This window comes from Rhodococcus sp. KBS0724, from assembly GCF_005938745.2.
In the GTDB taxonomy this organism is placed as follows: domain Bacteria; phylum Actinomycetota; class Actinomycetes; order Mycobacteriales; family Mycobacteriaceae; genus Rhodococcus_F.
Genome location: NZ_VCBX02000001.1, coordinates 691,931 through 922,616 on the forward strand (window position 1 = coordinate 691,931; position 230,686 = coordinate 922,616).

General features: G+C 61.5%; 208 protein-coding genes, 2 pseudogenes and 1 riboswitch (1 of these 211 only partly in view). Of the genes and pseudogenes, 110 read left to right on the plus strand and 100 right to left on the minus strand.

Going from position 1 to position 230,686, the window contains the following annotated elements; translation table 11 throughout:
* Positions 1–15: 15 nt before the first annotated feature.
* Positions 16–152: riboswitch (cobalamin riboswitch) on the minus strand.
* A 53-nt stretch (positions 153–205) separates the two neighbouring features.
* Positions 206–514 (minus strand): mycobilin-forming heme oxygenase MhuD, encoded by a 309-nt coding sequence (mhuD, locus tag FFI94_RS03190; RefSeq protein ID WP_138871712.1) that lies wholly within the window; start codon positions 512–514, stop codon positions 206–208.
* A 44-nt stretch (positions 515–558) separates the two neighbouring features.
* Here mhuD and FFI94_RS03195 point away from each other — a divergent pair, with 44 nt between their 5' ends.
* Positions 559–1,296, plus strand: coding sequence for an alpha/beta fold hydrolase (locus FFI94_RS03195; protein WP_138871713.1), 738 nt, complete (start codon positions 559–561; stop codon positions 1,294–1,296).
* Here FFI94_RS03195 and FFI94_RS03200 read toward each other — a convergent pair.
* From FFI94_RS03200 to FFI94_RS03230, 7 genes are all read right to left on the minus strand, one after another.
* Positions 1,287–1,703, minus strand: coding sequence for an HIT family protein (locus tag FFI94_RS03200; protein WP_138871714.1), 417 nt, complete (start codon positions 1,701–1,703; stop codon positions 1,287–1,289). The genes FFI94_RS03195 and FFI94_RS03200 overlap by 10 nt on opposite strands.
* 55 nt (positions 1,704–1,758) lie before the next feature.
* Positions 1,759–4,365, minus strand: coding sequence for a LuxR C-terminal-related transcriptional regulator (locus FFI94_RS03205; protein ID WP_138871715.1), 2,607 nt, complete (start codon positions 4,363–4,365; stop codon positions 1,759–1,761).
* 285 nt (positions 4,366–4,650) lie between these two features.
* Positions 4,651–5,532, minus strand: a complete 882-nt coding sequence (locus FFI94_RS03210; RefSeq protein WP_138873578.1) for an A/G-specific adenine glycosylase — start codon at positions 5,530–5,532, stop codon at positions 4,651–4,653.
* A 189-nt stretch (positions 5,533–5,721) separates the two neighbouring features.
* Positions 5,722–7,080, minus strand: a complete 1,359-nt coding sequence (locus tag FFI94_RS03215; RefSeq protein WP_138871716.1) for an MFS transporter — start codon at positions 7,078–7,080, stop codon at positions 5,722–5,724.
* A 25-nt stretch (positions 7,081–7,105) separates the two neighbouring features.
* Positions 7,106–8,332 (minus strand): acyl-CoA dehydrogenase family protein, encoded by a 1,227-nt coding sequence (locus tag FFI94_RS03220; RefSeq protein WP_138871717.1) that lies wholly within the window; start codon positions 8,330–8,332, stop codon positions 7,106–7,108.
* 39 nt (positions 8,333–8,371) lie between these two features.
* Entirely contained in the window at positions 8,372–9,448 is a 1,077-nt protein-coding gene (locus FFI94_RS03225) for a phosphotransferase family protein (RefSeq protein WP_138871718.1), read from the minus strand.
* Between the two features lie 259 nt (positions 9,449–9,707).
* Positions 9,708–10,295 carry a TetR/AcrR family transcriptional regulator gene (locus tag FFI94_RS03230; protein ID WP_138871719.1) on the minus strand — a complete coding sequence of 196 codons (588 nt, stop codon included), beginning with the start codon at positions 10,293–10,295 and terminating at the stop codon, positions 9,708–9,710.
* A 156-nt stretch (positions 10,296–10,451) separates the two neighbouring features.
* On the opposite strand from FFI94_RS03230, the gene FFI94_RS03235 reads away from it, so the two are divergent.
* A complete protein-coding gene (locus tag FFI94_RS03235) occupies positions 10,452–11,318 on the plus strand; it encodes a crotonase/enoyl-CoA hydratase family protein (protein ID WP_138871720.1) in 867 nt (288 codons plus the stop codon).
* A gap of 56 nt (positions 11,319–11,374) precedes the next feature.
* Here FFI94_RS03235 and FFI94_RS03240 read toward each other — a convergent pair whose 3' ends face one another.
* On the minus strand, positions 11,375–12,181 hold the full coding sequence (locus tag FFI94_RS03240; protein ID WP_138871721.1) for a crotonase/enoyl-CoA hydratase family protein: 807 nt from the start codon (positions 12,179–12,181) through the stop codon (positions 11,375–11,377).
* Between the two features lie 104 nt (positions 12,182–12,285).
* On the opposite strand from FFI94_RS03240, the gene FFI94_RS03245 reads away from it, so the two are divergent.
* From FFI94_RS03245 to FFI94_RS03255, 3 genes are read left to right on the plus strand one after another with little or no spacing between them, the layout of a single operon-like run.
* Entirely contained in the window at positions 12,286–13,254 is a 969-nt protein-coding gene (locus tag FFI94_RS03245; protein WP_138871722.1) for an NADPH:quinone oxidoreductase family protein, read from the plus strand.
* 45 nt (positions 13,255–13,299) lie between these two features.
* On the plus strand, positions 13,300–14,862 hold the full coding sequence (locus tag FFI94_RS03250) for an acyl-CoA synthetase (RefSeq protein ID WP_138871723.1): 1,563 nt from the start codon (positions 13,300–13,302) through the stop codon (positions 14,860–14,862).
* Positions 14,859–15,953, plus strand: coding sequence for a CaiB/BaiF CoA-transferase family protein (locus FFI94_RS03255; protein ID WP_138871724.1), 1,095 nt, complete (start codon positions 14,859–14,861; stop codon positions 15,951–15,953). Before FFI94_RS03250 ends, FFI94_RS03255 begins: the two co-directional genes overlap by 4 nt.
* 19 nt (positions 15,954–15,972) lie before the next feature.
* On the opposite strand, the gene FFI94_RS03260 is transcribed toward FFI94_RS03255, so the two are convergent.
* Entirely contained in the window at positions 15,973–16,779 is an 807-nt protein-coding gene (locus FFI94_RS03260) for an enoyl-CoA hydratase/isomerase family protein (RefSeq protein WP_138871725.1), read from the minus strand.
* Between the two features lie 106 nt (positions 16,780–16,885).
* On the opposite strand from FFI94_RS03260, the gene FFI94_RS03265 reads away from it, so the two are divergent.
* The gene (locus FFI94_RS03265) at positions 16,886–17,665 is read left to right on the plus strand and encodes an enoyl-CoA hydratase (protein ID WP_138871726.1); all 780 of its coding nucleotides are present in this window, start codon (positions 16,886–16,888) and stop codon (positions 17,663–17,665) included.
* Between the two features lie 140 nt (positions 17,666–17,805).
* Here the strand turns inward: FFI94_RS03265 and FFI94_RS03270 are convergent, their stop codons facing one another.
* Positions 17,806–18,033, minus strand: a complete 228-nt coding sequence (locus tag FFI94_RS03270) for a hypothetical protein (RefSeq protein ID WP_138871727.1) — start codon at positions 18,031–18,033, stop codon at positions 17,806–17,808.
* On the opposite strand from FFI94_RS03270, the gene FFI94_RS03275 reads away from it, so the two are divergent.
* Together FFI94_RS03275 and FFI94_RS03280 are read left to right on the plus strand one after the other, a co-directional pair.
* Positions 18,032–18,571, plus strand: a complete 540-nt coding sequence (locus tag FFI94_RS03275; protein WP_138871728.1) for an HNH endonuclease — start codon at positions 18,032–18,034, stop codon at positions 18,569–18,571. The two genes, FFI94_RS03270 and FFI94_RS03275, sit on opposite strands and share 2 nt — an antisense overlap.
* Positions 18,572–18,605: 34 nt before the next feature.
* Positions 18,606–18,863 carry a WhiB family transcriptional regulator gene (locus tag FFI94_RS03280; RefSeq protein WP_185993374.1) on the plus strand — a complete coding sequence of 86 codons (258 nt, stop codon included), beginning with the start codon at positions 18,606–18,608 and terminating at the stop codon, positions 18,861–18,863.
* A 63-nt stretch (positions 18,864–18,926) separates the two neighbouring features.
* On the opposite strand, the gene FFI94_RS03285 is transcribed toward FFI94_RS03280, so the two are convergent.
* The 4 genes from FFI94_RS03285 to FFI94_RS03300 all read right to left on the minus strand — a co-directional run bounded on the left by FFI94_RS03285 (position 18,927) and on the right by FFI94_RS03300 (position 23,521).
* Positions 18,927–20,078 (minus strand): acyl-CoA dehydrogenase family protein, encoded by a 1,152-nt coding sequence (locus tag FFI94_RS03285; protein ID WP_138871729.1) that lies wholly within the window; start codon positions 20,076–20,078, stop codon positions 18,927–18,929.
* Positions 20,079–20,095: 17 nt separating this feature from the next.
* A complete protein-coding gene (locus tag FFI94_RS03290; RefSeq protein WP_138871730.1) occupies positions 20,096–21,079 on the minus strand; it encodes a nitronate monooxygenase family protein in 984 nt (327 codons plus the stop codon).
* Between the two features lie 33 nt (positions 21,080–21,112).
* Complete coding sequence (locus tag FFI94_RS03295) at positions 21,113–22,519, minus strand: 4-hydroxyphenylacetate 3-hydroxylase N-terminal domain-containing protein (protein WP_138871731.1); 1,407 nt, start codon at positions 22,517–22,519, stop codon at positions 21,113–21,115.
* Positions 22,520–22,585: 66 nt separating this feature from the next.
* A complete protein-coding gene (locus FFI94_RS03300; RefSeq protein WP_138871732.1) occupies positions 22,586–23,521 on the minus strand; it encodes an IclR family transcriptional regulator in 936 nt (311 codons plus the stop codon).
* A gap of 102 nt (positions 23,522–23,623) precedes the next feature.
* Between FFI94_RS03300 and FFI94_RS03305 the strand changes: the two genes are divergently transcribed.
* From FFI94_RS03305 to FFI94_RS03320, 4 genes are all read left to right on the plus strand, one after another.
* Positions 23,624–25,336 (plus strand): thiamine pyrophosphate-binding protein, encoded by a 1,713-nt coding sequence (locus FFI94_RS03305; RefSeq protein WP_138871733.1) that lies wholly within the window; start codon positions 23,624–23,626, stop codon positions 25,334–25,336.
* Positions 25,336–26,115 (plus strand): SDR family oxidoreductase, encoded by a 780-nt coding sequence (locus tag FFI94_RS03310; protein ID WP_138871734.1) that lies wholly within the window; start codon positions 25,336–25,338, stop codon positions 26,113–26,115. Before FFI94_RS03305 ends, FFI94_RS03310 begins: the two co-directional genes overlap by 1 nt.
* Positions 26,116–26,225: 110 nt before the next feature.
* Positions 26,226–27,128 carry an oxygenase MpaB family protein gene (locus tag FFI94_RS03315; RefSeq protein WP_138871735.1) on the plus strand — a complete coding sequence of 301 codons (903 nt, stop codon included), beginning with the start codon at positions 26,226–26,228 and terminating at the stop codon, positions 27,126–27,128.
* Between the two features lie 19 nt (positions 27,129–27,147).
* Positions 27,148–28,686, plus strand: coding sequence for a long-chain-fatty-acid--CoA ligase (locus FFI94_RS03320; protein ID WP_138871736.1), 1,539 nt, complete (start codon positions 27,148–27,150; stop codon positions 28,684–28,686).
* A 22-nt stretch (positions 28,687–28,708) separates the two neighbouring features.
* Here FFI94_RS03320 and FFI94_RS03325 read toward each other — a convergent pair whose 3' ends face one another.
* Positions 28,709–29,356, minus strand: coding sequence for a TetR/AcrR family transcriptional regulator (locus FFI94_RS03325; RefSeq protein ID WP_138871737.1), 648 nt, complete (start codon positions 29,354–29,356; stop codon positions 28,709–28,711).
* 170 nt (positions 29,357–29,526) lie between these two features.
* On the opposite strand from FFI94_RS03325, the gene FFI94_RS03330 reads away from it, so the two are divergent.
* Both FFI94_RS03330 and FFI94_RS03335 read left to right on the plus strand, forming a co-directional pair.
* On the plus strand, positions 29,527–30,144 hold the full coding sequence (locus FFI94_RS03330) for a carbonic anhydrase (RefSeq protein ID WP_138871738.1): 618 nt from the start codon (positions 29,527–29,529) through the stop codon (positions 30,142–30,144).
* Positions 30,145–30,237: 93 nt separating this feature from the next.
* Positions 30,238–30,969 (plus strand): DUF4232 domain-containing protein, encoded by a 732-nt coding sequence (locus FFI94_RS03335; RefSeq protein ID WP_138871739.1) that lies wholly within the window; start codon positions 30,238–30,240, stop codon positions 30,967–30,969.
* Between the two features lie 24 nt (positions 30,970–30,993).
* Here FFI94_RS03335 and disA read toward each other — a convergent pair whose 3' ends face one another.
* Entirely contained in the window at positions 30,994–32,079 is a 1,086-nt protein-coding gene (gene disA / locus FFI94_RS03340) for a DNA integrity scanning diadenylate cyclase DisA (RefSeq protein WP_138873580.1), read from the minus strand.
* Between the two features lie 97 nt (positions 32,080–32,176).
* Here disA and FFI94_RS03345 point away from each other — a divergent pair, with 97 nt between their 5' ends.
* On the plus strand, positions 32,177–32,737 hold the full coding sequence (locus FFI94_RS03345) for a PaaI family thioesterase (RefSeq protein WP_138871740.1): 561 nt from the start codon (positions 32,177–32,179) through the stop codon (positions 32,735–32,737).
* A gap of 23 nt (positions 32,738–32,760) precedes the next feature.
* Here the strand turns inward: FFI94_RS03345 and radA are convergent, their stop codons facing one another.
* Both radA and FFI94_RS03355 read right to left on the minus strand, forming a co-directional pair.
* The gene (radA, locus tag FFI94_RS03350) at positions 32,761–34,194 is read right to left on the minus strand and encodes a DNA repair protein RadA (RefSeq protein WP_138871741.1); all 1,434 of its coding nucleotides are present in this window, start codon (positions 34,192–34,194) and stop codon (positions 32,761–32,763) included.
* Positions 34,195–34,291: 97 nt separating this feature from the next.
* Positions 34,292–34,924, minus strand: coding sequence for a copper chaperone PCu(A)C (locus tag FFI94_RS03355; protein WP_138871742.1), 633 nt, complete (start codon positions 34,922–34,924; stop codon positions 34,292–34,294).
* 264 nt (positions 34,925–35,188) lie between these two features.
* Here FFI94_RS03355 and FFI94_RS03360 point away from each other — a divergent pair, with 264 nt between their 5' ends.
* Genes FFI94_RS03360 through rlmB form a run of 5 tightly spaced genes read left to right on the plus strand, consistent with a single transcriptional unit; the run spans position 35,189 to position 39,246 of the window.
* A complete protein-coding gene (locus FFI94_RS03360; protein ID WP_033232561.1) occupies positions 35,189–35,677 on the plus strand; it encodes a CarD family transcriptional regulator in 489 nt (162 codons plus the stop codon).
* Between the two features lie 24 nt (positions 35,678–35,701).
* Entirely contained in the window at positions 35,702–36,370 is a 669-nt protein-coding gene (ispD, locus tag FFI94_RS03365) for a 2-C-methyl-D-erythritol 4-phosphate cytidylyltransferase (RefSeq protein ID WP_138871743.1), read from the plus strand.
* A 13-nt stretch (positions 36,371–36,383) separates the two neighbouring features.
* Positions 36,384–36,860 (plus strand): 2-C-methyl-D-erythritol 2,4-cyclodiphosphate synthase, encoded by a 477-nt coding sequence (gene ispF, locus FFI94_RS03370; RefSeq protein WP_138873581.1) that lies wholly within the window; start codon positions 36,384–36,386, stop codon positions 36,858–36,860.
* Positions 36,861–36,871: 11 nt separating this feature from the next.
* The gene (gene cysS, locus FFI94_RS03375) at positions 36,872–38,266 is read left to right on the plus strand and encodes a cysteine--tRNA ligase (protein ID WP_138871744.1); all 1,395 of its coding nucleotides are present in this window, start codon (positions 36,872–36,874) and stop codon (positions 38,264–38,266) included.
* 2 nt (positions 38,267–38,268) lie between these two features.
* On the plus strand, positions 38,269–39,246 hold the full coding sequence (rlmB, locus tag FFI94_RS03380) for a 23S rRNA (guanosine(2251)-2'-O)-methyltransferase RlmB (protein WP_138871745.1): 978 nt from the start codon (positions 38,269–38,271) through the stop codon (positions 39,244–39,246).
* 62 nt (positions 39,247–39,308) lie between these two features.
* On the opposite strand, the gene FFI94_RS03385 is transcribed toward rlmB, so the two are convergent.
* The 6 genes from FFI94_RS03385 to FFI94_RS03410 form a co-directional block, all read right to left on the minus strand.
* The gene (locus FFI94_RS03385) at positions 39,309–39,980 is read right to left on the minus strand and encodes an LpqN/LpqT family lipoprotein (protein ID WP_138871746.1); all 672 of its coding nucleotides are present in this window, start codon (positions 39,978–39,980) and stop codon (positions 39,309–39,311) included.
* A 74-nt stretch (positions 39,981–40,054) separates the two neighbouring features.
* A complete protein-coding gene (locus FFI94_RS03390) occupies positions 40,055–40,915 on the minus strand; it encodes a biotin-dependent carboxyltransferase family protein (protein ID WP_138871747.1) in 861 nt (286 codons plus the stop codon).
* 38 nt (positions 40,916–40,953) lie between these two features.
* Positions 40,954–41,715 carry a LamB/YcsF family protein gene (locus tag FFI94_RS03395; RefSeq protein WP_138871748.1) on the minus strand — a complete coding sequence of 254 codons (762 nt, stop codon included), beginning with the start codon at positions 41,713–41,715 and terminating at the stop codon, positions 40,954–40,956.
* On the minus strand, positions 41,712–42,593 hold the full coding sequence (locus FFI94_RS03400; RefSeq protein ID WP_033232545.1) for a metal ABC transporter permease: 882 nt from the start codon (positions 42,591–42,593) through the stop codon (positions 41,712–41,714). The genes FFI94_RS03395 and FFI94_RS03400 overlap by 4 nt, the downstream gene beginning before the upstream one ends.
* A complete protein-coding gene (locus tag FFI94_RS03405; protein WP_260683830.1) occupies positions 42,590–43,474 on the minus strand; it encodes a metal ABC transporter ATP-binding protein in 885 nt (294 codons plus the stop codon). The genes FFI94_RS03400 and FFI94_RS03405 overlap by 4 nt, the downstream gene beginning before the upstream one ends.
* Before the next feature lie 42 nt (positions 43,475–43,516).
* Entirely contained in the window at positions 43,517–44,464 is a 948-nt protein-coding gene (locus tag FFI94_RS03410) for a metal ABC transporter solute-binding protein, Zn/Mn family (RefSeq protein ID WP_138871749.1), read from the minus strand.
* A 138-nt stretch (positions 44,465–44,602) separates the two neighbouring features.
* On the opposite strand from FFI94_RS03410, the gene FFI94_RS03415 reads away from it, so the two are divergent.
* Complete coding sequence (locus tag FFI94_RS03415; protein WP_138871750.1) at positions 44,603–45,691, plus strand: LacI family DNA-binding transcriptional regulator; 1,089 nt, start codon at positions 44,603–44,605, stop codon at positions 45,689–45,691.
* Here FFI94_RS03415 and otsB read toward each other — a convergent pair.
* Positions 45,676–48,237: a trehalose-phosphatase gene (gene otsB / locus FFI94_RS03420; RefSeq protein WP_138871751.1), complete on the minus strand. Its 2,562-nt coding sequence runs from the start codon at positions 48,235–48,237 to the stop codon at positions 45,676–45,678. The genes FFI94_RS03415 and otsB overlap by 16 nt on opposite strands.
* 87 nt (positions 48,238–48,324) lie before the next feature.
* Complete coding sequence (kstR, locus tag FFI94_RS03425) at positions 48,325–48,963, minus strand: cholesterol catabolism transcriptional regulator KstR (protein ID WP_138871752.1); 639 nt, start codon at positions 48,961–48,963, stop codon at positions 48,325–48,327.
* Positions 48,964–49,057: 94 nt separating this feature from the next.
* Between kstR and FFI94_RS03430 the strand changes: the two genes are divergently transcribed.
* The 6 genes and pseudogenes from FFI94_RS03430 (at position 49,058) to FFI94_RS03455 (ending at position 55,875) form a co-directional block, all read left to right on the plus strand.
* A complete protein-coding gene (locus FFI94_RS03430; protein ID WP_138871753.1) occupies positions 49,058–51,205 on the plus strand; it encodes an acyl-CoA dehydrogenase in 2,148 nt (715 codons plus the stop codon).
* Positions 51,206–51,278: 73 nt separating this feature from the next.
* A pseudogene (locus tag FFI94_RS03435) lies at positions 51,279–52,155 on the plus strand (acyl-CoA dehydrogenase family protein).
* Positions 52,140–53,291: an acyl-CoA dehydrogenase family protein gene (locus FFI94_RS03440; RefSeq protein ID WP_138871754.1), complete on the plus strand. Its 1,152-nt coding sequence runs from the start codon at positions 52,140–52,142 to the stop codon at positions 53,289–53,291. Before FFI94_RS03435 ends, FFI94_RS03440 begins: the two are co-directional and overlap by 16 nt.
* A gap of 9 nt (positions 53,292–53,300) precedes the next feature.
* Positions 53,301–54,281 (plus strand): bifunctional MaoC family dehydratase N-terminal/OB-fold nucleic acid binding domain-containing protein, encoded by a 981-nt coding sequence (locus tag FFI94_RS03445; RefSeq protein WP_138871755.1) that lies wholly within the window; start codon positions 53,301–53,303, stop codon positions 54,279–54,281.
* The gene (locus FFI94_RS03450) at positions 54,278–54,709 is read left to right on the plus strand and encodes a MaoC family dehydratase (protein ID WP_138871756.1); all 432 of its coding nucleotides are present in this window, start codon (positions 54,278–54,280) and stop codon (positions 54,707–54,709) included. Before FFI94_RS03445 ends, FFI94_RS03450 begins: the two co-directional genes overlap by 4 nt.
* Positions 54,706–55,875: a lipid-transfer protein gene (locus tag FFI94_RS03455; protein WP_138871757.1), complete on the plus strand. Its 1,170-nt coding sequence runs from the start codon at positions 54,706–54,708 to the stop codon at positions 55,873–55,875. Before FFI94_RS03450 ends, FFI94_RS03455 begins: the two co-directional genes overlap by 4 nt.
* A gap of 95 nt (positions 55,876–55,970) precedes the next feature.
* On the opposite strand, the gene FFI94_RS03460 is transcribed toward FFI94_RS03455, so the two are convergent.
* Positions 55,971–57,287 carry an HNH endonuclease signature motif containing protein gene (locus FFI94_RS03460; RefSeq protein ID WP_138871758.1) on the minus strand — a complete coding sequence of 439 codons (1,317 nt, stop codon included), beginning with the start codon at positions 57,285–57,287 and terminating at the stop codon, positions 55,971–55,973.
* A 158-nt stretch (positions 57,288–57,445) separates the two neighbouring features.
* Here FFI94_RS03460 and FFI94_RS03465 point away from each other — a divergent pair, with 158 nt between their 5' ends.
* From FFI94_RS03465 to FFI94_RS03495, 7 genes are all read left to right on the plus strand, one after another.
* Positions 57,446–58,447 carry a helix-turn-helix transcriptional regulator gene (locus FFI94_RS03465; RefSeq protein WP_138871759.1) on the plus strand — a complete coding sequence of 334 codons (1,002 nt, stop codon included), beginning with the start codon at positions 57,446–57,448 and terminating at the stop codon, positions 58,445–58,447.
* A 154-nt stretch (positions 58,448–58,601) separates the two neighbouring features.
* Positions 58,602–59,012, plus strand: a complete 411-nt coding sequence (locus FFI94_RS03470; RefSeq protein WP_138871760.1) for a VOC family protein — start codon at positions 58,602–58,604, stop codon at positions 59,010–59,012.
* A 121-nt stretch (positions 59,013–59,133) separates the two neighbouring features.
* Complete coding sequence (locus tag FFI94_RS03475) at positions 59,134–60,327, plus strand: serine hydrolase (RefSeq protein WP_138871761.1); 1,194 nt, start codon at positions 59,134–59,136, stop codon at positions 60,325–60,327.
* Between the two features lie 90 nt (positions 60,328–60,417).
* On the plus strand, positions 60,418–61,266 hold the full coding sequence (locus tag FFI94_RS03480; RefSeq protein ID WP_138871762.1) for a mycofactocin-coupled SDR family oxidoreductase: 849 nt from the start codon (positions 60,418–60,420) through the stop codon (positions 61,264–61,266).
* On the plus strand, positions 61,263–62,720 hold the full coding sequence (locus FFI94_RS03485; RefSeq protein WP_138871763.1) for an MFS transporter: 1,458 nt from the start codon (positions 61,263–61,265) through the stop codon (positions 62,718–62,720). The genes FFI94_RS03480 and FFI94_RS03485 overlap by 4 nt, the downstream gene beginning before the upstream one ends.
* Before the next feature lie 74 nt (positions 62,721–62,794).
* Positions 62,795–63,751 (plus strand): ATP-binding cassette domain-containing protein, encoded by a 957-nt coding sequence (locus FFI94_RS03490; RefSeq protein WP_138871764.1) that lies wholly within the window; start codon positions 62,795–62,797, stop codon positions 63,749–63,751.
* Positions 63,748–64,548 carry an ABC transporter permease gene (locus FFI94_RS03495; RefSeq protein ID WP_138871765.1) on the plus strand — a complete coding sequence of 267 codons (801 nt, stop codon included), beginning with the start codon at positions 63,748–63,750 and terminating at the stop codon, positions 64,546–64,548. Before FFI94_RS03490 ends, FFI94_RS03495 begins: the two co-directional genes overlap by 4 nt.
* Positions 64,549–64,553: 5 nt before the next feature.
* Here the strand turns inward: FFI94_RS03495 and FFI94_RS03500 are convergent, their stop codons facing one another.
* The 5 genes from FFI94_RS03500 to FFI94_RS03520 form a co-directional block, all read right to left on the minus strand.
* Positions 64,554–65,342, minus strand: coding sequence for a putative protein N(5)-glutamine methyltransferase (locus FFI94_RS03500; RefSeq protein ID WP_138871766.1), 789 nt, complete (start codon positions 65,340–65,342; stop codon positions 64,554–64,556).
* 223 nt (positions 65,343–65,565) lie between these two features.
* Positions 65,566–66,993, minus strand: a complete 1,428-nt coding sequence (iri, locus tag FFI94_RS03505; RefSeq protein ID WP_138871767.1) for a rifampin monooxygenase Iri — start codon at positions 66,991–66,993, stop codon at positions 65,566–65,568.
* Between the two features lie 139 nt (positions 66,994–67,132).
* A complete protein-coding gene (locus tag FFI94_RS03510) occupies positions 67,133–67,945 on the minus strand; it encodes an SDR family oxidoreductase (RefSeq protein ID WP_138871768.1) in 813 nt (270 codons plus the stop codon).
* A gap of 75 nt (positions 67,946–68,020) precedes the next feature.
* Positions 68,021–68,515: a nuclear transport factor 2 family protein gene (locus tag FFI94_RS03515; protein ID WP_138871769.1), complete on the minus strand. Its 495-nt coding sequence runs from the start codon at positions 68,513–68,515 to the stop codon at positions 68,021–68,023.
* 2 nt (positions 68,516–68,517) lie between these two features.
* The gene (locus FFI94_RS03520; RefSeq protein WP_138871770.1) at positions 68,518–69,582 is read right to left on the minus strand and encodes a zinc-binding dehydrogenase; all 1,065 of its coding nucleotides are present in this window, start codon (positions 69,580–69,582) and stop codon (positions 68,518–68,520) included.
* Between the two features lie 142 nt (positions 69,583–69,724).
* On the opposite strand from FFI94_RS03520, the gene FFI94_RS03525 reads away from it, so the two are divergent.
* Complete coding sequence (locus tag FFI94_RS03525) at positions 69,725–70,309, plus strand: TetR/AcrR family transcriptional regulator (RefSeq protein ID WP_138871771.1); 585 nt, start codon at positions 69,725–69,727, stop codon at positions 70,307–70,309.
* 9 nt (positions 70,310–70,318) lie between these two features.
* On the opposite strand, the gene FFI94_RS03530 is transcribed toward FFI94_RS03525, so the two are convergent.
* Positions 70,319–70,933, minus strand: a complete 615-nt coding sequence (locus tag FFI94_RS03530; RefSeq protein ID WP_260683831.1) for a TetR/AcrR family transcriptional regulator — start codon at positions 70,931–70,933, stop codon at positions 70,319–70,321.
* Between the two features lie 57 nt (positions 70,934–70,990).
* On the opposite strand from FFI94_RS03530, the gene zapE reads away from it, so the two are divergent.
* Entirely contained in the window at positions 70,991–71,944 is a 954-nt protein-coding gene (gene zapE / locus FFI94_RS03535; protein WP_138871772.1) for a cell division protein ZapE, read from the plus strand.
* Here the strand turns inward: zapE and FFI94_RS03540 are convergent.
* From FFI94_RS03540 to kstD, 5 genes are all read right to left on the minus strand, one after another.
* The gene (locus FFI94_RS03540) at positions 71,922–72,746 is read right to left on the minus strand and encodes a PE-PPE domain-containing protein (RefSeq protein ID WP_260683832.1); all 825 of its coding nucleotides are present in this window, start codon (positions 72,744–72,746) and stop codon (positions 71,922–71,924) included. The two genes, zapE and FFI94_RS03540, sit on opposite strands and share 23 nt — an antisense overlap.
* A 170-nt stretch (positions 72,747–72,916) precedes the next feature.
* Positions 72,917–74,092, minus strand: a complete 1,176-nt coding sequence (locus FFI94_RS03545) for a serine hydrolase (RefSeq protein WP_138871773.1) — start codon at positions 74,090–74,092, stop codon at positions 72,917–72,919.
* A gap of 161 nt (positions 74,093–74,253) precedes the next feature.
* Positions 74,254–76,017: a cholesterol oxidase substrate-binding domain-containing protein gene (locus tag FFI94_RS03550; RefSeq protein WP_138871774.1), complete on the minus strand. Its 1,764-nt coding sequence runs from the start codon at positions 76,015–76,017 to the stop codon at positions 74,254–74,256.
* A 53-nt stretch (positions 76,018–76,070) separates the two neighbouring features.
* On the minus strand, positions 76,071–76,928 hold the full coding sequence (locus FFI94_RS03555; protein ID WP_138871775.1) for a MaoC/PaaZ C-terminal domain-containing protein: 858 nt from the start codon (positions 76,926–76,928) through the stop codon (positions 76,071–76,073).
* Positions 76,918–78,645, minus strand: a complete 1,728-nt coding sequence (gene kstD, locus FFI94_RS03560) for a 3-oxosteroid 1-dehydrogenase (protein ID WP_185993113.1) — start codon at positions 78,643–78,645, stop codon at positions 76,918–76,920. The genes FFI94_RS03555 and kstD overlap by 11 nt, the downstream gene beginning before the upstream one ends.
* A gap of 115 nt (positions 78,646–78,760) precedes the next feature.
* On the opposite strand from kstD, the gene FFI94_RS03565 reads away from it, so the two are divergent.
* From FFI94_RS03565 to FFI94_RS03585, 5 genes are read left to right on the plus strand one after another with little or no spacing between them, the layout of a single operon-like run.
* On the plus strand, positions 78,761–80,392 hold the full coding sequence (locus FFI94_RS03565; RefSeq protein WP_138871777.1) for an FAD-binding protein: 1,632 nt from the start codon (positions 78,761–78,763) through the stop codon (positions 80,390–80,392).
* Complete coding sequence (locus FFI94_RS03570) at positions 80,392–81,297, plus strand: acetaldehyde dehydrogenase (acetylating) (protein WP_138871778.1); 906 nt, start codon at positions 80,392–80,394, stop codon at positions 81,295–81,297. The genes FFI94_RS03565 and FFI94_RS03570 overlap by 1 nt, the downstream gene beginning before the upstream one ends.
* Positions 81,294–82,337, plus strand: coding sequence for a 4-hydroxy-2-oxovalerate aldolase (dmpG, locus tag FFI94_RS03575; RefSeq protein ID WP_138871779.1), 1,044 nt, complete (start codon positions 81,294–81,296; stop codon positions 82,335–82,337). Before FFI94_RS03570 ends, dmpG begins: the two co-directional genes overlap by 4 nt.
* A gap of 39 nt (positions 82,338–82,376) precedes the next feature.
* Entirely contained in the window at positions 82,377–83,099 is a 723-nt protein-coding gene (locus FFI94_RS03580; protein WP_185993375.1) for an SDR family oxidoreductase, read from the plus strand.
* The gene (locus tag FFI94_RS03585; RefSeq protein ID WP_138871781.1) at positions 83,096–83,584 is read left to right on the plus strand and encodes a VOC family protein; all 489 of its coding nucleotides are present in this window, start codon (positions 83,096–83,098) and stop codon (positions 83,582–83,584) included. The genes FFI94_RS03580 and FFI94_RS03585 overlap by 4 nt, the downstream gene beginning before the upstream one ends.
* Here FFI94_RS03585 and FFI94_RS03590 read toward each other — a convergent pair.
* The 4 genes from FFI94_RS03590 to FFI94_RS03605 all read right to left on the minus strand — a co-directional run bounded on the left by FFI94_RS03590 (position 83,574) and on the right by FFI94_RS03605 (position 87,391).
* Positions 83,574–85,175 (minus strand): FAD-dependent monooxygenase, encoded by a 1,602-nt coding sequence (locus FFI94_RS03590; protein ID WP_138871782.1) that lies wholly within the window; start codon positions 85,173–85,175, stop codon positions 83,574–83,576. The genes FFI94_RS03585 and FFI94_RS03590 overlap by 11 nt on opposite strands.
* A gap of 119 nt (positions 85,176–85,294) precedes the next feature.
* On the minus strand, positions 85,295–86,089 hold the full coding sequence (locus FFI94_RS03595) for an SDR family oxidoreductase (RefSeq protein WP_138871783.1): 795 nt from the start codon (positions 86,087–86,089) through the stop codon (positions 85,295–85,297).
* A 28-nt stretch (positions 86,090–86,117) separates the two neighbouring features.
* Positions 86,118–86,948 carry a mycofactocin-coupled SDR family oxidoreductase gene (locus FFI94_RS03600; protein WP_138871784.1) on the minus strand — a complete coding sequence of 277 codons (831 nt, stop codon included), beginning with the start codon at positions 86,946–86,948 and terminating at the stop codon, positions 86,118–86,120.
* Between the two features lie 11 nt (positions 86,949–86,959).
* Positions 86,960–87,391, minus strand: a complete 432-nt coding sequence (locus tag FFI94_RS03605; RefSeq protein WP_033232488.1) for a nuclear transport factor 2 family protein — start codon at positions 87,389–87,391, stop codon at positions 86,960–86,962.
* A 352-nt stretch (positions 87,392–87,743) separates the two neighbouring features.
* Between FFI94_RS03605 and FFI94_RS03610 the strand changes: the two genes are divergently transcribed.
* The 3 genes from FFI94_RS03610 to FFI94_RS03620 are packed head-to-tail and all read left to right on the plus strand — an operon-like array spanning position 87,744 to position 89,566.
* Positions 87,744–88,511, plus strand: a complete 768-nt coding sequence (locus FFI94_RS03610; RefSeq protein ID WP_033232487.1) for an SDR family NAD(P)-dependent oxidoreductase — start codon at positions 87,744–87,746, stop codon at positions 88,509–88,511.
* 12 nt (positions 88,512–88,523) lie between these two features.
* Positions 88,524–89,285, plus strand: coding sequence for an SDR family oxidoreductase (locus tag FFI94_RS03615; protein WP_033232486.1), 762 nt, complete (start codon positions 88,524–88,526; stop codon positions 89,283–89,285).
* 41 nt (positions 89,286–89,326) lie between these two features.
* The gene (locus tag FFI94_RS03620; protein ID WP_260683833.1) at positions 89,327–89,566 is read left to right on the plus strand and encodes a hypothetical protein; all 240 of its coding nucleotides are present in this window, start codon (positions 89,327–89,329) and stop codon (positions 89,564–89,566) included.
* 154 nt (positions 89,567–89,720) lie between these two features.
* On the opposite strand, the gene FFI94_RS03625 is transcribed toward FFI94_RS03620, so the two are convergent.
* The 11 genes and pseudogenes from FFI94_RS03625 to FFI94_RS03675 all read right to left on the minus strand — a co-directional run.
* On the minus strand, positions 89,721–90,503 hold the full coding sequence (locus tag FFI94_RS03625) for an enoyl-CoA hydratase/isomerase family protein (protein WP_138871785.1): 783 nt from the start codon (positions 90,501–90,503) through the stop codon (positions 89,721–89,723).
* Between the two features lie 103 nt (positions 90,504–90,606).
* Positions 90,607–91,581 carry an NADPH:quinone oxidoreductase family protein gene (locus FFI94_RS03630; RefSeq protein WP_138871786.1) on the minus strand — a complete coding sequence of 325 codons (975 nt, stop codon included), beginning with the start codon at positions 91,579–91,581 and terminating at the stop codon, positions 90,607–90,609.
* A 6-nt stretch (positions 91,582–91,587) separates the two neighbouring features.
* Positions 91,588–92,358 (minus strand): enoyl-CoA hydratase-related protein, encoded by a 771-nt coding sequence (locus FFI94_RS03635; protein ID WP_138871787.1) that lies wholly within the window; start codon positions 92,356–92,358, stop codon positions 91,588–91,590.
* Positions 92,355–93,371, minus strand: coding sequence for a phosphotransferase family protein (locus tag FFI94_RS03640; RefSeq protein ID WP_233364006.1), 1,017 nt, complete (start codon positions 93,369–93,371; stop codon positions 92,355–92,357). The genes FFI94_RS03635 and FFI94_RS03640 overlap by 4 nt, the downstream gene beginning before the upstream one ends.
* Complete coding sequence (locus FFI94_RS03645) at positions 93,368–94,669, minus strand: acyl-CoA dehydrogenase family protein (protein WP_045068471.1); 1,302 nt, start codon at positions 94,667–94,669, stop codon at positions 93,368–93,370. Before FFI94_RS03645 ends, FFI94_RS03640 begins: the two co-directional genes overlap by 4 nt.
* A gap of 215 nt (positions 94,670–94,884) precedes the next feature.
* A complete protein-coding gene (locus tag FFI94_RS03650) occupies positions 94,885–96,156 on the minus strand; it encodes an amidohydrolase family protein (RefSeq protein ID WP_033232474.1) in 1,272 nt (423 codons plus the stop codon).
* Positions 96,157–96,281: 125 nt separating this feature from the next.
* Positions 96,282–97,043 (minus strand): SDR family NAD(P)-dependent oxidoreductase, encoded by a 762-nt coding sequence (locus FFI94_RS03655; RefSeq protein ID WP_141486552.1) that lies wholly within the window; start codon positions 97,041–97,043, stop codon positions 96,282–96,284.
* Between the two features lie 20 nt (positions 97,044–97,063).
* The gene (locus FFI94_RS03660) at positions 97,064–98,620 is read right to left on the minus strand and encodes an acyl-CoA synthetase (protein WP_080711652.1); all 1,557 of its coding nucleotides are present in this window, start codon (positions 98,618–98,620) and stop codon (positions 97,064–97,066) included.
* A gap of 13 nt (positions 98,621–98,633) precedes the next feature.
* Positions 98,634–100,337, minus strand: a complete 1,704-nt coding sequence (locus tag FFI94_RS03665) for a thiolase C-terminal domain-containing protein (protein WP_138871789.1) — start codon at positions 100,335–100,337, stop codon at positions 98,634–98,636.
* 14 nt (positions 100,338–100,351) lie between these two features.
* A complete protein-coding gene (locus FFI94_RS03670; RefSeq protein WP_033232470.1) occupies positions 100,352–101,698 on the minus strand; it encodes a cytochrome P450 in 1,347 nt (448 codons plus the stop codon).
* 59 nt (positions 101,699–101,757) lie between these two features.
* A pseudogene (locus tag FFI94_RS03675) lies at positions 101,758–101,943 on the minus strand (ferredoxin); the annotation flags it as partial.
* 450 nt (positions 101,944–102,393) lie between these two features.
* Here FFI94_RS03675 and FFI94_RS03680 point away from each other — a divergent pair.
* Both FFI94_RS03680 and FFI94_RS03685 read left to right on the plus strand, forming a co-directional pair.
* Complete coding sequence (locus FFI94_RS03680) at positions 102,394–103,884, plus strand: aldehyde dehydrogenase family protein (RefSeq protein WP_138871790.1); 1,491 nt, start codon at positions 102,394–102,396, stop codon at positions 103,882–103,884.
* A complete protein-coding gene (locus FFI94_RS03685) occupies positions 103,881–105,086 on the plus strand; it encodes a CaiB/BaiF CoA-transferase family protein (protein WP_033232467.1) in 1,206 nt (401 codons plus the stop codon). The genes FFI94_RS03680 and FFI94_RS03685 overlap by 4 nt, the downstream gene beginning before the upstream one ends.
* An 83-nt stretch (positions 105,087–105,169) precedes the next feature.
* On the opposite strand, the gene FFI94_RS03690 is transcribed toward FFI94_RS03685, so the two are convergent.
* A complete protein-coding gene (locus tag FFI94_RS03690) occupies positions 105,170–105,529 on the minus strand; it encodes a hypothetical protein (protein WP_033232465.1) in 360 nt (119 codons plus the stop codon).
* Between the two features lie 2 nt (positions 105,530–105,531).
* Positions 105,532–106,683 carry a Rieske 2Fe-2S domain-containing protein gene (locus FFI94_RS03695; protein ID WP_138871791.1) on the minus strand — a complete coding sequence of 384 codons (1,152 nt, stop codon included), beginning with the start codon at positions 106,681–106,683 and terminating at the stop codon, positions 105,532–105,534.
* 194 nt (positions 106,684–106,877) lie between these two features.
* Between FFI94_RS03695 and hsaA the strand changes: the two genes are divergently transcribed.
* The 4 genes from hsaA to hsaB are packed head-to-tail and all read left to right on the plus strand — an operon-like array spanning position 106,878 to position 110,402.
* Positions 106,878–108,053 (plus strand): 3-hydroxy-9,10-secoandrosta-1,3,5(10)-triene-9,17-dione monooxygenase oxygenase subunit, encoded by a 1,176-nt coding sequence (gene hsaA, locus FFI94_RS03700; protein WP_138873585.1) that lies wholly within the window; start codon positions 106,878–106,880, stop codon positions 108,051–108,053.
* Positions 108,054–108,064: 11 nt separating this feature from the next.
* A complete protein-coding gene (gene hsaD, locus FFI94_RS03705) occupies positions 108,065–108,943 on the plus strand; it encodes a 4,5:9,10-diseco-3-hydroxy-5,9,17-trioxoandrosta-1(10),2-diene-4-oate hydrolase (RefSeq protein WP_033232461.1) in 879 nt (292 codons plus the stop codon).
* Complete coding sequence (hsaC, locus tag FFI94_RS03710; RefSeq protein WP_138871792.1) at positions 108,943–109,845, plus strand: iron-dependent extradiol dioxygenase HsaC; 903 nt, start codon at positions 108,943–108,945, stop codon at positions 109,843–109,845. The genes hsaD and hsaC overlap by 1 nt, the downstream gene beginning before the upstream one ends.
* The gene (gene hsaB, locus FFI94_RS03715; protein WP_033232457.1) at positions 109,842–110,402 is read left to right on the plus strand and encodes a 3-hydroxy-9,10-secoandrosta-1,3,5(10)-triene-9,17-dione monooxygenase reductase subunit; all 561 of its coding nucleotides are present in this window, start codon (positions 109,842–109,844) and stop codon (positions 110,400–110,402) included. Before hsaC ends, hsaB begins: the two co-directional genes overlap by 4 nt.
* Before the next feature lie 4 nt (positions 110,403–110,406).
* On the opposite strand, the gene FFI94_RS34590 is transcribed toward hsaB, so the two are convergent.
* Together FFI94_RS34590 and FFI94_RS03725 are read right to left on the minus strand one after the other, a co-directional pair.
* Complete coding sequence (locus FFI94_RS34590; protein WP_313905502.1) at positions 110,407–111,210, minus strand: Abi-alpha family protein; 804 nt, start codon at positions 111,208–111,210, stop codon at positions 110,407–110,409.
* A gap of 2 nt (positions 111,211–111,212) precedes the next feature.
* Entirely contained in the window at positions 111,213–112,487 is a 1,275-nt protein-coding gene (locus FFI94_RS03725; RefSeq protein WP_138871794.1) for a hypothetical protein, read from the minus strand.
* 328 nt (positions 112,488–112,815) lie between these two features.
* On the opposite strand from FFI94_RS03725, the gene thrS reads away from it, so the two are divergent.
* Positions 112,816–114,033 carry a threonine--tRNA ligase gene (gene thrS / locus FFI94_RS03730; protein WP_138871795.1) on the plus strand — a complete coding sequence of 406 codons (1,218 nt, stop codon included), beginning with the start codon at positions 112,816–112,818 and terminating at the stop codon, positions 114,031–114,033.
* On the opposite strand, the gene FFI94_RS03735 is transcribed toward thrS, so the two are convergent.
* Complete coding sequence (locus FFI94_RS03735; protein WP_003945852.1) at positions 114,030–114,476, minus strand: MarR family winged helix-turn-helix transcriptional regulator; 447 nt, start codon at positions 114,474–114,476, stop codon at positions 114,030–114,032. The genes thrS and FFI94_RS03735 overlap by 4 nt on opposite strands.
* 143 nt (positions 114,477–114,619) lie before the next feature.
* On the opposite strand from FFI94_RS03735, the gene FFI94_RS03740 reads away from it, so the two are divergent.
* Complete coding sequence (locus FFI94_RS03740; protein ID WP_138871796.1) at positions 114,620–115,816, plus strand: MFS transporter; 1,197 nt, start codon at positions 114,620–114,622, stop codon at positions 115,814–115,816.
* Between the two features lie 81 nt (positions 115,817–115,897).
* On the opposite strand, the gene FFI94_RS03745 is transcribed toward FFI94_RS03740, so the two are convergent.
* The 4 genes from FFI94_RS03745 to FFI94_RS03760 form a co-directional block, all read right to left on the minus strand.
* Complete coding sequence (locus tag FFI94_RS03745) at positions 115,898–117,955, minus strand: neutral/alkaline ceramidase (protein ID WP_138871797.1); 2,058 nt, start codon at positions 117,953–117,955, stop codon at positions 115,898–115,900.
* A gap of 244 nt (positions 117,956–118,199) precedes the next feature.
* The gene (locus FFI94_RS34005) at positions 118,200–119,141 is read right to left on the minus strand and encodes a transglycosylase family protein (protein WP_397495182.1); all 942 of its coding nucleotides are present in this window, start codon (positions 119,139–119,141) and stop codon (positions 118,200–118,202) included.
* A 1,200-nt stretch (positions 119,142–120,341) separates the two neighbouring features.
* Positions 120,342–121,070 carry an acetoacetate decarboxylase family protein gene (locus FFI94_RS03755; protein ID WP_138871799.1) on the minus strand — a complete coding sequence of 243 codons (729 nt, stop codon included), beginning with the start codon at positions 121,068–121,070 and terminating at the stop codon, positions 120,342–120,344.
* Complete coding sequence (locus tag FFI94_RS03760; RefSeq protein WP_397495550.1) at positions 121,067–121,912, minus strand: SDR family oxidoreductase; 846 nt, start codon at positions 121,910–121,912, stop codon at positions 121,067–121,069. Before FFI94_RS03760 ends, FFI94_RS03755 begins: the two co-directional genes overlap by 4 nt.
* A 130-nt stretch (positions 121,913–122,042) precedes the next feature.
* On the opposite strand from FFI94_RS03760, the gene FFI94_RS03765 reads away from it, so the two are divergent.
* Entirely contained in the window at positions 122,043–123,248 is a 1,206-nt protein-coding gene (locus tag FFI94_RS03765; RefSeq protein WP_138871800.1) for a cytochrome P450, read from the plus strand.
* Here FFI94_RS03765 and FFI94_RS03770 read toward each other — a convergent pair.
* Entirely contained in the window at positions 123,237–123,671 is a 435-nt protein-coding gene (locus FFI94_RS03770) for a cupin domain-containing protein (RefSeq protein WP_138871801.1), read from the minus strand. The genes FFI94_RS03765 and FFI94_RS03770 overlap by 12 nt on opposite strands.
* Before the next feature lie 144 nt (positions 123,672–123,815).
* Here FFI94_RS03770 and FFI94_RS03775 point away from each other — a divergent pair, with 144 nt between their 5' ends.
* Positions 123,816–126,215: an arylsulfatase gene (locus FFI94_RS03775; protein ID WP_138871802.1), complete on the plus strand. Its 2,400-nt coding sequence runs from the start codon at positions 123,816–123,818 to the stop codon at positions 126,213–126,215.
* A 45-nt stretch (positions 126,216–126,260) separates the two neighbouring features.
* Positions 126,261–126,617 carry a hypothetical protein gene (locus FFI94_RS03780; RefSeq protein WP_138871803.1) on the plus strand — a complete coding sequence of 119 codons (357 nt, stop codon included), beginning with the start codon at positions 126,261–126,263 and terminating at the stop codon, positions 126,615–126,617.
* 2 nt (positions 126,618–126,619) lie between these two features.
* On the opposite strand, the gene FFI94_RS03785 is transcribed toward FFI94_RS03780, so the two are convergent.
* From FFI94_RS03785 to FFI94_RS03800, 4 genes are all read right to left on the minus strand, one after another.
* Positions 126,620–127,702 carry an ABC transporter substrate-binding protein gene (locus FFI94_RS03785; RefSeq protein ID WP_033232660.1) on the minus strand — a complete coding sequence of 361 codons (1,083 nt, stop codon included), beginning with the start codon at positions 127,700–127,702 and terminating at the stop codon, positions 126,620–126,622.
* Between the two features lie 78 nt (positions 127,703–127,780).
* A complete protein-coding gene (locus tag FFI94_RS03790) occupies positions 127,781–128,578 on the minus strand; it encodes an ABC transporter permease (protein ID WP_138871804.1) in 798 nt (265 codons plus the stop codon).
* Positions 128,575–129,405 (minus strand): ABC transporter permease, encoded by an 831-nt coding sequence (locus FFI94_RS03795; protein WP_138871805.1) that lies wholly within the window; start codon positions 129,403–129,405, stop codon positions 128,575–128,577. Before FFI94_RS03795 ends, FFI94_RS03790 begins: the two co-directional genes overlap by 4 nt.
* Complete coding sequence (locus tag FFI94_RS03800) at positions 129,402–130,235, minus strand: ABC transporter ATP-binding protein (RefSeq protein ID WP_397495187.1); 834 nt, start codon at positions 130,233–130,235, stop codon at positions 129,402–129,404. The genes FFI94_RS03795 and FFI94_RS03800 overlap by 4 nt, the downstream gene beginning before the upstream one ends.
* A 122-nt stretch (positions 130,236–130,357) precedes the next feature.
* Here FFI94_RS03800 and recC point away from each other — a divergent pair, with 122 nt between their 5' ends.
* The 3 genes from recC to recD are packed head-to-tail and all read left to right on the plus strand — an operon-like array spanning position 130,358 to position 138,827.
* A complete protein-coding gene (recC, locus tag FFI94_RS03805) occupies positions 130,358–133,636 on the plus strand; it encodes an exodeoxyribonuclease V subunit gamma (RefSeq protein WP_138873587.1) in 3,279 nt (1,092 codons plus the stop codon).
* A 2-nt stretch (positions 133,637–133,638) separates the two neighbouring features.
* On the plus strand, positions 133,639–136,965 hold the full coding sequence (locus tag FFI94_RS03810) for a UvrD-helicase domain-containing protein (protein WP_138871807.1): 3,327 nt from the start codon (positions 133,639–133,641) through the stop codon (positions 136,963–136,965).
* The gene (gene recD, locus FFI94_RS03815; protein ID WP_138871808.1) at positions 136,962–138,827 is read left to right on the plus strand and encodes an exodeoxyribonuclease V subunit alpha; all 1,866 of its coding nucleotides are present in this window, start codon (positions 136,962–136,964) and stop codon (positions 138,825–138,827) included. The genes FFI94_RS03810 and recD overlap by 4 nt, the downstream gene beginning before the upstream one ends.
* An 8-nt stretch (positions 138,828–138,835) precedes the next feature.
* On the opposite strand, the gene FFI94_RS03820 is transcribed toward recD, so the two are convergent.
* The 5 genes from FFI94_RS03820 to FFI94_RS03840 all read right to left on the minus strand — a co-directional run bounded on the left by FFI94_RS03820 (position 138,836) and on the right by FFI94_RS03840 (position 144,348).
* Complete coding sequence (locus FFI94_RS03820; RefSeq protein ID WP_260683835.1) at positions 138,836–139,471, minus strand: TetR/AcrR family transcriptional regulator; 636 nt, start codon at positions 139,469–139,471, stop codon at positions 138,836–138,838.
* Between the two features lie 89 nt (positions 139,472–139,560).
* Positions 139,561–141,111 carry a class I adenylate-forming enzyme family protein gene (locus tag FFI94_RS03825; protein ID WP_138871809.1) on the minus strand — a complete coding sequence of 517 codons (1,551 nt, stop codon included), beginning with the start codon at positions 141,109–141,111 and terminating at the stop codon, positions 139,561–139,563.
* A 124-nt stretch (positions 141,112–141,235) separates the two neighbouring features.
* A complete protein-coding gene (locus tag FFI94_RS03830; protein WP_138871810.1) occupies positions 141,236–142,165 on the minus strand; it encodes a hypothetical protein in 930 nt (309 codons plus the stop codon).
* Between the two features lie 2 nt (positions 142,166–142,167).
* Complete coding sequence (locus tag FFI94_RS03835; RefSeq protein ID WP_138871811.1) at positions 142,168–143,358, minus strand: aromatic ring-hydroxylating dioxygenase subunit alpha; 1,191 nt, start codon at positions 143,356–143,358, stop codon at positions 142,168–142,170.
* Between the two features lie 141 nt (positions 143,359–143,499).
* Positions 143,500–144,348, minus strand: coding sequence for an enoyl-CoA hydratase (locus FFI94_RS03840; protein WP_138871812.1), 849 nt, complete (start codon positions 144,346–144,348; stop codon positions 143,500–143,502).
* Between the two features lie 103 nt (positions 144,349–144,451).
* Between FFI94_RS03840 and FFI94_RS03845 the strand changes: the two genes are divergently transcribed.
* The 4 genes from FFI94_RS03845 to FFI94_RS03860 are packed head-to-tail and all read left to right on the plus strand — an operon-like array spanning position 144,452 to position 148,729.
* Entirely contained in the window at positions 144,452–145,252 is an 801-nt protein-coding gene (locus FFI94_RS03845; protein ID WP_138871813.1) for a crotonase/enoyl-CoA hydratase family protein, read from the plus strand.
* Between the two features lie 48 nt (positions 145,253–145,300).
* Positions 145,301–146,494: a thiolase family protein gene (locus FFI94_RS03850; RefSeq protein ID WP_138871814.1), complete on the plus strand. Its 1,194-nt coding sequence runs from the start codon at positions 145,301–145,303 to the stop codon at positions 146,492–146,494.
* A 58-nt stretch (positions 146,495–146,552) separates the two neighbouring features.
* Entirely contained in the window at positions 146,553–147,536 is a 984-nt protein-coding gene (locus FFI94_RS03855) for a nitronate monooxygenase family protein (protein ID WP_138871815.1), read from the plus strand.
* Positions 147,537–147,568: 32 nt separating this feature from the next.
* On the plus strand, positions 147,569–148,729 hold the full coding sequence (locus FFI94_RS03860) for an acyl-CoA dehydrogenase family protein (protein ID WP_138871816.1): 1,161 nt from the start codon (positions 147,569–147,571) through the stop codon (positions 148,727–148,729).
* Positions 148,730–148,809: 80 nt separating this feature from the next.
* Here FFI94_RS03860 and FFI94_RS03865 read toward each other — a convergent pair whose 3' ends face one another.
* Positions 148,810–149,406, minus strand: a complete 597-nt coding sequence (locus tag FFI94_RS03865; RefSeq protein WP_138871817.1) for a TetR/AcrR family transcriptional regulator — start codon at positions 149,404–149,406, stop codon at positions 148,810–148,812.
* A 71-nt stretch (positions 149,407–149,477) separates the two neighbouring features.
* Here FFI94_RS03865 and FFI94_RS03870 point away from each other — a divergent pair, with 71 nt between their 5' ends.
* From FFI94_RS03870 to FFI94_RS03940, 15 genes are all read left to right on the plus strand, one after another.
* Positions 149,478–150,638, plus strand: coding sequence for a Rieske 2Fe-2S domain-containing protein (locus FFI94_RS03870; protein WP_138871818.1), 1,161 nt, complete (start codon positions 149,478–149,480; stop codon positions 150,636–150,638).
* An 8-nt stretch (positions 150,639–150,646) separates the two neighbouring features.
* Entirely contained in the window at positions 150,647–151,282 is a 636-nt protein-coding gene (locus FFI94_RS03875) for a PaaI family thioesterase (RefSeq protein ID WP_138871819.1), read from the plus strand.
* A gap of 42 nt (positions 151,283–151,324) precedes the next feature.
* A complete protein-coding gene (locus tag FFI94_RS03880; RefSeq protein WP_138871820.1) occupies positions 151,325–152,581 on the plus strand; it encodes a CaiB/BaiF CoA-transferase family protein in 1,257 nt (418 codons plus the stop codon).
* A 240-nt stretch (positions 152,582–152,821) separates the two neighbouring features.
* On the plus strand, positions 152,822–154,366 hold the full coding sequence (locus FFI94_RS03885; protein ID WP_138871821.1) for a class I adenylate-forming enzyme family protein: 1,545 nt from the start codon (positions 152,822–152,824) through the stop codon (positions 154,364–154,366).
* A gap of 297 nt (positions 154,367–154,663) precedes the next feature.
* Complete coding sequence (locus FFI94_RS03890; protein ID WP_138871822.1) at positions 154,664–156,220, plus strand: class I adenylate-forming enzyme family protein; 1,557 nt, start codon at positions 154,664–154,666, stop codon at positions 156,218–156,220.
* 1 nt (position 156,221) lies between these two features.
* Positions 156,222–157,595: an MFS transporter gene (locus FFI94_RS03895; protein WP_138871823.1), complete on the plus strand. Its 1,374-nt coding sequence runs from the start codon at positions 156,222–156,224 to the stop codon at positions 157,593–157,595.
* A 16-nt stretch (positions 157,596–157,611) separates the two neighbouring features.
* Positions 157,612–159,759: a molybdopterin-dependent oxidoreductase gene (locus tag FFI94_RS03900; protein WP_138871824.1), complete on the plus strand. Its 2,148-nt coding sequence runs from the start codon at positions 157,612–157,614 to the stop codon at positions 159,757–159,759.
* A gap of 60 nt (positions 159,760–159,819) precedes the next feature.
* Positions 159,820–162,063, plus strand: coding sequence for a molybdopterin-dependent oxidoreductase (locus FFI94_RS03905; protein ID WP_138871825.1), 2,244 nt, complete (start codon positions 159,820–159,822; stop codon positions 162,061–162,063).
* A gap of 11 nt (positions 162,064–162,074) precedes the next feature.
* A complete protein-coding gene (locus FFI94_RS03910; protein ID WP_138871826.1) occupies positions 162,075–163,727 on the plus strand; it encodes an FAD-dependent oxidoreductase in 1,653 nt (550 codons plus the stop codon).
* A gap of 126 nt (positions 163,728–163,853) precedes the next feature.
* Entirely contained in the window at positions 163,854–165,377 is a 1,524-nt protein-coding gene (locus tag FFI94_RS03915) for a class I adenylate-forming enzyme family protein (protein WP_138871827.1), read from the plus strand.
* Between the two features lie 5 nt (positions 165,378–165,382).
* Complete coding sequence (locus tag FFI94_RS03920; protein ID WP_138871828.1) at positions 165,383–166,126, plus strand: SDR family NAD(P)-dependent oxidoreductase; 744 nt, start codon at positions 165,383–165,385, stop codon at positions 166,124–166,126.
* A gap of 282 nt (positions 166,127–166,408) precedes the next feature.
* Positions 166,409–167,620 carry an ABC transporter substrate-binding protein gene (locus FFI94_RS03925; RefSeq protein ID WP_185993114.1) on the plus strand — a complete coding sequence of 404 codons (1,212 nt, stop codon included), beginning with the start codon at positions 166,409–166,411 and terminating at the stop codon, positions 167,618–167,620.
* Between the two features lie 93 nt (positions 167,621–167,713).
* A complete protein-coding gene (locus FFI94_RS03930) occupies positions 167,714–169,711 on the plus strand; it encodes an ABC transporter permease (RefSeq protein ID WP_138871830.1) in 1,998 nt (665 codons plus the stop codon).
* Positions 169,711–170,403, plus strand: a complete 693-nt coding sequence (locus tag FFI94_RS03935) for an ABC transporter ATP-binding protein (protein ID WP_138871831.1) — start codon at positions 169,711–169,713, stop codon at positions 170,401–170,403. The genes FFI94_RS03930 and FFI94_RS03935 overlap by 1 nt, the downstream gene beginning before the upstream one ends.
* Entirely contained in the window at positions 170,400–171,122 is a 723-nt protein-coding gene (locus FFI94_RS03940) for an ABC transporter ATP-binding protein (protein WP_138871832.1), read from the plus strand. Before FFI94_RS03935 ends, FFI94_RS03940 begins: the two co-directional genes overlap by 4 nt.
* An 80-nt stretch (positions 171,123–171,202) precedes the next feature.
* Here FFI94_RS03940 and FFI94_RS03945 read toward each other — a convergent pair whose 3' ends face one another.
* Positions 171,203–172,039, minus strand: a complete 837-nt coding sequence (locus tag FFI94_RS03945) for a glucose 1-dehydrogenase (protein ID WP_138871833.1) — start codon at positions 172,037–172,039, stop codon at positions 171,203–171,205.
* 150 nt (positions 172,040–172,189) lie between these two features.
* Here FFI94_RS03945 and FFI94_RS03950 point away from each other — a divergent pair, with 150 nt between their 5' ends.
* From FFI94_RS03950 to FFI94_RS03985, 8 genes are all read left to right on the plus strand, one after another.
* A complete protein-coding gene (locus FFI94_RS03950; protein ID WP_138871834.1) occupies positions 172,190–172,999 on the plus strand; it encodes an enoyl-CoA hydratase-related protein in 810 nt (269 codons plus the stop codon).
* 33 nt (positions 173,000–173,032) lie between these two features.
* Positions 173,033–174,070 (plus strand): LLM class F420-dependent oxidoreductase, encoded by a 1,038-nt coding sequence (locus FFI94_RS03955; protein ID WP_138871835.1) that lies wholly within the window; start codon positions 173,033–173,035, stop codon positions 174,068–174,070.
* Positions 174,067–175,548, plus strand: a complete 1,482-nt coding sequence (locus tag FFI94_RS03960) for an acetyl-CoA acetyltransferase (RefSeq protein WP_138871836.1) — start codon at positions 174,067–174,069, stop codon at positions 175,546–175,548. The genes FFI94_RS03955 and FFI94_RS03960 overlap by 4 nt, the downstream gene beginning before the upstream one ends.
* A gap of 92 nt (positions 175,549–175,640) precedes the next feature.
* The gene (locus tag FFI94_RS03965; protein WP_138871837.1) at positions 175,641–175,955 is read left to right on the plus strand and encodes a hypothetical protein; all 315 of its coding nucleotides are present in this window, start codon (positions 175,641–175,643) and stop codon (positions 175,953–175,955) included.
* Positions 175,952–176,380 carry a Zn-ribbon domain-containing OB-fold protein gene (locus tag FFI94_RS03970; RefSeq protein ID WP_138871838.1) on the plus strand — a complete coding sequence of 143 codons (429 nt, stop codon included), beginning with the start codon at positions 175,952–175,954 and terminating at the stop codon, positions 176,378–176,380. Before FFI94_RS03965 ends, FFI94_RS03970 begins: the two co-directional genes overlap by 4 nt.
* Positions 176,377–177,561 (plus strand): thiolase C-terminal domain-containing protein, encoded by a 1,185-nt coding sequence (locus FFI94_RS03975; RefSeq protein WP_138871839.1) that lies wholly within the window; start codon positions 176,377–176,379, stop codon positions 177,559–177,561. Before FFI94_RS03970 ends, FFI94_RS03975 begins: the two co-directional genes overlap by 4 nt.
* A gap of 28 nt (positions 177,562–177,589) precedes the next feature.
* Entirely contained in the window at positions 177,590–179,050 is a 1,461-nt protein-coding gene (locus FFI94_RS03980; protein ID WP_138871840.1) for an aldehyde dehydrogenase, read from the plus strand.
* 52 nt (positions 179,051–179,102) lie between these two features.
* Positions 179,103–181,538 carry a CaiB/BaiF CoA-transferase family protein gene (locus tag FFI94_RS03985; RefSeq protein WP_138871841.1) on the plus strand — a complete coding sequence of 812 codons (2,436 nt, stop codon included), beginning with the start codon at positions 179,103–179,105 and terminating at the stop codon, positions 181,536–181,538.
* A 56-nt stretch (positions 181,539–181,594) separates the two neighbouring features.
* On the opposite strand, the gene FFI94_RS03990 is transcribed toward FFI94_RS03985, so the two are convergent.
* From FFI94_RS03990 to FFI94_RS04000, 3 genes are all read right to left on the minus strand, one after another.
* Entirely contained in the window at positions 181,595–181,894 is a 300-nt protein-coding gene (locus tag FFI94_RS03990) for an antibiotic biosynthesis monooxygenase (RefSeq protein ID WP_138871842.1), read from the minus strand.
* Positions 181,895–181,962: 68 nt separating this feature from the next.
* Complete coding sequence (locus tag FFI94_RS03995) at positions 181,963–183,114, minus strand: acyl-CoA dehydrogenase family protein (RefSeq protein WP_138871843.1); 1,152 nt, start codon at positions 183,112–183,114, stop codon at positions 181,963–181,965.
* A 16-nt stretch (positions 183,115–183,130) separates the two neighbouring features.
* Positions 183,131–184,300: an aromatic ring-hydroxylating dioxygenase subunit alpha gene (locus FFI94_RS04000; RefSeq protein WP_138871844.1), complete on the minus strand. Its 1,170-nt coding sequence runs from the start codon at positions 184,298–184,300 to the stop codon at positions 183,131–183,133.
* Between the two features lie 153 nt (positions 184,301–184,453).
* Here FFI94_RS04000 and FFI94_RS04005 point away from each other — a divergent pair, with 153 nt between their 5' ends.
* The 3 genes from FFI94_RS04005 to FFI94_RS04015 all read left to right on the plus strand — a co-directional run bounded on the left by FFI94_RS04005 (position 184,454) and on the right by FFI94_RS04015 (position 187,997).
* On the plus strand, positions 184,454–185,422 hold the full coding sequence (locus tag FFI94_RS04005; RefSeq protein WP_138871845.1) for a GNAT family N-acetyltransferase: 969 nt from the start codon (positions 184,454–184,456) through the stop codon (positions 185,420–185,422).
* A 234-nt stretch (positions 185,423–185,656) separates the two neighbouring features.
* Positions 185,657–186,481 carry a mycofactocin-coupled SDR family oxidoreductase gene (locus FFI94_RS04010; protein ID WP_138871846.1) on the plus strand — a complete coding sequence of 275 codons (825 nt, stop codon included), beginning with the start codon at positions 185,657–185,659 and terminating at the stop codon, positions 186,479–186,481.
* A 19-nt stretch (positions 186,482–186,500) separates the two neighbouring features.
* Positions 186,501–187,997 carry an aldehyde dehydrogenase gene (locus tag FFI94_RS04015; protein WP_138871847.1) on the plus strand — a complete coding sequence of 499 codons (1,497 nt, stop codon included), beginning with the start codon at positions 186,501–186,503 and terminating at the stop codon, positions 187,995–187,997.
* 79 nt (positions 187,998–188,076) lie between these two features.
* On the opposite strand, the gene FFI94_RS04020 is transcribed toward FFI94_RS04015, so the two are convergent.
* The 3 genes from FFI94_RS04020 to FFI94_RS04030 are packed head-to-tail and all read right to left on the minus strand — an operon-like array spanning position 188,077 to position 190,428.
* Complete coding sequence (locus FFI94_RS04020) at positions 188,077–188,697, minus strand: TetR family transcriptional regulator (protein ID WP_138871848.1); 621 nt, start codon at positions 188,695–188,697, stop codon at positions 188,077–188,079.
* A gap of 56 nt (positions 188,698–188,753) precedes the next feature.
* Positions 188,754–189,626 carry an alpha/beta fold hydrolase gene (locus FFI94_RS04025; RefSeq protein WP_144298280.1) on the minus strand — a complete coding sequence of 291 codons (873 nt, stop codon included), beginning with the start codon at positions 189,624–189,626 and terminating at the stop codon, positions 188,754–188,756.
* A 22-nt stretch (positions 189,627–189,648) separates the two neighbouring features.
* Complete coding sequence (locus tag FFI94_RS04030; protein WP_138871850.1) at positions 189,649–190,428, minus strand: SDR family NAD(P)-dependent oxidoreductase; 780 nt, start codon at positions 190,426–190,428, stop codon at positions 189,649–189,651.
* 97 nt (positions 190,429–190,525) lie between these two features.
* Between FFI94_RS04030 and FFI94_RS04035 the strand changes: the two genes are divergently transcribed.
* The 7 genes from FFI94_RS04035 (at position 190,526) to FFI94_RS04065 (ending at position 199,319) form a co-directional block, all read left to right on the plus strand.
* A complete protein-coding gene (locus FFI94_RS04035) occupies positions 190,526–191,488 on the plus strand; it encodes a PDR/VanB family oxidoreductase (protein WP_138871851.1) in 963 nt (320 codons plus the stop codon).
* Between the two features lie 129 nt (positions 191,489–191,617).
* Positions 191,618–192,961 carry an MFS transporter gene (locus FFI94_RS04040; protein ID WP_260683838.1) on the plus strand — a complete coding sequence of 448 codons (1,344 nt, stop codon included), beginning with the start codon at positions 191,618–191,620 and terminating at the stop codon, positions 192,959–192,961.
* Between the two features lie 206 nt (positions 192,962–193,167).
* Positions 193,168–194,043 (plus strand): SDR family NAD(P)-dependent oxidoreductase, encoded by an 876-nt coding sequence (locus tag FFI94_RS04045; protein ID WP_138871853.1) that lies wholly within the window; start codon positions 193,168–193,170, stop codon positions 194,041–194,043.
* 112 nt (positions 194,044–194,155) lie between these two features.
* Positions 194,156–195,388 carry a cytochrome P450 gene (locus tag FFI94_RS04050; protein WP_138871854.1) on the plus strand — a complete coding sequence of 411 codons (1,233 nt, stop codon included), beginning with the start codon at positions 194,156–194,158 and terminating at the stop codon, positions 195,386–195,388.
* Positions 195,389–195,514: 126 nt separating this feature from the next.
* Complete coding sequence (locus FFI94_RS04055) at positions 195,515–197,032, plus strand: class I adenylate-forming enzyme family protein (protein WP_138871855.1); 1,518 nt, start codon at positions 195,515–195,517, stop codon at positions 197,030–197,032.
* A gap of 34 nt (positions 197,033–197,066) precedes the next feature.
* Complete coding sequence (locus FFI94_RS04060; RefSeq protein ID WP_138871856.1) at positions 197,067–197,909, plus strand: enoyl-CoA hydratase-related protein; 843 nt, start codon at positions 197,067–197,069, stop codon at positions 197,907–197,909.
* Between the two features lie 105 nt (positions 197,910–198,014).
* On the plus strand, positions 198,015–199,319 hold the full coding sequence (locus FFI94_RS04065; RefSeq protein ID WP_138871857.1) for a hypothetical protein: 1,305 nt from the start codon (positions 198,015–198,017) through the stop codon (positions 199,317–199,319).
* Between the two features lie 62 nt (positions 199,320–199,381).
* Here the strand turns inward: FFI94_RS04065 and FFI94_RS04070 are convergent, their stop codons facing one another.
* On the minus strand, positions 199,382–200,683 hold the full coding sequence (locus FFI94_RS04070) for a TrpB-like pyridoxal phosphate-dependent enzyme (protein WP_033232418.1): 1,302 nt from the start codon (positions 200,681–200,683) through the stop codon (positions 199,382–199,384).
* A 357-nt stretch (positions 200,684–201,040) separates the two neighbouring features.
* Between FFI94_RS04070 and FFI94_RS04075 the strand changes: the two genes are divergently transcribed.
* Positions 201,041–201,619: a TetR/AcrR family transcriptional regulator gene (locus FFI94_RS04075; RefSeq protein ID WP_138871858.1), complete on the plus strand. Its 579-nt coding sequence runs from the start codon at positions 201,041–201,043 to the stop codon at positions 201,617–201,619.
* Here FFI94_RS04075 and FFI94_RS04080 read toward each other — a convergent pair.
* The 4 genes from FFI94_RS04080 to FFI94_RS04095 form a co-directional block, all read right to left on the minus strand.
* The gene (locus FFI94_RS04080) at positions 201,597–202,472 is read right to left on the minus strand and encodes an aldo/keto reductase (protein WP_138871859.1); all 876 of its coding nucleotides are present in this window, start codon (positions 202,470–202,472) and stop codon (positions 201,597–201,599) included. The genes FFI94_RS04075 and FFI94_RS04080 overlap by 23 nt on opposite strands.
* A 62-nt stretch (positions 202,473–202,534) precedes the next feature.
* The gene (locus FFI94_RS04085) at positions 202,535–203,599 is read right to left on the minus strand and encodes a maleylacetate reductase (protein ID WP_138873589.1); all 1,065 of its coding nucleotides are present in this window, start codon (positions 203,597–203,599) and stop codon (positions 202,535–202,537) included.
* Positions 203,600–203,601: 2 nt separating this feature from the next.
* Positions 203,602–204,390: a pirin family protein gene (locus tag FFI94_RS04090; protein ID WP_138871860.1), complete on the minus strand. Its 789-nt coding sequence runs from the start codon at positions 204,388–204,390 to the stop codon at positions 203,602–203,604.
* Positions 204,391–204,427: 37 nt separating this feature from the next.
* Positions 204,428–204,925 carry a VOC family protein gene (locus FFI94_RS04095; RefSeq protein WP_138871861.1) on the minus strand — a complete coding sequence of 166 codons (498 nt, stop codon included), beginning with the start codon at positions 204,923–204,925 and terminating at the stop codon, positions 204,428–204,430.
* A 111-nt stretch (positions 204,926–205,036) separates the two neighbouring features.
* Here FFI94_RS04095 and FFI94_RS04100 point away from each other — a divergent pair, with 111 nt between their 5' ends.
* Both FFI94_RS04100 and FFI94_RS04105 read left to right on the plus strand, forming a co-directional pair.
* Positions 205,037–205,495 carry a MarR family winged helix-turn-helix transcriptional regulator gene (locus FFI94_RS04100; RefSeq protein ID WP_138871862.1) on the plus strand — a complete coding sequence of 153 codons (459 nt, stop codon included), beginning with the start codon at positions 205,037–205,039 and terminating at the stop codon, positions 205,493–205,495.
* A 74-nt stretch (positions 205,496–205,569) separates the two neighbouring features.
* A complete protein-coding gene (locus FFI94_RS04105; protein WP_138871863.1) occupies positions 205,570–206,388 on the plus strand; it encodes an HAD family hydrolase in 819 nt (272 codons plus the stop codon).
* Between the two features lies 1 nt (position 206,389).
* Here the strand turns inward: FFI94_RS04105 and FFI94_RS04110 are convergent, their stop codons facing one another.
* The 8 genes from FFI94_RS04110 to FFI94_RS04145 form a co-directional block, all read right to left on the minus strand.
* Positions 206,390–207,277: an alpha/beta fold hydrolase gene (locus tag FFI94_RS04110; protein ID WP_138871864.1), complete on the minus strand. Its 888-nt coding sequence runs from the start codon at positions 207,275–207,277 to the stop codon at positions 206,390–206,392.
* A gap of 215 nt (positions 207,278–207,492) precedes the next feature.
* A complete protein-coding gene (locus FFI94_RS04115) occupies positions 207,493–208,158 on the minus strand; it encodes a hypothetical protein (protein ID WP_138871865.1) in 666 nt (221 codons plus the stop codon).
* 122 nt (positions 208,159–208,280) lie between these two features.
* Positions 208,281–209,045 (minus strand): SDR family NAD(P)-dependent oxidoreductase, encoded by a 765-nt coding sequence (locus FFI94_RS04120; protein WP_138871866.1) that lies wholly within the window; start codon positions 209,043–209,045, stop codon positions 208,281–208,283.
* A gap of 409 nt (positions 209,046–209,454) precedes the next feature.
* On the minus strand, positions 209,455–210,507 hold the full coding sequence (locus FFI94_RS04125) for an acyl-CoA dehydrogenase family protein (RefSeq protein WP_138871867.1): 1,053 nt from the start codon (positions 210,505–210,507) through the stop codon (positions 209,455–209,457).
* Positions 210,504–211,472, minus strand: coding sequence for an acyl-CoA dehydrogenase family protein (locus tag FFI94_RS04130; RefSeq protein ID WP_138871868.1), 969 nt, complete (start codon positions 211,470–211,472; stop codon positions 210,504–210,506). Before FFI94_RS04130 ends, FFI94_RS04125 begins: the two co-directional genes overlap by 4 nt.
* Positions 211,469–212,629 carry an acyl-CoA dehydrogenase family protein gene (locus tag FFI94_RS04135; protein WP_138871869.1) on the minus strand — a complete coding sequence of 387 codons (1,161 nt, stop codon included), beginning with the start codon at positions 212,627–212,629 and terminating at the stop codon, positions 211,469–211,471. The genes FFI94_RS04130 and FFI94_RS04135 overlap by 4 nt, the downstream gene beginning before the upstream one ends.
* Complete coding sequence (locus tag FFI94_RS04140) at positions 212,629–213,501, minus strand: enoyl-CoA hydratase (RefSeq protein ID WP_033232406.1); 873 nt, start codon at positions 213,499–213,501, stop codon at positions 212,629–212,631. The genes FFI94_RS04135 and FFI94_RS04140 overlap by 1 nt, the downstream gene beginning before the upstream one ends.
* Complete coding sequence (locus FFI94_RS04145; RefSeq protein WP_138871870.1) at positions 213,498–215,039, minus strand: FadD3 family acyl-CoA ligase; 1,542 nt, start codon at positions 215,037–215,039, stop codon at positions 213,498–213,500. Before FFI94_RS04145 ends, FFI94_RS04140 begins: the two co-directional genes overlap by 4 nt.
* A gap of 55 nt (positions 215,040–215,094) precedes the next feature.
* Between FFI94_RS04145 and FFI94_RS04150 the strand changes: the two genes are divergently transcribed.
* The 4 genes from FFI94_RS04150 to FFI94_RS04165 all read left to right on the plus strand — a co-directional run bounded on the left by FFI94_RS04150 (position 215,095) and on the right by FFI94_RS04165 (position 219,027).
* A complete protein-coding gene (locus FFI94_RS04150; RefSeq protein WP_138871871.1) occupies positions 215,095–216,324 on the plus strand; it encodes an acyl-CoA dehydrogenase family protein in 1,230 nt (409 codons plus the stop codon).
* A complete protein-coding gene (locus tag FFI94_RS04155; protein ID WP_138871872.1) occupies positions 216,324–217,136 on the plus strand; it encodes an SDR family oxidoreductase in 813 nt (270 codons plus the stop codon). Before FFI94_RS04150 ends, FFI94_RS04155 begins: the two co-directional genes overlap by 1 nt.
* 74 nt (positions 217,137–217,210) lie before the next feature.
* Complete coding sequence (locus tag FFI94_RS04160; RefSeq protein ID WP_138871873.1) at positions 217,211–217,867, plus strand: TetR/AcrR family transcriptional regulator; 657 nt, start codon at positions 217,211–217,213, stop codon at positions 217,865–217,867.
* An 11-nt stretch (positions 217,868–217,878) separates the two neighbouring features.
* Positions 217,879–219,027: an acetyl-CoA C-acetyltransferase gene (locus tag FFI94_RS04165; protein ID WP_138871874.1), complete on the plus strand. Its 1,149-nt coding sequence runs from the start codon at positions 217,879–217,881 to the stop codon at positions 219,025–219,027.
* Between the two features lie 55 nt (positions 219,028–219,082).
* Here FFI94_RS04165 and FFI94_RS04170 read toward each other — a convergent pair whose 3' ends face one another.
* Together FFI94_RS04170 and FFI94_RS04175 are read right to left on the minus strand one after the other, a co-directional pair.
* The gene (locus FFI94_RS04170) at positions 219,083–219,403 is read right to left on the minus strand and encodes a DUF4333 domain-containing protein (protein ID WP_138871875.1); all 321 of its coding nucleotides are present in this window, start codon (positions 219,401–219,403) and stop codon (positions 219,083–219,085) included.
* Positions 219,404–219,501: 98 nt separating this feature from the next.
* Complete coding sequence (locus tag FFI94_RS04175) at positions 219,502–220,899, minus strand: cytochrome P450 (protein WP_138871876.1); 1,398 nt, start codon at positions 220,897–220,899, stop codon at positions 219,502–219,504.
* A gap of 95 nt (positions 220,900–220,994) precedes the next feature.
* Between FFI94_RS04175 and FFI94_RS04180 the strand changes: the two genes are divergently transcribed.
* The gene (locus FFI94_RS04180; protein WP_138871877.1) at positions 220,995–221,594 is read left to right on the plus strand and encodes a TetR/AcrR family transcriptional regulator; all 600 of its coding nucleotides are present in this window, start codon (positions 220,995–220,997) and stop codon (positions 221,592–221,594) included.
* 16 nt (positions 221,595–221,610) lie between these two features.
* On the opposite strand, the gene FFI94_RS04185 is transcribed toward FFI94_RS04180, so the two are convergent.
* A complete protein-coding gene (locus FFI94_RS04185) occupies positions 221,611–222,489 on the minus strand; it encodes a bile acid:sodium symporter family protein (protein WP_138871878.1) in 879 nt (292 codons plus the stop codon).
* A 128-nt stretch (positions 222,490–222,617) separates the two neighbouring features.
* On the opposite strand from FFI94_RS04185, the gene FFI94_RS04190 reads away from it, so the two are divergent.
* The 6 genes from FFI94_RS04190 (at position 222,618) to FFI94_RS04215 (ending at position 227,538) form a co-directional block, all read left to right on the plus strand.
* Positions 222,618–222,890: a DUF2277 domain-containing protein gene (locus tag FFI94_RS04190; protein ID WP_033232393.1), complete on the plus strand. Its 273-nt coding sequence runs from the start codon at positions 222,618–222,620 to the stop codon at positions 222,888–222,890.
* A 5-nt stretch (positions 222,891–222,895) separates the two neighbouring features.
* Positions 222,896–224,317, plus strand: coding sequence for an alpha/beta hydrolase (locus FFI94_RS04195; RefSeq protein WP_138871879.1), 1,422 nt, complete (start codon positions 222,896–222,898; stop codon positions 224,315–224,317).
* A 67-nt stretch (positions 224,318–224,384) separates the two neighbouring features.
* Positions 224,385–225,380, plus strand: coding sequence for an aldo/keto reductase (locus tag FFI94_RS04200; protein ID WP_138871880.1), 996 nt, complete (start codon positions 224,385–224,387; stop codon positions 225,378–225,380).
* 46 nt (positions 225,381–225,426) lie between these two features.
* The gene (locus tag FFI94_RS04205; protein WP_138871881.1) at positions 225,427–226,701 is read left to right on the plus strand and encodes a nitrate/nitrite transporter; all 1,275 of its coding nucleotides are present in this window, start codon (positions 225,427–225,429) and stop codon (positions 226,699–226,701) included.
* Positions 226,702–226,754: 53 nt separating this feature from the next.
* Complete coding sequence (locus FFI94_RS04210) at positions 226,755–227,180, plus strand: DUF6325 family protein (RefSeq protein ID WP_138871882.1); 426 nt, start codon at positions 226,755–226,757, stop codon at positions 227,178–227,180.
* A gap of 40 nt (positions 227,181–227,220) precedes the next feature.
* Positions 227,221–227,538, plus strand: a complete 318-nt coding sequence (locus FFI94_RS04215) for an SHOCT domain-containing protein (RefSeq protein WP_138871883.1) — start codon at positions 227,221–227,223, stop codon at positions 227,536–227,538.
* Between the two features lie 3 nt (positions 227,539–227,541).
* Here FFI94_RS04215 and FFI94_RS04220 read toward each other — a convergent pair whose 3' ends face one another.
* Genes FFI94_RS04220 through FFI94_RS04225 form a run of 3 tightly spaced genes read right to left on the minus strand, consistent with a single transcriptional unit; the run spans position 227,542 to position 230,195 of the window.
* Complete coding sequence (locus FFI94_RS04220) at positions 227,542–228,510, minus strand: endonuclease/exonuclease/phosphatase family protein (RefSeq protein ID WP_185993116.1); 969 nt, start codon at positions 228,508–228,510, stop codon at positions 227,542–227,544.
* A gap of 51 nt (positions 228,511–228,561) precedes the next feature.
* Complete coding sequence (locus FFI94_RS33545) at positions 228,562–228,717, minus strand: hypothetical protein (RefSeq protein WP_185993117.1); 156 nt, start codon at positions 228,715–228,717, stop codon at positions 228,562–228,564.
* A 53-nt stretch (positions 228,718–228,770) separates the two neighbouring features.
* Positions 228,771–230,195, minus strand: a complete 1,425-nt coding sequence (locus tag FFI94_RS04225) for a wax ester/triacylglycerol synthase family O-acyltransferase (protein ID WP_138871885.1) — start codon at positions 230,193–230,195, stop codon at positions 228,771–228,773.
* 429 nt (positions 230,196–230,624) lie between these two features.
* Here FFI94_RS04225 and FFI94_RS04230 point away from each other — a divergent pair, with 429 nt between their 5' ends.
* On the plus strand, positions 230,625–230,686 hold the 5' portion of the coding sequence (locus FFI94_RS04230; RefSeq protein ID WP_138871886.1) for a protein kinase domain-containing protein. It continues 3,217 nt past the right edge of the window; 62 of the gene's 3,279 nt are visible here — the first part of the coding sequence; it begins with the start codon at positions 230,625–230,627; the stop codon falls past the right edge of the window.

Here is a 230,686-nt window from a genome sequence, read left to right on the forward strand (position 1 = left end):
TTTCGCGTCCCCTAGGTCAAATGCGATGGCCGAAGTGTCTGGCTGTCGAGGTGGGTTCACCTCGAATTACAGTGGCGCGACCGCTCCGGGCTTTCACCGGATTCCTGTCGACCATCGCGTGTACAGAGCGCACTTTAGCAGTGAACACACGAAAATCGTGAAGGATTTTGTTCGCGCACCGAACAGAATCCTTCACGATCGCGGGTCAACTCTTGGCGGGAACGTCCAGAACTACCTCGAACTCGAGCAGCGACGCACCCGAGGCGACGGGCTTGGCGCGCTCACCCGAGTGCGCTGCGCGGGCCGGGCCGTCACGCCAGTCGGCGAACGCCTCCTCGGTTTCCCACTGCGTGACCACGAAGTAGCGGTTCTCGCCGGCTGTGGGGCGCAGGAGCTGGAATCCGAGGAATCCGGGAGAGTTCTCCACGGCATGAGCGCGTGCTGCGAAGCGCTTTTCCAGTTCGGGGCCGGCGCCCTCGGGGATTTCGATTGCATTGATCTTCACGACTGCCATGTAACCGACATTACCGCGCCGCTCCACCGCGTACGGTGACATTCGTGTTGCATGACGAAGGTGGTAGCGGCCAGCCGATTCTGCTGTTGCACGGCCTCATGGGTAGTGCCAGGACGTGGCGTCGGCATGTGCCCTGGCTTCGGGAGTTCGGCCATGTCTACACGTTCGACGCGGCCGGTCACGGACGTCCGGCGCCCGCAGAATTGACGACCGAGGCATTTGTCGAGGACCTTGCGTCGGCTGTGGCAGGGATCGACGCGCCGATGATTGTGATCGGTCACTCGATGGGTGCCCTGCACGCGTGGTGTTTTGCCGCCGCACATCCGGACCGAGTGCGCGCGTTGGTTCTCGAGGACATGGCACCGGATTTTCGCGGGCGCACTGCGGAGAACTGGGCTCAGATGGTGTCGTCGTGGCCGCAACCGTTCGCCACCGAGGACGCCGTGAAGGAGTTTTTCGGTCCGGTTGCGGGACAATACTTTCTGGATTCCTTCGACCGCCGCGACGACGGGTGGTACCTGCACGGCGACGTGTCGACCTTCCGCGATATCTCGGAAGAATGGGGCACACGGCATTTCTGGGATCAGTGGGGAGCAATCAAGGTGCCCGCCCTGCTCATCGAGGGTGAGTTCACAATTACCCCGCAAGGCCAGATGTGCGACATGGCAGAGCGTCCGGGGACCCGGTATGTGCGTATTGCCGACGCCGGACACCTTGTTCACGACGATCAGCCAGAGCGGTACCGCGACGAAGTGACTGCGTTCCTCGTTGATCAGAGTTGACTTCGGATCGACGCCCCCACTTCCTCGAGTTCGACGGCCCGCCTCGCCAGGAGTCCGGCCGCGAACTTGGCTTTGTCCCCGCTGTGCCGCGGCACGACGTGCAGATGTGAGTGAAAGACGGTCTGCCCGGCGGCGCGGCCGTCGTTGACCAGAATGTTGACGCCGTCTGCGGCGATGTCGCACCGCCGCAGCGCGCCGGCGATGAGTGTGCCAACCCGGAACATCTCTGCGCCCTCGTGGTTTTCGAGTCCCCCTAAGTCGGTGGCGTGGCGTTTCGGCACGACCAGGGTGTGTCCGCGGCTGACCGGGCGCGCGTCGAGAAAGGCGAGCACGGTTTCGGTTTCGAAGACACGAATTGCGGGCTCGTCAGCCGAGATGATGTTGCAGAAGACGCAGGTATGGCTCATGACTACAGAATGTATCGCCTCGCTGGATCGAAGCGGACGGATCCAAGCAGGCGGATCAGAGTAGACGTAGCTCCCGTGCACGCGCGAGTGCTTCGCGTCGATTGTGGACCTCGAGTTTTCTGTACAGCGTGCGTACCTGCGTTTTGACCGTGTTGACGGAGATGAAGAGTGCGTGTGCCATCTCGGTCACACTGGCGTTGGATGCGATCAGATCAAGAACCTGTCTTTCTCGCTCGGTCAGGGTGACCAGGTTCAATTCGTTCGGAAACGTCTCGCCTGGAGCAAGTTTCAGGAATCGCGCGAGCGCGCTCGATCCGGTGCCCGCGAGGGATTCGAGATGTTCGACATCGCGCAGCGAGATGGTCGAGAACGATCGCAGATTTCCGGTCTGGTCGGCGATGCTGCACGCATTGGACCAGGCTTCGGCGGCGCGGCGCGGCTCGTCCCCCCGAGAATGCGCGACGGCTTGAATCAGGAGGGCTTCCATCTGTGGACGTGGGTACGACTGTGCCGCCCAATCGAATTGGTGGCACAGTGCGATAGCGGATTCGTTCTGACCAGCCCGCTGATACAGGCGAGCGACGGAAACCAGTGTCCAGGGGTTGGCGGCTGGTTCGGTGATATCCGAGGACAGCGCCATTGCCAAGTTTCCGTCCCCGAGTGCGAGGGCGAGATCGATTTTTGTGGAGCGCAACAACGGTAGCGCAAACGAACCAGGTTTCAACTTTGTGGGGTTGTCGGAAATTGCCGTGCGCAGCAATGCGATAGCCGTTGCTTCTTCCCGGCAGGCGAGTGCGTACTGGCAGTGCGTGTAGAGAACAAACGCCCACAGTTCCTCGGTGGCGTTGGGTTCTCCGAGGGCTGCGACGGCCTCATGTGCGTCGTCGAGGTCGAGGGTGCAGAGTGCAGTCAACGCGCGGGCGATCAGGCCTGGCGTTCGCACCATCGAGTGGAGCCACCCAAATGTATTCGGGTGCTTGCGCTCGAGCCGGGACCATCCCTCGGACAGAGTAGGTTCCCCGACGATCGCCCAGTTCATTGCCACACCTCCCGCTGCGTTGCGGGCGATGAAGTCGATGCCCTGTGATTCACCGCCCCAGTACGCCATGCGCATCTCGGTGGTGGATTCTGCGAACTGTCCGCTCAGTTGAAACGTGATTCCCCATTGCACACGCATCACCGGAAGTTGCGGGCTGACGTCGTCGGGGTTGATCTCGAGAGCGCGTCGGCTGATCTGGGCCAGGCGACGGGTCGTCTCGGCTGCCGGGCCGTAGTTTCCGGCGACGCGCAACATGATCGAGTGAACGCAGCCGACATTGAGCACGTCTCGTGCGTCCCGGCTTGCTCCGATCACTCGAAGTTCTTCGGCAGAGCGGGGCAGTGAGGTGATGGGCTTGGGGTTCTCGCCCGGATGCATTGTGAACAGATCACGCCCGGCCAATGCGACCGAACTCTTCTTCGCCGCTGCGGCCGGGATCTGTTGCAATGAGCGTCGTACGGTGTCGAAACTTTCGGAAAGCATTGCAATCCAATGATTTTCGATAATGCTGATGGCAAGGTCCCAATCGCAACCCTCGGTAGCGTACTTCAACGCCGACGCGTGGTGGCCGGAATCGAGCCGAAAGTGCGCCAGTGATGACAATTGCCGTGTCGAATCAAGTCCGAGCTGTGGCTGAGTTGCCATCAGTGACAAGCGAACTGCCGATGGGAGTTCCCAGGTTCCGTCGGTTCCGGTCTCGGTGCGCGAGAGTATCCCGGCCGACTCCAATGCCAGTAGGCGTTCACGAATTCGATCGTGGGGTTCGCGCGGTGTGAAAAGGTGCGCTGCCGTGCTCACATCAATGGTTCGTGCAGTCGAGCAGGAGACGAGGAAGTCGCGGTGGTCGGCGATGTCCGTGTTGTCGAGGATCGCGCGCCGGGTGTAGTCGTCGATCGCGATTTGCAGGTTCCGTTCGAGGAGTTGCTCTCGATCATTCTGTGCGGGAAGCGCTTTGACGACCTTGATTGCGGAGCGTACGAGAGCGGGTAGGCCCCCGGTCATAGTGGTGATCTTGTGGGCGTCGCCGGGAAAAGGGTTCGCCGCGGAGAGCGTCAGAAGGTTGGCGGTGTCGACCGAACTGAAGAGTAGGTCCTCGGCGCGGATCAATTCGTGATCTATTTCGAGGAAGTAGGGTTCGGCGAACAGGGAGAGTCCCGACAACGTCACGACAATGTCCAACTGGTGGCAGCGGGTCACCAGTTCGACAAGTTGTTCTTCGAGGTTGGGGTTCGAAATGAGATCCGGCCGAATCAATACCAGGAGAACTGGATTGGTGGCGGCGGAGAATGCCTCGACAAGGTCGGCGAACGGATCGCCGGACACGCCTGGGGCAACAATGCCGGACTTCGTGCACTGATGGAGGATGGTGTTGAGGTATTCCGCGGCGCTCGAACTGCGCTGGGGCGGGGGTACCCACACGAGGTCGTGGTCCGAGGTGTCGGAAGCGTCGCGCCAGGATGTCAGGAGATCGGATTTACCGTATCCGCGCGGGGCGCGCACGATTGTCAGTGGGGTTCGGCGATCCAACTTCGCAAAGAGTGCTTGGCGGGGGAGCGATGTGGTGATGGCAGAGTGATCGCCGCCGTCGACAATGACAATTGAGTCCCCCTCCCGCCCCAACATCCGTGTGTCTCAATCCCCGCTGTGTTCGTACTTGCAATCTTCGGACCGACAGGCACGGGAAGATTGGGCAGAATGTCCAATTCTCCGCGCGCTTCCGAAATAGTAACTGGTGCGGAGCATTGATGCCCGAATTAGGGCAATTCGGACAGAACTACCGTTGGAGGATGCGAACAGCACACCGATAATTCGGCCTCGACATGGGATTTTGTGCGAGAGTGGGAGGACGTAGGACCATAGCTCGAGATTCGCCGGCACTGTCGCTGCGAGTGAGCGTCCAGCCTGCCGTCAGCGGTTGCCCTCGCCGGCCAGCGCAAAGAGGCCGTCGTCGGTTTGTTCCACCAACCCGTCGACCAGCAGTGAATGCAGTGCGCGGTCGCGTTGACCTGGGTCGGTGAGCCAGACGATATCGAGCCGCGCACGTTCGACGGGGTGGTGACTGTCTCGGAGTACGGCCATCAACTTGCCGCGGACCTGGCGATCAGTGCCGGCGAATTTCTGCACCTTCTTCGGCGGACCGGTATGCGCAGGCTTTCCGGAGGTGACCCAAGCACAGTTGGGCAACGGGCAGCTGTCGCAGTTGGGCGTACGCGCTGTGCAGATCACAGCGCCGAGTTCCATGAGCGCAGCACTGTAGGTTGCCGCACGGGCGCGCGTTCGGGGCAACAGTGCGGCGACGTCCGCAAGATCGCGCGTGTTGGACGGATTGCCCGGCTCTGCGTTTCCGTGCACGGCGCGAGCAACAACGCGGCGAACGTTGGTGTCGACGACGGGAACTCGCTGACCGTAGGCAAAGCAGGCCACAGCGCGCGCAGTGTAGGAGCCGATACCCGGCAGCGACAGCAAAGTATCGACGTCGTTCGGGACTACATCGCCGTGTTCGGTAGCAAGGACGCCGGCGCACTCGTGCAGGCGCAGCGCGCGTCGTGGGTAACCGAGCTTGCCCCACGCCCGCAGCACCTCGGCTTGGCTCGACGCCGCCATTGCCGACGGAACCGGCCAGCGCCTGACCCACTCCTCCCAGATCGGGGCAACGCGAACCACTGGCGTCTGCTGGAGCATGATTTCGCTCATCAGGATCTGCCAGGCACTGACCCCGTCGCGTCGCCACGGAAGATCACGGGCCGTATCGGCGTACCACTTCAGCAGCACCGAAGATTCCACTGCCACTTTGACCGACACACTCCTCGAACCTGGATTATCTGGTCGGGACTGTGCGCCGACACTCGACACGACCTTATCGTTACGCTCCGACATCCACGACGCGCACCGGTCACAGAGACAAAGTGGGTGAGCGGTATCAAGAACCGCTCACCCACCTTCAAGCGCGCGAGCGCGAGGCACGCAAGCTGCTGTCGATCAGGACGCGTACTGCGCATCCGTTCGCGTTGCGGTCGACGCGGGCGTTGATGTTCCCGAGTATCGACGAACGATGACGTAGAGGCAGATCAGTCCGATCGCTCCGGCAGCGGCAAGGAATGAACCGACCTTCCAGGCATTGTCCGGATTGCCGTTGATGAGCATCACCATGATCATCGGAGCAAAACCGCCGAGGATGGCGGAGATCTGATAGCCGAGCGACGCTCCCGAGAATCGGATCTCCGGCGGGAACAGTTCTGCGAAGAGTGTTCCCTGAGTGCCGGTTTGGAGCGACATCGCGACGACGCCGATAATCACGGCTACCGCGAACGGCCAGATCGTGTCCGGACTGGAACCGGCGATCATCAGCCACATCGGGATGCCCCACAGCATCATCGCAGCGGTACCGAGACCGAAGACGAGCTTGCGGCCGTACAGATCGGAGAGGTAACCGGCCAGCGGAACCAGAGGAATCTGTATGGCGCAGGCAATCAGGATGTACGTCAGTACCGTTGATCGGGGAATATCCAGATACGTCGTCGCGAACTGTACCGAGCCGGTGATCATCGTGTAGAAGAAGATCACACCGATGGCATTGGCGCCTGCCGCGGCGAGAACCGTGCCCGGGTTCTTCTTGAGGACCTCGAGAATGGGGGACTTGCGGACAACCGGTGATTCTGCGAGCTTCTCGGCAATGGCCTTGAATTCAGGTGTCTCCTCGAGATAGCGGTGAATGAGGAAGGCGACCGGGAGCATCACCAAACTGATCCAGAACGGGATGCGCCAGCCCCAGGCGAGGAACGAATCCGCGGCGAGAGTAGCTGTGAGAATGAGGAATACGATATTTCCGAGTACAACGCCGATCGGAACACCCAGTTGCGCAAAGCTTCCGAACAGTCCGCGGCGGTCGGCCGGGGCGTTCTCGGTTGCCAGCAGCACCGCACCGCCCCACTGCGCGCCAACGGCCAAGCCCTGGCAGATTCGCAGAGTGACCAGAATGGCCGGGGCCAGCCAGATCACATTGGTGTTGGGGACGAAGCCGACCAGTGACGTGGCGATAGCCATCAGGACAACCGCGGCCACCAATACCGGCTTGCGGCCGTAGCGGTCACCGAAATGTCCGGCGAGGACGCCGCCGATGGGACGGGCGATGAAGCCGACTGCGACGGTGGCAAACGAACTCATTGCCGCAACCACCTCGCTGTCGGTGGCGAAGAACGTCGAGTTGAACACGAGTGCCGCAGCAGTCGCGTAGATGAAGAAGTCGTACCACTCCAGCGACGTGGAGATAGCGGCTGCGAAGGACGCGCGCCGAGACCTACCCTTGCGCTGCACCACGGATTCGGTGTTGTTGGTCATCACGATTCACTCTCTGTGGGATCGTTCATTTGGGTTCGTTGAGGACTGGAGTTGCGGCGAATTCGGCGCGAGCGAGTGAGCGACGGTGAACCTCGTCGGGGCCGTCCGCGATCTGCAGGAAGCGTGCCTGCGCGTACAGGACGGGAAGGATGGTGTCCTGCGACAGGCCGGCGCCGCCGAACACCTGAATGGCGTTGTCGATGATGTCCTTGACTGTCAGCGGAACCAGAACCTTGGCTGCTGCAATGTCATGGCGCGCAGCCTTGTTCCCTTCGACGTCCATCCGCCACGCGGCACGCAGAACGAGCAGTCGGGCGGCGTCCAGCTTGATCCTGGAATCCGCAAGGTTGGCCTGCACAACTCCGAGATCGGCGAGTGGGGACCCGAAAGCGACTCTGGTCCTTGCTCGTTCGGTCAGCAATGCGATTGCGCGCTCTGCCATGCCGATCAAACGCATGCAGTGATGAATGCGTCCTGGACCCAAGCGCGCCTGAGCGACTGCAAAACCCCGGCCGCGGGGGCCGAGGAGGTTTTCCTTGGGCATTCGAACACCGTCGAACACAATTTCGCCGTGTCCGCCCTCGTGTCGATCGTCGAAGCCGAGAACCGTTGTGGAACGGACGATGTCAAGGCCTGGGGTGTCCATGGGAACCAATACGATGCTGTGGCGGCTACCGATCGGAGCATCGGGGTCGGTGACGCCCATGACCATGGCAACCTTGCAATCTCCGCGCAGAGCGGCGGTGGACCACCATTTGCGTCCCGTCAGGACCCACTCGTCGCCGTCCTCTGCGATGTCGAGACACACGTTGTTCGCGTCGGAACTTGCGACCTCGGGTTCGGTCATCGAGAAGCACGATCGGAAATCGCCGTTGAGAAGTGGAGTCAGCCACTCGGCTTTCTGTTGCTCGGTGCCGTAGAGATGGAGCAGTTCCATGTTCCCGGTGTCCGGGGGATTGCAGTTGACGGCTTCGGGACCGATCAACGGACTCCACCCCGTCAATTCCGCCAATGGCGCGTATTCGAGGTTACTCAAACCGGCGCCCTCGCGGGCCGGAAGGAAGAGATTCCACAGGCCTGACTCCTTGGCCGTGGCCTTGAGTTCGGCCATGACCGGTGGCGCGCCCCAGTGGCTGGGGTCGGCCGCCAGTTGCCGTGCTGCAACAGCTTCGGCGGGCAGGACGTGCTCTTGCATGAAAGCTGTCAACTTTTGCTGCAGCTCTTTGACTTTCGGGCTGTATTCGAAATCCACGTCGGTGGTTCCAATCTGGGGACGCGTCGCGCAAGAAGGTCAGCGACGCAGTTCGTGAACAGAGGAGGTGCAGGTCAGGTCGAGTGCACGCTGTAGAAGCGGGCCGACCATGTCGGCGACGTCGTCGAATCCTTCGCCGACAGTGTCACCCTGCGCGTGCCTGGCGTTGATGCCTTCGAGGATGACGGCAATCTTGAAGTCGGCGAACACCGTGTACCAGTCGATATCCGGGAGATCGGTGCCTCGACGTTCGGCATATCGTTCGAGTAGCGCAGCGCGGCTGGGGAATCCGTCCAACCGAGCGAGTCCGCGAGTGATCGGGTTGTCGACGGTTCCGGGCTGGTCCCAGAAGCTGAGCATGATGCCGACGTCGGCGAGTGTGTCTCCGAGCGTTGCCATCTCCCAGTCGAGGACGGCAACGATCTTGCCGGGGTCGGAACGGGAGTAGAGAACGTTGTCGAGTTTGACGTCGCCGTGAACGATCCCCGGCAGGCACGTGGTGGGAACGGCCCGGCGAAGCTTGTCGAGGAGTACCGCGACTTCGGGGCGGTCGGTGGTCCGAGAAGCGTCCCATTGCCTCGACCATCTACCCAGTTGTCGCTCGAGGTATCCGTCGGTTCTTCCGAAATCGTTGAGGCCCACTGAATTCGGATCCACCGAGTGGAGGTCTGCGAGGGTATCGGCAAAGGCGAGGCCGGCGCGTTCTCGATCGGCGGGAAGCAATGCGGCGGCAGATTCCGGGGTGCCGATGGAATTGCCGTCGATCAGTTCCATGAGGTAGAACGGCGCGCCGAGTACGTTTTCGTCCTGGCAGAGGAGAACTGCCTCCGGTACCGGAACTGACGTGGACGCGAGAGCATCGATGACGGTGAATTCCCGGACCATGTCGTGAGCGCTCGGTAGAACGTGCCCGAATGGGGGACGGCGTAGTACCCAGGTGTTCGAGCCGTCGTCGACGCGGTAGGTGGGGTTGGATCGCCCACCGCTGATGAGCGAAGCCGCGAGCTGGCCGTCGATCCCATCTTCGAGATGCGTCGACAGGTACGTGGAGAGTGCGTCGAGGTCGAGTCCGGAGACGAGGCGGCCTGCGTCGGAGGTCGATGAGGCAGCGGACATTCGATGCACGCTCCTTCCAGTTGAAACGCAGCCGAACGATCGTTCGGCTGCGGATTATCATCAACTGAACGATTGCCAATTGTCAACCATGGATAAACGCTGCACTTACTGCGAACATGCACACGGGGTGAGGGTGAGGAAACCACTTGCCAAACGATTGTTCGCCTGACAAGATGAGCCTTTCGTGACGCAGGTCTCACAGGTGGCGGAGGTGTGGATTCCGGTGAAACGCGCGCAGAGGCAGGATTGTTCGCGCTGGTCAGGCCGGTTCGACCATCGCGGTGGCCAAAGTGCAGTAGCGATCCGCAAGGTCCTGCGCGCTCAGCGGGCCGTCGGCACGCCACCACACACAGACCTGTTGCCCCATGTTGATAATGGCGCGAACGGCGTCTCGTGGATATTCGGTGCGGAAGGCGCCTTCTTCCACCCCGCGCTCGATGACGTCCCGGAAGATGTTTTCCTGCTCGTCGCGCAGTGCGACAACCAAGCGGTGCCCAGACTCGTCGAGGCTACGCAGTTCGGTTGCTCCGACAAGTGCGTCTTCGCGCCGCGTCGTGTGAAACATGACCCACGCGCGAACCAGTGCTTGCAGTTGGTCTTTCGGCTCTCCACCCGAACGCAGCAGTGCGCCACGCGTCATGCCGTGCGCATCGCGCAGTGCCTGGAGCATTATTTCCTGCAGGATTTCCTGCTTGGATTTGAAGTGGTGGTAGATGGATGCGACTGTCAGATCGGCGCCGGCGGCGATGTCGCGCATGGATGTGCCGTGATAGCCGCGTTCGTTCATGTTTCGGACGGCAGAATCGAGAATGAGCTGCCGGACTGCGGCAGTTTTTGCCACGCTCATTTTTCGATGCCCTCTCGTTCTGCGCGTCTTTCGGTATCCGGACACAGCGTAGTAGCCGAACGATCACGAGGTTCGACGGGCAGCAAATCTGAGCCGTGAACAGTGAAAATTCAAATTTCGTGAGCTTATCGTTCGTTAATAAGAGGAGAATTGCTTGTGCAGCACATATCGCTGACCGTGGACGACGGCATCGCTGTCATCACTCTTGATCGACCGGACAAGCTCAACGCTTTCACCACGATCATGGAAAACGAGCTGATCGAGGCGTTCGACATCACCGACGCGGACGACTCTGTGCGTGCCGTGATTCTGACCGGAGCAGGACGAGCGTTCTGTGCGGGCGCGGATCTGTCCTCCGGGCCGGACACCTTTACCGACTGGAGCGCGGAGCAGAACGGCGTCGAGCAGAACGGCGGCGGCGAACGGCGAGACGGCGGTGGTCGTGTTGTTCTGCGGATGTTCGATTCGCTCAAGCCGATTATCGCGGCGATCAACGGGCCTGCGGTCGGAGTCGGCATCACCATGACTCTCGCTGCGGATTTCCGACTGGCGGCTGACGACGCCCGGATGGGGTTTGTCTTCAATCGACGTGGTCTTGTTCCGGAATCGTGTTCCTCGTGGTTGCTGCCGAAATTGGTCCCGCTGCAGCGGGCTCTCGACTGGATTTACTCCGGACGGATCTTCCCGGCCACCGAGGCGCACGCCGCAGGATTGGTCTATCAGCTCTATCCCGCCGAGGATCTACATGCTGAGGCAATTAGTCTCGCGCGCAGCCTTACTCGACACAGTGCTCCGGTTTCCGTTGCGCTCTCGCGTCAGATCGTCTGGCGGCTGCTTGGCGCCCCACATCCCATGGTCGCCCATCGGATCGAGAGTCTCGGAATCAATTCCAGAGGGGCGCAGGAGGACGTTCGGGAGGGCATCAGCGCCTTTCTCGAAAAGCGCGACGCGAATTTTCCGGATCGGTGCAGCGACGCGATGCCGGACTTGTTCTCGGAGCATCTCCCGCGACCGCAGTGGTGACGGAAATCCTTACCCGCCACCGGAACCGAGGGTTCCGGTGGCGCAAAGGATCCGGCTCAGCGGCCGGTCCACACCGCCGGTCGCTTCTGGGCAAAGGCCAAGGGCCCTTCCTGGGCGTCGGCGCTGGTGAAGACCACCTTCATAGCGTCGGCGTTGGCTGCCCACACATCAGGCTCCCAATCCGATGCCGTTGCGGTGCGATGAATCATCGACTTCGACTCCCGCACCGACAGCGGCGCGTTTGCCGAAATCTGCTCCGCCAGTTCGAGCGCGATGTCCAGGGCCGTTCCGGCCGGTGCCACGCGGTTGACCAGGCCGAGTTCTTTGCCTTGAGCTGCGGTGATCGGTTCACCGGTCAGCGCGATTTCGAGCGCCACCTTCCGCGGGACTTGTTGCTGCAGACGAATCACTCCGCCGGCAGCGGCGAACAGTCCGCGCTTGACTTCGGGGAGTCCGAGTTGCGCGTTCTCGTCGACAACCGCAAGGTCGCTGGCGAGCACCAGTTCGGTGCCGCCGCCCAGAGCAAATCCGTTGACCGCAGCAATGGTCGGCTTGCTGATCCAATGCTGCACGTAGCCGGCGAAACCCCATTCCGGGTGTCCGTCTGCGTCGGTGCTTTCGCCCGCCGACAGAGCTTTGAGGTCTGCGCCGGCGCAGAACGCTCGGCCGGAACCGGTGAGAACGACGACGCGCACGTCGGCGTCGGCCTCGGCCTGTTCGAGCAAGGTGCCGACCGCAGTCGACAGGGCTGCGTTCACCGCGTTCAGTGCTCGTGGTCGATTCAGGGTGATGATCGCAACCTGCCCACGAATCTCGTACAGTGCTGCCGCTTCGGATGTCTCGTGCTCCGGCGTGATTGCCATGGACTGCCTCTCGTCGTAAAGTCTTACCTAGCGCTCGTTAAACTGTTACCACGGGCGCACCTGAGCAGTCAACGAATGCAACCGGTTCACCAGGAGGAGCGCGAATGCACGCAGTCCAGCTAGCCGAGCTGATCGGACCCGAAGGTCTGCGTTTGGTGGATATCGCCGAACCGGCCGACCCGACGCGGGTAACGGTCGATCTGCATGCCGCCGGAGTGTGTTTTCCGGACCTACTTCAAACCACCGGCAGTTATCAGATGGCGCGTGAGTTGCCGTGTGTTCTCGGGCTGGAAGGCGCGGGAGTGGTTCGTAGTGCGCCGGCCGGGTCGGATCTGGCTCCGGGTGATCGTGTCGCCGTGTTGTCCACGGCGGACGGATCCTGGCAGCGTACTGTAGTCGTGCCGCCGTCCTCGGTCTTCCCGCTCCCTGATTCTGTCTCTCTCACAGCGGGATCCGGATTTCTCGTCAACTACCTGACGGTGCATTTTGCACTGGACGAACGAGCTCGGTATCGCACTGGTGAGACGGTGCTGATTCACGGCGCGGCAGGTGGTGTCGGTATTGCCGCACTGCATGTTGCCGCCGCGCTCGGGCTCGAAACCATTGCGGTGGTGAGCACGTCGGAGAAGGCCGCACTGGCTGCCGAGTCGGGAGCATCGCATGTCGTTCTCGTCGACGGCTGGAAGGATCGCGTTCGGGAGATTACGAACGGTCGCGGCGTCGACATCATTCTCGACCCCGTCGGTGGTGAGCGTTTCACGGACAGCTTGCGCAGTCTGGCCCCCAACGGCCGTCTGATCGTCCTGGGTTTCACCGGTGGTGAGATACCGACTGTCAAGGTCAATCGACTTCTGCTGAACAATATTTCGGTGATGGGTGCCGGCTGGGGTGAGTATCTGCGAACCGATTCCGGATACCTTGCACGCCAATGGAATGTGCTTTACCCTTTGCTCGAGTCCGGTGTGCTGAGAGTGCCCGAACCGACTCTGTATCCGTCAGAACGTGCAGTGGATGCTGTGACATCCCTGAAAGACCGCTCTGCTATCGGAAAAGTGGCTCTGTCCTTCGAATGAGCTGGATCCATCTATCTTTCGTGAACGAAACCTTGGAGTGAACCCATGTACCCCGGAGCCTATGCCACAACAACCCCGGACAAAGCTGCTGTCATTGTCGCGGAGACCGGTGCGGTGGTGACGTTTGCGGAGTTGGAAGCGAATTCGATTCGTATCGCGCGTGTTCTGTACGAGTTGGGTTTGCGGCGCGGCGATAATCTGGCGGTGCTCGCGACCAACAATGTTCAGGTTTTCGACATCTACTGGGCTGCGATGCGATCAGGCGTCTATCTCACGATGGTGAACTGGCATTTGACTGCTCCCGAGGGGGCGTACATTGTCGAGGATTGTGACGCGAAGGTGGTCATCGTCGATTCGGCACTGCCGGAATTGGCGGCGGCACTGGCCGATCTCATTCCGGCGGAGGTGATTCGGTTGTCCTTCGGTGGTGAGCTCGACGGGTATGCCTCGCTCGACACGGCGGCGGCGTTGGAGTCCGACGTGCCGTTGCCGGATCAGCCGCGTGGCGCGGACATGCTGTACTCGTCGGGAACCACGGGTAGGCCCAAGGGGATCAAGCCAGTGTTGCCGGACCGGCAGATTCAGGATGCCGGTGATCAGATGACTGTGATGAACCAGAGTGCGTGGGGCGTTACCGACTCCGACGTGTATCTCTCACCTGCTCCGCTGTATCACGCTGCGCCGCTTCGTACTTGTGCGTCGGTGCAGGCGTTGGGTGGAACCGTAGTGGTGATGGATCGGTTCAACGAGGAGAAGGCGCTCGAGTACATCGAGAAATATCGGGTCACCTACAGCCAGTGGGTTCCGACGATGTTCGTTCGCATGCTCAAACTTCCGCAGGAGACGCGGGATCGTTACGATATTTCGTCGTTGCGACTGGCGGTGCATGCTGCGGCGCCGTGTCCGGTTGACGTGAAGCGTCGGATGATCGAGTGGTGGGGCCCGATTCTGGACGAGTACTACTCGTCGACGGAGTTGAACGGTATGACCATCGTTCATTCGGACGAGTGGTTGCGTAAGCCGGGAACGGTGGGCCGGGCAGCCTTGGGTGTTCTGCATATTTGCGGTGAGAACGGTGAGGATCTGCCTGCGGGAGAAGTGGGTACGTTGTACTTCGAACGTGATGTGTTGCCGTTCAATTATCACAATGCCCCCGAAAAGACTCGTGAGGCGCAGCATCGCGCGCATCCGACGTGGACGACGACGGGTGATGTCGGGTACGTCGACGAGGACGGGTATCTGTTTCTGACGGATCGTAAGTCGTTCATGATCATTTCCGGTGGGGTGAACATTTATCCGCAGGAAATCGAGAATGCGTTGATCGAGCATCCGTCGGTGTTGGATGCGGCGGTGATCGGTGTTCCGGACGACGAGATGGGTGAGATCGTGATGGCGGTGGTGGAGCCTGTTCCCGGTGTGGAAGCCGGTGATGCGCTTCGCGACGAACTTCTTGATCATCTGCGTGGGCAGATTGCGAAGTACAAGCTGCCGAAGCGACTTGTATTCAGTACCGATCTTCCGCGGACTCCTACCGGAAAACTTGTCAAAGGCAAACTACGCGACCGTTATTCGGACACGCGCCCTTCGGACGAGGCTGTCACTCGATGAGCGGCCCATTGCATGGGGTGCGTGTACTGGAGTTTGCCGGCCTCGGACCGGGACCGCACGCTGCGATGATGCTGGCGGATCTCGGAGCCGACGTCGTGCGCATCGAACGGCCGTCTGGCGGACTGGAAATCTCGCCGAAGGATCAGGACCAATTGTTGCGCGGTCGCCGCTCGATCGAGGCTGATCTCAAGACCGAGGCCGGGCGCGAACTCGTCAGAGCGCTTGTTGCGAAAACCGATGTGTTGGTAGAAGGTTTCCGTCCCGGCGTCACGGAACGGCTGGGGTTCGGGCCGGCCGACTGCCTGGAGATCAACGACCGCCTGGTGTACGCCCGCATGACAGGGTGGGGTCAGGACGGCCCACTTGCTCAGCGCGCGGGACACGACATCACCTATCTTGCGTTGACCGGTGTCCTCCATACAATCGGGCCGGCCGAGAAGCCCGTGGTCCCGTTGAATCTCGTGGGCGACTTCGGTGGTGGCTCGATGTTCCTGATCCTGGGAATCGTTTCCGCGCTGTACGAGCGCGAGAAGTCGGGTAAAGGCCAGGTGATCGACGCAGCCATCGTCGACGGAACATCGGTACTGGCACAGATGGTCTGGTCGCTGCGCGGCAGCGGGCAGTGGAGTGATTCTCGCGCAACCAATCTGCTGGACGGATCGACTCCGTTCTACGACACGTATCGTTGCTCGGACGACAAGTTCGTTGCTGTCGGTGCACTCGAGCCGCAGTTTTACCGGGAGCTACTGGGCGGTCTGGGATTCGATCCCGAGTCACTGCCAGAACAGATGGATCAGGGCGGCTGGCCGGAACTGCGCGAGCGATTCACGGAAGCATTTCTCACTCGTACCCGTGACGAGTGGGCGACGCTCTTCGAATCGACCGATGCATGCGTTGCACCGGTTTTGAGTCCGGCGGAAGCTGCAACTCATCCGCACCTGGCGCACCGTGGAACTCTGGTCGAAGCCGACGGAATCGTCCAGTCGGCACCGGCGCCGCGATTTTCTCGGACAGTAACGACTCAGCCCGCAGGTGCACCTAAACCCGGTGTGGACACTGCCGCTGTGACGCGGGACTGGCTGGGGTCCTGAAGTCGGATACTCCAGATCGTCAGCGCCGCCGGTAGGTCGGAGTCCGCTTCTCGAGAAATGCTGTGGTTGCCTCTGCCGCATCCTCGGTGAGGGCGGTAATGACCTGCTGGCGGTTCTCGAACTCGATTGTCGCGTGCAGAGTCGGGGTCTCCAGCGCCAGCCACATGCCCTTCTTTGTCATCTCGACCGAGACCGGTGGATTGTTCAGGATCTCACCGGCGATCCGAAGTGCCTCGGCCAGAAGGTTTCCCGAGTCCACGATTTGGGAGATCAGCCCGATGGACCGTGCGTGTGAGGCGTCGAATCGACGACCGGTCAGCATCAGTTCGTGTGCATTGCCTGCGCCGACAATGCGTGGCAGCAGCCAGGAGACTCCGATGTCGCACGCCGAGTACCCGGCGGTGATGAACGAGACCGCAAACACTGCCTCGGGCGCGGCGATTCGGATATCACTCGCGCAGACGAGTGCAAGTCCGCCACCTGCGGCCGGCCCGTTCACCGCGGCGATCACGGGTTGGGGGAGGGAGTTGATTCGTTCGGTCAGGTGAGCGATGTCCTGTTGTCTTCCGAAGGTCGCGAGGGGGCGGCCTTCTTCCGCCTCGCGTTCGGGGTCTCCGTACCCGTTGAGATCCAGCCCGGCACAGAACGCTCGCCCGGCGCCGGTGATGATGACGACGCGGCACGATTTGTCCGACGCGATGTCATCCAGCGCTGCGGTCAAAGCGGCGACAAGGTGGACGTTGAGCGTGTTGAGTCGATCGGGCCGAGTGAGCGTGAGCATGACCACGCCCGGTGTCGGGGTAGTGATGTCGAGTAGGTCGGACATGGTCCACGTCTCCTTGTTACTTATCGTTCGCTAAGATATGAATATCAGTGAATCACCTACTTCGGCAAGGCTCTTCCCACAATGACCGCAATGACAAGGATCTGACATGACCACACCTCGCCCCGATGTCTACTCGACGCTCGAGAACGGCGTGCTCCGCGTTGTGATCAACAGACCTCACCGGATGAATGCGCTGACCACGGAGTCGCTGCGGGATATCGTCGCTGCCTTCGACGATCATGCGCACGGCGGCCCGGTACGTGTGGCAGTGCTCGAAGGGGCTGGCAGGGCGTTCTGCACCGGAGCTGATCTGGCGGATGCGGTGTTGTCCGGCCCGCCATCCGCGGACACCATCGATGCGGCAAACGATGTGGCCCGCGCCATCCGGTCGTTTCCCGCCCCCGTGATCGCGGCGGTGCGAGGTCCCGCTGCAGGAGTGGGTGTTTCACTGGCTTTGGCGTGTGATCTGACTGTTGCTGCGGAGTCGAGCTACTTCTTGCTCGCCTTCACCAAGGTGGGCTTGATGCCTGACGGCGGTGCAACCGCTCTGGTCGCGGCGTCGATCGGTCGTGCCCGGGCCATGCGTATGGCACTTCTTGCAGAAAAGTTGCCCGCACGAGACGCTCTCGACAGCGGCTTGATCTCGCAGGTCTTCCCGGACGACACATTCGACGACGATCTTGCGGTGCTGCTTCAGCGTCTGGGTAGTGGTCCGGGTAAGGCCTTCCAGCAGACGAAGGACGCCATCAACGACGCCACTCTGACGGAACTTGACTCAGCCTTCGAGCGTGAGCGAGCGGGACAGATCTCGCTACTCGCCAGCGCCGATTTCGCCGAAGGTGTTGCGGCGTTCCAAGGTAAGCGTGCAGCCGTGTTCGGCCGGTAGGGCAGTTGAGCTGAGCGTCGACGCGTGGGCTGCCGTCCGCGAATATTCGCAATACATCTGCGCCCTGACGTGGCACACTGGGCAACCTGTAGCCGTCACCCACAATATGGAAGGACCCTCGGATGCACCCCAGCTTGTATTCACAGCGCAAGTCGCAGTCGATGATCCATCATGTGGACCGGCTCGCGGAAAAGTCCGGCACGATCGCCGGATTTCGCGTCTACTGAAGCCCCATCGCTCGGGGCGTGCGCGTCCCGACACTCGCTCATTCGACGGGTGACCTCACGGCCGACCTCGGCCACCACCGGACGATCACACCTCGAGAACCGCCACTCCGGCTGCGAGAGAACAAGGTTGTCGATTGCCATGCGTCACCCACCCACCGCTATCACCGCCCGTACCTGGATGAACACCCGAGTGAGGGTCCTCAACGTCACCTACGAAGACTTCGACCTCGTACCCGCCGCTCGCGCGGTCGTGTTGCTTGCCGAACAGCTCGCGATGACTCTGGTCGAGCACACTCCGCGGTTCGTGGTGCGCTCCCAGTACGTGGCGATCCCGCTGCCGCGGACCATTCAACTGCTCGAGTACGTGCACACGCCACCGCGTCCGACAATCGACGACGACACCCGAGCGAGCTTCGCCGGCGTTCTGGCGCGCGATCACTACCGGTGCGCGTATTGCGACGGCGCGGGGGCGACTACCGTCGATCACGTCTACCCGCGGAGTCGAGGCGGAAGCAACAACTGGTCGAATCTCGTCGCGTGCTGCCTGACCTGCAACAACGCCAAGTCCGATCAGACTCCGGAAGAGTCAGGCATGCCGCTTCTGTGGGTCCCCCGAGCACCTCGTATCGATCACAAACGCCAGCACACGATCTGGCGCGATCTGGCCCATAGTCTCTGAATCGTATTGGAAGGAGGCATATCCCATGACGTCGATGACTTCCACGATGATGATGACCTTGGCTGACCTGCTACCCAACTCGGAGGACACCGCAGACTGGGCCGTCGCCGCCTGCCGCGGCGATCGGTACCCGGACCGGTGGTTCCCTGACCCGAGTGAGGCGGTCGACTACGCGGCCGAGGTCTGCGCCCGGTGCCCCATCACTGCCGCGTGTGGTGCGTATGCGGTCGATACTGCGCAGACCGGTGTGTGGGGCGGCCATGAGTATCGACGGGGCAGGATTGTCCGCTGAGTGAACGTCGGACCCGCACCAGTTGTGTTGTGGGTCCGACGTTCTCGATTTTGTTATTGCCTGTCAGCTCTTGGCGATGTCCCGACCGATGATCTCTTTCATGATTTCGGTGGTTCCGCCGTAGATCGTCTGAATTCGGCTGTCGACGTAGGCTCGCCCGATCGGGTATTCCATCATGTAGCCGTACCCGCCGTGCAGTTGCACACAACGGTCCACGACACGCTTCTGCAGTTCGCTTGCCCACCATTTTGCCTGTGCCGCTTCGACGGCGGACAGCTCGCCGTCGTTGATCGCCAGGACTGCATTGTCGACGTATGCCTGTGTCACGTCGATTTCGGTGAGCATTTCGGCGAGCACAAAACGTGTGTTCTGGAAGTCGCCTATGGGCTTTCCGAATGCACTGCGCTCGAAGGCGTATGCCTTGGTCCATTCGTAGGCTGCCCGTGCGACGCAGATTGCGCTGACGGCAATCGAGAGTCGCTCGCGGGGAAGTCGTTCCATCAAGTGGATGAGGCCGCCGCCCTCGGTGCCGAGAAGGTTGCCGGCCGGAACCCGGACGTTGTCGAAGGACAACTCGGCTGTGTCCTGGGCTGCAAGACCCACTTTGTGGAGCTTGCGACCGCGGGTGAATCCTTCCATTCCGCGTTCTACGACCAGGAGACTGAAGCCGCGCGATCCGGCGCTGGGGTCTGTTCGGGCAGCGACGATCACGATGTCGGCATGGATGCCACTGGTGATGAATGTCTTCTGGCCGTTCAAGATCCAGTCGTCTCCGTCGCGAACGGCGGTGGTCTTGATGCCCTGTAGATCGCTACCGGTTCCCGGCTCGGTCATCGCAATGGCGCAGATGATCTCTCCGGCAGCCATTCCCGGAAGCCAGCGCTGCTTCTGCTCGTCGGTGCCGAGATCGGCGATGTACGGGATGACGATGTCGTCATGGAGTCCGAGTCCGGCGCCGAACGACGTGGTGGCGCTGCGGGCGATTTCCTCGGCAACGATGTAGCGGTATCGGAAGTCGAGTTCTCCTGACCCGCCGTACTGTTCGGGTACGGCGAGACCGATGATGCCCGTCTTGCCGGCGGCAAGCCAGGCCGATCGGTCTACGAGACGATTTTCTTCCCAGTCGTCGTAGTGCGGGGTCACCTCACGGGCGATGAACTCGCGTACGGATTCTCGATAGGCTTCGTGATCTTCGGTGAAGAGCGTGCGACGCATGAATTTACTCTCCTGTCCTAGACGGAAACGCGTTCGGTCATCGAGCGCAGTCGCGCACCGATGATGTCTTCGGCTTCGGAGACCATGCGCTGCACCAGTTCGTCGACGGTGGGGATGTCGTGGATGAGTCCCTGCGAGGTTCCGACGGTCCAGATACCGGCGTCGGGGTCACCCTTCTCGTAGACGGTGCGTCCGCGAGCGCCGGCAACGAGTTCGCGGACGTCCTCGAATTGTCCGCCGCGTGAGAGGATGTCGACAACCTCACGGCTGACCGTGTTGCTTGCGACGCGAGCGGTGTTGCGCAGTGGCCGGAAGATGAGTTCGGTCTGGGTTTCGTCGGCGGCGACGATGGCTTCCTTGATGTTCTGGTGAATCGGCGATTCCGCGGTGCACATGAAGCGTGTACCCATGTTGATGCCGTCGGCGCCGAGAGCCAGGGCGGCGACGAGTCCGCGGGCGTCGGCGAATCCGCCGGACGCGATCATGGGAATCGAAATCTTCTCTGCCGCTGCGGGAATCAGGACCAGTCCGGCGACATCATCCTCGCCGGGGTGGCCGGCGCATTCGAAGCCGTCGATGCTGATGCCGTCAACGCCGAGATCCTGAGCCTTGACCGCGTGACGGACAGTGGTGCACTTGTGCAGCACCTTGATTCCGGCGTCGTGGAACATCGGCAGGTGCGGTCCGGGGTTGGATCCGGCAGTCTCGACGATCTTGATTCCCGAGTCGACGATCACCTGGCGGTACTCGTCGTACGGAGGCGGTGTGATGGACGGCAGGATCGTGAGGTTGACACCGAACGGCTGATCGGTGAGGTCGCGGCAGCGGGCGATTTCGTTGGCCAGGTCCGCGGGTGTCGGTTGCGTCAATGCGGTGATGAAGCCGAGTGCACCGGCATTGGCGACGGCAGCAACGAGTTCCGCTCGTCCTACCCACTGCATGCCACCCTGGACGATGGGATGACGAACACCGAACGTTTCCGTGAATGCTGTTGAGATCATGAAAGTTTCCTTGCTGTTCTCTCGGGGAGGGGGTCAGAGGTGGGAGATGCCGGCGAGGTCGCTGACGTAGTCTCGTGCCTTCGTCGGATCGAAGGAGCGTGAGATCTGAAGTTTCTCGGCTTCGAGTGAGCCTTCTGCGTGGGTTGCGAGTACAGATTGGTATCCGCCGTAGTCGCGGGCGGTGAGGTCGGCGATGAAGTTGAGCAACCTCAGGCGTTTTTCGGCAGGAACTGCTGCAGCGTAATACTTTTCGAGTACGGCACGAATGTCGGGGGTGTCCCAGTCTTCGCCGCCGGGGCCGGTGGCGAGCAGGCCGCCGGAGAGGTCGGTCAGTATCGCGACGGCGTTGTGGAATCCGTGGGCGAAGTGGTATTTCGCCATGTTGACGGCGAGCGGATCGGGTTGCTGAACACCGTGTGCACCGGGCTTGGACCGAACGGCGGCCAGTTGCGCCAGGCCCCGGACCGTTTCGCTCCAGGTGATCAGTTCGGTGATCTTGCCCTTGACGTGCCCGGCTTTGCTGATGCCGTTCGCTTCGGCGATCAGCGATGCCGCGCCGACCATGATGTCGAGCAGGGGCAGTTTGTAGTTGATGGCGGTGAAGCGGTGGTAGTCGACGAAGGCCAATGCGAGGGGGCCGGCCAGTTCGGGTTGGCGGTTGAGGAAGACCCGGTTCTTCGGTACGCGTACGTCGTTGAAGACGGTGAGCGATTCGAGGAGCTTGTGTTTCGTGGAGATCGGGAACTCGAACGAGTTGCGTTCCCCGGCTGCGTAGGGGGAGACGTAGAGCTCGAGGCCCGGTGTGTCGATGGGGATGGCGAAGGAGACGGCGTAGTCGGCGTCGTCGGGTCCCATGGCGCGGGTGGGCAGCACGATGAGCTCGTCGGCGTTCGCGGAGAACGAGGTGTGGCATTTGGCACCGCGCACGGTGATGGAGTCGGCGTCTTCGTCGACGATGTGCAGGTAGAGGTCCGGGTCGGCTTGCTGACGCGGGCTCAGGGAGCGGTCGCCTTTGACGTCGGTCTGGGCGACGGCCAAGGAAAGGTCGCCTGCGCACACTCGCTGGTAGAAGGCGCGGGCGTTGTCGAGTCCTTCGCCGGTGGTGGCGCGGAGCAGCGCGAACAATGCGTCGCTGCCGACCTCTTTGAGGACGATGGTTCCGCCGCCGCGTCGTGATACTTCTTCGATGAGTGCGCCGCGGCGCACGAGATCCTCGGCGGAGTTCGGTGCGACGTAGAACGCGCTGACCGGTTCGCCGTCGACCTCGGTGATCGCGAGGTCGGGTCGGTCGTCGGCGATGTCGTAACACAGTGCCGAGTGGTCCACTGCGAGAGTCAGTTCAGGCTCCGCGTAGACGTCGGATATTTTCTTGCCTCGGTAGAAGACCCGACGGTCGTCGTTGAGGCCCTTTCGGTACTGGTCACTGGTTCGTATGCCCACGAGATACTTCCTTGCTCTTCGGTCGCGGTTGTTGCACTGAACATAGCTTAGCGATCGCTATATAAGCTATGTTGAGCGGTCTTCGGATGTCAATGGGCAGGGCGAACGGCCATGCATCAGTGTCGTGACCTGTTGTGCGGCTGTACGCACGAGTGTGCCGAGTTCGGCAATGCGTTCTCCGGTCAACGGCGACGGTGGATCCACCAGGCAGAGAATGAGTGCGGGTGACGTGTCTTGATCGAACGCGGTCGCGTTCACCGACAGCAGTTGGTAGTGAGCGTTCGGGTCGATTGTTCCTACGGCAACGTCCGCGGACAGTAGTCGCCGTGCTTCTCGCAGTGCGATTGCGGCCTTCTGTCCACCGACCCCAGGTCCACGTAGCTCTGCGACCGCATCGGAGATCGAGCGGTCTTGTTGCCAAAGGCATTCCACGGCGAATCCGCGCTCCCGGATGGTGTCGAGGATCGGTTCGTACTCCGTCTTCAGCAGTTCGGTCTCCGCGCTCAGGACTTCTGTGCCAAGTATGAACCACTCGTCGAGTTGATCCTGCCCGTACCAAGCTGCCAGTCCGGCGCCCAGTGGTGGTGCCATCAATACCTTGTCGCCGATGCGTAGTCCGAGTGTTCCGCTGCGTTTGGAGATCGGTTGAACAACTTCTGCGACAACCAGATCGGCACCTGACCGGATGAATCCCAGGCATGCCAGTTGTGACGTGTCGGCCAGTTCGTGCATGACAGTTCGGGCGAGGTCGACGACATCGGTTGCGCGAGAGGCGGCCTGGCCGATGGGGACGAGAGCCGGCCCGAGTTGGTATGTCTTCCGAACGGGATGACGTACGAGCCAACCGGACTCCGTCAATGCGACGACCATGGGGTAGCAGGTTGCTTTCGCGACTCCCAGGTGCCGTGCAATGTCGGCAAGGCTGCGCCCCGTTTCAGGATCGGATGCCAACAGTTCGGCGAGCATGACAATGCGATCGGTCTGTGGTGAGTTTCGTGCCATGTGTTTGCATAATGCCACTCTGGCGTCGCACTGTGACCCACGCTACTCTGAAATCACTTAGCGATCGTTAATCAAGCATCGTGAGTTCTGGAAGGACAACACATGACTGTCAATGGTGGCGAACTGCTGGCAAGAGCCCTCGCCGAAGCCGGTACTACCGAGGTATTCACCCTGCATGGAGGGCATCTGGATGCATTCCTCGTTGCCTGTCGCCGAAACGGAATTCGGCTTACCGACACCCGTCACGAAGCCACTGCCGGCCATGCCGCCGACGCCTATGCGCGGGTGACCGGGACGTACGGCGTTTGCGTCGTCACGTCCGGCCCGGGTTTCACCAATGTCTACACCGCGCTGACCAATGCGCTCCTCGATCGCACCCCGACCATCTTTGTCGTCGGGGCTCCGCCGATGCGCGAGACCGAGACGAATCCACTACAGGGCGGGTTCGATCAGATAGCCGCGGCCACACCGGTGACCAAGTGGGCCTACCGCATAACCGACCCGGCCCGCGTACCCGAAATCGTTGCTCTGGCTATTCGTAAGGCTACGACGGGAATCCCGGGTCCGGTACTGCTCGAAGTACCGATCGACGTGATGTTCGGAGAAGCGGACGAGAACGCCGTGAGATTTCCGGTGAACTACACCGTGGACGCGCGGCCAGGTCCTACTGCCTCGGCCGTGGAAGCCGCGCTCGATCTGCTCGGCGCCGCGAACAGTCCTGCGATTGTGATCGGCGGTGGTGTCACATTCTCTCGCGCGAGTGAAGCCTTGGTGGCGTTCGCGGAGACAGTGGATGTGCCTGTGTTCTACCCGGGGAAGTCCGATGGAGCGATGCCGGCAAGTCATCGTCTCGCCGGCGGTGGATTGTTGGCGATCGGGTCATTGCCCGCGATCGGACAACCGACTCCCGACGTGGTGCTCGTAGTCGGGGCCCGCGCCGGAATGTTCACCGGCGGGCGCACCAGCCTGTACCCCGGTGCGCGGTTGATACAGATCGACATCGACGCGTCCGAAATCGGACGTATGCAGGACGTGGACGTTCCGATACTCGCCGACTGTCGAGAAGCGCTCATTGCCTTGAAAAATGCTGCTGATCAACGTCAATGGCCCGACTGGAGTTCCTGGGTCGAGGCAGCGACAAGCGCCAAGCACGCGCACCGTCATGGATTTACGGACGAGGAGACGCGGACCGGAAAGGCGCATCCGTACTTCGCGGCGCGTGCGATCGTCGAAGCGTGCCCTCCTGACACGACGTTTGTCATGGACGGTGCCGAGGCGCCGTCATGGGGTGAATTCTTCACGACAACGGAACAGATTGGTGGTGTCTTGCGGCTCGGTTACCTCGGATGCCTGGGTGTCGGGCCGGGTTTCGCGATCGGTGCACATCGTGCACGGCCGCAATCACCGGTCGTGCTCATCACCGGTGACGGTGCCGCTGGATTCCACATCCAGGAATTCGACACGATGGCCCGTCACGGAATACCGGTTGTGACAGTGGTATTCAACAATGCGGTGTGGGGGATGTCGATCCACGGCCAGGAAGCGGTGTACGGGGACGAAGGAATTGTCGTCTCGGAGCTCGCGGACAGCGCATACGAGAAGGTTGCCGAGGCCTTCGGTGGATACGGCGAGCGAGTGAAGGACGTTGCATCCATCGCCGATGCGATGAAGCGTGCATTCGCTGCCGGGGTTCCCGCATGTATCAACGTCGAGGTAGACCCACACGTCGTTCACCCCATTACGACGATGATGCTCGGCGACGTCACGAGCACGGACGAAATCGTGGTCCCCTACTACGAGAACATTCCTCGCTGATGTCGACACGTGTTGCGGGAAAAGTGGCTGTCGTTGTCGGCGGAGCATCCGGTATCGGTTGGGCAACAGCACAATTACTGACAGCTGAAGGTGCAACCGTCGTGATCGGTGACATCGACGTCGACAGCGGACGGTCTCGGGCTGCGGACCTCGGCAGGGGAGCCGAAGCGGTCCGGGTCGACGTCGTCGACGAGGAATCGGTTCGGGCGATGTTCGAGGAAACTCGGGCGCGATGGGGTCGGGTAGATATCGCAGTGAACTGTGCCGGTGTCAATCTTCCTGGATTCATTACCGAATTGGACGCCGAGACGTGGAGGCGCACAGTGGATATCTGCCTGACCGGAGGGTTCTTCGTGATCAAGCACGCCGCCCGTGTCATGGAAGCCGGCGCCGCGATCGTCTCGATCACGTCGCTGAACGCCCGCCAGGCCGCTGCGGGATTTGCGGGATACTGCTCCGCGAAGGCGGGTCTTGCCATGCTCACCGAAGTCGCTGCGCTCGAACTCGGTGAGCGCGGGATCAGGGTGAATGCGGTCTCTCCCGGGCTCGTGGAGACTCCGCTGGTGGAAGGTCTAACCAGTGTTCCGGCCATCCAGGCGGACTTCACGGAAAACACCCCGCTGCGGCGTAACGGATTGCCGCGCGATGTTGCAGAAGCTGTGCTCTACCTTGGCTCGGATGCGTCGTCGTGGACCACGGGGGAGGTTCTCGACGTCAATGGAGGCGCGCACCTGCGCCGGTATCCCGATGTCATGAAACATATCGGGGCCTTGTCGTAGCGGGCGTCTGGAGGCGCTCGTTCGGCATGCCCTGGACAAGGTAGTTATCGTTCGTTAAGTTGGTGGCGTCAGTCACAGTGGATTGCCGAGCGTGGAACACGGAGAAGTCAATGAAGCGGTTCGATCTGAGAGATCGCACGGACGGTCTGGATCCCGAAACTCAGTACGAGGAAATCTATCGGGTGCTCGCGACCCAGGAGTTTCCGTGGGACATCAATCAGGCGTTGAGCTTTGCGTTGTTTCGCACCTATGCGGTGCCCACAATCGGTCGATTGCTCTACGACACCGGTGAATTCACTGAACGGGTACAGAAGCGCTACGACGACACCGGGCTCATTCTGGATGCGGTACTGGAGCATGGAATGTCCAGTCAGGCAGGCCGTGACGGCATCCGCCGTATGAATCAGATGCACGGCTCGTACACAATCTCCAACGCGGACATGCTGTACGTGCTTGCGACGTTTGTCGTTACTCCGATTCGATGGATCGACAGTTACGGCTGGCGGAAGCTCACGCGCAACGAAATATCGGGCGCCACCAACTATTACCGACATATGGGAAAGCTCATGGGGATCAAGGGTATCCCCGAGACGTACGAGAGATTTGCCGAGTTGATGGACGACTACGAACGTGAGCAGTTCGCGTTCGACGACGGTGGACGGGCAGTTGCGGACTCCACCCTGGATCTACTGTGCACGTTTCCGCCGAACAACCTTGCCCCTGCTGTGGTTATTCGGCGTTTCTCCTGGGGGTTGATGGATGCCCCGCTGCTCGAGGCATTCGGCTACCCGCAGCCGTCCCGGATCGAGCGCATGCTGTCGCAGACTGCACTTATGTTGCGGGGCAGGTTCATTCGCATACTACCCCCTCGCGCGGTGCCGAAATTTGCGCGTGATCTGCCCAATATTCGCAGTTACCCCAACGGGTATCAGGTTGATGCTCTGGGAACTTTTCCCAGAGGTTGCCCGGTTGCGCATCAGCCTGCCGCACCCGACGTTGCTCCCTCGAATTGAGAAAGAACATCACGACAAGATGAGTACAAAATACCGCCTCGCCGACGAGAGTCGTCGTCACGCTGCTGCTCGGCCCGACGCACTTGCGCTGACCGGTCGGGACGGGTCGATGACATTTGGCGAGTTGGACCGCCGGACCAACCGACTCGCGAATGTTCTCCTCGACCTTGGTTGTGTAGCCGGCACCAGAGTGGCGGTGGTGGACAGAAGTTCAACACAGGTAATCGAGATAGTGCTGGCAGCGGCGAAGATCGGGGCAGTGGCCATCCCGCTCAATTGGCGCTTGTCCGGTGTCGAGATTGCCGGCGTGCTCTCCGATTCGGAAGCCCGGGTGTTGTTCCTTCACAGTGAATTCGACGGTGTCTTGTCGGCGGCGCAGGACGCTGGTGAGCCAGGTCTGCTCGTCATGCGGATCGACGGTTCCAGGGAGACGGACTACGAAGCTCGATTGGCCGACGCAAGTTCGGTTGACCCCGGGTGGCGCGGAGGCCTGGATGACGTTGTGCTGCAACTCTATACATCCGGCACCACGGCGAAACCCAAAGGCGTTCTGACGTCCAACAGGAATCTCGGCGGGTGCACGCAAACGGGCGGCCCTTGGGGGTTCGACGAATCCTCGGTCAGTTTGTGCGCGATGCCGTTGTTCCATATCGGTGGATTGGGCTGGGTCCTCGTCGGTCTAGCGAACGGTGCGCACAATGTGATCCTCGCGGAATTCACCCCTTCCGGTTTGCTGGATGTATTGGAAAGAATGAGCATCACGAATACATTTCTGGTGCCCTCTGTCATCGGGATGATGATCGAAGTTCCGGGTGCACAAGATCGAGATTTCGCAGCGCTGCGCTCCATTGCGTACGGTTCCTCACCGATAACCCCGGCGGTACTGAAGCGAGCTCTCGACACGTTCGACACCCCGCTCTTCCAGGTGTACGGCCTTACCGAAACACATGGAGCTGTAACACAACTCGATGCAAACGATCATTCGGTTGACGGAGAGAAGGTTTCGTTGTTGCGGTCCGTCGGCAAGCCTTACCCCTGGGTGGAGTTGAAGGTTGTGGGCCCGGGCGCATCCGAATCGGCACCCGGAGAGTCCGGCGAGATCTGCGTCAGGTCCGAGCAGGTCACGCAGGGCTACTACAAACGGCCGACGGAAACGGCGGCCGCGATCGATGCCGACGGCTGGTTCCACACTGGCGACGTCGGACGGATCGACGACGAGGGATACGTCTACATCACCGATCGGATCAAGGACATGATCATCACCGGTGGCGAGAACGTGTACCCCGTCGAGGTCGAATCGGTGATCGCCGAGTACCCGGGTGTTTCACAGGTTGCTGTTGTCGGAGTAGAGGATCCGGTCTGGGGTGAGGCAGTCAAAGCAGTTGTAGTCGCCGCTGCGGATCATGAACTCGATGCCACCGCGATCCTCGCATTCACACGATCGCGTCTCGCCGGATACAAGTGCCCGAAATCGATCGACGTCGTTGCGGAACTTCCACTCGGCGCAACCGGGAAGATACTCAAGCGCGAACTTCGAGCACAGTATGCCGGGCAGTGATGCAGTATGCCGGCTGTGAGACCTAGCGAGTTCGTTTGCGGGGAGGCTTGTATCCCACCGTGTTCAGGGCGATCTCCGCATATTTCCCGGCGACTTCCTCCGGGCTGAGTTTGCCTTCCGCGTGGTACCACCGCGGAATGGACTGACACATCGCGAGCAATGCGCGGGTGGTCTCGGCTGTGTCGGCGACCGAGAACAAGCCTCGTTCGACGCCCTCTGTGACGATGCCGAGGGCGAGCTCCTCGATGCCCTTGCGGACAACGCGGTATCGCTGTCGGTTCTCGGGGCTGAGGTACCGCACCTCACCTTCGAGGGCTGCCAGGCGAGATCGGGTTGTCATGCGCAACACGATCGCTTCGACGACGTTCGTGAGTTGTTGGCACGGGTCGTCGCCGCCGTCGGCGGATGCGGTGTGTGCACGCGCGAGTACGTCGCTGGTCGAGATCTCCAGGAGTGCAAGGAGAATCCCTTCCTTACTCTGATGGTGGTAGTACAGCGCAGGGATCGTGACCCCGACGCGACGCGCGATGTCCCGCACCGAGGTGCCGTGGAAGCCGTTGTCGTAGAATCCCTCGAGGGCAGCCTGGAGGATGGGGCTCAGTTCGAGTGGCTCGATCCGTCGCCAGCTGGCCTCGGTGGTGGCGGTTTTCGCCGAATTCTTCGTGACCATGACTACTCCATTAGCTATCGTTCGATAAGGCCTGGGAAGATCCTACGCTGCGGCGAGACCGTCACAGTTTCACGCTTGTGCCTTAGGTGGAACTTCGGACAAGGCGGTTGGTTTCCGTGACGTGCCCTTCCCGATGTGTCGGAAGATCGTGGCGGGTGCACAATATTGACATGCCGAATTCGAATCCGATATCCGCTTGGAAGGCCCTTCGCGAAGGCAATGAGCGATTTGTGGGCGGCGCGTCCATCCACCCCAGCCAGGGAATCGCGGATCGCGCGAAACTGGTCGACGCACAGCACCCCACCGCCGTGCTGTTCGGTTGTGGTGATTCACGTGTTGCCGCCGAGATCATCTTCGATCAGGGGCTGGGTGACATGTTCGTCGTTCGCACGGCAGGTCACGTGCTCGACGATTCCGTTCTCGGTTCCATCGAGTACGCGGTGCATGTTCTCAACGTCCCGCTCATCGTTGTGCTCGGGCACGACGGTTGTGGCGCGGTCAAGGCCACACTCGACGCTCTCGACAAGGGTGCAGTGCCGGACGGCTTCATCCGCAGTGTGATCGAGCGTGTTGCGCCGTCCATTCTCATGGGACGCAATGAAGGTCTGACGACCGTCGACGAACTCGAGGGACGCCACGTTGTCGAGACGGGTTCGCTCATCATGCAGCGGTCCCGAATTATTGCCGACAAGGTAGGCAAGGGAGAGTGCGCGATTGCAGGTGTCACCTACACGTTGTCGGACGGACACATGCGTCTGCAGGGCGTAGTAGGCGAAATCGGCGAGTAGGTCGGGATAATCCCTTCAGTCCTTCGTCACACGGTGCCGACACGCCGTCTCAGCTGACCGTTTGTGAGGCTTTCGCCAACTACCGTTGAGACCGTGTTGGAACCGAATGGACCACTGCCCCCTCAGATCTACTGGCGTCGCCGGGCTCTGGCCATCGGTGCTGCCGTTATCGCCCTGGTGTTGTTGATCTGGGCGATTTCCGCGCTGGTCGGCGGAGGCGACGATCCTGCCGAAGCGGACGCCGCGGCCGCCACGTCCTCGCTCACATCGGAGGTGTCGTTCACACCGAACCCGTCAGGAAGCAACAACTCCGGCGGCAACGGTGGCGGCGGTGGTGGTGATTCCGGTTCGAATGGTTCTGCGACGTCCGCTGCGCCGAGTTCGACAACGTCGGCAACCAGCGCGGCTCCGGTACCGGCTGGGCAGTGCGCCGATTCGTCCCTCGCAGTCAAGGCGACCGCAGACAAGCCCACCTTCGCCGGTGGCGAGGAACCGACCTTCACGATCGTCATCACGAACATCGGTTCAGCCGCATGTGATCGCGACCTGGCCGGTGGACTCCAGCAGGTGCTCGTCTACAGCATCGACGGCAAGAACCGACTGTGGTCCAACGTGGACTGCTACCCGCAACCGGCCCCGGATGTGCGCAACCTAGAACCGGGTGAGCAGGCCGCCTTCAAGGTTGCCTGGTCCGCCACGACCTCGACTCCGGACTGCGCCACTTCGCAGAATCCGCAGCGCAATCCCGTCGGCCCCGGCGCGTACACCGTCGTCGGTCAGCTCGGCGCCCTGCGCAGCGGCGCGGAGCCCTTCAATATCGCGTAACCCAATATCGCGTAACTGCCGAGCTCAGTTGTACGAACCGGTGATCGAAGACTCAGCCAGCCGGGACAAGCCTTCCCGGATGTGACGAGCCCAGAGTCCACCGATGCCCTCGACGGACTGAAGGTCGGCTGCCGTTGCAGCGAGCAGCGCTTGCAAGGTGCCGAATGATCCGACCAAGCGGTGGATCTGATGGAACTGAAGTCGCGGTACTCGCATGAGCACCCGGTATCCACGGGGAGTCATCGGGGTGTCGAGGGCTTCGATTGTGCCCGGGTAACCGAGAACTCGCGCGAGGGTGGTCAGGTCGAGAAGATCGGCATCGGTGACGCGGTCCAGGGCAGCGAGCACATTGTCCATCGCGGCGGTTCCCACCGGCTCGGGGCCTGCAAGGTAGTCGCGGACGATGAGCTGACGCGCAATGTCGTTGTCGCCGACCAACTCTTCGAGCTGAAGGGCGAGCTGGCGACCGTCTGTGCCGAGTTCGAGGACGTCCTGTTCAATCTCGAGTGATACGCGTCGAACCATCTCGAGTCGCTGCACCACCGTCAAAGCGTCGCGCAGAGTCACGAAGTCCTCGATCTCGACGACGGACAGTGACCTGGTGACCTCGTCGAGACGCGCCTTGTATCGCTCGAGTGTCGCAACGGCCTGATTTGCTCGGGACAGGATCGTGGCGGAACCTTCGATGACATGTCTGATGCCGCCGACGTAGACGCTGACGATCGACATCGACTGACTTACCGACACCACCGGGTATCCGGTCTGGATTGCCGTGCGTTCCGCTGCGCGGTGCCGAGTGCCGGATTCGACGGTCGGGATCTTGTGGTCCGGAACGAGTTGAACGTTTGCGCGGACGATGTGCGAGCCATCCGTGGACAGCACCACGGCACCGTCCATTTTCGAAAGTTCCCGAAGGCGCGTGGGCGCGAACGCCACGTCGAGGTTGAAACCACCGTCGCACAGCGCCTCGATCTCGTCGTCGTAACCGAGAACGATCAGGGCGCCGGTGCGACCTCGAAGAATGCGTTCGAGGCCGTCGCGCAGTGCGGTTCCTGGGGCCAATCTGGCGATGGTTTCTCTCAACGCCGGCGACGACTGGGGATCCGCCATCGCACTGATCATTGAGAAACTCCCTGCTGAGGTCGATGTCACTAAGTCCGGGTCCGATAGCTGGTACTGGCAGATCCTTCGATTAGATTACCTATCCGTGAGTAGTACCTGGACTTTGCCTGACGACCTGACCGTCCCCGTGCCTGTTGAATTCTTCCCGGCGGCGGGTGAGACCTTGCCTCAGCACTGGTCGAAGTGCTTCGGGTGCGGCGACGATCAGCCGGCCGGGATGGCGATGAGTTTCAAGGCTGGTGAGGGCCTCGAGGTGACCGGACGCCTCGAAGTCGCGAAGAAGTACCAGGGTGGACCCGGGGTCATTCACGGCGGAATTCTCTCCACTGCTTTCGACGAGGTGCAGGGCGTGGCATGCATGGTCCTCGGCACTCCGGTGGTGACCGGTCACCTCGAGATCGACTTTGCGCGGCCGATCCCGCTCGGCTCGGTTCTCGAGTTCCGGGCTCGCGTCGAGGGAACTGTCCGGCGCAAGGTCTACACCACCGCCGAAGCTGTCATCGTCGAAGGTCCAGCCGCTGATCCGGACGTCATTGTCGGAACATCGCGAGGACTGTTCCTGACCATCACGGCCGAGCATTTTGCACAGACCCAGGAATTTGTGGACGGCGTTCCGACCTCGCCGTTCGGAACCTCGTCTGTCTGATTTTCCAGCCCTGATCACTGCCGTCATTTGACGGGGGTGAGCTTGGGTCGAGGCGCACCCTGCTTGCCGCCGAGCAAGCCGGCGTAGGTCAAGGCCTCGGCGATGGTCGTCACTTCGTTGACTCGCATGCCGGGAATGTTCGGCCCGGAGTCGACCGGCACTATTGCGCTCGTGAATCCCAACCGGGCAGCTTCGATCAGACGTCGGTTGACGCCGGCAACTCGGCGAACCTCACCGGCGAGTCCGACTTCGCCGAGGATCACCATCCCCTTGGGAACCGGCTTCCCCTTCACCGCGGAGGTGACGGCAATGGCGAGGGCCAAATCGGCACCTGGTTCCGTCATCCGCATGCCGCCCACGGTTGCCGCGTAGACGTCGGCTTTGGCGATCGATACCCCGGCACGTCGCTCGAGTACGGCCAGAACCATGGCGACACGTGCAGTGTCCAGGCCGCTCACAGCTCGACGGGGAGTGGGGAGTGGCGTAGGGGCCACCAAGGCCTGTACTTCGCCGAGCAGAGGGCGTTTGCCGTCCATCATCACGGTGACAGCAGTGCCCTCCACCATCTCTTCGCGATGGTGGAGGAACAATCCGGACGGATCGCTGATCTCGTTGATGCCTTGTTCGGTGAGCTCGAAACAACCCACCTCGTCGGCTGCTCCGAATCGGTTCTTCACTCCGCGGACCATACGAAGCGTGGAGTGTTTGTCTCCTTCGAAGTGCAGGACCACGTCGACGAGATGCTCGAGCGATCGTGGGCCGGCCACGGCTCCGTCCTTGGTGACGTGACCGATCAGGAGTACCGGGATTCCGCTGGACTTCGCCAACGACGTGAGTGCGCTGGTGACCGCTTTGACCTGTGTGACACCACCGACAACGCCGTCGACGTCGGCTGCGAGCATCGTTTGCACGGAGTCGACGATCACCAGCGTGGGTTTGACCTGCTCGACGTGGCCGAGGATGGTAGCAAGATCGTTTTCCGCGGCCAGGTACATCCGTTCGTGGACGGAATTGGTGCGATCGGCTCGGAGCCTGACCTGGCCGGCCGACTCCTCGCCGGTGACGTACAGAGCGCGATCCTGCGGACTCCGCATCGCCCACCGGTAGACGACCTCGAGCAGCAACGTGGATTTGCCGACGCCAGGTTCCCCGGCGAGTAGGACGACCGAGCCGGGAACGACACCACCGCCGAGAACACGATCGAGTTCACCGATCCCGGTTGGCTTGGCCTTGGTGCTCTGGCTGTCGATCTGGGTGAGCGGAGTGGCGGGTGTGGTGGGCAGGACAGCGGCCGAACCGGCCTTCGCGAGCGATGCTCCCGCGCGACTGGCGACCGGAGCGACGACGGACACTTCGGACATGGAGCCCCACGTGTCGCACTCGGGGCAGCGGCCGACCCATTTGGGCACGACGGATTTGCATTCGGAGCACCGATAGTTCGATTTCGCTTTGGCCACCGGAACAGACTAGAGGCGGGGTCCGACATGGACCCCGCCTCTAGTGTGGCAATTCGTGACCTTGGCGAAACGCAGTGTCCGCCTTAGGTTTACAAGCTCAGTGTCCTGAGCCTTCGACCGGCGACTTCTCGGACACGTCACGTTCGAGTTGCGGGCCCGCATCGACGGGAACCTGAACCGTGACGGGGCCGGCCTTCTCGAAGGTGAAGGTCATCGGGATGGTCAGGCCTGGGCGAACGCCGGCCTTGATGTCTTCGAGGACTACGAGCAAGAGCGCTGCGGGAGCGTCTGTGTTCTGGTCCTTGTTCGCGATCTGCTTCTCGGCTTCGGCCTCAGCGGACTCGCCCGCGGGAAGCTCTCCGGCCTGCAGAGATGTCTGCGGCTTGATCACCAATCCGGCAACCTCTTCACCGGCGACAACGCTTGCAGCGTAGTCGGTGGTGATGCTGACCAGCTTGTCGGTGGTCTCCGCGCTTTCGTTCACGATCGTGAAGGCGAGCACGGCGGTTCCGCCGGGTTCGATGCTGTACTCCTCGGACGAGGGGTACATGATGTGCACGTTGCGCAGAGCAATGTCACCAACGCTGGCGCTGTTGCCGTTTACGGCGGCCTGCTGGACGGCAGTCTGGCTCACCTGTCCCGAGCCACATGCGGACAGCGCGATGGCTGCGCCTGCAGCCAGTGCAATGGCGGTAGCGACTCGGCGAGTCGGCTTGCGGATAGCAGTCACGGTTTGTCCTCCAGGGCGTCAGGTTCGCACTCCACTAGGCAGAGTAGTAGTCAGCTCTCGCGGGCCGGTCGCTGGGTCGCCACAACGGTTGTCCGCGTGGGCTTTCGTTCTGTCGTGAACAGGCCGTAGACGCTGGCTGAATGCACGTCCAACAGGCACTGTCAACCCCTACGCTCGAGCAAGGATGCCCCTGACCTGCGCCGTTGATGCATGGCTGGTTCTTCGACGTGTTAAACTAGTGGAATCGAAAGGGGCACGGGACACATGATTTTCAAGGTCGGAGACACCGTCGTATACCCCCATCACGGTGCGGCGCTGATCGAAGCTATCGAAACCCGCACCATCAAGGGTGAGCAGAGGGAATATCTCGTTCTGAAGGTTGCTCAAGGCGATCTGACAGTGCGAGTACCCGCAGACAACGCAGAATACGTCGGAGTTCGCGACGTCGTCGGCCAGGAAGGCCTCGACAAGGTTTTCCAGGTTCTGCGTGCACCGCACACCGAAGAGCCCACAAACTGGTCTCGTCGATACAAGGCAAATCTCGAGAAGCTGGCTTCAGGTGACGTGAACAAGGTCGCCGAGGTTGTTCGTGACTTGTGGCGTCGTGAGCAGGATCGTGGACTTTCTGCTGGTGAGAAGCGCATGCTTGCCAAGGCTCGTCAGATTCTCGTCGGAGAGCTTGCGCTCGCCGAGGGTACTGACAACGAAAAGGCTGAGATCATTCTCGACGAGGTCCTCGCGACCGCGTCCTGAATCAACACCACAACAAAGCTGACAGTGTCGGTAGTAGCACTGGTTCCTGCCGCAGGTCGGGGAGTGCGCTTGGGTGAGCAGATACCCAAGGCATTTGTCGAACTCGGTGGGCGCACCATGCTTGCACGCGCGGTTGACGGGCTCCGGAAATCCGGAGCGGTCGACCGCGTTGTTGTGATTGTGCCGCCTGAACTCCTCGCATCGGTCTTGGCTGATCTGGGGCGTAGCGACGACGTCGACGTGGTTGCAGGCGGAGCGGAGCGCACGGACTCCGTGCGGGCCGGACTCGCGGCTGCCGGAGACGCGGAGTTCGTGCTTGTGCACGATGCCGCGCGGGCTTTGACGCCACCGGCGATGATTGCACGGGTTGTGGCTGAACTGAAGGCGGGTAGCGCTGCGGTCATTCCCGTGCTGCCGGTCACGGACACCATCAAGTCCGTCGACGTTCTCGGTATGGTCACCGGTACTCCGCTGCGTAGCGAACTTCGTGCGGTGCAGACACCGCAAGGCTTTTCTGCGCAGGTTCTGCGTGACGCGCACGACGCCGGCGATCTTGCGGCTACGGACGACGCGTCGTTGGTCGAGCGACTCGGCGTTTCCGTACAGACGATCGCCGGTGAAGTTCGTGCCTTCAAGATCACCACACCACTCGACCTGGTACTTGCCCGAGCACTTCTTGATGCGGATTCGTAAGGACGGAAACTGGATGCGAGTCGGGTTGGGGACGGATGTTCATCCCATCGAGGTAGGCCGGCCATGTTGGATGGCGGGTTTGTTGTTCGAGGAAGCCGATGGCTGCTCCGGGCATTCCGACGGCGATGTTGCCGTTCATGCGCTGTGTGACGCTCTTCTCTCTGCAGCGGGATTGGGTGACCTCGGCTCCGTTTTCGGTACCGGTAGGCCGGAATGGGACGGAGTCAGTGGCGTCCGGATGCTCGCCGAGGTTCGGCGGTTGCTCGAGGAAAACCAGTTCACGGTGGGCAATGCCGCAGTTCAGGTCATCGGGAATCGCCCCAAGATCGGCCCGCGCCGCGATGAGGCGCAACGCGTCCTCTCCGATGTTCTGGGTGCCCCGGTTTCGGTCTCCGCGACCACCACCGACGGACTCGGTTTGACCGGGCGCGGCGAGGGGATCGCCGCTATGGCCACCGCGTTGGTCATGGCAACCGGCAACGACAGGTAAGATCGCTGGTCGTGACCCTGCGCCTATACGACACCGGTACGCGGGCCCTGCGGGATTTTGTTCCGTTGGTCCCCGGACATGCATCGGTGTACCTGTGTGGGGCAACAGTCCAGGGCGATCCCCACATCGGCCACGTGCGGAGCGGCGTCGCATTCGACGTGCTGCGCCGCTGGTTGCTGGCGCACGACAACGACGTTGCATTCGTGCGCAACGTGACGGATATCGACGACAAGATCTTGAACAAGGCCGCCGACGCCGGCCGTCCGTGGTGGGAGTGGGCCACGACGTTCGAGCGTTCCTTCACGTGGGCGTACGACCAGTTGGGTGTATTGCCGCCGTCGATCGAACCGCGGGCCACCGGTCACGTCACTCAGATGGTCTCGATGATGGAACGTCTCATCGCGAACGGTCATGCGTACGCCGCCGGCGGCGACGTCTACTTCGACGTACTGAGCTACCCCGAATACGGCGCACTCTCCGGACACAAGCTCGACGACGTCCATCAGGGTGAGAGCGCCGCCGAGGGCAAGCGTGATCCGCGTGACTTCACGCTGTGGAAGACGGCCAAGCCCGGCGAGCCTTCGTGGCCGACCCCGTGGGGGCCCGGCCGTCCCGGTTGGCATCTCGAGTGCTCGGCCATGGCGGAGTTCTATCTCGGCGCCGCATTCGATATTCATTGCGGTGGAAGGGATTTGGTCTTCCCGCATCACGAGAACGAGATTGCTCAGGCAAAGTGCGTCGGCGACGATTTTGCTCAGTACTGGTTGCACAACGGCTGGGTCACGATGAGTGGCGAGAAGATGTCCAAGTCGCTCGGCAATGTGCTGTCGGTGCCGAATGTCTTGAAAAAGGTTCGCCCGCAAGAACTCAGGTACTACCTCGGTAGTGCTCATTACCGCTCCAACCTCGAATACTCGGACGAAGCCCTCGAAGAGAGTGCCAAGTCGTATCAAGGGCTCGAGACGTTTGTCCTGCGTACGCACAAACGCGCAGGCGGCGTCGAACTCGGGACGTGGACAGAGGGTTTCGCGGAGGCGCTCGACAACGACTTGTCGGTCCCGATCGCGTTGGCCGAGATTCACGGCAAGGCAAGCGCGGGAAATACCGCGCTCGCAGCGGGAGACCTGGGCGCGGCGCGTGTGGCGGCAGGTCAGGTGCGGGCGATGCTCGCCATCCTGGGCGTCGACCCCCTCGACGCGCATTGGTCGCAGTCCGGTGGCGACACCGAGGCGGCAATGGAAGCTTTGGACGTGTTGGTGCGCGCCGATCTCGATCGGCGGCAGCAGGCACGGACGGAAAAGAACTGGGCGGTGGCGGACGAAGTCCGTGATCGCCTCATCAAGGCGGGTATCGAAGTAACCGATACTCCCGACGGACCCGAATGGTCCCTGAAGGCAGGGCAGTAACAATGGCTGGAAACTCGAGCAGGCGCGGCGCAGTCCGTAAGGGCGGCACCAAGAAGGGCCAGGTTGCCGGTTCCGGTGGCCAGCACAAGCGTGGTCTCGCCGGCCGCGGTGCTACGCCTCCCGCCGAGGCACGTACCAAGCATCCCGCGGCGAAGCGTGCAGCGCGCGCAGCCCGTGCGGACGAGAAGCAGAACCAGGGCCGCGGTGGCCGTCCGGGTCCCGGACGCAAGGTTCTCGACGGTCCCGAGACCGTGCTCGGTCGCAACCCGGTTGTGGAGTGCCTGCGCGCGGGTGTTCCGGCGACGGCGCTGTGGGTGGCTGTCGGTACCGAGAGCGACGACCGGTTGAAGGAATCCGTTCAGCGGGCTGCCGACGCCGGTATCTCCATCCTCGAGGTACCGCGCTCGGATCTGGATCGCCTCAGCGCCAACGGTCTTCACCAGGGCATCGCTCTGCAGGTTCCGCCGTACCGTTACGCGCACCCGGACGATCTCCTGTCGGAGGCACGTAAGCACGCCGAGCCGCCGCTGCTCGTCGCGCTGGACAACATCACCGACCCACGCAACCTCGGCGCCGTCGTGCGTTCGGTTGCGGCTTTCGGTGGACACGGCGTCGTGATTCCGGAGCGTCGTAGTGCCAGTGTCAGTGCCGTCGCTTGGCGTACCAGCGCCGGTGCTGCTGCTCGTCTGCCGATTGCTCGCGCCACCAACCTCACTCGCACGCTCAAGGACTGGGCGTCCAAGGGTGTTCAGGTTGTGGGCCTCGACGCCGGCGGCGACACCACTCTCGACGATTTCGACGGCAGTGGTCCCGTGGTGATCGTTGTCGGTTCCGAGGGCAAGGGACTCTCACGTCTCGTCCGCGAGAACTGCGACGCGATTCTGTCCATCCCCATGGCCGGACCCGTCGAGTCGCTCAACGCTTCGGTTGCTGCCGGAGTTGTGTTGGCCGACATCGCTCGTCGTCGCCGCAACAGCTAAAGCATTCAGCCCGGTGCGCGTTTTCCGGTAGTGGTAACAACCGGAAAACGCGCACGGGGTCTTTAGCCGAATTCGATCGAGGTGTTGATTTCCTCGACCTGGTCGGAGAGCGCCATGTCTTCGGTGTCGGTGAATTGATTCGCGAAGCTCACGAGGTATACGGGGGATGATTCGTCAGCCTGGTAGGCGATGACGGTCATGACCGCGTACAGGGGAACGTTCACATTCGGCGGCGTCCACGTTCCGGCGACTCGGATGGCTTTCTGCCCGTCGATGTCGAGGTCGACCTTGTTCGCCTCGGTCCATCCGGCGAGCATGCCGAGCGAGGTCTGAGCGCCGGCAAGAACCGCATCGGGGCTTACAGTTCCCTGACTTTCCACGGTCAACGTCGTGTTCGGCATGAACCTGTTGGCATCGGTCTGGTTGCTCCACAGGATGTCCGTGACGCTTCCGGTCGTGCCTTCCTGGGTCTGCGACCATCCGTCCGGCAGGCTGACGCTGATGACCGGTGCGTCGGCGTCGGTGCCGGAGTTGAGGGTGACGCGCTCGCCGCTGAAGCTGATGCTCTCATCCGACGTCGTTGCCGCAGCGGCCGAGCTGGCTACGGAACTGGTCTCAGAGGTGGTTTCGGAGGTCGCCTCGCCGTCGTCGGAGCTGCTGCATCCCGAAAGAACAAGTGCTGCGGTGATCAAACTGGCTGTGCCCAGAGCGATTGTGCTGCTCTTTATACCCATAGTGTTCAGTTCCTTCGGCTTCTTCACGACGGCCGTGCGCCGACGCCAGCAGTGGCTGAGACTATCAGCGTCGACTACGCCACCCGGAAGGTAACCGAACTTCCCGGTCTCATTTGCGCCAACGCGGCAACGCCGGGGTCGGTGACAACAGCGATCACCGGATACCCGCCGGTTACGGGATGATCAGCCAGGAATATCACCGGATGACCACTCGGGGGTACTTGAATCGAACCGGCAACGACGCCTTCGCTGGGCAATTCACACGTTCGTGAGCGATGCAGCGGTCCGGGGCCGTGTAGTCGAACGCCGACACGATCGGTGTCCTCGGTGACGGTCCAGGCGTGGTGCAGCAAGGCGTGCACGGATGCCGGCGTGAACCAGTCGTCGCGCGGTCCGAGCGTGATGCCGAGTGGAACCGGGCAGGGGATGGGCGCAGGCGGCGGGATGAAGTCCTCGATCGGCCACGCGGCTTCTTCAACTCCGACGAGCAGGTAATCGCCCGCACGCAAGGGTGCTGGGCCGAGTTCGGAGAGTGTGTCGGTGGAGCGACTGCCGAGAGTTTCCGGGACGTCGATGCCGCCGCGGACGGCGAGATAGGTCCGCAGTCCGGTTGTGCTGTAGCCGATTTCGAGAAGGTCGCCGCTATCGAGTTGGAGAGTGGAGTAGTCGGCAACCGGGTGGGCGTTGACGGTCAACGGTGCCCTCGCTCCGGTGACCGCGACGGTCAACGGCCCGGCAGCCCGTGCCGCGAATCCGCCCGTCGTGATTTCGAGCGTGGCGGCGTGAAGTGTGTTTCCCACCAGCCTGTTTGCAGCGTCGTGGGAGATCAGATCAGCGGCGCCCGAGCGGCCGACGCCGATGGCCGCACAACCCACCCGTCCATGATCCTGGACGGTGGTCAACGGGCCGGGGCGAACGACATCGAGCCATGCCATGAAGCCATTGTCCCGCAGTGAAGATTCCGGCGCAGGAATCAGGTGAAGGGCGTGATCGCGACGTCGGACGCGGTGAGCAGTCTCCGGATTTCGGTAGCCATGTCGACGGCGGCCGGGGTATCACCGTGTACGCAGACCGAGTCGGCACGCACCATCACACGGCTTCCGTCAACGGCGTCGACGACTCCCTCGATTACTATCCTGCGCACCCGTTCGGCGATGGTAACCGGGTCGTGAAGCACTGCACCTGGCTGGTTTCTAGGCACCAACGTCCCCTCCGGTGTGTACGCGCGGTCGGCGAAGGCTTCGGTCACGACTGCCAGGCCGGCCGCTTCCGCCTCGGCCAGGAACACCGAATTCGGCAGACCGAGAACGGGGAGGGACGCGTCGTAGCTCCGAACGGCGTCGACAACGGCCCGCGCTTGTTCGCGGTGGTGCACTATCGCGTTGTAGAGCGCTCCGTGAGGTTTGACGTACGTGACGCGGGAGCCGGCGACACGAGCCAGTCCGTCGAGTGCCCCTAGTTGATAAATGACGTCGGCTGCGAGATCGGCGGGGGAGACGTCGATGAAGCGTCGGCCGAACCCCGAAAGATCGTTGTATCCGACCTGCGCGCCGATCCGCACGTCTTGTGCAACGGCGGAGCGGCAGGTCGCCAACAGGTTGGTCGGATCACCCGCGTGAAAACCACACGCGATGTTGGCGCTGGTGACCACGGCTAGCATGGCGTTGTCGTCACCGAGCGTCCACGCGCCGTAGCCCTCGCCGAGATCGCTGTTCAAGTCGACGCGGATCGTCATGCGTGCGCCGGAATCCGTCCGGCATTCTTGCGTCGCGCAGAACCGGTGAGGCGGCACACCAGGTAGATGACAAACGACACCGTGGTGACGAAGCTGGATACCGGAACACCCGGTGCGAGGGAGAGCAGGATGCCGCCGACAGCGGCGAGTTCGGCGAAGACCACAGACAAGATGGTTGCCTTGAGCGGGCTCGCGGTGACGTAGGCGGCAGCCGCAGCCGGAGTGATGAGCAACGACATCACCAGCAGTGCGCCCACGATCTGAACGCCGAGGGCCGCCGTGATGCCGACCAGAACCGCAAAGACTATCGACAGTGCGCGTACCGGAACACCGCGTGCTGCAGCCACTTCAGGATCGGTACTGGCGAACAGCAAAGGGCGGTAGATGAATCCGAGTGTGCCGATCACGATGACGGCGCACAGAAGAAGCAGTTCGAGTCCGCTGTTGCCCGGTGCAACGATCTGACCGACCAGCAGTGAAAAGCTGGTTCCCGTGCGGCCGTCGTACGCCCAGAGGAACAGCACCGACAGTCCGAGCCCGAAGGCCATGATGACGCCGATCACCGAATCACGGTCTCGTGCTTTGGCTCCCAGGAGCCCGAACAGAACTGCCGCGACCACCGAACCGACAATTGCTCCGGCGCCGACACTGACTCCGACAAGCAGGGCAGCCGACGCGCCGGTCAGCGACAGTTCACTGGTTCCGTGGACGGAGAACGACATTTGCCGGCTCACGATGAGCGGGCCGATAATGCCGGCCAACAATCCGAGGATCGCGCCGGCGATCAATGCCTGCTGGACGAAGTCGTACTGCAGAAGGTCGACGGTGGCGGACACGTCGAACATCCGCGACATCGCGTCGGTGAATTTGTTGCTCACGCGTGATCCTCATCGCTGTGGTGGACGCCTTCGCCCGGACGCAGGCCGCCCGCGCTGCCGAGAGCGTCGATGGCGTCGCCGGTGCCGACAACAACGAGGCGGCCACGAACTTTCAGTACTTCGACGTCGGTGTTGTACAGATCCGAGAGAACCTCAGATGTCATCACCTCGGCCGGCGTTCCGATGCGGAACTTGCCGTCGACCAGATACAGCACCCGATCGACGAGCGGAAGGATCGGATTGATCTCGTGGGTAACGAACAACACGGCCGTGTTGTGGGTGCGTCGACGCTTGTCGATCAACGTCGAGACCAGATGTTGGTTGGCGAGGTCGAGGCTGAGCAGCGGTTCGTCGCACAGCAGGATCTTCGGATCGCCGACCAACGCCTGCGCAATACGCAATCTCTGTTGCTCACCGCCGGACATGGAACCGATAGGGGCGTCCGCGAAGGCTTCGGCGCTGACCTGTGCGATGGCGTTGTCGACGATCGCGCGTCGACGCCCGCGACGCAGCAGGCCCGTTCCCCACTGATGTCCGTCGACACCGAGACCGACAAGGTCACGCCCGCGCAGCGGAAGTCCGTCGTCGATGGATTTCTGCTGCGGGATGTAACCGACGTGCGAGTTTCCGGCGCGGGCCGGGGTTCCGGCGATTTCCGCGCTGCCGCCGCTGAGTTGTAGCTGCCCCAGCAGAATTTTCAGAAGTGAGGTCTTGCCGGAGCCGTTCGGGCCGAGCACGGCGATGAACTCACCGGGCTGAACCTCGAGGTCGAGGCCGTCCCAGAGGGTGCGGGCGCCGAAGGACAATCGGGCGTCCTTCAGGGCGACTGCGGGCACGGCATTTGTTGCCGACGCCGTTGTATTCGCGGAGGTTTCTGTCACAAGCCGATCGGTTCTTCTCGGAAATTCAAGTGGGCAAGATAATTACTGGGCAGAGAGGGCGTTGGCGAGCGACTCCGCGGTCTGCGTCTGCCACTGAATGTAGTCCAGGCCTTCGGGGAGAGTCTCCGTAACCTCGACGACGGGCACGCCTGCCTTCTCGGCGGTGGAGCGCATGTCCTGCGTCACTTTGTCCTGCGTCTGAGTGTTGTAGACGAGCGCCCGGGCCGCTTTGTCCGACAGCAACTGGCGTGTTGCGGCGATCGCGGCCGGTGACGGATCGTTGCCGTCTTCGATTGCGCTGGTGAATTCCTCGGGGGTTGCGTCCTTCAGTTCGGCGGCAACCAGCAGGTAGTGCGCGATGGGCTCGGTCTGCGCGACCGACTCGCCGCCGTGGGCAGCGGCGATCGAATCGGTGACGGCGGTGATGCCGGCCAGCGTCTGGCTGTATGCCTGTGCGTTTGCCTCGTACGTCGACGCGTTGTCCGGGTCCAGTGCACTGAGTTGGTCGGCGACGGAGTGGGCCACTGCGTCGACGGTGGGGATGTCGAACCACACGTGCTCGTTGACGGCGCCGTGTGTGTGACCGTCGTGCGACTCACCGGCGGTCTCACCGGCGTGGATACCACCGTCGAGCAGGTCGTAGGCGTTGACGGTTTTCTGGTCGCCCTTGCCGGCGTCGAGGATGTCGGTGACAAATTGGTCGTAGCCACCGCCGTTGTAGACGACGAGAGAGGCGTCGGTGATCTTGGCAGCCTGAGCCGGGGTGGCTTCGAAGGAATGCGGATCTGCAGACGGCTCGTCGATGATGGAGGTGACGGTGAGAGCGTCGCCCGCCACGGCCTGCGCGACGTTGCCCCACACGTTTGTCGAGGCGACGACGGAGATGCCGTCGTCGCCGGTTTTTTCGGAGCCGCAGGCCGTCAGTGCCATGGCCGCTGCGACCGAGATGGTGGCGAGGGCGGCGATGCGGATTTTGGACGACGAGCGCACGAATTTTCTCCTGTACGAAGTGTGGGCTAAATGCTATTGGAAACCGTTACCGTTACACATTAGCCCATAATCGCTGGTAGGTCATGTTCGGTTCAGCCCCGTCGTGCCGACTTTGACGGGTACCGATAACGTCCGTCTATGCCCCGGTCCCGTCAGCCACGCCGTCAAGCCACTTTGGCGTCGCTCGCCGCCGAGCTCAATGTGTCGAGAACAACAGTCTCGAACGCGTACAACCGACCCGATCAGCTCTCTGTCGAGCTCCGGGATCGGGTGCTCCAAGCGGCTAAGCGACGCGGATATCCCGGACCCGATCCGGTCGCCCGTTCCTTACGTACCCGCAAAGCCGGTGCCGTGGGACTTCTGCTCACCGAAGCGCTCAGTTACAGCTTCCGTGACCCGGCCGCCATGAGCTTCCTGGCGGGCCTCTCGGAATCCTGCGAGGAAGCGGGCCAAGGTCTGCTCCTGATTCCCGCCGGACCAGGGCGAGACGAGGTGGATGCCGCCGCGGTAGTGCAGCAGGCCGGCGTCGACGGTTTTGTCGTCTACTCGGTTGCCGACGACGACCCGTATCTTGCCGCCGTGCTCGAACGCCACATTCCCATCGTCGTGTGCGACCAGCCGCGCGAAATCCCCGGTGCGTCTCTCGTGGGTATCGACGACCGCGCTGCCATGCGTAAGGTCGCCGATTACCTCATCGGCTTGGGCCATACCGAGATCGGTGTGCTGTGCATGCGGCTCGGGCGCGACCGGATGGACGGTGTTGTCAGCCAGGAACGGCTGAAGTCGCCGCACTTCCACGTTCAGCGTGAGCGGATCGAAGGCGTGCGCGACGCGATGTCGGCATCGGATCTGGATCCGCTTTCTCTGACTGTGATCGAGCGGTACGTCCACACCACGCAGTCCGGGCACTCGGCGGCGGCGGAGGCGCTTGCGACCAATCCGAAGATCACGGCACTGATCTGCACCACCGACGTACTTGCCTTGGGCGCTCTGGACTGGGCGCGATGGCAGGGCATCGATGTGCCGGGACAGTTGTCGATCACCGGGTTCGACGGTGTCAGCGAGGCACTTCGCGAATCGCTGACCACCGTGCGCCAGCCGCAGGAGGAGAAAGGACGGCGCGCCGGCGCACTTCTGATGTCGCCGTCCGGTTCCGGTGTGCCGATCATCGAGATGCTCGAGACCGAACTACTGGTCGGCCGTACGTCTGGTCAGGCCAAGAGCTGAGCGGGTAAGTCCAAGAGCTGAGCGCAGCGGAGTAGGCCGAGATGGCTGTAGGCCTGGGGGTGGTTGCCGAGTGACCGTTCGGCGACCGGGTCGTACTCTTCGGCGAGTAGACCGGTAGGACCTGCTGCGGCAACCAGTTGGTCGAACAGCGCCTCTGCTTGCAGGCGTTGTCCGATCAGGAGGTACGCCTCGACCAACCATGCTGCGCAGAGGTGGAATCCACCCTCGATGCCGGGTAGGCCGTCGTCGTGGTGGTATCGATACACCGTTGAGCCGCTACGTAATTCGGCTTCGGTAGCGACTACCGTCGCGGCAAATCGAGGGTCTTCCGGATCGATCAGCCCGGACAGTCCGATGTGGAGGGTGGCGGCGTCGAGATCTACACCGTCATATGCGGCGGTGTACGACTGGACGTCGTCCTTCCAGCCCTTGTGGCGCACCTCGTCGGCGATCTCGTCGCGCAATTCGGCCCACTCCGGCAACGCCGTTCGGCCGAAGCGGTCAGCCAGCTTCACGGCGCGGTCGACGGTCACCCACCCCATCACCTTGGAGTAGACGTGATGGCGAGGGTTGTCGCGGATCTCCCAGATGCCGTGGTCAGGTTCGAACCACCGTCGTTGAACGGCTTCGACCATGGCGCCCACCAGTTCCCAGTCGCGGTCGCTCAAAGGCTCGGCAGCCCCGGCCTTTTCGCGGGCATCGGCCAGATGGACGATCAGTTCTACGATGGGGCCGAAGACGTCCAGTTGGACTTGCTGATTGGCAGCGTTGCCAACCCGCACCGGGCGGGATCCGGCGTACCCGGGCAGAGAGTCGATCACGGCCTCCGGCGGCAGTGACGTGCCGTTCAACGTGTACAGCGGGTGCAGACGCTCCGGGCCCGGCAGTGTTTCGAGGACGCGGTGGACCCAGTCGAGGTACTCCTCGGCCTCGTGGGTGGACCCGACGCTCACGAGAGCTGTTGCGGTGAGCGCAGCGTCGCGTAACCAGCAGTAGCGATAATCCCAGTTTCGGACGCCGCCGATTTCTTCCGGCAGCGACGTGGTTGCCGCGGCCATGATGGAACCGGAGTCTGCGTGGACGAGTCCGCGAAGCGTGAGGGCGGAGCGTTTCATCAAGTCCGGCTTGAGTTTTGGTAGATCGAGGGTTTTGGCCCAATCGGACCAGTAGTTTTCCGACCGGGCGCGGCGGTCTGCTTCTGGCGCCGGTGACGGGTCCATATCTGTTGTGCCGCATCGTAATTCGAGAATCACGTCACCTTTGGATGGTTCGACGATGGCGTGGGCGGTCTGCTGGTTGCCGTCGGTGGCGATATTCCACTGCACGCCGGGGGATCGCAGCACGTATGGCTCGTTCGTGCCCAGGACGCGGATGCCGTCCTCCACGATTTCGAGCGTGACTTGAGCTTGGCCGAACTCCGGGCGAGGTGCAAACGACACCACCGCATCGGCTCGGCCGGAGATGATGCGGGTGAAGTCGGTTCGGCCCTGTTGCACGTCGTGGGGTAGGTAGTCGGTGACGGACAGGCTGGCCCACCGAGTTTGAACGGTCATGGTGCCGTCGAGGTACTTCTGGCTCAGTGGCAGAGCGGTCCGCCGTGGTCCGACGCTGAAATGTCCGGCAGCGGTCCCACCGAGCAGGTGGGCGAACACCGCCGCGGAGTCGGGTTCGGGGTGGCACAACCACGTCAGGGTGGCGTCTGGCGTTACGAGGGCAACCGTGCGGGGGCTGGCAAGCATGGACAGGCGCTCGATGGGGGGTGCGTCGGCACCCGAAAGCCACGTCCGGCGTTCGTCGAGCAGGAAGGCCAGCGCGGCCGCTACGTCTTCGGTGCTGTCGACGCGGTAGGCGGCAAGGGTGTCGCCCGGACCGACCTTGACGCCGATGTCGGGGCCCGACAGTCTGGCGAAGGCCTTTTCATCGGTGACGTCGTCGCCGATGAAGACCGCGGCGGTTGCGCCGTCCTGGTGCCGGATGAGATCAAGCGCCTGGCCCTTGTCCGTGGCGATCACAGCCAATTCGACCACCGACTTTCCCTCGGTGACCTGCACTCCCGGCCAGAGCGCGGATTCCGTTCGCACGGCGATCAGAGCCTTCTCGGCGTCGTCTTCGGGGGAGTTGCGAACGTGCAGCGCGATGCTGGCAGGTTTCTTCTCCACAGTCGCGCCGGCGGTGTGGGACGCGATCCGGGTCAGTTCGGTGCTGATCTCGCCGAGCAGTTTCTTGGCGTCGGCGTCGATGGCGTGAACAAATCCGATGTCGAATTCGGAGCCGTGACTGCCGACCAGCTGTACTTCGGCGGGGAGACGGGAGAGTGCGGCGAGGTCTTTGAGCGCGCGCCCGGAGATAACTGCTGCGGTGGTTGAAGCCAGGCTGGCGAGCGAGCGAAGGGCGCGGACCGACTCCGCGCGTGGATACGCCTTCTCCGGATCCGCGACGATGGGTGCCATGGTCCCGTCGTAATCAGAAGCGACCAGCAACCGTGGAGTCTGGGCCACGGCTGAGAGGGCTCGACGGAGTTCGATGGGGAGATCCTGTGCGCTCACCTCTTCAAATCTAGGTGATTACGAGCGTCCTGGCTCGGTACGTCAGCTCAACGGGTGCACAGAACCAATTGTCGGTCCGGATTATCCCTATGCGGGTCTGCGGGATCCGTCGCCGAGCAACAGCTCAACGGTCAATTCCAGGCGATTGGCGACGTCGGTGGCCGATGATCGTCGTGTGAGCCAAGCCACGAGATTGGACAGCCACACATCGGAGATGACGCGGGCGATAGCCAGCTGCTCGTCGTTCGGTTCCTCTTCGGTCATGGCACGGGCAAACAATCGGTCCATCAATTGGCCCACCTGATCGACCTCGGCGGCAGCGGACGCGTCGGCGAACATGAACGCGCGTGTCATCGCTTCGGTGAGCAGTGGATCGCGTTGCATTGCACGGGTGATCAGACTCAGGATCAGCTGCATGCGCTCGAGCGGGCTGGTTCCGGGTGGAATCTTGCCTCGGGAGTCGATCTTCTCGAACTCGCGCGCGAGAGCGGAAACCAGGAGGTGCACCTTCGACGGAAAATATCGGTAGAGCGTTCCGACGGCAACATCCGCACGCTCGGCCACCGCACGCATCTGGACGGCTTCGTATCCGCCCTTGGACGCCAGTGTCAGTGTGGCATCGAGAATCCGCTTGCGACGTTCGCGCTGCGCGTTGGAGCTGAGATCGTCGTCTCCGAGTGTCGCGGATGCGACGGCAGTGGAGCGGGATCGGGATGTTGCGGTCATCGACAAATTCCTTCGCGCCTTGACTCATGGCCAGGTGTCATATTAGAACACGTTCTAAACAATTGTGTCACTAATGGAGAGGTGGGAACCAGTTGTGACTATCGCCACGACCGATGAACAACGGGCAGTCCAGGAGTCGATCGAGGCGTGGGCGCGATCGGCGGCGCCGATGGACATGGTACGCCGTGGACCAGCGAATTCGTGGCGCCAGGGTTGGTCGGATTTTGCATCTTTGGGGCTTTTTTCCGTCGCTGTGCCCGAGTCGGTGGGCGGGTCGGGAGCTGAGATCGTAGATCTGGCCGCAATGCTCGAGCAGGCCGCAATCGAACTTGTGCCGGGTCCCGTTCTCACTACGGCGCTGGTCGCGTTGGTGGTCGGTCGCAGCGCAACCCCTGCGGCAAAGCGCTGGTCCGAGGCGCTCGCAGACGGTGAGATTCCCTGTGCTGTCGTATTGGACGAAAGACCAGTTGCCGCAACGCCTACCAAATCCGGAGGGCTCGAACTTCACGGTGACGGCGGTTTTGCCTGGGGTGCGGATTCTGGCATGTCGGTACTGGTTTCCGCCGATAGTGGCAATGGCGCCGTGTGGGTGCTCGTCGACGGCGACGCGAATGGCGTCACGTATGACGCGCTCGACACGATTGACAAGTCCCGTCCGTTGGCAAAAGTCTCCTTCGATCGTGTGGTCGTGGATGCAGATCGGATCATCGGCGACACGACGACCGGATCTGTGGCTGATCTTGCTGCAACACTCGCGTCGGCCGAGGCGGCCGGAATTGCGGCGTGGAGCCTGCGGACTGCCGTGGAATACGCGAAGATTCGTGAGCAGTTCGGCAAACCGATCGGTTCCTTTCAGGCGATCAAACATTTGTGCGCCGAGATGTTGTGCCGGGTGGAAAATATCGGCGCCGTCGCCTGGGATGCTGCGGTCGCGGCTGAGTCGGGCGACGAACTTCCGATCGCCGCAGCAGTAGCCGCTGCGGTTTCCCTGGATGCGGCCGTCGACACGGCCAAGGACTGCATCCAGGTGCTCGGCGGAATCGGCTTCACCTGGGAGCACGAGGCGCATTTCTACCTTCGTCGCGCCGTGTCGCTACGTCAGATGATGGGTGGTTCGTCTCGTTGGCGCGCCAGGGTGGCGGAGTTGACGCTCGCCGGATCGCGTCGTCACCTGCAGATCGATCTCAGTGCGTTGGAGTCCGATCGCGCCGAAATTCGCAGTGAAGTAGCACAACTCGTCGCTCTGCCGGAATCGGAGCAGCGCACCGCTCTGGCCGAGTCGGGTTACCTCGCGCCGCATTGGCCGGCGCCGTACGGCAAGGGGGCCAAGGCGGCTCAGCAGATTCTGATCGAGGAAGAGTTGGCTGCGGCCGGTGTCGGCCGCCCCGATCTGGTAATCGGATGGTGGGCCGTGCCAACCATTCTCGAGCACGGAAGCGTCGAACAGATCGAGCGTTTTGCTGTCCCCACTTTGAAAGGGGACATCACGTGGTGTCAGTTGTTCAGCGAGCCCGGAGCTGGATCCGACCTCGCGTCGTTGCGCACCACCGCCGAGAAAGTCGACGGTGGGTGGAAGCTCAACGGGCAAAAGGTCTGGACTTCGCTTGCACGTGAGGCTGATTGGGCGATCTGTTTGGCGCGTACCGATCGCAGTGTGCCGAAGCACAAGGGCATTACGTACTTCCTGCTCGACATGAGGACGCCGGGAATCAGGATTTCGCCGCTGCGGGAGATCACGGGCGATTCACTGTTCAACGAGGTGTTTCTCGACGACGTGTTCGTGCCAGACGACTGTGTCGTCGGGGAGCTCGGCGGCGGCTGGAAGCTGGCCCGAACGACGCTCGCAAATGAGCGGGTCGCCATGAGTGGCGGCTCGTCGCTCGGTGGTGCGATGGAGGAATTGCTGGCGCTGGCAAGCAATCCGGATCCTGTGGTCGCAGACAAGTTGGGCGGTTTGATCGGCACGGCAATGGTGGGATCGCTCTTGGAATTGCGAACGACATTGCGGCAGTTGGAGGGGCAGGACCCGGGACCGGCGTCGAGCGTTCGCAAACTGGTCGGTGTTCGGCAGCGTCAGACCGTCGCCGAGTTCGCGATGGAGTTGGGTGGTCCGGCTGGGTGGGTCGAGGGACCGCTTGCGCGGGAGTTCCTCAACACGCGGTGCCTGTCCATAGCCGGTGGTACGACGCAGATCCTGTTGACCGTCGCGGCAGAGCGAATTCTGGGATTGCCGCGCGAGTGAGAGGTCTACAAATTTGGTCCCATTGGTGGTACAACTAGAACACGTTCTATATTGACGATGGGAATTTGCCAGCGTGGACTTCACCAGAGACGAAACCCAGGATGCGGTGGCCGAGGTGGCTACCGCACTCCTGGACCGCGACCTTCAGCCGGATGCCTTGTGGGCGGCCTTCGCCGAGGCGGATCTGCTCACGTTGGCGCTTCCGGAGCGACTTGGTGGGGAGGGCTTGTCGGTCGCCGACGTGGGCGCCTTGCTCACCGAAGTCGGCCGGGCGGCCGCGCCGATACCGGCGCTTGCCACACTCGGCTTCGGGGTGCTCCCCATCGTCGCTCTCGGCAGCGACGCCCAGCAGGATGAACTTCTCGCCGGTGTGGCCGCGGGACGGGTATTCACCGCTGCCCTGGCTGAGCCTGGTCGCCAGTTTCCGGTGCAGCCGACCGTTGTCGCGCAGAAGGCCGGTGATCGGTACCGCGTCAGCGGGACTGTGCTGGCCGTCCCGTTCGCTGCGAGTGCACACGCTGTATCGCATAGCGCTGGCGAGCATCGGCGCTGTGGTCGACGGGTTGCTCTCCGGAGCGGTGGATCTCACCGCTGCCCATGTCGGATCCCGTGAACAATTCGGTAAGCCGCTCGCAACCTTCCAGGCGGTCGCGCAACAGATCGCCGACGCCTATGTCACTTCCCGGACACTGCATGTTGTGTCACTGTCGGCGTCGTGGCGCGTGTCGGAAGGCCTTGACGCGCAGTCTGATCTGGATGTGATGGCGTACTGGATCGCTCAGGAAATTCCGGCGACCATGCAGGTTCTCCATCACCTGCACGGCGGTTTGGGGGTGGATGTCACGTATCCGCTTCACCGCTATTACGGGGCAGCAAAAGACTTGGCGCGCCTGCTCGGCGGCGCTTCGCATCGACTCGACCTCGTGGGGGCCCGGTGTTCATCGATCTGACCGACAGTCAGCGCGCGTTGCAGGCTGAACTTCGTCGCTACTTCTCGACCCTGATCTCGCCCGACGAGGCCAAGATCATGCGCACCGAACGGCATGGGCCGACCTACCGTGACGTGATCCGCCGAATGGGCAAAGACGGGTGGCTCGGTGTCGGCTGGCCGGTCGAATACGGCGGACGAGGCTTCGGCGAGGTGGAGCAGCAGATCTCTGTCAACGAGGCTGTGCGAGCCGATGTTCCGCTGCCATCGGTCACATTGCAAACGGTCGGCCCCACGTTGCAGAAGTACGGTAGCGAGGAGCAGAAGCAGAAGTTCCTTCCCGCTATCCTGGCCGGTGAAGTGCATTTTGCCATCGGCTACACCGAACCCGAGGCCGGCACCGACCTTGCGGCCTTGCGTACCGGCGCCGTGCGCGCGGGTGACGAGTACATAGTCAACGGCCAGAAAATCTTCACCACCGGTGGACATGATGCGGACTACGTGTGGCTGGCTGTGCGAACTGGAGCAGCAGATTCGCGCCACCGGGGCATCTCGATCCTGATCATGGACACGAAGGATCCGGGGTACACCTGGACACCCATCATTACCTGCGACGGTGCTCATCACGTCAACGCCACTTACTACGAAGACGTCCGCGTTCCGGTGAACATGCTTGTGGGTGAGGAGAATCAGGGTTGGCGTCTCATTACCACCCAGCTCAATCACGAGCGAGTCATGCTCGGACCAGCAGGTCGCGTCGGTGGCATTTACGATCATGTCTTCGACTGGGCTCACCGGGAGGGTCTTCTTGATCACGCCGACGTGCGACGCACGTTGGGGGAGATCCACGCAACCTACCGACTGAACGAACTTCTCAATTGGCAGGTGGCGTCGAGTGATTCGGAGTCGGTTGACGTCGCCGATGCTTCGGCAACCAAAGTGTTTGCCACCGAGCGCATTCAGCGAGTCGGCCGACTGGCCGAGGAAATCGTCGGCCGATACGGTAACCCGCTCGATCCGAAGACCGCTGATCTCATGGAGTGGTTGGACATGCAGGTCAAGCGCAATCTGGTGATTACCTTCGGCGGTGGGGTCAACGAGGTGATGCGTGAATTGATCGCGACTTCCGGCCTGAAGCTGCCAAGAGTTCCGAGATAGGAATTGACTGTGCCAGATCCCATTCTTACTGCCGCAGAGCGGGTTCGCGCGGATGGTCCGAGCGAACCTCGGGCCGGCCGAGATCCTGTGAACGTGCCGATGATCCGCAACTGGGTCGAGGCGATCGGTGACAAGAACCCGATTTACATCGACGAATCCGCAGCGCTCGCGGCTGGGCATGACGGACTGGTCGCTCCGCCGGCCATGGCGCAGGTATGGACGATGCGCGGCCTCGGTGCCATACGCGAATCCGATGATCCATTGGGCCGCATGACGGACATCCTCGACGAGGCCGGATACACCTCCGTTGTTGCAACCAACTGCGATCAGACCTACCACCGTTACTTGCGGCCGGGTGAGGAAGTGACGATCTCATCTGTCTTGGAAGACGTTGTAGGGCCGAAGAAGACGGGCCTGGGGGAGGGCTGGTTCTTCACAACCCGAAGCTTGTGGCATGTCGGTGACGAATTGGTATCCGAGATGATGTTCCGGATCCTGAAGTTTGCTCCGCCGGTCAGTGCGACGGTTCCATCGGATGTGCCCGACGATCTCGATTCTTCTCGAATGCTGCGTCCCACGCCGTCGCTGGACACGCAGTTCTTCTGGGACGGAGTTGCCGCACACGAACTTCGGATTCAGCTGCGCCCCGATGGCAGCGTGCAGCATCCACCGGTGCCCGCGATCTGGAAAGACAAGTCGGCGAAGACCGACTACCTCGTGGCCTCCGGTCTGGGAACCGTATTCAGCTTTGTTGTCCACCATGCGCCCGCAGTGCCCGGCCGCTCTCTTCCGTTTGTGGTTGCACTCGTCGAACTACTGGAAGGTGTGCGCATGCTCGGCGAGCTTCGCGGTGTCGCACCGGCCGATGTCTCGATCGGAATGGCCGTCGAAGCAACGTATCTCGATTTTCCGGGTGATGAAGAGACAGGCGGAACGCCGTGGACCCTGTATGCGTGGGTACCGGTTTCGCAGCAGGAGGAAACTCGATGACCACGGTTTCAGAGATCGCTGTGGGAGAGCAGCTTCCGGTACTCTCGATCTACGGAGACCCGACATTTGTCGTGTCCACGGCGTTGGCAACGCGCGACTTCCAAGACGTGCATCACGATCGTGACCTTGCGCAGCAGCGCGGCTCGAAAGACATCTTTGTCAATATCCTCACCGACACCGGGTTGGTGCAGCGATTTGTCACCGATTGGGCGGGCCCGCGAGCGGTCATCACCTCGATCAAACTCCGGCTCGGGGTGCCCTGGTACGCGTACGACACTCTGACGCTCAGCGGAACCGTCAGCAGCTTCGACGAGGCACTGGTGACGGTTGCCGTGGTCGGCAAGAACAGTCTGGGTGATCACATCACCGCCGAGGTCGTGCTCACATTCACCACGCTGACTTCCACGACGGCGGGAGCTATCGAATGAGCACATTGTCGGGGAAAGCAGCAATCGTCGGTATCGGCGCGACGGACTTCTCGAAGGACTCGAAGCGCAGCGAACTTCGGCTGGCTGCGGAGGCCGTCCAAGCGGCACTGGATGACGCGGGCCTGACACCCGCCGACGTCGACGGACTCACTTCGTTCACCATGGATACCAATACCGAAGTAGCAGTGGCGCGTTCGGTGGGAATTCCGAACCTGAAGTTCTTCAGTCGCATCCATTACGGCGGCGGTGCTGCTGCGGCCACCATCCAGCAGGCAGCTATGGCTGTGGCGACAGGAGTAGCGGACGTCGTTGTTGCCTACCGCGCTTTCAACGAACGCTCCGGTGCCCGGTTCGGCCAGGTGAACTCCGGTCTTGTGGCACAGGTCAATTCATCGGGGACGGACAATGCCTTCTCGTACCCGCACGGATTGGGAACTCCCGCGTCGTTTGTCGCAATAGTGGCGCAGCGGTACATGCACGTGTACGGCGCTTCCAGTGAGGACTTCGGCCGCGTCGCCGTTGCCGATCGCAGACACGCTGCCACAAACCCCAAGGCCTTCTTCTACGGAAAGCCGATCACTCTCGAGGATCACCAGAATTCTCGGTTCATCGCCGAACCACTGCATCTACTCGACTGCTGTCAAGAATCCGACGGCGGTGTTGCCATCGTGGTCACGTCGGCCGAGCGGGCCAAGGATCTGAAGAACACCCCTGCCGTCATTGCCGCCGCAGCGCAAGGCAGCGGAGCCGATCAGTACATCATGACCAGCTACTACCGTGACGGTCTGACCGGACTCCCGGAAATGGGGCTGGTGGGAGATCAACTCTGGTCGCAGAGCGGTTTGCGGCCCGCGGATATGCAGACTGCGATTCTCTACGACCACTTCACGCCCTATGTGCTGATGCAACTCGAAGAACTTGGCTTCTGTGGCAGGGGGGAGGCCAAGGACTTCATTGCCGGTGGCGCAATCGAACTCGGCGGCAAACTCCCGATCAACACTCACGGCGGTCAACTGGGGGAGGCATACATTCACGGGATGAACGGCATAGCCGAAGGTGTCCGTCAGATCCGCGGGACTTCCGTGAACCAGGTCGACGCTGTCACGAACGTATTGGTTACTGCCGGTACCGGAGTGCCGACATCTGGGCTGGTATTGACCCGCTGAACTGCCTGCTCTTGCCACGGCCTGTGGGCTCCTTATCGGATTGTGATGTCCGGTGCGGAGCCTTGGCTGTGTTCTGCTGTGCCTGAGGTGTGTCCTCAGGTCTTGAATGTGTTGTTTGCCGGTCGCGGGTGCTGGTGGGGGTCGATCGCCGGCGGCGGAATGAACCAGGGTTTGTTGTCGGCGCCCATTCGAATCTCCCATTTGCCAACAAATCCGGTTTTGCGGTGCATGAGCCGATGATGTGAACGACACAGCAGGACAAGGTTGTTCATTACGGTGGGGCCGCCGTTTGCCCAGTGTCGAATGTGGTGTGCGTCGGTCCAGGCTGGTACGCAATCGCAGCCCGGGAAGGCGCAGCCTTTGTCGCGGGCGATCAAGGCGACGCGTTGTTCGGCGGTGACCAATCGTTTTCCGGGTCTGGCATCGAGTGGCGCTCCGTGGTTGTCGAGCAGGATTGTGGAGAGGAAGCAGTCGCAGCCGAGGAGTCTGGTCTGCGAGAGGGATAGTGGTCCCATCCACGGCATGTGGCCTACGTCGAGATCGGAGAGGTCCGGATCGAGTGAAGTTTCTTCTTCCGTGGCAGTTTCCTGCGCCGCGCAGTTGCGGTGTTCGGCGAGATCTCGGGCGTTGATGTGAACATTCAGATGTGGCCGCTGGCCGCCGTCGATACCGGTTTTTGCGTTGTCGAGGTAGCGGCGGATCAGTTCGGTGAATCCGTCGGCGGTGCGTTTGGCTGCGGATCGGGCATCAGGGGTTCCGTCCGGTGCTGGGGTGGGCATGGTCAGGTTCGACAGGGCGGAGAGGAGCATTTCGCCGGTGACGGCGTCGAAATCGCCTCGGACGACAACCCGCCCGTTCAATGTTGTGGCGATGCGTAGTTCGTTGCGGTCGACGTCTTCGGCGGGTGGAATGTTGTCGGATTCGAAGAGTCGTTCCAGTGTTGCGATCACGTAGCGAATTTTGGTGGTGGTGGCTTCGACCCCGGAGGCGGCAGCCAGCAAGAGGTCGATGCACTGCGGTAGTGCTTCTTCGGGCATTCCTTTGGGTGGTGATTCGCAGAACGATACGATCAGTGCGGCGTGATCGAACGAGCAATCTCCGGCGTCGAAGCGTTGTGAGACTGCGGGAAATGCCCGCAGTGCGGCGCCGAGGGCGGCGATCTTGTTTCCGGCAGGGATTTGCAGCATCGTGTGTGCCGCCAACCATCGACCGGCACCGCGGTAGCAGAGCACCTGATCGTCCGGGCGTAGCGAGAGTTCGTCGACGACGGCGACGCGGATTGCTTCGAGTCGCAGGATTTCGGCGCTCGCCTCGATTGCGGCGGCACGTAGCTCGGCTGACGGCGCTTGCCACAGCCTGGAACGTAATCCCGCGGCAGACCTGGAAACCACATGTGATGTGTCGATGCTCATTGATGCCCCCCGAATGTGGATCCCCCGATCCGCATCACTTCATTGTAGTCGAATGCCTGTTCGAGTCAAGGGTATTGATGCGATGAACTTTCGAATTGGCTACGGAATGCTTGATCGGCTTGCGTGACCTTCGCCGATTCCGATGCGATACTCGGACCATGTTCGAGAATGCCTTGCTGATCGACGCGGCGGGTCGGCCGACCCAACGGCACCACCAGGCCTTTTCTCAGGACTGGGACCGCATCAAGGAGTGGTCCGACAACGTCTACATGCCATATACGGTCACGCCGATCGGTAGACGATTGCGCCCGGCGTCCGACATGTATTCGGCTTCCGTCGGTCGGATCGACGTCACCCGGTTCTGTTACGGCATCCCGGTCACTGTGGGTGAGTGTTCGCCCGAAGCGGGAAACATTCTTGTTCTGACGACGATTCGTGGGAACGGCCGGCATGCCCTTGGTGGTGGTTCGTCCGTGAATACCGCTGTCGGAGAAACGTTTGTGGCGGACTGCAGTCGGACCGACTATTTCGTGGAGTTCGATGAGAATCATCTGCAGCTGAATTTGACTGTGCCGCATCAACTTGTCGCCGATCATGCTCAGCAGTGGTATGGGCGCGTACCGGATGATCTTCTGTGGCAACACAAATGCTCGATCGGTGGGCGCGGATCAAGCTGGTTGGCGCTGATGGATTACGTGGTGCGGGCGGTCGCAGAGTCACCCGAAGCCCTGTCGCGTGAACGGTTGGGCGCGCGGGTGCAGGAGCTGATTACTGCGCAACTGCTCGAGGAGTGGGCGGCACAGGCCGGTATTGCACTCGGCGCCGGTATCGATTCTGCGGAACCCGTGTATGTACGAGCGGCCGAGGAATATATCGACACTTTCGCTCGATCGGTTCCGACTGCCTCGGAGATCGCGGCAGCGGTCGGAGTGAGCGTTCGGGCGCTCACCGCAGGCTTTCGCCGGTACCGTGACACGACTCCTGGTCAGTTGTTGCGCGAGCGTCGGCTTACCGGAGTGCGAAGTGAACTCCTGTTTTCGGACGGAAGAACAATTTCCGATATCGCCAACGCCTGGGGATACGTCAACCTCGGCATTTTTGCTGCCGGATACCGGAAACGATTTGGGGAATTGCCTTCGCAGACCAGGTCGGGAGCCTGAGCGCGTGGTCTTGGGAAAGTCGTGACACCCCGTTTGCCTCTTCGAGGGTCTGGGTTGATCCGTTGTTTCTTGTCGGAGCCTTCTGCAAGGATTGACGGTGAGAGTGACAGCAATGCCCGGAATACCAAACAGACCTCGCATTAGGAGCTCAGTCATGGCATCTCGACTCAATCCGTACATCAGTTTCAACGGCGACGCCCGTGAAGCGATGGAGTTCTACAAGAGCGTTTTCGGTGGCACGCTCGCGTTGAACACCTTTGGTGAATTTGGTCAGGAGGGCGCCGGAGCAGACAAGATCATGCACGCAATGCTCGAAACCGACGAGGGGTACACCGTGATGGGTTCGGATACTCCTCCCGGTATGCCGTACAACCCGGGTGACAACATCACCGTCAGCCTTAGCGGCGACAACGGTGATGTACTGCGTGGCTACTGGGAGAAGCTTTCTTCCAGCGGAAACGTGTCGATGCCGCTCGAAAAGCAGATGTGGGGCGACGAGTTCGGAGCCTGCGTCGACAAGTTCGGAATTAACTGGGTCGTAAATATCAGCACTCAGCAGAGCTGAGCGATCCGGTCCGGTTCTGCCGAAATCAGACGGAACTTCTGCCGTTTCGAGGCAGAGCCGGGCATGTGATCGTCGTTACATTCTCTCTGACAAAAGAGTTTCAGTCGGACGGAGAAGTGTAATGACGATCGAAGATGTTGCAGGAAAGGCTTTTTCGAAAGAGCGTTTCGACGGTCTGTTGGCGGATGCCGTGCGCGGACCTGATGGTGTCCCCGGCGTGGTTGCAATGATCACCGATCGTGACGGCAACGTCTACGAGGGTTCGGCAGGCGAGCGTGCCGCAGGCTTCGGAGACCCGATGTCCACGGATTCGGTCTTCGCGCTCTTCTCGACAACGAAGGCGATCACCGGAACTGCTGTACTGCAGTGCGCCGAGGAAGGTTTGCTCGATCTCGACGCGCCGGCGGCCAAGTACGTTCCGGAGATCGGCGAGTTGAAGGTTCTCGACGGGTTCGGTGATCAGGGCGAGCCGATTTTGCGGGAACCGAAGCGGGAGATCACCACTCGCATGCTGATGCTCCACACGGCCGGATTCGGCTACGACTTCTTCAACGAGTCGTACAACCGCCTTTCGCAGGAACATGGTCAGCCCAGTGTGATCACGTGCACCAAAGCTGCGCTCACCACTCCGCTGCTTTTTGATCCCGGCGAGAAGTGGGAGTACGGAACCAATCTGGACTGGGCCGGTCAGGTAGTGGAATCCATTCGTGGACAACGACTCGGCGACGTGATGCGAGAGCGGATCTTCGAACCGTTGGAGATGACGGACACCGCATTTTCGATGACGCCGTCGATGAAGGATCGACTTGCCACCATTCATCAGCGCGAAGGTGACGGAACGCTCACTCCGCTCGTGGGATTCGAACTACCCGCCGAGCCTGAGGTGCACATGGGTGGACACGGGTTGCACGGCACGGTCGGTGACTACATGAAGTTCATCCGGATGTGGTTGAACGACGGTGCCGGCAGCCAGGGGCGGGTGTTGTCGCAGGAAACGGTGGCAGCAGCAACCAAGAACGGACTCGAAGGCCAACATGTCGGCCTTCTGCCTGGCGTCATCCCGACGTTGTCCAACGACGCCGAGTTCTTCCCCGGAGTGCCCAAGGGATGGGCGTACTCGTTCATGACGAATGAGGAAGTGGCTCCCACAGGTCGGCCCGCGGGTTCACTTGCCTGGGCTGGACTGGCCAACCTCTACTACTGGATTGATCGGCAAAGCGGCATTGGTGGATTCTGGGCCACGCAGATCCTGCCGTTTGCGGACGCAGGTTCTGTCGGCGGGTACTTGGATTTCGAGTCGGCTGTGTATCGCTGATTCCCGCTGTCCGGGATCGAAAGTCTCTCAGGGCGGGAGTTCGGAGTACTCATGCAGTAAGCGAATGTGTATAACGAACTAGGAGATGGCATGAACAGCCTCGAGGGTAGTTTCGAAGGCAAGGTTGCACTGATCACCGGTGCCGCTCGAGGTCAGGGACGTGCGCACGCTGTTGCGTTTGCCGAGCGTGGCGCAGACATCGTGATCTGCGATCGCTGTGAGAACAGCGACGTCGTCGCCTACCCCCTCGCTACCGAAGAGGATCTTGCCGAAACCGTCCGCCTCGTCGAGGCCACGGGGCGTCGTTGCATCGCAGTCAAGGCGGATACCGCCGACCGCGAAGCAATGGACGCCCTGGTGGCCCGCGCGGAAGCCGAGTTCGGCAAGGTCGATATCGCTGTTGCCAACGCCGGTGTGTCCGTTCCTGCCCCGATTTCCTCGATGACGTCGGCGCAGTGGAATGAAGTCATTTCGTCGAATCTCACGGGTGTCTTCAACACTGTCGCTGCGGTGTCCGGCGGAATGGCAAAGCGTGGTTACGGCCGTATCATCACCATCTCCTCGATGATGGGCCGATCCGGTGGCACGCAGATGGCAGCGTACGGCGCCTCCAAGTGGGGTGTCATCGGACTGACCAAGAGTGTGTCCCTCGAGCTCGCCAACTCCGGTGTCACGGTCAATGCGATTGCGCCGGGCAATATTTCGACGCCGATGATCCACAACGACATGATGTACCACATGATGCGTCCGGATCTCGAAGAACCGACGATGGCCGACGTCGAACCGGTGTACGCAACGCTGCACGCACAGCCCGTCGGGTGGCTCGATCCGTTCGAGATCACTCGCGTCGTCCTGTTCCTCTCAGCTGATGCCAGCGCTCACATGAGTGGCATCGTTGTCCCTGTCGACGCCGGAGTCGCTGCTCGTTCGAACGCTTGACCGTAGAGTCGTCCCGCGCTCAGGTGCGGGCAGCGTGGGTTGTCGGGGTTTTGAGTCTGAGCGGTGTGGTGGTCGCACTGCAGCAGACTCTGGTCGTTCCGCTTCTCCCTGAGTTTGCGACGGCATTGGGAGTCTCCAACTCGACTGCGTCGTGGTTGGTGACATCAACATTGTTGACCGGTGCTGTCGCAACTCCGCTCATCGGCCGGCTAGCCGATATGTACGGCAAGCGGGCCATGATGCTGTTGTGTCTCGGTGTCATGATCGTGGGTTGCTTGATTGCCGCGACCGGTCAGAGTTTCCTCGTTCTTGTACTCGGTCGATCGATGCAAGGCTTCGCCTCCGCGTTGTTGCCCGTCGGGATCAGCATCATGCGCGACGCCCTACCTCCCGAAAAGCTCAGTGGTGCAGTAGCTCTCATGAGCGCGACCGTGGGTGTCGGGGGAATGGTAGGGATGCCGATGGCGGGGGTGCTCTCAGAACAGTGGGGTCTGTCCTCGCTCTTCTGGGTGACTGGCGCGGTCGGTATTGCCGTCGCAGTTGTACTGCCTTTTGTCGTACCGGAATCTGCCGTGAAAAGCCGCGGGCGCTTCGACTTCCTCGGCGCAATAGTCTTCACGGCGGCCATGACCAGCTTGCTTCTTGCCATCTCGAAGGGCACAGAATGGGGTTGGGGAAGTCCGGTCGTTCTGGTTCTCATCGTTGCGGGCATTGTGTTGCTGGGTTCGTGGGTTCCGTGGGAACTTCGCACGTCGGCGCCGCTCGTGGATTTACGAACATCGGTCCGCGCCCCGATCCTGGTATCGAATATCTGTGCACTACTGCTCGGCTTTGCCATGTTCATCAGTTCGTTGGCTGCCACGCAGGAACTGCAGCTTCCCGCGGAATCCGAGTTCGGACTCGGACTGTCCGCGTCGGCAGCGGGGCTGGCAATGTCGCCGGGTGGGCTCTTGATGGTCCTCCTCGCGACAGTTTCACCTAAGGTCACTCGGCGCTGGGGAGCCAAGACAACGCTGGCGACTGGTGCCATCGTCATCGCTTTCGGGTATGTCTTGCGGGTATTCCTCACTCCCACGTTGTTCACCATCATTCTCGGCACAGCGATTGTGTCTGCCGGTGTTGCATTTGCCTTGGCCGCGATGCCGACCTTGATCACCGAGTCGGCTCCACTCGACCAGACTGCCTCCGCAAACAGCGTCAACAGTCTGCTCCGATCCGTGGGTACTTCGACCGGAAGTGCCGTCGCCGCTGCGGTATTGGCCAGTTCGACCGTATTGATCGGCGCCGCAGTTGTGCCGACGCTGCATTCCTTCGAAGTTCTCTACTCGATCGGTGCGGGAGCAGCGTTCCTAGCTGCGATAGTGACATTGGTGGTCCGCGTCGAACGAAAAGACGCTGTTCAGCGGGATCGTCCGGGAGTAAAGGTTCAGTCCGGAGAGACCGTCCGCGACTAATTCCGTAGAAATCTGTCGGGGCTCTGCGTCACACTGGGTTCTCGGGTTGGATTTGTGCTGACGCGGGAGGACGCATGACCGGAGCGATTGTGGCCGAGGGACTGGTCAAGAAGTACGGCGAACTGACGGCGTTGGGCGGCGTAGATCTGGAAGTGCGCGAGGGTTCGGTGATGGCACTTCTCGGTCCCAACGGCGCGGGAAAGACCACAGCGGTTCGCATATTCACCACGCTGCTCACTCCTGACGCCGGTCGCGCGGAAGTCGCGGGCCTCGACGTTGTCAGGGATGCGCGGGCTCTGCGGTCCAAGATCGGGGCGTCAGGTCAGTACGCCGCAGTCGACGAGTACCTCACTGGGTACGAAAACCTCGAGATGGTCGGACGTCTGTACCACCTCGGAGCAAAGAAGAGTAAGGCAAGGGCGCGCGAGTTACTTGACCAGTTCGACCTGGTCGAAGCCGGGGATCGCCCGGTCAAGGGCTATTCCGGCGGCATGCGTCGACGCCTCGACCTTGCTGGTGCATTGGTGGCCCGGCCGCAGGTTCTGTTTCTCGACGAACCTACAACAGGACTCGATCCGCGAGCGAGACTCGGACTCTGGGATGTCATCGAAGGATTGGTGGCACAGGGCACGACCCTATTGCTCACGACGCAATACATGGAGGAAGCCGAAAGGTTGGCCGATCAGATCGCGGTCATCGACCGCGGCTCCGTGATCGCACGTGGAACGTCGGACCAACTCAAAGCGCGGGTTGGCGGCGAACGTATCGAACTGAGCGTGCATGAGAGCGAACACCTCGACGTCGTCCGGGAGGAATTGAGCTCACTCGCTGTGGGTGAGATACAAATCCAGGAGAACGTCCGTCGCATCACGGTTCCCGTCGACGACGGCACCGACGCCTTGGTCGCAGCCCTCAATCTTCTCTCTGCCCGCGGCGTCAAGGTTTTCGACGTCGGGTTGCGTCGACCAACACTCGACGACGTATTCCTCACATTGACCGGGCACCAGGCTGAATTGGAGGACCAGAAATGACCGTGCAGATGGCGATCGAAGACGGCCTGACCATTGCCAAGCGAAACCTTATCAAGATCAAGCGTGTTCCCGATCTCCTTGTGTTCACGACTCTCTCCCCGATCATGTTCGTGTTGTTGTTCGCGTATGTTTTCGGTAGCGCGATTTCCGTTCCGGGTACGTCGTACCGTGAGTTTCTGATTGCCGGAATCTTCACGCAGACAGTGATATTCGGAGCCACCTGGACAGGCCTGGGTATGGTCGAGGATCTGCAGAAGGGGATCATCGACCGGTTTCGTTCCCTGCCGATGGCGCCGTCGGCGGTCCTGATAGGCCGCACGTCCAGTGACGTTCTCATCAACGTGATCAGCTTGGTGGTCATGTCGATCACCGGTCTGCTGGTGGGGTGGCGCATTCACTCCAGTTTCTTCGAAGCACTGGCCGGGTACCTACTTCTGCTGCTGTTCGCCTACGCGTTGTCCTGGGTCATGGCAGTGGTCGGACTGTGGATCAGAACGCCGGAAGTGTTCAACAATGCGAGCTTCATCGTCATCTTCCCGCTCTCCTTCATCGCTAATACTTTTGTCGAAACCACCAACCTGCCAGGGCCTTTGAAGGTGATCGCGGAGTGGAATCCGGTGTCAGCCGTGACTCAGGCGGTGCGTGAACTTTTTGGGAACACCAATCCTGCTATGACGGTTCCCGACGCGTGGCCGCTGCAGAATCCGGTTATCGCTTCACTGTTGTGGACGGGTGGATTACTGATCGTCTTCGTTCCGTTTGCTATCCGTCGATACCAGAAAGCTGTCAGCAGGTGACGCGACTAGGATTTGGTACCGATCACCACGGTCGATGATGTTGCGTCGTGTACCGATATCGTCACGAGAAGTCCTCCGTGAGTGAATGATTCCACCGTGCGATCCACTTGTTCGTTGCTGGTTTCGACAAGCAGGTGTCCGCCGGGTTTGAGCCACGTTGCTGCCTCGTCGGCGATCCTCCGTTGGATGTCGAGTCCGTCGATGCCGCCGTCGAGAGAGACTCGGGGTTCGTGGAGTCGCGCTTCGGGCGGCAGGAGACGGATCGAATCGGTGGGGACATACGGTGCGTTGGCCGCTATGACGTCGATGCGGCCACGGAGTCGGGAGGGCAGCGGATCGTAGAGATCGCCGTTGAGGACGTGGCCAGGCGGGATGATGTTGCGCCGCGCGCAATGAACCGCAGCGGGTTCGATGTCGGTGGCGTACAACTCGATCGCCGGGACGTTCGCCTGGAGTGCCGCGCCGACGGCGCCCGAGCCGCAGCAGAGATCGACAGCCACACCTCCGGGGGCGGTCAACGAACATGCCTGTCTGGCCAAGAACTCGGTGCGCCGACGTGGCACGAATACCCCGGGTTCCAGCAGTATGCGCAAGCCGCAGAATCCTGCCCAGCCGACAATGATCTCGAGTGGTTCGCCGGCTACCCGCCGAGCGATCATGACGTCGAGTTCGGTGGGAGATTGTGCGGCATTCAGTAGAACGCGCGCTTCGTCCTCGGCAAAGACGCATCCTGCGCGGCGAAGGACGTCGGTGGTGGATTTTTGCCGAGAACGAGAGGGCATCGGTGCAGCCATGAGAGTGCCTTTCGGGAAATACCGTATGGGCGCTCTCGATCGCTACCGGGAAACGAACGGAGGAGACGGCGCCACTACTGACCACGCGGTAATGGGACTCACCTCCTCGCATCCGTATATCGACCTGCAGGTATTGGACGTCGATACTCTATCGAAGCATTGCCGTCTTCGCTCGTCGTTGCATTCACCGCGAATTCCGCAGTGATCGCCAAGCCACTGGATGCTAGGCCGCTGGGTGACCGAACCACCTGGTCAGGCGGGTATACAACTCCGACTGCATTTCGCCGACCCAGACGATGTGGCCGTCGGGACGAAGCAGCACGGCGGGAGAATCGAATTCGGCGCTCGTGTCGACGATGTGGTCAACACGATCGCTCCATCCGTCCACCGACAGTTGGCCGCCCTGGTCGAGCAGCAGTCCGCGTCCGGAGTGCATCAGGTCGTAGAGGTTTCCGCTGGTCAAAGCGATGTTTCGTAGACGCCGGCCCAGCAGGTCATGGTCGCCGCCGACGTCGTAGCGAATCGAGATCGCGGTGATCTTCTCGGTCAGGTAGCGGTTGACGTCGTCGAAATTCATCAGCTCGGAGATCAAGCGCCGCACCGCTTGTGGCCCCGCTTCGGTGGAGATCAACTCCGCCTGCGCACGCGTGTTGTCCAGAACGTCGGCGGCCACCGGGCGGCGTTCGGATTCGTAAGTGTCGAGCAGGCCCTCAGGTGCCCAGCCCTGGATTTCCGCGGCGAGCTTCCAGCCGAGGTTGAAGGCGTCCTGGACACCGAGGTTCAGGCCCTGGCCACCCATCGGCGGGTGAATGTGTGCAGCATCGCCGGCGAGGAACACCCGGCCACGATGGTAATGATCGGCCAATCGTGTGGCGTCACCGAAGCGTGAGAGCCACCGCGGGGAGTGCACGCCGAAGTCCGTGCCGGCAATGACTCGTAGTTGTTGTTTGATGTCGTCGAGCGTGGTCGGGACTGCGCGACCGTCAGCAACATCGGCTGCCGGAACCACGACGCGAAAGGTGCCATTTCCGGCCGGACCGATGCCGAATCGCTTGTGCGTTTCGCGGATTTCGGTGACGACTGCGGTCAGTTCGTCCGCCGGCATGGTCACGTCCATTTCACCGATCAACGTGTCGGCGCTCGACGGTTGGCCGGGGAACCCGACATCGATCAGCTTCCGCACCGTGCTGCGCCCGCCGTCGCACCCGACCAGGTAGCGCGCGTGAAGTGTTGTACCGTCGGATAATTCGGCGGTGACGCCGTCGTCGTCCTGACGGACCGCGACGACGCCCTTGCCGCGCCGAATGTCCGCGCCGACCTCGGTGGCATGTTCGGCAAGGATTCTGTCGATTTCGGGCTGGGGTATGCCCAGTACGTAACCGTGCTCGGTATCCAAGTAGGAAGGTGCGGGTTTCGAGATTCCCGCGAAGAATCCACCGAGCGGATACTTTCGGCCGTGCGCGAGGAATCTGTCCAGTAGGCCGCGCTGGTCCATGATCTCGATCGTGCGCACGTGGATGCCGAGGGCACGGACAAACGGTGCCGGCTCCTCGTCCTTGTCCAGAACCACGACGTCGACTCCCTGTAGACGGAGCTCACCGGCCAGCATCAATCCAGTTGGTCCGGCACCCACCACGATGACGTCACTCATGCAATCCCCTCCTCCGGGCAAGGCGTGCGCTTGCTCGCAGCAGCCGAGTCTGCACCATCACCCGGGGCTTGCCGCAAGCCCCAGGGCACGCGATATGGTGAAAGTGGCGGGAAGTTCGACAGCCGGGTAGTTCGATAACTCAGCGCCGTGCAGTAGCGGTGTCCTTGCCTGCGGTACCTCGGCTCATCGCCAGAACCGCATCACGGCGGTCGATGCTGCCGAAGGGGGACCCGCCGGTCGGGTTGTCACTTCCGAACTGCCAGGTGGGTCCGTCGGCCAGATGATCGAGTGCTTCTCGGGCAACGTCAGTGGGGTCGGCCAGGTTGGTACGCGATGTGGCCTGCGCTCCGAGTGCACGATGGAGCGACGGGGTGTCTGTGGCACCCAGTACGAGTGACAGAACATCCACCCCCTTCGGATGCCATTCCGCCCAGAGGCTTTCGGCGAGAATGAGATCGAATGCCTTGGTGGCGCCGTACGTGGCGTGTGTTGCGCCCCCGGCCCACGCTGCCCCGGATGTCAGTAGCACCATGGCACCACGTCCGCGGGCGACCATCGGTGCTCCGAAGCGATAGGTGGCCTCGAGTACGCTGGTGCAGTTCCGATGAACGAGTGACAGATGATTGTCCAGATCCTTGTCGAGGAACTCGGCGCTGTAATCATCGCTACCAGCGTTGTACACAAACAGTCCGACCTCGAGATCGGCTGTCAACCGTGCCAGCTCGGACATTGAGCCGGGGTCACTGAGATCGAGTGCAACCGTGCGTACTTCGACATCATGTTGTGTGCGGATGTCGTTGGCGAAAGTTTCCAGGACGGGTACTCGCCGGGCAACGAGAACGATGTTCACGCCGCGAGTGGCCAGCTCGTGAGCGAATGCGGCCCCAACCCCGTCGGATCCGCCGGCAACGATCGCCCACGGCCCGTACTTGTGTGTGAGATGTGTTGGCATTGTGTGACTCCCATCGATGTGGCTTGCAATTCTGTTCGACGTGCGTGTCGCGCGCCCGATCACGGCGTGCTTCGCTCACATTGAGGGCGCCAGCATGTTGCGATGCTCGGGCGTCCCGTCAAGGTTGGCATTGACTCGCTCGACGGTTCGCCAACCCTCCGCAGTGCGCACCCACCGCCAGGTGTTTGCCGAGACACGAGCCACCCAGAAGCGGTCCGCGCCACTGTCCCAACGGATGTTGAGTGCGTAGTTGCGTCCCGTCGCGTTGTCTCCGTCGATCTCGATGTGCGGTGCGGTCAACACATGACCGCACCCGTTGCGGATCAGGCTCTGATGACCGTCGCCGAGCACCATCCCGGCGATTTCTTCGCGCCCCCTCATATGACGTTGGGGGACAGCGTCGAAGGTGCCGTCTTCGGTCCAGAGCGCCGCAGCGGCTGCACCGGAACCGCTGTCGACGGCCGGCCCGTACTGCGCGACGAGCTGCATGATCTCGATCTGGTCTTCAAGAGCACGAACCCGGTTCATCAGAGCTGTCACCACGGTCCGAAGATCTTCGTTCTCAACCATTTTCACACCTTTCCCGGAACGACGACTATTCGCGCCGGGCCGTTGGCGTCGCGTGAAGCATCGAGTGCGTCTGCGACTTCGCCGAGTCCAACCGTCCGGCCGAGCATTGGGCGAATGTCGACTTCGCCGGAGCACACCGCCTGGAATGCTTCGTCCCAGTGGGCAGGCAACGGCCCTCCACCGAATTGGATGTTGAGTCCCTTGCGCTTTGCGGTGAGTGTGTGGAGATGATCGCCCTCTGGTGGTCCGCCGGAGGAGAATATCCTGGTTCCGTCTTCGCATCCTTTGATGATCGAATCGAGAACGCCTGGTATTCCAACACATTCGAAGATGACGCAGCCCGGTAGTGCGGCAATCGACATCATGTCCCTCGTCGCATCCGGCGATCCGTACGCTACATCTCGCCACGCTTGGTACGGGGAGATTTCGGCGGGATCTATGACAGCGTCGGCCCCCATTGCCATCGCGGTCTCGCGGCGAGACGCAACGAAGTCGACGGCAATGATCGGGCCGATTCCGAGACGTGTGAGGTTCGCAATCGTCGACAGACCGATAGCGCCGCAACCGATGACCAAGGGAACCTCGCGGACGCTCATCTGCGCGCGTGCTGCTGCGGACCATCCGACCGAGAGCGCGTCGGCAACGCAAATCACCTCGCTGGGAAGGTCCGAGTCAACCACGCGCGTAATCGATTCGTCGAGAAGCAGGAACTCACCGAAACCACCGGGCGATTCGGGATTCTGCCCGATGATCTTGCGTCCCCCGGTGGTGGCGAGCACCGGGAGTGAGCTGACGCGCGTACCGATGGGAATTTTCCGGTCGGTGCCGGGGCCGTAGTCGACGACTTCGGCGCAGTATTCGTGGCCCATGACGATGTCGACGTTGTGGTCGTAGGTGGACATTCCGCTGTCGTCGTCGATGCCGGCGTCCGGGTTGTCCATGAAATGAAGGTCCGACGCACAGATTCCGCAGGCCAGCGAACGGACAAGTAGTTGGCCGGGGCCGGGAACAGGATCATCGACGACTCGGGCTTCGACTGTGCCTTCTCGTAGCACTGCTGCGCGCATCCGATTCTCCTTCTTGGATATGCAATTCTCTTTCGGTGTGTGAACTGTATCCATCGATTGGCACTTACGGAAGACTCTCTCCTATAAGTCATATGGAGCACCCTCTCCTGTAAAGACGCCGAGTGTCACTACACTCGCTGACATGTCAGAACCTCATCGCCGGCTGGGGCGGCCCCGTGACACCAGAATTGACGAGCGAGCTCTCGAGGCGGCACGAGTACTTTTGATCGAACGAGGCTTCGAGGCGACGACGATTCAAGCGGTTGCTAGTCGTTCCGGTGTGCATTCTTCGGCCATCTACCGCCGATGGCCGTCGCGGGTCGAGTTGATCGAGGAGGCAGCGTTTCCTGGGTTCAGCTTTGCCGGCATCGTTCCGAGTGGGGACCTTCGACGCGACCTTCGCCGGTTCATTCGTGCGTATGTCGCGGCTTTCAGCGCGCCGGCGGCACGCGCAGCCGCTGCTGGGCTTCTCGCTCACCATCGGAAGCCGAATCACGTGGCGCAATCCGAGGTATATCCGAGGATGTCGGTGAGGCCGCTGTTCGAGGACATTCTGCGCGCAGCGCCGCCTGGAAGTGTCGATCCGACAGTCGATCCCGACGACGTCTTCGACATGCTTCTCGGTGCAATTCTCACCCGCACAGTGGTATTCACTCCCACGTCGCGGCAGCGTCCCATCGAGCGAACTGTCGAGATGATTGTGCGATTGTTACGTCCGGCCGATTGAAAGGTCCGGCTACTTGACGCTGCGCAAGTACGCGGCAATCGGAATCCTCAGTTGAAGAATGGATTCCGCCGGTTCGGCGTGATGGGTCGGTGTTGATCTCGATCCGATGCATCGATCGAATATCAAGCCCTCCAGCAAGCTGACAAGATCGGATGCAGCACTTTCCGGATTCTTCACGCGATGACCCGCGAAGATCTCTTGCGCTCTGGCTGTGGAGAACAGGCTTTGCGCCAGGGCATCGTGCAGTTCACGATTGCTACGAATCTCGAGTAGGAGAGCGTACCGGGCGATCAACTCGTCTCGACGCCGCGTCAGGAGATCGCCAAGGTATCGGGCGATCACCGTTGCCGGATCGGAATTGTCGTTCAGTAATTCCGCGAATGTCGATTGCGACTGTTCCACGATGTGTTGGACTGCCGCTGCAAGAAGCGACTCTCGGGTTCGAAAGTAGTAGGAGGTTGAACCCTGCGGGATCCCCATGGCGGCATCGACGGCGCGATGAGTCAATGCCCGCGGGCCGTGTTCGGCGATGATCGTGACAGCGCACGCTCCCATAAGGGGTCTGCGATCTGCGTTCATGCCCATCCCGTTCATGCCCATCCCGTTCTGCGTAGTGCGGATCACGTTGACTCGAGTTCGAGTCGCTCTCTAGCCTCGACTCTACAGATGTAGAGGAGAATCATGCGACTGGGCGAAGAGCAGTTGTCGGCACGTGCATCACTCGACGCGTTGCAGGAGCGGATTTCGATCGGCGGCGGTGGGGGTGGGATCTACCTCTGGGGTGGCGTCGGACGTGGAAAGACCATGCTCATGGACGCGTTCTACGACAGTGTTTCAGTAAGCAAGCGGCGCATCCACTTTCATCAATTCTTTGCGGATCTGCACACTCGCGCACATAGTCTCGGGTCGATGGGCGAAGCGCTGAACCAGGTGGTCGACGGGATTCGGCTCCTGTGCTTCGACGAGTTCCACATCGACGACGTCGCCGACGCACTGTTCATGACGCGAATTCTCGAGACGATCGTTGCGCAACATGTGACTGTTGTTGTCACCTCCAATGTCCCGCCGAACGAACTCCTTCCGAATCCACTTTTTCACGAGCAGTTCGTGCCCTCGATCGAGTTGATCGAGAAGGTTTGGGATGTGATCGAGTTGGGTGGAGCGGTTGATTACCGAACGCTGCGGGAACCGCGTGAGCGGGATCGACGGTTTGCGTCGGGTACTTTTCACTCCGATCCGGAAACCGTCGACCGCCGCGGTGAACCGGTCGAATTGGCAGTGGGGTCGCGCACATTGATGTGCTCTGCAATTCGCGACAGAGCTGTTTGGTTCGATTTCGATGTGCTGTGCGGTGGATCGACGTCGGCGGCCGACTACCTCGATCTGGTTACCCGCTTCGATGAATGGGTGATCCACGGCGTGCCGATTCTTTGCACCGCAACGGAATTCGCAGTGCGGCGTTTCGGGAACGTCGTCGATGTTCTGTATGACGCCGACGTGCGGTTGACGCTGTTCGCCGACGGGGACCTCGACGACGTCGCGGGCAACCTTCGTGAGGTTCCTGGACTTGCCCGGCTGTTCAGTAGGTTGTCGCTGCTTCAGCCGATGGGCGTCAAGGTGCGGTCAGAACAGTAGTCAGCGCGCTCGACAATGCTGCTTTGACATAGGGCGTGAGGTTCTCGACGAGCCGTGAGGCGATTGCGGTGGCGACCTCCGCGGGCTGCAGGGGAACGGTTGGCGATTCTGGAAGGGAAGGCTGCGGCGGCGGAGTGCTGTCCGTCATCATCGGTTGATACGTACCGTGTTTCGTGAAGTAGCCGAAAACAGAGTCGACAAATTGTTCCGGCGCATCGCGTGGTTTGGGCATGTTGCAGATGCCGTCGCCCTCAATGCACACCTCCTGGACCGGAATGTCGCCGAAGCCCGCGCGGGTACCGGACATCGTTGCACCGGGAACAACGTTCGGGATCACGGTTTCGATGCCGCCGCGCGAGTTTCGCGGGTCGGAATACAGGACGCCTGTCACCTGAGATTGGGGAATGGACCCGTCGCGGGCGATGTCGCCGAGAACGTCACCTGCAATCCGCGCACCTTGGGAATATCCGGTGATGACGACTTCGCTGCCAGGGCACTGGTTGTGAAAGGTATCAACTTCAGCATGAAGTGCCTGGACGCCGACAGCCACACTGGCGTCGTAAGTCTGGTCGCCGAGAGGCCAGAAGCTGGCTGGGTAGCTCACGGGTTTTGCGACATATCCCTGGGCGGCGTAGCGATCCGTGACAGGTTGCGTGGTTTGGCCGGTCGGATCCCACGTTCCACCAACTGCGAATACCGCGCCGGCCGGGCATGAGTTCGGTGATGCCGTCGCAGCATTAGCGGACAGCAGCGCCGTCCCCAGGGCGAAAGTGCACACCACTGACAGCGAGTATTTCCTCATCGGGCCGTCCCAATCTATCTTTTGCTCTCGTAGCTTCACGGGGAAGCTCGCGGTCCGACGCGGGTTGTTCGGTACTGAGCGCAATGGTGACGGTGTGATGAGTCCTGGAGGTATTCCTCAGGTAAATACGACGTTGCCAGTCACAAGAATGGCGGTGACAAGAACCTCGGTCACGCCCCGGGGACGTGCGGCGGGTTGTCCGGAACCATGACGGCGCCGATTGCGTTGCTGATGGGGACGGCATTGTTGCCGTTGACGTTGGATGTCAGTCCGAGAGTTGCGTAGATGACGATGGTGGTTTCAGACTGCGGTTCGTAGAGCGCAACACCGTTGTATCCGCCGTATGCCGGGTTCATGACGAGCCAACCGTCGAGGTGCACCGTCCCGAAGGTGAAGAACTTGTCGGCGGTCAGAGGTCCGAGGCCCGCGGTTGTCGGGGCCATCTGTTCGGCGAAGGCTCTGTCGGAGAGCAGTTCACCGGTTCCGAGGGCGCGAACCCATTTTCCGACGTCAGTGACTGTGGAGTTCATGTTGCCGCTGTGCAGGAAGGCCGTGGGATTCCAGAACGTCGAATCCTCGAAGACGCCGCGTTCAGTGGTGTAGCCGTGCAGGACGGGGTCGGGGATTTGTGGGTTCAGCGCAACCCGACTGTCAGTCATTCCGAGCGGATCGAAAATGCGCTGCTGCAGTAAGTCACTCAAAGATTGCCCGGTCGCCTTCTGGACAACTTCACCGAGCAGAGTCAGGTCGCTGTGTGAGTATCCGAAACTGGTGCCGGGTGCAAACAACGGTGGACGGGTATTGGCGAGATCGAGGATTTCCTGCGCGGTCCAGCCCCGGATCGGGTTGGCGTAGAAGCGCTTGTCGAATTCGGGATTGGTGACGTAGTCGGAGATTCCGGTGGTGCTGTTGGCGAGCATTCGTGGAGTGATCTGATCGGAGCGTGGAAAGCTCGGCTCCCACTTGGCAATCGGTTCGTCGAGCGGGAGAGCGCCGGACTCGTCGAGTTGGAGAAGGACAGTCGAGAGCATCGGTTCCATGGGCTGCCCGACGCGTACTTGCATATCGGCTGTTGCGGGAACACCGAGTGGGGATTCGCCGACAGCGCCGGTGGCCACGACGGCGTCACCTCGCCACACGCCGTACACCGCGCCGCTGAGACCGAGCTCGGTGACCTGGGCCTGGACAATGTCGGTGATCTTCTGTGATTCGGGAGTGACGGTGCTTGCAGCGGGACTGCTCGTGCCTGCGCTTGTGTCTTCGTTGGATCCGCAGGAAACAAGTGCCGCCGCGGCGAAGGCAATCACGGCGAATCGAGTTCGTCGCTGCCGTGAAGTGGACCTCATAGGGGGGGCGATCCCTTCGTGTCTTCAGCCGAAAAGGAATGTCGCAGTTGCCTGAATCTACCGTGATCGGGGCACACCCGTTGATGAAATGAAACGACTGGAGCCGACAGTAAAGCCCGGCACTTTCGTAGGTGAAGGTGCCGGGCAGTACTGGTCGAGAATTACGGAAGTAGCTGTTCGAGGAAGGTATTGCTGAAGACCTTGTGCGGATCCAGTGCATTGAAGGCGGCATTCGCGGTATCCCAGTTGTCGCTGGTGGGGACGCCGTCGCGGTAGGTCTGGGGGAGGTCGTTGTCGATGATCTGTGCGTCGGTGTACGGCTTGTCGGGGCCGAATGCCCAGCCCTTGGACCACTCGGGGCGGAAGGTGGCGTCGTTGTTGTTGTAGTGGCCGCGCATCCATTGCTCCATTTCCCGGTAGAACGCGAACATGCCGGGTGTTCCGGGGACTCCGAGGACGTTGAGCCAGATGGCGGTGTCCCATTCGGGGTGGTCGGGGCGTGGGCGCATGGCGGAGATGGTGGGGGCGCCGGCGGACGTGACTTCCACGTCGGATGGTTCGTCGAGGCCGCAGCAGCGGATTTCGACGGGTCCGTTGAGAGGGAACTGCCCGATGGACCGGTAGTACTCCATCCGGCCGTTGAACCAGTGGGTGAAGTCGTGGATGACCTGGCCGATGTTGGCGCGGGACGTGATGACAGCGCCACCGCCTTCGGTCAGGCGCAGCGTGGTGGCCCGGATGTAGAACTGAACGTCCTTGGACCACCCCCACAAGTCGTTGGAAAAGGTCGCGGCGAGACCGGCGACGGTGGTGGCGTACATAATCTGGCCGAATGCCGGTGCGATACCAGGATTTCCGGAGTTGATCTGCCCGATCATGTCGGTGACCGGTTCGGGGAGGTTGTCGGAGAAGATGTAGTTGTACGGTCCGGTCACCTCGCGGGAGAAGCGAGGCTTTTCGGGGGCGAGGGACCACACCTTCATCCAGGGTCGTTCGGTGAAGGGGTACCAAATTGCTTCTGCGCGACCGTTTTCGCGGACGAACTTCTCGAAGGTGCGTCCGGAGGCGCCGCGAGCGCCGAAGAGTTCCTGCCAACCGATGTCCGTGTAGCTGACACAGCGCATGCGGTAGTTGGGTGCCGCTTGCAGTGTGACGGAGGTGAGGAAGGTGCGGCCGAGGTGGGTCAGGAGTGGCTTGATGGCGGCGTCGGCCCGCGAGTAGGTCTTGAGCGCGTATTCACTGCCGTTCCAGACCACTGCGGTCAGGGAGGTGACGAGGTTGGAGAGAGAACCGAAAGTTTGTCCGGGAACGTGTGGTTCGCCTTCCGCAGGCAGGGCTGCGCCGTGGGCGTCGACGGCGAGAGATCCTGCGATGGACAGGACGCCGGGTGCCGGGAGGTTGGCGAATCCGAGGCCCTGAGCCTGAAGTGCGGTGGTGATGGCGTCGAGGGTGGCACCGGGTCCTGCGGTGACCGTCGCCGGTGATCCACCGGCATCGACGTTGACCCAGTTCAGATGGACCATGGTGTCGGCGAGGATGACTTTGTCGATGGAAGCGCCGTTCACCACAGTCAGGGGTGTCCAGCCGTGCATGGCACCGCGGGGGCGAATGGTGTAACCGTTGGCATGTCCCCAGTTGGCCAGGCGTACTACGTCTTCGGGCGTTTTGGGAGCGCAGGTCCAGATGGTGTCGAGCATGATCTCTTTGGACCAGTTCTGGTACGCCTGCTGGTAGAGCGCGATGCCTTCGGGGAATGCGGGCGGCGGTGTGAGGGTCGGTACCGGGCCACCCGCGGAGCCGGAAGAGCCGGCGGGGACGGCGTAGGCCGGTGTCCAGCCGGCGAATGCGGTCGCGGCTACGGCTCCGGCTCCGGCGGCCATGAAACCTCGTCGGGACAGTCGGAACTTTTCGTCTTGTGCCGTCATCTTCGGACTACTCCATCGGGTTCGAGAACTACAGTGAGTTCAAAAGGTGGATCTCAGGCAAGAGTGAGAACTACGTCAGCTAGTGCGGGGGCATCGCGCTCCGCGACAAATGCGGAGATCAACAGTTGCCCTTCGCCTTTCCAGATTCGGATGCTCAGGTTCTCACCCGGGAAAACCACCCCGGCAAAACGTGCACTGAACCCGGCCACCTGCGTGCTGTCGCCGTCGAGCATCGTGTCCACTGCGGCCTTGCAGACCATTCCGTAAGTACACAGTCCATGCAGGATAGGCGCTGGAAAGCCTGCAGCGGAGGCGAATTGCGGATCTGAGTGCAATGGGTTGCGATCGCCGCACATCCGATAGAGCAACGCTTGCTGTGGAAGTACCGGTACTACGATGTCCGCGTCGGGCTCGCGATCAGGTAGCGAAACCGATTCCGTCGGACCACGTTCACCCCCGAAACCGCCCTCTCCGCGGGCGAATATCGACGAGCGGGCAGTCCAGAGCGGGTTGCCGTCGGTGTCGACCGTGACCGATTCCTGCACGATGACTGCAGCTTTGCCCTTGTCCCAGATCTCGGCGATCCGAGTTGTCGTTCGGCCGCTGCCACTGGCCGGAATCGGCTGGTGGAGCGTGACTTCCTGACTTCCGTGGACAACTTTCGCGAGATCGATCTCGACGCCGGGGAACGAGACCCTAGGCGCTTCGGTGGCGTGAAAGTTTGCCGCGACGGTGGCGAAGGTGGGTAGTACCTGTGGCTTCTCGTCGTCGAGATATCGCAATTCGTTCGGATCCAGAGGACGGGCCCCGGCGCCGAGCGCCAAGTGGTAGTGCTGCACGTCCGACGGCGTCCACGAGAACTCCTGCGGTGCAAGCTCTGCGCCGAGTGCTACGGAAAGATCAATTGGCATGATCGACCGCCGTATTTGCAGCCTCGGCGGCGGTCTCAGCGGTCCCAGCGTTCTTCGCGCGCTCCGCGATGTCCAGCACTGCCAGGTAACCGAAAGTCATTGCAGGGCCGATGGTCGCGCCTGGTCCGGCGTATGTGTGGCCCATGACCGGTGCGCTCGCGTTGCCCGCGGCGTAGAGACCTTCGATGACGCTTCCGTCTTCGCGTAGTGCTCGGCCGTTGACATCGGTGCAGATGCCGCCCTTGGTGCCGAGGTCACCCGGAACCATTTTGATGGCGTAGAACGGAGCCTTGCTGATTTCGGCAAGGCTGGGGTTCTTCAGGCGGGGATCACCGTAGTACGCGTCGTAGCCACTGTCGCCGCGGCCGAAGTCCTCGTCCTTGCCGTTGCGTGCGAAGCCGTTGAATCGCTCGACGGTTTCGGTCAGTGATGCGACGGGAAGTCCTGTCTTCTCGGCCAGTTCGGCGATCGTTCCGGCCTTGACCACGATGCCGGCCTTGAGCCAGCGACCGGGGAAGGGGGAGCGGGGAGTGATGCCGGCAAACGTGTAGCGGTTGCGATAGCGCTGATCGAGGATCATCCATGTCGGGATGTTCTCGCCGGGGCCTTCGCCCTGGCCGTATTCGCCGCCGTACATCGCATGCGTTGCCTCGACGTACGGAGCCGCCTCGTTGCCGAAGCGCTTGCCGGACATGTTGACCATCATGCAGCCGGGCAGGGTGCGCTCGGAGAGAGCGAACCACGGTCCACCGGTCAGTGGTATGGACGGACCCCACCAGGCGTCGTCCATGAAATCGACTGCAGCGCCGATCTCTTGGCCCGCGCGGATTCCGTCGCCGGTGTTCGCCTTCGCGCCGACGGTCCAGTCCGTGCCGATGGGCCCGCGCTGGTACTTCTCGCGCATTTCCTTGTTGTGCTCGAATCCGCCGGATCCCAACACAACTCCGTGGCGAGCACGGATGACCTGCTCCTCGCCGTCGATGATGACGTTGACACCGCGAACCGCGCCGTCTTCGGTGTACAGGGAGGTCAGCGGGGTGTTCAGCAGGATGGGCACTCCGGCGGACTGAAGGCCGAGTCGAATGCCGGCTACCAGTGCCTGTCCGCGAACCAGCAGATCCTTCTTGGTGGCCTTGGCAGCGAGGAATCGCATGCCGACCTTCATGGCGCGCAGCGGTCCGCGCGGATTGCGCATCAGCAGGTTGAGCCACTTGTAGTCGGCCTGGGTGATGACGAAGTTCTTGGGGGCCTTGACGTAGTCGGGTTCGAGATTCTTGCGATCGGCGCCCAACTTGTTGCCGTCGAACGGGGTGGGCTCGACACTGCGGCCACCAAGGCGTCCGCCGGGAGCCTCCGGGTAGTAGTCGGAGTAGCCGGGAACCCACTGCAGTTCGAGCGGGCTGTTCTTCAGCACGAACGAGAGCATCTCGGGACCGCGCTCGAGGTAGGTGTCGATGCGTTCGGGAGCGACGACGTCGCCGATGATGCTGTGCAGGTAGGAACGGGCGGCCTCTGGCGTGTCGGTGACACCGTCTGCCTGAAGTGCCTCGTTGTTGGGGATCCAGACTCCGCCGCCGGATCGGGCGGTCGATCCGCCGTAGTGGGCAGCCTTCTCCACGATGACCACGCTCAGGCCCTGGTGGGCTGCGGTCAAGGCCGCTGTCATACCTGCGGCACCACTGCCGACGACGACGATGTCGTATTCCTGCTTGCTCATGTAGAACACGTTATAGAATGATGGGGGTGTCAGTCCATGCTTTCTGCCAGGAAGTATTTACGAACGTTGCCTTCGATAACGAAACGCATTGCAGTAAAATTGAGGATGGTGCAGTGTGACCTGGGATACTTCGGTTGATGTCCTCGTTGTCGGATTCGGTGTTGCCGGGGCAAGCGCCGCACTCGAAGCGGTAGCGGCTGGTTCGACGGTGATGGCGATCGATCGGGCATCGGGAGGTGGCGCCAGCACCATTTCCGGAGGAATCTTCTACGCCGGTGGCGGCACCGCGATTCAGAAAGAAGCCGGTGTCGAGGACAGTCCGGAAGCAATGCTCGCGTACCTGACCCGCGAGGTCGGTGATGCGGTGGCGCCCGAGACCTTGCGCCGGTTCGTAGAGGAGAGTCCATCGACAATCGAGTGGCTGCGCGGTCACGGCGTGCCCTTCGAGGCTTCGTTGTGTCCGTACAAGACGTCGTTTCCGAGTAATAAGCACTATCTGTACTTCTCTGGCAGCGAATCGGCCGGCGGGTTCCGTGACATCGCCAAACCTGCTCCGCGTGGGCACCGAGCCAAAGGCCGCGGCACGTCAGGGAAGATGCTGTACGGCCCGCTCGCGAAGTCCGCGGAGGCCAAGGGCGTGCGATTACTCGGCCAGACACGAGCTGACCGGTTGATCATCGAGGACGGCCGGGTGATCGGCGTCGAGGCGCTGACGCTTCGGGATGCACCCGCCGGGGTTCGGCGGCGTCACGCAGCGCTCGGCTCGATCTCTGCCAAACCGGGTGTATACGCCCCCCAACTTCGTTCGATTATCGACGCTCACATCAGCAAGATCGAGAAGAAGTACGCCAAGAAGATCCGCATCAAGGCGCGTGGTGGCGTGATCCTCAGTGCTGGTGGATTTGTCTCCAACCGCGAGATGATGCGCACTCACGCACCGGCTTACAAGGGTGGGATCCCGCTCGGTACGTCGGGTGACGACGGCAAGGGAATCAATCTCGGAATCGAGGCAGGGGGTGCCACCGACAAGCTCGGTAACGTCTCCGCGTGGCGGTTCATCGTCCCACCCAGCGCCTTTCTCGGTTCGATACTGGTGGGTGCATCCGGAGCGCGAATCGTGGACGAATCACGTTACGGTGCGGCGCTGGGGCAGGCAATGGTCGAGAAGAGTGGCGGAATCGGTTGGCTGCTGGCCGATTCCGATCTTGTTCGTGACGCGAAGGCGCAAATACCGGATCAATCCATGTGGTTTCAGCGGGTGCAGACCACCGGAATGATGCGTACTGCAGTGCATGGCAACACGATTTCCGAAGTTGCACGCAAGGCGGGAATCGATGCCGCCGGCCTGCATGAAACGATCGATGCGCACAATACCGCTGCCGCAAGCGGTCAACCCGATCCGATGGGGAAGCCGTCCGACTTCGTCAGGCCGATACTGACCGCGCCGTTCACGATGTACGACGTCTCGATCAAGCCCAATATGATGAATCCCTGCCCCATGCTCACACTCGGTGGATTGGTGGTCGATGAATCAACCGGCGCAGTGAAAAACGAAGCTGGGCAGTCGATCCTGGGACTCTATGCTGCCGGCCGCACAGCCGTCGGCATTTGTTCCAACTCGTATGTGAGCGGCTTGTCGCTCGCTGACTGCGTGTTCTCCGGGCGCCGCGCCGGACTTCATGCGGCATCGAACGCCGCGGTACTTCGCTTCAGCTCACCCCCCAGCTTCAGTTCACCTAGGGAGTAATCATGACCAAGGCAAGTGTGGCGATTGTCGGATCGGGAAATATCAGCACCGATCTGCTGTACAAACTGCAGCGTTCGGAGTGGCTGGAGCCCCGGTGGATGATCGGAATCGACCCGCAGAGCGAAGGATTGGCGCGCGCCGCCGCGATGGGGCTCGAGACATCCGCCGAAGGGGTCGATTGGTTGTTGAATCAGGCGGAAAAACCGGACCTGGTGTTCGAAGCGACCTCGGCCTACGTGCACCGAGACGCCGCACCACGCTACGAGGCCGCGGGAATTCGCGCCGTCGACCTCACGCCGGCTGCCGTCGGTCCGGCCGTGGTTCCGCCCGCCAACCTGCGCGAGCACCTCGACGCGCCCAACGTCAACATGATCACTTGCGGCGGACAGGCAACTATCCCGATCGTGTACGCGGTATCTCGTGTGGTGGAAGTGGCCTATGCCGAAATCGTCGCCTCCGTTGCATCGCTGTCTGCCGGACCGGGAACCCGCGCGAACATCGACGAGTTCACCAAGACCACCAGTCGCGGTATCGAGACGATTGGCGGCGCCCAGCGTGGCAAGGCGATCATCATCCTCAATCCTGCCGATCCGCCGATGATCATGCGAGACACCATCTTCTGTGCGATCCCCGAAGATGTGGATCACGCGGCGATCACCGACTCCATTCATCGCGTCGTCAAGGATATCCAGCAGTACGTGCCGGGCTACCGGTTGCTCAACGAACCGCAGTTCGACGATCCGAGCGTCGTGTCCGGTGGATATGCCACGGTCACAACATTTGTCGAGGTCGAAGGCGCAGGAGACTTCCTGCCGCCCTACGCCGGAAACCTCGACATCATGACTGCGGCAGCCACCAAGGTGGGCGAGGAGATCGCCCAGAAGTTTCTGAGCGTGAAGGCATGAGCGACATGATTCATTTCGATTCGAGCTGGGACATCCGCGTCACCGACACCTCGCTGCGTGACGGTTCCCATCACAAGCGTCATCAGTTCACACTCGAGGAAGTCCGAGCGATCGTCGGTGCCCTCGACGGAGCCGGTGTGCCCGTCATCGAGGTTACCCACGGTGACGGTCTCGGCGGGTCCTCCTTCAACTACGGCTTCTCGAAAACGCCGGAGCAGGAACTCATCAAAGCCGCGGTGGAGACGGCAAAGAACGCGAAGATCGCCTTCCTGATGCTGCCAGGGCTCGGCATCAAGGACGACATCGTCATCGCTCAGGACAACGGCGCGTCCATCTGCCGTATCGCCACTCACTGCACCGAGGCCGACGTCTCCATTCAGCACTTCGGCTTGGCGCGTGAGCGCGGCCTCGAGACCGTCGGGTTCCTCATGATGGCTCATTCGATTCCGCCGGAATCGCTCGCGAAGCAGGCGCGCATCATGGCTGACGCCGGCTGCCAGTGCGTGTACGTCGTCGACTCTGCCGGTGCCCTTGTTCTCGAGCAGGTGTCCGAACGGGTCGAGGCGCTGGTCCAGGAACTTGGCAGTGACGCCCAGGTCGGCTTTCACGGACACGAGAACCTTGGACTCGGGGTCGCGAATTCGGTTGCTGCCGTTCGGGCCGGGGCTAAGCAGATCGACGGCAGCACCCGCCGTTTCGGTGCCGGGGCGGGTAACGCGCCGGTCGAGGCATTTGTGGGAGTCTGCGACAAGATCGGCGTCAAGACGGGTATCGACTTCTTCGCGATAGCCGACGCCGCCGAAGATGTTGTGCGACCGGCTATGCCGCAGGAATGTCTACTCGATCGTCAAGCGCTGATGATGGGTTACGCCGGGGTGTACTCGAGCTTCCTCAAGCATGCCGAACGTCAAGCTGAGCGGTACGGTGTTTCCTCTGCCGAGCTTCTGGTGCGCGCGGGAAAGCGCAAGTTGGTTGGCGGACAGGAAGATCAGCTGATAGATATCGCGTTGGAGCTTCAGCGGGAGGCCGCCGCGTCGTAGACTCGGTGTGTGGCTGACGTACTGGACGGAAAAATTGCAATGGTAACCGGCGCTTCCTCGGGGTTGGGGCGCGCCGTTGCCGAGATCCTCACCAGAAGGGGAGCCAAGGTTTTCGGAGTTGCCCGCGGCAAGGACAAGCTGCACCAAGCGATGACCGAACTGGCGGGAAATGACGGCGAGGGCCACTACTCGGCTTCCGACGTCTCCGATTCCGCTCAGTGCGACGCCGCAGTGCAGGCGTGCGTCGACGCCTTCGGAGGGATCGACATCCTTGTCAATGTGGCGGGTTCGCATACCATTCGTCATACCGCCGACATGACCGATGACGACTGGGCGCACGACCTTGCGGTCAACCTGAACGGACCGTTCTTCCTGTCACGAGCCGCGCTGCCTCATCTCCTCGCGCGCGGCGGCAACATCGTCAACGTCTCCTCGATCGCAGGACTGGAAGGCCAGGCCTACTCGGCTGGTTACTGCGCGGCCAAGCACGGATTGATCGGACTCACCAGAGCGATGGCGATGGAATTCACCGGAAAATCTCTGCGCGTCAACGCAATCTGCCCCGGTGGCATGATGACTCCCCAGGTCACAGGTTTCACCTTCCCCGACGGTGTCGATTTCGATCTGATCATGAAGGTCGCATCACCGCGCGGACTCATGGAGCCGGCAGACGTGGCAAAGATGGTGGCATTTCTTGCTTCAGATGATGCTGCCGCGATCCACGGCGCGGTGTATTCGGTGGACAACGGAAAAATGGCATGACCCCGCTGGTTTCGGGACCGATCTTTCAGATCTGTTGGGTAGTAGCCGATATCACTGCAGCAGAACAGGAGTTCTCCGAAAAGTGGGGCGTTCAGCGATGGCTGCGGATGCCCGATCTTCACTTCGGGCCGGAGACCACAACCTATCGGGGCCGGCCCGCAGATTACACAGCCCACATTTCCCTGGGCTATGCGGGAACTCAGCAAATTGAGCTGATCCAGCCGGTTTCGGGGCTCAGTCTCTATTCGGAGTTCCTCGACACGCACGGCGTTGGCGTTCATCATGTGGCTTTTGTTCCGGACGATTACGACGAAACTTTGTCGGAAGCAGCGCGTCGGGGAATGCCGGTGTTGCAGCAAGGGCGCATCGCAGACGCGGGAATGGAATTTGCCTACGTCGACGGAGGACCGATGGGTGGCTACGTGGAATTCATGAAACTCTCACCGGAGATCCGGCTGATGTTCGATTCGCTCATTACGTATTGAACGCAAAGACTTTCGAGAAGTAGCCGGAGATACCGGTGTGGTCACCCCGGTATCCTAGGTATCCGTCCGGCCGGATTATCAACGCGCAGTTCTCGTCCACGCCGTAGGCGGTACACAGCTGCGAATCGGAATCTCGAATGATCGGCAGCGTCGAGTAGACGGAATCAGACGACGGTGGTGCGATTACGTACACATCCAGCTGTCCTTGCGACGCGTGGATCGCGGCGGCAGAGTGCTTTTCGCAGTCACCGATGCTGTCATCGGATCCGTCCGAACAGAGAAGGAGTGTGTGATTGACACCGGACAGCAATTCGAACAATCGGATGGGGAACTGCACGCAGTCTCGAGTGAGTCCGCGTGCATCGGGCGCCCGTTCGCCGGGTTGAACGGGCGAATTATTGCTCTTGTCTCCGGTATTGAGCGGGCTGTCGGGGTAGGAAACCAGCAGTTGCGCCTGACGCCGCATCGCCGTATCGATCGAAGATTCCCCCGAACCGATCCCTTCTCGCGCGTTGCGGACTGTCATACCGACGACTTCTTCACCGATAGGACGTCTTTCGGTGTCGTAGGTATCGAGAAGACCCGGCGCCGCGAGGTTGTCGGCTGCTAGTGCCAGCTTCCAGGCGAGGTTGTGTGCGTCCTGTATTCCGGTGTTCATCCCTTGAGCACCGGTTGGTGGGTGAATATGGGCAGCATCACCGGCGATGAATACTCTTCCGCGACTGTAGGCGTCGACGATGCGGTGGCTGATCCGAAAAACCGACGACCATCGCAGCGTCGACGCCGTAGTGGGTTCGGGCGACAATCGATCGAGCACAGCTTGTATGTGGTGGAGTTCGGGAGTCTTGCCCGACGAAAAACCGTGTGCAACACCGTCAGGCCCAGGGGGATCCGGGAGAAGATCGTCGGGAACCAGCATCGACATCCGATATCGCTTGTGTCCGGGGAGCGGAATACAAACCAGGAGATCGTCGGTGGTTCCCGCGCCGTCCACATGACTTGCGCGAATCGCGTATCCGCTGGGCATCGACCAGTCCACTTCGACGTCGCCGAGCATGTAACTTTCGGCAAAGGCCCCGCCTTCGAAGGTCAACCCCAAGCCTTTACGGACAGTGCTGTGCGCGCCGTCGCACCCCACCAAATACTTGGCCCGCACAGTATTTCCGTCGCTGAGGACACAGGTGACCCCGTCGTCGATGTCTTCGAAACCTGTGAGTGCGAGCCCGCGCTCGATCGAGGTTCCGAGTTCTGCCAGCCTGGTTGTCAGGATTCTTTCGGTCGCATATTGGGGGAGTCCGCCAAAGGTGTACGGCACGTCGTCGGGCAGCGTGAGATCCATCCGCCCCACTTCGGAACCATTGGTGTACGCGATCTGCCCACGCATGATGGTGGCCGCATCGAGGATCTGTCGAAGTACTCCCATGTTCTCGAAGACTTCAAGAGTTCGCGGTTGGATGCCGACAGCTTTGGCGTACTGCGGAGGTTCACCGAGCGGGTCGATGATCCGAACGTTTATCCCGCGGCGGCGTAGTTCGATGGCGGCGGTCAGTCCGATCGGGCCGGCGCCTGCGACGAGTACATCGATATCCATATGCACCTACTGGGTAGGGGGAAGCCTCCATTCCAGTATGGAGAGCGAAATTCTGAGGCGTGGGAAATCTCGCAAATCCGGCATCATGCCATTCGAGTGAAAACGCGTCGAGGCAGAACTCAGGGAATCGGGGTCGACGCGTCCACACTGGCTCGAATGCTCTCCATTCGCTTCTCGACGTAGTCGAGATAATGCGGGTGCGTGACGATGTACGGGAGATTCTGCGCTATCCCTCGCGCAACGTATGCGCCTGCGGTCGCGGGCTCCATTCCGATGTTTCCCGTTCCTTTGATGTGGCTGACATCCTCGACCTGACCACCCAATTCGGTGGTGCTGCGATCGAGATTCGACATGACCAATCCCGGGCAGAGTACGGAAACCCCGACACCGTGCGGCGCCATTTCGGTGCGCAGCGCCTCGGACAGAGCGATGACTGCGCTCTTTGCGGCACTGTATGCGCCCCGCCCGGGAGCGCCGGCTGTCAATCCCATGACGGAAGCGGTGTTGACGATATGTCCGTGTCCACGTGCTCGCATATCCCCGCCGAAGGCGGACACGCCGTTGAAGACTCCGGTCAGGTCGATCGCGACAAGATTGTCGAAGGTCTCCGGATCCATGTCGACCACATCGCGCCCGTTGAAACCGATGCCCGCGTTGTTGACGAGGATATCCACCGGGCCGAAGGTATCTTCGGACGTTGCCTTGGCCGCTGCCCAGGCCTTACGCTCACGGACGTCGAGCGAGACACCACAAAATCCGGCGCCGCGTGACGCGATCACCGAACCCAGAGACTGCCGATTGATATCGGCGACCGTTACGGATAACCCGCGCTCTGCCAGCGCGTCGGCGATGCCGAGGCCGATACCGCTCGCGCCGCCGGTAATGAATGCGTGCCGCGCCGAGGACAACTCCATGCTTTTTCCTCCAGTGAATACTGTTCGATCAGAACTCGGTGACACCCGCGTCGGGTGCTAATTCGTGTGCGGTGATGTACTTCGATTCGTCGGATGCCAAGAACAACACCGTGTCTGACACATCTTCGGGTGCGATGATGTCGACCGGCAGCATGTTGATCATCATTGCCCCGATACGACGGTTGCCTTCAATCGCTTTGTCGAGCTGTCCACCGAGGGCACCGTCGTTGACCATGGGCGTGTTCACGCCGGTGGGATGCACGCTGTTCACCCGAATGCTGTGCTGAGCGAGTTCCGCAGCGAACGCTTTTGCCATTCCGCGCACTGCCCACTTGCTCGTGGTGTACGGCATCGTGAACGGTTGGGCCTTCAATCCCGCTGCGGAACTGATCAAGATGATCGATCCGCTACCGCGCTCGACGAGATGTGGGGCCGAGACCATGACGGTGTTCCAGACACCGGTCACGTTGGTACCCATTGTGTCCTCGAAGGATTCGGGGGTTACCTCATGCCAGGGAGCGGCAGAGCAGATCGCCGCGTTCGCGACGACGACATCCAGACGGCCGAGACGAATGACGGCATCGTCGACGATCGCACGAAGCTTCTCGAGGTCTCGGACGTCGACAATCGCTGAAATTGCCTGCTGTCCAGTCCTTTCCACCAGCCGAACGGTCTCCAGTAGATCCTCGGGGGTGGCCGGTGCATACGGGACACCTCGGATGGGTGCGCACAGATCGACGACAATGACGTCTGCGCCCTCGGCGGCCAAGCGAACGGCGTGCGCTCGTCCTTGTCCGCGGGCGGCACCGGTGATCAGGGCGACTTTGCCGGATACACGCCCGTTTACGCGCTCGGTCATAGGTTTACCTTTCAGGCCGGCGACTTGGCGGGGTGGTTCGAGAACCACAGGTTCTCCTCGGTCACCCGAGCGCTCTTCCAGCCGTCGGCGGTGCGAACGACCTCATGGTGGTAGTTGCCGCCGCAGTAGGTCATCTCCGCAGCGCCCGGGAGTTGCATCGGGTTGTAGAACATCGCCCGTACGTTGGCGGTGTCACCGTCGAGTTCGACCTCGACGTTGGTGACAAAATGCTGAGTCATCGGAACCTGGCCGAGTGCTTGTGTGAGCAGCGTCAGCACTTGGTCCCGGGATCCGGCCGGGTAGCCGACGGCGCTGTAGTCGAGATGCGCATCCTCGGTGAACACGGTAGTCAGCAATTCCCAATTCTTGGTGTCCACGGCGCGGGCGTATCGGTAGATCAGTTCGGCGATCTCGATCTTGTCCTGAACAGTCTGCAGATCCACGAAGTTCCTTTGCTGACGGTGGGTTCCTGGCCCTCGTTTGCTCGATGAACTCTCGGAGAGGCGTCACGTTCATGAGAACGCAATTCTCATAAAGTAGAACATGAAGTGTGAAAAATCCATCGCCGCCGGATCTGGTGACGGGTTGCGGCTTCTGTCGACCTATGTGACCTCGTGCGAATTGCGATTGGATGTATCGATTCGACTGTCGAACAGCGTTGTCTTCCAGTACTCTACGCTGCTCATTTCGGCGTAGCCGCACTTGGTGAATGTGTTCGGTGTTGCAACCAGAAGGATATTCTTGAGATGGAGAATGGCCTTTTCAAAGTGTGGTCGAATCAGGCATGATTCACCTATGAGTACCTTGGAACATCTCCACGACCTGACCGGCAAAGTTGCGATAGTCACGGGTGGATCCCGCGGGATCGGCCGAGCGATTGTCCAGATTCTTGCCGAGGCGGGAGCTGACGTTGTCATCGCGTCCCGCAAACTCGACTCGTGTGAACGCGCCGCCGACGAGGTCATGGCGTCGACCGGGCGAAAGGTTCTGCCGGTTGCGTGTCATGTCGGACGTTGGGACGATTGTGAGCAGTTGATCGACCGGACGCTCGAACACTTCGGCCGACTCGACGTGCTGGTGAACAACGCGGGTATGTCACCCCCGTACAAGAACCTCGACGATATTACCGAGGACCTGTATGACAAGACTCTCGGCGTTAATCTCAAGGGGCCCTTTCGTCTTGCCGTGCGCGCCGGAACGTACATGGCCGAGAACGACGGCGGTTCGATCATCAACGTCGGCACCGCGGGCTCCCTCGTCGCCAGCGTTCGAGAGTTGCCATACGCGTGCGCCAAGGCGGGCCTCAATGCCCTCACTGTCGGACTGGCTGAGGCCTTTGCGCCGACGGTGCGCGTCAACGCAATTCTTCCTGGGCCCTTCCTGACGGATATCTCCAAGTCCTGGGCTCCGGCCGAGGGCGAAGATGCGCCATTCGTGCCGCTCCGTCGGATGGGCCGTCCCGAGGAGATCGGTCCACTTGCACTCCATCTCGCAAGTGCGGCTTCCAGTTACACCACCGGGGCGATCATCCGCGTCGACGGTGGAGTTACCCGCAAGGTCTGACGAAAGGGAAACATGACCGACAACCTCCTACTCGAGGGCAAGGTGGCCATCGTTACCGGTGCCGGCGGCGGGATCGGCCGCACCTACTCTCAGGGACTCGCCGAGGCCGGCGCCGCCGTGGTGCTCGCTGACGTCAACCTCGAGGCCGCCACTGCAGCAGCAGGCGAACTGACAGCGGCCGGTCACCGCGCCCTTGCGGTGCATGTCGATGTCCGGGACGAATCGAGTACGACCGAGATGGCGGCTACCGCGGCCCGGCACTTCGGGTCCGTCGACATTCTCGTGAACAACGCCGGATTGATGGCCGAAGTGGTGGGCGAGGGATCCCTGACCACTATGGATCTCGAACTCTGGAACCGCACGCTGGCAGTCAATCTCACCGGTCCGCTCCTGTGCGCCCGTGCGGTAGTGCCCTATATGAAGGAACGCGGATACGGCAAGATCGTGAATCAGTCGTCGAGCGGTGCATTCATGGCTGCGCAGGCGTACGGCATCACGAAACTCGGCCTGGTGAGCATGACTGTGTCGTTGGCGCGAGAGTTGGCGCCGTTCGGTATTCGTGTCAATGCGATCGCTCCGGGAATGGTCAACACCGAAGCGGGTTCGATCGCGTCACCGCCGGAACTCAAGGAAATGGTCAAGCACGCCATTCCGTTTCCGTTCGGCGAGCCGGAAGAGCTGATTCCCGGTCTGTTGTACCTCGTCTCGTCAGGTAGCGACTGGGTGACCGGCCACACGCTCAACATCGATGGCGGTTGGGTTGTTCGAGTCTGAATCTGCACTGCCACCAGTACTTCTCACAGTGAGGATCCACATTGAAGCATTATCTGGTTGTCGAATCGCATCCCTCTCATCCGGATCGGCTCGACGAGTTCAATCGGTGGTACGACGAGATCCACATACCTGAAGTAGTGGCTCTTGACGGATTTGTCGGCGGCACCAGACTGGCAGCTGCCGACGCAGATGGCGGTCCTTCCGTGACGCTCTACGAGCTCGAGGGTGATCCCATGAGGCAAAGCGAAACGTTCATATCGCCGCTGCGGCAAAGAAGTTGAATATGTCGGACTCGCTGAGCTATGGCCCGATTCCGAAAATGCGGATCATGGCCGTGCAATCGGAGTATTCCAAGCCGCGTTGATCGTGCAAGGCACAGAAAAGGATCCGAGGCCGCCGTCGCACTGCGACGGCGGCCTCGGATGGTGCGGGCGGTCAGCTCGGCAGGTTTGCCGGGATCCAGTTGGGGTCGCGCTTTTCCATGAAAGCGCGCATTCCCTCACGGGGCTCCGGTGACGTTTCGAGCGCGCCGAACATGGTTTCGTAGTCGAACAGTCCGTAACGTTCGTTGAGCATTCGCTTGACCTGGGCACGGGCCAGTGGCGCGCTCTGCAATACCTCGCGTGCGGCCTGGAGCGCGGCAGTTCGGAGATTCTCGTGCGGCACGACGCGGGAGATCACTCCGAGCCGAAGTGCCTCTGCGGCATCGAATTTACGTGCGGAGAGCATCAGATCACGCGCAGCTGCAATACCGACGTGAGCGGGCAGTACGGCGGCATAGGTCGCGTCAGGGATTCCTCGCAGAAGTTCGGGAACGCGGAATGTGGCCCGATCGCTGGCGACGGCGATGTCGGACATCATCGCAACAAGGAGGCCGCCGGCCTGACAGATTCCGTTGACCGCGGAAATCACAGGCGCGCGGCTGTCACGGATGGTCATGAACGGGACGACATCGTTGCCCGAAAGCCCCTCCGGCATATTGTCTCCCGGATCGGAGCGTCCACCGAGATCGCCGCCGGGCGCAAATACGTCGTCGACGCCGGTGATGATCAGTGCTCCCAGATCAGGATCGGAGTTCACGAGGCGAACTGCTCGTTTCAGTCCGTAATACATTGCGGGGGTGAATGCGTTTCTCGCCGTTGGTCGGTCGATGGTGCACCACCCGATCGCGCCTTCGCGCTCGAACCGTAAACCGTCTGCTCCCAAGTCGTCTCCCATACGAAGAGCATACGTCATTCTCTGATGTAAGAATCATAATCTCGTCAAAAAGTAGGGCCCAGGAACACTGCTGTTCCCGGACCCCACTGATGATTTCTGCCTGTCAGGACGTCAGGTCGATGAGGACCTTCCCGACCGCCTGGCCGTCGGCGACCATCCGAAGAGCATCAGCTGCCTTGTCCAGCGGGAACTCGGCACCGATGTGGGGAACTGTGCGGCCGGCGACCAGTAGATCGGTGAGTTCGGCTTCATTTCGACGGTATTCTTCCGGCGGAATGTCCTTGAACTGGAATCCGTTGACCTGCACGCCCTTTACCAAGATCAGATTGAGCGGAATCTTGGGGATGACACCGGATGCGTACCCGATGGTGACAAAGCGGCCGCCCGGACGCAAAGCACGAAGTGCGGGTTCGGAGAGGTCACCGCCGACTGGATCGGCAACAACGTCTGCGCCCTGGGGGAGTGCCTTTTTCAGTGCCGTGCGCAGGTCCTCGGTGCGGTGGTTGACGAGGTGCCCGGCGCCGTACGACGCCGCGACGTCAAGCTTGTTCGTGCTCGACGCGACCGCAGTGACCGACGCCCCGAGCGCAACACCGAGCTGAACGGCGGCAAGGCCGACGCCGCCACCGGCGCCGAGAACGATCAACTCGTCTCCGGGTTTGATGTGAGCCACGGATCGGAGCGTGTGGTACGCCGTGCGGTGAGCCACACCGAAAGCGGCGGCAATGCGTGTCTCGACACCGTCCGGGATGCGGCCCAGCGTGAGTTTGTCGGAAGCTATGACAATTTCTTCCGCAAACGCACCGACAAAACCGGTGCCGGTGACGCGGTCACCCACGGAGACAGCTGTGACGCCTTCGGCAATCTCGGACACGACTCCGGCGAACTCACTGCCGGGCGTGAATGGCGGTGGGACACTGACCTGATACTTGTTGGCAATCAACAACACATCGGAGAAGTTGACGGCTGCGGATTCGATACGGATCCGAATCTGCCCGGCCTCGAGCGGAGCCGAGGGGAGTGTTTCGACGGTGACAACCTCGGGAGGTCCGTACGCCCCGCACACAGCAGCGCGCATCGCAGGTTACCTACCCTGCCAGATCGGGGTGCGCTTCTCGATGAAAGCAGCAGCGCCCTCCTTGGCGTCACCACTGCTGAACACCGTTGACTGCCATTGCCCGAGTTTCTGTGCAGCGCTGGTTGAATCGGTTACCGCGAGGCGGACGAGTTCCTTGCATGCAGCCAAGCCGAGTGGAGCGTTTGCGGCGACGCGCTCGGCATATCCCACTGCGGCCTCCAGGACCTGGTCCGGATCTACGACCGCGTTGATCAGTCCGAGTTGGTAGCCCCGGTCAGCCGTGATGAGATCGCCGGTGAGGGTTAACTCCAGGGCGACGTGCATCGGGATTCGGGTTCCGATGTTGGTGCCGCCGCCGCCGGGGAACAATCCCCGTTTCACTTCGGGGAAGCCGAATTTCGCGGCCGACGACGCGATGATGATGTCGGAACCGAGGAGGAGTTCAAGCCCGCCGCCGATGGCGGTGCCGTTGGCGGCACCGATCACCGGGGTCGAGAGTTTGCCTGCTGCGAGTCGAGCGAAACCTTCGGAGGTGAAGGCTCCTTCGCCTTCCGTGGCAAAGGCCTTCAGGTCCATGCCTGAGCAGAAAGCGCGGTCACCGGTGGCGGTGATGACGATTGCGCGGACGTCCGGATCGGTGTCGGCGGCCAGTACTGTGTCGCCGAGTTCGCGATACAGGCTGCCGGTGAGCGCATTTCGTGCGTCCGGGCGGTTGAGACGCAGGATCAGGATCTGTCCGCGGCGTTCCTGGATCAGTTCGGGGGTTGTGTCGGTCATGACTTGTACTCCGTTGTCTCGGCGAGTTCGGCAGCAGCGATCATCGATTGGGCGACAATGGGACCGAAGGCAAGGAGTTTCTCGTTGTCGCCGGCGCGCTGGAACCCCTGTTCGAGGATGATCGCGAGTTTCCACTTGGCGAGGATTCGGTAGTAGTCCAGGTCGTCGACCTGGCGACCCGAGATCTCGGAGTAGTGCCCGGCCAACTGTTCCATCGACGGCATGCCCTGCAGGTTGACGTAGCTGCTGGTTGCTGCCTCTGGAGCGCTGGTGTCCTTGGGCCAGCCCTCTAGCATCCAGGCGAGGTCCAGTTTGGGGTCGCCGACCGTTCCCATCTCCCAATCGACGATGGCGGAAAGCCGGGCCGGTGCGCCGTTTTCGAACATCACGTTCGCGAACTGGTAGTCGCCGTGCATGATTCCGGGGATGAAGTCGAGCGGCTTGTGGTTCCGCAGCCACTCGGTGGCGACTTCGATTCCTTCGAGTTCGCGGCCCTTGATCTTCTCGAACAGGCTGGTCCAGCGATCGACCTGACGCTCGTGGAAACCGTCGGGTCGACCAAGATCCTGGAGGCCCTTGGCTTTCCAATCGACCTTCGACAGAAGTGCGATGCCTTCGGCCAGCTGGTAGCCCAGTCCGTTCCGTGCTTCGAGGTCGCTCTTGAAGGGCTCCGGCCAATTCCGGTCGTCCATGGGGGACCAACCGTCGACAAATCCCATGAGATAAAACGGTCGGCCGAGTACGGAGGCGTCCTCGCACACGGCGATTGCTTCGGTGTGGGGCACATCGGTGCCGTCGAGTGCCGAGATGATCTGCCACTCGCGGAGGATTCCCTTGTCGCGGTTTGCGGGAGCCTCCGGCGGTGGTATCCGGATCACGCAGCGAAAGTCGTCACGGGTGAGTTCGTAGATTTCGTTCTGGGTACCGCCGGAGAGGTATCGGTGCTCGAGCGGCGCGCCCTTGCCGAGGCCCTCGCCGTCCATCCAGTCCGAAAGCCGTTGAAAATCGATCACAGGTTCCCCACTTCCAGTTCGATGTAGTCGGCGTACTTTGCCTTAGCGGCTTCTTGCTTGCGCGGGATCCATTCCGTAGGCCAGAGGTCGTCACTGGGGCTGTAATCCCGCAGTACCTGCTTGGCGACGGTGGTCTTGTGTACCTCGGTCGGGCCGTCGGCGAGGCCCATCACTGCGGCACCGTGAATCATCTGGAAGAGCGGAAGCTCGTTGGTCACACCGAGCGCACCGTGTATTTGCATTGCCCGCCAAGCGATGTCGTGCAGCACAGTCGGCATGATGACCTTGGCGGCGGCGATGTCCTTGCGGACCTTCTTGTAGTCGTTGTACTTGTCGATCTTCCATGCCGTGTGCAATACGAAGAGCCTGAACTGAGCCAGTTGGGCGTAGGAGTCCGCGATGTAGCCCTGCACGAACTGCTTGTCGGCGAGCCGGCTGCCCGCGGTTTCGCGGCTCAGTGCGCGCTCGCACATCATGTCGATTGCCTTCTGTGCAAGGCCGATCGTCCTCATGGCGTGGTGGATTCGTCCGCCGCCGAGGCGCGTCTGTGCCACGGCAAATGCCTGACCTTCGCCGCCGAGGAGTGCATCCTCGTGTACCCGGACACCCTCGTAGTGGATGAGGGCGTGGGTGCCGTCGTTGAGGGGCTCACCGTACAGACCCACGTTGCGGACGATGTTGATTCCCGGTGTGTCCGACGGTACGAGGAACATCGACATGCCCTTGTACACACTGACATCGGAGTTCGTCACAGCCATGACGATCAGGAACGACGCGGTTCTCGCGTTGGAGGAGAAGTACTTCATTCCGTCGATGACCCAGTGGTCGCCGTCCTTGACTGCGCGCGTCGTGAACTGCGCGGGGTCGGCACCGGCCTGTGGTTCGGTCATGGAGTAGGTCGAGAACATCTCGCCGTCGAGTAGTGGCTGCAGGTAGCGCCGCTTCTGCTCTTCGGTGCCGTAGTGGGCAATGATCTCGGCATTGCCGGTATCCGGTGCCTGGCATCCGAATACGATTGGTGCCCAGGATGATCGACCGAGAATCTCGTTCAGCAGAGCCAGCTTGAGTGCGCCGTATCCCTGGCCGCCCATGTCGGGTCCGAGATGCGTGGCCCACAGTCCTTGCTTCCGAACCTGCTCCTTGAGCGGGTCGATCGCTTTACGCCTGGCTCCGTCCAACGGCACGAACTGCTCGTGCGGCCAGACCAGGTCGAGCGGCTCGACCTCTTCACGTACGAACTTGTCCGCCCAGTCCAGTTTCGCTTGGTACTCGGGGTCGGTCTCGAAATCCCACGCCATGTGCGCCTCCTTGGTTACTTGGAGAATAGCGTTCTTGTTGATAAAAATGCAATTCTTTTCGGGCAAAATTCTAATTCTTGATCGCCCCGCGGTCGGTGTGTGATCCAGTCAAACCTGTTGGGCTGGTGAGGTTCTCCAGCAGGCGCACCGCCCGCGTGTGGGTACGACAAATGCCGCCGACACGGGTGTCGGCGGCATTTGTCCAAGCGTGGAGGCTACGAGTTGGCGAGCTCGTAGCGTCGACGGTATTCGGCCTTGGATGTCTCGCTGATATCGACATCGGTTGCCCGTGCACGCAGGGCGCCCACGGTGGCGTCCTCGCGCTTGATGTGCTTGAAGGGATCCCAGTCGAAGAACCGGGCAACGTTTCCGAAGGTGATCTTGTCGATCTCCTCGTCGGTGAGCTTGGCGTCGACGAGTTCTTCCATCAACATCTCCGGCGAAATCGGCCAAGTGGAGTCGGAATGGGGGTAGTCGCATTCCCAGGCGATGGTGTCGATGCCGAGGCGGTCACGGTTGTTCAGTCCGCTCGGCTCGGTGATGTAGCACGCCAGGAAGTTCTTGCGCCACACGTCGGTTGCCGTCATTCCCTTGGGGAGGAAGCTGGTTCCGGTCCAGGACTGGTTGACGACGTGGCGTTCGACGCGGTCGAGCCACGGTGCAACCCAGCCGACGCCACCCTCGCTCATGGCGACCTTGAGATCCGGGAACTTCTGGAAGGCTCCGCTGAGCATCATGTCGTTTGCCGCGATAGTCGAAATGAGCGGTGTCAGAACCATCATGTCGTCGATGTTGAAGCCCTCGGGGCGCTTGACCAAGCTGAAGCCGCCACCGATGTGCAGGCTCAGGACGATGTTGGTCTCGACGCAGGCCTTGAAGATCGGATCCCAGTAGCCGGACTTGAAGTCGGGGTAGCCCTCACCCACGCCGTACGGAGTCTCAGGGATGCTGATGGATCGGCAACCCATCGCGGCGAGACGGTGGATCTCCTTGACGGATTCCTCCACGTCGAAGAACGGGATGATGCCGAGGGGGATGAAGCGCCCGGGGTGAGCATTCGGTACCTCACCGACGACCCAGTCGTTGAAGGCCCGAGATGCCGCTAGGGACAACTTCTTGTCCGGCAGGCTCGCAAGGTGGGTTCCGGCGAATCCGGGGAAGGTGGCAAAAAGTGTTGCGGCCAAGGTGCCGTTGGCATCCATGTCGCGTACACGCAGGTCCATGTCGTAGACGCCGGGACGCATCTCGGCGTAGCCCGTGGGATCCATGCCCCACTCTTCCTTCGGCCAGGAGACGACGGCGTTCAGGCCGGAACTGCCGACCACCGTGTCCTGGAAAAGCCAGGCCTGCACGTTGGGGTTGCGGGGGTGGGCCGTCAGCTTGGGGGCCTGGTCCATGAGGCTTTTCGGGAAGTGCTTTTCGAAGATGTCAGCCGGTTCGACCACGTGGTCGTCGATGCTGACCATCACCATGTCGTCAATGTTCATTGAGAATCCTCTCCTGCGCTGCGCAGAGATGCCCGGCAGCGGCGCCTACTGCAATGAGAATATTGTTTTCGCTATTGAGAATCAATAGCTGGACGAGTGGAGAATCACATATTCGTAGTGTCCGGTCACCGCAACACCGTGCCGCCGTCGACGTTGACGACCTGCCCGTTGATCCACTCGCCGTCATCCGACATCAGGTAGGCGACCATGCTCGAGATGTCGCTGGGTCTGCCTCCCCGTGTACTGCGAGATCGCGCGATCAACGACTGCAGCAGTTCGGGCGACGCGCCCTCCTCGATCTCTTTGGTGAGGATCAGTCCGGGAGTGATGGCGTTGGCGCGGATGCCGTCGCGGCCCCAGCGCGACGCGACGTGGCGGGCCAGGGAGTTGATAGCGGCTTTGGTTGCCGAATAGGCAGGACGCTGCGGATCACCCGTGAACGAGGCGATCGACGATGTATAGACGATCGTGCCGCCACCGCGTGCGAGGAGTTCGGGAATGGCGTGCCGGGTCACGAGCATGTGGCCGCGAAGGTTGACGGCGATGGTGCGGTCCCAGACCTCGAGGTCGATGTCGACGATATCGGTGTCCTTGGACACCGAACCCATATCTCCGGCATTGATATGGACGGCGTCAAGGCCGCCGTAGGTCCGGACGCTGAATGCCACCAATTTCTCGACTGACGTGTCGTCGGAAATGTCGAATTGTGCTGCAACGGAACGCCCACCGGCTTCGTTTATTGCCGCAGCGGTCTTTTCGGCACCTTCGAGGTTGAGATCACCGATCACGATCTGTGCGCCCTCGTTTGCCAGTCGCTGCGCGGAGGCGGCGCCGAGGCCGGTGGCGCCGCCGGCAATCAGAATGACCTTGTCTGTCAAACCCTGCACGAGGGTCTCCTGTTCTGTCGTCAAGCGATAGGGGTGACGTTGCTCGCCCGATAACGGTCCCGCAACAGGCGCTTGTACAACTTGCCGTTGGGATCTCGGGGGAGGGCGTCGACAAAATCGATACTTCGGGGGCATTTGTACGACGCGAGCGCTTTGTGGCAGTACTCGATGAGCTCGGCGGCGAGGGTAGCGTGGGCTGCCGCTGGATCGACCAGTTGCACAACGGCCTTCACCGACTCGCCCATCTCGTCGTCGGGTACGCCGATGACTGCGACATCGGCGACGGCAGGATGCCCGGCGAGTTCGTTCTCCGCTTCTTGCGGATAGATGTTCACTCCACCCGAGATGATCGTGTGCGCCTCGCGGTCGGTCAGATAGAGGTATCCGTCCTCGTCCAGACGCCCGATGTCGCCGAGTGTGCGCCACCCGCGGTCGTTGGTGACGGACGCGGTCTTCTCGGGATCGTTGTGATATTCGAACGGCCTGCCGCCGGAGAAATACACCGAGCCGACCTGTCCGACAGGAAGTTCCGCCCCGTCCTCGCCGACGATATGGCATTGCTGCATCGGTCGCCCGACGGATCCGGGGTGCGTCAGCCACTCCTCGGGTGTGATGGTCGAAGCGCCGACATCCTCGGTGCCCGAATAGTATTCGTGGATTATCGGCCCCCACCAGTCGAGCATCTGCTGCTTCACGAGGATCGGGCACGGCGCCGCTCCGTGTATGGCGTTGCGCAGGCTCGACAGGTCGTATCGCGCTCGCTCCTGCGGTGACAACCGAAGCATGCGCACGAACATGGTCGGCACGAACTGCGCGCTTGTCACTCGGTGACGCTCGATCAGTTCAAGGCATTGGAGTGGGTCGAAGTTCTCCATCACCACGACCGTGGCGCCGAGACGGTGCCATGACATCGAAAAGACCAGGGGCGACGCGTGATACAGCGGTGCGGGCGACAGGTACACCGCATCGGTGACGGTGTTGCCGGCCATCAGGCCCCTGGCGATCAAGACGGGGGCGGCACTCGGATCTCCGAACGCCGTTCCTGGCAACGGTTTACGCACACCTTTGGGGCGTCCGGTGGTCCCGGACGAATACAGCATTTCGCGGCCCTCGCACTCGTCGTCGAGTGGTGTGGCCGTCTCGCCGGCCAGCACGTCGTCGTACCGATCGAATCCGGAGATGTCACCGAGCGCCGATATCCGGATGGAAATACGCGAGACGTCGAGGCCGGCCACGACGTCGGCAAGTGCTTCGCTCGAGATCAAGGCGCGGGCACCACAATCGTCGAGAACGTACTGCACCTCGAGCGGGCGTAAGTGGCGGTTGATCGCGGTGTAGTGAATGCCGGATCGCTGCGCTGCCCAGGCAATTTCGAGAAAGGGGCGGTTGTTCTCCATCAGGATCGCGATGTGGTCGCCGACGCCCAGCCCGCGTGCCCGCAATGCCCGCGCAAATCGCGTCGAGCGTTCGTCGAGTTGGGCGTATGTCGTGACCTCACCGCTCGAAGCCATCACGATGGCCGGGGTGTCCGGGCTCCGGCGAGCGTGGTAGCTGGGTGTCATCGTCGCGGTCGTCATTGACGCGCCTCCACTATCGATCCGTTCGAAGGAGCATTGCGCCGCCGGGGGACAGGCCACCCGTGGCCGCGACGGCGACCTTGGCGCCGACGACCTGACGTTCACCGGCCTCGCCGCGCAACTGTGTGACCGCTTCGTGAATCAGCCCCATGCCGTGTGTGCGGCCGTGTGAGAGTTGTCCACCGTGCGTGTTGAGTGGGATCACGCCGTCGCGGGAAATGTTGTGGCCGCCGTCGAGGAAGTCCTTTGCTTCGCCGATGCCGCAGAAGCCCAGCGCTTCGATCCAGGACAGGCAGTTGAACGAGAATCCGTCGTAGAGTTGCGCGACGTCGACATCACTGGGGCGCATCGTGGTTCGTGTCCACAGGTGAGCAGCGGGGCCGAGAACCTGAGGCTCGTGTGTCAGTGTGCTCTGATCCCATTCGATACGTTCGACAATCTGCGTTCCGACAGCTTCGACGAGTACCGGCGGCTTGGCAAGATCGTGTGCTGCATCGATGGCGGACACGATTACTGCGACCGAAGCGTCGCACGGTACGTCACAGTCGTAGAGACCGAATGGCGTGGTGATGGTGCGGGCCGAGAGGTAGTCGTCCATCGTCATCGGGTCGCGATAGATCGCGCTCGGATTGAGTGCGGCATTGGCTCGTTGGTTCAGCGCAATCCAACCCAAGCTTTCGCGAGTTGTGCCGTACTTGTGGAAGTGGCGCTGCGCATTCTGCGCGAGAGTGTGTGCTGCGGAGGTCGCTCCGAACGGGAACATCCAGCTCGGGGTGCGACTCGGCGCAGGTGGGCTGATTTCGCCCAGACGCATCAATTCGTTGTGGGTGGCTTCCCAGACGGTTCGGTAGCACAGCACGTGGCGGGCAAGGCCGCTGGCGACGGCGATCATCGCCGCGATCACGGAGCCGCTGGGGCCGAAGGTTTCAATGCCGCCGTTATGCCAGGTCGGCCGGATGCCGAGAGCCGCCTCGACGCCGGTCACCCCGCCGCCCTCGCCGAACCCCCCTACCGGTCCGGCGCCGGGATAGCTTGCGAGGCCGTCGATGTCGTCCATCGTGAGGCCGGCATCGGCGACGGCACGCTCGCACGCCTGCACCGTCAACTCCATGGGGGAGAGCATCAAGCGTCGGCCGATCTCGGACATGCCGATGCCGGTGAGCGCCGCCTTGTCCTCGAACTTCACTGTGGTGGACATCGGTCGCACGCGTCGCCGGATCTCTTCCGGATCACCCTCGGCCTGTGGCAGCGGCGCAGGTTCTGGTTGCTCGGCCGTCGGCCGGAACAACGGGAGCCACACGTCCCCGTCCTGATGGAAGACAACTTCCATGCGCATGCCCAAGTGCAGCTGCGCAGGATCGCACTCGATGACGTTGGTAGTCAGCCGAACCCGAGGATCGTCTTCGATCGCGACCTGAGCCACCACGTAGGGTGCCGGAAGCCCGGGCATGCTGAAGCGTTCGTTGACCGTGAATCCGATGAGTGTGGCGTAGCCGGAAACCACGCGCACGCCCATCTGATGTGAACGGCAGTACCTGCAGACCGGCTGCGGCGGATGGATGAGAGCCGAACAGGACTCGCACTCCTGTACGCGCAGCCGGCCATCCGCGCCGGACGTCCAGTAGAACCGGTTTTGCCGGGTCACAAGGGGAAGAGGACGCCCCGACTCGGCTACCTTGTTCTCGTTTACCGGATCGACTACCGCGGAATCAGTCACTTACTTCAGTTTCCTTACTTCTGCGCAGTGATCGGTGCGGCGAGTCCCTGCTCGTCGACGATCAGTTGGATTTTCTCGAGGGTCTCGTCGAGGCCGGCACCGAGACGCGGGCCGGGGGTGAAGGTCGCCGGGAGGTGACGCATGCCCTGGATGACGCCGATGGAGTCGTAGTGCACGGTGCCTTCGGGGTCGCACGTGAAGTCCGGCATCCGGTCGAACACTGCGACGAGCATGCGCTTGAAGACCGTTCGGGCCAGGTTCGAGCCGATGCATCGGTGTACTCCCAGACCGAAACTGAAGTGTCGGTTGGCCGTTCGTTCGAGGTCGACGGTATTCGGGTCCTCGAAGAGTTCGGGGTCGCGGTTGGCCATTGCCCAGGAGAGCCAGAGTCGATCGCCCTCTTTGAACTGCACGCCGCCCAATTCGCCGTCGGCGGAGAAGGTGCGGCCGTCGCCCGGTGTCGGGCAGAAGAAGCGGAGAAATTCTTCCGTTGCCGAGTCCAGCATGGTGTCGCGTTCCCGGCTGAGGATCTCGCGCTGATCCGGGTTCTGTGACAGCCACTCGAGTGCGTGTGACGTGAGCGCCGTTGTCGTGTCGAACCCGCCGCCGATGAGCAGGCTGAGGACCCCGAGAAGTTCGAGATCGTCCGGCTTTTCGCCGTTGACGGTGGCACGGGCGATCGCGTCGACCATGCCGGGCCTGGGGTTCTCGCGGATCTGGTGGAGATTGGTGAGGAGGTCCAATCCCATGGCGCGGTGGAGTTCACCGATCCGGGCGATGTCAGGTGAATCCGGCGGGGTGTACATAGCCGCGTGTACCGGCTCGCAGTAGACGGACCATTTGACGACGGGGATGCCGAGCATTGCCAGCGTGATCACTGCCGGGACGATGTTTGCCAGATCGTCGATGAAGTCGATCTTGCCGGACTCGATCTTCTCGTCGAGGCTGGCGCGGATCACCTCGTCGATCAGCGGAACCCACTTCTTGATGGCAGCAGGAGACAGGTAGGGGTTGAGAACCGCACGGAACTCGCGATGCTCGGGGTCGTCCATTTCCAGGATGCCGCCGCGGACACCGGACGCGCGTTCCGCGGTCGGAATCATGATTCCCTTGTAACCACGACGAACTCCCTTGAGGTCGTGATCATTCGAGATGTCAGCGGACCGAGCGAGAGCGAAGACCTCGTCGCCGCCCGACGCAACCCAGTGCCCGCCGTGGGTATCGGACCAGGCCATCGGACACTTCGAGTGCATCTCCTGGGTGATGTCCAGGAAGTTGTCGCGATAGTCCGCTGCGTGCCGGTCGAACTGGAATACGGGCTTCTCGTGGTTGTCTTGCGCTGGCGCATTGTCGATGCTCATGGAGCTGTCCTCTCTGGCGTCTTGGCGTCGGCGTTCTCGGAGGCGGAGTTGCTCGCAAAGATGGTGATGGCCTGCTCTGGGCAGGAATGGGCAGCTTCCCGCACCTTGTCCTCGAGATCGGCAGGAACATCGCCTTCGATGGCCGTGGCGTGGCCGTCGATGTCGCTCAGTTCGAACACGTCCGGTGCTGCCATAGCGCACAGTGTGTGCCCTTGGCACAGTTCTGGGTCGACCTTCACCTTCACAATATTCCTCCTGTTTGCACATGAATCATTTTGTTATTCAGTCTGTTTCGACGAGTTCTTACGGTGAAAGCCCGGTAGTGCGTTTGTCGATCGGGCGTGGGTCGGCGACATAAGCAAAAACGGTCGCTCGACGTGTCGTGTCCGTGCCCGAAATAGGTTGGGGAAAGGGAATGGGGTCTGAGTGCGTGACTCGCCGACGACGGGGCTGCTGTTGTAACAGGCGAGGGTTGGAGTGGATCATTCTGGTTCACAAGAATCTCCAATTCAATTTTGGAGAATCCTACTCTCGCTCTGACGTGGCCGCAAGATCCCGAGTAGAGACTGTTCAGGTGCAATGCAACCTTTCGACGGGGGTATGCGTACGACTTCACAGTTGCTACATTCACACCACCAGGATGCAATATTCTCGAATATGAGAACTCTATTTTCATACTTTAGTGAGGAGAACGGATGTCATCTCAGGAAACGGTGTCGGCAAACGAGGGCACCGTCGTGCTGGATGTCGATCGGCGCTTGCTCATCGACGGAAAGCTCGTGACAACGGAGCAGACGTTTGCGTCGATCAACCCCGCTACCGGTGAGATCCTCGGTTACGCACCGAATGCGGGTGTCGCGGAGGCAGAAGCCGCTATCGCAGCGGCGCGCAAGGCCTTCGACACCACCAGCTGGGCAACCGATGTGGAATTCCGCATCAAGTGCCTCGACCAGCTGCATCAGGCAATGCTCGACAATCTCGAAGAGTTTCGTGCGCTGACGATCGCCGAGGTCGGAGCTACCTACCTCAATACGCAAGGCAACCAGCTCGAGGCGCCTATCGGCATCATTCGCTACTACGCTGATCTCCTGCGCACCTACCCGCTGACCGAACAGCTCGGCGAGGTAGACATCAAGGGGCAGAAGCACAATCGCTGGATCGAGAAGGAAGCCGCCGGAGTTGTCTCCGCGATCATTGCGTACAATTACCCGAATCAGCTGGCGTTTGCCAAGCTGATTCCGTCGCTCGCCGCCGGTTGCACGATCGTCCTCAAGGGTGCTCCGGACACACCGCTCATCACGTTGGCGCTGGGTGAACTGATCGCCAATCACACCGATATTCCGGCCGGCGTGGTCAACGTACTGTCCTCGTCCGACGTGGAGACCGGCAAGATCATGACCACCCACCCCGACGTGGACGTGGTCACCTTTACCGGATCCACACCCGTCGGCGCGTCGATCATGGCTGCGGCAAGCGCGAGCCTGAAGAAGGTCTTCCTCGAGCTCGGAGGGAAGTCGGCATTGATTGTGCTCGAGGACGCGGACTTCGGCACGGTTGCACAGTTCGCGGCATTCTCCATCTGCTCCAACACAGGTCAGGGTTGTGCGCTCACCACCCGGTTGCTCGTGCCACGGGCACATCACGACGAGATCGTCGCGAAGGTGGCCGGAATGATGGCGCACGTGCCGGTCGGAGACCCGACCAACCCGAAGATCTACATGGGTCCGCTCATCAGTGAGAAGCAGCGAGACAAGGTCGACGGTTTGGTTCAGCGGGCCGTCGAGGCGGGCGCGACGCTCGTGACCGGTGGCACGCGGATCGATCCCGGCTACTTCTACACGCCGACCCTGCTGGCAAATGTCCACCCGGACAGCGAAATTGCGCAGGAAGAGGTCTTCGGACCCGTGCTCGCGGTCATCCCGTTCGATGACGACGATCATGCCGTGGAGATCGCCAACAACTCGAAGTACGGACTCTCCGGTGGCGTGCTGGGTGCCGACGACGATCGCGCGATCGCCATCGGCCGCCGTATCCGCACCGGAACCTTCAGCGTCAACGGTGGCAACTACTTCACCCCCGATGTTCCGTTCGGTGGCTACAAGCAGTCGGGCATCGGCCGTGAGATGGGTACCGCCGGACTGGAGGAGTTCCTGCAGACCAAGGCTTTTGCGACGGTGGTCAAGTGAAGCCACTCGAGGGGATCCGCGTTCTCGAGGTCGCGATGTACGGCTTCGTTCCGTCGGCGGGCGCAGTGCTCGCCGACTGGGGCGCCGAGGTCGTCAAGGTGGAACACGCCGTCACCGGTGACCCACAGCGCGGCCTTCGTCAGGTCGGTGCGTTGAAGGTCGAGGGGGATCCCAACCCCAACGTCGAGCACGCCAACCGAGGCAAGCGCAGTATCGGCCTCGACATGGGAACCGCCGAGGGTAAAGAGGTGTTGGATGCGCTGATCCGCACAGCGGACGTGTTCCTCACAAGCTTCCTGCCCCAGGCTCGGACCAAGTTCGGAATCGACGTGGACGACGTCCGCGCCGTGAACCCGAAGATCGTCTACGCCCGCGGCAGTGCACTCGGGCCGCGCGGTGTCGAGTCCGACAAGGGTGGGTACGACATGACGGCCTTCTGGGCCAGGGCCGGAATCGCCGCTACCCTCACTCCTCCCGGGGTCGACGGAATGATCACCCCGCCGGGGCCGGCGTTCGGTGACACCATCTCCGGCACGAACCTTGCCGGCGGTGTTGCGGCAGCGCTGCTCAAGAGAGAACGTACGGGCGAGACCTCGGTAGTCGACGTCTCCCTCCTGGGCAGCGGCGTGTGGGCCATGGGACACGGGATTGCGTTGTCGGCGCATCTCGACCAGGCCATGGTGGCGCCGGTGCCGGGTGGTCATGGTGCACTGACCAATCCGTTGTCCGGGTTGTACCGCACATCGGACGGGCGCTTCCTTTCGTTCGTGATGCTCCAGGCCGGCAAGTACTGGGCCGACGTGTGTCGCCACATCGATCGCCTCGACCTCATCGACGACCCTCGTTTTGCCGATTCCAAGCAGATTGCCGCCAATACCGAAGCCGCAGTGGCTATTCTGCGTGAGGTACTGGGCAGCCGCACACTCGCGGAATGGTCGGAGAAGTTTGCCACTCTTGCCGGTCCGTGGGCGCCTGTGCAGGACTCGTTGCAAGTGTCGAGCGACGCGCAGGTTCTGGCCAACGAATATCTGCTCAAGGCAGGGGAACTCGAACTGGCCGCAAACCCGGTGCAGTTCGACGTCACTGCACCCGAGCTGCGTGCAGGACCGGAATTCGCCGCTCACACAGACGAAATTCTGACAGAGTTGGGATTCGACTGGGAACGTGTCATCGCTTTCAAGATCGCGGGGGCAGTTACCTAGGAACTGTGACCACACCTGACAAATGAGGGCCGACCCGTTGGGGTCGGCCCTCATTTCAGTTCTCGTGCAACTGTTCGCGGTGCTCAGCTGTTTTCGGCGTCGCGAACCGTAATCGTGCCGTCCCTGACGGCGTCGGCGATGCTCTCATGGAGCATCGGGCAGCCGTCCTTGAGTGCAGATTTCTGCCCCGACGCGATGGCGTCCTTGAACGTGTGACACCGACGTGCCGGGTCGGAGGTCCACTGAATGCTGGTGTGCTTGTACGTGTTCTTGCGAACCAGTACGCACGCGCCGCATGTCTTGCAATCGACTTCCTGCATCCCCGAGTCGAGGTATTCCTGCTTGTCCTCGACGGTCTGGGCTTCGATTGCGCCCCGCCGTTCCGGTTGCCCGGCAAAGTCCGGAGCCTTGGCCCAACGGAGGTCACGGATCGAGGCGCTCACGACTAAACCTCTGCTTCCTTCTTTGCAGCGGCTTCCTTCTCGGCCTTCTGGCGAGCGAGATTTTCCTCGACCTCGATGTGCCAGGCTTCGTTGGCCTTGGTGGTGTCCACTTCGAATTCGAAGCGCTGCGTCATCTTCTCGGTAACGTCTGCCTTGTCGACGTAGAACTGCTCGTACCAGCGTCGCAATTGGTAGACGGGGCCGTCCTCCTCGCAGAGGAGCGGATTTTCGATCTTGGTCTTGTTCTTCCAGATCGCGACGTCCTGAAGGAAACCCTCGCTGATGCCTTCGGTGAACTTGCCCGCCAACTTGTCGGCCATTTCATCGGAGACGCCCGTCGGCTTCTTGACTGTCACGCCCCACTGCAGCACAAACGAGTCCGGACTGATCGGGTAGTGGCAGTTGATCAGGACGCTTTCGACCTCGTACCCGCTGTAGCTGTTCCACAGAGGATTGACCATGTACGACGGCCCGTAATACGCGGCCTCGGAGCGAAGCAGCGTGTCGCCGCCGTACTGAGAGGCCATTCCGATGTCGGGGCGTCCCGTGGTGTTGAGGTACTGGGTGGCAATCTCACCTTCGAAGACGTTCTTGAAGTACGTCGGGAAGGCGTAGTGGATGTAGTAGAAGTGCGCCATGTCCACGACGTTGTCGATGATCTCGCGGCAGTTGGAACCTTCGATGACCATGGAGTTCCAGGTCCAGTCGGTCCATTCGTCGCTGTACGCGCCCTCGATGCGCGGGATAACGATCTCCTCGGGCGGGGGATTGCCCTCCGGGTCGTTCCAGACGAAGAGCTGGGCGTTCTGCTCGAGTGTGTGCCAAGCCCGGGTACGGGCGAGTGGGGGCACGCGGCGTGCGTAGGGAATGCCGGTGCACTTTCCGTTTCCGCCCCAGCGCCAATCGTGGAACGGGCACGCGATGGAGTCGCCTTTGACCTCGCCTTGGGTGAGGTCACCGCCCATATGCCGGCAGTACCCGTCGAGAACTTTGATATCGCCCTTGCTGTCGGCGAACACAACGAGTTTGCTGCCGAAAGCCTCGATCGCGTGCGGTTTGCCGTCCTTGAAGGTCTTCAGAAGACCCAGGCAATGCCATCCACGTGCGAACCGTGTCTGCACCGTTCCCACGTCGATCTCGCGAATCTGCGCCATAGTGACCTCACATCCCTTCTACCTGTTAGTAGAACACGTTATAGAACGAACTCTGGTTTCGCTAGATTTCGGAAGCACTTGTTACAGCATTGCGGCCGTCAACGATGCGATTTCCGACATCTCGACAGAAAAGAGAACGTGTTCTAGTCTCAAGGTAAGTGAACTATCCGATCGAGACAGACGGGAGCGTCGAAGTGGGTAACCATGACAGCCACGAGGTGATGCAGAAGCTCGACGCATTGTTGCCGGCACTACGTGAGCGGGCGCAGGAGACCGAGGATCTTCGTCGTATCCCAGACGAGTCCGTCAAGGCGTTGCAGGAGACCGGCTTCTTCCGTCTACTGCAGCCCAAGCAGTGGGGCGGATACGAAGCCGATCCGGTGCTGTTCTACTCGGCAGTCAAGAAGATCGCCAGCGCCTGCGGATCGACAGGGTGGGTCTCCTCGATCATCGGCGTTCACAACTGGCACCTGGCTCTCTTCTCTCAGCAGGCTCAGGAAGACGTGTGGGGCAAGGACTCTGACGTTCGCATCTCGTCCTCCTACGCGCCCATGGGAATGGGTGAAGTAGTCGAGGGTGGCTACAAGGTAAACGGGGCGTGGGCGTGGTCGTCCGGTTGCGACCATGCAACGTGGGCCGTTCTCGGCGGGCCGGTCTTCAAGGACGGTCGCGCAGTCGATTTCGTCAGTTATCTGATTCCCCGCGAGGACTACCGGATCGACGACGTCTGGAATGTGGTCGGCCTGCGCGGAACCGGCTCGAATACCGTTGTGGTCAAGGATGTTTTTGTTCCTACGCATCGCGTGCTGAGCTTCCGGGCGATGAGCGAACTGACAGCCCCTGGTCTCGAGAACAACACCGCACCCGTCTACAAGATGCCGTGGGGAACCATTCACCCCACCACGATCTCGGCACCGATCGTCGGAATGGCTTACGGCGCTTACGAAGCGCACGTCGAGCATCAGGGCAAGCGTGTTCGCGCAGCCTTTGCCGGCGAGAAGTCCAAGGATGATCCGTTTGCGAAGGTACGTATCGCCGAGGCATCCAGCGACATCGATGCAGCCTGGCGTCAACTGTCCGGCAATGTCGCCGACGAGTACGCGTTGATCCTTGCGGGCGAAGAGGTTCCGATGGAACTGCGTCTGCGAGCGCGACGCGATCAGGTCCGGGCCACCGGCCGCGCGATCGCGTCCATCGACAAGCTCTTCGAGAACTCCGGAGCAACAGCACTGCAGAACGGCACGCCGATTCAGCGATTCTGGCGCGACGCTCACGCCGGACGCGTCCACGCGGCCAACGATCCCGAACGCGCATACGTCATGTTCGGAACAGGCGAGTTCGGTCTGCCGATCACCGACACGATGGTCTAGGGGGGACGTCCGTGACAACCACCGAAGAAGTGTTCACCTACGAATCCACGTCGCGTTTTGCACAGGTGCGCCCCGACCTGAAACTGCATTTCCACGAAGCCGGGGTAGGGAACGATCGCACCATCGTGCTGCTGCACGGCGGCGGTCCGGGTGCCTCGTCGTGGTCGAATTTCGCCCGCAACATTCCGGTGCTGGCAAAGAACTTTCACGTCATCGCGGTTGATCAGCCCGGCTACGGACAGTCCGACAAGCCGACAGAGCATCCGCAGTACTTCGTGCACAGTGCGTCGGCGCTCAACGACCTCCTGGACACACTCGAGATCACCGGTCGCGTTGATCTACTGGGTAATTCCCTTGGCGGCGGTGCCGCAGTGCGCTTTGCGCTCGACTACCCGGACCGCGCCGGCCGGCTGGTCCTCATGGGCCCCGGCGGCCTGAGCGTCAACCTGTTTGCCCCTGACCCCACCGAAGGTGTCAAGAACCTCGGAAAGTTCAGTTACCAGCCGACGCGTGAGAACCTCGAAGCGTTCCTGCGCATCATGGTCTTCGACCAGAAACTGATCACACCCGAACTGGTCGACGAACGTTTTGCCGCCGCCAGCACGCCCGAATCGTTGGCCGCAGCCAAGGCGATGGGTAAGTCGTTCTCCAGCGGCGACTTCGAACTCGGCATGCTCTGGCGCGAGGCGTACAAACTGCGCCAGCGAGTGCTGTTGATCTGGGGCCGTGAAGATCGCGTCAACCCGCTCGACGGCGCACTGGTCGCGCTCAAGATGATTCCGCGGGCGCAACTCCATGTGTTCGGCGGTTGCGGGCACTGGGCACAACTCGAGAAGTTCGACGAATTCAACCGGCTCGCAACCGACTTCTTGCTCGACGGAGGTAAGTGATGGGTATTCGATCTCTGGCATACATGCGTATCGGGGCCACCGATATGGGCGCGTGGCGCGAGTACGGACTCAAGGTTCTCGGCATGAGCGAAGGCAAGGGCGTCGACCCCGATTCGTTGTACCTGCGGATGGACGATTTTCCGGCACGCCTGGTCATCGTTCCGAACGAGGCCGATCGTCTGCTCGTCTCCGGTTGGGAGACAGCGAATGCGGCTGAGCTGCAAGATATCCGCGACAGGTTGTCGGCGGCCGGTGTTCCCTTCAAGGAGGGCACGTCGGAGCAGTTGAAGGACCGACGCGTCGTCGAACTGATTGCGTTCGAGGACACGTCGGGAAACTCTCTCGAGGTCTTCCACGGTGTGGCGCTCGAACATCGACGCATCGTGAGCCCGTACGGACACAAGTTCGTCACGGGGGAGCAGGGCCTCGGCCACGTCGTGCTCACCACCGATGACGACGACGCGTCGTTGCGCTTCTACCGCGACGTCCTCGGATTCAAACTGCGGGACTCGATGCGTCTGCCACCGCAAATGGTCGGCCGACCCGCTGACGGCGATCCGGCGTGGCTGAGGTTCCTCGGCTGCAACCCACGTCACCACAGCCTGGCGTTCCTGCCGTTCCCCAATCCGACGGGCATCGTGCACCTGATGCTCGAGGTGGAGAACTCAGACGACGTCGGACTGTGCCTTGACCGTGCGCTGCGCAAGAAGGTCAAGATGTCGGCGACCCTCGGGCGCCACGTCAACGACGAAATGCTCTCGTTCTACATGAAGACTCCCGGCGGCTTCGACATCGAATTCGGTTGTGAGGGACGTGAGGTCGAAGACGAGAGTTGGATCGCGCGCGAAAGTACGGCAGTGAGTCTGTGGGGTCACGACTTCACGGTCGGAATGAAGCCGTGAGTGCCCCCGCACTCGACCCGCGGCAGTTCCGCACGGTCCTGGGGCAGTTCTGTACCGGCGTCACGATCATCACGACGGTCGACGACGGTGTTCCGGTGGGTTTCGCGTGCCAGTCGTTTGCCGCGCTCTCCCTCGACCCACCCCTGGTGTTGTTCTGTCCCACCAAGGGTTCTCGGTCGTGGGCGGCAATCGAGAAGACCGGAAAGTTTGCCGTCAACGTGTTGGCGGAGGAACAGCAATCGGTGTGCGCGCGATTCGGTTCGCGTGAGCCGGACAAGTTTGCGGGTATCGACTGGACACCTTCGCCGTTGGGTTCACCGATCATCGACAAGTCGCTCGCGCACATCGACTGCACTGTGGAAACCGTCCACGACGGCGGCGATCACTTCGTCGTCTTCGGTCGCGTCTCGTCGATGAGTGAGGTCAAGACCGAGCGTCCACTGCTGTTCTATCGCGGGCAGTACACCGGGATCGAACCGGACAAGACCGTCCCCGCGCATTGGCGGGACGATCTCGAGGCGTTCCTGACCACCACGACGGAAGACACCTGGCTGTAGGGGCCTACAAGGAGAAACACGTCTGGCAGAAGTCCTCGCCGAACGGCGTGAGCAGGATGCTACGACGCACGATCTTGTTGGACCGGCCCGCGCGGCGCACGGCGTCGATCACCGCGGGCTGGACCTCGATGACCTGGTATCGCTCCGCTTCGACGGGTTCACGGGAGAACGACACCAGCCCGAGTCGGTGCAGGTTGTTGAGGTAGGCATTGGTGCGATCCAGGTGCCGGCACCCGGCCAGATCGCCGATCATCGACAGGCCTTCGTCGATCATTTCCGACCCGACGCCAAAGGGTCGTGCTGTTCGGACGTCGACGCTCGGTTGCGCGCCCGACAACGCGAGTAGACGCAGGATGCGCGCTTCGTCCGGTGCGATCTCGTCGAGGATTCGGTCGTAGGCAGGGTGGAGATCGTCGCGGTCGGTGACGTCCGCAGAACGGTCGAGCAGATTGTCGCCGCGCTGGCGCAGGGCCGCAAGCATGGCCTCGGTGCTCTGTTTGCGGGTGGGGCGAGCGCGCATGGCCGATCGCAGGTTCTCGGATCTGGAGGGTCCCGCGTTTGCCGGCCGCTTCGAAGGCTGGACGTTGGCAGCTTCGGCTGCCTCTGCTGCCGCGTCGGCGGCGGCCGCAACGATCTGCCGCGTCGCCTCCCGAGCTGTGCCCAGTGCCCACCCCGTTATTTTCAGGGAAGTGAGTGTGGTGGTGGCAGTCAATCCGACAAGGCTACGGATCAACCGCTTTTCGACGGATTCTTCGGTTCCGGTGTCGATATCCCAGTCGTACGTGGGTTCTTCGCGCTGCTCACTCATTCTCATACTCCGAAAATCGCGAGGTGCAGGAAACCGGCCAACGAGCCGAGTACCGCTCCGTGGACGAACAACAACCATTCATCTTGTTTGACGGCAGATCTCAGTAGTTCGCTGAAGTCTTCCGGTGACAGTTTGTTCATTTGCGCCGTGACGAATATTCGGATCTTCTCGGACTGGCTTTCGGCAAAGGCCGCGTCCTCGAATACTCGTGGAACGAGGTCGAGCACTTCGGTTGTCGCAAGGCTCGGCAAGCGTCGGTAGCTCTGTGAGCCGACAGTCATCTTCACGACGGATCGAGCCCATCCGACGGCGTCGTCGACGGATTCACGCAGTACTTGATCGAGCATTCGTCGGGTTCGGTCCGAGCGTGGACCTTCGAGAAGTTCGGTGCCGATGTTCTCGAGTGTGATGACGTGATCGGCGAGAGTTTTTGCGTAGCCCTCGATGATCTCAGTGCGCCGTTTGAGGAAAAGTCCTTGCCGCCACGGTACCCATCGGCTGGGGGCGATGGGCTCGAAGATCATCTTGATTCCGAGGTAGTTGACGATGTAGCCGATGATGACGCCGCCGATGGGCAGGATCCACCAATACGGCAGGAAGTGCAGTACGGCCACGAGGACAAAGCCCATCGGAAACCCGAAGTAGAAACCGAAGTTCTGCATGAATCGCAGTTCTTTGTTTCCCATGGTTCGGAAAATGTCGTTGAGCAGTTTCGGGTGCGACGACAGGTATCTGATCACCATGAGTTTGGCGTCGATGAATTCGTCGATGTTCTCTTCGATGCGGTCCGTGATGGTGCGGACGCTGGCCGGTAGATCTTCCTCGACTTTCCGGAAGACGGCTTCTTTTACCGGATTCGGAAGGTTGTGCCAGAGCTGGGGATTCTCGGCGGTCATGATTCTGGTGACCACGCCGCGGACTTCGCTTCGCGAGATGGTGACCAGATGTTCGGCGATGCTGTCCGGATCGAGTTCACGGTAGAAGTCGGCGATGCTGCCCACTTTTGCCAACGATTTGTCCACAGCGATCGACGCCATTTTCTCGGCGCGGGAGGGCACAATTCCTTGCCAACCGAACCGGCCGTCACTGGTAATTGCCGGGATTACCTGGACTCGGCGCGGGAGCAGTGGGAAGAGGATCTTGAGGCCGGGAACTTTGATTCCGTGGAATTCGAGCGGGGCGAAGAGCATCAGAACGCCCGACCAATTGGTGATGTACCCGATGATTCCCGTGAACAAAGGAATGGTGATCAACTGTTCGAGCAAGTGGTCCGGCACCGTCGCCCATCCTCCTCATATCCGAGAACCTCACGTTCGGACATGATTGCCGAAACTTCGCTCTTCGTGGGTGTTTCGTTGGCTACTGCTGCGCCTTCCCAGTTGCGTCAGCATAGAGCCCCGACAATCCGGGCTGTCGGCGGGTCGGAAGTTAATGTAACCTGACGTACATGGTCAGTATTGCGCACAACACGACGACGCCGGTTTCCTTCCGGCGCATCGTTTAGCAACTGCTGACCGAACCTTTCAGCCCCGGGAGTTATCGCCCCGGGGTTTTTCTGTTTCTTCGCTCCGTGCGCGACTCCCTTGAACGATGTGGAGATCTCTCATGAGCGTTGACCACCGCGAACTCGGACGCGAACTGGAATTTTTCGCCACCACCCCGATCGTCGGAGCGGGCCTTCCACTCTGGCTGCCGGACGGCGCGATCATCAGATCGGAACTGGAGAAGTTCGCCGCCGAACAAGCCGCGCGATCCGGTTGCCGAGGCGTCTATACCCCGGTGACGGCGAAGAAGGAGTTGTACGAGAAATCGGGGCATTGGTCCAAGTTCTCGGCAGACATGTTCCCCGAAATGAAGATCGGCGGGGAATCTTTTCTCCTTCGTCCCGCCAACTGTCCTCATCACGCACAGGTATTCGCCGCGCGAGGCCGTAGTTATCGTGAGCTACCGTTCCGCGTTCGTGAACTCGGCTCGATGTTCCGAAGCGAACTCTCCGGTGTTCTCAGCGGATTGAACCGCGTCAGGCAGATCAATCTCGACGACGCGCACGTCTTCTGCAGTGGCGAGCAGGTGCGAGCGGAAGTCATCGTCGCGCTCGACGCGATCGAGCACTGCTACTCGACTCTGGGGATTGTCGAACGGGAATACCGACTCTCGATCAGAGGGGCAGGGCAATACCTCGGCACCGACGAGCAGTGGGCCGACGCCGAGGATCAACTTCGCGGAGCACTGAATGCACGCTCGATCGAATATGTGGAAGCCAAGGGGGAGGCAGCGTTCTACGGTCCCAAGATCGACGTCCAGGTGCGAGACGCGCACGGCCGGGAGGAAACACTCTCGACCGTCCAGCTGGACTTCAATCAACCGGAGCGGTTCGAACTCGAGTACACCGCGGAAGACGGATCTAAGGCACGTCCCGTCATGATCCACCGCGGCTTGCTCGGGTCGATGGAACGGATGACCGCGCTCTTGATCGAAAGATACGAGGGGCGGATGCCGCCGTGGCTGGCGCCCAACCAGGTGTCGGTTCTGCCAGTCGGCGACCGGCATCAGGAAGCGGCCGAGCGCGTGCGGGCCGATCTCGAGGCTCGCGATGTTCGAGTGGCGATTGCGCCTGACGGATCGTTGGGACGCCGCATCCGCGAGGCTCGCACTCACCGGGATTCGTACGTCGCGGTGATCGGGGACAACGAAGTGCAAGCGGGAACGGTCGACGTTCTGGTCCCGGCGCGTGGTGGGCGGTCAGTCGTCGACGCGAAAGTGTTTGTCGATCAAGTGGTCGCGAATATCAACGAGCGTGCCCTGCTTCCGGCGGAGTTCTAACCGACCGGGAGTTCGTGGAGCGCCCGCACGAGCGGTGCGAGTTCGGGTGTCTTGCATGCCTCGTCGAGAGCGGCCTCGAGGGTGGCGTCGTGCGTCGGGCGTGCGCTTTCGAGAAGTTCGCGTCCGGCCGGCGTCAACTCGGTGTAGATACCGCGGCGGTCGTCGGCGCACAGGATTCGGGTCAGTAGTCCACGGTCTTCGAGACGGTTGACCAATCGCGTCGTGGCACTGCTGCTCAGTGCGGCAGCGCGGGCGAGTTGTGCCATGCGCATGTGCCAGCCGTCCTGGCGGCTCAGCGCATCGAGGACCGTGTATTCGACGACGGACAGTTTGTGCTCACGCTGGAGAGCGCGCTCCAGTTCGGTGTCGAGGGCACCGTGCAGTGCCGCAAGTGTGCGCCACCCTTGCGAACGGATTTCGACGGCGTCGTCGGCGATCCCCATGTGATTCTCCTTGTCCGTTTCCTGCCGCTCCAGGTTACCAGCTTGCGCATGTAGCGCGCGCGTGCAATTATTTATAGCGCGCCTGCAACTACTGCACACGCCCGCTAACGGCTTGCGCGTAAATCTGTGAAAGGAACACCGAGATGCCATTGGGTCTCATTGCCCTCGCTATGGGCGGGTTCGGGATCGGCCTCACCGAATTTGTCATCATGGGTCTGCTGCCCGAGGTCTCCGCCGATTTCGAGGTCACCGAAGCCGTCGCCGGCCACCTGATCTCCGGCTACGCACTCTCCGTAGCGATCGGTGCAATTCTGGTGACGGCGGCAGTCATCCGCTTCGAGCGCAAGAAAGTCCTGCTCTCGCTGATGGTTCTGTTCATCATCGGCAACCTGATGTCGGCGCTGGCCCCCACGTACGAGGTGATGATGGGTGGGCGCATTGTTGCGGCGCTGTGTCACGGTGCGTTCTTCGGCATCGGATCGGTGGTGGCCGCTGGAATGGTTGCGCCGGACAAGCGTGCAGGCGCTATCGCAATGATGTTCTCCGGATTGACCATTGCCAACGTTCTCGGAGTTCCGTTCGGCACGATGCTCGGCCAACAGTTCGGATGGCGCTCGACCTTCTGGGCGATCACCGCAATCGGCATTGTTGCACTGATCGGGATCGCGGCTCTGGTTCCGACGACGCCGGCCCCAACCGACGGCGGCGGCCTGCGCGGAGAACTCGAGGCCTTCCGCAACAAACAGGTGTGGTTCTCGATCGCCATCACGATTCTCGGGTACGGCGGCATGTTCGGCGCGTTCACCTACATCGCATTCACCCTCACCGAGGTGAGTGGCTTTGCGGCGTCCAGCGTTCCGTGGTTGCTGATCCTTTTTGGTTCCGGTCTGTTTGTCGGCAACGTCCTCGGTGGGAAGGCTGCTGATCGCTCGCTGACCAAAGCCCTGGTGTGGATTCTGGCAATTCTGACAGTGGTGCTGATCGTGTTTGCCGCGAGCGCCGAAAGCAAGATCATGACAGTGATCTCCCTGTTCTTCATGGGCGCCTTCGGTTTTGCGACGGTACCCGGACTGCAGATGCGGATCATGAACTACGCGTCGGAGGCGCCGACCATGGCGTCGGGTGCCAACATCGCCGCCTTCAATGTCGGAAATGCATTGGGCGCGTGGCTCGGTGGACTCACCATTGCTGCCGGACTCGGCTTCACCTCGCCGATCTGGATGGGAGCGGCAGTTACCGTCGCCGGTCTGCTGGTCCTGATCGTTGCCGCGAAGATCGACCGCCCCACGGCGTCAGAGCAGTCGGCGCAGACCACCTCGCTGCACCCGACCGCAGTGTGAACCTTGCCATCGCCTGCCATCCCCATCGCGTGAACGTATCGCTCCCCCTGTCAGACAAGGGGAGCGATACGTTCACGCGGGTCAGGTGAGGCGGAATTCGGCGGTCACTCCGGAGAAGGGCGTGATCGCGCCACTACCCCGAGCCTTCGACGCGCCGAAGTGCTGGACTCGATACGTACCCGCCGGAGTGTCTGCCGGAACATCCCACGTGATGCGAACGACGGAACCGTTGCTCCCGACTCGGCGCCAGTGCAGTTTGGTGGACCAGTCGTTGTCGTCGGCCACCCGCGTCCAGGATCCACCGGTATTGCGCTGGATCTCGTAGAAGGTCCCGTTTCGGTGAGTGTCGTTCTTGGGGTGACCCGTGACGAACTCGACCGCAACCTGTCCGCCTGGTGATCTGTCGCCAGGCTGAACGGTGGCATCGCCGAATTGTGTTCCCGGCAAAGGTTCGTCGAAGTCGACGCCAGGGCCGAAGCTGGGTTGGAACCCGGACAGGTTGGCGGGCGCAGGGCCTCGAGGAGGTTCGTTGCCATCGCGCATCGCGGCCGCGAGGGTGGCATACCCCTGCTGATAGGCCGGCAGCGTGTAACGGCCGAACATCGTCGAACCGCCCTCGTACTGCTGCGAATCGTATTCCTGTGGTGTGGTGCAGTAGCTCGAGTAAGAGTTCGCGTATCCCTGGAAGATGACGTTCTCGAGGGGAACCCCAAGCTCCTCGGCGACGGTTCTGCGCACTCGTAGGCCGGCGACAATGGTGAATTCCGCAGGGCCGCCGACGATGTAGAACTGGCCGATCCGCAGGATCTGGATCTTCAGCACGTTCGGCACCCATCCGCCCGGTGGCAAAAGGCCGACCGGAACGACTACGAGTTTGGGGGCCTGTGCATCCTGAAGCCATTGAGGCACAGGAGCATTTATGCCGCCCAAGGCGTCGATCATGGGGTTTCGGGTGCCCTCGGGGAAGATCGGAATTGCCGGCCCGTCCTCGACGCTTCCGGCACTCATCGCCGCACCGATCGCGGCCGGAGCGGTGCGGTGCTCGCGTCCGTCCGGGGTGAATCTTCCACTCACCACCTGATCTGCCATGTCCAGGTACATGATCCGACTGTCCACGCCACCGGCGACGGTTTCGGAGGCCGAGTCGAAGGCAGTTTGAGCAGCCGCTACCTGGCGGAGCCCGATGATCCGTGCATTCTCGAATTCGTCGTCGGTCGGTCCGCGGCCGGGCTCGAGGAAGAGGTTGGGTGACATGTCGCCGCTGTTGGTCTGCGGAAAAGCAGCAATGAAGCTGGTGTCGCCGTCGAGGTAGCGCACACCCTGATCATCGTGCTCCCAGAAGTACGCCGCGGCGCCCTTGTTGTCCCCGGAGATGAAATGGTTCTCGTTCGTGAGCGAGGCGCAGTGGGTGGCGAACCAGTTAATCGCTCCGATGTCGTTGCTGCCCCGGCTGATTCGCATAACACGCATATGGTGGTCGTTGCCGCCGGGGTAGTAGGCCTTGTCCTCTTCGGGATTGAGGTCGAACGCCACTCGTGATCGGTTGACGCTGGCATCGGTGAGATCGGACCGGCCGAAACGAACGGTGCCCGGCGCCAGGTTCTCGTGGGCGGCGCTGATCGCCTCGACCATGCCGTTGACCTCGGCTTCGAACACCTGCAGTTCGAATCCGAGAACTGCGAGGTTGTATGCGTAGTTGTGCGACGCCCCACCGCACGCCGCGTGTGAATGGATAGCGGTCAGCATGACGTTGCGTTCGGTGTAGATGTCACCGAATTTCCCGGCCAGTCGGCGCAGGACCTCGTCGTGAACGGACTGGAAGATCATGCAGTTGTCGACGCAGACGTAGGCAATCCGCGACCCGCCGGACTCGAAGACGAAGGCGCGTGCGCGCATTCGCTGGTGCAGGCCTTCGGCGCGTTGGTCGAAGCTCGAGTAGCCCATCATGCCGACCTCGGCGACCGGTCCGGTCACGTCGGAAATTCCGACGCCCACCTGCAGCGACGCCGACGACTTGTCGGTGCGTGCGGGTGAAACTGTGCGTGCCGGCGAAGCTGCGACGGCCGGGCTCGTCGACAGAGCGGCGAGCGCAGGTGCGGCGGCAGCGCCGGCCAGTACGGTGCGTCGGGTGATCTGCACGAGTGTCCTTTCGGGCGGTCTGACGCGAGTTGGTCAACCGTCCAGGAGTGTAGCCCGAGTCACACGTGACCGAAAGGGGTGCGTCGGCGAACATCTACATCGATTCGGCGTCCCCGAGCGTCATGGCGGGGTCCACCGCGCTCCAACCCCATCGAGCGAACGTACCTTTCGGTGCATCCAAGGCGCCGAAAGGTACGTTCGCTCGTTCGGGCAGGAGCCCTCGGGGCGGCAACCGCCTTCCTGTTTAGAACGTGATCACATCGCCCACGAAAATCTGGTCAGGATCAGTGATCCACGCGTTCATCGCCCAAACCTCTTGCCAATTCTTCCCTCTCGTTGAAGCAAGGTCGAACAGTGTGTCGCCTTCGGATACCGTCACCGTGTCGCCGACTGCCGATTCAACTGGCTTTGGTGCCGGAGCATCCAACGCGGGTGCAAAGATCGGTGCGGGAGTGACGCTCGCTCCGGTGTTGCATGCACCGACCGACTTCAGGAATCCGACGGGGTCGACGGCGCCGCCGCTGTGGATGCGGAGATGCAGGTGCGGGCCGGTTGAGCTGCCGGTATTGCCCGTGGCGCCGATTTCGTCGCCGACCTGGACATGGGTGCCTTTGCTGACCCATGTTTCGGAAAGGTGGCCCATCTGAATCTGCTCGCCGGTATCGGCTTCGAGCTGGATATAGGTTCCGTATCCGCCAGGATCAAATGGTCCGGCAACCGAGATCGTGCCAGAGGTCGGGGCATGGAGAACTGTTCCGACGTCGACTGCGAAGTCCGCTCCATCGTGTCCGGCATGGAATCCCTGCGAAATCGCCCCATCGACCGGCCACTCCCAATTGCACCTGCTACCGGTATGAAGTGCTGCCGGGGCCACATGGACGGCTTCTCCGGCAGAAGGCAGAGTTGATACGTCGCCTGAACCGGGAGTGACACCACCCCAGCCGAGGTGTGCGCCGCACACCGGCCACGCACCGATGCCTTGAGCGTCGAGGGTTGCTTCCGCTGCCGCGACTTGATCCGCGATCGATGCCATGTCGGCACGGGCGGGTGCACCTTCGGGTTTGTAGGCGTCCCACGTCGACTGTGTGAACTGCAGTCCGCCGTAGAATCCGTTGCCCGTGTTGATGCTCCAGTTTCCGGAACTTTCGCACATGGCTACTTGTGACCAGTCGTGTGCGCTGGCCACGCCCGTATTTGCGAAGGTGCCGATGGCTGTAAGAGCTCCTGCTCCTGCCGCTAGTGCGACAAATCTTCTGGCGCGAGGTCGATGTTGTTTCCTGTGTTTTCCCATGATTTTTCCTTGATCGGGGTCGGCAATCTCGCCGCACGCGTCAGTGATCGACTGTTGGGCGGCGTTGTTTGCGAGATCGCCTATGCTGGAGAGCGATTGAAGATGAGTTGGCAGCACGTGTGCCAACAGTTCTCGCTATCCGTGGACAATTATGTAGCTGGTGACTGAACCGATCAGACCAATATCCCTGTTGCAGTGCGAATCTCGTGAAGAGGATGCGTGTCGGGAAATCTGCTGCGTGTCCATTCACTGTCGAGGACGCCGATAGTTCCTTCCGGTCTGGGACCTGAGTGATTCGCGTCCCGTCGGGAGACGCAACTTACCCGGAGCGTCGGGGAGAATCGGTGAGGCGTGGGCAAGTCTCATGGTCACGATTTGTGAGTCACGACAAGGCTGTTGCCTCACGCAGGTGGCAACAACGGCCCAATTACCCGGTGGCATACCTATTTTGCGGATCATCCCAAGCTTCAGCGGACTGAACCAGGCCGACCGGTATCACGTATCGATGAGGCAACTGGTCGATGAATTCCACCTGACTGGATTGGTGGAGTTGTCGACGGAATGAGGTATTCCACTGTGCCAGAGTCTTTCTGGGTGGCATTTCCGGACGGGCGAAGGTTGCGGCCTGGTCGGTTTGGTGCAGGTCAGGGCAGGCGCGAGATTTCACCCGCGGTGCGAGCAGCATCGCGTGACCGGAGGTCTACGACAACGGCACGCGTCAAACTGTTGATTGGACCTTCTCCGTCGGCGCCGGCGGCCGTGGTGACGCGCGACAGCCCGAAAACAGGTACCCGAATGGGTCATTCGACCCGTGTGACGAATAACGGCGGATGCCATGGTGGATCAACACCGAAACGGTCTCGTCCGAAGCCGTTTTCCAACACTGAAGTTTTCCAACACTGAAGTTTTCCAACACTGAAAGCATGCGACACGCCGTGCGCTCCTATCGATCGATTGGCGCCCCCTTGTGAGGGATCTGTGTCGCTCCCTCAGGGTCGCAGTCTCTGCGCCCGGGGATGAGCCCTCCTGCGGAGCCGACAAGGTGGCGCCGCAGGAGGGCATTCAGAACAGGCGCGCTCTATCGGGCGGACGCCGTCAGATCGTTGTCGACTCCCCGAACGTCATGGCGAGGTTGGAAATCGTGGTGGTCATCAAGGCTCTTTTCGGCAGGCCGAGGCGTCGTAATTCGGCTGCCATCGGGTGGGTGCCGAGCTGGAGCTCCGCGCCACCCGGGCGAGATTTGACGCCGGTGGGAGCCATATCCCACGACGTGCAGCGGGTGACGCCGTCGAGATGCGAGTACGCGGCAAGTGACATGTTCGCGCCCGAGCCGGGAACGCTCACTCCTGATTTCACGCTCAACTGCGCGATGAGTTTGCCGTCGTGAGATACCGAACCGCGCTTGACGGATCCGACGTGTTCGGTATCGAATTCCGCCAACACCTTCGGGAATCCCCAGATCTCACGGCCGGCGGCCTTGGTGAACTCGCCGTCCACGGGCAGTTGATGGATGAGTGCGCCCGCTGTACCCGATGTGAGCGCACGAAGATCTCCCAGCACCGAAATCTCCGATGGAGCGGTATGACTTCGCACCATGTAGGTCACGCCGAATTCGTTGTACGGTCCCAGATCTCCGTCCACGTAGTCGACGAATACCAGCCCGCACAATGCGCGTCCCGGACGGAATTGCAGAACGGTCAGGCCGGTGTGGTTGATGATCGACTGGGCGGTGACACTCGGAACGGAGAACATGGCCATGAATGCGGAAGCGGTACGAACTTCGACGGGCATCTCGACGGTCTTGCCCAGGATGGTGTAGCTCATGCGACCACTCCGCGCAGACCGTCGGCGCCGTACACGGCTTCGAGCATCGAGCGGAAATCCGGTCCGCGCCGGAGCATCTGGCCACCGTCGACGTTGATGATCTGTCCGGTGATCCAGGTCGAGTCAGGCCCGAGGAGGAACGTCGCGAGTGATGCGATGTCGTCCACTTCGCCGACACGGGCGAGGGGAGTGTTGGCCATGTAGTCGTCGAGAATCGGCCCACCGTCGGTGATGAGCGCGACCAGATCGGTTCGAGTGAGGCCGGGGCGAATTGCATTGACCCGAATATTGCTGGCCCCCAGTTCATCTGCCGCCAGTTGCACGAGATGGTCGACGCCGGATTTCGACACGCCGTATGCTCCGAACCATCGATGTGTGTTGCTGCTCGCGATCGACGAGATCGCCACGATGGAACCACTGCCTCCGGAAACGAGGGCACGTGCGCCGTGCTTGATCGTCAGCATCGTGCCGGTGACGTTGAGGTCGACCGTACGGCGCCAGGCGTCGACGTCGAGTTGAGTCACCGGGGCGATGGTTTCGTTGCCGCCGGCGCAGGCGACAACGCCGTCGAGTGTTCCCGTGGCCTCGGCTGCTGATGCGACCGCAGAGACAACTTCGGCTTCGACGGTTATATCGGTGGGTACGGCAATGACGGAGCCTGCTCCGTTCCTGGCGCGAATCGACTGAGCCGCAGCATCGAGTTTGTCCTTGTTGCGTCCGCAGATCGTGACGTGGGCACCGGCACCGGCGAGCGCACCGGCGATGCCGAACCCGATGCCGCTTCCGCCGCCGGTAACAAGTACCGATCTGCCTGCAAAGGCGGTGTTGTCGCCCATGTCCATCTCCCGGTTGTCGTATGCGCGGTGATCCACGGTTCGAGGTGCGCCGACAAACTTCGGCAATATCGCCCCGAGCTCTATAGGAACAGGTTCTACTTGTTCAGGCAAGGGTTTCTCGAGAGAGGACGGCGAGATGGCGGACCGACCGAGCTTCGACCTGATCGACGGGCGCTTCTATTCCGGTGACCTCGGCGATGTGCGCGACGCATACGCGTGGATGCGTGAGCACGAACCCGTGTATCGAGACAGTGCGAACGGCATTCCTGCGGCTGCGAGTTACGCCGCCGTCATCGCGGCAGAGCGAGACCCGGAGTTGTTCTCCAATGCCGGTGGTATCAGACCTGAAACCGGACCGCTTCCGCAGATGATCGACATGGACGATCCGGAGCATCTCACGCGCCGACGCCTGGTCAATGCCGGTTTCACCCGCAGGAAGGTCGAAGCGAAACGCGATCGGATTCGGCAGATCTGTGACCAGTTGATCGATGCTGTGTGTGAGAGCGGGGAAGCGGACTTCGTGGCCGATCTTGCAGCGCCTCTGCCGATGGCGGTCATCGGCGACATGCTGGGGGTGCGTCCGGAAGAACGTGAGGTATTCCTGCGGTGGTCGGACGATTTGGTGACAGCCCTGGGTAGCAATGCTTCCCCGGAACAACTCCAGGCGATGATGGCGGCATACGTCGATTTCACGGAGTACATGACCCGGACGATCCGGGAGCGTCGGATGGCCCCGGCGGACGACTTGATCAGCACGTTGATCCACAGCGAAGTCGACGGAGAGGCGCTGTCGGATCAGGAAATTGTCAACGAATCGTTGTTGATTCTGATCGGTGGCGACGAAACGACGCGTCATGTTCTCAGCGGAGGGATGGAACAACTACTGCGCCACCCCGATCAGTGCCGAATACTGGCCAACGATCAGGACACGATTCCGTTGGCGATGGAAGAGATGCTGCGATGGTCGTCGCCGATCAAGAACATGGCGCGCACACTTACCCGCGATACGGATTTTTTCGGCGCGCATCTGGAAGCGGGAGAGAAGATGCTGTTGCTCTTCGAGTCGGCGAACTTCGACGACGCCGTGTTCGTGGACGCGGCACAGTTCGATATCGGTCGGACACCGAACCCTCATGTAGCGTTCGGGTTCGGCACGCATTTCTGTTTGGGTAATCAGTTGGCGAGGCTGGAGGGAACGATCATGTTCGAGCAGGTTTTCCAGCGCTTGCCGGGGATGGAACTGGCGACGGACGCGCCACTGCCGCGTCGCGCCGCCAACTTCGTGTCCGGAATCGAATCGATGCCGATACGATTCCCCGTCGCTTCTCCGCTACCCGGGTAGCTGGCAGTTGGGTGCCGCAGCATCCTCGGACAACGGACTGCCCGTGGGATTGACGTAGACAACAAGGAGGACCAGGGGAGTGGTCTGCGAATTGTTGCCGATGTGAACGTGATCGGATCCGCTCGGCTCGACGAGGGTGCTGCCGGTCTGATAGATGCCGTCGACCGAGCAATCGGATCGGTAATGGCTCAAGGTACCCGCAGCAACGGCAGCGTAGAGAACGCCGTCATGGAAATGCCAGCCGGTGGATCCACCGGGGTCGACGGTGATCTGGCGCAATACGTAGTCCTTGTCACCGAACGTCACCTGCCCGAGGATTTCGCCGTGCACTCCGGTGCTCGGGGTGGCGGACGCCGCGATCGGTGTCAGCGACAACCCGATCGCGGCAGACAAGGCAAGCAGAATCTGGTGACGTTTACGCATGACGAGCCTCTCGGACGGATGTGCTGGTCAGTTTCCTCCATTGCGCCTGAATTATCCGAGTTTCCGCAGACTGTTCATCTCCGTCAGGCCGGTGACCTTCTCTTCACCCGTTACGGATGACGAATCGCCCGAGTTGATGCTGCGATGCTGGAAGGTGGGGGTAGAGAGGGAGAAACAGTGACGGATCCGACGAGTCGACGACGCGAGGTGCTGCCGGTCCCGGATCGCCAACATCTGGGCTTGGTGACGTACGACGCCAAAGATCCGGATACGACCTTCCCTCCCATCACACCGCGACTGCCGCCCGATGGCGCCCCGAACGTACTGGTGATCCTGCTCGACGACGTGGGCTTCGGTGCGAGTAGTGCTTTTGGTGGACCGGCAGATACACCGACTGCTGAGCGTTTGCAGCGTGGCGGTCTGACCTACAACCGTTTCCACACCACGGCACTGTGCGCACCGACGCGCGCTGCTCTTCTGAGCGGCCGCAACCATCACTCGGTCGGGATGGGTTCGATCACGGAGACTGCGACGTCGGCCCCTGGGCTCTCGGGGATGCGCCCCAATACCAAAGCTGCGCTGCCGATGACGTTGAAACTCAACGGATACTCGACGGCACAGTTCGGCAAATGTCATGAAGTGCCACCCTGGCAAACGTCTCCAGTCGGACCGTTTACCGCGTGGCCCACGGGTGAGGGTGGATTCGAGCATTTCTACGGTTTTATCGGCGGGGAGAACAATCAGTACTATCCGGCGCTGTACGAGGGAGTGTCTCCCGTGGAACCGGAGAAGACGCCGGAGGAGGGGTATCACCTCACCGAAGACCTCGCGGATCATGCGATCGACTGGGTGCGAACGCAGAAATCGCTGGCACCGGACAAACCTTTCTTCCTGTACTTCGCTCCGGGCGCTACCCATGCGCCGCATCATGTTCCACAAGAGTGGGCAGACAAGTACATCGGTCGATTCGCCGGTGGCTGGGACGCGCAACGAGAGTCGATTCTCGCGAGGCAGAAGAAACTGGGCGTTGTTCCGGCCGATGCGGTATTGACCGCCCGGCCCGACATGATCCCGTCCTGGGACGACATGAGTGACGAGATGAAACCCGTACTCGAGCGCCAGATGGAGGTCTACGCGGGCTTTCTCGAACACACCGACTACCACATCGGCCGTGTTGTCGATGCGATCGAGGAGGTCGGGGCACTCGAAAATACGTTGGTGTACTACATCATCGGCGACAACGGAGCGTCTGCAGAGGGGACGATCAACGGGGCTTTCAACGAGATGGCCAACTTCAACGGGCTCGCGGCAATCGAGACCGAAGAATTCATGGTTCACATCAAAGATCAACTCGGTACGAAGGATTCGTACAACCACTACGCGGTTGGTTGGGCATGGGCAATGTGCTCGCCGTTCCAATGGACCAAACAGGTTGCTTCCCATTGGGGTGGAACACGCAACGGAACGATCGTGCACTGGCCGGCCGGCATCAAGAGCAAAGGTGAGACACGCTCACAGTTCACGCACGTCATCGACGTAGCGCCGACGGTACTCGAGGCCGCGCGGTTGCCCGAGCCCACATTCGTGAACGGAGTGCAGCAATCGCCAGTCGAGGGAACGAGCATGATGTACACCTTCGAGGATGCGTCGGCGCCCGAACGACACGATCTGCAGTATTTCGAGATGCTCGGAAACCGCGGAATCTATTACAAGGGGTGGAGCGCCGTCACTCGGCACAGCACTCCGTGGATATTCAACGAAACGCTTCCAGCCCTCGACGATGACGTCTGGGAGCTGTACGACGGGTCGAAGGATTGGACGCAGGCGCACGACTTGGCCAAGGAGATGCCGGATCGCCTTGCGTCACTGCAACGGCTGTGGCTGATCGAGGCGGTGAAGTACAACGTGCTTCCCATCGACGATCGCCGGGCCGAGAGATTCAGTGCGAAGCTTGCCGGTCGTCCGCAATTGGTATCGGGGAACAGGCAGGTGCTCTTCCCCGGGATGAAACGGCTCAGCGAGCACAGCGTTCTGAACATCAAGAACAGGTCGTTCAGTGTGACTGCTGCCGTCGATATCCCAGCCGGCACGTCGGCACACGGCGTAGTGATCGCTCAGGGTGGTCGATTCGGCGGATGGACGCTCTATGTCAAGGACGGGCGCCTTCGGTTCGTGTACAACCTCCTCGGTATGACGGAGTTCGCCACCGAATCCGCCGTAGACCTCCCGCCGGGTAAGCATCAGATTCGGGTCGAATTCGCCTACGACGGGGGAGGTCTCGCGCGCGGCGGTGATGTGACGCTCTTTCACGACGGGATCCCGGTGGGTACCGGTCGGGTCGAGCAGACACAGCCCCTGATCTTCTCGGCTGAGGAAACCACCGATATCGGTGACGACTACGGGATGCCGGTCAGCGCGGATTACGGCGTGACCAGCAAATTCAACGGCCGTATCGACGTCGTGCAGATCGAAATCGGCGACGACGATCATACTCATCTCATCGATCCGGAAGAGGTAGCGCGGGTTGCGATCTCGCGGCAGTGAGACGATGCCACTCACGTGGGTTGCGGATATCAGTAGGATCGCTCCATGCACCAAGTTGCGAGACGACGCCGAAGTCAGCCGCCGCCCGCGCGGTTCTTGTTCGAAGCTCTGATCGATCCGCATCGGGAGCCGGTCAGGCATTGGCTCGATCTGCGAGACAACGAGATTGAACCAACGATTGTCGAGGCCGTTGAACCGGAGTTGGTGATCTGGTCCTCGATCTGGCCGGACCGCCCCGATGCGATTATTCGTTTCGACATCGAGGCGGTCGGCTACGAAACGACACTGTGTTGGACGTTGTTCGTTGACGATCCGGTGCCGACGGAGTCCGATGTGGTCCGCATGCGCAAACGAATCAACACGCTGATCAATGCCAACCTTCGGTTCACGTTCGGTCAGTAGCGTCAGATGAGATCCGGGTTCTCGGCGTACACCTCCTCGAGGATCGACAGGTCGAACAGTTGATCTGCTGAAATCTCCAGTCCTGCTTTTGCCAATGCTGCGATGTTCTGCTCGATCAATGCCGGGGTCATGGTGAACAGTCCGTTTGCCTTGGTGTCGGCCGACACCACGAGGTCGTTCTGTGCGGTCGCTTCCTTGGTCTGCTCTTCGAGTTCCAGGTTCTGGTCCTTGCCGTACACCTCGACTGCGAGTCGGGCGGATTCCGCGGGATCGGCGACAGCGTCGCGCCAGCCCTGAATTTCGGCCTTCAGGAAGGCTTTGAGCTTGTCCCGTTCGTTGTCGATGGTCGATTGAAGGACAGTGAACGATTCGGCTACCAGTGGCAGGTTGTAGTCCGCGAACAGGAAGTGGGCATTGGGGAAACCTTTGGCGGCCAGAGTAATCGGCTCGTTGGTGACGTAGGAGACCCAACCGTCGACCTCGCCGTTGGCTAGTGGGCTGGGGTCGAATTGAGCGGGCACGATGGTCATCTGACTTTCGGTCAGACCGTTCGCGGCCAGGAGGGCGCCGAAGACCAGCTGATTGGAATCCTGGACACCGATCTTCTTGCCGATCATGTCCTGTGGCGAATTAATGGGTGCTGCAGCGGAACTGACTATCGCAAACGGGTTCTTCTGGAAGGTTGCGCCGACGATCTTGGCCTCGAGTCCGTCGAGAACGGCGGGAGCGGTGAGCTGCGGGGCCGACATGCCGATCCACACCTTGCCGGTGTCCAGTCCGGCTTCGACGCCCGTGCCGGCGGCGCCGCCTGCAACCAGTTCGACGTTCCCGAATCCGGCATCCTTGTAGTAACCCTTGTCGAGCGCGAAGTATTCGCCGGCGAACTCGATGTTCTTGATCCAGGACAATTGCACTGCGACAGTTCCGAATTCGGATCCGTCATCGGAGGTGCCACCGCTCGATGCTGTGGAATCGCTGCTGCAGGCGAGCAATGACGCGCTGCCTGCCACAGCGATGCCGGTCAGTGCGGAGTAACGGAAGAAAGCTCGGCGGTCCACCTGGCGGACGGGCTTGAAAGGCGTCATGAACCGGAACACTAGGGGCAGTCGATTTCATCGAGTTTGCTTGGCGGACACTATTTGTTGAGGTTGTGTTAACAGTTCTCACGCTTTGCCTGCTGAAGGGCCGAAATGGGACAAAGCGAGGTTCTCGAAGATTCCGACAACGGCGTAGAGGATGATGGACACGACTGTGATCACCACGATGGACGCCCACAACTCGTTGTACTGATAGCGGGGAATCGCCTTGATCATGCTCGATCCCAGACCTTGACCGCTACCGAGCCATTCGCCGATCAGTGCTCCGATCAGTGCTCCCGGGACGGAGACACGCGCTGCGGCAAACACTGCGGGAAGCGCTGAGGGGACGGACACCATTCGCAATGCAGTCCAACGACTCCCGCCGTAGGCGGTAATGAGGTCCCGGGCTTGGGTCGGTGCTGCCCGCAAACCGACCATGATCATGACCAGCGCCGGGAAGAACACGACGATGGCGACCATGACTGTGACGCCGACGATTCCGCGTCCGAAGATCAACACGATTATCGGGGTCATTGCGACGAGTGGCACGGACCGCAGCAGCATCGCGACCGGCATGAACGTCTGTTCCACGGTGCGGGAGACGACAAATATCGACGCTACGACAAGCGCGGCCGTCATTCCGACGGCAAAGCCGACACCCGCATCGCGCAAGGTGATGAGCAGGTTGTCGAGGATTCCGGACCGCGCGTCGGCGGATTTCGGTCCGGTGAACAGATACTCCCACACATCGGCGGGCGTTTTCCCCACGCGCGGTCCTACTTGGGGAAAGGCGTTGAGAAAGACGACCCAGATGACGAGCAACAGTGCGGATGCAATGGCGATCGGAGCGAGGAATCTGAATGTTCCTCGTACCGCGGTCATTTCTGTGCTCCGGGAGCCGAGGTCCACGGTGTCACGATCTTCGCGACCGCGGCAACGAGGGCGTATCCCAACCCGGCGAGCAGAGCCGCGGCGATGGCCATTCCCCACGTTCGGGGGACGTTGTACGACGATTGCGCCGCCGTCAGGGCAACTCCGATTCCGCTGTCCACTCCGCCGAGGTATTCACCGAGGATGGCGCCGAGAACAGCCGACGGTGCCGCGATCTTGAGAGCGGCAAAAGTACTCGGAAGTGCGCTCACCATTTGCACTTTGGTGAACTTCTGCCAGCGCCCACCGCCGTAGGCGGCAACCAGGTCGAGGCTCGCTTTGTCGGCGGATCGTAAGCCGGCGAGAGTTCCGACCATGGTGGTGAAGAAGCAGTACATCGCCGCAAGGAAGATGGTCGGGGTCCGTCCACCGAAGACCACCAGGATGATCGGGCCGAGTGCGAGCAGTGGTGTGCAGTAGCTGAGGATCGCAAGTTGAGTGGCGAGACCCTCGATCGGTGGGATGAGAACAACCAGGACTGCCAGGGCGATTGCCAGCAAGTTTCCCCACAGGAAGCCCTGCAAGGCACCGGAAGCGGTGACAGTGAAATTGGGGCCGTAGAGCGCCCAACCGTCGTCGAACATCGTCGAGATCACTACCCACGGTGTGGGGATCGTCCCTCCAGCGACTCCGGCGGCTGCAAGAATCCACCAAATTGCTATCAGCCCACAGATTCCGATTGCGCCGCCAAGCCAGGTGGGGCGTTTGAGCACCCGCCGCCTCGTCGGAATGGGTTCTGCTGCTGCGGTGGCAACATTTTCGATATCGGTAATTGTCATGCAACGCCTGCTTTTCCGAACAGGAGACCCGACAGGTAGTCGTGGATCGCGTGGAATTCGGGCGTGCGCATCATCTCGGGCGTGCGTGGCCGCGGGAGATCGATGGGAACAACTTCGAGGACGCGTCCGGGTCGCGGGCTCATGACTGCAACAACATCCGACAGGAACACCGCCTCCGAGATGCCGTGAGTGACCATCAACGTCGTAGCCGGTTTCTCGGTCCAGATTCGAAGTAGTTCCATGTTGAGACGTTGGCGGGTCATGTCGTCCAGGGCGCCGAACGGCTCGTCGAGGAGAAGGACACTCGGCTTGACCACCAGAGACCGTGCGATCGAGACACGCTGGCGCATGCCACCCGAGAGTTGGGCAGGTTTTGCCTTCTCGAATCCTTCGAGCCCGACAAGCGCGATCAGGTCGGCTATGAACTCCGGATCCGGATCGATGCCGGCGACCTGGAGTGGGAGCTTGATGTTGGAGGTCACTGTCCGCCAGGGAAGGAGAGCGGAATCTTGAAAGGCGATTCCGAGTTCCCGGCGTTTTGTCAGCTCGGCCGGCGTTTGCCCGTTGACCAGCGCAGTACCTGCGCTCGGAGTGTCGAGTCCGGCGAGAATGCGCAGAACAGTGGATTTGCCGCAGCCGGACGGCCCGAGCAGGGACAAGAAGGTGCCCTCGCTCGTCTGCAATGAGACGTCGGTCAACGCGGTCACCGACCGCCGTCCCATCGTGAAGGTCTTACCGAGGCCCGATATATCGAGACCTGTTCCAAGAGGACGAGGTGTGGTGATGGGACTGGTCATTTCCGCACAGTACGAAGGTTCGATTGCAGGCATGTTGCCTGCTCGTCACTGCTGTGTGAGGGGGTTTCGGTTGCGGGTGCGAGTTCGTGTCGCACTCGCGTGGTGAGATGGACGTATCCGGGTTCAGGACATCGCGGGATCGAGAGGGGCGAGGATTGCTGAAGTTGTATCGTGCCGAGCGTGCCGACACGCTGGTCTCGGCCCTGTCCGCCCTTCTTCGTTCGCCGTTGTCGGATCCGTTTGCCCGTGAGATAGTCGCCGTTCCCGCAAAAGGTGTGGAGCGCTGGCTCAACCAGCAGCTTTCCTCCCGATTGGGCACTGCGACGGAGTCCTCGCAGGATGGCATCGCTGCCAACATCAGTTTCCCCTCGCCGATTCGACTGGTCGCCGACGTCCTCGCCGTGGTCAGTGGCGTCGGCGCGGACAATGATCCATGGGCGCCGACGCGTTTGGTGTGGACGGTTCTGGGTGCCATCGACGATTCCATCGACGAGCCATGGTGCGGCGTGCTTGCCAAGCATCATCGTGGACTCGGGGTGGGGCGGCGCTTTGCGTCTGCGTCGCATATTACCGATCTGTTCTCCAGCTACGCGGCGCAGCGTCCACAGATGCTGATCGAGTGGGCTGCCGGTCGGTTCACCGACGGCCACGGACTACCGCTTGCCGACGACTTCGAGTGGCAAGCCAAGTTGTGGACGGTAGTCGCGGAGAGAATCGACGTGCCTGGTCCGGCAACGCGGCTCATGTCGGTGTGCAGCCGACTGAAGGATGATGCCACTGTTATTTCTCTACCGGAACGTATTTCGGTGTTCGGTCCCACCCGCCTGCCGGTTGATCAGCGAATGATTCTCGATGCGGTGGCGACCCATCGCGACGTGCACATCTGGCTGCCACATCCAAGCCCGGCGCTGTGGGAGGAGATGAACACCCAGTTGTCGTCCGGGGTGATCGCCACTCGCCGTTCGGATGACAACTCTGCGTTGATCTCGCCGAACCCGCTGTTGTCCAGCCTGGCCCGTGATGTTCGCGAAATGCAGTCGAGTCTGGCAAGCATCGATCTCGTCTCGGAATATCTGCCGGCCACATCAGAGACACAGACACTTTTGGCGGCAGTACAGGCGGATATCGTGGCCGATCGTGCCCCCTCGGGTGGAGTGAAACCCGATGGGAGCGTTCAGGTGCACGCGTGTCACGGCGCAGCGCGGCAGGTTGAAGTACTGCGAGAGTGCCTGTTGCGGTTGTTCGAGGACGACCCGACGCTCGAACCTCGTGATGTCCTGGTGATGTGCCCCGATGTCGAAACATATGCGCCGTTGGTGCGCGGAGCGTTCGGTCAGGGTATTCAGGGACACCCCGGTCATCGTCTTCGCGTCCGCCTCGCTGATCGTGGTCTGCGCCAGACCAATCCGATGTTGGCTGTACTGGGCACTTTGCTCGAACTGGCAGACGGACGCGCCACGGCCAGCCAGGTTCTCGACCTTGCCACCAGCGTGCCGGTGCGTACCCGATTCGCGTTCTCCGACGACGAGTTGGAGCGTCTGCGAGAGTGGACCGGTGCTGCCGGGGCGCGATGGGGCATCGACATCAGGCAGCGGGCAACGTTCGGTCTGGCCGGTTTCAAGCAGAACACCTTCAACACCGCCGTCGACCGCATTCTGTTGGGCGCCAGTGCAGATGAGTCGGAAAACGCGTGGCTCGACCTCGCATTGCCCCTCGACGACGTCGAAAGCACAGACATCGACCTCAGTGGCCGCTTTGCCGAGTACATCGACAGGCTCGCGGTTTCGCTGCGCGATCTGGCGGGACCCCATTCACCGTCGGAGTGGCTTCGGGTGTTGCTCCGAGCGTTGGACCTTCTCACCGACGCGGCGCCGGACGACGCTTGGCAGGGTGCGTCGGCGCAACGGATTCTTGCGAGCGCGGTGGAGTTCGGTTCCGACACCACACTTCAACTCTCCGACATCCGTGCGCTTCTCTCGAAGAGCCTGGCCGGGCGGCCGACTCGCGCCAATTTCCGAACGGGCGAATTGACCGTCTGCACCATGGTGCCGATGCGGTCGGTCCCGCACCGGGTAGTTGTATTGCTCGGACTCGACGACGAGGTGTTTCCGCGATCCGGCGGCGTCGACGGAGACGACATCTTGGCTCGCGATCCTGTTGTCGGGGAACGAGACCTGCGTAGCGAAGATAGGCAACTGCTGCTCGACGCCGTGATGTCGGCCGGTGAACACCTGCTGCTCCTCTACACAGGCGCAGATCCCGTGACCGGCGCAATCCGCCCACCTGCGATTCCGCTCAGCGGGTTACTCGATGTTCTGAAGTTGGCTGTGGGGCCGAACGCCTTGGATCAGGTTGTGACCCGACATCCGTTGCAGTCATTCGACAAGCGGAACTTCGAGGTGGACAAACCGTTCAGCTTCGACGCCGCAGCGCTGGCAGGCGCCCGTGCCATCACCGCGGTGCCGGTCCCGCCGCCGTCGATCCGCTCGGCCTTGCTGCCGTCCGTGCCGCCGGGTGACGTCAACCTCGCGGACCTGGCATCGTTTCTCACTCACCCGGCCCGCGGATTCCTGCGTCAGCGACTCGGTGTGCGGGTGCCGGAACTCGGTGACGACATTGCCGATTCACTCGACGCGGAGCTCGATGGGCTCGCGACCTGGGAGTTGGGAGATCGAATGCTCCTCTCTCGCTTGACCGGACGCAGTTCCGCGGACTTCCGGGCCGCCGAATGGCGGCGAGGTACGTTACCGCCCTACAAACTCGGCAGTGCCGTGTTGGGCAACATCGAGTGGGTAGTGGACCAGTTGGCGGCACTCGCATTGCCACACATGGCCGGAGATGCTGCCTCCGTCGACGTTGCAGTTGATCTTGGCGGGGGTAGACGCCTGAGCGGGACCGTGACCGGAGTGTACGGAAATTCGATTGTGCGGGCGCAGTATTCGTCGTTGGCCCCCAAACATCGCGTGAACGCGTGGGTCAATTTGTTGGTGCTTGCCGCGGCCGGCGACCATGGTCTGGTCAATGCGATCACGGTAGGACGGGGTGGAAATCAACGCGCGGCAACACGTTCCGTCCTGGCCGCTCCGGAGAACCCGCTCGAAATTCTGCTTCAACTGGTCGATCTACTCGATCGGGGTTTGCGCGGTCCGATTCCGATGTGGGTCAATACCACCGCCGAATACGCGAAGCGGCGGTTTGCCGGACAGTCGATCGACAATGCCATGAGCAGCGCCGAGGCCACATGGGGGCGACAATTCAGTGACGGCGACGATCCGAGCAATGTCTACGTCTTCGGTGAATCCAGTTCCTTTGCCGACCTCGCCGCTACGGCGCCACTCGATGACGAATGTGTCTGGGCCGAGGAGCCAACGAGGTTCGGCGTCCTGGCCAACCGGTTGTGGTTGCCCGTGTTGCTCAACGAAAGTGCGGAGTAGTCATGGACTTCGACCTGCTTGGCCCCCTTCCTTCCGGCACCACGGTATTGGAAGCCAGCGCGGGGACGGGTAAGACCTACGCCATTGTGGGTCTGGCAACTCGGTGTGTCGCCGAAGGCGTAGCGGATATTTCGCAGGTACTGTTGGTGACGTTCAGTAGGGCTGCAACACAGGAGCTTCGGGAACGGACGCGTGAGCGGTTCGCCGGAGTATCGGCTGCGCTGGCAGACGCGGACGGTGCTCGTTACTCGGAGGATGTGTTGGTTCGTCATCTGGCGTCTGCACCCGGCAACGAGGTGTCACTTCGTCGCCGACGGCTTCTGCAAGCGCTCGCCGAGTTCGATTCCGGCACCATGACCACGACGCACAGCTTCTGTCAGCGGATGCTCGACGGTTTGGGTATCGCGGGTGAACGGGAACCGGATGCGACGTTTGTGGAATCGGTCGACGATCTGATCGACGAAGTTGTGTCCGATCTCTACCTGGTCCGCTACAGCGCCCTCGATACGTCCCCACCGTTTTCCGTGAAGGACGCGCTGGTTATCGCGCGGAGTGCGGTTGCCGACGGGCAAGCGGTACTCGAACCCGATGCCGATGAGGACACCATCCCGGGACAGCGGGTGTTGTTCGCGGCTGCAGCTCGGGACGAAGTCGAACGACGCAAACGTGCCAGGGGGATCCGTGACTTCAACGATCTTCTGACCTTGTTGCACGGGGTACTCGCTGATCCCGACTACGGACAGGAAGCCTGTCGCCGCGTGCGCGAGAAGTTTCGTGTCGTCCTGATCGACGAATTCCAGGACACCGACCCTCTGCAATGGGATATCTTGCGCCTCGCGTTTCACGGGCACACCACGCTGGTACTTGTCGGTGACCCCAAACAGGCAATCTACGCGTTCCGTGGAGCAGAGGTGCTGAGCTACCTCGACGCGGTTCAGCAGGCAGATTCACATCAGGAACTCACTACCAACTGGCGCAGCGATCCGGGTCTGCTCGCTGCGCTCGAGCATCTGTACGGTGGCGCGGCGCTGGGCAACGACAGCATCGTAGCTCACCCGGTTGCGGCGTCGCACAAGGTTTCCCGGCTTTCCTCTCAGCCTTCGATGCGTTTGCGCTATCTGCCGCGAACCGGCGCAGGTCCGCTCAATCGGTCGCAGTTTCCCGCGGTCGGCAGATTGCGGAGCCGAATCGCCGACGACCTCGCCGCCGACGTGGTGCGCGTGCTCTCGAGTGGTTCCGAGCTGAGTCTCGGCGGTGATCCACGGCCGGTTGTCCCCGGCGACATCGCAGTCCTGGTGCGTAATCACAAGCAGGCCGAGATGATTCGTGCCGCGTTGGAACTTGTCGGTGTTCCGTCGGTGTTGACCGGCGGCTCCAGCGTCTTCGCGACAGCGAGCGCACGACATTGGCTGTGGCTGTTGCAGGCCGTCGAACAGCCTCACCGCGCAGATCGGGTCCGGCTGGCGGCCCTGTCGCCGATTCTGGGACATACGCCGGAGGCAATGGATTCCGACGGCGACGCAATTGTGGCTGCCGTGTCGGGGCAATTGCGCCTGTTTGCCGAGTTGTTCCAACGCATCGGGTTTGCCGCGGTATTCGAAAGAATCTCCGGTGAAACAGGTTTGGAGAGAAGGATACTGTCATCGCCGTCCGGCGAACGTGATTTCACCGACCTGCGCCACGTGGCGCAATTGCTCGGCCGAGTTGCGGCCGAAGAATCGTTCGGGTTGAGTGCACTGGTGCGATGGCTGGGGGATCGCATCAAGGACCCGGCGTCGGGAAGCGTGAGTGATCGCAGCCGGCGCCTGGACAGTGACGCAGCGGCAGTACAGATTGCCACGGTGCACGCCAGCAAGGGCCTCGAGTTTCCGATTGTGTACGTGCCCTTCGGTTGGGACAGCGTCGGCGGATTCGCCGGCGCTACCCAGATGCTCCACGATGGCGACGGACGCCGGATTCTCGACGTCGGTGGGGCGGAAGGGCCGGGATACAACGCCCGGAAGTTGACCGCGGAAACGGAGGGAGCCGGCGAAGAGTTGCGTCTGCTGTACGTGGCACTCACCCGGGCGCAGTGTCAGCTTGTTCTCTGGTGGGCACCGGCATTCGGCACATCACGGTCTGCGTTGCACAGGTTGCTGCTCGGGCGCACCCCCGGAATCGTGGAGCCTGCCCGAGTGGTGAAAGTCCTCGACGACGGCGCCATTGCCACACGATTGGAATCGTGGCCTGCAGACCGCTCCGATGTGATTTCCGTCGAGTCGGTCGGTCCGCACCCACCGTCGGTCGATCGTTGGTCCGAATCCGTTTCGCAGACCTACGAATTGGAGGCGGCCCACTTCGATCGTGACCTGGACACACTGTGGCGCCGGACGTCGTACTCGGCGTTGACGGCGGGCGCTCATCATGCCCCGCTCAGCGGAAGTGAGGTCGAGGATCCGGGGAAGGACGACGAACCGGAGGACTTCGTGGACGTCGGCGCTTTCGTGGACGTCGGCACTGTAGAAGCCTCTCCGCTTGAGGAGTTCCCGTCGCCGATGAACGGGCTACCCGCCGGCGCTGCGTTCGGCACGCTGGTTCACGAAATTCTCGAAGTTGTCGATACCTCCGCTGCGGATCTACGTAGCGAACTCGAGACGCGATGTGTGGCCGCGGTCGCCGCGCGGGCCGCGGACCTCGATCCGGGTGCGCTGGCGGACGCCCTGCTTGCTGTCATGCACACGCCGTTGGGCTTCGGGACCTTGGCGACGATCGATCCTTCGGATCGACTGCCGGAATTGGACTTCGAGTTGCCGCTGGCCGGTGGGGACGATCCGGTATCGATGACGGTCACGTTGCGCCAGGTAGCCGAGCTGCTCCGAAAGCATCTGCCGCACGACGACATTCTGGTGAGCTATGCCGATCACCTTGGCCGCGTCGACGCTGTGCCGATGCGGGGATTCCTGACGGGCAGTATCGACGCGGTACTGCGCATTCCGGGGCCGTCGTTCGTTATCGTCGACTACAAGACCAACAGGCTGGGGCGCGGAGATCTCACAGCTGCGCATTACACCCGGGACCTGATGGCGGCTGAGATGATTCGCTCGCACTACCCGCTTCAAGCTCTGCTGTACTCGGTTGCACTGCATCGGTATCTGCGGTGGCGACTCACGGATTACGATCCGGGGCGGCACCTGGGCGGAGCGCAGTATCAGTTTGTTCGCGGGATGCTCGGACCGGACAGTCCGCCGGAATGCGGTGTATTCGAGTGGAAACCGCCGGCCGCGCTTATCGTCGAGTTGTCGGATCTGCTCGCAGGCCGATCTTCTTCCGGCGCATTGGAGTTCTCATGACCGAAGCGCAGTTGGCTCAGCGAGCCCGTGGGATCGTGCGCACGTTCAACGAGGCCGGGGTTCTTCTGGCCGCTGACGTCCACGTTGCTGTCAGATTGTGCACGCTGGGTGGCGAACCGTCGCTTGACGTGACGCTGGTGGCGGCATTGGCGGTTCGCGCAGTGCGCTCGGGATCGGTGTGCCTGGATCTACGACGCATGCGCGATGTCAGCGTCGACGGGGCTACCGAAGCCGACCTTGCCGCGTTGCCCTGGCCGGAACCTGAAGCGGTGATCACCGCGCTGCGGTCGAGCCCCCTGGTGATCGGCGGAACGGCCGGGCCGCTGCGACCGCTGCGGCTTGTCGACACCGACGACGGGGAGTTGCTGTACCTCGACCGGTATTTTCTGCAGGAGCAGACAATTCGTCGAGTGCTCGACGAGCGAGCCGAGACACATCCGGTGGTCGACACCGAACAGGCGCGTATCCGATTGCAGGCAACTTTCCAGGGGGATTCAGGTTCCGCCAGTGGCCCTGACCGGCAGCGCATCGCGGCGGCCCTGTCGCTCACACACTGGACCACGGTTATCGCCGGTGGCCCGGGTACCGGGAAAACCCATACGGTTGCACGTATTCTTGCGCTACTTCTCGACGAGCACGGCAGCGGTTTACGAATCGGACTGGCTGCGCCAACCGGCAAAGCGGCTGCGCGACTGCAGGAGTCGGTGCGGGAGCAGGCGCAGCAGTTGAAGCTTCCCGGAGACCTGACGGCGATGACGCTGCACCGTTTGTTGGGCTGGCAACGGGGCAGTTCCAGCCGATTCAAGTACAACGCGTCCAACCGACTGCCGTTCGATGTGATCGTGGTGGACGAGACATCGATGGTGTCGTTGACATTGATGGCTCGACTACTCGAGGCGGTGCGTCCCGACGCGCGACTGCTGTTGGTCGGTGATCCCGATCAGTTGACGTCGGTGGATGCCGGTGCGGTCCTCGCGGATCTTGTTGCACGACCGTCGAAGGCCGCGGGTAACAAGGCCCTGGCAGACATTGTCGGTGAGGACGTGGAAGGTGGAGGTACTGCCGAATCACTCACCGCGCAAGATCGTGAACGTCTCCGCGGCGGCATCGTTCAACTGTCCCGCGGCCGACGATTCGACGGAACGATTGCGCAGTTGGCGAGCGCGGTTCGGGAGGGCAAGGCAGAGGAAGTCATCAGTATTCTTCGTAGCGGTGATCCCAACGTGTCGTTTCACCCGCCCGAGGATCTGGACCCGCTGCGCACCGATATCGTCACGAGTTCTGACTCCGCGACTGGATTCGCGAAACAAGGTGACGCGGCGAGAGCGCTGAAAGCGATGGAATCGCACCGCCTTCTGTGCGCACACCGCGACGGTCCGTACGGCGTCAGTCGGTGGGCTAAACAGGCAATGGACTGGGTGGGTGCTGCCTCCGGAGAATTCCTGAATCCCGAACAGTGGTATCCCGGCCAGCCGCTGTTGGTCACAGCCAACGATTACGAGGTCGGTATCTACAACGGAGATACCGGGGTGATCGTCGATGGTGGCGACGGAGTGCTCATGGCAGCATTTCAGCGCGGAGACAACACCTTCCAGTTGCACCCGAGTTCATTGTCTTCAGTGCAAACGGTCTATGCGATGACGATCCATCGGAGCCAGGGCAGTCAATACGACACTGTCTCCGTCATGTTGCCGGCGGAGGCGTCGTCGCTGCTGACTCGGGAGTTGTTGTATACCGCGATCACTCGCGCGCGGACTCATGTTCGGGTGATCGGAACAGAGGAGTCCGTGCGCGCCGGCGTCGACCGCCAAGTGCTCCGGGCCAGCGGCTTGCGTCGTGACATCCGTCCCTATGACGGTTGACCAGACTGTCATTCGCGGTGTGAGTAGTCTGCTTCGACGCCGTCCAGGAACACCCGCAGCATCTCCGCGAAGAGCTTCGCGTCCGACCAATTTCCCTGTTGCATAGACTCGTTCAGTTTATCGTCGAACTGGTCGGGATTGGCAAATGGGGCCATTGCCGGGCGGCCGGTGGCGACACACATTGCAGCCCCGATGGTCATCCGATGGGTCGATTCGAGAATGAACATCTGGTAGTTGGTGGGCACGTCCGCAGCGGCCAGGACTCGGCAATGTTCGGCGTACAGCTTTTCGAGCAAACCGCGTGGAAAGTACTCGACGACGAGTGGAGCGGCCCGTGAGTGCTTCAGCAGTGTCTCCCGGAATCGGACGGAGGCCTCGATCAGCCATTGTTTCCACTCGCCTCCGGCCGGAGCGGGTGCTCGCGGAGTTTCCATGACGATGGATCGTGCAACTCCGGCGAGAATGTCAGCTTTGTCGGAGAAGTGATTGTAGAGGGATGGAGCCTTCACTCCGAGTGCTGCTGCGATCCGTTCGAGGCTCAGCGACCCCGGCCCGTCCGTGTCGGCAATCTCGATTGCCGTACGAATCACAGTTTCGCGCTGTATCAATGGTTTCCGGCCCATACCGACCCTTACTCCGTTCATGCCGTCACCCACGCGCGCGGCAAGTGTTCACATCATTATGGCGTGGGTGACGCGGCTACCGGCAGCCTGCCCGGTACGAATGCTCCCGCTCAGGAAACTCGGTCGGAGCTTTCCAGGTGCCTCGGCGAAATCGGCACCGCCCGTTGGGGCAGGTCACCGAACTGCACACGGAGAGGAGCCTTGTTGATCTTCATTCCCGCGGTCCGAGGTAGCGGATCAGTAAGGAACTCCACGTACCGCGGGCTCTTGTACCGCGCGAGTCGGGCACGACAGTGCTCGACGACGGATTCTGCGGTCAGTGGTCCAGCGGTTCGAAGGAGCACTGCCGGTGTCTCCCCGAAACTGTCGTCGGGCACGCCGATGACGGCTACTTCGAGGATTCCCGGGATCTCCATGATTACTCGTTCGATTTCCGCGGCGTAGATATTCATGCCGCCGGAGATGATGACGTCCTTGATCCGGCCGACAATGCGAATAGCACCGTCGCCGTCTCGCGTGCCGATGTCACCGGTATGCAACCAACCGCCCTCGAAATTTGCCTTGGTGAGTTCGTCGTTGCGCCAGTATCCTGCGGCAATACCGGGACCGGAGATCAGGATTTCTCCTGGAACGTCGGGGGCACAGGGGGTTCCATTCGAATCGGCAATCATGAACTCGTTGAGGACGCCTCCGAGCCCAACACTGTCGGGCTGATTGATTGCCATGTCCACCGAGGGAATCGTTGCGTTGGACTGTGATTCGGTCAGCCCGTATACCTGTCGCAGTCCGACGCCCTTGTCCGACCATGCCCGGAGTAGTTCCACCGTCACGGGATTTCCCCCGGTGAAAGCGACTGTCAGCGACGAGAGGTCCGCGCCGGCAAACTCCGGGATAGCGGCCATTTGTTCGTAGAAGATCGTGGTGGCGCCCAAATGCGTTATTTTGCAGTCGCGGATCAGTGCCAGGGCGACGCTGGGATTCCAGTCGGGGAGGAAGACTGCACTGCCGCCGAGCGTCAAAGGTCCGAGGAAGCCGTTGAGGAGTCCCGCAGCAAACGACATCGAACTGACGTTCAGTGACCGGGCCCGCATGAACGACGGTTCCTGCAGGCACCACTCGAAGAAGGCGCTCAGTAGTGATTCATGGGTGTAAACAACCCCTTTGGGGTGTCCGGTCGACCCCGACGTGGACAGAATGCACACTGGATCGCTGCCGCCGACCTGCAGCGTCGGCAGCGGCGTGATCGCAGCGGAGGAAGCGCCGATCTGATCGAGATCGAGGATGGGGAGCCCTGCGGAAATCTCGGCAAGAGCGGTTTCCACTGCCGCTCTGGCGTGAGCTGCTGAGATCACCACCCGAGGTTCGAGTTGTTCAACCGCCGGACCGATCTCGGCGGGACCATTTCGTTCGTTGAGTGGACAGATGATCGCCCCGAGTTTGAGTACCCCGAGTGCGGTCACCGCCCACGTGGTGGAACTGCGGCCGATGATCGCAACCCGATCACCGCGTGAGACGCCGTGCGCCATGAGTTCGGCTGCTGCGTGTGCGGCGGCGCTGTCGAGTTCTTGCCAGGACAGTCGTGCATCGCCGCACTCGATTGCCGCAGCGTCGGGCTGGCGTGTGGCCCACGCATTGAGTGGTCGGAGAATGTTACTGGGCATCTAAGACATCCTTAGCTGTGAGCAGGAGTGTGATCCAGATCTCCCAATAGACTAATGACATTAGGCGAGAAGTCAACAGTAAGTATGAACTCCGTAAAGAGCCGTCTCAGCGAGAGGTGAAGGTCTACTTCGGTTGACTTTCAATGCAATTCGATGATCGAGAGAACAGAAGGTCGGTTCGGTCATGTTGGAATGCTGCCGATCGGAACGCGCCGAATAGCTCGTCGTCTGATGTGTCGACAGTGGTTTCGATGGATTCGGCACCGAGTTCCCAGAGGAAATCCACCGCAGCGCGGACTGCGGCAATCAAGGCCGAACCTGTTGGCGTGGAACGTGGTTCCGTCATCGTCAGCTTCTGGATCGTTCCCACCCCGCTGTGCACGTCCACATCGACCGTCGCGGTGTTGCTGACGATCCGTGTGGCCGGACGAGTTCGCTTGTCCCTGAGTTGGTCCCAGACGGTTGCGGCAACCTGCTCTTCGCGGCGTTCATCGATGTGCACGGCGGCAGTGCGGGCTGAATTCGATACCGCCCGGGAATGGCGGTAGTCGCGGTGGGAGGGAAGCAGAAGGTGATGTCGTTCGCCAATCACGACCGCATCGAAGCGCATTCCGAGGCGCAGGGCGGCTGGATGCGAACCGTACGCACAACCGAGGAACGCTGTGATGCCGCTGCCGATCCATTGTCTGGATTCCGATTCTTCATTGCCGAGTTCTTCGAACACAGCAGTAGCGACCCCGGTCGAACGAAAATCCGGATCGACTGTGAAGTCGATCGTGGCGATCTGTTCCGGTGTCGTGATCACGGTCAGTACTGCTGCCAACTGGGGTTCGCTCGATACGGGCGCATTCCAACGATGCAGGAGCGTGCGAACTTCGGCGGTGACGTAGTGCGCGGATGCCGGCGTGGATTGCCGGTGGGGGGCGGAGAAGTCCATCTCGGCGTCGGCGGCTCGGGCGCGATCCAGCAAGCCGACGGCGGCGCCGGTGGGGAGGCCCCGGTACCAGTTCAGCGAGATGACGGAGGGCTCCTCGAGGCTGGATGTCTCCGGCATGGTCAGGCCTCCGACGCCCCGTAGATGAGCCTGTCTACTTCGCGTCGAAAGAGATGACTGGACAATTCGTTTCGGCCGAGCAACATGGTTCCGGCGTCCATGCTCGACAGCACTCGTTGTGAACCGTCGAGGATGGGGAAGTCTTCATCGTGGAGGATCGAGACCAGAAAGTTCCAGTTCTTCTTCCAGCGTTTCTTCCAGTGTTCCTGGGCCAACCCGCTGTCCTGGACAGTAGGGGCGAGTATCCGCATCTGCATGATCGATTCGTTGGGATTTGCCTCTACCGGACGGAACGTCAGGATCTCGATGTGAGTGGCGTGTTTGAGCAGCATGGTATTCGGTGCGAGGTAACAACTTTCGATCGTATGCTTCTCCATTGACTCGTCCCACGTGACGTCGTGACCGATAAACTGGTCGACACTCTTTCGTCCGGTGAGGAACCAGAAGTGTCGACCGTAGTCCTGCAGCGTTACGGCATTGGTGTGCAACATCTTTCCGGCAGTGTTGGGATGCGCGTACTTCACGTGGTAATTGTCGAGAAAACCGTCTTGCAGAATCTTCCAGTTCGTGGGACGGCGATAGGTATGGGGATCGATGCTGACGAGTTTCTCGACGTTGAAGTCGGCGAGAATCGCGTCCATTTCTGCTCCCAGCCAGGCTGCTACGTCGATTTCTCGTTGAGCATTGTCGATCACCCAGATGAATCCGTGACGTTCTTCGACCGGTATCTCGACCAGTCCGAACTTCGAGCGGTCGAAGTCGCCGAATGTCTTGTCCAGCGTGACCGTGCGAAGTTCGCCGTTGGGATCGTATGACCACCGATGGTAGACACATGAGAAGATGCGGCACTTCCCGGATTCTTCCGACACGAGCTGAGCGCCACGGTGTCGGCACGCGTTGACGAACGCCTTGACGCTACCGTCCTTCTGCCTGACAACCACCACCTTGTTGCGTGGGAGTTCGGCCGATATGAAGTCGTTTTTTCCCGCGAGTTCCGAGGTGTGCGCCACGATGAACGGAGTTTCGCCGAAGATCTTGTCCCGTTCCAGTTCGGCCCGCGCGGGATCCGTGTAGTCGACGGCCTCGAACGGGGCGATCTCGTTCCACTGGTCGGTGACGGAGTCGTTCAGATGGTTGAGCAAGTTCCGAAGGGCTTGATCACGGATGCCTTGCAAATCGAGGTCGACGCTCATGATGGGGATCTCCTTCTTCGTCCATGCTGAGTTCTCGGGGTGCATGCCGTCGAATGTGCTGTATTGCATCCGGTTTCGAAATCGCGGTGCACCGTAGTGCGCCGCTCGTCGGCGACCCTCTCGATCAATAAACTATCGCCATTAGTCTTGGTGCGTCAAGCATCGGTTTGGCGAAGGTGTCTCGGGAGCATCCGCTGAGGTACCGATTGCGTGACCGAATGCGGCGGGGCGCTTCTCGCGGAAGGCTTGTACTCCCTCGCTGAAGTCGGGTTCGCTGATCAATTCGAGCTGTCCTGACCGCTCTCGTCGTAGTGCGTTGTGTATTTCGGTGAGAGTCGCCGCATTGATCGCGGACTTCGTGGCGCTGAGTGCGTGAGCGGGTCCTTCGGCAACCTGCCGAGTCAATGCCTCGACGGATTCGGCGAAGCTGTCGTCCGGATAGGTTGCGGCAATCAACCCGATGTCGGCGGCACTGACCGCGGGGAGGCGTTCTGCGAGTAGAGCCATCCGCATGGCTCTGGCGCGCCCGATCGATGCCGCGACGAGTGCAGTGGCGCCGCCGTCGGGCATCAGCCCGATCTTGGTGAATGCGAGCAAAAGATAGCTGGATTCGGTTGCGACGGTGAGGTCGCATGCGAGTGCCAGAGACACGCCGACGCCTGCCGCCGGTCCATTGATCGCGGCGATGACCGGATGGGGAAACCCGACAATTTCGGTGATGGAGCGGTTCGCTGCATCGATGGTGTCGGGGGACGGTGGGTCGGAGATCTCCTCGATGCTCGACAGATCGGCACCCGTGCAGAATGTCCGTCCCGTTCCTGTCAGTACTGCAACCTTGATTGCAGGGTCGTTGCGATAGTGGTTCAGTGTCGATGCGATGACGTCGAGTGATTCGGTGATGACGGCGTTCATTCGAGACGGGCGGTTGACGGTGATGCGAAGGACGTTGCCGTCGACGGTGACGTCGATGCCGGTGAGAGCGTTATTCATGTGGTTCCGATCGGGTGTCGAATTGGCACTGCTGTTGATCGATCTTATCTAACTGTTGTAGGTTTGAATGAACTGCAGTTTTCGACAATTACGGAGGGCACGCATGGCCGACCAGTCGACCGTGATCGAGTCGGAGGCGCTGTATGAGCGCCGCGGCGGAATCGCAATCATCACACTCAATCGCCCACGGGCATTGAATGCTGTTAATCAGGCACTGTCGACGGCGGTCGGTTCTTTTCTGGAACAGGCGGATTCCGATCCGCGGGTACGGGTCGTCGTGATCACGGGTGCGGGTCGGGCGTTCTGCGCCGGCGCAGATCTGAAGGCGCTCGGTGGGGGTGAGGATCTATCTGCCCGAGGACATCGCGAGTGGGGTTTTGCCGGATTCGTCGAGCATTGGATCAGTAAGCCGACTATTGCCGCGGTGAATGGGTTTGCCCTCGGAGGCGGCACCGAGTTGGTACTCGCCAGCGACCTCGCAGTTGTCGACGAGACGGCGTCGTTGGGTCTTCCCGAGGTGAAGAGGGGGTTGTTCGCCGCAGCCGGTGGAGTGATCCGGTTGGCGCAACAGATCCCGCGGAAAGTGGCCCTGGAAATGGCGTTGACAGGTGAACCGATCACCGCTGCGCAGGGTAAGGAATTGGGTTTGGTCAATCGTGTTGCGCCCGTGGGTACAGCTCTCGAGGTTGCCCTCGAATTGGCTGAGCAGATCGCCGCGAATGCTCCACTGGCGGTACGTGAATCGAAGTCGGTGATCCATCGGACTGCGTCGGGTGCGGATTGGGAACCGGATGTGTGGGCGGTCAATGCGAAGGCGATGAAAATTGTTTTCACCAGTGCCGATGCAGCCGAGGGACCGGCGGCATTTGCGCAGAAACGAGCACCCGTGTGGCAAGGGCGCTGACACCGCGCTGACCTGCACCACCGACATTCTTCGATCAAAGGAAACAACATGACCAACGCAGTAATCGTCGACGTGGTTCGTCTGGCTTCGGGCAAGGGAAAACCAGGAGGTGCGCTGTCGGGAATGCATCCTGTTGAACTCCTGGCACATGTGTTGCGGAGCATCGTCGAACGCAACGGGATCGATCCGGCGCAGGTCGACGACGTGATCGGTGGGTGCGTGCAGCAGGTAGGTGAACAGTCACTCAACATCACTCGCACGGCGTTGCTTTCGGCCGGATTCCCGGATTCGGTGCCGGCAACGACGATCGACCGTCAGTGTGGTTCGAGTCAGCAAGCCGCTCATTTTGCTGCGCAGGGTGTGATCGCGGGCGCCTACGACATGGTGATCGCGGCCGGTGTCGAGTCGATGAGCAGGGTTCCGATGGGCACGGCGTCGATGGGGCAGGACTCGTCTGGACCTGGGATCGCCGCACGTTACCCGGAAGGCTTGGTAAATCAGGGCATTTCGGCAGAGCTGATCTCAGCGAAGTGGAAGCTTGACCGCGAGACTCTCGATGCTTTTTCTGCCCAGTCGCATCAGCGCGCTGTTACTGCCGCGGCGAGCGGATACTTCGACAGGGAAATTCTGCCTATCGAGGTGACCAACGCCGCCGGCGAAACAGTGGTGCACACAGTCGACGAGACAGTCCGCGCCTCGACTACTGCCGATGGCCTGGCGGGACTACGGCCGTCCTTCTACACGGAGGAGTACGCGACTCGTTTTCCCGAGGCGCCCTGGCAGATCACGCCGGGTAACTCCTCACCGTTGACGGACGGCGCATCTGCAGTGCTGATCATGAGCGAGGAGATGGCAGCCAAGCTCGGACTGACTCCGAGGGCGCGGTTCCGAGCGTTTTCGGTGGCCGGCGACGATCCGGTATTCATGCTTACTGCGCCGATCCCGGCAACCCACAAGGTGCTTGCCCGGTCAGGTCTGAGCATCGACGACCTCGACGCCTACGAAGTCAACGAGGCGTTTGCGCCGGTGCCGTTGGCCTGGGCTCACGAGTTCGGTGCCGATCCGGCCAAGCTCAACCCCTGGGGTGGCGCGATCGCACTCGGACATGCCTTGGGATCGTCGGGTACTCGCTTGCTGAGCACTCTGGTGTGCCATCTGGAGGCTACCGGTGGTCGGTACGGATTGCAGACGATGTGTGAGGGCGCCGGAATGGCAAACGCGACCATCATCGAACGTATCTGATTCTCCACCAACACATCTGATCTGACTGACAATCACCTGATTCGCAAGGAGCCGTTCTGTGCTGACCACTGCTTTCACCAAGACCTTCGGAGTTCGTCATCCCATCGTGCAGGGCGGCATGCAGTGGGTCGGGAGAGCCGAATTGGTGGCGGCCGTCGCGAACTCCGGGGCGCTGGGGATGATCACTGCGCTGACTCAGCCGACTCCGGAAGATCTTGCCGAGGAAATTGCACGAACCCGTGAGCTCACCGATCAGCCCTTCGGTGTCAATCTCACTATTCTCCCTGCGATCACACCCCCGCCGTACGACGAATATCGCCACGTCATCATCGATTCCGGGATCAAGATCGTCGAGACTGCCGGCTCGAATCCCGGACCGCATCTGTCTCAATTCCACGCGGCCGGGGTGAAGGTTCTCCACAAGTGCACCAGCGTCCGACATGCGGTAAAGGCTCAGACCCTCGGCGTCGACGGCATCAGTATCGACGGGTTCGAATGTGCCGGTCACCCAGGAGAAGACGACGTACCAGGCTTGGTGCTCATTGCCGCAGCGGCTGAACAGATCAGCATTCCGATGATCGCTTCCGGCGGATTTGCCGATGCGAGAGGGTTGGTCGCCGCCTTGGCGCTTGGAGCCGACGGCATCAATATGGGCACACGGTTCATGTGTACCGAAGAATCGCCGATTCACCGCAACATCAAGGAGGCGATCGTGGCCGCCACCGAGGTCGACACCGAACTGATTTTCCGGTCATTGCGTAATACCGCCCGTGTAGCGCGCAACAGCGTGAGCCGCGAAGTGGTCGAGATTCTCTCCAACGGTGGTCAATTCGAGGATGTTCGAGATCTGGTTGCGGGTGCGCGGGGCAGAACCGTGTACGAGAACGGTGATCCCGAGGCCGGCATCTGGACCGTCGGAACTGCGCAGGGATTGATCCACGATATCCCCACTGTCGGTGACTTGGTTGATCGCATGATTGCCGAGTCCGAAGCTCTGATCGCTGAGCGACTTGTCGGTGTCCTCGATCCGATAAACGCCTGACCCTCAGCAGATCAACGTTTAGGAGAATAACCATGCAACGCAGGCTCTTCGAGGCGGACCACGACGCGTACCGGGACACGGTTCGCGAGTTCCTGGCTCGTGAGGTCGAACCGTATTACGAACAGTGGGAAGCCGATCGGCTCATCGACCGATCCGCGTGGCTCGGGGCCGGTAAGTCCGGCATAATCGGTCTCTCGGTACCTGAGGAGTTCGGGGGTTCCGGAGTTACGGACTATCGCTTCCGGTGTGTGGTCTCCGAGGAAATTGCGCGTACGGCAACCACGTCGTTCGGACAGAGTGTCACTCTGCAGGACGACATTGCGATCCCGTACATCAAGGACCTTGGCACCGAGGAACAGAAGCGACGATGGTTGCCGGGCATGGCGGTCGGTGAACTGATCGGCGCGATTGCCATGACGGAGCCTGGCGCGGGAAGCGATCTGCAAGGTGTCAAGAGTAGTGCAGTTCGCGATGGCGATCACTGGATCCTGAACGGCCAGAAAACGTTTATCACCAACGGTATTCATGCCGATCTGGTGATCGTCGTGGCGCGGACCGACCCCAGCGCGGGATCGCGAGGATTCTCGTTGCTCGTAGTCGAGCGAGGGATGGAGGGATTCAGTCGTGGGCGGAAATTACATAAGGTCGGCCTTGCCGCTCAGGACACTGCGGAGCTGGTTTTCGAGAACGTCCGGGTACCTGCAACCAATCTGCTCGGCACCGAAGGGCGTGGGTTTGTGCACCTGATGGAGCGCCTGCCCCTCGAGCGACTGTCCATTGCGGTCAACGCGATTGCTGCAGCTCGATCGGCTTACGACTGGACGAGCAGGTATGTGTTCGACCGCAAGGCGTTCGGAAAGCGGATCGGGGACTTGCAGAACACTCGGTTCGCGCTCGCGGAGATGTCGACCGAGATCGAGGTCACCGAATCTCATGTCGACCGATGCGTCCTGGCACTCAACGCCGGGGAATTGACTGCTGTCGATGCGTCGAAGGCGAAGTGGTGGGCCACGGAGTTGCAGAAGCGAGTGGTCGATCGATGTGTGCAGTTGCACGGTGGATACGGTTACATGATGGAGTATCCGATCGGACGTTCCTACGTGGATACGCGCATTCAGACCATCTACGGCGGCACAACCGAAATCATGAAGGAGATCATCGGCCGCGACATCGCGGCCGGGTTCACCTCGTGATCGCACTACGTAAGTGTGAGGGCGAACGACCATTGGTCGTTCGCCCTCAGTTCGTCAACGCCCGTATGAAGTGATCCGGATCAGTGGGGGAGAAGCGCCGGCACGAAGAAGTGGCGCATCTTGTACTTGAATCGATCCAAGGCGGCGTCGTCGTCGGTGAGTGCGCTGATGTACATGATTTCGATCTCGGAGATCCACTCGCACAGCAGGCGCAGATCGAGGTCGGCGCGTATCTTGCCGTTATCCTGGGCGTCGGAAAAAATCGGTCCCCACAACTCGTAGGTCAGTTCGATTGCCTTTCCCGATTCGTTGAGGAGTTTGGTCGACAACTCCATCTCCTCCGGTGAGACCAGCATATTGACGACAGGGTCCTGGCGACCGCTCTGTACGTCTCTACAGATGCCCTCGACTATCTGCTCCTCGATCGTGGGCAAGCTTGCAATGAACGCACGTGCTGGTCCCATGTTCACCTGCGCGCGTCGCACGATCGACGCCGTGATCAGAGCTTCGCGATCGGTGAAATACCGATACACCGTTGCCCGTGAGATCTTTGCGGCTCTGGCCACGTCGGCCATGGTCGTTTTTGTCATGCCGAATCGTTCGAAGCACGACTCTGCCGCATTCAGGATTGCGATCGTCACGTCGGTCGACGCATCGGGTTCCGTCTTTGAGGTCATCGGTGAACAATACCGCTACACATCCCAGTGAGGCACTAGACAATCATTGTCTCATGTGTCAGGCTGCATGCATGGAGCGTGAAGACAAGATCGAACTCACCAGGCGCCTTATCTCCCATGTGGACAACAACACGACTGACTATGCGGAAGATATGATGCGCGTTCCGTTTTCGGCGTTCGACGACCCCGAGCTCGCAGCGCGCGAACGGGAAGTGGTTCGACGCTTCCCGCACATCGTCGCCCACGTGGACGAGTTGAAGAAGACGGGTGACTTTGTCACTACGGATCTCATCGGAACCCCGCTGCTGGTGGTCAAGCAGTCAGACGGAAGCGTCAAGGCGTTCTCGAACGTGTGCCGCCACCGTGGTGCCAAGGTCGAGTTCGCCGAATCCGGATGTAAGCGAATCTTCAGTTGCCCGTACCACAATTGGGCGTACGGACGCGGCGGTGACCTACGTGGAATGCCGCACGCGGAGGGTTTCGAGGGAATGGACCGCCAGCAGTACGGGCTGGTCGAGTTCCCGTGCGAGGTGCGCCACGGCCTCGTGTGGGTGGTGCCGACGGTTGGTGCCGACCTGAACATCGAGCACACCCTGGGCTCCAAGCACGACGCCGAGGTGATCGCGACCGGTATGGCCGACTCGTTCCAGGTTCGGAAGGAAACGTGGAAACTCGGCATGAACTGGAAGATCGCCGTGGACGGCGTGCAGGACTCGTACCACCTGTGCCAACTTCACACCAAGACGGTGTGCAACTATCTCGAAGGCAACATCACCGCATTCGATCTCGTCGATCGGTCGTGGCGAATCGTCGTGGCACGCAAGTCGATTACCGAGGTTCGCGATGCAGACCCGGATTCGTTCGACGTTCGCGACTACTCGCTCGCGAATTACACGATCTACCCCGGGACCATGCTCGTCACGGAACCCAATCACTTCGAGGTGTGGACCATCGTCCCCGATACCGAAGATCCGAACGTCTCGTACTGCACGATTCGTCTTCTTTCTCCCAAAGAACCGGAAACCCCGCGTGAGAAGCGGGTGCTCGAGAAGAACTGGGAACTGCTCATGGAGACTCTGCACGACGAGGACTGGTTCGTCACGAAAACGATCACGGACAATGCGGCGCACGGTCAGGTGGACGAATTGATCTACGGCCGTAACGAATTGCCGGGTCAGGTATTTCACAAGATGATCACACGTGATGCGCAGGAGCTGCTCGCACAACCTTGAGGAGACACATGGATGCCATACCGGATTTAGCTGAGCAGTCCGATCTCTGGAATCCGAGTTGGATCGACCCGTTCGAGCCGACGGTTGAGCGCGCGGACGATTTCTCCGAATTGATCGACGCGTTGCGAGCGGTTCAAGAATCGGTTGCTCGTAGTAGGCCGACCCCCGCCGGAGCGGCTGATGCTGCCCGGATGCTGCGTGATATCGCACTGCAGATGGCCGAATTCGAAGTCTCCGAAGACGAGCAGATTGCCGGCCGGCGCTGGGAACTTGCCGGCCGAGCGCAGTCCATGGCTCCGGCGCTGCATATCGACGAAGTTACCGATACCACTGCTCGGGGTCATGTGAGAGTCGGCCGATTCCATTCCGGACGGTATGCGATGAACGGCGGTGTCACGCCGCTGATCTTCGACGAGATTCTGGCGAGGCTCGCCAACAGCGCTGGGCGGCCTTGGGGCCGCACCGCCTATCTCAACGTGAACTATCGCGCGTTGGCTCCACTCGACGCGGTGCTGCGAGTGGAGGCAGAGTTTGTCGGTCAGGACGGGCGGAAACGGTTCATGCGGGGCGCGATGTACGACGGAGACATCCTTGTCGCTGATGTTGAAGGCTTGTGGGTAGAGCTGAAACCAGAACAGAGATAACGCTTTCAGAAGTTTTACGCGCGAATAGATGAAGGAGAAGCCATGAGTGGATACTCGTTGCTCAGTGGTGTGCGGATACTCGAGGTCGCCCAGCTCGCCCCGTCCTCGCTCGGCGGACATCTGGCCGACCTGGGCGCCGAAGTCATCAAGGTCGAGTCCGGGCCACTCGGCGATCCGGTGCGAGTCGGGGGCAGTCGGGCGATCGGGGACGAGGACGGCCCGGCGTTCATGCACCTACGTTGGAATCGCGGCAAGAAGAGTGTGGCGCTGGACTTGCGAAGTCCGGCCGGACAGCAGGCGTTCCTCGACTTGGCGAGTTCGTGCGACGCCGTGATCGAGGGTATGCGCGGGGGCTATCTGGATTGGCTGGGGATCGGTTACGACGAACTGCGGCAGGTGAATCCGAGTATCGTCTTCTGCTCGGTATCCGGGATGGGATCGGACGGCCCTTACCGGCACATGGGAACCGGCGGGCCGGTTTTCGACGCGTACGCAGGTCTTCGGGAAGTGGCGACACCAACCGACCCGCCTACCGTCGGTATGGCGGGATCGACAACACCACCCATCGCGATGTACGCGCTCGGCGCGTATGGAGCGATGGGGTTGTTGGCCGCGCTGCATCGCGCGCGTACTACCGGTGAAGCGGTACAACTCGAGGTAGCCGGTATCGACATTGCCGCGGCTTGGGTGCCGGACATGATCGACGCGGAACTCAATCGGGAGCGGTCGATTCCCCGACCGTCATGGATGCAGGACGGTAGATTGCCGGACTGGCCACGACTGGAGGCGTACCGGACGAGTGACGGTGAGGCGATGCTCTTTGGTTCTCACGTGGATAAATTCTGGTGCAACTTCTGTGTTGCGGTAGGTCGGGAGGATCTACTGTCCATCGACTTGAGCAGTGCCGATGAGGGTGCACCGGCTCGTGCGGATCTGGTGTGGCGCGCGCTGCGCGAGATATTTCTGCAACGTACCAGGGCCGAATGGGTTGCTCTGTTCCTCGAACACGAGATTGCCGGTGGCCCGGTGAACAGCGTTGCCGACATGATCGCCGATCCCCATTTTCGGGCTCGCGCCAATACGTACACGGTCGACTACGACGGCGTCGGCGCACTCGAGTTCGTGACCAGTCCTGTCCGGATTGCGGGCGAGAGATTTGCTCCGGATCTTCCGCCTCGGCTGGGTGTGGACACGATCGACGTCTTGTGTGAGGTCGCCGGTTACTCACCGGAGCGTGCACGATCGGTGGTCGATCCTGCTTCCGCCCCGTCTGCTGCGCCGATCGGAACTGGATCGTAGGCAGTCTGCGTGTCCGACAACTTCATAGCTACCCGCCGGCATAGCCGCGCCACTCGTGCATGAAATCCTATGCACGAGTGGCTTTTTCATGTTCTCGATCGAAGTCGATCCAACCGCAGAATAGTTTCGAAATGCCTGGCAATTGATATCTATTGATGTTAGGTTTACTCGGAGGCCGTGAGCGCGATCACATCCGCGTTGGTGTGGCCGACGCAGCCGAATCGATAACGAGGAGAGCTCATGAATTTGGCGGACCTGACCCGGTACTGGGGGAAAACGCGGCCGCAGCAGCAGGCCATTGTTTTTGGTGACACGTCGCAGACGTGGGCGCAGGTGGATGCGATCACCGACGCGTTGGCGCGGGGTTTGGCAGCCCGTGGTGTGGGCAAGGGGGATCGGGTTGGGGTCATGATGCTCAATCGGCCTGAGTTGGCCCATGTCATTTTGGCGACGCTCAAGTTGGGTGCGATCAGTGTCCCGCTGAATTTCCGGTTGATCGGCAAGGAGCTTGCGCCGATGCTGGTCGATTCGGCGCCGCGGGTGGTGATCGTGGAGGACGAGTTGGCTTCTCTTCTTGAAGAGGGCTCTGCGGCAGTAGATTTCGAGATCTTTGCCATCGGTGGTAGTGCTCATGGCCGGTACGAGTCGTTGTTGGATGTGGGTACGGCTCCGGTTGTGGACATCTCGGCTGACGATCCCGCCTTCATTTGCTACACGTCGGGGACGACGGGAGCGCAGAAGGGTGCTGTCATCACACATCGCAGCGCAATCGCACCTGGCCTGGCACAGGTTGTGGCACATGGTATTTCGGGACGTGATCGAGCGATGTGTTCGGCGCCCCTGGTCTATACCGGTTCCGTGCTGTCGATCTTCATGCAGTTGGTGGTGGTACCGGGCGCAACGATGGTGCTTTTGCGCGAGTTCGATCCGGAGATCGCCCTCGACACATTCGAACGCGAACAGGTCACGGCGACGACCACGGTGCCCGTGATCTGGGAGCGCATGACGATGCTCCCCGATTTCGGCGTTCGGAAGCTTGCAAAGTTCACTTTCGCCGGTGCCGGTGGTGCTCCGGTCAGTCTCGATCTGCTCGATTTCTACAACGATCGGGGTGTTCCACTCACTCAGGTCTACGGGCTGACGGAATCGTCCGGCATGGCGTCGTCCTTGACGTACGCCGATGCCCGCACTCGCCCGGGATTCGCAGGGCTGCCGCTGGCAGGAACCAGGATACGGATCGGTGACGGTTCGGTCGCTCCCGGCGAGGTTGGTGAAATTCTGGTGCGCGGTGAGCACGTCATGCGTGAGTACTGGAACAAGCCTGAAGCTACGACGGCCACGCTGGTCGACGGTTGGCTACACACGGGCGATCTGGGCACGCAGGACGAGGGTGGGTTCCTCAAGGTGGTGGACCGCAGTAAGGACATGGTGATTTCCGGGGGTCTCAACGTCTATCCGGCGGAGATCGAGAAAGCCTTGCACGGTATCGACGGGTTGGTCGATCTTGCGGTGATCGGGGTGGTGGACGATCGCTGGGGTGAAGTTCCGATGGTCGTGTTCCACAGCGACCGTGCCGCTGCCGACGTCGTCGCGGACATTACCGACGTGGCCGGCCGAAACCTCTCGAAATACAAATGGCCACGTCACGCACTTGCCTTGGATGAACCATTGCCGCGCACGTTCTCCGGCAAACTTGCTAAAGCTGTTCTCCGGGAGCGCTTTCCCATGGCTCCGACGGCGGCTGTTCCAGTAGTTCGGGCATCGGCAGTTACAGCTGCCGACTGACTTCCAGGTCCGATTGCTTGTGCCGGCTCCTCCTGCCTTGAAAACCCTGTGGCGGGACGAGCTTTCGCATTTCCGGCAACTTCGTGAATCTGTGAGTTTGGGTCGAAACGCGTTGCGTAACTTACCTGTTGGTGCTATGTTCTCTACGGTGCCTGTGATGACCATCACACGATCGTGTTGTCGCCGTCGGTCGCATAACTCTTCAGCTCACCAAATTTCGAATCGGACGTGTCGCGCCGGCGGCTGTTGGGAATTGTTCGGATTGCATTGCAACCAGGTCGATAACGAGGAGAGCTCATGAATTTGGCGGACCTGACCCGGTACTGGGGGAAAACTCGGCCGCAGCAGCAGGCCATTGTTTTTGGTGACACGTCGCAGACGTGGGCGCAGGTGGACGCGATCACCGATGCGTTGGCGCGTGGTTTGGCAGCCCGTGGTGTGGGCAAGGGGGATCGGGTTGGGGTCATGATGCTCAATCGGCCTGAGTTGGCCCATGTCATTTTGGCGACGCTCAAGTTGGGTGCGATCAGTGTCCCGCTGAATTTCCGGTTGATCGGCAAGGAGCTTGCGCCGATGCTGGTCGATTCGGCGCCGCGGGTGGTGATCGTGGAGGACGAGTTGGCTTCTCTTCTCGAAGAGGGTTCTGCGGCAGTAGATTTCGAGATCTTTGCCATCGGTGGTAGTGCTCATCGCCGGTACGAGTCGTTGTTGGATGTGGGTACGGCTCCGGTTGTGGACATCTCGGCTGACGATCCCGCCTTTATTTGTTACACGTCGGGGACGACGGGTGTGCAGAAGGGCGCGACGCTGACCCATCGCAATGCACTGTCTTCCGGTCTGTCCTTGGTGATCGGTGCCGGGCTGTCGGCGCGTGATCGTGTCATGTGTTCGGCACCTCTCGTCTATACCGGTTCGGTTATCTCGATTTTTGTCCAGATGGTCTTGGTACCTGGCTCGACCATGGTGCTTCTGCGTGAATTCGACCCGGAGATTGCACTCGATACCTTTGCGAGGGAACAGGTGACGGCTGCGCAAACGGTGCCGGTGATTTGGGAGCGTATGACTGCTCTTCCGGATTTCGGCGTTCGCAAGCTGGCCAAGTTCACCTTTGCTACCGCCGGTGGAGCGCCGGTCAGTCTCGACCTCCTCGATTTCTACAACGACCGCGGCGTTCCACTTACGCAGGCCTACGGCTTGACCGAAGCCTCCGGACTGGTATCGACTCTCGAGTACGAAGACGCCAGGACGCGGCCGGGTTTTGCCGGTCTTGCATTGGTAGGCACCGAGATCCGGATCGGCGCTGCGGACGGCGGGTTTGCTGCGCCGAACGAGATCGGAGAGATCCTGGTCCGCGGTGAGCACGTCATGGCGGGGTACTGGAACAAACCTGACGCTACTGCCGGCGCCCTGGTCGGTGGCTGGCTGCGGACCGGTGATCTCGGCCTTCAAGACGAGCTGGGGTTTCTCAAGGTGGTGGACCGCAGTAAGGACATGGTGATTTCCGGGGGTCTCAACGTCTACCCGGCGGAAATCGAGAAAGCCCTGCACGTCATCGACGGGTTGGTCGATCTTGCGGTGATCGGGGTTGCGGACGACCGCTGGGGTGAAGTTCCGATGGTCGTGTTCCACAGCGACCGTTCTGCGGCCGATGTCGTCGCAGATATCAGCGTTGTTGCGGGTGCGAGCCTCGCAAGTTTCAAACGGCCGCGCCACGCCGTCGCTCTGGATGAGCCGCTACCTCGCACGTTCTCCGGAAAGTTGGCAAAAGCAGTTCTGCGGACCAAGTTCCCGCAAGCGCCGGAATCTGCGCTTGCAGTGGGCGGGATGCATCGAATCTCTGAAAGGAACGCATGACATGACAACGACTAGAGACGTGGATATCTCGGATTTGATCGACAAGGCGCCGTTGTCTCTCTTGCAGAAGAGAACAATCGCGGTGTGTTTGATCCTGGCAATTCTTGATGGGCTCGATGCGCAGTTGATTGGTTTCGCAATTCCAGCCCTGTCCGAAGCCTGGGGAGTTTCGAAGGCTTCGTTCGGTTTGCTTCTTGCGTTGAGCGCCGGCGCTATGGTTGTCGGCAGCATGGTGTTCGGGCCGTTGTCCGACCGCTACGGACGGCGGAGAGTCATCCTTGTCTGTACGGTGATCTTCGCGGTCTTCACGCTGGCGTCTGCGCTGGCGACATCGATGTCGATGCTCATCGTGCTGCGCATCCTGGCCGGCCTGGGTTTGGGTGGTGTCACCCCGAATCTTGTTGCTCTGACCAGTGAATACAGCCCCACGAGAATCCGTGCAACGGCAGTAACCGTGGTTATCGCAGGTATGTCACTGGGTGGGTTTGTCGGAGGTTTTGCCGCAGCCTTTCTGATTCCGTCGTTCGGGTGGCAATCGATCTTCGTCATCGGTGGTGTACTTCCGTTGGTCGCAGCCGCGGTGGCATGGTTCTGGCTGCCGGAGTCCGGTCGATTCTTGGCTGCTCGCGGTGACCATGCAGGAGCTTCGAAGATCTTTGCGTCGATTGCGCCTACGGCAAACATCACCGCCACGGACCGGTTCGTGCAGGATATTCCGGTTCACACGAAATCGCCTGTACGGGAGCTATTCTCGGGTAATCGGGCCGTCGACACCGTGCTGCTGTGGGTAGTATTCGTCATCAACTTCCTGGTGATCTATTTCCTGCTGAGTTGGATGCCCTCGCTGTTCAGTAACGCCGGTCAGAGTGCGTCGACCGCGCTACTTGCGGCCGCCCTGTTCAATCTTGGTGGTATGACCGGTGCTTTGACGTTCGGCCGGATCACAGACCGCATCGGCAATGGATTTGCCGTAGTCATGGCCGGATACACTCTTGGTGCCATCTTCATCGGGGCAGTGGCAATGTTGCTCGGCAATTCGCTTCTGCTCCTGGTGACGATTTTCGTGGTGGGTTTCGGTATGTCCGGCAGCTCAGCCGGCATCATTGCGATTGCATCATCGATCTACCCGGTCTCGTCACGAGCAACAGGTGTTGGTTGGGCCTTGGGCGTCGGGCGAATCGGATCGATCGTCGGCCCGAGTCTGGGCGCAGTGCTCATCGCCGCCGGCATGGATGCCCGCACGATCTTCATGTTGATGATCGTGCCGACGATGGTCGCGGTACTGACCCTGGCAGTGTTGCAACTACGGAGCCGTCGTGCGCTTCGGGTGGAACAATCGTCCACCACCTCAGTGTTTACTCCGGTCGAGAGCTAGCTGAGAGTTCGTAATCGTGAAGACTTCTCGATCACGCAAGACGTCCTACTGCCGCCTGTGTCCCGCATCGTGTGGTGTCCTGCTCGATCTCGAGGACAACCAGATCGTTCGGGTGCTCGGTGATGCCCACCATCCGATTTCTGGCGGGTATACGTGCGCGAAGGGGCGCCGAGGCGCTGATCTCGCGCGCGGTCCGGATAGGTTGACGTCTTCGCTTCGGCGCACCGATACCGGCACACACGTGCCGGTATCGGTGCCGGAAGCGGTAACCGACATCGCGGCGCGCTTGAAGGCCGTCGTCGACGAACACGGACCGGAGTCGGTTGCCATGTTCATGGGGACACAACAGAACTTTGCGGCGTTGACCCCGCCGATGGCGCGTGCCTGGTTCCGTGGGACGGGTTCGCACAAGCTGTTCTCGACCATGACGATCGATCAATCCGCCAAATGGGTGGTCCAAGAGCGGATGGGAACCTATCTCGGCGGACGTCAGCGCTTCGAGACTGCCGATGTGTGGTTGCTTGCGGGGACAAATACTCTCGTCTCCGCGAATGGCGGAGACGGCGACGGTGCGGTCGTCCAGAATCCGTCCGTGACACTGCGAGAAGCGCGTGAGCGCGGGTTGCGGTTGATCGTTGTGGATCCTCGTCGGACGGAGACGGCAGCGCGAGCAGATCTGCACCTCGCGCCGCGTCCTGGCACAGATGCTGTGCTGTTTGCAGGCATGTTGAATCTTGTTCTCTCCGAAGAATTGTACGACCACGATTTCTGTCGACAGTATGCTGGCGACTTGCCCGAGCTTGCCGCCGCGGTTGCTGGTGCGACCCCGCAGATGGTGGAACGGGTCTGCAGCGTTCCGGAGGATCACGTGCGCACAGCCGCACGAATGTTTGCGTCCGCGTCTCGCGGGATGGCAACAACGGGCACGGGAGTGTGCATGGGTCCGCACTCCAACCTGGCCGAACATCTTGTGGCGGCGCTCAACGTCGTGTGCGGCCGATACCTTCGTGAGGGAGAGCCTGTCGACGATCGTTCGGCTCTCGGCCGATCCGTGCCGGCCCGGGCCGAAGTCTCACCTCCGGAAAGGGGATTCGAGACCGGATTCCGCAGTCGCATCGGTGGTATCCGCGCTATGCGAGGAGAATTACCGTCGGGAATTCTTGCCGACGAGATACTCGAAGACGGGCCGGATCGAATTCGAGCGCTTGTCGTCTCGGGTGGCAATCCGGCTGCGGCACTTCCGGACCGGGCCAAGGCGGTACACGCACTCGAATCGCTGGATCTGCTGGTCTGCGTCGACCCGTTGATGTCGGATACGGCAAGGCTTGCCGACTACGTCATTGCGCCGACCATGATGTACGAACGTGATGATCACACCATGCTGATGGAGGCATTCTTTCCGATACCGTTTGCACAGTACACATCTGCGGTTGTCGAGGCGCCGAGTGGTGCCGTCGACGACTGGCGGTTCTTCTTCGATCTCGCTGCCGCTTCCGGGCAGTCCGTGAAGTTTGCCGGGCGAGTTCTCGATCCGGACAACCCGCCGACGTCGCTCGATGCGCTCGCGATGCTGGCCGAGCGCGGTCGGGTGCCGTTCGACGATCTTCGTGTCGCGCAGCACGGTTATGTAGCGGGGCACAGTGGTTCGGTGGTAGGGCCGGCAAGTCCGGAAGGTTCCGGACACAGGTTGCGGCTACTGCCCGATGACGTTAGTGCAGAGCTGGTTTCACTACTGTCGGAATCGGTTGTCGCGGCTGAAGACCGACGATTCCCGATGCGTCTGACTGTGCGGCGTATCCGTGAGGCGATGAACTCGGTTGGTACGGCGCTGGACGGACTTGTACCCGGTGGACACAATCCCGCTCATCTGAATCCTGAAGACCTGGCTCGTCTGGGTGTGAACGACGGTGATCTTGTCATGGTGCGCTCGAAGTCGGGACAGCTGAAAGCGGTCGCACGTTCCGACCGCACCGTTCCATCCGGTGTGGTGTCGATGACCCATTGTTTCGGCGACTTGGATCCTGATGCCGACCCTCGTAGTAGTGGCAGCAATGTCAATCTTCTCACCGGCCGGTCCGAGGGCGCCCAGGCGATCAACGCGATGCCGACGATGACGGCGGTACCCGTGGCCGTGTATCCACTGTCGTCGGCACTTGCCAAGTAAAACTTCGGCCATTAGGTTTATGAATCAGGTCATCCCGACTGCCGGGAGAGAGGATCACCCATGACGTCGACTGTCACCGACCATTCGAGCGGTACGCACGTCGGGGCTCGGATCTGCCCGCTGTGTGAAGCTACGTGCGGACTCCTCTTCGAACTCGACGGTCGCACAGTTGTCGGGGTGTCACCAAACGTCGACGATGTCTTCAGTGCTGGTCACAGTTGCGCGAAGGGTCTCGGTTTGGGGCGGCTGGAGAATGATCCCGACCGCTTGCGGACCCCACTGATCCGCGATGGCGCCAGGGGTGAGTTCCGGGAGGCAACGTGGGACGAAGCGTTTGCCGAGATCGGTCGACGCCTACCCGCGTACGTGAGCAACGATCCCGGTAGCTGCGCCGTGTACACCGGCAACCCCGCTGCCCATCATCTGGATCCGTCGCTCTATCTCGGGACGATGATCACGGCCCTGCGCACCCGAAACCTGTACTCGCCCGCGAGTGTCGACACGTTGCCGAAGAACCTCGCACACATGCTGCTCTACGGCACTGGTCTCGGCTTGTCGATTCCGGACATCGACCGCACCGACTATCTTTTGCTCCTCGGGAGCAATCCACTGGTCTCCAACGGAAGCACGATTACCGCGCCCGGTATCGCTCGCCGACTGAGTGCGCTGCGCGAGCGCGGTGGCACACTCGTTGTGGTCGATCCGGCGCGTACTCGAACCGCAGAGGTCAGTGATCTGCACGTGGCGATCAGGCCCGGCACCGATGCGCTGTTCCTGCTCGGCCTGCTCTCGGTCATTGCCGCAGAGGGACTCGCGAGTCTCGGTGATGCTGCTCCGCACGTGGACGGTCTCGATGACGCGCTATCGATCGCGGCGCAATTTCCCCCCGCTGTGGTGGCGCCGGTGTGCGGTATCGATCCGGCTGTCATCTTCACTGTTGCACGTGGTTTTGCCGGCGCACCGCGGGCAGTGGCAAACTCTCGGATCGGTTCCTGTATGCAGGAATTCGGGACGCTGGCCAATTGGCTCGTCGAGGTACTCACGATCGCGACCGGTAATCTCGACCGTCCGGGTGGTGCAATGTTCCCGATGCCGCCTGCCGGTGGGCAGAACACCTGGCCGGTGACCAAGACTCCACCGTTTACCTTCGCTCGCTGGCATTCTCGCGTGCGGTCTCTACCCGAGGCAATGGGGGAACTGCCGGCAGTGTGTTTTGCCGAGGAGATTCTGACTCCCGGTCCTGGCCGCACTCGAGCGCTGGTCACCATCGCCGGCAACCCCGCGCGCTCGCTACCCAACAGCACCGCGATCGAAAAGGCCCTGGGGCAACTCGAATTCATGGTCAGTATCGACTGCTACGTCAACGAGACAACTCGATATGCCGATGTCATCCTGCCCCCACCTCCGCTTGCCACGCGCGGCCACTACGACATCGCCCTCACACACTTTCAAGTCCGCAACGTTGCGCGCTACACGCCGCCATTGCTCGATACCTCGACTGACGAGATGTCGGAATGGCACATCCTCCTACGCCTTGCTGCGATCGCGAGTGGCACCCCGAACCGTGCTGTCGGCGAGATCGACGAGGAGGTAGCGGCCGTGGCGATGCGCCGCGCAGCAAAGCTTGCCGGTTGCGGCGTCGAGGACGTCGAACGCGAGAGTGCCGGGCGCACAGGACCCGTCAGACTGCTGGACCTTCGGCTGCGCAGTGGCCCGTTCGGTGACCGGTTCGGGAGCAATCCCGGAGGACTTACGTTGGCAATGCTCGAGTCGACTCCGAACGGCATCGACTTCGGGCCGCTGCAGCCCCGATTGCCTGAGGTGCTGCGAACGCCGAACGGGCGCGTAAATGTGGTACCGAAGATGATCGTCGACGATATTCCGCGCTTGAGGGCAAGTATGGAACGCTCGACCGACGGGCTGTTGCTGATCAACCGAAGGCAGCGGCGGGGAATGAACTCGTGGCTGCACAATGCATTGCCGCAACCGGACGACGGACAATGCGCACTCTTCGTGAATCCGGATGATGCAGCAGTTTTGTCCGTACACACCGGGGATCGAGTCGACGTGACCTCGGCGGTGTCGAGCGTTGTTGCCGAAGTTCGGGTGACCGCCGAGATGCGACCTGGTGTGGTGAGTCTGCCGCACGGCTGGGGTCACGACGGTAGTGGATTGCGTACGTCTGCTTCGGCGGCCGCGCCAGGCGCCAACGTCAATGCTCTCGTAGGCGACGTGATTGTAGAACCACTCACTGCTTCCCCCATCTTCAACGGCGTGCCTGTCACTGTGACGCGCACGCGTTAGGAATTGCCGACATGGCCTATGTTGTCACTCAGAACTGTTGCAACGATGCGACCTGCGTTGCGGTGTGCCCCGTCAATTGCATCCATCCGACGCCGGAGGAACGCGAGTACCAGAGCACCGAGATGCTGTACATCGATGCGGGCTCCTGTATCGACTGCGGTGCGTGCGCCGATGTGTGCCCCGTCGACGCGATAGTCCCGGAGGACGCGTTGACCGAGCGCACGGCACGCTACCTCGAGATCAATGCCGAGTACTTTGCCGCGCATCCGCGAAACGAACCGCCGGGTGCGCACGTGCAACCTGGCCCACGAGGGACGCGTGATGATGAAACCCCGCTTGCGCCACTGCGTGTGGCGATAGTCGGCTCCGGACCCTCCGCCTTTTATGCGGCCGAAGAATTGTTCACCACGTCCGGACTCGACGTGGAGGTGACGATGTTCGAGAGACTGCCGGTTGCCGGTGGGCTGGTCCGATTCGGAGTCGCACCGGACCACGCGAGCACCAAGTCCGTCACGAAGGTGTTCGACCGGACCGCACGGCGCGATGGTTTTACATTCCTTCTCGACGTTGAGGTAGGTCGGGATGTGACGACCGAGGAACTGCTCAACCACCATCACGCGGTCCTGTATGCGTCAGGTGCATCCGACGACCGCCGACTCGGGATTGAGGGAGAGGACCTCCCGGGAAGCTACGCAGCGCGTGAATTCGTGGCCTGGTACAACGGGCACCCGGATCACGCGGATGCGACGTTCGATCTATCGTCTCCGCGTGCAGTGGTGATCGGTAACGGTAACGTCGCTCTCGACGTGGCCCGAATTCTTGTCTCCGATCCGGACATACTGCGACGCACCGACATCGCCGACCACGCATTGGCGGCGTTCGAGGGTAGTGACATCGAGGAGGTTGTGGTTCTCGGACGCCGTGGTCCGGAGTTCACGGCCGCCACGACGCCGGAGTTGCTCGCGCTCGATTCCTTGCCGGGTATCGACGTTGTGGTGGAAGGGCCCGTGAACGTCGACGCGTCGTCTACGACCAAAACTCGCCTTCTTGCCGAATATGCTGCCCGACCAACTGATCCGGAGAAAAAGCGCATCATCCTTCGGTTCGACACGACACCCCTCGGGTTGCTTGGATCGCGTCGAGTGGAGAAGGTACGGGTTGCGGCAACAAGTACGGGGGAGGTTTCGGAGTTCGACGCCGGCTTCGTGCTGCGCTCGATCGGATATCGGGGGCGCCCGGTTGACGGACTGCCGTATGACATGAGGTCCGGGACAGTGCCGAACTCGGCAGGGCGAGTGCAGGATCCAGACGCCGGTACTGTAAGCCGCGGCCTGTATGTTGCGGGGTGGATCAAGCGGGGGCCAACCGGTGTGATCGGCACCAATCGATACTGCGCCGGTGAAACGGTGAGGTCGATCGTCGAAGACCACCGCGCCGGGCGACTGGGAACGCCGATGGCTGATGTGCGCGCTCTGCATGCGTTGATCCTGCAGCGACGCCCGAGCCTGATCGATGGCAACGGTTGGCGGGCGATCGACCGTCATGAGCTCGAGAGTGGGCGCCGCCAGGAACGTCCCAGGGTGAAGTTGGTAGATCGGCGAGAGGCTGCGGCCATTGCACGCGCCGTCATGGAAAGTTCACCGTCCCAGGGCTTGCTCAATTAACCGATGACCTTTAGATTAAGTTTACTGTGATGTGAACCACTGATGATTCTGTTTGTCGTGCGCACATCATCTTTCGGACCTATCGGTCGCATTCGTGCGGCCCAGTGAGAACGCGGGAGGCCCTTCATGAGCGGCACTGTTATCGATGCACTGACCTATTGGTCACGCACCAAACCCGATCTACCCGCGATCAACTTCGACGGCGATGTCATCACGTATGCGGAACTGGCTAGATGGGCTGACGGGGTCGCGCACGATTTGGCGGCCCGCGGAGTGAAGCCTGGCGACCGCGTCGGCTTGGTGGGTGCCAATACGCTCGAATGGTGTGCCGCCGCCCTCGGCGCGCTGAAAGTCGGCGCGATAGTGGCACCGTTCAATCAGCGCATGCTTGCCGGTGAATTGACGGCCCTTGTCGAAGACTGCGAACCGACCGTCGTGTACTGCGATGAAGACCTGCGGTCCAGGCTCGAAGAGGTCCGAACCGCTCGCGAAGGATTCTCGCTGGCAGTGTTCGAGCAGGATGTGCGGCCGTTGCGTACCGCCGCGCACGCTGGGTACCGCACGCCTGTTGTCGATCTGAAAGATCCGACCGCCATCGTGTTCACCTCCGGCACAACGGGCCGACCGAAGGGCGTGATCTTCACGCACGCATCGATTTCCGGTGAAATGCACGAGTGGTCGTTGATGGAACCGATTCTGCCGAACGGCCTGCGTCCGCTCTTGGTGCTACCTCTGTTCAGTGCTGCCGGAATCATCTGGGGTATCTCTCGGGTGACGCTGCAGGGCGGAACACTTTTCCTGCAGCCCAAATTCGATCCGGAGAAAGCACTTCGGGTGTTGTCCGAGGACAAGGCAACCACGCTCACGGGGCCGCCGATCCTCTTCGATCAGATATCCAAGGTCCCGGGGTTCACGGACGCGGACCTGAGTCACCTGACTACGGCCCACGTCGGCGGCGCTAGAGTTCCGGTCGATCTGTTGCATGCCTGGCAGGCACAGGGGGTACAGCTTCGGCAGATTTACGGGCAGACGGAGATCGGTGGATCCGCAACAGCCATGCCGCGTGAGGAAGCCGCGCAATACCCCGACAAGTGTGGTTGGGGTGGAATCTTCACCAAGATCCGTGTCGTCGATGCAGAGGGCAACGACTGTGCACCGCACGAGACGGGCCAGATTCTGCTTCGCGGACCCGGCATGATGCCGGGCTACTGGCGCAACGAGGATGCCACCAAGGCGACCATTATCGATGGTTGGCTGCAGACCGGCGATCTCGGCAAACTCGACGAGAACGGCTACCTCACCTACGTCGATCGACTCAAGGACATGATCATCTCCGGCGGTTTGAACATCTCGCCCGCCGAAATCGAGACGGTTGTCAACCGAATTCCGGGTGTCGAGGAGGTTGCTGTCATCAGTGTGCCCGACGCGAAGTTCGGCGAGACGCCCGCCGCGATCGTCAAAACTGCAGTACCCCTGACAGAGTCGGACATCATTGACTTCTGCAATCAGAACCTGGCGGACTACAAGGTTCCGCGCTACGTGGTTTTCGTGGATGAACCGCTTCCCCGGATGGCCAGTGGGAAGATCGCCAAACGAGATCTGCGCGATTCCTATGCGGACGTCCCAGACACCTACGCGAAGGTTCGGTGACAATCATGTCGAGTGAACGTCGAGTCGCCGTTGTCACCGGTGGTGGCCGGGGCATCGGTGCCGCTATCTGTGAACGACTTGCAGCCGAGGGAATGGCTGTTGCAGTTAACTATTCGCGCAGTGCGCAGGGCGCGAACGGCGTAGTTGCGAAAATCGTCGCAGCAGGTGGTGTGGCAGCATCGATTCGCGCCGACATCTCTGATCCGGAGCAAGCCGCACAACTGATTTCGCAGACGACCGCGCAGTTGGGAGCGCCTACGGTACTCGTGAACAACGCGGGCATGAATCTGGCCGGCTCGGCCCGCAAGCAGAGTCCGGCCGACTGGGATCGTGTGATCGGCGTCAACCTCTCCGGCCCTTTCTACTGCACCCATGCCGCGCTACCGGCTATGTACGAACAGAATTGGGGGAGGGTCATCTTCCTGGGGTCGGCGTCGGGTGGGCGTCGTCCGTCACCGGGGATGAGTGCCTATTCGGCGGCGAAGGCCGGCCTCGTCGGAATGACTCGTACCTTGGCTCAGGAGGTTGCCCGGCGCGGCATCACGGTGAACACAGTGATTCCAGGGTTCGTCGAAACCGACATCATTGCCTCCGGTGGAGATAATGCTGCGGAAACGCTTGCCTCGCAATGGCCTAAGATTCCTGCCGAGTCCATTGCGTCGACTATTGCATTCCTTGTCAGTGCGGACGGACGCCATGTTTCCGGTGAGGAGATCGGGGTGTGGAAGGGCGGACCCGTCGGGTTCTGACCGTAGATTCGAGAAGGGCACCGTTGCGCGCTTGCGTGACGGTGCCCTTTGTTTTGCAAAAGAAGTAGATTGGCCGAGACATATTGTGTAGAAATATCTTTCGAGTGTTAGGTGATTGCGAGAATCCGGACACGTCCGGGTCCTGATGTGACATATGACACCTAATGCGTGTAGGTTACGGGGTGCCGCTGGATGCACCCGAGATACCGTCGTACGCATTGGGCCCAGTACGGCACCCCTGCGTTCAGTTCACTGACTTCCGAACTCGAAAGTGAGCCTTCGATGGCCAAATCCACACGGACACTTGCATCTCTATCGATCCTTGCCGCTGCCGCAGTGCTGGCAACCGCCTGCGGTAGCTCCAGTAGCGCCGACGACGGACCCGGTTCGAACCCGGCCAGCGGTGATCCGATCAAGGTCGGCTACATCAACCAGGAGCAGGCGCCGTCGGGTTCATTCCCCGATCTTCGGATTGCAGCTGAGGCTGCGGTCAAATACGTCAATCGCGACGGTGGGGGTGTCAACGGCCGACCGATCGAACTCCACACCTGTATCACCAATGGATCGCCCGAAGCATCCCAGGGCTGTGCAAACGAGTTGGTCCGTGCCGGAGTGGTCGTCGCGATGACGGGTCTCGACTTCTCGGGGCCGGCCGCGTACGAGGTACTCAATGCCGCCGGAATTCCCTACGTCGCTTCCAACCCGATTCAGGGCACCGATTACAACGGGGAGAACGTCTTTGCCTTTGTCGGTTCTTCGGCGGGGCAGTACGCGGCACAGGCCGCTTTCCTGGCGCGGGACGGCGTGAAGTCGGTATCTGTTGTCGTGAACGACACGCCGTCGGGACAACAGGGTGCAAATCTGTTCAAGGCCGCGCTGACGAAGAACGGAATCACCGACGTCACAGTAGTTCCGGAGTCGCCGACGGCCACCGATTTCACCAGTGTGGTCACCGCTGCAACGCGTAACAATCCTGATGCTCTTTCAGTGCTGTTCGTCGCTCCGACGTGTGGACAGATCATGCAGGCGGCTCGGTCGCTCGGTTACGAGGGCAAGCTGGCGTTCAGTTCGGGATGCCTTGACCCCAATGTTCTTGCCAGCGCCGGTAATGCTGCCGAAGGAGCCTACTTCGCGCAGGAATTGTTGACCCCGGCGGTGCATGGTGATGACCCGCAGGTGCAGCTCTACCTCGATGCGTTGGATCGTTACGCGGGGATCAGTTCCGATCAGGCCGGTGGTCGTTCTCCGGTCGGCTTCAGCTCGGTCATGACCTTGGCCGCGTTCCTGGCAAAAGCCGGTGATAACCCGACAACCGCGACGGTCAGTTCGGCACTGCGGTCCGCGGACGGAGTCGAAGGCTTCATGGACTCCCCGGTCGTGTGCGACGGTACGGCGCTGGCAGGCTTCTCCACGATCTGCAACGCGACGGTGCGCATGGTGACCGTTGACAATGGCAAGCAGGTTGAAGCCTCCGACGGTTGGATCGTCCCCTAATCCGGAAACAACCTGTGCGGCGGGGTATCTCGATCTGATCCTCGCCGCGCGTTGTCTCCTTCGAATGTCCCTTTGCCACAAAGGAGGTGTGCTGTGGAATTGTTCTCCTTCGGTTTGCTCGGTCTCGGTACCGGCGCTATCTATGCGATCTTCGCTCTCGGTCTCATCTTGACGTACCGCGCGTCCGGAATCATCAATTTCGGATACGGCGCAATGATCTTGTTCGGTGTCTATCAGTTCGCCGACCTTCGCACCACGGGAGTGTTGGTGCTACCGATCGGTTCGATCGATTTTGGCAGCAGGCCTTCAGTTCTGGTGGCTTTTGCCGTCGTTCTTCTCCATTCGGCGCTGCTGACGCTGGTGATCTACGCCCTGTGCTTCCGTCCGGTTCATGCGGCGCCTCCGCTGGCCCGCGTCGTCGTCTCGGTTGGTGTGATGCTCGCGGTCCAGGCGTTGGTACTGGTGCGGTTCGGGTCGGTTCCTCGGTCCGTTGCTCCGATCCTGCCCAATGACGCCGTGACGGTCCTTGGTGCAAAGATGCCGGCAGATCGGCTCTATCTCGCGGGGATCGTGATTGTTCTCGCGGTGATACTCGGTTTTGTCATCAGCAGAACACGTTTCGGTATGGCATCGAGAGGTGCGGCGGAGAATGAGAAGGCTGCTGTGCTGCTCGGCTATCGCCCGCAGCGTTTGGCTGCGATCAACTGGTTGATCGCCGGCGTCGGCGGTACCGCGATGGGAATCCTCATTGCCCCGACAACCTCACTCGAGGCTGGTACCTACACGATGCTGATCGTTCCGGCTCTCGGCGCGGCGCTTATCGGGCGTCTGTCCTCCGTGCCGTGGGCGGTCGCAGGTGGTTTCATTCTCGGTGCCACTCAGTCGATGTTGCTCTACATCACCCAGACCGTGCCGTGGTTGCCGCAGAACGGCCTCAAACAAGGCCTGCCCTTCCTCGTGATCATCATCGCTTTGATCGTGATGGGCAACAAACTGCCCGGTCGCGGCGCCGCTGAGGAGAAGCTTCCTCCCGCACCGGCCGGGCCGATGAGGCCGTGGCTCATTGCAGTGGGGATCGTTGTGCTCGCGGTGGCCATACCGCTCCTGAGTTCTCAATGGAGGCTTGGACTCATCACGACGATGACGGCCTCGATTCTGTGTCTGTCGCTCGTAGTGCTCACCGGATACGTCGGGCAGATATCACTGGCCCAGATGTCGCTGGCAGGAGTCGCCGGATTCACCCTCGCGAAGATCGGGGGCAACAGTTGGATGCCGTTCCCCGTCGCGATGATTCTGTCGGCTGGTGTTGCGACGATTCTTGGTGTGATCGTGTCCATTCCGGCGTTGCGGGTTCGCGGCTTGCACCTCGCAGTCGTGACAATTGCCGCGGCGGTTGCCATCGAGGAGTTGATCTTCAAGAATCCGAAATTCACCGGCGGCCTCACTGGGTCTCCGGTGGCGCAGCCTTCCTTGTTCGGCATTGAATTGGGTATCCGCGGGGGTGGGGAGTTCCCGCAACCGGTGTTCGGGTATCTCGTTCTGGCTGTTGCATCGGTTGTTGCGATCGGGGTCGCGTTGCTGCGTCGTAGTTCGCTCGGCCGTCAGATGCTCGCTGTCCGCAGTAGTGAACGCGCCGCTGCCGCTTCGGGTATCGATGCTGCGCGCATCAAGTTGATCGGCGCGACGATTGCGTCGTTCCTCGCGGGAATCGGTGGATCTCTGATGGCGTACCAGCAGGGACAGTTGTCATTCGAGACTTTCAGTGTGATGACGTCATTGCTGCTCGTGGCGGTCGTCTACATCGGTGGAATCTCCAGCGTGTCCGGTGGACTGGTTGCGGCACTGATGTTCTCCGGTGGATTGGTGTCGATAGCACTCGACGAGTGGTTGGGTCTCGGTGATTACGAATCGCTGATCCTTGCCATTGCTCTCGTAGCGGGTGCAGTGATGAATCCCGAGGGTGTGGCAGGCATGGTGCATCGACTCAAACTGCATCGAACCAGCGGTACCAAGACTGGCGCCGAGCATGATTCGGAACTCGAGGGCATATCCGACCAGGCTCCCGTGCTCGCCGGAATGAAGGAGGCGTGATGTTGCTCGAGACGGAAGAACTGTCGGTAGCCTTCGGCGGTGTCAAAGCCCTCGACGGTGCACATCTGTCGGTGGCGGGCGGTGAGGTTGTCGGTTTGATCGGGCCGAACGGTGCGGGCAAGACGACGTTCATCGACGCTGTGACCGGATTTGTTCCGTCCACAGGGCGAGTCATGTTCGACGGCAACGATATTGCACATCTTGCTCCGCACCGACGGGCCAGGACCGGAGTGGTGCGAACCTTCCAGCAACTCGAGCTCTACCAGGATCTGTCGGTGGCCGACAACATCAGTGTGGCGGCAAAATCCACAGCGCCAGACCCGAGTGTTGCTCTGCTGGAACGATTCGGGCTCGAAGGTCTCGCCCAGGCGTATCCCGAGGATCTCTCGCACGGCCATCAGCGACTCGTGGGAATCGCGCGAGCGCTGGCTTCGGAGCCACGTCTGCTTCTTCTCGACGAACCGGCGGCCGGACTCGATTCGTCCGAGTCGATCGGCTTGGTGGAGCCGATCCGAGCGCTTGCGGACGAAGGCATCGGGATTCTGCTCATCGACCACGACGTCGATCTGGTCTTTGCGGTCTGCGATCGCGTGTACGTCCTCGATTTCGGGAAGGTCATCGGTTCCGGAACGCCTGCTGAGGTGGGGTCCTCCGAAGTTGTCCGCACTGCATACCTGGGAGCAAGCGCATGAGCACTGTGTTGTCGGTCGACAATCTGTCCGCAGGCTACGGGCGGGCCCTCGCGGTGCGAGACGTTTCCTTCGAGGTCGAGGAAGGCGAAGTGGTTGCGCTACTGGGACGCAACGGTGCGGGAAAAACGTCCACGTTGCTCACACTCTCCGGGATTCTCAAAGCGCGTGGTGGAACGGTGAGCGTCGGCGGGCGAGTTGTTACGCCGGGGCGTCCGTACGCGGCGACCAAGGCCGGAATCGCTCATGTGCCTGAGGAACGAGCGTTGTTCTCGGGGTTGACTGTTCGTGAGAATTTGATCATCGCCGGTGCGCGCGGAAAGTCGGAACTGGCGCAGGTCTACGAGCTCTTTCCGGAACTGGAGCGATTGATCGACCGACGGGCCGGTCTTCTCTCGGGCGGCGAACAGCAGATGTTGGCGCTGGCCCGCGCACTGCGCCAACGCCCGAAGGTACTCATGGTCGACGAGATGAGCCTGGGTCTTGCACCGATGATCTGTGCTCGACTGGTGAGCATCCTTCGGGGACTTGCCGACACAACCGGCATCGCAGTCGTGTTGGTCGAGCAGCACCTGGAGCTTGCGCTCGAGGCGGCAGATCGTGGCTATGTGCTGCGGCACGGGTCCGTCGTGATGTCCGGAACTCGGGACGATTTGCTGTTGCGTCGAGCCGAGCTCGAATCGTCGTACCTGGGCGGCGCGGTCGAGCAACGCTCTGCCTGAGCATCCGCCGAACTGAACGCCCGCCGCCTCCGGTTTCGCTGCGTGAACACTCACGTAGCGAAACCGGACCGCGTTGCGGGTCAGGCCTCGAAAACCCGGGTTGAGGCGGCACGCGCCTCTTCGAGGTAGTTGGCCGGCCACTTCTTGCCGAGCATGAGACCGCCGTCGACGGCGATGTGTTGTCCGGTTACGAAGGACGCGCCGTCGGAGGCCAGGTATGCCACTGCTTGCGCGAGGTCTTCGGGCTCGCCGGCGCGCGGGATCGGTTGGAATTTGTGAAGGCCACGGCGGACGGATTCGACACTGTTGTCGAGTGCGTCCGCTTCCAGGCCGGAGCCGTGCCCGACGATCCTGGTCGCGACGCCGCCGGGGATCAGAGCGTTGACGCGGATGCGAAAGGGTGCGAGTTCCATGGCGGCGGTGTTGGTCAACTGCAGTACTGCCGCTTTTGCGGCGCTGTAGGGATGCGGGCCGAAGCCCGTTCGGACTCCGGCGACGGAGGAGACATTGACGATGCTGCCGCTGCCCTGATCACGCATGACCCGGGAGGCATGCTTGCAGCCCAAGAACACACTGCGAGCCAGCACGGCAAATGAGTTGTCCCATTCATCTGCCGACGTGTCTTCGAGGAACGTCCACGATCCGACGCGTCCGGCGTTGTTGACCATGCAATCAAGGCGTCCGAATCGGTCGACTGCAATGGAAACCGCTGCGGCGATGTCGGTTTCGCTTGTCACATCGGTGTGGAGGTAGATTGCCGAATCGCCGAGTGAGGAGGCAACGGATGCGCCGCGGACATCGTCGATATCGGCGATCAGAACCTTGGCTCCGCGCGCCACCAACTCTCTGGCAGTGGCAGCTCCGATGCCACTTGCGGCTCCGGTGACGATGGCGGATTTTCCGGCGAGATCAGTCATGGTGGCAGAACCCCTTCGATTGTTTCTGTATCTAACGTCTTGAGGTTTTAATCTAATGTCTTTAGTCTGTGGATGTCGAGACTTCACAGTCACTTCCGTCGTACGACGGTTCCATGCCCCGGTCGCCGGGCCGAGTAGACGGAGAACACAATGTCCGACCTGATCCTTACCGAGCAGCCTCGTCCCGGCGTTCTGGTGATCCGACTGAACAGCCCGGAAACTCTCAACTCGATGAACGCCGACCTCGTAGAGGCTCTGTATCAGACGTTGGACGAGGTTCGCCGCGATTCCACGGTCCGCGCGATCGTCCTCACCGGAGTTGGACGGGCATTCTGCGCAGGTCTGGATCTGCGTGGCTATGGAACACCGCCTGGTGCGGCTGAAGGGGAGGGGCGGGCGCAAGCCGGGTTGCGGGTTCAGCAGCACATCGCGAGCCTTGTCGACCTGTGCCGCAGTGTTCGGGCACCGATCATTGCAGCGGTCAACGGTGCCGCAGCGGGCGGGGGACTCTCGCTTGCGCTCATGGCGGACATCCGGATTTTGTCAGAGGATGCGGTGCTGCACGCCGCATTCATTCGCCGGGGTCTGTCCAACTGCGATATCGGCATGAGCTACTTGCTTCCCCGCATGATCGGATTTTCCCGGGCGGCGCAGATCATGCTCACCGGCCGTTCCATCGATGCGCTCGAAGCCGAGCGGATCGGCCTCGCCTCGTCGGTCGAACCCGCGGACAAGCTCGTCGATGTTGCGCTCGATACCGCCGAGGCCATCGCCAGGAACAGTCCGTTCGGGGTGTGGATGACCAAGGAGGTCATGTGGTCGAACCTCGAAGCGCCGTCGCTGCGGGCCGCAATCGATTTGGAGAATCGCACGCAGATTCTCAGTGCCCTGACAAAAGATCACCGAGAAGCCGTTCAATCTTTCCTCGAGAAGCGGCCAGCTGAGTACCGGAACAACTAGTACCTGACCCCCTGACGATTGAAGTAGGCACACATGAAGGTTGGAATTGCCGCAGGCTACTGGGGCTCGGGTCCGCCGCGTCACGTCGAGCGGATGGTGGACGAGGCAGAAGCGCTTGGCGTCGACAGTTTCTGGACAGCGGAGACGTACGGGTCCGATGCGCTGACGCCCCTTGCGTGGTGGGGCGCGCGGACAACGTCGATCAAACTGGGCACTGCGGTGTGCCAGATGTCCGCCCGCACTCCGACCTCACTCGCGATGGCGGCACAGACCGTTGATCATCTGTCCGGTGGACGGATGATTGTCGGGATCGGTGCATCCGGACCACAGGTCGTCGAGGGTTGGTACGGCCAGCCGTATCCCAGGCCGCTCGAGCGCACCCGCGAATACGTCGAGATCATGCGTGCGGTGTGGGCCCGTGAGAAGCCCGTCGCGTACAAGGGCCGGCACTACCAACTGCCGTTCGACGGCGGAACCGGGCTCGGTAAGCCGCTCAAGTCGATCGTCCACCCCCTGCGTAGCGACATTCCGGTTTACCTTGGCGCTGAGGGGCCCAAGAACGTCGCGTTGGCCGCGGAGATCGCCGACGGATGGACACCGCTGTGGTTCTCGCCCAAGAGCGACGAGTTCTACCGCGCGGCGCTGGCCGAGGGATTTGCCCGTGATGGTGCCCGCCGGAGCGAATCGGATTTCGAAATCGCCAACACGTGCTGGCTCGTCGAGCACGACGACGTCGAAAAGGCAGCCGCAAGGCTCAAACCGACTGTTGCTCTGTACGCCGGCGGGATGGGTGCAAAGGGTGCGAACTTCCACAACGACGTCTTTACCCGAATGGGTTGGGGCGAGGTGTGTTCCGAGATTCAGGAGCTGTACCTCAGCGGCCGTCCGGAGCTCGCGGCGCAGGCAGTGCCCACTGAGATGGTGGAAGATGTCGCTCTGGTCGGACCCGCTGACAAGATCATCGACGAAATTGTCGGCAAATGGAAGAAGACCTGTCTGACGACGTTGATTCTGGGCGGCTGGCCGAAACCGGAGAACCGCGAACGGATCCTCGACGCGGTGATGTCATGACGCTTGACCCGAGAACCCCGATTCTGGTCGGCGGCGGACAGATCAACGAGCGCTCCGGAGGCATCGAACCGGTAGATCTGATTGTCTCGGCAGCTCGCGAGGCTGCAGCAGAAGCGGGCTCGGCAAGGCTGCTCGAGCTCGTGGACTCCGTGCGCATCGTCGGCATGTTGTCGTGGAAGTATCGCGATCCTGGCGCCCTTGTCGGGGAGCGAATCGGTGCGGTGCCGCGCACAACCGGATACACCGGTAGCGGTGGTAGTTCGCCACAGGTTCTGGTCAACGGCGCAGCCCTGGACATCGCAGCCGGACGCGCTGATGTCGTGTTGATCGGTGGTGCGGAGTCGTGGCGTACCCGAATGAAGTTGCGCGCCAAGGGGGAGCGCCCGGAGTGGACGGTGCAAGGCGATTCGGTCCCGTCGGCGCCGATCCTCGTTCCCGAGGTGCCGATGACAGCGGAGAGTGAACGACGCATCGGGCTCGATCGCCCGGCGTATCTGTACCCGTTGTTCGAGCAGGCGCTGCGAATCTCCTCGGGCCGTATGGATTCCGACCATCGCGATCACATCGGCTCGCTGTGGTCCGGATTTTCTCGAGTTGCTGCCACTAATCCGCACGCCTGGACGCAACGTGAGTACTCACCTTCCGAGATTACGACGCCGTCGCCGGAGAATCGTCCGATCGCCTGGCCGTATACAAAGCTTCTCAACTCCAACAATATGGTGGAACAGGCTGCAGCCCTGTTGATGTGCTCTGTCGGGACCGCTCAGCAGCTGGGTATTCCGCGCGAGAACTGGGTGTTTCCGCAGTCCGGAACCGAAGCGCACGACACCTATGCTGTCGCGGAACGCGCAGCGCTCGATCGTTCGCCCGCGATTCGGATCGCCGGTGCTCGCGCGCTCGAACTGGCCGGGATCGGCATCGCCGACGTTTCCCTGGTGGACGTGTATTCGTGCTTCCCGTCTGCGGTGCAGGTTGCGGCAAAAGAGTTGGGGTTGGCGCTGGGCGATCCGTCTCGGCCGCTGACGCAGACCGGTGGACTCACATTTGCCGGCGGACCCTGGAACAACTACAGCACTCACGCGATCGCGACACTGACCACGAAACTGCGAGCCGATCCGGGGGCGTGGGGGCTGCTGACCGCGAACAGTGGGTACTTGAGCAAGCATGCGTTCGGCGTTTACCGTACCGAGCCGGCGGCGACGGGATTCCGCTGTGAAGACGTGCAGGCGCGAGTTGATTCCGAACCGACAACAACAGCGTTGACGTCGTACGAAGGTGCCGCGAGCATCGAGTCCTTCACCGTTGTGCATGACCGGGAGGGCAAGCCCGAGAAGGGTTTTGTTGCCGCCCGCATTGCTACTGGTGAACGCACGCTTGCGGTGACCGACGAGGCTGACGAGCTTGCCCGCATGACGGAGTCGGATGTGGCTGAGGCAAAGGTTTCGGTATCCGCGGACGGATCCTTTCGGTTTCGGTAGATTGACCACATTTATCTAAAGGCTTAAGGTAAAAATATTGCGGGATTCGGTGCAGGAGCACACGGATCCGATAATCGGAGAAAGGTTCGGCAATGTCGATCGAAGACTTCCGCGCACTGTACGAGCGCCATGTGGGCTACGTGGTGTCCGGCGACATGAAATCCGCGATCGCGGACATGGTCGCCGAGAACCTCCCAACCGTATTCGACGGTGTTGTCGTGCCACGTGGCGCCGTGGACAGCCACGAGATCAAGGATGTGCGTGCCGAGGGCGATCTGCGCATCGGGGAGACCGTGTACAACACCCCGACGGGTGTTATCGGATTGCGCTCGATCTGGGAGCTACACGACGGATCCTGGAAGGCCGCCAGGCTCGAGAACTTCGCCGCAGCAGGTGAATCGAAGTGAGCGGCGAAGAGCCGTGGGGACCGACCGCGGACGGACTCGATCAGCCGTACTGGGACGGACTGCGCGCGGGTGAGCTGCGATTGCAGCGGTGCACACAATGCCGGACCTGGATCTGGGGCCCACAATGGATGTGCGGTTCATGCCACACTTTCGATCCCGACTGGGAGGCGGTCGAACCGGTTGGCACCGTGTACTCGTGGTCCCGAAGTTGGTACCCGTTCGTGACAGAACTAGCTGCCAAGGTTCCGTACCTGACGGTTCTCGTGGAACTTCCCGATGCCGGAAATCGCAGGGTCCTCGGCATTCTCACGGGTGCCGACGCGGATGCCGTCCAGATCGGCGACACGGTTGTCGGACACTTCGAAACTGATCAGGGCGCGACGTGGCCGATGCTGCGTTGGAGCCGTAAGGAAGGACGGGTATGAGCTCGATTGCATTGCGCGGAGCTGCTGCCGTCGTCGGAGTCGCCGAACACCATTACCGCCGGGGCGAAGGCCCGCACGGTGAGCAGCGGATGACGCTGGAAGCAATAGTCGCGGCCTGCGCCGACGCCGGCATCTCGCCGCGTGAGATCGACGGATTCGTCTCCTACGCAGGCGGTTCGAACGACGGTGCGGTCATTGGCGGCGCGCTCATGGTGAACGACGTGAAATGGTCGAACATGATGTGGGGCGGCGGCGGCGGGACCGTCGCTGCGGCCGTCAACAATGCCGTCGTCGCGATCGCGTCGGGGCAAGCTGACGTCGTCGCGGTCTATCGCGCGATGTCGCAGGAGGACACCGGGCGCCTCGGCTACGCCAAGTACCACTACGGCCCACACTTTCTCGCTCACGGAGTCGGCTCACCGGCTCAGGTCTGCGCCCTGCGCACGCAACGACTGCTCGAACATGACGGAGTGCCGCGCGAGGCGATGCGATCACTCGTGCTCGCCGCGTACCAGCACGCCCAGAACAACCCCACCGCACAGGGATACGGCCAACCGCTCGATATCGACACCTACGAGAACTCGCGCCTCATCACCGAGCCGTTCCATCTGTTCGACTGCTCGCGTGAGAGCGACGGGGCAGTTGCCTTGATTCTCGTGTCCGCGGAACGTGCCCGCGATCTTCGACAGACCCCGGCCTACGTTCTGGCCGGCGCGCAGGGTGCGCCTGGCGGATACTCATCGATCATCGACAACGACAACCAGTACACGAGTGCAGGTTTCGCTGGGGTAGACGGCCGGCCCGGCGTCGCAGATCGACTGTGGGCGGCAGCCGGGATCGGCCCGTCCGACGTCGACGTCGTCCAGGTCTACGAGAACTTCTCCGGGCCGGCGGTCTCGGCACTGATCGATCACGGGCTGGCGCCGTCCGGCCCCGCGGCCGGCGACGTGCTGACCGTCGAAAACCTGACGGCACCGACTGGCAAGCTGCCGATCAACACCAGCGGCGGCAACATCGCCGATTCCTTTGTCAACGGCATGGGACTTGCAGTCGAGGCCGTGCGGCAGCTTCGTGGCACATCCACCAATCAAGTTGCAGATGCAAAGACGTCGTTGTTCATCGGTGGTCCGATGGCTCCGATCGTCAGCTCGACGCTGTTTGCGCACGCCGACGCGCTCTGAGCTCATCGAACCACCCGAAAGGACCGGCATGGGAAACGCGGACAACACGAGCGTGAACAGGGAATCGCTGTTCATCGGCGGCCGATGGGTCGCGCCGCTGCAGGGCGCAAGCTTCGACGTCGTGGAGGCCGCGACGGAGAAGGTTCTCGGCACCGCTGCGATGGCCGGCGTCGGTGACATCGACGCCGCGGTGGCAGCGGCGCGGGAAGCATTGCGAGGCCCGTGGGCAGCGCTCGACAACTCCGAGCGCGCCGACCTGCTGGACCGGTTCGCGGCGGCTCTCAAGTCCCGAGGCCGCGAGACCGCGGCACTGGTGAGCCGTGAGAACGGTATGCCTATTGCGTTGTCCGGCAGCGTCAACGGCTTCGGTCCGTCGGTCATGGTCAGCTACTACGCGTCGTTGATTCGGAATGCGCCCGCCGAGGACGTGCGGCCCAGTGCGTTCGGCGGTCGGACCGTGGTTCGAAACGAGCCAGTCGGTGTGGTTGCCGCGATCACCCCGTGGAACTATCCACAACCGTTGGCTGCCATGAAGATTGCTCCGGCACTGGCTGCGGGCTGCACCGTCGTACTCAAGCCCGCACCGGAGACAGCGCTCGACGCGTATGCGTTTGCCGAGGCGGCAGAGGAAGCCGGTTTGCCGGCCGGCGTCCTCAATGTTGTACCGGCAGGGCGGGAAGCGGGTGCTTATCTCGTGGAGCATCCCGATGTCGACAAGGTCGCGTTCACCGGTTCCACTGTGGCCGGGCGTGCAATCGGCGAGGTGTGCGGTCGATTGTTGCGACCGGTCACACTCGAGCTCGGTGGAAAATCCGCTGCAATCGTGGCAGATGATGCAGATCTCTCCGTTTTCGCCGCGGGTCTGCTGGGAGTCTCGCTGGTCAACAACGGCCAGACCTGCCACGCCAGCACCAGGATCCTTGCGCCGCGATCACGCTACGACGCAGTGGTCGAGGCGGTGACCGAGACCGTTCGCGCTCTGCGGGTCGGTGATCCACTCGAAAAGTCGACTCAGATAGGACCTTTGGTCAGCGCGGCACAACGCGATCGTGTTCTCGGGTTCGTCGAGGACGGGCGGAGCGCCGGCTACCGCATCACGACCGGCGGCGCGGTGCCTTCCGATCAGCCGATCGGGTGGTTCGTCGAGCCGACGGTATTCGAGGGTGTCGACAACGCAGCGCGTATCGCCCAGGAAGAAATCTTCGGTCCCGTCCTGACGATCACTCCGTATGGCGACGAGGCGGAGGCCGTTGCCATCGCCAACGATTCCGAATACGGCCTCGGCGGCACGGTGTGGACCTCCGACGAAGAGCACGGTTTGGCCCTGGCGTCGCAAATCCACAGTGGCACTGTCGGAGTCAATCACTACGAATTGGATCTGGCAGCCCCGTTCGGTGGCGTCAAAGCATCCGGACTCGGCCGTGAACTCGGGCCGGAAGGACTCCGGCCCTATTACAGCGCGAAGTCGATCTATCTCGCGACTCGCTGACCTGCCAGAAGGGTCCCAGCCGCGCGCGCGGCGAGACGATTGGAGCAATTCGATGACAACACCGACGACACCACTGACCGGGATACGCGTACTGGACATCACCGACGGATTGGGTGAGTCCACCAGCCGGTATCTCGCCGATCTCGGTGCCGAGGTGATCCGCATCGAGTTGCCCGGCGGATCTGCATCACGAACGGCCGAGCCGATTCGCGGCGGTGTCAGCATTCCGTTTGCTCTCCGCAATGCCAACAAACTTGGCATCGTGCTCGACTTGGAATCGGAGTCCGGCCGCGGCGAGCTCCGCGCTCTCGCTGCCGGGGCCGATATTTTGATCGAATCACTGCGACCGGGTTGGTTGGACGAACGGGGCATCGGCGCAGCCGAATTGACGGTGCACAACCCCGAACTCGTGTGGATGTCCATCTCGCCGTTCGGGCGCACCGGCCCGTACCGTGATTGGGCGGTTACCGAGCCGGTCCTGTATGCGATGAGCGGTGTGCTGTCGCGATCCGGGGCGCCGGGCAGAGAGCCGCTGCTACCGCCGGCGGGGTTGGCCGAGGGAACGGTGAGCGTGCACGCCGCTTGGGCGGCGCTGCTGGCCTACTACAACAGGTTGACCACTGGCCGGGGCGACATCATCGACGTCTCCGCCTACGAAGTTGTCGTCCACGGGTTCGACCCGGGGTTCGGGACGCAGGGATCTGCCGCTGCGGGCCGAACCGAGGACTTTCCTCGCGGACGGCCCAACGCCTCCAACTTCTACCCGGTCTTCGCGTGCGCCGACGGACAGGTGCGGATCTGCCTCCTGGCCAAGCGGCAGTGGCGATCGATGTTCGAATGGCTTGGTAGTCCAGAAGAATTCGCCGATCCGAAATACGACACGATTCCGGCTCGTTTTGCGGCGGCCGATCGGCTGCATCCGCTGATCGCCGAGTTGTTTGCCGGCGAGACCAGGGACGAACTTGTTGCCCAGGGCGCAGCGCGGGGTATCCCGGTCGGCGGCGTCCTGGCACCGAGCGAAGTACTTGCGGCTGAGCACTTCCAGGCGTCCGGCGCGCTGATCGACGCTGAAATCGCACCGAATCTGCATGCCCGGGTGCCGTCGGGTTACGGTTCGATCGGTGGGAACCGCATCGGTTTCCGCACGCGTGCACCACAACTCGGTGAGCATCAGGGGGCCGTCGCGGCCCGATCGAGGCCCTCGTCCGTTCCCGCCGCGGATCGCGCATCCGGCGAACGCCCTCTCGCGGGGCTGCGTGTCCTGGATCTGGGCGTTGTCGTGTTCGGCGCTGAACTCGGCAGACAGTTCGCGGACTTCGGGGCCGACGTCGTCAAGATCGAAAACGCTAATTTCCCGGACGGTCTTCGTCAGTCGAAGCGCGGATCGGCGCTCGCTGCCTCCGTGGCCTGGGGGCATCGCAACAAGCGCAGCTTTGGCGTCGACCTGCGACGTCCGGAGGGACTGGCGCTGTTCCGCCAACTGGCTGCCGACGCTGATCTGGTTCTGGCCAATTTCAAGCCGGGCACACTGAAGTCGATGGGGCTCTCGTACGACGAACTTGCCGAGATCAATCCGCGCATCATCGTTCACGAGTCCAGTGCCTTCGGGAGTACCGGACCGTGGAGCAAACGCATGGGTTACGGACCGCTGGTACGAGCGTCCGGAGGAGTGTCGGCGCTGTGGCGATATCCGGATGACGCAGAAGTGCTGTGCGACGGGTCGACGGTCTACCCGGACCATATCGCTGCACAAGCGGGGGCCGTGGCAGTACTTGCCACGCTGATCCAGCGTGCGCACACCGGAACCGGAAATATCGTGGAAGTGGTGCAGTCCGATACCGCGCTTGTTCATCTGGGTAGTTTGCTGACCGCGGAGTCGCTGGCTCCGGGATCGATTGTCGCGTCGGGTAATTCGGATCCGTATGCTGCACCGTCCGGTGTCTTCGCGTGTGCCGGCGACGACGAGTGGTGTGTTGTCACCGTTCGTGATGACGAGGACTGGGCCAGATTGTGCGCAGTGATCGGTCGTGAAGACCTTGTCGAGGATGTCGACTGCGCAACGTCGGCAGCTCGGGTGCTCAATCGGGACAAGGTTGATCATGTTCTTTCCCAGTGGCTTTCGAATTGGTCACCGGCTGAGGCCATGAACCAGTTGCAGGCTGCGGGAATCCCGGCCGGTGCGATGGTACGGCTTCCCGAACTGCTCACCGATCCTCAGTTGACGGCGCGCAATGCCTATACCGAGATCGAACATAGTCTGCTCCCAGCGAAACTACCGGCCGCAACTCGGCTGGTTCGCTTCGGCACCATCGCGGATCCGGAACTTCGGCAGGCCCCGATCGCCGGCGAACAGACCCGCGAGATCGCGGAATCCCTCCTCGGACTCAGTTCCGCCGAGGTCGACCACCTGGTCCGCACTTCTGTGCTGCAGCCGCCTGCCGACGACCGAGCGCATGAATCACGAAGATCAGCAGAGGAATTGGTCTGATCCGTTGAACCCTCTGCGCGGTCGTCCCTGGTATCAGGGGCGGCCGCGCAGTCGGTTCACTGAGAAGTGATCGGAGTCAGGTAGTGCGTCACACGCGGCGGACCTGCGAGAAAAGGTTGTAATATGCGGCCGCATTCACGGGCCTGCTCGGTCCGCGGGAAGGTTCGAGTGTGTGATTCGAGCGTTTCCCACCGAACCCGCAACAGGTATGTGTGCTTCCGGTCGACGCTGGGCATCAGATCGGCGCGCAGACATCCTGGCGCAGACTCCATCACCGGCTTCGCGAGATGGAACGCCGCTTCGAAGTCGGTTTCGCTGCCGGCGCTGACGGTCAGCATCGCGTGTTCTTCTATCATCGTGTCCCCGCTTTCCGGATACGACTGTGGGGTGGACCGGTCCGGTCCACCCCACAGTCATGAGAGTGCTACGCCTTCAGTAGATCTCGGTGAATGATTTCCTTCATGATTTCATTCGTGCCACCGTAGATACGTTGGATGCGCGCGTCGATGTATGCCTTTGCGACGGGGTACTCCATCATGTAGCCGTACCCGCCGTGGAACTGAACGCCGGCGTCGTTGACTCGTCCCTGCAACTCTGTGGCCCACAGCTTTGCCTTCGCGGCGTCGACCGCCGTGAGCGTTCCGGCGTTGTGCGCACGGACGCAACGGTCGATGTATGCCCGGGAGACCTCGATCGCCGTCTGCAATTCCGCCAACGTGAAACCCAGGCCTTGGAACTCGCCGATCTTCTTGCCGAAGGCGGTGCGCTCCTTGACGTAGTCGAGCGTCCATCCGAACACCGCTTCCGCGGAGACCTGGGCGGCGATACCGATGCCCAGGCGCTCGAGAGGCAAACTCTGCATCAGATAGGCGAAGCCGGATCCGAGTTCGCCGAGGAGGTTCTCCTGGGGAACTCGTACGTCCTCGAAGAAGAGTTCCGCAGTGTCCTGCGCGTGCAGGCCCATCTTGTCGAGTTTGCGTCCTCGACTGAACCCCGGCATTCCTTCCTCGACGACAAACAGGCTGAATCCACGGGAGCCTGCGTCGGGATCCGTCTTGGCAAACACGATCACCAGGTCGGCCAGAATGCCACTGGTGATGAACGTCTTCGAACCGTTGATCACCCAGTCCGTTCCATCCGCCACGGCGGTAGTCCCGATGGCGCGCAGGTCACTACCCGCAACGGGCTCGCTCATCGCGATGGCGCCGATGGTCTCTCCGGTGACGAAGCCGGGGAGCCAGCGTCTGCGCTGTTCCTCGTTTGCGTGGCGGAGCAGGTAGTTGAGCACGATGTCGTCGTTGGTCGAGAAGCCCGACTGAAGGGCTGACGCTCCGACCCGCGCGATTTCAGCCTGGACGACCACGCGGAAGCGGTAGTCCACCTCGCCTGGTCCACCGTATTCTTCGGGGACGGACAACCCCAGGAGCCCTTGTTTGCCTGCGGCCAGCCAGGTTTCGCGGTCGATCAGACGATCGGCGTCCCACTTTTCGAGGTTGGGTACAACGTGCTTCTCGACGTACGAGCGCACGGAGTCGCGGAACAACAGATGATCGCTCTCGAACAGATCACTTTCCACTTGCGTTATCTCCAATTCAGTTCTGGTCGAGCAGCTTCTGCGTTTCGCGACGGAATACCTGGTTTGCGACCTCGTTCTGGCCAAGCACCATGCGGCCGGCACTTGCACTGGTCAGACCGACCTGGGAGTCGCGCAACAGTGGGAAATCCTCGGCATGCAGGACGGCCAGGAGAATTTCCCAGTTCTTGTTCCAGCGGCGCTCCCACTTCTCTTGCGAAAACTCCGTCTTTTCGACGGGCGGAACCATCACACGCATTTCCATTCGGCAACGCTGCGGATCTGTGGGGTGCGGCCGGAATGTCAGGAGCTGGAAGTGGTCGGGTTGACGAAGCAGCGTGCTGTTCGGGCCGACGAGATGGCTCTCGGTCACGTCGTTCGCGAGGCTCCGGCTTCCGGGATCCTCCTCGATCCAGCGATCGATGGACTTACGTGGGGTGACGAAGCGGCAGTGGCGACCGAAATCTTCGAATGCCATGACGTTTGTATGGATGTGCTTGGCGGCACTGTTCGGATGCGCGTACTGAATATGGTAGCCGTCGAGGAAGGCATCCTGCATGAGCTTCCAGTTGACCGGCTCGTCGAAACCTTCTGCGCGGAAGCAGGTAAGCGATTCGATGTCGTAGCCAGACATGATCGCATCCATGTCCGGACCCAGCCAGTCGGCGACGTCGATGGTGGCGTCGGCGTCGTCCACCACCCAGATGAAACCGTGGCGTTCCTCGGTGGGCAACGAGATCAAACCCATGTCCGACTGATCGGTCTCGCCGAACGTGTTCTCGCGGGTTATGGTGCGCAGGCTGCCGTCGGTGTCGTACGACCAGCGATGGTACGGGCACGAGAAGAGCCGGCAGCGACCCTTCTCTTCCTTCTCGACCATGGCGCCGCGGTGTCGGCACACATTCACGAGGGTCTTGACGCTGCCGTCACGCTGGCGAACGACGATGACGTTGTTGCGCGGCATCTGCAGGGTGAAGAAGTCGCCGGCCTTCGGGATCTCGGATCCGTGAGCGACGATCGACGGGACGCGTCCGAAGATGCGGTCGCGTTCGAGTTTGGCGATGTCGGTGTCCCGGAATTCCTCGGGGCGGAACCACGTGAGGTGTCCGAAATCGTCCGTGGTGTCGTTGCGCAAGTGATCCAAGGTCCGGCGAATGCGTTCCTCGCGGGGTGCTCCGACTTCAGTCATGGCTCGTCCTTACGTTGGTGTGCGTCTTGATTGCCGTAAATCTAACTCATATAGGTTTAGGTGTAAACCCTCGGTCATCTCGATTTCGTTGCGAAGTTTACCGATAGTCATTAGATTTAGGGCACAAGATGGGCAGATAAGGAGCGATGGACGATGATTTCCTACCGATGGTGCGAACAGCTCGTCGACGACGATCGGGCCGAGGTTCTGGAGCTCGTGCGCACGGCCGCCGACTACGATCACGAGGCGGGTTTCACGGCAATACCGGCCGCTGACGTCGAGGCTGTTTCGCGGGCGGGCGTGGTGGTCTGGCATCTGCCGATCAAGGCTCGCCGGGACCTGAGTGCCCGTGACGATGCACCGATGCTTGTTGTTGCCTACCTGCATTTGTCGATCGACGACAGTGGTCAGGGATCGGTGGCGTACGTCGTCCATCCGGACTACCGCTCACGTGGTGTCACCACGATGCTTGTCGAAGAACTCGGAATCGACGTCACCCAACCTGGGGGGTGGGTGGGTACCGGCGCCACGGCATTGCGAGCGTGGGCATATGGCAGCCATCCCGCTTCCGAGCGCTTGACCGGACGGTTCGGTATCGAGGCCGTACGGCGGTTGTGGACGCTCTCCCGAAATCTGACCGGCCCATTCGCGGTGGATCTCGCACCGGCATCGGTGCCGGCGGGGTATGCCGTCAACGGGGCGAGGGACATGGTCGCAGTCACTGAGATTGTTGGTGTGGCAGGGTTGCCGACGCGTCAAGCGGCCGAGGTTTCGGACGGGATCGCGTCGGGAACCGGGTCGGTGTTGATCGCGTCGGATCAGGGCGGTCAACCGGTTGGATTTGTGTGGTTCGACCCCGAGTTGCATGAACATCTCGAACTTCGGGCTGCCTGGGTGCGGGCGCTGGTGCTTACTCCGCAATCGCGGGGCAGCGGTCTGGGGACCGCGCTGCTCACTCGTGCGCTCGAGGAACTCGAGGCGGTTGGAGCCCAAACTTCGCTGATCCGAATAGATCCCGAAGACGAGGGTGCGGTGCGCATGCTCAGGCTGCTGTCGTACGAGCAGGAGGATGCGCATGCGTGCTTCCAGGTCGGTGTATGGAAGGAGGGTGTCGAATCGTGAAACAGCGAGACGAATGACGATTTATGTCATTTGTTGACGATTGCCCCCGGTGTCGGTAGTCTTCTGTGACACGCTTCACAACATCTTGTGGAGAGAGTGCAATCCAACCGTGTGTAAAAGAATAATCGACAGTAGCCGTGTGAATCGGTAATCAGACCCGTATGTTGTTCTGCCCCATGCAAATCAGGCATGTCTGGGCGCTCGCGGGTTGGCCGATCAGAGAGAGGACACATCATGGGCCGCGTAGAAGGCAAGGTCGCATTCATTACCGGTGCGGCGCGTGGGCAAGGCCGTTCACATGCAATTCGTCTGGCGGAGGAGGGCGCGTCGATCATTGCGATGGACATCTGCGATCAGATTCCGACGGTGTTCTATCCGATGGCGACCACGGACGACCTCGCTGAAACCGAGCGTCTGGTCAAGGAAGCCGGTGGATCGATCGTCACGTCCGTCGGCGACGTCCGCAAGATCGAGGACGTCCAGCGTGCGTACGACGCCGGCATCGAGCAGTTCGGCAAGGTCGACATCGTGCTTCCCAACGCCGGAATCATGCCGGTTATCGGCCCGGGTGAGCAGCGGCAAGCCTGGCACGACGCGCTCGACACGATGCTGACCGGCGTGTGGCACGTGCTCGAAGTAACTGTGCCCGACCTCATTTCGCGTGGTGAGGGTGGCTCGATCGTCATCACCAGTTCGGCGGCCGGGCTGACGAGTATCGGCCTCAACACCTTGCCAGGTCAGGCTGCTTACAGCGCGGCAAAGCACGGCGTTGTCGGCCTGATGCGGTTGTATGCGAAACAGCTTGCTCCGCACAGCATTCGCGTGAACACGGTGCATCCGACCGGTGTCAACACTCCGATGGTCGCAAACGCGGAGTACGGCGAGTTCATCAATACCCACCCGGATGTCGCAGCGGACGAATCGTTCAAGAACCCGATGCCTGTCGAACTCGTGGAGTCGGTCGACATCAGCAATGCCATCCTCTACCTCGCCTCCGACGAGGGGCGATACGTCACCGGTGTGACGTTCCCGGTAGACGCCGGCTACAACATCCGTTGAGTGAAGGAGCCTTTCAACCATGACCACGACAGAAACCTCGGCAGCGCCTACTCCGGTGATCGCCGATCGCGAGCAGGTATTCATCGGCGGACGATGGGTCGATTCGACCGGTGACGAGTGGATCGACCTGGTCGATTCTTTCTCCGAGCAGAAGGTCGCGCGAATCCGCAGCGCCACAACCGAAGACGTCGCCCGTGCAGTTGCGGCCGCACGCGAGTCCTTCGACAAGGGGGAGTGGGCATCGCGCACGATGGCGCAGCGTGCCGACGTGCTCGACATGATCGCGGACCGTCTGGCGCAGCGAGTCGACGAGCTCACCCCGATCGGCGTTGTCGAGGTCGGCGTTCCCATCTCGGTGAGCCGCCCCACGCAGGAAATGACGGGCGGGCTGTTTCGCGCGACCGCGGCGTTCGCTCGTGACTTCGAGACTCGTGAGGATCGAACTCGCGCCGACGGCGGCATCACTCGCATCCTCAAGGAGCCGACCGGCGTTGTCGCGGCGATCATCCCGTGGAACGGGCCGATCGGCACCATTGCATTCAAGGTTGCCCCGGCTCTTGCTGCGGGCTGTTCCGTCGTGCTCAAAACTGCTCCGGAGGCACCGGTCTCACCTTCGGTTTTTGCCGACATCATCGGTGAACTTGTCGAGGAAGGGCACATTCCCGAGGGCGTCGTCAGCGTCCTCTGCGCTGACCGCGAAGTTTCGGAAACCCTTGTCACGAACCCCGACGTCGACCACATCACGTTTACCGGTAGTACCGCCGCAGGTCGACGGATCATGTCGCTGGCAGGCGAGCGCATCGCTCGCGTGTCTCTCGAACTGGGTGGCAAGTCCGCCGCCATCATCCTCGACGACGCGGACATCAACCACGTTCTGCAGAGCCTGCCTATGGGTGGGTGCCTGCAGTCCGGCCAGGCCTGCATCGCGCTCACCCGCGTCCTGGTTTCGCGTAGGCGCCACGACGAGGTGCTCGAGGCGCTGAAGGTCGCGTACGGCTCACTGCCGATGGGCGATCCGTGGGATCCCAGCAACTTCCTCGGCCCGCTTGCCATGGAGCGTCAGCGTGAACGCGTCGAAAGCTACATCGAGATCGCGAAGGAAGAGGGCGCAACCATCGCGCTCGGTGGTGGTCGCCCGGCCGGCTACGACCACGGTTTCTTTGTCGAGCAGACTCTCATCGACGGTGTGCGGCCAGACATGCGCATCGCTCAGGAAGAGGTCTTCGGACCGGTCATCTCGATCATCACCTTCGAGGACGAAGACGACGCTGTCGCGATCGCGAACAACTCCGTTTACGGTCTGTCCGGAGCCGTCTACACCGAGGATCTTGATCACGGCTTCGAGGTTGCGCAGCGCATCCGGACCGGAACGATCAGCGTCAACACCTCGACGATGGACTTCACCTTGCCGTTCGGCGGGTACAAGCAGTCCGGACTCGGCCGCGAGGGTGGGCTCGAAGGGCTGGAGGAGTTCTTCGAGACCAAGGCCGTACACATGCCGGCAACCGCACAGTAGGTAGTTGCGTCCCGGATTCCCGGGTGATCACACACAAACGCTCGGCCGGAATGTTCCGGCCGAGCGTTTGTGTGTCCGTTCAGTTTTCGTTGCGCATGACGCCGTACAGGAAACTGCGGATCATTTCCTCGAACAGTTGTTTCTGCGTGAACTCGTTCGCCGCCATAGCTTTCGACAGCATGGGCTGCGACTCGGGATCGATGTTCGGGAAGATCGAGGAGCGCGTGCTGGGTTTGCTCATCGCCTCCGTGAGTACGGCACCGAGGGTAATTCGCTCCATGCCGTCGAGAATCTGAACATGCAACCGCGTCGGGATCCCCGATTCTTCGAGGAAGTGGGCGGTCTCCTCGTATGGTCCGATGAGAAGGTCGCGCGGCAGGTACTGAAGCAGAATGGGGGCGGCGTTGCGGTGTCGCAGTATCGATCGCCGCAGATTGAGACTCAGCGTGACGAAGTACTCCGGCCAGTCGGGTCCGGGCTTTCGACGCGGAATCGTGCCGGCGCCGGCGATCTGGCGAGCAACGGCCGACAGGATCGCGGACTTGTCCTCGAAATGGTGATAGAGCGAGGGCGCACGCACGCCGAGATGCTTGGCCAGACGCGGCAGGCTGAACGCGTCGAGGCCCTCGGTATCGATGATGTCGATGGAGGCCGCGACGGCAGAGGCGCGGGAGATGAGGGGCTTGGACGGTCTGGGCATGTGCGGCTTTCGGCTGGGCGGTCGGGTCTGATGCCGTTGCTCGGCATCTGGGAAGCCTAGCGGTTCGGTAATTGAGGGATGACGGTCAGGAATTCGAGAAGACCCTCGCTGAGAAGGTCGTTGTCGTCGCCGCTCACCATGTGACCAGCGCCGCCGACATCGACATGGCGGGCTCCAGGGATGAGTTCGAGCAGGTCACGGGCACCTTCGTGGCTTACCACGTCGGACTGTGCGCCTCGAATCAGCATGGTGGGGACGGTAATCGCCTGCGCTGCCGTGCGGGCGCGCGACTCGCGCGCATCGGACTGCTCGGGCGAGTTCTCGCGGTCGGAGAGCATCCTCGGATCCCAGTGCCAGTACCAACGCCCGTCTCGTCGGCGCAGGTTCTTTCGCAGTCCCTCGGCGTTGGGTGGGCGTCGACGATGCGGGTTGTAGGTGACAACGGCTGCGACGGCGTCGTCGAGCGTGTCGAATCCACCCAGACCGCTCTCCATGAAAGAGGTGATCTTGGCGATGCCCGTTGCCTCTGCTCGCGGAGTGATGTCGACGAGCACGAGGCCGCGCCCGAGGTTCGGATCAGCGCCCTGGGCCAGTAGTGCCGCCATTCCGCCCATCGAGGCGCCTACGAGCACCGGTGGTTCACCAAGGTGCTGAACCAGGCACGCGATGTCCCGAGCATGTGCCCGTGGGCTGTAGTCGCCGTCTGCGCTCCACTCGCTGTCGCCATGGCCGCGGGCATCGATTGCATAGGCTCGCCAACCGTTGGCGGCGAGCCGATGGCCCGTGCGCTGCCACGAATGCCGAGTTTGGCCGCCGCCGTGCAGGAGCAACACCGTGCCGGTCGATGTGCCGGACGTTGGCGTCCAGCAGTCGGCCGTCAGAGTGAGCCCGTCGCCCTGCATTCTGACCAGTGTGGTTTCTACCGTCATGATGTTCAACAGCTTTCGTGTCTCAGTGCCCGGAGGTTCCGCCGTCGACAGCGAGCGTCGAGCCGGTGATGTAGCTTGCTGCGGGGCTGGCGAGGAAGATTACAGCGGCATCGATTTCGCGTTGCGTCGCGGTGCGTCCGAGCGTGGATCCGGTCAGGAATTCTTCGAGAGTATCCGAAGGCATCTCGCCGATCATGTCCGTTTCGACAAACCCCGGCGCAATGGTGTTGACACGAATGCCTTTTCGCTTGGACCACTGATGCGACAGGTCACGCGTGAGCCCGATCATCGCGGCTTTACTGGAGGCGTACGCGGCTTGGGGGAGCACGGATTTGACGAGGCCGAGGACGCTGGACACATTGACGATACTCGAACCAGGCTCCATGACGCGGGCGCACGACTGGGAAGCCCAGTACGCACCGAAGAGATTGACGTCGAAGACGGCGCGAAAGTCTTCCGGACGCTCGCGCGTGGCCGGTGCGGAATGCGTGACGCCGGCATTGTTTACCAGGATGTCGAGCTTGCCGAACTCGCTGATCGTTCTTTCCGCCAACGCGTCGCACTGCTGCGGATCCGTCACGTCGGTCGGCACGACAATAGCGCGTCGGCCGAGTTCGATCACGGTTCGTGCAACCGGTTCGAGAGCTTCCCTACGGCGTCCGGCCAGAACGACGTCGGCGCCGGCTTCGGCCAGCGCGCGGGCGAAGCCGGCGCCTAGACCACCGCCTGCGCCGGTGACTACTGCGACGGAGTCTGTCAGGCGGAACAGATCCAGGATCGGTGTCCGGGTGTGTTGGTTCATGCGTGTCTACCTGCTTTCGCGTGGGGGCCTTGCCTAGATTAAATCTAATTGCATAAGATTTAAACGCAAGCGCATCCCGACAGTGGAACGAGTATCGATGAACAGCACCAGCAGTCCCGGACAGCAATCGATGCGCGTGATCGCCAAGGATCCGCTCGCCGACGGTGTGGTGGCTCTACGTCTGGCCGACGCGGCCGGGGGACGTGTGCCGACGTGGGAGCCCGGATCACACATCGACCTCGTTCTGGATACATTGATGACACGGCAGTATTCGCTGTGCGGCGATCCTGCCGATCTTTCGAGCCTGACTGTGGCCGTGCTGCGTGAGGCGAGTGGACGTGGCGGTTCGATTCATGTGCACGACAAACTCGAGATCGGTGACGTCATCGAGATCGGCGGACCGCGGAACCATTTTTCCTTGGTTGAAGTTGAATCGTATCTGTTCGTCGCTGGTGGAATCGGCATAACACCGCTGCTGCCGATGCTTCGGGCTGCCCAAGCGCGCGGCTCGAACTGGAAGTTGCTTTACGGTGGGCGGACCCGTGCTTCGATGGCGTTTGCCGACGAACTGGTAGAAGAGTTCGAGGAGAACGTGTCCTTGCGCCCACAGGACGAGTACGGGTTCCTCGATCTTGCCTCAGCCTTGGACGCTGCGGCCCCCGGTGCCGCGGTCTACTGCTGTGGACCGGAGCCGCTGTTGCAGGCCATCGAAGGTGCATGCCGCGAACGCGATCACGTGAATTTGCATATCGAGCGTTTTGCGCCGAAGCAAATCGAGGAGGGCGCGGTCGACGGCGCTTTCGACGTCGAGCTCGCCCGTAGCGGACGAACAATTGGCGTCGGCGCGGAGGAATCGATGATCGACGCACTGCAACGGAACGGCGTGATCGTCGACTTCTCGTGCCGAGAGGGCACCTGCGGCACGTGTGAAGTTGCGGTGCTCGGTGGAAAACCCGACCATCGTGATTCGATCCTGACCGAAGACGAGCAGGAAGCGGGAGACGCGATGATGATCTGTGTTTCACGTAGTCGCACACCAAAACTCGTCATCGATCTCTAGGCGAAACACTCGAAGGGGAGAGATGCTGATCGACGTAGTTCCCGGGACACCTGGTTGTCTATGGTGACAACTGTTTCCACCGCTCCCAGGGTAAGCCGGGCGCTGGTACCTTCGTTGTGTTTTATCGTCATGACAACCGCAGTTGTGCAGACGTCGGTGGTTCCGCTTCTACCTGCCATGGCCGAGCAACTTGATGTCGGACCATCCGCCGTCGCGTGGGCACTGACTGCGAATCTACTTGCCGCCGCGGTGTGTACGCCGGTGCTTGGCCGATTGGCCGACCGGCGGGGTGCGCGCGGGGTGCTGGTGACGATCCTGATTCTGGTGCTCGCCGGATCCGTGCTGTGTTTTGCCTGGAAGAGCCTCGTTCCACTGGTTATCGGCCGGACGCTGCAAGGACTTTCGTTTGCACTGTTCCCGATCGGTGTTGCGGTGCTAAGAGGTGTGCTGAGCCCGCCCCGATTGTCCGGTGCCATCGGGCTGATGTCTGGGCTCCTCGGCGTCGGAGGTGGAGTCGGCATGGTGGCTGCCGGACTGCTGCACACAGGCGACGCAGACTATCGCCGCGTGTTCTGGCTGCTTCTGGTGCTCGGTGCCGTAGCGCTCGGGCTGGCATGGTTCGTTGTCCCGGCTAGTTCGGGGCCGCCGCAATCCGGTGGGCTGGACCCGGTAGGCACGGTTGCGCTCGCGATCGGGCTGTCTGCGCTCTTGTTGGCGTTGGCGGAGGGAGGACGGTGGGGCTGGGGTTCGGTACCGACGCTTGCGCTCGCATTCGGTGGTGTACTTGTGTTGTGTGGCTGGTATTTACACGAACGACGCATCGCGTTGCCTCTGGTACCGCCAGGCCTGCTCACCGGGCGCGCTGTGGGCCCCACGCACCTCGCTGCGCTGCTCGTCGGTGCGGCGATGTACGTGCAATTCCTCGGGGCAGCGCAGTTCGTTCAAGCCGATCCCGCTGTCGCAGGGTACGGATTCGGCGCATCTGTGCTGGCGGCAAGCGTTGTGTATCTGCTTCCCGGATCGATCGCCGGTGTCATTGCGGCCTCACTCAGTGGAAAACTGATCGGAAAGTTCGGTGCCGCTCGGGTTCTGATCGTTTCCTGTGTCATCGGTGTCGCGGGCTTCACCCTGCTTGTATTCGCTCACGATCATGCGTGGCAGCTGATCTGTGCCTTGATCGTTGTCAACATCTTCGTCAGCGCCTCCTATGCGGCGTTGCCGGCATTGCTGGTGGAGCGGGTGAGTGAGTCGGACACCGGGGTGGTGAATGCGATCAATGCAATCGCTCGTACCTTCGGCAGTTCGGTGGCGAGTGCGTTCGTTGCTGCGGTACTTGCGTCGATCACGTTGGCGGGTACCCACATTGCCGCGGAACAGGCGTACCTCGTTGCGTTCTGTGTCGGTGGTGTGGCTGCCGGAATGGCGGGTCTCGTGGCGATATGGGCGAGTTGTGTATCAAATGACAAAATTTGATTGACGTCTCATCAACTGCATAGTAACGTCAGTCACACAGCAGTGCGGCGGTCCCGTAGCTTGAGCGAATCATCGCTGACCGCAACCTCGAATTCTTTGTAAATAAACCTGATTCGACCTTTCGGTCCAGTCGCATCCGAGTCCCCGAAATCGGTGAATCCGTAGTTCCCGGACTCTCACACACAACTCGAACAAGAGGAGCTCACATGAAGCTTGACGGCAAAGTCGCACTCATCACCGGTGGCGGATCCGGGCTCGGTCGGCAGTCTGCGCAACTCTTCGCCTCCGAGGGCGCGACGATCGCGGTCGTCGACATCGATCCTGAGCGCGCGGCCGGAACAGTAGATCTCGTGGAACAGCAGGGCGGCAAGGCGATTGCGATCACCGCAGACGTTTCTGTCGAGCAGCAAATTGTTGACGCGGTTGCCGCAACCGTGGATGCATTCGGCAAACTCGACATCGCATTTGCGAACGCCGGTGTGATCTCACGCGGCGGCGTACCGTCCGTTGCCGGCGGAGAGGTAGTCGAGTTTCAGGATCTCACGGACGCCGACTGGCAGGCAGTGCTGGGCGTAAACCTCAGCGGCGTCTTCTATACGGCAAAGGCGGCAGTTCCGGCTTTGCGTGCCAACGGCGGTGGAGTCATCCTCGCCACGTCGTCTGCCGCATCGCTTCAGGCGTACCACGGTATCGCGATGTACTCCGCCACGAAGGCCGGTGTCAACGGACTCGTTCGTGGCCTCAGCCTGGACTTGGGTCGATACGGTATTCGAGTCAATGCCATTGCGCCCACTCACGGAATGTCGCCCAACTTCCTGATGCCCGCCGGCTCTCCCGTCGTCGGCCAGTCCTACGAAGAGACTGCAGGACCGTGGGATTCGGGTATCTCCCCGATTTCGCTCAAGCTCAACCGCCCCCCGTCACTGCGCGACAATGCACATGCGGCACTGTTTCTCGTGTCCGACGACTCCGCCTACATCTCCGGCGTCACTCTGCCGACCACCGATGGTGGCACCCTGTCGCGCGTCGGCATGTGGTTCCCCGAGGATCAAGGAACGCCGACGCTCACCGCTGGTGCCTGATGTGCGTCTTGTAGCTGATCGGTTGGCCTGCGCGCCGCCGCAATAGTGTGCCCCGAGCGTGTGTTGACCGTCGAACATCTTTGATTTCGTCAACTTTTCGAGGAGTGGCTCCATGACTACCACTGAACACATACCCGCGAACCTTGTAGTCGATTTCGATATCTACGACCAGTCGCTCGCACAACCCGTTGATACGGTCCAGGCGCGGGTGGCGGAGTTGGCGGGTAAGGGCCCGGTTGTCTACTCGCCAACGCATGGCGGACACTGGATTGTGACGCGTTACAAAGAGATTCACGAAGTGCTTCGCGACACCGAGACGTTCTCCAGTTACCCGAACAACCTGGTGACCGGGCCGGGAGGCATGGGTAAGTTCATTCCGATCGAACTCGATCCGCCGGAACACACCGGCTACCGCGTTGCACTGCAACCGCTGTTCAGTCCCAATCGGATGAAGGCGCTGACCGGAGAGATCCGCGAGGTGATCAACGAGTTGCTCGACGGGTTTGCGGGCAAGGGCGAGGCCGAGTTCATTTCTGAGTTCGCCCATGAGCTTCCCACGCGGGTTTTCCTTACTCTCATGGACTGGCCCGCCGAGGACGCGCCGATGTTCACCGAGATGACGGATACCGTGTTGATGGGCAAACCTGGTGCAAGTGAGGAGGAGTCGAGTCAGGCCACGGTTGCGGCAGGGCTCGAAATGATCGGGTACTTCCAGAAGATCGTCGACGAACGGCGGGCCAACCCGGGCGACGACATCACCTCGACCCTGATTCACACCGAGGTCGAACTCGAAGACGGAAAGCGACTGCTGACCGACGAAGAGCTCAATCGGATGTTCTTTCTTCTTCTCATCGCGGGTCTGCATACGGTGCAGGGATCGTTGGCGTGGAGCATAATTCACCTGTTCAATAATCCGGATCAGCGTGACGCCCTCATCGACGACGAGACATTGATTCCGAGCGCGGTTGAAGAGATCCTTCGAATCGAAGCTGCGGTGATACCGGGGCGGGCGGCAACTCGTGATGTGGAACTCGGTGGGGTGCAGATCAGGAAGGGCGATCAGCTCATCCTCATGTTGTGCTCGGCAAACCGGGACGATGACGAGTTCGAAGATCCGGAAGAGTTGAACCTGGAACGACATCCCAATCGGCACTTGTCATTTGGATCCGGTGCGCATCGTTGTATAGGCTCACACCTGGCGCGGATCGAGTTGTCGTTGGCGCTCGAAGAGCTGCACCGGCGAATCCCGGACTACGAATTGATCGAATCCGATCCGCCGATCCTCCATGCCGGGCAGGTGCGCGGTTGTGCGCGTCTGCCGATCAGGTTCACTCCGGAAGCATGATGTGCCGCCCATGTCGTGTCATGACACGACATGGGCGTCTCTCTAGGCGATTCCCCGATTCCTGATCCCGGCTGAATATTTCCGGATATGTTGAACAACAAAGTAATCAGAGAGATTGAGGAATACATGGCTGCGACAATTGGCTCTGCCCTGCACTGGTGGGCGCGGACCAAAGGTGATCAGAATGTGATTGTCGTAGACGGCGGGGTGTTGACTTATCGACAGTTGCAGGACTGGTCGAGCCGTGTAGCTCGGCAACTTTCGGAATCCGGTGTTTCGCCGGGGGACCGCGTGGGGCTTCTCGGTCCGAATTCACTCGAGTGGCCGGTGCTTGCACTCGGTGTGATCAAGGCCGGAGCGGTCTTGGTGCCACTCAATCCTCGTCTCAAGCCCGCAGAGTTGCGGAAGGTCGTCGATGATTCCGGCTCGACTCTGGTGATCACGCCGCAGGAGTACGCCGACGGTGTGGCGGAGGCAGTTGCGCTCGGCAACGGGTTCGATGTTCGGATGTTCGGCGAATTCACTTCTCTGCGTGAGGGATCAGCGGACGACTTCCGGATAGACATCGATCCGGACGAGCCGACGGCGCTGATCTTCACGTCCGGTTCGACTGGTTTGTCGAAGGGCGTCATCTGCACCAATCGAACGCTGTTGAGTATCGTCTTCGAAGCCAGCCTGACCGAAGAGGGTCTGCGTCCGGGTACAACAACTCTGCTGGTGCTTCCGCTCGTGTTCACTCCTGGGCTTGTCTGGGGCTTGTTGATGACAACCGTCCTCGGTGGCACGATCATCATCGAGAAAGACCTGAATCCCGGCCGGGCAGCAAAGTTATTGGGCGAAAACGATGTTCAGGCAATATTCGGTGTCCCCCTGGTCTTCGACGCCATCTCACGCGCAGTGGAATTCGAGGAAGCAGATCTGTCGTCGTTGCGCACTGCGATTGTCGGCGGCGCTGCAGTGGCGCCGGCGTTGCTCGAGCGGTGGGCTGCCAAAGGCGTGGCGCTCCGTCAGATCTACGGTATGACCGAGGCGGGCGGTGTTGCCACTGCGACTCCTGTGGCCGAAGCTTTCGATCATCCGGACACTTGTGGAAACGGATCCATCTTCACCTCCGTGAAGGTGGTACGGCCTGACGGAACGGAAGCCGAACCAGGTGAAGAGGGCGAGATTCTGCTGAGCGGTCCCGGCGTCACTCCCGGGTACTGGAACGATGCCGACTCGACCGCGGCTGCACTGCGAGACGGATGGCTGCACAGCGGAGACCTCGGTACGCGAGATGCCGAGGGACGTGTCAAGTTCGTCGACCGTCTGAAAGATCTCATCATTACCGGTGGGATCAATATTTCTCCGGTCGAGATCGAGCGGGTGATCGGCGAGATGGACGGAATCGAGGAGGTTGCGGTCATTGCCGCAGCCGATCCACGATTCGGCGAGACTCCGGCAGCGATCGTGACGGTCACCGGATCGGTGGACGAGGCTGCGATCATCGAGCACTGTGATCGGTTGATGACCGACTACAAAGTGCCGCGCTACATCGTGATCCGAAACGAACCGTTGCCGCGTCTGCCAAGCGGCAAACTGTCGAAGACGGCCATCAGGTCCGAGTACGCGGATGTGGCGGACCGATTCGAGAAGATGCGCTGACCGTGCGGTCGGACGACAAAGACAGGAAAATGCAGTGACTGGTGCCGGTAGCGAGTCCGTCGTCGTACTCGAGCGGGATCGCGAGATCGCGATCGTGCGGCTCAATCGTCCTGAACGGCTCAACGCGTTCACTCTCGAGATGAGGGATCGGATCCTCGAAATTTTCGACGAGTGCGACGCCGACGATTCGGTGCGGGCAATCGTCATCACCGGTACCGGTCGCGCATTCTGCGCCGGCGCGGATCTTGCTGCGGGCGGCGATACCTTTGTGTTGAAGAAGGATCCGAACGAGTCCGGTGCGCCGGCAGATTCGGGTGGGGAGGTGGCCCTGCGTATTTACCGGTCGTCCAAACCTGTGATTGCGGCGATCAACGGTCCCGCCGCCGGCGTCGGCGTCACCATGACGTTGCCCGCGGACATCCGGATCGCCTCGGACACTGCTCGGTTCGGGTTTGTCTTCACCCGGCGCGGTCTTGTACCGGAGGCGTGCTCGACGTGGTTCCTGCCCCGCGTAGTCGGTATCTCGACTGCCCTGGAGTGGACATTGGGCGGAGCGATGGTTCCTGTATCCGACGCACTCGAACGGGGTCTCGTTCGTGAGGTGGTTCCTGCCGAACAGGTATTGCCCCGAGCCGTCGAGATCGCGCGCCAACTTACCTCGGGAACGGCTCCGGTCTCTGTTGCGCTGACCAGGGCCTTGATGTGGCAGATGCTGGGTGCGGCGGGGCCAGAGGTGGCGCACGGCGCTGAGTCGATCGGCATCTATGTCCGAGGCACGTCGGACGACGTGAAGGAGGGGGTTGACGCTTTCCTCACCAAGCGCACGCCGGAATTCCCCGACACCGTCTCCAGTGGGTTGCCGAACTTATTCGAATAGGGTTCTGCGTCGGTCGATGACGCCGATTGAGCGTGTTCGTATCTGGGTATGTACCTCTGTGCACACTCCGCTGTCGAGGCTTCATCGAGAGATACGAGAAACTAGATGGACTCCGCTGATGCCGAACCGCTCAGTAAATCGGAGCGCGCCGAACTCGAGAAATTGCGTGCCGAATTTGCGGCCAGGCAGCCGAGCGAGAGACGACGAGGCGAGCATTCGGGTCTTCGCTGGGTCGGCGTCTGGATCTTGCTCGTCTTAATCCTGTTGCTGTCGTTCGCCGGTGTTCTCGCACGTTATGCGCGCAGTGAACTGCTCGATTCCGAACGCTATGTGCAGACGGTAGCTCCGCTGGGGTCGAATCCCGTCATCCAGGGTGAGATCACCAACCGGATTACCGATGAGATCGATTCCCAGTTGGATATCGAGAAAGTGACAGCGGACGCTCTCGCGACGCTCACCGAGAATGCGGAACGGGTGCCGCAAGTGGTGGTCGGCCTTGCGCCGGTCATTGCTGATCAGGCGAAATCGTTCATCCACCAGACAGTCGGGTCGGTAGTGTCCTCGGACGCGTTCGAGAATCTGTGGGTGGAGGCGAATCGTGAAGCCCACCAGTCATTGACGGCGGTATTGACCGGCGACACCCGGGCAGCAGTCGATATCAGTGACAAGGGTGAGGTCAGTATCTCGTTGGCTCCGATGATCGAGAAGGCGCGCAGCGCACTCGTCGATCGGGGGTTCGCTTTTGCCGACAGAATTCCCGATATCGACAAGTCGTTCGTGATCTTCGAATCCCCGAAGTTGGTCAAGGCTCAGCGTCTGGTGTCCGCGTTGGACAAAGCGTCTGCTGTGCTTCCGTGGGTAATCCTGATCCTTGCCGCCGGGGCGATCTGGTGCGCACCCCGGGGATCGCGTCTTCGGACTTTGTCTCTGGTCGGTATCACCGTTGCCGTGGCGATGGCACTGCTGGCGGTATCGCTCAGCATCGGGCGCGCGGTGTATTTGGACGACATTCCCTCGGATGTTCTGTCGCAGCAAGCTGCCGGGGTTATCGTCGACACCCTGCTCCTGCCGCTCAAGACCAGTTTGCGTGCCGTATTCGTTCTCGGAGTTGTGGTCGCGATCGTCGGCTATCTCACGGGTGGATCGTCATCGGCGCTGGCCGTCCGCCGCGGATTCAGCAAGGCAGTTGACTCGGTCAGATCGCCGAGCGCCGATCGTGAACCACGGGCCATCGAGACTGTGTGCGCAAAATATATTGTGGCGCTTCGGGTTTTGATTGTCGTCATCGCTGTGGCTGTGCTGGTTTTCTGGCGCTATCCGTCGGGAGTTGTCGTAGCGGTGACGGTGTTGGTGACAGTGCTCGCGTTGGTTGCCCTGGAAGTAATTGCGCGGCCGGCCCGGGTGCGATAGGGCCACCGTGCGCCTTTCTGGTGGTGAGCGCCACCAGAAAGGCGCACCGGGTTCGAGGGGGCTTAGACGTACGGCGAGTACGCGGGCAGATCCAGCTGACCGTTGCCGGACAGACCGATCACGATCACCTCAGGTTCGGTGACGGAACGCGCATGAGCGATCGCACCCGCAACTGCGTGGGTGGATTCCGGAGCCGGGATGATGCCCTCAGCGCGAGCGAAGATCAGACCGGCATTCAGCGCGTCGTCCTGATCGATGGCAATGGCATCCATCAGTCCCAGGTTGACGGCATGGGAGACCATCGGCGACATGCCGTGGTACCGCAGTCCACCCGCATGGATAGCCGGCGGCACGAAGTCTTTGCCCAGTGTGTGCATCTTGAGCAGCGGGGTCAGGCCGGCAACGTCACCGAAGTCGTAGCGGTACTCGCCCTCGGTGAGTGACGGGCAGGCCGACGGTTCGCAGGCAACAAGACGAGTCTTGGTGCCCTCACGCAGATTCCGTCCCAGGAACGGGAACGTCAAGCCTGCCAGGTTGGAACCGCCGCCGGCGCAACCGAATACGGTGTCGGGGATGGCGTCGCCGGCTTCTTCGAGCTGAACCATGGCTTCCTGACCGATGACGGTCTGGTGCAGCATGACGTGGTTCAGGACGCTGCCGAGTGAGTAGTGCGTGTTCGGATCCTGCGCGGCGACCTCAACTGCCTCACTGATGGCCATACCCAGCGAGCCGGTGGTGTCGGGATGCGACTTCAGCAATGCGCGTCCGGCTTCCGTCAGATCCGACGGCGACGGGTGACAGATTCCGCCGTAGGCCTCCATCTGGATGCGGCGGTACGGCTTGGAGTCGAAGGACGAGCGAACCTGCCACACCTCGACGTCGAGTCCGAGCAGAGCGCCGGCGAAGGACAGCGATGCACCCCACTGACCGGCACCGGTTTCGGTGGTGAGCTTGGTGGTGCCCTCGATGGCGTTGTAGTACGCCTGAGCCACAGCGGTATTCGGCTTGTGTGAACCGACGGGGCTCACGCCTTCGTACTTGTAGTAAATGCGGGCAGGAGTTCCCAGTGCGCGCTCGAGGCGGTGTGCGCGGAAGAGGGGGGAAGGCCTCCACATGCCGTAGATCTCGCGGACGGTCTCGGGGATCTCGATGTACCGTTCCGTCGACACTTCCTGCGCGATGAGGTTCATCGGAAACAGCGGTGCCAGGTCCTCGGGGCCGAGCGGCTCGCGGGTACCCGGGTGCAGGTGCGGGGGAACAGGTTCGGGGAGGTCAGCCGCCAGGTTGTACCAGTGCGTCGGAACCTTCGACGGGATGGAAACGCCCAATGGTTCGAGCGAACGGTTGAGTGGGGTGGTGGTCAACTAACTCTCCTTCGTGGATTTCGGTACCTGGTTCGCGGTATCGGGTGATCCAATGCTGGAGCGTTGCGGACCACCCGATCTCGTCTGGGCAGCACACAGTTGCGGCTGACCGTCAGCGGTCAGGCCACCAGCTGTGTGGAGCGGGGAAGGTCACGAGCCGATGGTACATCGCGTGCTTGCCCGGTTGCTGAGCTGTCTCGGTCTGTGGACTGGGCGGGGATCGAGAGAACATGGTCTGTCTCGAGTGATCATGAACTTCAGCTGGCTGGAAACCGTGTTCACTGTGCAGAAAGGGTGCTGGCACCGGCACGTAGCATTGCGGGAAAGGCGGAGAAAGAGGAACGGAGGCGCTGTGCGATGGCAGACCTGAGCTCGCGTGAGCGAATGATCCGCAGCGCCGTCGAGTTGATCAGCCGTAACGGCGTCGACGCGACCTCGTTCAACGACGTGATCAAGCACAGCAGCGCGCCGCGTGGGTCCATCTACCACCACTTTCCGGGCGGCAAGACCCAGCTGATGGTCGAGGCGGTGCAAGCTGCGGGTGCCGTCATCACGCGTCGGATCAGTGCGGCATCGGCCACGGGATCGCCGGCCGACGTCATCGATGCCGTCGGCGATATCTGGCGACGCAACCTCGCGAACTCCGATTTTGCGATCGGCTGCCCGATCATTGCCGGCGGGCTCGCCCGGGCGAGCGAACCCGAGGTTGCGGAGGCTGCTGCCGAGGTTCTGGCCGGTTGGCAGACACTCGTCGAGGCCGCTCTTGCCGAGGCAGGCTCACCGCCGGATCAGGCGCGGTCGATGGCAAATCTGACCATCGCTTCGATCGAGGGGGCCGTTGCGCTCTGTCAGACGACGCGCAGCATCGAACCCCTCGAACGAGTGATGGAAACTCTGCAGGACTTGTCGAAAATTACTGTGGCGCACCGATATTAAGTTCGTCCGGATGTGCGCCGACGCGGGTGCCGTCGTCGAGGGTGGCGATTTCGCTGAGGTCGAGTTCGGTGAGTTCGAAGTCGAAGACGTCGATGTTCTCTGCGATGCGGGCATCGTGCACGGACTTGGGAATGACGATGAGACCATTCTGCAGGTGCCAGCGGATCAGTACCTGCGCGGCTGACTTGCTGTGCCGATCACCGATGCGGGTGATGATCGGGTCCGTCAGGAGTGTGTTCGGTTTGGATGCCGGACCCCATCCCGCGTTGCTGGTTCCGCCGAGTGGGCTCCACGATTCGACCGCGATTCCGTGCTCGGCCGCCTTCTCACGAATCGCGTGCTGAGGAAGATGGGGATGCAGTTCCACCTGGTCCACCGCGGGGAGCAGTCCACCTCGGTCAACCAGAAGTTGCAGGTGGTGGGGCTCGAAGTTGCAGACGCCGACAGCCTTCGCGCGGCCTGATTCGGCGATCTTCTCCATTGCGTCCCAGGTGCGGAGCAGTCGTTCCTTGTCCTGGAGCGGCCAGTGGACGAGGTACAGGTCGACGTAGTCGACGCCCAGTTTCTCGATGCTGGTGTCGAATGCCGTCAACGCCGGCTCGTAGCCCTGATCGGAGTTCCACAGCTTTGTGGTCAGGAAGACGTCCTCACGGTCAACGGATGACGCGGCGATCCCGCGTCCGACGCCCTCTTCGTTGCCGTAGGCGGCAGCGGTGTCGATGTGGCGGTAACCGGCGTCGTCGAGTGCAAAGCGCACAGCATGTTCGGTTTCGTCGTTGGTTGCCTGCCAGACTCCGAGGCCGAGTTGCGGGATCGTGATTCCGGAATTCAGCGTGATGTCAGGAATGCTCATGGATCAAGGCTAGCGATTTCGGTCGATCCGCGCCGGGTATATCCGCGACGCGGTATTCGTTCTCACCGGACTTCCGGCCGCCGACCGGACCAGGCGTTCTCGAGGAGTTCGGTCAGACCGGCAGCAGTGATCTCCCGCGGGTTCGGGTACGCGGCGGAAATCGCGAGTTCGACGGCACGGCCGATCTGATCGTGGCTCATTCCAAGTTCTCTCAAAGATGTCGGTCCACCGCACGAAGCAACGAGATCGAAAACTCCGGTGGCAGCGTCGGCTACACCCAGCGCTGTTGCTATTCGAGCCATGACGTCCGGAACGTCGGGCGCGTTGTATGCCATCGCGTGGGGGAGGACGACGGTGTGGGTGGGGGCATGCGGCAAACCGAAGCTGCCACCGAGGGTGTGACACAACTTGTGATGGAGCCCCATGCCGACTGTGCCCAAACAGGTTCCGGCCAACCAAGCCGATTTCAGCAGCTCGGCCCTTCCTTCCACATTTCTCGGATCGCCGACAATTGTCGGCAAAGCGCGCGCGATCCCGGAGATAGCCTCGATTGCCATCGAGTCGGTGATGGGATTGGAGTCAGTCGAATACAACGCTTCAACCGCGTGCGCCAGCGCGTTGACGGCACTGGTGACGGTAGTTTCCAGCGGCAGATCGAGGGTGAGATCGACGTCGTACACGACAGTTTCGGGTCTGATGTGCGGTGATGAGCGAGTTACCTTGCGCCCGTTGGCTGTTTCACCCAGAACCGGAGTGACTTCTGATCCCGCGTACGTCGTCGGAACGATGATCTGATCGAATCCCGCCCGCAGTGCCAAGGCCTTGGACAGCCCGGTCGCCGAACCGCCGCCGATCGCGACGACGGCATCGACGTGATGCTGTTCGGCCAGAGCAAGCGCCGTGTCGGTAACGTCCACCGGAGTGTGCATTACGGCGCCGTCGAAGCGGACGGCCGCCATGTCGCCGAGAGATTCGGTGACGGCGGCGGCAACTGCGTCCAGTCGACGGCTTGCCAGCACCATCACTCGGCTACGGCCGAGCCGCCTCACTTCGTCTGCGATTGTGTCGATCGTCCCTTGGCCGAAGACGATTCGAGCAGGTGAAGCGGTGTACGAGAATGGCTTCACCGTCACCCCTGCGACACCGTGGCATGCATTTCCCAGACGATGACCTCGGCGCCGGTGTCGGAGCTGACCTGCTGGCCTCCGCCGCCGGATACGCGTACCGCGTCACCTTGTTCGAGCACGCCGACTCCTTCCATGGCAGCCTGACCGTCGGCGACGAAGACGTGGAGGAACGGTGCGTCCGGCAGTGTTGCGGGCGCTCCGGGTTGCAGACGCGCGACGTGCATCGCGGCGTACTTGTTCTTGATCCGGATCGCCGAGTGATCGGCGTACGCATCCATGCCCGAGGCGACGGGAACCAGTCCACCGGCGAGCAATTCGGCGTCGATCTCCAACTGCTCGTAACCGGGAGTGATTCCGGCTTCGTCGGGAACGACCCACATCTGGATGAAGTGAACCGGGTCGCTGTGCTTGTCGGAATGCGCTCCGGCCACGTCACCGAGTCGCCACGAGTCGTTCTTCTCGGAGTGCAGGATGCCCGTTCCGGCGCTCATCCGCTGGGCGAGACCGGGATAGATGACGCCTGAGTGGCCCATCGAATCCTGATGCACGAGAGACCCTCTCAGTACCCAGGTGACGATCTCCATGTCCTGGTGCGGGTGGGTGTCGAATCCCATTCCCGGCGTGACGATGTCGTCGTTGTTGACCAGGAGAAGGCCGTGGTGAGTGTTCTTCGGGTCGTAGTGATTACTGAACGAGAAGGAGTGCTTCGAGTCCAGCCAACCGGCATTGGACTTGAAGCGATCGCCCGATCGGCGGACGTCGAAGTTCGGTTGCGACAAGGTGGATGTCATGGGGTGCCTTCCGAATGGTGTGGGGGAGAGCAAGTTTTCAGAGGACGTGATTGCCGTACATCTCGCCGAGGGGATCGGCGATCAGTTCGAGTCGAGCGCCGTCGGGATCGCGGAAGTACAACGAAACTTCGCTGTGCTCGATCAGTTCGACGCCGGCCTCGGTCAGCCTGGTGCGCAACGTTGCCCAGTTGGCAGGTTCGACGCTGATCGCGATGTGGTGGAGGCCGCCGAGAACTTCTTGGTACGGGCCGACATCGAGACCGGGGAAGTCGAAGAAGGCCAGGAGATTGCCGTTGCCGATGTCGAAGAAGAAGTGCGAAGACCCGGGGTAGTCACGGTTCTCGATCAATTCGGTCAGGGGGAAGCCGAGGATATCCTGGTAGAACTTCACGGTTCGCTCGACGTCACTGCTGATCAGGGCGGTGTGGTGCAGGCCGCGCGCCATCGATGCCGGCCGTTTGTCGGCGGGGATCAGATGTCGATCCCTGATCTCGGCACGGCGTTCCTCGAACTGCACTGCGTTGTCGTCGCTCATGGCGCCCGCCTTTCGGTTGAAACTTCGTTCCGAACAAGTAGTTGACTGATCAACTAAATGAAGAATAGCTCATTTGATTTCGTTGTCAACTACTTCGGATATGCTGATGTCATGGAATCGACGCGATGGTTGACCGACTCGGAGCAAACGGCCTGGCGGGCTTACCTGGACTCGACCCGACTGCTTCAGCGCGTCCTCGATCAACAGTTGGTGCACGACTCCGATATTTCCTTCACGGATTTCGAACTGCTGGTCGCGCTGGCCGAGGCGCCCGGGCGACAACTGCGCATGAGTGAGCTCGCCGACGCTGTGATGGCAACCCGTAGTGGCGTGACCAGAGCGGTCAATCGACTGGTCGGCGTCGGTTGGGTGCGTAGGGTCGAGTGTGTCGACGACAAGCGTGGCGCCAATGCGGAGCTGACCGACCAGGGTGCCGAGAAATTGGCGTCGGCAAGCCCGGCCCACGTCGCCGCAGTCCGAAAGAACATGTTCGATCTGCTGAGCCCGCGAGATGTCGAGCGTCTCGGTGTGGTGTTCGGTGAGATGCGCCGTCACCTTCTCGATGGCTAGTCGGGTAATTGACAGAGCAACGGTTCGGGTCACGTAGTTGGTGAGGACTGAGAACGGACTGCCATCATTGTGTGGTGACCCGCATTCGAATGTTCGCAACCGACCTCGACGGCACATTGCTGCGCTCCGACCGAACTATCTCGGCGCGTACCGCGCAAGCTATGGAGAACGCGCGGCTGGCGGGAATCGAAGTTGTGTGGGCGACGGCCCGCGCCCGACATTCGGTACATACGTTGGCGAGTTCGTGCGGATTTCGCGGCAAGGCTGTGTGTGCCAATGGTGCTGTCATACTCGACCTCGCCGACGGGACTCCGCGGATCGTCGACACCGTCTCGATCGAAACATCCTTGGCCGCAACGGCTATGGAGCAAGTTCGCGCCCTGGTTCCGGGCGTCGTGTTCGCGAACGTCGGACCCACGCAATTCTTTGCCGAGCCCGAATACGCTGCGCTGTGCGAGTTTGCGGACCATCACCGGCACTTGCACGAGATGGTGCTGGCCGACGCCTTGCCGCTCGACGTAGAACCGATGGTGAAGATTGTCGCCCGGCACGCGGAAGTTCCCAGCGCTGACCTGTACCGAACAGCGGTCGCTGCCGGCATCGAAGGTGTGGAGTTAACCCATTCCGGGGCCCCGTACATGGAGATGGCTGCAGCGGGCGTCTCGAAGGCAAGCGCTCTCGCGCAGTTGTGCGCGATCGACGGCATCGACGCGTCGGAAGTTGCGGCAGCGGGTGACGCGTTCAATGACGTTGCCATGCTGACCTGGGCCGGAACAGCATTGGCGCCTGCCAACGCCCGAGCTGAGGTCATCGAGCTCGCCGACCGAATTCTGCCCATGAACGACGAGGACGGAGTGGCAAGCTACCTCGAAGAGCTGGTCGCGGGTCGCTAGTTCAGCTACTGACGGCCTTGGGGCCGGTGCCTATGCCGACACCGCAGTCCGTCATGAATTCCGCGAATACCCGGTCGAAGCGGTCCGGGTAGTCCAGGTGCGGGAAATGTCCGGCGCGGGGGAAGATTTCGACGCGACCCCGGGGGAGTTCGGCGCGGGCGTTCTCGGTGTGCGCGTTGGGGATGATGGTGTCTTCGGCGCCCCAAACCAAGAGTGCCTGCAGATCCTGGAAACTTGCGAAATGCGGTGTTGCGGCGACTGTTTGGCCTTGGTAATTGATCACCGAACGGGCCGTCGCAAGAAAAGCCTGCCGGGTTGCGGCGTCGGATACCGTCGCAAGGCTCTTGCGTGCCTCATTTGCGCTGGCACCCAATTTGAACAGCCCGACCTTGTTGAACAGTTCGAGAACTTTGTCAGTGACGTCGGTGAGCGTCTTGGACGCGAGCACAGGAAGAACCAGCTCACTGCCAGGCAAGGTTGCAGCCCGCAGAAGTGGGCTGACTTCGGGGCCGAGGCCACCGCTGGCTACCAGACACAGGCGTTCGACGCGGTCGGGGAACAAGTACATCGCTTGCATGGCGACGCCGCCGCCGAGGGAGTGGCCGACCCACGTAGCGGAGGGGATGTCGAGTGCTTGCAGGAGGTCGCGGACCGTCGCGGCATGGGCACTGAGGGAGTAGTCGCCGGCGGGCTTGTCGGAGGCGCCGTGCCCGAACAGATCGGGTGCGATGACGCGGTAGCGCCGCGACAGCGTCTCGATCTGCGGTTCCCAATTGGTGTGTGCGCCGAGAAGGCCATGAATCAAGACGACAACGGGACCTTCGCCTTGATCGACGTATTTCAGCTGGTCACCGTGCAGTACAACGGTCTGCAATTGATCGGTTGCCATGGTTGAGCCTTTCGGAGCTACCGGTTTGTCCAGCACTCGCGTGTTGTGAGGGCCGCATCTCCGCCCCGACGCGGATTCACGGTATTTGTGACCGGGAGTTACCCCAGTTCCCTCAGTATGCCCATCGCAGGTCGTCCTGTCGTGGTCATACCGGGTGTTGTGACGAACCGCGATAGTCGCGGCGAGGGGAGACGTAGAACTCATTTGGGTGCGGATCAGGCAAAATCCTCGAGCTTTCCGAAGGTCAGAGCAACATCCCACGGATGGACGTTCCACGTCTGAATGGCTGTTGTCGCGAAGATGCCTGCGGCTTCGATGGTCTCCTGCGACGCCGGCGCCGCGACAGAAACTCCCGGTTGATCACTGGGAACTTCAGGCCAGACGCCGGTGTCGGTGGGCGCGGGTGCCGCTTCCATGACGGCGTTGGCTGCGCCGTCCTCGCTGATCACGGCGAACAGGCAATGTGGCTGGGCGGGAGCGTCCCAACCGCCCTGTTCCACAAGCCAGAACTCACTGCGTCCGGCAGCGGCGAGAGCAACGTGTGCGAGTGCCAGTTCGAGTTCTTCCCACGGATCTCCGTCGACGGGGATGGGATCGCCGAGTTTGAACGATCCGGCGGCTTCGGCGTTGTCGGAAGTAGCGAAACGCGGTTGCACCGACAGGGTGCCTGACTCCGCGTCCAGGAAGGCGATCTCCCGAGATCTGTTGTCCGGCATCATGGTGCGGGCGATACGTCCGCGACCGGTTAGCTCGGCAAGGCCTTCGGGGTTGTCGATACTCCACAGGCGGGTTTCGTCCTCGGACCACGTGCGGATCATTCCACTGACGACGGGACTGATCAGTACAGGTTCGAGATTCGTCGTATCTGTCGCTTCACTCATCGCGCGCTCCCACCGAAGTTCGTACCGCCGGACCGGTTCCAGGGGACTGGGGACAAGTATGCCGCCTGATGCTGTGCGCCTTTGTCAACCGCGGGCGGTTAACAAAGTCGCACAGTAGGCGATCACATATGCGTGCCACCATCGATGCGGATTTCGGTTCCGGTCACGAAGGATCCGTCTTCGGATGCGAGCATCGCGATCACGCCGGCCACCGCGGACGGCGGAGCAAAACCGTCACCGATAGCCGGGAGTAGTTTGCCGAGCAGGGTGTAGTCGACGTCGGCGGGGAACCCGGGGTCGGAGGTCATTCCCGACGCGATGCTTCCCGGCGCGACGGCAACAGCACGCAGTCCCTGCTTGCTGTATTCGAGAGCGAGTGCATGCGTGAAGGATTGGATTCCGCCCTTGGACGCCGCATAGGCCGCCATGTACGGGTGGGCAAACGTCGCGGAGGTGGAACTGAAGTTGACGACAACACCGTTGCCGCTGTCCAGCAGAGCCGGAAGCGCTTCACGTGTCATGAGGAAGGTGCCGGTGAGGTTGACGCCGATGACGGTGTTCCAGAAGTCGAGCGTCATATCGAGGGTGCGTTCGGAGCGCAGGATCCCGGCGGCATTGACGAGGACGTCGAGACCGCCGAGCGCTGCAATCGCAGAACCGATCTGTTGCCGAACGGAGTCCTCTTTCGAGATGTCGACGGTGACGACGGTGAGGCGGTCGCCGTGACCAGCGGCAGCTGCCGCGGTTTGGGTGAGTTCTAGCCCGGCCTCGGAAATATCCGCGGCAACGACGGTGCCGCCCTCGTCCAGGATTCGAGCCACAGTGGCTTGCCCGATGCCGGATCCCGCACCGCTGATGAGGACGCGCTTGTTGTCGAATCGGTTCATGAAAACTCTCCGGTCTGTGGAAGAAACGATGCTGCTACTTTCGATTCTCCGGGGAAGAAAGCCCGAAACCAGGGGTTATCCCATTGAGCGAACACGTGACAGCTCATGCTGAGCGAACATGTGACAGCTAAACCGGAATTGCGTACAGCACAAGGCTGCACATAGCGCGGCGCTGGTCGGGTCACCGCGAGATGAAAGGAGGAATCCTGCTCACCGACCATGCATTCTCCAACCGCCATGAGCAACGGGTGGAGTGAGTTTGACGCCAAAGCAATTTCGACCGTATTCCCACTGCGAGGTTTTAGGCGAGCGTTCGGGTGAAAGATGCACATTTGTAACTCGATTGTGCTGAACACACAGAAGCCCCCTCAGTCCGTTTCCAGACTGAGGGGGCTTCGAATGCGGTTTGTTACAGCCCTGCGGCAGTTGCCAACTCAGGCAGGTATGCACTCGGCTGGCCGAACAACTGCGCGCTACTGTGCGCACGCTTGAAGTACAGCTGAGCGTCGTGCTCCCAGGTGATGGCGATTCCGCCGTGCAACTGAACGGCTTCGGACGTGATCTGCTGGAATGCCTCCGAGCAGTACACCTTGGCGACAGCTGCGTCACCGGCGGACTGCGTCGCAACCGCCGCGTAGGTCATCGACCGCGCGGTCTCGACCAACGTGTACATGTCGGCCATCCGGTGCTTGAGGGCCTGGAAGGACCCGATTGCGCGACCGAACTGCTTGCGGGACTTGGTGTATTCCACGGTCTGTTCGACGATGGCTGCGGCTGCACCCACCTGCTCGGCGGACAGTGCGATCAGCGCCACCGTTCGGATGCGATCGACCAAGTCCGCGGACCATGCAAGAGGGCGCCCGCGAACACCGGAGAACGTGACCTCCGAAAGCGTGCGCGTCGGGTCCATGGTGGGGACGCGTCGGCGGGATACACCCTCGGCTGCGGGATCGACTTCGTAGAAACCGTCTGCCGTCAGCACCAGCAACGTGTCGGCGACGTGTCCGTCGAGGACGTAGGCAGCGGTGCCGTTCAAGGCGTCCTCGGTTGCCTCGACGCCAAAGGTGTTCCAGCCGCCCGTGCCCGCCCAGCACAGTGCAAGAGTGCTTTCGCCGGCCGCAACGCCGGGGAGTAGACGCGAGCAGGCGTCGGTATCACCCGAGAGCAACAGAGCCTGCGCGGCGAGAATCGCGGAACCCAGCATCGGCGACGGCGTCAACGTGCGTCCCAGTTCTTCCTGGACCACGTGAACTTCAGCCAGGCTCGCTCCGACGCCGTCGAACTCTTCGGGAATCGCCAGTGCGGCGACGCCGATCTGCTCACACAGCTTGCTCCACAGTGCAGCGTCGTAGCCGTTGTCCGTGGTGATGGCGGCGCGGACGGCAGCGGAGTCGGAATGCTTGCTCAGGAGGTCGCGTACCGACGCGCGTAGTGCTGCCTGGTCCTCGGTGTCGATGCTCATGACGCCGAGACCAGGGAATCGACGACGCGGGAGCGGTGCATTGCCGGAGTGCCCCACGCGGTGAGCAGTGCTCGTACCTTGGTGAGCCACAGTGAGAGATCGTGTTCCATCGTGTATCCGATGGCGCCGTGAACCTGGAGTCCGACGCGTGCGGCCTTGTACGCGGCGTCACCGCAGGCAACCTTGGCTGCGGAGATGTCACGCGAAGCGTCTGCGGACTGATCGCGCACCGACAGTGCAGCACCGTGCAGGAGCGGGCGAGCCATCTCGAGGGCCACTGCAACCTCGGCGAGGTGATGCTTCATGGCCTGGAACTGTCCGATGACCTTGCCGAATTGCTTGCGCTGCTTCGCGTATTCGGTCGTCACCTCGAGCAGTGTCTGGCCGAGACCCTGAAGCTGAGCAGCAGTGGCGAGGGCACCCATGTCGAAGGCTGCCGAGAAGTCGGCGGAGCCGAGCGACTCGCCGGCGGAAACCTCGAAGAGCTTGCGTGAGAGATCCACCGACGCCTTGGCTTCGCCGGGAATGCCGAGGCTGACTGCGCCGCCCTGTGCAAGTAGCACAAGGTCGACCGAGTTGGCGTCGAGCGCAAACGGCGTGTGCGGGGGAGCGGCGACGGTTGCCAGTGAACCCTCGGCGAGAGCGGAGAGGCGTTCCGGTGCAACAGAAGCCAGCAGTGTCGGTGCCACCGCGATGGTCTCGGCGACCGGGCCAGGAACCGCATGGCGGCCGAGCTGCTCGAGGGCGACAACCAGGTCGACGGCGTCGGCGCCCAGACCGTCGTGCTCTTCGGCGATGACAAGTCCGTTGACGCCGGTCTCGGCGAGCCGCTGCCACAGCTTCTTGCCTGGCGCGGTGTCACCGTCGTTCCAGGAACGGATGACGGCGGGCATGTCGGACTTGGTGAGCAACGCATCGATGCTCGCAGCGAAGTCCTGGTGGGAGGAGTCGAGCGCGAATCTCATCGGTCCGCCTTAGGTAGGCCGAGCAGACGCTCAGCGATGACATTTTTCTGAATCTCGTTGGTGCCTGCGTAGATCGGGCCGGACAGGGAGAACAGGTATCCGTCCATCCAGTTGTCGGCCAGTTCGGCTTCGGGGCCCTGCAGTTCGAGGGCTGTCTCGTGGGTAGCGATGTCCCACTCGGACCAGAAGACCTTGTTGATCGAGGACTCGGCTCCGAGTTGGCCGCCATCGGCGAGACGGGTGACGGTGCCGAACGTGTTGAGCTGGTAGGCGCGAGCGCCGATCCAAGCGTCGGCGACCTGGTTGCGCAGAGCGCTGTCGTCCGTGCGTCCGCTGGCCCTGTACAGCTCGAGGAGGCGGTCGACGGTGGCGAGGAAGCGGCCGGGGCTGCGCAGCGAGAGACCGCGCTCGTTGCTGGCAGTGCTCATCGCGACGCGCCATCCCTCGTTGACGCTGCCGATCACGCCGGACTCACCCGGGTTGGCCGGGTCGTCGGGAACAAAGACGTCCTCGAGGAAGATTTCGGCGAAGCCGGGCTCTCCGTCGAGCTGATCGATCGGACGCACGGTGACGCCCTTCGATCGGAGGTCGAACATGAAGTAGGTAATGCCCTTGTGGCGCTGCGCATCCGGATCGGAGCGGAACAGGCCGAAGCCCCAGTCGGCGTAGCTGGCGCGTGAGCTCCACGTCTTCTGGCCGTTGAGCAGCCAGCCGCCGTCGACCTTCTTGGCGCTCGAACGCAGGCTGGCGAGGTCAGAACCGGACTCGGGCTCGGACCAGGCCTGTGCCCAGATGTCGTCGGCGCGGGCCATGCGCGGCATGATTCGTGCCAACTGCTCGGGATTGGCGTGCTCGAAAAGCGTGGGAGCCAGCAGGAAGATGCCGTTCTGGCTTACGCGTCCGGGTGCGCCCGAGCGGTAGTACTCCTCCTCGAAGATGACCCACTCGAGCAGCGACGCGTCGCGTCCGCCGAGTTCCTTGGGCCACGAGACAACGGCGTAGCCGGCGTCGGCGAGAGTGTGCTCCCACTGGCGATGTTCTTCGAAGCCCTCGGCGGTGTCCATCGACTTCAGGGGAGTGGCGGGCACATTCGCCTCCAGGAACGAGCGGACCTCGTCACGGAATGCGGTTGTGGCGTCGTCGAATACGAGATCCACTAGTTTGTTCCTTCCTGCGGTGTGCGAGCACTGGCAGCCATAGCTTTGGCGTCGAGACCACCAAGCGAGTCCTTGCCTACCTCGGCGTTGTGAGCGTGAGCGAAGTGATGCAGACCGAAGACGGAATCGATGCCGTTGCGCATCCCCATCTGATCCTCACACTGATTGACGGCCTTCTTCGTGAGTGCCAGTCCGAAGCGCGGCATCTCGGAGATACGTTCGGCAAGTGCAAACGTCTCCTTCTCGAGATCGTCGCGGGAAACAACACGATTGACCATGCCGATTTCGTAGGCACGTTGCGCGGTGAAGCGGTCGCCGGTGAAGAGCATTTCCTTGGCGAATCTCGAGCCCACCATCCACGGGTGGGCAAAGTACTCCACGCCGGGGATACCCATGCGGACAACGGGATCGGAGAAGAATGCGTCGTCGGCGGCGACGATCATGTCGCAGACCCACGCAAGCATGAGACCGCCGGCGATGCAGGCACCCTGCACCATGGCGATGGTGGGCTTGGGGATCTCCCGCCAACGGCGGCACATTCCCAGGTACACCTCCATCTCGCGAGCGAAACGTTGGTCACCACCGGGCTTGTCGACGTGATCCCACCACATGGCGGCCTTGTTCTCGTACTCGACGTGATGGTCGCGGCCCGGTGTTCCCAAATCGTGTCCAGCACTGAAATGAGGTCCGTTGCCCGCCAGGACAATGACTTTGACGTCGTCGTCGTCGACGGCGCGCTGGAAAGCGGCGTCAAGTGCGTACGTCACCACTGAGTTCTGAGCATTGCGGTAATCGGGACGGTTGAGCGTAACGACGGCCACGGTGCCACGGACCTCGTAGGTCACGACATCGGCTTCGAAAGGAACGGTCATGACTTTTCCTCACGCAGAACAGTTTTGAGAATCTTGCCCGAAGGGTTGCGGGGGAGGTGATCGACGAAGTGAACTTCGCGCGGCACCTTGAATCCGGCGATCTTTTCCTTGAGGAAAGCGATGACGGATTCTTCGGTCAGTCCGGCACCGTCGAGTTGAGCGATGTAGACGCGGCCGACCTCGCCCATCCGGTGATCGGGAATGCCGATTACAGCCGCTTCGTGGACGCCGGGCAGGCGAGCCAGCATTCCTTCGATCTCGGCGGGGTAGACGTTGAATCCGCCGCTGACGTACATGTCCTTGAGACGGTCGGTGATGTCGAGATATCCACGCTCGTCGAGGGTTCCGACATCACCGGTGTGCAGCCAACCGTCGGCGTCGATGGCCTTGGCGGTGGACTCAGGATCGTCGAGGTATCCGAGCATGACATTCGGTCCGCGTAGCAGGATCTCGCCCTGATCGCCGATCTTGACCTCGAAATCAGCTGTCGCGCGGCCCGAACTCGTGGACACCGTGACCGGGTCGTCGTCGGTGCGGCACATGGTGGCCACCACGGCCTCGGTCAGGCCGTAGGCGGTGAGAACCGCGTCGAACAGTTCGCTTTGCATACGCTCGACCAACGCGACGGGGACCGGAGCGGCGCCCGTGATGGCGATGCGCAGCGACGACAGGTCGTACTCACCGCGGCGGGGATGATCGAGGATCGTCTGGTAGATCGTCGGAGCGCCTGGAAGGATGCTGATCTTCTCACGGTTGATCAGCGACAGGGTCTCGTCGATGTTGAAGACGGACACCGGCACGATGGTGGCACCGTTCAGGAGGCAGACCAGGATTCCGGCCTTGTACCCGAAGGTGTGGAAGAAGGGGCTGATGATCAGGAAGTTGTCATCCGCGGTGACCTCGGCATTATCTCCCCAGGACTGGGCGACGCCGATCGACTGACGGTGGGCGCTGATCGCGCCCTTGCTGCGTCCCGTCGTGCCCGAGGTGAAGAGGATGTCGCTGACATCGTCGGGCGTCACTGCTTCTGCCCTGGCGTCGGCTTCGGCGCGGGTGGCGTCGGTTGCGAGGGCGAGGAAGTCCTCGAACTCGATGACGCCCTCGCGTGCGTCGTCGCCGTCTGCCGGCACGCGGATCACGGTCGGAATCGACAGGTCGGGATTTGCGTCGAGTAGCTGCTGGTATCGATCGGCCTTGAGGAACTTGCCGACGATTACCAGGGCGGCCGCGTCGACGCGCTCGACGATATCGAGTGCCTCGGTGCCCGTATATCTGGTGTTGATCGGGATGATCGCTGCTCCGGCGTACTGAGCGCCGAGGAGTGCGATCACCCAGTGGTGGGTGTTGGGTGCCCAGATGACAACACGGTCGCCTGCCTTCACTCCACGCGCGATCAGAGCGCCCGCAAAATCGCGTACACGCTGGTGCAACTGTGCAAAGGTCAGTCGGGTGTCGCCATCGGCAATTGCCGCGAGCTCACCGAACTCCTCGGCGGCCCGGATGAGGGCTGATGGGATGGTTCTCGGTTGATCGGTCACTGGACTCCTACCTGACACGCTACCTAGCAAGTGCTTGGTAGGTTATCTTACATATGTGGACCAGAGCGAGAGCCCGGACGGGCAGATGACGGACGACGAGTTTGCGGCAGAAGTTTCGCAGTGGCTGGCAGAGAACCTGACCGGCAAGTTTGCCCAGCTCAAGGGTAAGGGCGGACCGGGCAGCGAGCATGAGTTCTTCGAGCAACGCCTCGAATGGGACAAGCATCTCGCAGCCTCCGGCTGGACGTGCCTGGGATGGCCCAAGGAGTTCGGTGGCCGCGGAGCCACCATCTCCCAGCAAGTTGTCTTTCATCAGGAATACGCGAAGTCGGGTGCCCCCGCACGCGTCAGCCACATCGGCGAAGAACTTCTCGGTCCGACCCTGATCGCCTACGGAACGGACGAGCAGAAGCGTCGCTTCCTGCCGGGCATCAACACGGTCAGTGAATTGTGGGCGCAGGGATACTCCGAGCCCGGTGCCGGCTCCGACCTGGCCAACGTCTCGACGACGGCCCGTCTCGAAGACGGCAAGTGGATCATCAACGGCCAGAAAGTGTGGACGTCGCTCGCGCACGTCGCACAGTGGTGCTTTGTCGTGTGCCGCACCGAGGTCGGATCCAAGCGTCATCAGGGCCTGAGCTTCCTCCTGGTACCCCTGGACCAGCCCGGTGTGACCGTGCGTCCCATCCAGCAGCTCACCGGCACCTCCGAATTCAACGAGGTCTTCTTCGACGATGCTGTCACCGACGCGGACCTCGTGGTCGGCGAACCGGGTGAAGGCTGGAAGATCGCCATGGGCCTGCTCACCTTCGAGCGTGGCGTGTCCACGCTAGGTCAGCAGATCGGGTTCGCCCGCGAACTGCAAGGCGTCGTCAACCTGGCGAAGGCCAACGGCAGCGATCAGGATCCGCACATCCGCGAGAAGATCGCGCGGGCCTGGGTGGGCCTACGCGTCATGCGTGCCCACGCCATGCGTACCCTCGACGCGGTCGACGCCGGAACAGGTGGCGGCGAAGCATCCGTCGCAAAACTGTTGTGGGCCAACTGGCATCGTGACCTCGGCCAGCTCGCGATGGACGTGCAAGGTGCGTCGTCGCTGGTTGCACCTTGGGAGAACTCCGAAGGCCAGCCCTCGGACATCACCGATCCCGAGCACCTCGAACTGGACGAGTGGCAGCGACTGTTCCTCTTCACTCGCGCCGACACGATCTACGGCGGCTCCAACGAAATTCAGCGCAACATCATTTCCGAGCGCGTGCTCGGTCTTCCCCGAGAGGCTCGTTAATGTCTGACTCCACAGTGGTTTCGCCCTTGTCCGTCGCACCGGAGGAAACTCCGGGCCACGGATTGCTGAAGGGCAAGAAGGCCATCGTCACCGCAGCCGCCGGTACGGGCATCGGTTTCTCGACCGCGCGTCGTGTCCTGATGGAAGGCGGCGACGTCCTCGTCTCCGACTTCCACGAGCGTCGTCTCGGCGAGACCGTCGAGAAGCTGAAGGCCGAATTCCCCGGCCAGCAGGTCGAATCGATCATCTGCGACGTTTCCAGCACGGCACAGGTCGACGCACTCTTCGACGGCGGCGCCGAGAAGCTGGGTCGAATCGACATCGTGGTCAACAACGCGGGCCTCGGCGGCGAAACTCCCGTCGTCGACATGACGGACGATCAGTGGGATCGCGTTATCGACATCACCCTCAACAGCACCTTCCGCGCGACGCGCGCAGCACTGCGGTATTTCAAGAGCGTCGAACATGGCGGCGTTCTCGTCAACAACGCATCGGTCCTCGGCTGGCGCGCACAGCACTCGCAGGCGCACTACGCAGCGGCCAAGGCCGGCGTGATGGCACTGACGCGCTGCAGCGCGATCGAGGCCGCCGAGTACGGCGTCCGCATCAACGCCGTCTCCCCGTCCATCGCCCGCCATGCCTTCCTGGCAAAGGTCACCAGCGAAGAACTGCTCGACCAGCTGGCGTCCGGTGAGGCCTACGGCCGCGCAGCCGAGGTGTGGGAAATCGCTTCGGTCATCGCGATGCTGGCGAGCGACTACACGACGTACATGACCGGCGAGATTGTTTCTGTTTCTTCGCAGAGGGCGTAGGCCTACTGTGCGCCTTTGTTAACCGCGGGCGGTTAACAAAGGCGCACAGTGAAGCCCTGGATAGGATTGAAATCATGACGCCATCCCGAAATTCCGACGACACTGCAGGAAAATCCGGTCGCCGCGACGAACTTCTCGCGATCGCAGCCGGCCTGTTTGCCGACCGCGGAGTACGGGCGACGACGGTTCGCGACATTGCCGATGCGGCCGGGATACTGTCCGGCAGTCTCTACCACCATTTCGATTCCAAGGAGTCGATGGTCGACGAGATCCTTCACCAGTTCCTCGACGACCTGTTCGGCAAATACCGCGAGATCGTGGCTGCAGGTCTTGGCAGCCGGGCAACGCTCGAAGCGCTGATCGTCACTTCGTACGAAGCGATCGACGCGTCGCATTCGGCCGTCGCCATCTACCAGGACGAGGTCAAGCACCTGGTCGCGAACGAGCGATTCTCGTACTTGGTCGAACGCAACACCGAGTTCCGGGATCTGTGGGTGAGTGTGCTCGAGGCTGGGGTCGCCGACGGAAGTTTCCGTTCCGACCTCAATATCGAACTGGTTTTCCGCTTCATGCGCGACACCGTCTGGGTTGCCGTGCGCTGGTACCGGCCGGGTGGCACGTTGACCGCTCACACCGTCGCAGCTCAGTACCTCGCAATTGTTCTCGACGGACTCTCTGATCCGTCTGCGGCAGCTGCCGCATCCAAAACTACTGCTGCACTATCGAACTAGGAGTAAAGATCATGTCCGAGGTTTACATCGTCGATGCCATCCGCACCCCGATCGGTAAGCGCGGCGGCGCACTGTCGGGTGTGCACCCCATCGACTTGGGCGCGCACGTCATCAAGGCCGTTGTCGAGCGCACCGGTATCGATGCCGGCGAGGTCGACGACGTCATCTTCGGTTGCGTCGACGCCATCGGTGGCCAGGCCGGCAACATTGCCCGCATGTCCTGGCTCGCAGCAGGATTTCCCCAGCACGTTCCCGGCGTGACAGTGGACCGTCAGTGTGGTTCCAGCCAGCAGGCAGTGCACTTCGGTGCGCAGGCAATCCTGTCCGGCACCGCGGATCTGATCATCGCCGGTGGCGTGCAGAACATGAGCCAGATTCCGATCTCGGCAGCCATGATCGTCGGCCAGCAGTACGGATTCGACACTCCCACTTCCGGTTCCGTCGGCTGGGCCGAGCGGTACGGTGATCAGGAAGTCTCGCAGTTCAAGGGCGCGGAAATGATCGCCGAGAAGTGGGACGTCAGCCGCGAAGAGCTCGAGAAGTGGGCTCTGCAGAGCCATGAGCGCGCCAAGGCTGCCATCGCAGCCGGCCGTTTCGACAACGAGATCGTCACCATGGGCGACGCGACCGTCGACGAAGGCCCCCGTGAGACAAGCCTCGAGAAGATGGCGTCGCTCAACGTCCTCGTCGAAGACGGCCGGATGACAGCTGCTGTCGCAAGCCAGATCTCGGACGGTGCGAGCGCACTGCTCCTGGCGTCGGAAGAAGCGGTCAAGAAGCACGGCCTCAAGCCCCGCGCCCGGATTCATCACCTCAGCGCCCGCGGCGACGACCCCATCTTCATGCTCAGCGCACCCATCCCGGCAACGCAGTACGCGCTGGAGAAGACGGGCCTGACCATCGAGGACATCGACATCGTCGAGATCAATGAGGCATTTGCTCCCGTTGTTCTCGCGTGGATCAAGGAAATCGGTGCGGATCCGGCCAAGGTCAACGTCAACGGTGGCGCAATTGCGCTCGGTCACCCGCTCGGCGCTACCGGCACCAAGCTGATGGCAACGCTTCTCAACGAGCTCGAGCGCACCGGCGGACGCTACGGACTGCTCACCATCTGCGAGGGTGGCGGCACCGCAAACGTGACGATTATCGAGCGTCTCTGACAAATCTGCTGTGCGCCTTTGTTAACCGCGCGAGGTTGACAAAGGCGCACGGCAGTTAGTTCGCTGTATCCGCTACCTGCACGTCGAATTTGACGTTGTCACCGTCGACGCTGGTCACCGTTCCTGTCACGTCGTACTCGGTACCCTGGTCGGTCAGTGTGCAGACGACGGTTGCACCGACCTCCGCGTCGAGGCCCTCCGGACAGGTGACGTCGTCGGGTGCCCTGCCGACAGTCGCTGCGAGCTGGCTGGACATCTGGGCCGCGACCTTGTCGGCGGGTACCTGCTTGTCGCCGATGCTGACGGAGGCCGAGCACGCGCCGGTAGCCAGTGCGGCAGCTACGCAGATTGCCGCGGCAAGGTGATTTCTCTTCATAAGGTCTCCCGGGTGAGCACGGTTCCAGCTTCGGACCGGCCGGTCCTCGATGATGGTAGACCCCGAATCGACTTTTCGGATGATTCGGGCAGACGAGGTCAGCGTCGTCGAACCGACAGTGTGAACCCCTCCGGCATCAAGGTCAGACGCTCGACAACTTTCAGTCGATAGTCCGGATCGGGTTCGACGGTGTACTTCTGCAAGATCGTTCCCAGAACGAGAACTGCCTCGTGGATGGCGAATTGCCTTCCGATGCAAGCACGTTCACCGGTCCCGAAGGGCTTGTAGGTGTGAGCGGGACGGGCCTTGACATTCGCCGGCAGGAATCTGTCCGGATCGAAGGCTTCGGGATTGTTGCCCCACAACGGATCTCGGTGCAGCGACGGGATGAGGACAAGCATCCAGTCGCCCTTCTTCATCGGGTATTTGCCGATCAAGGTGGTGTCCTGCCGGGCGGCGCGGGCGTAGGCCGGGGCGGTCGGCCACAGCCGCAGTGATTCGTCGAGGACGCGTCGGACGTACCGGAGTTTTGCGATCTTCTCGAACGGCGGCTCTTCGCTGCCCCACACGGCATCAACTTCTGCTTGCGCCTTGGCCAAGACCTCCGGATTCTGTGACAGATAGTAGAGCGCGAACGACAAAGCGCCGGAGGTTGTTTCATGTCCGGCAACCAGGAATGTGACTACCTGGTGCCGAATGTTCAGCTCGTCGATCCGGTTCGGATCATTCTCTTTCGCGGCACGCAGCATCAGTTCCAGAAGATCTTCGTGTGCACCGCCGGGGTTCTCGCGCCGAGTGCGGATCACCTCGTCGACAACGTCGGCCATGTATGCCTTGCGAATGTCGTCGCGTGCGTCCGAGCGTCGTGCGAGAAAACGTCCGACTGCGGTCGACTTGATGAACGTGGTCCGCTGCGAATGGGACAGAGTGCCGATCATGGCTTTGACAAACGGATGCTGTTCTTCGCGTTCGAACGAGTCGAAGGAGTAGCTGAACCCCGTTCGGCCGATTGTCTCGAGGGTCAATTTGGTCATGTCGGCCGAGACGTCGATGGGGGAGCCGGTGCCATGACGGTCCCAGTACGCAACCAGTTCGCCGGCCACGTCGAGCATCGTGCGGTGGTACGAGCGCATGGCTGTCTGGCTGAACGCCGGAGCGAGGAGGTTGTGGGCCTTGGCCCAATTGGGTTCGCTGTTGTAGGCGGTGAACAGTCCGTCACCTCCAATCCCTCGTAGTGCTTTGACTCCTGGTGCCAGGTGTTTTGCAAAGCGGGACTCATCGGCGAGGTCGGCAACCATGTCTGCGCCGGATACGAAGACAAAGCGATTTCCGAGTACGTTGCGTTCGAAGATCGGGCCGAGTTCGCGGCCGATGCTGACGGAGTTCTGCAGCGGTGTCCGGACGTTGACGCCCAGAATGTCGCCGAGGACAGGGAGGCGGCGGGCCGGATGCGGAATGGTTGGCGCGCCTGCGTTCGGCGTTGCGTCGACGCTCATCGTTGTCCCCCGAGAAGAGTTCGCTTACTGAATTGGTGTCTAGTACGCAAAGTACGCCTTACTGAATCGGTGTCAAGTAGTAATCTGGGTTCGCCATGGTCACCCCACGTAAGCGTCTCGATCGCGAGCAGCGACGCACGCAACTCCTCGACATCGGTGCGCAACTCTTTGCCGACCGGTCGTACGAGGATGTCTGGATCGAAGAAGTCGCTGAGATAGCGGGCGTCTCGCGCGGGCTGATGTACCACTACTTTCCGACCAAGCGGGATTTCTTTGCGGCCATAGTCGAACGAGAGTCCCAGCATCTACTCGAAGTAACGGCGCCGGATTCGACATTGCCCATCCAGGAACAGATCGCGGCTGGGCTCGATGCCTACTTTGCGTACGTGAAGTCGCACAGTAAGGGAGTGCGCGCAATCAACGTCGGGACGTTGTCGGCCGAAGCCGGTATCCGGGCGATAGTCGAGCGCGAGTTGGAACAGCAGCAGATTCGGATCCTCGACGCTCTCGGATTCGACGACGAGCGCAGGCAGATTGCCGCCGTCGCGGTGCGTGGGTGGATTGCCTTCGTTCGTGCAGTGTGTCTGAACTGGCTCGATCAACCGTCGATACCGCAGGAGGAATTGCGCGTGATCTGTCTGCGCACTCTTGCCGGGGCGCTCGGAACGGATCTAGGCAGTACGCAAGACGACTAGCGAAAAAGAGCTGATCTCAGTCGATCTCGGCCATGTTGCGAGATTTTCGCGTGATGACGGCACCGAACGCCGCTGCCAACGGGAACATGACGACGCCGTAGACCGCAGCTGGAACGGCCAACCGCACGTTGTCCATCAAGCTGACAGCGATGGTGATCGCCAAAGTGCTGTTGTGGATCCCGATTTCCATCGAACTGGCGATGGCTTGACGGTCCTCGATGCCGAAGACCCTGGGAACGACGTATCCGATCGACAGGCTCAGCAGACAGAACAATGCGGCGACAACTCCGATGTCGACCAGGTAGTCCGCAATGTTCTCGCGCTCCGATATGACGGTGCCGACAATGACCAGCGCCAGCACGACGGCCGATCCGATGCGCACCGGCTTGTCCATTCGCTGGGCAAAAGCGCTACTGCGCAGGCGAACCCACATCCCGATTGCGACTGGGATCAGGACGACGGCAAAAACTTGCACAACCTTCGTGAACTGGAGGCCGAGGGTGCCGTCGGCGTCAGTAGGCTCGAAATAACCGAGGGCGAAGTTGGTGATCAACGGCAGGGTAATCACGGCGATCACTGAATTTACCGCTGTGAGTGTCACATTGAGCGCAACGTCGCCGCGAAAGAGGTGACTGAACAAGTTGGCTGTGGTGCCGCCCGGCGATGCGGCCAGGAGCATCATGCCGACAGCGAGTAGGGGATCGAGATCGAAGGCGGTAACCAGCCCGAACGCAACGGCCGGTAGCAGTATCAACTGGCAGACGAGGGCGATCGAGACCGCTTTGGGTGCTTTTGCGACGCGGGCAAAGTCCTCGACGGTCAGTGAGAGTCCGAGACCGAACATGATGATCGCGAGTGCAATCGGCAGACCGACCGATGTGAGAGCTGAGTCCATGTGGCCACTTCCAGTCACTTGGGGAGAATTTTACTGAAACTACCGTGATGCTTGGGTTTGCGTGGCCATTTGGATGCATTCGTGTATCGGTCCGTGACGAGGTGGCTGAGCGCGGTTATCGTCGAACTATGTGCCGAAACATCACCGAACTCCGTGGACTCGAACCAGCCGCAACAGCGGAGGAGATCGAGGCAGCCTCTCGCCAATACATACGTAAGGTGAGTGGAATTGCCAAGGTGTCCGATGCCAACCGTGATGCCTTTGAACAGGCAGTTCGGGAGGTCACCGAAACTACGACGCGTTTGCTCAGCGCGCTGCCGCCGCGCAAACAGCCTCCCCAAACTGTCCCGCCGTTGCGTCGACCCGAAGTTCAGGCCCGAATCGCCGCTCGTTCGTCCTGACCCGAGTGGACCTCACCGACATCGACGCGTGGGACGTCGAACCCCTCGAACAACTTGCCGGAGGACTCGAGGGCGTGCTGGTTGCGCACCGCGTCCGGGACATGCGCCGACGCCTGGACGTGTTGCGCAGGGAGGCAGCCTCCGACGAACTACAGATCCGTGAAGACGGTTCGGTGTCAGCGGTCGCTCCCATCGTCGAAGGGCATCCCCTTCACGTGCATGCCGAACTGCTCTCGGCTGCCGCGCGTGAGCTGATCGGGGAAGCACTGCTGGTATCCGCGGATCTGCACCATGCGCTGTCCGTCCGGTCACAGGTGGGTACGGATCTGCGGGACAAGGCTTTTCGTGTCAACGAGGAGTGGCGTGGTTTCAGTCCGGCGCGCCGACGAGAGATTGTGCAGCGTGCTCCGGATCTGATCGCGAATCTCGACGGTATCCCGACAAGCATGCGCAGTCCGGTCAATCTGCGACGCGTGCAGGCCGAACGGGCACGGCTACAGGATGATTCGGTGCGCATCTCTCAAGAACTCCATCGCGAGTACTTCGGCGGACGATTGAGTAACACCGGTGCCGGACTCTGGTATGCGCAGCGCAAACTCGAGGATCTGAATTCGCTGGACGAGCTCCTCCACGAACAACCCGACCGCAAGTTGATCCTGATGGATATGCGCTCCGGTGAGCGCGGGTTTGGCGCGATAGCAATCGGTGATCCGGATACGGCAGATCACATCGCCGTGACCGTCCCTGGTCTCAACACCAACGTCAAGGACTCGTTGCGCGGAATGGTCGGGGAGGCAACACGATTGCGCGACGAGGCGCAGCGTCAGCTCCACAGTGCCGGACGTGAGGAAACCGTGGCCGCGATCGCCTGGATCGGATACGACGCCCCTCAAGTCATCGGCCCGGGAAAATTCGACCTCGGTCGGGCCAGCTTCGACGTGAGCCGTTCCGCCAAAGCGGGTATCGCGGCCGATGCGCTGGGGAGCTTCTTCCACGGACTACGAGCGGCAGCTGCGAAGCCGGACGTGCACATCACCGCACTCGGCCATTCCTACGGATCCCTTGCGACTTCGCTTGCACTGCAACGGGGTGCAAGTGCGTCGGTCGACGATGTGGTGTTCTACGGGTCTCCCGGTGTCCGGGCAAAAGTGGAGGCGGATCTCGGTATCGCGGATCGGCACGTCTACGTCATGAAGGCCGAAGGAGACAGCATCGCGGGCTTCGGACGCTTCGGCGGGGACCCGACACGAACGGAGTTCCAGCGGTTGTCCACAGCGGAGGGGATCACGCCGGACGGCGTGAAACACGAACGGGCCTTCGGTCATGCCGAGTACGCGAGAACCGGAGACAACGGTGAACTGAGGATGACAGGTTACAACCTCGCCGTGGTGGTGGCGGGATTGCCGGAGCTTGCAGTGCTCGCCTGAATGCGCCGTCGGCAGTTTCGGTACACACTGTGAGGGTTGTTCTTTTATCTGATCTCGAGGAGTGTTCATGCCTGTTTCCACCGTCACCCTGGCCGAAGGTCTCACCGTCAGCGCACAGGGCTACGGCGCTATGTCGGTGGCCCCCGTGTACGGGCCGGTGGATCCGGCAGAAGCGCTCGCGACGCTGCATCATGCGGTGGATATCGGGATCACCTTCATCGACACCGCAAACATCTACGGCGACGGTGCGAGCGAGCTGGCCGTGGGTAAATTGCTCGAAGGTCGGCGCGACGAGGTTCAGTTGGCCACCAAATTCGGACTGGTGGGTGGCTTGTCAGCTGGTCAGCGGGGGATCAACGGCGATCCGGCTTACGTGGCGAAAGCCCTCGACGAATCGCTCGGACGTCTCGGCGTCGACCATGTCGATCTGTACTACCTCCATCGTGTTGACCCGACGGTTCCGATCGAGGACACGGTGGGCGCGATGGCAGAGCAGGTAAAGGCCGGCAAGATCCGGCACATCGGACTCTCGGAAGCAACGGGAGACGAACTGCGTCGCGCGTATGCGGTCCACCCCATCTCCGCGATCCAGTCCGAGTGGAATATCTCGAGTCGCGACGTGGAGAACAAAGTGGTGCCCGCCGCCGCTGAACTCGGCGTGGGATTTGTTCCGTTCTCTCCGGTGGGACGAGGGTTCCTCGCGGGCTCGTTCGATCCCAGCGAGTGGGGCGAGAACGATCTGCGTCGACGCTTCCCGCGTTTCACGGATGCAGCACTTGCCACCAACCAGAAGGTGCTCGACGTCGTGCGCGAAGTGGGCGCCGAATCAGGAGCGACTCCGGCGCAGGTGTCACTGGCGTGGCTCGACGCGAAGGGACGGCATTACGGCCTGCCGTCGGTCTCGATTCCGGGCACCCGTTTTGCGGCGCGTGTGAGCGAGAATGCCGGCGCGTTGGACATCGATCTGACCGACGATCAGATCGCCCGACTCGACGCGCTTGCGGCTATCACCGAGGGGGAGCGCTCGGCAGATCTGAACTGGATCTCGCAAGGACGCGAGTAGTCACGTCGTGAGCCTGGCGAACTACTAGGAGTAACATAACTGCGCGATGAAAAAAGTGTGGCTGGTCTGGGGTGTCGGTGTATTTGCGTATGTGATCGCCGTGCTTCACCGCACTTCATTTGGTGTCTCGGGTCTGGCTGCAGCAGAACGTTTCTCGATTACCCCCAGTGTGCTGTCGAGTTTTGTGGTCCTGCAGATCGTGGTGTACGCGGGCATGCAGATCCCGGCGGGTGTGCTGCTCGATCGATACGGCTCGCGCATCATGATCGGCGTCGGCGCATTCATCCTGACGTGCGCGCAGTTGACGTTGGCGTTCACGGAATCGCTGCCCGTCGCGATTGGCGCACGCATCGCCGTGGGAGCCGGCGACGCACTCACCTTTATTTCCGTGCTGCGACTGGTTCCGCAGTGGTTCCCGCCGAGGCAGGTGCCACTCGTGTCGCAGTTCACGGGCATTCTCGGTCAACTGGGACAAGTACTTTCGGCTTTGCCGTTCATGTTGCTGCTGACCGGGACCGGTTGGACGCTCGCCTACGGCAGCGCCGCCGGCTTGGGCCTCCTCGCTTTTGTATTGGCACTCAGCCTGATTCGCGATTCACCGCCGGGCACCGAAATAGTGGCGGTTCCTGCCGGGGCAAGAGAGATCGGCCGCCAGATCAAGACGGTGTGGATGCGTCCGGGTACACGCCTCGGGTTCTTCAGCCACATGGGTACGCAGTTCTCGATCACGACATTCGCGTTGTTGTGGGGAGTCCCGTACCTGTCGTCGGCGCAAGGACTCGACGCCGCAACGGTCGGTTCTCTACTCACACTGTCGGTGATCTCTGCCATCGTCGCGGGCCCCATACTCGGCATTCTCACCGGCCGGTATCCGATGCGCCGATCTTGGCTCGTTCTTTCCATCATGGTGAGCAGTGCGGTGATGTGGACGATCGTGTTGGCCCGCAGCGAACCGTCACCGCTGTGGTTGCTGACGATATTGATCATCGTGATTTCAATCGGCGGTCCGGGTTCGGTGATCGGCTTCGACTATGCCCGCACATTCAACCCGAGCTCGGCGATGGGCACGGCTCAGGGAATGGTCAATATCGGTGGATTCCTGGCCTCGCTGATCGTGATCCAGGTGATGGGTGTGATTCTCGGCCATATGGGCGGCTATACCTTCGACGGTTTCCGGGTGGCCTGGTTGGTTCAGTACCCGGTGTGGATTCTCGGCATCATCGGTGTGCTCGTCACCCGGGGCAAAGCGCGACGCCAACTTGCGGAAGATGGAGTTCGGGTACGTCCGATGCGAGAGGTTCTGCGAGGTCGTAGGCAGTAAATCATCCGCGACGGGTGAAGCGAGCGCACCTGCGTTCGTACCACGCTTGATGGATGAGCGATCCATTGAATATCGGCCCGGTCGAATTGGTGGTGCTGGGGTTCCCAGGTTCGAGAGTGGACCCGGATACCGTCGCCGCACTGCAGAACATCGTCGAGCGTGGGTTCGTTACCCTGCTCGATCTCGTGTACATCGCCAAAGATCTCGACGGCAACATCAGGCAGGTCGACGTCGACGAGGACCTCACCGACATCGGCCTGGCAATCCTGTCGATCGAGGCAAAAGCATTGATCAGCGACGAGGACCTCGACGTGGTTCGCGAGTCTCTGGAACCAGGTACCTCCGCGGCAGTCATCGTCTACGAGCAGACGTGGGCGCGGGACTTCACCACCAAGGCCCGCGCGGGCGGTGGCGAGGTAGTTCTCCATGTTCAGATCCCACACGACGTCGTAGTGGCCGCAGTCGCTGCGGCGCTCTGAGTAGTTCAGGCATCGCCCACACAAGGCAGAGGAGATCAGCATGGTTTTTCGAGGTGGACGCAGAGGACGACCAGGATTGCTCGGCACCGTCGCGCGCACAGCAGTTGTGGCTGGAACAGCAAAGGCGACGTCCAACGCCATGGATCGGCGCAGCCAACGGAAGGCGAGCGAGCAGCAGGCGCAGTATGAGCAGTACGAGCAACAACAGGCGCCGCCGCAGCAGCAACAGGTTGCCCCGGCAGCACCTCCGGCCGGTGACGACCTGGTCTCGAAGCTTCAGGAGTTAGGACGGTTGCATCAATCGGGAGTGTTGTCCGACGAAGAATTTGCGGCGGCAAAAGCTCGGTTGCTCAGCTAGCTTTCACGCCATCGTGATGTCGGCAATCAGACCGTGATGGTCGGATCCTTTGACATCGATACGCTCGAGTGACGTCGCCACCGCGCCTCTGGTGAGGATGTGGTCGATACCGACAATCGCGGGGTAGGGCTTGTCGGTCGGGTAGGTCGGGATCAGGCCCGCACCGACCTGATCGGCTGCGCTGGCGTACCCGTCCGTGAGGAGATCGCGAAACTCCTTGTGTGAGTGAGTTGCATTGAAATCCCCACTAGCGATCACGTTGTCGCGACCGTCGACATCGGCGAGGTAGCCGCCGAGCTTCCGTTGTTCCGCTGCCCAAACCGAGGCGGGGGAGATATACGGCGGTGCCGTGTGGACGGCAAACAGCGTGACCGGTTGTGCCAGGCCGACGTTCAACTCGGCAGCCAAGGTTTCGGGGGAGAAACCGTCCAAACTTCGTGTGTCAGTGAGGGGGAACCGGCTGTAGATTCCTGCTCCACCGCCGCCGCCGGCATAGGGAACCACGAACGAGTGGGGCAGAATAGCCTCGAGCCCAGCGTTTTTCAGCGCGTCGGCGGCGCCTGACGTCAACTCCTGCACTGTCAGCACATCCACGTCTCGATCGCGGACAGTCGCGACAAGTGATTCCGGATCTGCTTCCCCGACCATGAGGTTGGCCTGCATGAGACGGATCGACGGACCGTGTGCGGTGCCGGTCGGACCACCTACGTACAGTGGCCCCACCGACCACACGAACATGCCCAGGACCACAGCCGATCCGGCGCACAGGATCCAGCGTCGGCCGAAGGCGGCGATCACCCCACCGACCAGGGCAGCGATCATTGCTACCGGTGCGAAGGACGCCAGGACGATCACCACATTGCGCTCCACGGCAAGCCGCGTTGCGATCAAGGCAATCAACCCGACGACGATTCCCGTCACGCCGATAACCGTCGCGAGTCGACGCAGAGCTAGTCGTCGGGTTGTTGTCATCGCTGTCTGCATGTTCTCTATAGAAGCAGAACGGCACTATGAGAGCCCGTGTCAGACGGTATTTCTTGCCCCACTGCTTCGATTACGGTCGTCGAACATGGCCTCGATCCGAGCTTTGATCTCAGCGGTACTGATCGTTCCACTGCGTGGGGCGGCGTAGGTGGCGGCTACCGGGGATGTCGGGGATTGCGGAATCTGGATGCCCATGGTGAAGTCCCTGTCCTGGTTACGGATGTGACGATCGTTGCAGGAGTAGTGAATTACAGGCCGGCGCCGGCTTCCAAGAGGTCGAGTTCGGTGCCGAGGTGATCGAGCAGAGGATTGAGGTCCGGGACGGTCCTCCGGCAGCTGGTAAGGCCGAATGAGATCTGATCGTCGCTGCTGGTGCAGGTGATGTTGAGTGCTTGACCGGTTGTCGGGATCGACAGTGGGTGGAGGGTATCGAGTCGGAATCCGTTCCAGTACAACGGTGTACGTGGCCCGGCGATGTTGGAGATGATGATGTTGAACGGTGGCCGCTGCGGTCCGCGCTGCCCGACAAGCATTTCCATCCCGAGGGGAGCGATGCCGAGGGCGCTCATTGCGAGTACCTGGGCGGGAGTCATCGCGCGCAGTGCGTCTTTTCCTTCATTCATGCAATTGCGTATCACTTCGAGTCGGAGTGTGGGGTCGTCGAGGTGAGTTGCCAAGTTGCACATGAGCAGTCCCACCCGGTTGCCGCCTGGGGTGCGATCGTCGGCGTTGTCGTTGGCGCGCAATGACACCGGCACCATGGCAACCAAGGGGGCGGACGGAAGTGCGTCCCGCTCGTGCAGGTAGTGGCGTAGGGTCCCGGCGGACATTGCCAGGATGACGTCGTTGATGGTGGCATCGGAGTGCTTGGCCAGCAATCGGATCCGTTCGACGGGGAAGGACCGGGCGGCGACGTGGCGGCTTCCACCGATCGGGACGTTGAACAACGTGTGCGGTGCGGTCACCGAGACGGCGCTGCCTTTGCCGCGTACGGCCCGGTCCATGGTGCGGACCGTCGTCGGTATCAATCCGGCCACTTCGCTGACCGCGGCGCGAGATACTCCCCATAGAGTGCCGGTCAGGGACGTTCGATCGGATTCCTGCGCGCTGGACTGTGCCGCGACGGGTGTCGGTACCGACCTCAGTGAGTGCGGAACTTGCCAGGGAGCGGACATGTTTCGACGATGGGGATCTTCACTCATGCTCTCGCGGAGCAGTCTCATCGCGCTGGCTCCGTCGGCGAGGGCGTGGTGAATCTTGGTGTACACGGCGTAGCGGCCGTCGGCGAGGCCTTCGATCAGGTGCATTTCCCAGAGTGGGCGGCTGCGGTCGAGCAGAGTGCCGTGCAACCTCGACACCAATGCGGTGAGCTCGGTCATGCCGCCCGGGGTAGGAAGTGCGTCGCGGCGAACATGGTGTTCGATGTCGATCTCGTTGTCGGCGAGGGTTTCCCATCCCCACTGTCCGAGCGAGGTGAGGGAGCGGCGCGCCCGTTTACGGAAGACTTCGGCGACTTTGCCGCCGGTGAGGGCGATATCGAACATCGCGCGCATATCGGTTGCGGACGCTCCGTCTGGTGGGGTGAAGATCGCCAGGCCACCGACGTGCATCGGATTCTCGCGGGACTCGCCGAGCAGAAACAGTGAATCGGTGGGTGCCATCGGTAACAGCATGCATGTCCTTCACTCATGAAGTCGGGGTTGGTGCGTGTGGTTCTTCCCGAGAACTGGTGTTCGAGTGGGTGTGATCGATCGGTCGTAACCTTCGGGGTGGTCGAAGTCACATGGAAGCATCTCGCTATCGGTTTTACAGCCACGGAACGGTCGGCGCTATTCGATAGGTCAGGGCACTGACCTGGACGTTTGGATAGGTGGCAGGTAGGGCATTGTGGACTGAAATTAATCATCAAAACGAAGTGATATGTATCACATTTTGAGTGTTGTGAGTACCTGTGTCAGTTTCGGAGTGCACAACGTAATTCCGGAGCATCTGCGCGCGGGCCGAGGACGTGCGCTGCGTTGACGGCCATACCCGAGTGGGAACATTATCGAGAGGTAACGCGACGGTGCATCATCGATGATGCCGCGGAATCGAAGTAGACGATGACCGAGAACGATCCACTCCAGACGCGCCGTGACATGCTTCCGTTCATTGCGGATGAGTT

Bases quoted from the DNA above. Each gene is read 5' to 3' on its own strand.
- FFI94_RS03245 (WP_138871722.1), top strand. From the start codon at position 12,286: ATGCACGCAGTCCAGCTAGCCGAGCTGATCGGACCCGAAGGTCTGCGT.
- FFI94_RS03945 (WP_138871833.1), bottom strand. From the start codon at position 172,039: ATGACTGATCTCGCCGGAAAATCCGCCATCGTCACCGGAGCCGCAAGT.
- FFI94_RS03935 (WP_138871831.1), top strand. From the start codon at position 169,711: ATGTTGCTCGAGACGGAAGAACTGTCGGTAGCCTTCGGCGGTGTCAAA.
- FFI94_RS03315 (WP_138871735.1), top strand. From the start codon at position 26,226: ATGAAGCGGTTCGATCTGAGAGATCGCACGGACGGTCTGGATCCCGAA.
- iri (WP_138871767.1), bottom strand. From the start codon at position 66,993: ATGAGTGACGTCATCGTGGTGGGTGCCGGACCAACTGGATTGATGCTG.
- ispF (WP_138873581.1), top strand. From the start codon at position 36,384: ATGCGAGTCGGGTTGGGGACGGATGTTCATCCCATCGAGGTAGGCCGG.
- FFI94_RS04020 (WP_138871848.1), bottom strand. From the start codon at position 188,697: ATGCCCAGACCGTCCAAGCCCCTCATCTCCCGCGCCTCTGCCGTCGCG.
- FFI94_RS04075 (WP_138871858.1), top strand. From the start codon at position 201,041: ATGGCAGACCTGAGCTCGCGTGAGCGAATGATCCGCAGCGCCGTCGAG.
- FFI94_RS04215 (WP_138871883.1), top strand. From the start codon at position 227,221: ATGGTTTTTCGAGGTGGACGCAGAGGACGACCAGGATTGCTCGGCACC.
- FFI94_RS03695 (WP_138871791.1), bottom strand. From the start codon at position 106,683: ATGGCGCAGATTCGCGAGATCGACGTGGGAACGGTGCAGACACGGTTC.
- FFI94_RS03770 (WP_138871801.1), bottom strand. From the start codon at position 123,671: ATGCGTAAACGTCACCAGATTCTGCTTGCCTTGTCTGCCGCGATCGGG.
- FFI94_RS03225 (WP_138871718.1), bottom strand. From the start codon at position 9,448: ATGTCCGCTGCCTCATCGACCTCCGACGCAGGCCGCCTCGTCTCCGGA.
- FFI94_RS03360 (WP_033232561.1), top strand. From the start codon at position 35,189: ATGATTTTCAAGGTCGGAGACACCGTCGTATACCCCCATCACGGTGCG.
- FFI94_RS04205 (WP_138871881.1), top strand. From the start codon at position 225,427: ATGAAAAAAGTGTGGCTGGTCTGGGGTGTCGGTGTATTTGCGTATGTG.
- FFI94_RS04160 (WP_138871873.1), top strand. From the start codon at position 217,211: ATGACGCCATCCCGAAATTCCGACGACACTGCAGGAAAATCCGGTCGC.
- FFI94_RS04055 (WP_138871855.1), top strand. From the start codon at position 195,515: ATGGCTGCGACAATTGGCTCTGCCCTGCACTGGTGGGCGCGGACCAAA.
- FFI94_RS03470 (WP_138871760.1), top strand. From the start codon at position 58,602: ATGGCATCTCGACTCAATCCGTACATCAGTTTCAACGGCGACGCCCGT.
- FFI94_RS04185 (WP_138871878.1), bottom strand. From the start codon at position 222,489: ATGGACTCAGCTCTCACATCGGTCGGTCTGCCGATTGCACTCGCGATC.
- FFI94_RS03925 (WP_185993114.1), top strand. From the start codon at position 166,409: ATGGCCAAATCCACACGGACACTTGCATCTCTATCGATCCTTGCCGCT.
- FFI94_RS03965 (WP_138871837.1), top strand. From the start codon at position 175,641: ATGTCGATCGAAGACTTCCGCGCACTGTACGAGCGCCATGTGGGCTAC.
- FFI94_RS03610 (WP_033232487.1), top strand. From the start codon at position 87,744: ATGAGTACCTTGGAACATCTCCACGACCTGACCGGCAAAGTTGCGATA.
- FFI94_RS03755 (WP_138871799.1), bottom strand. From the start codon at position 121,070: ATGAGCTACACCATCCTGGGCAAGACCGTCGAGATGCCCGTCGAAGTT.
- FFI94_RS03205 (WP_138871715.1), bottom strand. From the start codon at position 4,365: ATGTTGGGGCGGGAGGGGGACTCAATTGTCATTGTCGACGGCGGCGAT.
- FFI94_RS04000 (WP_138871844.1), bottom strand. From the start codon at position 184,300: ATGACTGAAGTCGGAGCACCCCGCGAGGAACGCATTCGCCGGACCTTG.
- FFI94_RS04175 (WP_138871876.1), bottom strand. From the start codon at position 220,899: ATGAGCGTCGACGCAACGCCGAACGCAGGCGCGCCAACCATTCCGCAT.
- FFI94_RS03835 (WP_138871811.1), bottom strand. From the start codon at position 143,358: ATGAGCGTCGACCTCGATTTGCAAGGCATCCGTGATCAAGCCCTTCGG.
- FFI94_RS03960 (WP_138871836.1), top strand. From the start codon at position 174,067: ATGACGCTTGACCCGAGAACCCCGATTCTGGTCGGCGGCGGACAGATC.
- FFI94_RS04170 (WP_138871875.1), bottom strand. From the start codon at position 219,403: ATGAAGAGAAATCACCTTGCCGCGGCAATCTGCGTAGCTGCCGCACTG.
- FFI94_RS03415 (WP_138871750.1), top strand. From the start codon at position 44,603: ATGCCCCGGTCCCGTCAGCCACGCCGTCAAGCCACTTTGGCGTCGCTC.
- FFI94_RS03300 (WP_138871732.1), bottom strand. From the start codon at position 23,521: ATGGCACGAAACTCACCACAGACCGATCGCATTGTCATGCTCGCCGAA.
- FFI94_RS03625 (WP_138871785.1), bottom strand. From the start codon at position 90,503: ATGGGAGACGACTTGGGAGCAGACGGTTTACGGTTCGAGCGCGAAGGC.
- FFI94_RS03475 (WP_138871761.1), top strand. From the start codon at position 59,134: ATGACGATCGAAGATGTTGCAGGAAAGGCTTTTTCGAAAGAGCGTTTC.
- FFI94_RS03650 (WP_033232474.1), bottom strand. From the start codon at position 96,156: ATGAACATTGACGACATGGTGATGGTCAGCATCGACGACCACGTGGTC.
- FFI94_RS03615 (WP_033232486.1), top strand. From the start codon at position 88,524: ATGACCGACAACCTCCTACTCGAGGGCAAGGTGGCCATCGTTACCGGT.
- FFI94_RS03590 (WP_138871782.1), bottom strand. From the start codon at position 85,175: ATGGATATCGATGTACTCGTCGCAGGCGCCGGCCCGATCGGACTGACC.
- FFI94_RS03670 (WP_033232470.1), bottom strand. From the start codon at position 101,698: ATGAGCATCGACAATGCGCCAGCGCAAGACAACCACGAGAAGCCCGTA.
- FFI94_RS03275 (WP_138871728.1), top strand. From the start codon at position 18,032: ATGCGTCACCCACCCACCGCTATCACCGCCCGTACCTGGATGAACACC.
- FFI94_RS04165 (WP_138871874.1), top strand. From the start codon at position 217,879: ATGTCCGAGGTTTACATCGTCGATGCCATCCGCACCCCGATCGGTAAG.
- FFI94_RS03660 (WP_080711652.1), bottom strand. From the start codon at position 98,620: ATGACGACCGCGACGATGACACCCAGCTACCACGCTCGCCGGAGCCCG.
- FFI94_RS03890 (WP_138871822.1), top strand. From the start codon at position 154,664: ATGAATTTGGCGGACCTGACCCGGTACTGGGGGAAAACTCGGCCGCAG.
- FFI94_RS04225 (WP_138871885.1), bottom strand. From the start codon at position 230,195: ATGCTGTTACCGATGGCACCCACCGATTCACTGTTTCTGCTCGGCGAG.
- FFI94_RS04005 (WP_138871845.1), top strand. From the start codon at position 184,454: ATGATTTCCTACCGATGGTGCGAACAGCTCGTCGACGACGATCGGGCC.
- FFI94_RS04110 (WP_138871864.1), bottom strand. From the start codon at position 207,277: ATGGCAACCGATCAATTGCAGACCGTTGTACTGCACGGTGACCAGCTG.
- FFI94_RS03760 (WP_397495550.1), bottom strand. From the start codon at position 121,912: ATGGACATGGGCGACAACACCGCCTTTGCAGGCAGATCGGTACTTGTT.
- FFI94_RS03955 (WP_138871835.1), top strand. From the start codon at position 173,033: ATGAAGGTTGGAATTGCCGCAGGCTACTGGGGCTCGGGTCCGCCGCGT.
- FFI94_RS03450 (WP_138871756.1), top strand. From the start codon at position 54,278: ATGACCACGGTTTCAGAGATCGCTGTGGGAGAGCAGCTTCCGGTACTC.
- FFI94_RS04125 (WP_138871867.1), bottom strand. From the start codon at position 210,507: ATGAGCATCGACACCGAGGACCAGGCAGCACTACGCGCGTCGGTACGC.
- FFI94_RS03200 (WP_138871714.1), bottom strand. From the start codon at position 1,703: ATGAGCCATACCTGCGTCTTCTGCAACATCATCTCGGCTGACGAGCCC.
- FFI94_RS03310 (WP_138871734.1), top strand. From the start codon at position 25,336: ATGTCGACACGTGTTGCGGGAAAAGTGGCTGTCGTTGTCGGCGGAGCA.
- FFI94_RS04025 (WP_144298280.1), bottom strand. From the start codon at position 189,626: ATGACGGTAGAAACCACACTGGTCAGAATGCAGGGCGACGGGCTCACT.
- FFI94_RS04080 (WP_138871859.1), bottom strand. From the start codon at position 202,472: ATGAGCATTCCTGACATCACGCTGAATTCCGGAATCACGATCCCGCAA.
- FFI94_RS03600 (WP_138871784.1), bottom strand. From the start codon at position 86,948: ATGACCGAGCGCGTAAACGGGCGTGTATCCGGCAAAGTCGCCCTGATC.
- FFI94_RS03735 (WP_003945852.1), bottom strand. From the start codon at position 114,476: ATGGGGATCGCCGACGACGCCGTCGAAATCCGTTCGCAAGGGTGGCGC.
- FFI94_RS03585 (WP_138871781.1), top strand. From the start codon at position 83,096: ATGACCCCGCTGGTTTCGGGACCGATCTTTCAGATCTGTTGGGTAGTA.
- FFI94_RS03230 (WP_138871719.1), bottom strand. From the start codon at position 10,295: ATGAGCGTGGCAAAAACTGCCGCAGTCCGGCAGCTCATTCTCGATTCT.
- FFI94_RS03765 (WP_138871800.1), top strand. From the start codon at position 122,043: ATGGCGGACCGACCGAGCTTCGACCTGATCGACGGGCGCTTCTATTCC.
- FFI94_RS04200 (WP_138871880.1), top strand. From the start codon at position 224,385: ATGCCTGTTTCCACCGTCACCCTGGCCGAAGGTCTCACCGTCAGCGCA.
- FFI94_RS03850 (WP_138871814.1), top strand. From the start codon at position 145,301: ATGACCAACGCAGTAATCGTCGACGTGGTTCGTCTGGCTTCGGGCAAG.
- FFI94_RS03460 (WP_138871758.1), bottom strand. From the start codon at position 57,287: ATGAGCATCGACACATCACATGTGGTTTCCAGGTCTGCCGCGGGATTA.
- zapE (WP_138871772.1), top strand. From the start codon at position 70,991: ATGCGACTGGGCGAAGAGCAGTTGTCGGCACGTGCATCACTCGACGCG.
- FFI94_RS03810 (WP_138871807.1), top strand. From the start codon at position 133,639: ATGGACTTCGACCTGCTTGGCCCCCTTCCTTCCGGCACCACGGTATTG.
- FFI94_RS04050 (WP_138871854.1), top strand. From the start codon at position 194,156: ATGACTACCACTGAACACATACCCGCGAACCTTGTAGTCGATTTCGAT.
- FFI94_RS03280 (WP_185993374.1), top strand. From the start codon at position 18,606: ATGACTTCCACGATGATGATGACCTTGGCTGACCTGCTACCCAACTCG.
- FFI94_RS04115 (WP_138871865.1), bottom strand. From the start codon at position 208,158: ATGAGTGAAGCGACAGATACGACGAATCTCGAACCTGTACTGATCAGT.
- FFI94_RS03330 (WP_138871738.1), top strand. From the start codon at position 29,527: ATGCCGAATTCGAATCCGATATCCGCTTGGAAGGCCCTTCGCGAAGGC.
- FFI94_RS03915 (WP_138871827.1), top strand. From the start codon at position 163,854: ATGAGCGGCACTGTTATCGATGCACTGACCTATTGGTCACGCACCAAA.
- dmpG (WP_138871779.1), top strand. From the start codon at position 81,294: ATGAGCGACATGATTCATTTCGATTCGAGCTGGGACATCCGCGTCACC.
- FFI94_RS04065 (WP_138871857.1), top strand. From the start codon at position 198,015: ATGGACTCCGCTGATGCCGAACCGCTCAGTAAATCGGAGCGCGCCGAA.
- FFI94_RS03880 (WP_138871820.1), top strand. From the start codon at position 151,325: ATGAGTGGATACTCGTTGCTCAGTGGTGTGCGGATACTCGAGGTCGCC.
- FFI94_RS03595 (WP_138871783.1), bottom strand. From the start codon at position 86,089: ATGGAGTTGTCCTCGGCGCGGCACGCATTCATTACCGGCGGCGCGAGC.
- FFI94_RS03860 (WP_138871816.1), top strand. From the start codon at position 147,569: ATGCAACGCAGGCTCTTCGAGGCGGACCACGACGCGTACCGGGACACG.
- FFI94_RS04035 (WP_138871851.1), top strand. From the start codon at position 190,526: ATGAACAGCACCAGCAGTCCCGGACAGCAATCGATGCGCGTGATCGCC.
- FFI94_RS03875 (WP_138871819.1), top strand. From the start codon at position 150,647: ATGGATGCCATACCGGATTTAGCTGAGCAGTCCGATCTCTGGAATCCG.
- FFI94_RS04140 (WP_033232406.1), bottom strand. From the start codon at position 213,501: ATGACCGTTCCTTTCGAAGCCGATGTCGTGACCTACGAGGTCCGTGGC.
- FFI94_RS34590 (WP_313905502.1), bottom strand. From the start codon at position 111,210: ATGAGTGAGCAGCGCGAAGAACCCACGTACGACTGGGATATCGACACC.
- FFI94_RS03240 (WP_138871721.1), bottom strand. From the start codon at position 12,181: ATGGCAATCACGCCGGAGCACGAGACATCCGAAGCGGCAGCACTGTAC.
- FFI94_RS04095 (WP_138871861.1), bottom strand. From the start codon at position 204,925: ATGAGCGACGACAACGCAGTGCAGTTCGAGGAACGCCGTGCCGAGATC.
- FFI94_RS03520 (WP_138871770.1), bottom strand. From the start codon at position 69,582: ATGCGCGCAGCAGTGCTACGAGAAGGCACAGTCGAAGCCCGAGTCGTC.
- FFI94_RS03975 (WP_138871839.1), top strand. From the start codon at position 176,377: ATGAGCTCGATTGCATTGCGCGGAGCTGCTGCCGTCGTCGGAGTCGCC.
- FFI94_RS03395 (WP_138871748.1), bottom strand. From the start codon at position 41,715: ATGACGATCCGCGTCGACTTGAACAGCGATCTCGGCGAGGGCTACGGC.
- FFI94_RS03325 (WP_138871737.1), bottom strand. From the start codon at position 29,356: ATGGTCACGAAGAATTCGGCGAAAACCGCCACCACCGAGGCCAGCTGG.
- FFI94_RS03790 (WP_138871804.1), bottom strand. From the start codon at position 128,578: ATGACCGCGGTACGAGGAACATTCAGATTCCTCGCTCCGATCGCCATT.
- FFI94_RS04155 (WP_138871872.1), top strand. From the start codon at position 216,324: ATGTCTGACTCCACAGTGGTTTCGCCCTTGTCCGTCGCACCGGAGGAA.
- FFI94_RS03795 (WP_138871805.1), bottom strand. From the start codon at position 129,405: ATGACAATTACCGATATCGAAAATGTTGCCACCGCAGCAGCAGAACCC.
- FFI94_RS03515 (WP_138871769.1), bottom strand. From the start codon at position 68,515: ATGGTTGAGAACGAAGATCTTCGGACCGTGGTGACAGCTCTGATGAAC.
- FFI94_RS04100 (WP_138871862.1), top strand. From the start codon at position 205,037: ATGGAATCGACGCGATGGTTGACCGACTCGGAGCAAACGGCCTGGCGG.
- FFI94_RS03290 (WP_138871730.1), bottom strand. From the start codon at position 21,079: ATGATCTCAACAGCATTCACGGAAACGTTCGGTGTTCGTCATCCCATC.
- FFI94_RS04190 (WP_033232393.1), top strand. From the start codon at position 222,618: ATGTGCCGAAACATCACCGAACTCCGTGGACTCGAACCAGCCGCAACA.
- FFI94_RS04210 (WP_138871882.1), top strand. From the start codon at position 226,755: ATGAGCGATCCATTGAATATCGGCCCGGTCGAATTGGTGGTGCTGGGG.
- FFI94_RS03580 (WP_185993375.1), top strand. From the start codon at position 82,377: ATGGTAACCGGCGCTTCCTCGGGGTTGGGGCGCGCCGTTGCCGAGATC.
- FFI94_RS03680 (WP_138871790.1), top strand. From the start codon at position 102,394: ATGTCATCTCAGGAAACGGTGTCGGCAAACGAGGGCACCGTCGTGCTG.
- FFI94_RS03260 (WP_138871725.1), bottom strand. From the start codon at position 16,779: ATGTCCGACCTACTCGACATCACTACCCCGACACCGGGCGTGGTCATG.
- FFI94_RS03845 (WP_138871813.1), top strand. From the start codon at position 144,452: ATGGCCGACCAGTCGACCGTGATCGAGTCGGAGGCGCTGTATGAGCGC.
- thrS (WP_138871795.1), top strand. From the start codon at position 112,816: ATGAGCGTTGACCACCGCGAACTCGGACGCGAACTGGAATTTTTCGCC.
- FFI94_RS03830 (WP_138871810.1), bottom strand. From the start codon at position 142,165: ATGCCGGAGACATCCAGCCTCGAGGAGCCCTCCGTCATCTCGCTGAAC.
- FFI94_RS03985 (WP_138871841.1), top strand. From the start codon at position 179,103: ATGACAACACCGACGACACCACTGACCGGGATACGCGTACTGGACATC.
- FFI94_RS03490 (WP_138871764.1), top strand. From the start codon at position 62,795: ATGACCGGAGCGATTGTGGCCGAGGGACTGGTCAAGAAGTACGGCGAA.
- FFI94_RS03250 (WP_138871723.1), top strand. From the start codon at position 13,300: ATGTACCCCGGAGCCTATGCCACAACAACCCCGGACAAAGCTGCTGTC.
- FFI94_RS04010 (WP_138871846.1), top strand. From the start codon at position 185,657: ATGGGCCGCGTAGAAGGCAAGGTCGCATTCATTACCGGTGCGGCGCGT.
- FFI94_RS04015 (WP_138871847.1), top strand. From the start codon at position 186,501: ATGACCACGACAGAAACCTCGGCAGCGCCTACTCCGGTGATCGCCGAT.
- FFI94_RS03215 (WP_138871716.1), bottom strand. From the start codon at position 7,080: ATGACCAACAACACCGAATCCGTGGTGCAGCGCAAGGGTAGGTCTCGG.
- FFI94_RS03265 (WP_138871726.1), top strand. From the start codon at position 16,886: ATGACCACACCTCGCCCCGATGTCTACTCGACGCTCGAGAACGGCGTG.
- FFI94_RS03800 (WP_397495187.1), bottom strand. From the start codon at position 130,235: ATGCCTGCAATCGAACCTTCGTACTGTGCGGAAATGACCAGTCCCATC.
- mhuD (WP_138871712.1), bottom strand. From the start codon at position 514: ATGGCAGTCGTGAAGATCAATGCAATCGAAATCCCCGAGGGCGCCGGC.
- FFI94_RS03510 (WP_138871768.1), bottom strand. From the start codon at position 67,945: ATGCCAACACATCTCACACACAAGTACGGGCCGTGGGCGATCGTTGCC.
- FFI94_RS03320 (WP_138871736.1), top strand. From the start codon at position 27,148: ATGAGTACAAAATACCGCCTCGCCGACGAGAGTCGTCGTCACGCTGCT.
- FFI94_RS03540 (WP_260683832.1), bottom strand. From the start codon at position 72,746: ATGAGGAAATACTCGCTGTCAGTGGTGTGCACTTTCGCCCTGGGGACG.
- FFI94_RS03635 (WP_138871787.1), bottom strand. From the start codon at position 92,358: ATGACCGACACAACCCCCGAACTGATCCAGGAACGCCGCGGACAGATC.
- FFI94_RS03385 (WP_138871746.1), bottom strand. From the start codon at position 39,980: ATGGGTATAAAGAGCAGCACAATCGCTCTGGGCACAGCCAGTTTGATC.
- hsaC (WP_138871792.1), top strand. From the start codon at position 108,943: ATGGGTATTCGATCTCTGGCATACATGCGTATCGGGGCCACCGATATG.
- FFI94_RS03870 (WP_138871818.1), top strand. From the start codon at position 149,478: ATGGAGCGTGAAGACAAGATCGAACTCACCAGGCGCCTTATCTCCCAT.
- FFI94_RS03525 (WP_138871771.1), top strand. From the start codon at position 69,725: ATGTCAGAACCTCATCGCCGGCTGGGGCGGCCCCGTGACACCAGAATT.
- FFI94_RS03480 (WP_138871762.1), top strand. From the start codon at position 60,418: ATGAACAGCCTCGAGGGTAGTTTCGAAGGCAAGGTTGCACTGATCACC.
- FFI94_RS03840 (WP_138871812.1), bottom strand. From the start codon at position 144,348: ATGAATAACGCTCTCACCGGCATCGACGTCACCGTCGACGGCAACGTC.
- FFI94_RS04120 (WP_138871866.1), bottom strand. From the start codon at position 209,045: ATGAACCGATTCGACAACAAGCGCGTCCTCATCAGCGGTGCGGGATCC.
- FFI94_RS03775 (WP_138871802.1), top strand. From the start codon at position 123,816: ATGCTGGAAGGTGGGGGTAGAGAGGGAGAAACAGTGACGGATCCGACG.
- FFI94_RS04030 (WP_138871850.1), bottom strand. From the start codon at position 190,428: ATGAACCAACACACCCGGACACCGATCCTGGATCTGTTCCGCCTGACA.
- FFI94_RS03285 (WP_138871729.1), bottom strand. From the start codon at position 20,078: ATGCGTCGCACGCTCTTCACCGAAGATCACGAAGCCTATCGAGAATCC.
- FFI94_RS04180 (WP_138871877.1), top strand. From the start codon at position 220,995: ATGGTCACCCCACGTAAGCGTCTCGATCGCGAGCAGCGACGCACGCAA.
- FFI94_RS03500 (WP_138871766.1), bottom strand. From the start codon at position 65,342: ATGGCTGCACCGATGCCCTCTCGTTCTCGGCAAAAATCCACCACCGAC.
- FFI94_RS03545 (WP_138871773.1), bottom strand. From the start codon at position 74,092: ATGAGGTCCACTTCACGGCAGCGACGAACTCGATTCGCCGTGATTGCC.
- FFI94_RS03270 (WP_138871727.1), bottom strand. From the start codon at position 18,033: ATGGCAATCGACAACCTTGTTCTCTCGCAGCCGGAGTGGCGGTTCTCG.
- FFI94_RS03740 (WP_138871796.1), top strand. From the start codon at position 114,620: ATGCCATTGGGTCTCATTGCCCTCGCTATGGGCGGGTTCGGGATCGGC.
- FFI94_RS04040 (WP_260683838.1), top strand. From the start codon at position 191,618: ATGACAACCGCAGTTGTGCAGACGTCGGTGGTTCCGCTTCTACCTGCC.
- FFI94_RS04220 (WP_185993116.1), bottom strand. From the start codon at position 228,510: ATGACAACAACCCGACGACTAGCTCTGCGTCGACTCGCGACGGTTATC.
- FFI94_RS03550 (WP_138871774.1), bottom strand. From the start codon at position 76,017: ATGACGGCACAAGACGAAAAGTTCCGACTGTCCCGACGAGGTTTCATG.
- FFI94_RS03630 (WP_138871786.1), bottom strand. From the start codon at position 91,581: ATGCGCGCTGCTGTGTGCGGGGCGTACGGACCTCCCGAGGTTGTCACC.
- FFI94_RS03950 (WP_138871834.1), top strand. From the start codon at position 172,190: ATGTCCGACCTGATCCTTACCGAGCAGCCTCGTCCCGGCGTTCTGGTG.
- FFI94_RS03645 (WP_045068471.1), bottom strand. From the start codon at position 94,669: ATGGCGTGGGATTTCGAGACCGACCCCGAGTACCAAGCGAAACTGGAC.
- FFI94_RS03820 (WP_260683835.1), bottom strand. From the start codon at position 139,471: ATGAACGGAGTAAGGGTCGGTATGGGCCGGAAACCATTGATACAGCGC.
- FFI94_RS03825 (WP_138871809.1), bottom strand. From the start codon at position 141,111: ATGCCCAGTAACATTCTCCGACCACTCAATGCGTGGGCCACACGCCAG.
- disA (WP_138873580.1), bottom strand. From the start codon at position 32,079: ATGGCGGATCCCCAGTCGTCGCCGGCGTTGAGAGAAACCATCGCCAGA.
- kstR (WP_138871752.1), bottom strand. From the start codon at position 48,963: ATGACCGCAACATCCCGATCCCGCTCCACTGCCGTCGCATCCGCGACA.
- FFI94_RS03940 (WP_138871832.1), top strand. From the start codon at position 170,400: ATGAGCACTGTGTTGTCGGTCGACAATCTGTCCGCAGGCTACGGGCGG.
- FFI94_RS03895 (WP_138871823.1), top strand. From the start codon at position 156,222: ATGACAACGACTAGAGACGTGGATATCTCGGATTTGATCGACAAGGCG.
- FFI94_RS03785 (WP_033232660.1), bottom strand. From the start codon at position 127,702: ATGACGCCTTTCAAGCCCGTCCGCCAGGTGGACCGCCGAGCTTTCTTC.
- FFI94_RS03905 (WP_138871825.1), top strand. From the start codon at position 159,820: ATGACGTCGACTGTCACCGACCATTCGAGCGGTACGCACGTCGGGGCT.
- FFI94_RS03305 (WP_138871733.1), top strand. From the start codon at position 23,624: ATGACTGTCAATGGTGGCGAACTGCTGGCAAGAGCCCTCGCCGAAGCC.
- rlmB (WP_138871745.1), top strand. From the start codon at position 38,269: ATGGCTGGAAACTCGAGCAGGCGCGGCGCAGTCCGTAAGGGCGGCACC.
- FFI94_RS04130 (WP_138871868.1), bottom strand. From the start codon at position 211,472: ATGAGATTCGCGCTCGACTCCTCCCACCAGGACTTCGCTGCGAGCATC.
- FFI94_RS33545 (WP_185993117.1), bottom strand. From the start codon at position 228,717: ATGGGCATCCAGATTCCGCAATCCCCGACATCCCCGGTAGCCGCCACC.
- FFI94_RS03465 (WP_138871759.1), top strand. From the start codon at position 57,446: ATGTTCGAGAATGCCTTGCTGATCGACGCGGCGGGTCGGCCGACCCAA.
- FFI94_RS03255 (WP_138871724.1), top strand. From the start codon at position 14,859: ATGAGCGGCCCATTGCATGGGGTGCGTGTACTGGAGTTTGCCGGCCTC.
- FFI94_RS03555 (WP_138871775.1), bottom strand. From the start codon at position 76,928: ATGCCAATTGATCTTTCCGTAGCACTCGGCGCAGAGCTTGCACCGCAG.
- FFI94_RS03990 (WP_138871842.1), bottom strand. From the start codon at position 181,894: ATGATAGAAGAACACGCGATGCTGACCGTCAGCGCCGGCAGCGAAACC.
- FFI94_RS04045 (WP_138871853.1), top strand. From the start codon at position 193,168: ATGAAGCTTGACGGCAAAGTCGCACTCATCACCGGTGGCGGATCCGGG.
- FFI94_RS03920 (WP_138871828.1), top strand. From the start codon at position 165,383: ATGTCGAGTGAACGTCGAGTCGCCGTTGTCACCGGTGGTGGCCGGGGC.
- FFI94_RS03780 (WP_138871803.1), top strand. From the start codon at position 126,261: ATGCACCAAGTTGCGAGACGACGCCGAAGTCAGCCGCCGCCCGCGCGG.
- FFI94_RS03455 (WP_138871757.1), top strand. From the start codon at position 54,706: ATGAGCACATTGTCGGGGAAAGCAGCAATCGTCGGTATCGGCGCGACG.
- FFI94_RS03390 (WP_138871747.1), bottom strand. From the start codon at position 40,915: ATGGCATGGCTCGATGTCGTTCGCCCCGGCCCGTTGACCACCGTCCAG.
- recD (WP_138871808.1), top strand. From the start codon at position 136,962: ATGACCGAAGCGCAGTTGGCTCAGCGAGCCCGTGGGATCGTGCGCACG.
- FFI94_RS03865 (WP_138871817.1), bottom strand. From the start codon at position 149,406: ATGACCTCAAAGACGGAACCCGATGCGTCGACCGACGTGACGATCGCA.
- FFI94_RS03910 (WP_138871826.1), top strand. From the start codon at position 162,075: ATGGCCTATGTTGTCACTCAGAACTGTTGCAACGATGCGACCTGCGTT.
- FFI94_RS03980 (WP_138871840.1), top strand. From the start codon at position 177,590: ATGGGAAACGCGGACAACACGAGCGTGAACAGGGAATCGCTGTTCATC.
- FFI94_RS04090 (WP_138871860.1), bottom strand. From the start codon at position 204,390: ATGACATCCACCTTGTCGCAACCGAACTTCGACGTCCGCCGATCGGGC.
- kstD (WP_185993113.1), bottom strand. From the start codon at position 78,645: ATGAGCAAGCAGGAATACGACATCGTCGTCGTCGGCAGTGGTGCCGCA.
- FFI94_RS03885 (WP_138871821.1), top strand. From the start codon at position 152,822: ATGAATTTGGCGGACCTGACCCGGTACTGGGGGAAAACGCGGCCGCAG.
- FFI94_RS03495 (WP_138871765.1), top strand. From the start codon at position 63,748: ATGACCGTGCAGATGGCGATCGAAGACGGCCTGACCATTGCCAAGCGA.